General features: G+C 70.2%; 227 protein-coding genes and 5 pseudogenes (1 of these 232 only partly in view). 126 read left to right on the top strand and 106 right to left on the bottom strand.

Annotated elements, in window-relative coordinates:
- Together AB0B45_RS20620 and AB0B45_RS20615 are read right to left on the bottom strand one after the other, a co-directional pair.
- Positions 1–216, bottom strand: partial view of a metalloregulator ArsR/SmtB family transcription factor gene (locus tag AB0B45_RS20620; RefSeq protein WP_358132624.1) — the 5' portion only. It extends 126 nt beyond the left edge of the window; 216 of the gene's 342 nt are visible here — the first part of the coding sequence; its start codon is at positions 214–216; its stop codon lies beyond the left edge, outside the window.
- A gap of 194 nt (positions 217–410) precedes the next feature.
- Positions 411–1,043, bottom strand: a complete 633-nt coding sequence (locus AB0B45_RS20615; RefSeq protein WP_358132622.1) for a helix-turn-helix domain-containing protein — start codon at positions 1,041–1,043, stop codon at positions 411–413.
- Positions 1,044–1,103: 60 nt separating this feature from the next.
- Between AB0B45_RS20615 and AB0B45_RS20610 the strand changes: the two genes are divergently transcribed.
- The 3 genes from AB0B45_RS20610 (at position 1,104) to AB0B45_RS20600 (ending at position 2,261) form a co-directional block, all read left to right on the top strand.
- The gene (locus AB0B45_RS20610) at positions 1,104–1,394 is read left to right on the top strand and encodes an antibiotic biosynthesis monooxygenase (RefSeq protein ID WP_358132620.1); all 291 of its coding nucleotides are present in this window, start codon (positions 1,104–1,106) and stop codon (positions 1,392–1,394) included.
- 53 nt (positions 1,395–1,447) lie between these two features.
- Positions 1,448–1,783, top strand: coding sequence for an ATP-binding cassette domain-containing protein (locus tag AB0B45_RS20605; RefSeq protein WP_358132618.1), 336 nt, complete (start codon positions 1,448–1,450; stop codon positions 1,781–1,783).
- A gap of 79 nt (positions 1,784–1,862) precedes the next feature.
- Positions 1,863–2,261, top strand: coding sequence for a hypothetical protein (locus AB0B45_RS20600; protein WP_358132617.1), 399 nt, complete (start codon positions 1,863–1,865; stop codon positions 2,259–2,261).
- Between the two features lie 177 nt (positions 2,262–2,438).
- Here the strand turns inward: AB0B45_RS20600 and AB0B45_RS20595 are convergent, their stop codons facing one another.
- On the bottom strand, positions 2,439–3,932 hold the full coding sequence (locus AB0B45_RS20595; protein WP_358132615.1) for an MFS transporter: 1,494 nt from the start codon (positions 3,930–3,932) through the stop codon (positions 2,439–2,441).
- Between the two features lie 255 nt (positions 3,933–4,187).
- Between AB0B45_RS20595 and AB0B45_RS20590 the strand changes: the two genes are divergently transcribed.
- The 4 genes and pseudogenes from AB0B45_RS20590 to AB0B45_RS20575 all read left to right on the top strand — a co-directional run bounded on the left by AB0B45_RS20590 (position 4,188) and on the right by AB0B45_RS20575 (position 6,957).
- Positions 4,188–4,559 (top strand): YciI family protein, encoded by a 372-nt coding sequence (locus AB0B45_RS20590; RefSeq protein WP_358132613.1) that lies wholly within the window; start codon positions 4,188–4,190, stop codon positions 4,557–4,559.
- Positions 4,556–5,767: a DUF6596 domain-containing protein gene (locus tag AB0B45_RS20585; RefSeq protein ID WP_358132611.1), complete on the top strand. Its 1,212-nt coding sequence runs from the start codon at positions 4,556–4,558 to the stop codon at positions 5,765–5,767. Before AB0B45_RS20590 ends, AB0B45_RS20585 begins: the two co-directional genes overlap by 4 nt.
- 25 nt (positions 5,768–5,792) lie before the next feature.
- A pseudogene (locus AB0B45_RS20580) lies at positions 5,793–5,876 on the top strand (carboxymuconolactone decarboxylase family protein); the annotation flags it as partial.
- A 196-nt stretch (positions 5,877–6,072) separates the two neighbouring features.
- Entirely contained in the window at positions 6,073–6,957 is an 885-nt protein-coding gene (locus AB0B45_RS20575) for a sigma-70 family RNA polymerase sigma factor (RefSeq protein ID WP_358132610.1), read from the top strand.
- A gap of 227 nt (positions 6,958–7,184) precedes the next feature.
- Here the strand turns inward: AB0B45_RS20575 and AB0B45_RS20570 are convergent, their stop codons facing one another.
- The 3 genes from AB0B45_RS20570 to AB0B45_RS20560 are packed head-to-tail and all read right to left on the bottom strand — an operon-like array spanning position 7,185 to position 9,476.
- A complete protein-coding gene (locus AB0B45_RS20570; protein WP_358132608.1) occupies positions 7,185–8,075 on the bottom strand; it encodes an SDR family oxidoreductase in 891 nt (296 codons plus the stop codon).
- Complete coding sequence (locus tag AB0B45_RS20565; RefSeq protein ID WP_358132606.1) at positions 8,072–8,206, bottom strand: hypothetical protein; 135 nt, start codon at positions 8,204–8,206, stop codon at positions 8,072–8,074. Before AB0B45_RS20565 ends, AB0B45_RS20570 begins: the two co-directional genes overlap by 4 nt.
- Positions 8,207–8,222: 16 nt before the next feature.
- Positions 8,223–9,476: an MFS transporter gene (locus AB0B45_RS20560; protein ID WP_358132605.1), complete on the bottom strand. Its 1,254-nt coding sequence runs from the start codon at positions 9,474–9,476 to the stop codon at positions 8,223–8,225.
- An 88-nt stretch (positions 9,477–9,564) separates the two neighbouring features.
- On the opposite strand from AB0B45_RS20560, the gene AB0B45_RS20555 reads away from it, so the two are divergent.
- Positions 9,565–10,476, top strand: coding sequence for a LysR family transcriptional regulator (locus tag AB0B45_RS20555; protein ID WP_358132603.1), 912 nt, complete (start codon positions 9,565–9,567; stop codon positions 10,474–10,476).
- 901 nt (positions 10,477–11,377) lie between these two features.
- On the opposite strand, the gene AB0B45_RS20550 is transcribed toward AB0B45_RS20555, so the two are convergent.
- On the bottom strand, positions 11,378–12,238 hold the full coding sequence (locus tag AB0B45_RS20550; protein WP_358132601.1) for a phosphotransferase: 861 nt from the start codon (positions 12,236–12,238) through the stop codon (positions 11,378–11,380).
- Positions 12,239–12,428: 190 nt separating this feature from the next.
- On the opposite strand from AB0B45_RS20550, the gene AB0B45_RS20545 reads away from it, so the two are divergent.
- A complete protein-coding gene (locus AB0B45_RS20545) occupies positions 12,429–12,788 on the top strand; it encodes a hypothetical protein (RefSeq protein WP_358132600.1) in 360 nt (119 codons plus the stop codon).
- Positions 12,789–13,000: 212 nt separating this feature from the next.
- Here the strand turns inward: AB0B45_RS20545 and AB0B45_RS20540 are convergent, their stop codons facing one another.
- The 5 genes from AB0B45_RS20540 to AB0B45_RS20520 form a co-directional block, all read right to left on the bottom strand.
- A complete protein-coding gene (locus AB0B45_RS20540) occupies positions 13,001–13,906 on the bottom strand; it encodes an LLM class flavin-dependent oxidoreductase (RefSeq protein WP_358132598.1) in 906 nt (301 codons plus the stop codon).
- 30 nt (positions 13,907–13,936) lie between these two features.
- Positions 13,937–14,143, bottom strand: coding sequence for an aldo/keto reductase (locus AB0B45_RS20535; protein ID WP_358132597.1), 207 nt, complete (start codon positions 14,141–14,143; stop codon positions 13,937–13,939).
- Positions 14,144–14,212: 69 nt separating this feature from the next.
- Entirely contained in the window at positions 14,213–15,304 is a 1,092-nt protein-coding gene (locus AB0B45_RS20530; RefSeq protein WP_358132595.1) for an FAD-dependent oxidoreductase, read from the bottom strand.
- Between the two features lie 87 nt (positions 15,305–15,391).
- Positions 15,392–15,856, bottom strand: a complete 465-nt coding sequence (locus AB0B45_RS20525; RefSeq protein ID WP_358132593.1) for a MarR family transcriptional regulator — start codon at positions 15,854–15,856, stop codon at positions 15,392–15,394.
- A gap of 278 nt (positions 15,857–16,134) precedes the next feature.
- Complete coding sequence (locus AB0B45_RS20520) at positions 16,135–17,133, bottom strand: WYL domain-containing protein (protein ID WP_358132591.1); 999 nt, start codon at positions 17,131–17,133, stop codon at positions 16,135–16,137.
- A gap of 60 nt (positions 17,134–17,193) precedes the next feature.
- Here AB0B45_RS20520 and AB0B45_RS20515 point away from each other — a divergent pair, with 60 nt between their 5' ends.
- Together AB0B45_RS20515 and AB0B45_RS20510 are read left to right on the top strand one after the other, a co-directional pair.
- Positions 17,194–17,781, top strand: a complete 588-nt coding sequence (locus tag AB0B45_RS20515) for a DinB family protein (protein WP_358132589.1) — start codon at positions 17,194–17,196, stop codon at positions 17,779–17,781.
- Complete coding sequence (locus tag AB0B45_RS20510; protein ID WP_358132587.1) at positions 17,778–18,239, top strand: VOC family protein; 462 nt, start codon at positions 17,778–17,780, stop codon at positions 18,237–18,239. The genes AB0B45_RS20515 and AB0B45_RS20510 overlap by 4 nt, the downstream gene beginning before the upstream one ends.
- A gap of 327 nt (positions 18,240–18,566) precedes the next feature.
- On the opposite strand, the gene AB0B45_RS20505 is transcribed toward AB0B45_RS20510, so the two are convergent.
- Positions 18,567–19,841 (bottom strand): trypsin-like peptidase domain-containing protein, encoded by a 1,275-nt coding sequence (locus AB0B45_RS20505; protein ID WP_358132586.1) that lies wholly within the window; start codon positions 19,839–19,841, stop codon positions 18,567–18,569.
- Between the two features lie 341 nt (positions 19,842–20,182).
- Here AB0B45_RS20505 and AB0B45_RS20500 point away from each other — a divergent pair, with 341 nt between their 5' ends.
- The 4 genes from AB0B45_RS20500 (at position 20,183) to AB0B45_RS20485 (ending at position 23,909) form a co-directional block, all read left to right on the top strand.
- The gene (locus AB0B45_RS20500; RefSeq protein ID WP_358132584.1) at positions 20,183–21,046 is read left to right on the top strand and encodes an ACT domain-containing protein; all 864 of its coding nucleotides are present in this window, start codon (positions 20,183–20,185) and stop codon (positions 21,044–21,046) included.
- A 312-nt stretch (positions 21,047–21,358) separates the two neighbouring features.
- Positions 21,359–22,081 carry a hypothetical protein gene (locus AB0B45_RS20495; RefSeq protein ID WP_358132582.1) on the top strand — a complete coding sequence of 241 codons (723 nt, stop codon included), beginning with the start codon at positions 21,359–21,361 and terminating at the stop codon, positions 22,079–22,081.
- Positions 22,081–23,271: a sensor histidine kinase gene (locus AB0B45_RS20490; protein WP_358132581.1), complete on the top strand. Its 1,191-nt coding sequence runs from the start codon at positions 22,081–22,083 to the stop codon at positions 23,269–23,271. The genes AB0B45_RS20495 and AB0B45_RS20490 overlap by 1 nt, the downstream gene beginning before the upstream one ends.
- On the top strand, positions 23,262–23,909 hold the full coding sequence (locus tag AB0B45_RS20485; protein ID WP_358132579.1) for a response regulator transcription factor: 648 nt from the start codon (positions 23,262–23,264) through the stop codon (positions 23,907–23,909). The genes AB0B45_RS20490 and AB0B45_RS20485 overlap by 10 nt, the downstream gene beginning before the upstream one ends.
- A gap of 146 nt (positions 23,910–24,055) precedes the next feature.
- Here AB0B45_RS20485 and AB0B45_RS20480 read toward each other — a convergent pair whose 3' ends face one another.
- Positions 24,056–24,835 carry a SigB/SigF/SigG family RNA polymerase sigma factor gene (locus AB0B45_RS20480; RefSeq protein ID WP_358132577.1) on the bottom strand — a complete coding sequence of 260 codons (780 nt, stop codon included), beginning with the start codon at positions 24,833–24,835 and terminating at the stop codon, positions 24,056–24,058.
- Positions 24,836–25,095: 260 nt separating this feature from the next.
- On the opposite strand from AB0B45_RS20480, the gene AB0B45_RS20475 reads away from it, so the two are divergent.
- Positions 25,096–26,208 carry a glycosyltransferase gene (locus AB0B45_RS20475; protein ID WP_358132575.1) on the top strand — a complete coding sequence of 371 codons (1,113 nt, stop codon included), beginning with the start codon at positions 25,096–25,098 and terminating at the stop codon, positions 26,206–26,208.
- Between the two features lie 116 nt (positions 26,209–26,324).
- On the opposite strand, the gene AB0B45_RS20470 is transcribed toward AB0B45_RS20475, so the two are convergent.
- Positions 26,325–27,524: an FAD-dependent monooxygenase gene (locus AB0B45_RS20470; protein ID WP_358132574.1), complete on the bottom strand. Its 1,200-nt coding sequence runs from the start codon at positions 27,522–27,524 to the stop codon at positions 26,325–26,327.
- A 109-nt stretch (positions 27,525–27,633) separates the two neighbouring features.
- Between AB0B45_RS20470 and AB0B45_RS20465 the strand changes: the two genes are divergently transcribed.
- On the top strand, positions 27,634–28,371 hold the full coding sequence (locus AB0B45_RS20465) for a TetR/AcrR family transcriptional regulator (RefSeq protein WP_358132572.1): 738 nt from the start codon (positions 27,634–27,636) through the stop codon (positions 28,369–28,371).
- Positions 28,372–28,526: 155 nt separating this feature from the next.
- On the opposite strand, the gene AB0B45_RS20460 is transcribed toward AB0B45_RS20465, so the two are convergent.
- From AB0B45_RS20460 to AB0B45_RS20450, 3 genes are all read right to left on the bottom strand, one after another.
- Complete coding sequence (locus AB0B45_RS20460) at positions 28,527–29,129, bottom strand: class I SAM-dependent methyltransferase (protein ID WP_358132570.1); 603 nt, start codon at positions 29,127–29,129, stop codon at positions 28,527–28,529.
- Positions 29,130–29,461: 332 nt separating this feature from the next.
- Positions 29,462–30,748, bottom strand: coding sequence for an MFS transporter (locus AB0B45_RS20455; RefSeq protein WP_358132568.1), 1,287 nt, complete (start codon positions 30,746–30,748; stop codon positions 29,462–29,464).
- Positions 30,745–32,097: a M20/M25/M40 family metallo-hydrolase gene (locus tag AB0B45_RS20450; RefSeq protein ID WP_358132566.1), complete on the bottom strand. Its 1,353-nt coding sequence runs from the start codon at positions 32,095–32,097 to the stop codon at positions 30,745–30,747. Before AB0B45_RS20450 ends, AB0B45_RS20455 begins: the two co-directional genes overlap by 4 nt.
- 73 nt (positions 32,098–32,170) lie before the next feature.
- On the opposite strand from AB0B45_RS20450, the gene AB0B45_RS20445 reads away from it, so the two are divergent.
- The gene (locus AB0B45_RS20445) at positions 32,171–32,722 is read left to right on the top strand and encodes a winged helix-turn-helix domain-containing protein (RefSeq protein WP_358132564.1); all 552 of its coding nucleotides are present in this window, start codon (positions 32,171–32,173) and stop codon (positions 32,720–32,722) included.
- Positions 32,723–32,996: 274 nt separating this feature from the next.
- Here AB0B45_RS20445 and AB0B45_RS20440 read toward each other — a convergent pair whose 3' ends face one another.
- Both AB0B45_RS20440 and AB0B45_RS20435 read right to left on the bottom strand, forming a co-directional pair.
- Positions 32,997–34,361, bottom strand: a complete 1,365-nt coding sequence (locus tag AB0B45_RS20440; RefSeq protein ID WP_358132563.1) for an FAD-binding oxidoreductase — start codon at positions 34,359–34,361, stop codon at positions 32,997–32,999.
- A 38-nt stretch (positions 34,362–34,399) separates the two neighbouring features.
- Positions 34,400–34,558 (bottom strand): hypothetical protein, encoded by a 159-nt coding sequence (locus tag AB0B45_RS20435; protein WP_358132561.1) that lies wholly within the window; start codon positions 34,556–34,558, stop codon positions 34,400–34,402.
- 158 nt (positions 34,559–34,716) lie between these two features.
- Between AB0B45_RS20435 and AB0B45_RS20430 the strand changes: the two genes are divergently transcribed.
- Positions 34,717–35,283, top strand: coding sequence for a nucleoside deaminase (locus AB0B45_RS20430; RefSeq protein ID WP_358132560.1), 567 nt, complete (start codon positions 34,717–34,719; stop codon positions 35,281–35,283).
- A gap of 107 nt (positions 35,284–35,390) precedes the next feature.
- Here the strand turns inward: AB0B45_RS20430 and AB0B45_RS20425 are convergent, their stop codons facing one another.
- Positions 35,391–36,605, bottom strand: a complete 1,215-nt coding sequence (locus AB0B45_RS20425; protein ID WP_358132558.1) for a M20/M25/M40 family metallo-hydrolase — start codon at positions 36,603–36,605, stop codon at positions 35,391–35,393.
- Positions 36,606–36,720: 115 nt separating this feature from the next.
- On the opposite strand from AB0B45_RS20425, the gene AB0B45_RS20420 reads away from it, so the two are divergent.
- Both AB0B45_RS20420 and AB0B45_RS20415 read left to right on the top strand, forming a co-directional pair.
- Complete coding sequence (locus AB0B45_RS20420) at positions 36,721–37,179, top strand: Lrp/AsnC family transcriptional regulator (protein ID WP_358132557.1); 459 nt, start codon at positions 36,721–36,723, stop codon at positions 37,177–37,179.
- A 30-nt stretch (positions 37,180–37,209) separates the two neighbouring features.
- Positions 37,210–37,452 (top strand): annotated as a pseudogene (locus AB0B45_RS20415) (hypothetical protein); the annotation flags it as partial.
- A 91-nt stretch (positions 37,453–37,543) separates the two neighbouring features.
- On the opposite strand, the gene AB0B45_RS20410 reads toward AB0B45_RS20415, so the two are convergent.
- Complete coding sequence (locus tag AB0B45_RS20410; RefSeq protein ID WP_358132555.1) at positions 37,544–38,173, bottom strand: histidine kinase; 630 nt, start codon at positions 38,171–38,173, stop codon at positions 37,544–37,546.
- 750 nt (positions 38,174–38,923) lie between these two features.
- Between AB0B45_RS20410 and AB0B45_RS20405 the strand changes: the two genes are divergently transcribed.
- Positions 38,924–39,292 carry a gamma-glutamylcyclotransferase family protein gene (locus AB0B45_RS20405; RefSeq protein ID WP_358132553.1) on the top strand — a complete coding sequence of 123 codons (369 nt, stop codon included), beginning with the start codon at positions 38,924–38,926 and terminating at the stop codon, positions 39,290–39,292.
- 33 nt (positions 39,293–39,325) lie between these two features.
- Here the strand turns inward: AB0B45_RS20405 and AB0B45_RS20400 are convergent.
- Positions 39,326–39,448, bottom strand: a pseudogene (locus tag AB0B45_RS20400) (IS5/IS1182 family transposase); the annotation flags it as partial.
- Positions 39,449–39,580: 132 nt separating this feature from the next.
- Here AB0B45_RS20400 and AB0B45_RS20395 point away from each other — a divergent pair.
- A complete protein-coding gene (locus AB0B45_RS20395; RefSeq protein WP_358132552.1) occupies positions 39,581–40,162 on the top strand; it encodes a hypothetical protein in 582 nt (193 codons plus the stop codon).
- A 194-nt stretch (positions 40,163–40,356) separates the two neighbouring features.
- On the opposite strand, the gene AB0B45_RS20390 is transcribed toward AB0B45_RS20395, so the two are convergent.
- The 3 genes from AB0B45_RS20390 to AB0B45_RS20380 form a co-directional block, all read right to left on the bottom strand.
- Positions 40,357–41,238 carry an aminoglycoside phosphotransferase family protein gene (locus AB0B45_RS20390; RefSeq protein WP_358132550.1) on the bottom strand — a complete coding sequence of 294 codons (882 nt, stop codon included), beginning with the start codon at positions 41,236–41,238 and terminating at the stop codon, positions 40,357–40,359.
- Positions 41,239–41,327: 89 nt separating this feature from the next.
- Positions 41,328–41,897 (bottom strand): MepB family protein, encoded by a 570-nt coding sequence (locus tag AB0B45_RS20385; RefSeq protein ID WP_358132549.1) that lies wholly within the window; start codon positions 41,895–41,897, stop codon positions 41,328–41,330.
- A 346-nt stretch (positions 41,898–42,243) separates the two neighbouring features.
- Complete coding sequence (locus AB0B45_RS20380) at positions 42,244–43,197, bottom strand: hypothetical protein (RefSeq protein ID WP_358132547.1); 954 nt, start codon at positions 43,195–43,197, stop codon at positions 42,244–42,246.
- A 396-nt stretch (positions 43,198–43,593) separates the two neighbouring features.
- Here AB0B45_RS20380 and AB0B45_RS20375 point away from each other — a divergent pair, with 396 nt between their 5' ends.
- Entirely contained in the window at positions 43,594–44,265 is a 672-nt protein-coding gene (locus AB0B45_RS20375; protein WP_358132545.1) for a transposase, read from the top strand.
- On the opposite strand, the gene AB0B45_RS20370 is transcribed toward AB0B45_RS20375, so the two are convergent.
- The 3 genes from AB0B45_RS20370 to AB0B45_RS20360 form a co-directional block, all read right to left on the bottom strand.
- Positions 44,177–44,965 (bottom strand): hypothetical protein, encoded by a 789-nt coding sequence (locus AB0B45_RS20370; RefSeq protein ID WP_358132543.1) that lies wholly within the window; start codon positions 44,963–44,965, stop codon positions 44,177–44,179. The two genes, AB0B45_RS20375 and AB0B45_RS20370, sit on opposite strands and share 89 nt — an antisense overlap.
- A 105-nt stretch (positions 44,966–45,070) precedes the next feature.
- Positions 45,071–45,298, bottom strand: coding sequence for a hypothetical protein (locus AB0B45_RS20365; RefSeq protein WP_358132541.1), 228 nt, complete (start codon positions 45,296–45,298; stop codon positions 45,071–45,073).
- A 45-nt stretch (positions 45,299–45,343) separates the two neighbouring features.
- Positions 45,344–45,565 (bottom strand): NUDIX domain-containing protein, encoded by a 222-nt coding sequence (locus tag AB0B45_RS20360; RefSeq protein WP_358132539.1) that lies wholly within the window; start codon positions 45,563–45,565, stop codon positions 45,344–45,346.
- 443 nt (positions 45,566–46,008) lie between these two features.
- Here AB0B45_RS20360 and AB0B45_RS20355 point away from each other — a divergent pair, with 443 nt between their 5' ends.
- Positions 46,009–46,740 carry an SRPBCC domain-containing protein gene (locus tag AB0B45_RS20355; RefSeq protein WP_358132537.1) on the top strand — a complete coding sequence of 244 codons (732 nt, stop codon included), beginning with the start codon at positions 46,009–46,011 and terminating at the stop codon, positions 46,738–46,740.
- Between the two features lie 271 nt (positions 46,741–47,011).
- Here the strand turns inward: AB0B45_RS20355 and AB0B45_RS20350 are convergent, their stop codons facing one another.
- The 4 genes from AB0B45_RS20350 to AB0B45_RS20335 form a co-directional block, all read right to left on the bottom strand.
- The gene (locus AB0B45_RS20350) at positions 47,012–47,695 is read right to left on the bottom strand and encodes an SUMF1/EgtB/PvdO family nonheme iron enzyme (protein WP_358132535.1); all 684 of its coding nucleotides are present in this window, start codon (positions 47,693–47,695) and stop codon (positions 47,012–47,014) included.
- 348 nt (positions 47,696–48,043) lie between these two features.
- Positions 48,044–48,721, bottom strand: coding sequence for a hypothetical protein (locus tag AB0B45_RS20345; RefSeq protein ID WP_358132533.1), 678 nt, complete (start codon positions 48,719–48,721; stop codon positions 48,044–48,046).
- Positions 48,722–48,844: 123 nt separating this feature from the next.
- Positions 48,845–49,540, bottom strand: a complete 696-nt coding sequence (locus AB0B45_RS20340; protein WP_358132531.1) for a methyltransferase domain-containing protein — start codon at positions 49,538–49,540, stop codon at positions 48,845–48,847.
- Between the two features lie 129 nt (positions 49,541–49,669).
- A complete protein-coding gene (locus tag AB0B45_RS20335) occupies positions 49,670–50,746 on the bottom strand; it encodes a diaminopropionate ammonia-lyase (RefSeq protein ID WP_358132529.1) in 1,077 nt (358 codons plus the stop codon).
- Between the two features lie 93 nt (positions 50,747–50,839).
- Between AB0B45_RS20335 and AB0B45_RS20330 the strand changes: the two genes are divergently transcribed.
- Together AB0B45_RS20330 and AB0B45_RS20325 are read left to right on the top strand one after the other, a co-directional pair.
- Positions 50,840–51,322 (top strand): Lrp/AsnC family transcriptional regulator, encoded by a 483-nt coding sequence (locus AB0B45_RS20330; RefSeq protein WP_358132527.1) that lies wholly within the window; start codon positions 50,840–50,842, stop codon positions 51,320–51,322.
- A gap of 78 nt (positions 51,323–51,400) precedes the next feature.
- Positions 51,401–52,186 (top strand): carbon-nitrogen hydrolase family protein, encoded by a 786-nt coding sequence (locus tag AB0B45_RS20325; RefSeq protein ID WP_358132525.1) that lies wholly within the window; start codon positions 51,401–51,403, stop codon positions 52,184–52,186.
- Between the two features lie 13 nt (positions 52,187–52,199).
- Here AB0B45_RS20325 and AB0B45_RS20320 read toward each other — a convergent pair whose 3' ends face one another.
- From AB0B45_RS20320 to AB0B45_RS20310, 3 genes are read right to left on the bottom strand one after another with little or no spacing between them, the layout of a single operon-like run.
- Positions 52,200–52,712, bottom strand: coding sequence for a tetratricopeptide repeat protein (locus tag AB0B45_RS20320; protein WP_358132726.1), 513 nt, complete (start codon positions 52,710–52,712; stop codon positions 52,200–52,202).
- Positions 52,616–53,434 (bottom strand): hypothetical protein, encoded by an 819-nt coding sequence (locus AB0B45_RS20315; protein ID WP_358132523.1) that lies wholly within the window; start codon positions 53,432–53,434, stop codon positions 52,616–52,618. Before AB0B45_RS20315 ends, AB0B45_RS20320 begins: the two co-directional genes overlap by 97 nt.
- Complete coding sequence (locus AB0B45_RS20310; protein WP_358132521.1) at positions 53,353–54,333, bottom strand: AfsR/SARP family transcriptional regulator; 981 nt, start codon at positions 54,331–54,333, stop codon at positions 53,353–53,355. The genes AB0B45_RS20315 and AB0B45_RS20310 overlap by 82 nt, the downstream gene beginning before the upstream one ends.
- Positions 54,334–54,428: 95 nt before the next feature.
- Between AB0B45_RS20310 and AB0B45_RS20305 the strand changes: the two genes are divergently transcribed.
- From AB0B45_RS20305 to AB0B45_RS20280, 6 genes are all read left to right on the top strand, one after another.
- Positions 54,429–54,881, top strand: a complete 453-nt coding sequence (locus AB0B45_RS20305) for a carboxymuconolactone decarboxylase family protein (protein WP_358132519.1) — start codon at positions 54,429–54,431, stop codon at positions 54,879–54,881.
- Between the two features lie 31 nt (positions 54,882–54,912).
- Positions 54,913–55,203: a hypothetical protein gene (locus AB0B45_RS20300; protein ID WP_358132517.1), complete on the top strand. Its 291-nt coding sequence runs from the start codon at positions 54,913–54,915 to the stop codon at positions 55,201–55,203.
- A gap of 136 nt (positions 55,204–55,339) precedes the next feature.
- Positions 55,340–56,611 (top strand): MFS transporter, encoded by a 1,272-nt coding sequence (locus AB0B45_RS20295; protein WP_358132515.1) that lies wholly within the window; start codon positions 55,340–55,342, stop codon positions 56,609–56,611.
- Positions 56,612–56,685: 74 nt separating this feature from the next.
- Positions 56,686–57,546, top strand: coding sequence for an LLM class flavin-dependent oxidoreductase (locus tag AB0B45_RS20290; RefSeq protein WP_358132513.1), 861 nt, complete (start codon positions 56,686–56,688; stop codon positions 57,544–57,546).
- Between the two features lie 377 nt (positions 57,547–57,923).
- Positions 57,924–58,217 carry a hypothetical protein gene (locus tag AB0B45_RS20285; protein WP_358132511.1) on the top strand — a complete coding sequence of 98 codons (294 nt, stop codon included), beginning with the start codon at positions 57,924–57,926 and terminating at the stop codon, positions 58,215–58,217.
- Positions 58,218–58,434: 217 nt separating this feature from the next.
- Positions 58,435–58,995 (top strand): hypothetical protein, encoded by a 561-nt coding sequence (locus tag AB0B45_RS20280; protein ID WP_358132509.1) that lies wholly within the window; start codon positions 58,435–58,437, stop codon positions 58,993–58,995.
- A 3-nt stretch (positions 58,996–58,998) separates the two neighbouring features.
- Here the strand turns inward: AB0B45_RS20280 and AB0B45_RS20275 are convergent, their stop codons facing one another.
- On the bottom strand, positions 58,999–59,175 hold the full coding sequence (locus AB0B45_RS20275) for a hypothetical protein (protein ID WP_358132507.1): 177 nt from the start codon (positions 59,173–59,175) through the stop codon (positions 58,999–59,001).
- Between the two features lie 316 nt (positions 59,176–59,491).
- Here AB0B45_RS20275 and AB0B45_RS20270 point away from each other — a divergent pair, with 316 nt between their 5' ends.
- From AB0B45_RS20270 to AB0B45_RS20260, 3 genes are all read left to right on the top strand, one after another.
- The gene (locus AB0B45_RS20270; RefSeq protein ID WP_358132505.1) at positions 59,492–61,141 is read left to right on the top strand and encodes a hypothetical protein; all 1,650 of its coding nucleotides are present in this window, start codon (positions 59,492–59,494) and stop codon (positions 61,139–61,141) included.
- A 92-nt stretch (positions 61,142–61,233) separates the two neighbouring features.
- Entirely contained in the window at positions 61,234–61,443 is a 210-nt protein-coding gene (locus tag AB0B45_RS20265) for an integrase core domain-containing protein (RefSeq protein WP_358132503.1), read from the top strand.
- A gap of 196 nt (positions 61,444–61,639) precedes the next feature.
- On the top strand, positions 61,640–61,975 hold the full coding sequence (locus AB0B45_RS20260) for a hypothetical protein (RefSeq protein WP_358132501.1): 336 nt from the start codon (positions 61,640–61,642) through the stop codon (positions 61,973–61,975).
- 148 nt (positions 61,976–62,123) lie between these two features.
- On the opposite strand, the gene AB0B45_RS20255 is transcribed toward AB0B45_RS20260, so the two are convergent.
- Complete coding sequence (locus AB0B45_RS20255; RefSeq protein WP_358132735.1) at positions 62,124–62,267, bottom strand: hypothetical protein; 144 nt, start codon at positions 62,265–62,267, stop codon at positions 62,124–62,126.
- Here AB0B45_RS20255 and AB0B45_RS20250 point away from each other — a divergent pair.
- A pseudogene (locus AB0B45_RS20250) lies at positions 62,198–62,684 on the top strand (transposase); the annotation flags it as partial. The gene AB0B45_RS20255 and the pseudogene AB0B45_RS20250 overlap by 70 nt on opposite strands.
- Positions 62,685–62,826: 142 nt before the next feature.
- Here AB0B45_RS20250 and AB0B45_RS20245 read toward each other — a convergent pair.
- Entirely contained in the window at positions 62,827–63,366 is a 540-nt protein-coding gene (locus AB0B45_RS20245) for a DinB family protein (protein ID WP_358132500.1), read from the bottom strand.
- 309 nt (positions 63,367–63,675) lie between these two features.
- On the opposite strand from AB0B45_RS20245, the gene AB0B45_RS20240 reads away from it, so the two are divergent.
- From AB0B45_RS20240 to AB0B45_RS20225, 4 genes are all read left to right on the top strand, one after another.
- Positions 63,676–64,935, top strand: coding sequence for a tryptophan 2,3-dioxygenase family protein (locus tag AB0B45_RS20240; RefSeq protein ID WP_358132498.1), 1,260 nt, complete (start codon positions 63,676–63,678; stop codon positions 64,933–64,935).
- Between the two features lie 320 nt (positions 64,936–65,255).
- Complete coding sequence (locus tag AB0B45_RS20235; RefSeq protein WP_358132497.1) at positions 65,256–65,579, top strand: PadR family transcriptional regulator; 324 nt, start codon at positions 65,256–65,258, stop codon at positions 65,577–65,579.
- A gap of 1 nt (position 65,580) precedes the next feature.
- Entirely contained in the window at positions 65,581–66,081 is a 501-nt protein-coding gene (locus AB0B45_RS20230; RefSeq protein ID WP_358132496.1) for a hypothetical protein, read from the top strand.
- A complete protein-coding gene (locus tag AB0B45_RS20225) occupies positions 66,078–66,653 on the top strand; it encodes an aldo/keto reductase (protein ID WP_358132494.1) in 576 nt (191 codons plus the stop codon). Before AB0B45_RS20230 ends, AB0B45_RS20225 begins: the two co-directional genes overlap by 4 nt.
- Before the next feature lie 93 nt (positions 66,654–66,746).
- Here AB0B45_RS20225 and AB0B45_RS20220 read toward each other — a convergent pair whose 3' ends face one another.
- Both AB0B45_RS20220 and AB0B45_RS20215 read right to left on the bottom strand, forming a co-directional pair.
- A complete protein-coding gene (locus AB0B45_RS20220) occupies positions 66,747–67,202 on the bottom strand; it encodes a nucleoside deaminase (RefSeq protein ID WP_358132492.1) in 456 nt (151 codons plus the stop codon).
- Positions 67,199–68,050, bottom strand: a complete 852-nt coding sequence (locus tag AB0B45_RS20215; RefSeq protein WP_358132490.1) for an LLM class flavin-dependent oxidoreductase — start codon at positions 68,048–68,050, stop codon at positions 67,199–67,201. The genes AB0B45_RS20220 and AB0B45_RS20215 overlap by 4 nt, the downstream gene beginning before the upstream one ends.
- A gap of 105 nt (positions 68,051–68,155) precedes the next feature.
- Between AB0B45_RS20215 and AB0B45_RS20210 the strand changes: the two genes are divergently transcribed.
- Both AB0B45_RS20210 and AB0B45_RS20205 read left to right on the top strand, forming a co-directional pair.
- Complete coding sequence (locus AB0B45_RS20210) at positions 68,156–68,602, top strand: Lrp/AsnC family transcriptional regulator (protein ID WP_358132488.1); 447 nt, start codon at positions 68,156–68,158, stop codon at positions 68,600–68,602.
- 74 nt (positions 68,603–68,676) lie between these two features.
- Positions 68,677–69,153, top strand: a complete 477-nt coding sequence (locus tag AB0B45_RS20205; protein ID WP_358132486.1) for a hypothetical protein — start codon at positions 68,677–68,679, stop codon at positions 69,151–69,153.
- 109 nt (positions 69,154–69,262) lie between these two features.
- Here AB0B45_RS20205 and AB0B45_RS20200 read toward each other — a convergent pair whose 3' ends face one another.
- Together AB0B45_RS20200 and AB0B45_RS20195 are read right to left on the bottom strand one after the other, a co-directional pair.
- Complete coding sequence (locus AB0B45_RS20200) at positions 69,263–70,165, bottom strand: hypothetical protein (protein WP_358132484.1); 903 nt, start codon at positions 70,163–70,165, stop codon at positions 69,263–69,265.
- Positions 70,166–70,295: 130 nt separating this feature from the next.
- Positions 70,296–70,901 (bottom strand): LysE family translocator, encoded by a 606-nt coding sequence (locus AB0B45_RS20195; RefSeq protein WP_358132482.1) that lies wholly within the window; start codon positions 70,899–70,901, stop codon positions 70,296–70,298.
- A gap of 82 nt (positions 70,902–70,983) precedes the next feature.
- On the opposite strand from AB0B45_RS20195, the gene AB0B45_RS20190 reads away from it, so the two are divergent.
- The gene (locus tag AB0B45_RS20190; protein ID WP_358132481.1) at positions 70,984–71,907 is read left to right on the top strand and encodes a LysR family transcriptional regulator; all 924 of its coding nucleotides are present in this window, start codon (positions 70,984–70,986) and stop codon (positions 71,905–71,907) included.
- Between the two features lie 304 nt (positions 71,908–72,211).
- Here the strand turns inward: AB0B45_RS20190 and AB0B45_RS20185 are convergent, their stop codons facing one another.
- Genes AB0B45_RS20185 through AB0B45_RS20165 form a run of 5 tightly spaced genes read right to left on the bottom strand, consistent with a single transcriptional unit; the run spans position 72,212 to position 75,450 of the window.
- Complete coding sequence (locus AB0B45_RS20185) at positions 72,212–72,412, bottom strand: ferredoxin (RefSeq protein ID WP_358132479.1); 201 nt, start codon at positions 72,410–72,412, stop codon at positions 72,212–72,214.
- Positions 72,409–73,167: an ABC transporter permease gene (locus tag AB0B45_RS20180; protein WP_358132477.1), complete on the bottom strand. Its 759-nt coding sequence runs from the start codon at positions 73,165–73,167 to the stop codon at positions 72,409–72,411. The genes AB0B45_RS20185 and AB0B45_RS20180 overlap by 4 nt, the downstream gene beginning before the upstream one ends.
- The gene (locus AB0B45_RS20175) at positions 73,164–74,096 is read right to left on the bottom strand and encodes an ATP-binding cassette domain-containing protein (protein ID WP_358132475.1); all 933 of its coding nucleotides are present in this window, start codon (positions 74,094–74,096) and stop codon (positions 73,164–73,166) included. Before AB0B45_RS20175 ends, AB0B45_RS20180 begins: the two co-directional genes overlap by 4 nt.
- Positions 74,093–74,245 carry a hypothetical protein gene (locus AB0B45_RS20170; protein ID WP_358132473.1) on the bottom strand — a complete coding sequence of 51 codons (153 nt, stop codon included), beginning with the start codon at positions 74,243–74,245 and terminating at the stop codon, positions 74,093–74,095. The genes AB0B45_RS20175 and AB0B45_RS20170 overlap by 4 nt, the downstream gene beginning before the upstream one ends.
- Before the next feature lie 5 nt (positions 74,246–74,250).
- Positions 74,251–75,450: a cytochrome P450 gene (locus AB0B45_RS20165; protein ID WP_358132471.1), complete on the bottom strand. Its 1,200-nt coding sequence runs from the start codon at positions 75,448–75,450 to the stop codon at positions 74,251–74,253.
- A 163-nt stretch (positions 75,451–75,613) separates the two neighbouring features.
- On the opposite strand from AB0B45_RS20165, the gene AB0B45_RS20160 reads away from it, so the two are divergent.
- Positions 75,614–76,282: a helix-turn-helix domain-containing protein gene (locus AB0B45_RS20160; protein WP_358132469.1), complete on the top strand. Its 669-nt coding sequence runs from the start codon at positions 75,614–75,616 to the stop codon at positions 76,280–76,282.
- Positions 76,283–76,462: 180 nt separating this feature from the next.
- Here AB0B45_RS20160 and AB0B45_RS20155 read toward each other — a convergent pair whose 3' ends face one another.
- Positions 76,463–76,849, bottom strand: a complete 387-nt coding sequence (locus tag AB0B45_RS20155) for a metalloregulator ArsR/SmtB family transcription factor (RefSeq protein ID WP_358132467.1) — start codon at positions 76,847–76,849, stop codon at positions 76,463–76,465.
- 52 nt (positions 76,850–76,901) lie between these two features.
- A complete protein-coding gene (locus AB0B45_RS20150; RefSeq protein WP_358132466.1) occupies positions 76,902–77,951 on the bottom strand; it encodes a cation diffusion facilitator family transporter in 1,050 nt (349 codons plus the stop codon).
- Positions 77,952–78,101: 150 nt separating this feature from the next.
- Here AB0B45_RS20150 and AB0B45_RS20145 point away from each other — a divergent pair, with 150 nt between their 5' ends.
- The 3 genes from AB0B45_RS20145 (at position 78,102) to AB0B45_RS20135 (ending at position 80,505) form a co-directional block, all read left to right on the top strand.
- Positions 78,102–78,251: a hypothetical protein gene (locus AB0B45_RS20145; protein ID WP_358132464.1), complete on the top strand. Its 150-nt coding sequence runs from the start codon at positions 78,102–78,104 to the stop codon at positions 78,249–78,251.
- Between the two features lie 41 nt (positions 78,252–78,292).
- A complete protein-coding gene (locus tag AB0B45_RS20140) occupies positions 78,293–79,066 on the top strand; it encodes a DivIVA domain-containing protein (RefSeq protein WP_358132462.1) in 774 nt (257 codons plus the stop codon).
- An 83-nt stretch (positions 79,067–79,149) separates the two neighbouring features.
- On the top strand, positions 79,150–80,505 hold the full coding sequence (locus AB0B45_RS20135; protein WP_358132460.1) for a hypothetical protein: 1,356 nt from the start codon (positions 79,150–79,152) through the stop codon (positions 80,503–80,505).
- Between the two features lie 86 nt (positions 80,506–80,591).
- On the opposite strand, the gene AB0B45_RS20130 is transcribed toward AB0B45_RS20135, so the two are convergent.
- Complete coding sequence (locus AB0B45_RS20130; protein WP_358132458.1) at positions 80,592–81,887, bottom strand: alpha-L-fucosidase; 1,296 nt, start codon at positions 81,885–81,887, stop codon at positions 80,592–80,594.
- Positions 81,888–81,965: 78 nt separating this feature from the next.
- Complete coding sequence (locus tag AB0B45_RS20125) at positions 81,966–82,784, bottom strand: carbohydrate ABC transporter permease (RefSeq protein WP_358132456.1); 819 nt, start codon at positions 82,782–82,784, stop codon at positions 81,966–81,968.
- A gap of 115 nt (positions 82,785–82,899) precedes the next feature.
- Here AB0B45_RS20125 and AB0B45_RS20120 point away from each other — a divergent pair, with 115 nt between their 5' ends.
- Positions 82,900–83,574, top strand: a complete 675-nt coding sequence (locus tag AB0B45_RS20120; protein WP_358132724.1) for an ROK family protein — start codon at positions 82,900–82,902, stop codon at positions 83,572–83,574.
- Between the two features lie 58 nt (positions 83,575–83,632).
- Here the strand turns inward: AB0B45_RS20120 and AB0B45_RS20115 are convergent, their stop codons facing one another.
- Positions 83,633–83,926, bottom strand: coding sequence for a hypothetical protein (locus tag AB0B45_RS20115; RefSeq protein ID WP_358132455.1), 294 nt, complete (start codon positions 83,924–83,926; stop codon positions 83,633–83,635).
- Complete coding sequence (locus AB0B45_RS20110; protein ID WP_358132453.1) at positions 83,923–84,306, bottom strand: Gfo/Idh/MocA family oxidoreductase; 384 nt, start codon at positions 84,304–84,306, stop codon at positions 83,923–83,925. Before AB0B45_RS20110 ends, AB0B45_RS20115 begins: the two co-directional genes overlap by 4 nt.
- Positions 84,307–84,703: 397 nt before the next feature.
- Between AB0B45_RS20110 and AB0B45_RS20105 the strand changes: the two genes are divergently transcribed.
- The 4 genes from AB0B45_RS20105 to AB0B45_RS20090 all read left to right on the top strand — a co-directional run bounded on the left by AB0B45_RS20105 (position 84,704) and on the right by AB0B45_RS20090 (position 87,206).
- The gene (locus AB0B45_RS20105; RefSeq protein ID WP_358132451.1) at positions 84,704–84,985 is read left to right on the top strand and encodes a hypothetical protein; all 282 of its coding nucleotides are present in this window, start codon (positions 84,704–84,706) and stop codon (positions 84,983–84,985) included.
- Positions 84,982–86,031, top strand: a complete 1,050-nt coding sequence (locus AB0B45_RS20100; RefSeq protein WP_358132449.1) for a mandelate racemase/muconate lactonizing enzyme family protein — start codon at positions 84,982–84,984, stop codon at positions 86,029–86,031. Before AB0B45_RS20105 ends, AB0B45_RS20100 begins: the two co-directional genes overlap by 4 nt.
- Positions 86,032–86,111: 80 nt before the next feature.
- A complete protein-coding gene (locus AB0B45_RS20095; RefSeq protein ID WP_358132447.1) occupies positions 86,112–86,780 on the top strand; it encodes a Gfo/Idh/MocA family oxidoreductase in 669 nt (222 codons plus the stop codon).
- A gap of 105 nt (positions 86,781–86,885) precedes the next feature.
- Positions 86,886–87,206: an L-rhamnose mutarotase gene (locus tag AB0B45_RS20090; RefSeq protein ID WP_358132445.1), complete on the top strand. Its 321-nt coding sequence runs from the start codon at positions 86,886–86,888 to the stop codon at positions 87,204–87,206.
- 37 nt (positions 87,207–87,243) lie between these two features.
- On the opposite strand, the gene AB0B45_RS20085 is transcribed toward AB0B45_RS20090, so the two are convergent.
- Positions 87,244–88,461 carry an ROK family protein gene (locus tag AB0B45_RS20085; protein ID WP_358132443.1) on the bottom strand — a complete coding sequence of 406 codons (1,218 nt, stop codon included), beginning with the start codon at positions 88,459–88,461 and terminating at the stop codon, positions 87,244–87,246.
- A gap of 131 nt (positions 88,462–88,592) precedes the next feature.
- Between AB0B45_RS20085 and AB0B45_RS20080 the strand changes: the two genes are divergently transcribed.
- From AB0B45_RS20080 to AB0B45_RS20055, 6 genes are all read left to right on the top strand, one after another.
- Positions 88,593–89,669, top strand: coding sequence for a substrate-binding domain-containing protein (locus AB0B45_RS20080; RefSeq protein ID WP_358132441.1), 1,077 nt, complete (start codon positions 88,593–88,595; stop codon positions 89,667–89,669).
- A 76-nt stretch (positions 89,670–89,745) separates the two neighbouring features.
- Positions 89,746–90,720 carry an ABC transporter permease gene (locus tag AB0B45_RS20075; protein WP_358132439.1) on the top strand — a complete coding sequence of 325 codons (975 nt, stop codon included), beginning with the start codon at positions 89,746–89,748 and terminating at the stop codon, positions 90,718–90,720.
- On the top strand, positions 90,717–91,490 hold the full coding sequence (locus AB0B45_RS20070; protein ID WP_358132437.1) for an ATP-binding cassette domain-containing protein: 774 nt from the start codon (positions 90,717–90,719) through the stop codon (positions 91,488–91,490). Before AB0B45_RS20075 ends, AB0B45_RS20070 begins: the two co-directional genes overlap by 4 nt.
- 35 nt (positions 91,491–91,525) lie before the next feature.
- Complete coding sequence (locus AB0B45_RS20065; protein ID WP_358132435.1) at positions 91,526–92,407, top strand: sugar phosphate isomerase/epimerase; 882 nt, start codon at positions 91,526–91,528, stop codon at positions 92,405–92,407.
- Positions 92,404–93,093 carry a nucleoside/nucleotide kinase family protein gene (locus tag AB0B45_RS20060; protein WP_358132434.1) on the top strand — a complete coding sequence of 230 codons (690 nt, stop codon included), beginning with the start codon at positions 92,404–92,406 and terminating at the stop codon, positions 93,091–93,093. The genes AB0B45_RS20065 and AB0B45_RS20060 overlap by 4 nt, the downstream gene beginning before the upstream one ends.
- A 73-nt stretch (positions 93,094–93,166) precedes the next feature.
- Positions 93,167–96,682 (top strand): AAA family ATPase, encoded by a 3,516-nt coding sequence (locus tag AB0B45_RS20055; protein WP_358132432.1) that lies wholly within the window; start codon positions 93,167–93,169, stop codon positions 96,680–96,682.
- Between the two features lie 49 nt (positions 96,683–96,731).
- Here AB0B45_RS20055 and AB0B45_RS20050 read toward each other — a convergent pair whose 3' ends face one another.
- From AB0B45_RS20050 to AB0B45_RS20040, 3 genes are read right to left on the bottom strand one after another with little or no spacing between them, the layout of a single operon-like run.
- Positions 96,732–97,301, bottom strand: coding sequence for a CGNR zinc finger domain-containing protein (locus AB0B45_RS20050; RefSeq protein ID WP_358132430.1), 570 nt, complete (start codon positions 97,299–97,301; stop codon positions 96,732–96,734).
- Positions 97,285–97,674 (bottom strand): nuclear transport factor 2 family protein, encoded by a 390-nt coding sequence (locus AB0B45_RS20045; RefSeq protein ID WP_358132428.1) that lies wholly within the window; start codon positions 97,672–97,674, stop codon positions 97,285–97,287. The genes AB0B45_RS20050 and AB0B45_RS20045 overlap by 17 nt, the downstream gene beginning before the upstream one ends.
- Before the next feature lie 3 nt (positions 97,675–97,677).
- On the bottom strand, positions 97,678–98,151 hold the full coding sequence (locus AB0B45_RS20040) for a hypothetical protein (protein WP_358132427.1): 474 nt from the start codon (positions 98,149–98,151) through the stop codon (positions 97,678–97,680).
- Between the two features lie 199 nt (positions 98,152–98,350).
- On the opposite strand from AB0B45_RS20040, the gene AB0B45_RS20035 reads away from it, so the two are divergent.
- The 8 genes from AB0B45_RS20035 (at position 98,351) to AB0B45_RS20000 (ending at position 107,987) form a co-directional block, all read left to right on the top strand.
- Positions 98,351–99,241 (top strand): diacylglycerol kinase family protein, encoded by an 891-nt coding sequence (locus AB0B45_RS20035; RefSeq protein WP_358132425.1) that lies wholly within the window; start codon positions 98,351–98,353, stop codon positions 99,239–99,241.
- 176 nt (positions 99,242–99,417) lie between these two features.
- The gene (locus AB0B45_RS20030) at positions 99,418–100,743 is read left to right on the top strand and encodes an MFS transporter (RefSeq protein WP_358132424.1); all 1,326 of its coding nucleotides are present in this window, start codon (positions 99,418–99,420) and stop codon (positions 100,741–100,743) included.
- A gap of 192 nt (positions 100,744–100,935) precedes the next feature.
- Positions 100,936–102,315, top strand: a complete 1,380-nt coding sequence (locus AB0B45_RS20025; RefSeq protein WP_358132422.1) for a serine/threonine-protein kinase — start codon at positions 100,936–100,938, stop codon at positions 102,313–102,315.
- Between the two features lie 540 nt (positions 102,316–102,855).
- Entirely contained in the window at positions 102,856–103,212 is a 357-nt protein-coding gene (locus tag AB0B45_RS20020) for a hypothetical protein (RefSeq protein WP_358132420.1), read from the top strand.
- 53 nt (positions 103,213–103,265) lie between these two features.
- Complete coding sequence (locus AB0B45_RS20015; RefSeq protein ID WP_358132418.1) at positions 103,266–103,514, top strand: hypothetical protein; 249 nt, start codon at positions 103,266–103,268, stop codon at positions 103,512–103,514.
- A gap of 61 nt (positions 103,515–103,575) precedes the next feature.
- Entirely contained in the window at positions 103,576–104,100 is a 525-nt protein-coding gene (locus AB0B45_RS20010) for a DoxX family protein (protein WP_358132417.1), read from the top strand.
- 208 nt (positions 104,101–104,308) lie between these two features.
- On the top strand, positions 104,309–106,255 hold the full coding sequence (locus tag AB0B45_RS20005; RefSeq protein WP_358132416.1) for a glycosyl hydrolase family 8: 1,947 nt from the start codon (positions 104,309–104,311) through the stop codon (positions 106,253–106,255).
- A gap of 1 nt (position 106,256) precedes the next feature.
- Positions 106,257–107,987 (top strand): discoidin domain-containing protein, encoded by a 1,731-nt coding sequence (locus tag AB0B45_RS20000; protein ID WP_358132414.1) that lies wholly within the window; start codon positions 106,257–106,259, stop codon positions 107,985–107,987.
- 144 nt (positions 107,988–108,131) lie between these two features.
- On the opposite strand, the gene AB0B45_RS19995 is transcribed toward AB0B45_RS20000, so the two are convergent.
- The 4 genes from AB0B45_RS19995 to AB0B45_RS19980 form a co-directional block, all read right to left on the bottom strand.
- Positions 108,132–108,551 carry an Imm7 family immunity protein gene (locus AB0B45_RS19995; RefSeq protein ID WP_358132412.1) on the bottom strand — a complete coding sequence of 140 codons (420 nt, stop codon included), beginning with the start codon at positions 108,549–108,551 and terminating at the stop codon, positions 108,132–108,134.
- 124 nt (positions 108,552–108,675) lie between these two features.
- Positions 108,676–109,098, bottom strand: coding sequence for a hypothetical protein (locus tag AB0B45_RS19990; protein ID WP_358132410.1), 423 nt, complete (start codon positions 109,096–109,098; stop codon positions 108,676–108,678).
- A gap of 95 nt (positions 109,099–109,193) precedes the next feature.
- Complete coding sequence (locus AB0B45_RS19985) at positions 109,194–109,355, bottom strand: hypothetical protein (protein WP_358132408.1); 162 nt, start codon at positions 109,353–109,355, stop codon at positions 109,194–109,196.
- Between the two features lie 81 nt (positions 109,356–109,436).
- The gene (locus AB0B45_RS19980; protein ID WP_358132406.1) at positions 109,437–109,736 is read right to left on the bottom strand and encodes a hypothetical protein; all 300 of its coding nucleotides are present in this window, start codon (positions 109,734–109,736) and stop codon (positions 109,437–109,439) included.
- A 49-nt stretch (positions 109,737–109,785) separates the two neighbouring features.
- On the opposite strand from AB0B45_RS19980, the gene AB0B45_RS19975 reads away from it, so the two are divergent.
- From AB0B45_RS19975 to AB0B45_RS19960, 4 genes are all read left to right on the top strand, one after another.
- A complete protein-coding gene (locus AB0B45_RS19975) occupies positions 109,786–109,929 on the top strand; it encodes a hypothetical protein (RefSeq protein WP_358132404.1) in 144 nt (47 codons plus the stop codon).
- Positions 109,930–109,932: 3 nt separating this feature from the next.
- On the top strand, positions 109,933–110,403 hold the full coding sequence (locus AB0B45_RS19970) for a hypothetical protein (protein WP_358132402.1): 471 nt from the start codon (positions 109,933–109,935) through the stop codon (positions 110,401–110,403).
- Between the two features lie 266 nt (positions 110,404–110,669).
- Positions 110,670–111,044: a helix-turn-helix transcriptional regulator gene (locus AB0B45_RS19965; protein ID WP_358132722.1), complete on the top strand. Its 375-nt coding sequence runs from the start codon at positions 110,670–110,672 to the stop codon at positions 111,042–111,044.
- A gap of 10 nt (positions 111,045–111,054) precedes the next feature.
- Positions 111,055–111,471, top strand: a complete 417-nt coding sequence (locus AB0B45_RS19960) for a VOC family protein (RefSeq protein WP_358132400.1) — start codon at positions 111,055–111,057, stop codon at positions 111,469–111,471.
- A 270-nt stretch (positions 111,472–111,741) separates the two neighbouring features.
- On the opposite strand, the gene AB0B45_RS19955 is transcribed toward AB0B45_RS19960, so the two are convergent.
- Genes AB0B45_RS19955 through AB0B45_RS19930 form a run of 6 tightly spaced genes read right to left on the bottom strand, consistent with a single transcriptional unit; the run spans position 111,742 to position 121,577 of the window.
- Complete coding sequence (locus AB0B45_RS19955; protein ID WP_358132721.1) at positions 111,742–111,948, bottom strand: CDGSH iron-sulfur domain-containing protein; 207 nt, start codon at positions 111,946–111,948, stop codon at positions 111,742–111,744.
- Between the two features lie 34 nt (positions 111,949–111,982).
- The gene (locus AB0B45_RS19950; protein WP_358132398.1) at positions 111,983–112,663 is read right to left on the bottom strand and encodes a HemK2/MTQ2 family protein methyltransferase; all 681 of its coding nucleotides are present in this window, start codon (positions 112,661–112,663) and stop codon (positions 111,983–111,985) included.
- 9 nt (positions 112,664–112,672) lie between these two features.
- Positions 112,673–113,686: an iron-containing redox enzyme family protein gene (locus tag AB0B45_RS19945; protein ID WP_358132396.1), complete on the bottom strand. Its 1,014-nt coding sequence runs from the start codon at positions 113,684–113,686 to the stop codon at positions 112,673–112,675.
- On the bottom strand, positions 113,683–114,894 hold the full coding sequence (locus AB0B45_RS19940) for a glutamate--cysteine ligase (protein ID WP_358132394.1): 1,212 nt from the start codon (positions 114,892–114,894) through the stop codon (positions 113,683–113,685). The genes AB0B45_RS19945 and AB0B45_RS19940 overlap by 4 nt, the downstream gene beginning before the upstream one ends.
- Positions 114,895–114,920: 26 nt before the next feature.
- Positions 114,921–117,263, bottom strand: coding sequence for a SpoIIE family protein phosphatase (locus AB0B45_RS19935; RefSeq protein WP_358132392.1), 2,343 nt, complete (start codon positions 117,261–117,263; stop codon positions 114,921–114,923).
- A gap of 39 nt (positions 117,264–117,302) precedes the next feature.
- The gene (locus AB0B45_RS19930) at positions 117,303–121,577 is read right to left on the bottom strand and encodes a HAMP domain-containing protein (protein WP_358132390.1); all 4,275 of its coding nucleotides are present in this window, start codon (positions 121,575–121,577) and stop codon (positions 117,303–117,305) included.
- Between the two features lie 143 nt (positions 121,578–121,720).
- Here AB0B45_RS19930 and AB0B45_RS19925 point away from each other — a divergent pair, with 143 nt between their 5' ends.
- Positions 121,721–122,923 carry a PP2C family protein-serine/threonine phosphatase gene (locus AB0B45_RS19925; protein WP_358132388.1) on the top strand — a complete coding sequence of 401 codons (1,203 nt, stop codon included), beginning with the start codon at positions 121,721–121,723 and terminating at the stop codon, positions 122,921–122,923.
- 33 nt (positions 122,924–122,956) lie between these two features.
- A complete protein-coding gene (locus tag AB0B45_RS19920) occupies positions 122,957–123,472 on the top strand; it encodes a MarR family transcriptional regulator (protein ID WP_358132386.1) in 516 nt (171 codons plus the stop codon).
- 49 nt (positions 123,473–123,521) lie between these two features.
- Here the strand turns inward: AB0B45_RS19920 and AB0B45_RS19915 are convergent, their stop codons facing one another.
- Positions 123,522–124,022, bottom strand: a complete 501-nt coding sequence (locus tag AB0B45_RS19915) for an anthrone oxygenase family protein (protein ID WP_358132384.1) — start codon at positions 124,020–124,022, stop codon at positions 123,522–123,524.
- 439 nt (positions 124,023–124,461) lie between these two features.
- On the opposite strand from AB0B45_RS19915, the gene AB0B45_RS19910 reads away from it, so the two are divergent.
- Entirely contained in the window at positions 124,462–125,370 is a 909-nt protein-coding gene (locus tag AB0B45_RS19910) for a hypothetical protein (RefSeq protein ID WP_358132383.1), read from the top strand.
- Positions 125,371–125,456: 86 nt separating this feature from the next.
- Here AB0B45_RS19910 and AB0B45_RS19905 read toward each other — a convergent pair whose 3' ends face one another.
- Entirely contained in the window at positions 125,457–126,392 is a 936-nt protein-coding gene (locus AB0B45_RS19905; protein WP_358132719.1) for an NADP-dependent oxidoreductase, read from the bottom strand.
- Between the two features lie 96 nt (positions 126,393–126,488).
- On the opposite strand from AB0B45_RS19905, the gene AB0B45_RS19900 reads away from it, so the two are divergent.
- Positions 126,489–127,460 carry a helix-turn-helix domain-containing protein gene (locus AB0B45_RS19900; protein ID WP_358132381.1) on the top strand — a complete coding sequence of 324 codons (972 nt, stop codon included), beginning with the start codon at positions 126,489–126,491 and terminating at the stop codon, positions 127,458–127,460.
- Positions 127,461–127,470: 10 nt separating this feature from the next.
- Here the strand turns inward: AB0B45_RS19900 and AB0B45_RS19895 are convergent, their stop codons facing one another.
- Positions 127,471–128,418 (bottom strand): DUF2218 domain-containing protein, encoded by a 948-nt coding sequence (locus AB0B45_RS19895; protein WP_358132379.1) that lies wholly within the window; start codon positions 128,416–128,418, stop codon positions 127,471–127,473.
- A 96-nt stretch (positions 128,419–128,514) separates the two neighbouring features.
- Here AB0B45_RS19895 and AB0B45_RS19890 point away from each other — a divergent pair, with 96 nt between their 5' ends.
- Positions 128,515–129,045, top strand: a complete 531-nt coding sequence (locus AB0B45_RS19890; protein ID WP_358132378.1) for a winged helix-turn-helix domain-containing protein — start codon at positions 128,515–128,517, stop codon at positions 129,043–129,045.
- A gap of 75 nt (positions 129,046–129,120) precedes the next feature.
- On the opposite strand, the gene AB0B45_RS19885 is transcribed toward AB0B45_RS19890, so the two are convergent.
- The gene (locus AB0B45_RS19885) at positions 129,121–130,206 is read right to left on the bottom strand and encodes an ROK family protein (protein WP_358132377.1); all 1,086 of its coding nucleotides are present in this window, start codon (positions 130,204–130,206) and stop codon (positions 129,121–129,123) included.
- A 98-nt stretch (positions 130,207–130,304) separates the two neighbouring features.
- Between AB0B45_RS19885 and AB0B45_RS19880 the strand changes: the two genes are divergently transcribed.
- From AB0B45_RS19880 to AB0B45_RS19855, 6 genes are all read left to right on the top strand, one after another.
- Positions 130,305–131,615: a Gfo/Idh/MocA family oxidoreductase gene (locus tag AB0B45_RS19880; RefSeq protein ID WP_358132375.1), complete on the top strand. Its 1,311-nt coding sequence runs from the start codon at positions 130,305–130,307 to the stop codon at positions 131,613–131,615.
- Positions 131,605–132,864, top strand: a complete 1,260-nt coding sequence (locus AB0B45_RS19875; RefSeq protein WP_358132373.1) for an ABC transporter substrate-binding protein — start codon at positions 131,605–131,607, stop codon at positions 132,862–132,864. The genes AB0B45_RS19880 and AB0B45_RS19875 overlap by 11 nt, the downstream gene beginning before the upstream one ends.
- A 49-nt stretch (positions 132,865–132,913) precedes the next feature.
- Positions 132,914–133,882, top strand: coding sequence for a sugar ABC transporter permease (locus AB0B45_RS19870; protein ID WP_358132371.1), 969 nt, complete (start codon positions 132,914–132,916; stop codon positions 133,880–133,882).
- Positions 133,872–134,678 (top strand): carbohydrate ABC transporter permease, encoded by an 807-nt coding sequence (locus tag AB0B45_RS19865; RefSeq protein ID WP_358132369.1) that lies wholly within the window; start codon positions 133,872–133,874, stop codon positions 134,676–134,678. The genes AB0B45_RS19870 and AB0B45_RS19865 overlap by 11 nt, the downstream gene beginning before the upstream one ends.
- 362 nt (positions 134,679–135,040) lie before the next feature.
- The gene (locus AB0B45_RS19860) at positions 135,041–136,735 is read left to right on the top strand and encodes a DEAD/DEAH box helicase (RefSeq protein ID WP_358132367.1); all 1,695 of its coding nucleotides are present in this window, start codon (positions 135,041–135,043) and stop codon (positions 136,733–136,735) included.
- Between the two features lie 82 nt (positions 136,736–136,817).
- Positions 136,818–137,045 carry a hypothetical protein gene (locus AB0B45_RS19855; protein WP_358132366.1) on the top strand — a complete coding sequence of 76 codons (228 nt, stop codon included), beginning with the start codon at positions 136,818–136,820 and terminating at the stop codon, positions 137,043–137,045.
- 102 nt (positions 137,046–137,147) lie between these two features.
- On the opposite strand, the gene AB0B45_RS19850 is transcribed toward AB0B45_RS19855, so the two are convergent.
- On the bottom strand, positions 137,148–137,783 hold the full coding sequence (locus AB0B45_RS19850; protein WP_358132364.1) for a DUF4386 family protein: 636 nt from the start codon (positions 137,781–137,783) through the stop codon (positions 137,148–137,150).
- Between the two features lie 55 nt (positions 137,784–137,838).
- Here AB0B45_RS19850 and AB0B45_RS19845 point away from each other — a divergent pair, with 55 nt between their 5' ends.
- From AB0B45_RS19845 to AB0B45_RS19835, 3 genes are all read left to right on the top strand, one after another.
- Positions 137,839–138,447, top strand: coding sequence for a TetR/AcrR family transcriptional regulator (locus tag AB0B45_RS19845; RefSeq protein WP_358132362.1), 609 nt, complete (start codon positions 137,839–137,841; stop codon positions 138,445–138,447).
- A 48-nt stretch (positions 138,448–138,495) separates the two neighbouring features.
- The gene (locus AB0B45_RS19840; RefSeq protein ID WP_358132717.1) at positions 138,496–138,699 is read left to right on the top strand and encodes a hypothetical protein; all 204 of its coding nucleotides are present in this window, start codon (positions 138,496–138,498) and stop codon (positions 138,697–138,699) included.
- Between the two features lie 292 nt (positions 138,700–138,991).
- Positions 138,992–139,840, top strand: coding sequence for a hypothetical protein (locus tag AB0B45_RS19835; protein ID WP_358132361.1), 849 nt, complete (start codon positions 138,992–138,994; stop codon positions 139,838–139,840).
- Positions 139,841–139,930: 90 nt separating this feature from the next.
- On the opposite strand, the gene AB0B45_RS19830 is transcribed toward AB0B45_RS19835, so the two are convergent.
- The gene (locus tag AB0B45_RS19830) at positions 139,931–140,548 is read right to left on the bottom strand and encodes a helix-turn-helix domain-containing protein (RefSeq protein WP_358132360.1); all 618 of its coding nucleotides are present in this window, start codon (positions 140,546–140,548) and stop codon (positions 139,931–139,933) included.
- A 78-nt stretch (positions 140,549–140,626) separates the two neighbouring features.
- Here AB0B45_RS19830 and AB0B45_RS19825 point away from each other — a divergent pair, with 78 nt between their 5' ends.
- Positions 140,627–140,812, top strand: a complete 186-nt coding sequence (locus AB0B45_RS19825) for an NAD(P)H-binding protein (protein WP_358132359.1) — start codon at positions 140,627–140,629, stop codon at positions 140,810–140,812.
- Positions 140,763–141,326: an SGNH/GDSL hydrolase family protein gene (locus AB0B45_RS19820; protein WP_358132357.1), complete on the top strand. Its 564-nt coding sequence runs from the start codon at positions 140,763–140,765 to the stop codon at positions 141,324–141,326. Before AB0B45_RS19825 ends, AB0B45_RS19820 begins: the two co-directional genes overlap by 50 nt.
- A gap of 9 nt (positions 141,327–141,335) precedes the next feature.
- Here the strand turns inward: AB0B45_RS19820 and AB0B45_RS19815 are convergent, their stop codons facing one another.
- Entirely contained in the window at positions 141,336–141,773 is a 438-nt protein-coding gene (locus AB0B45_RS19815) for a MarR family winged helix-turn-helix transcriptional regulator (protein WP_358132355.1), read from the bottom strand.
- 177 nt (positions 141,774–141,950) lie between these two features.
- Here AB0B45_RS19815 and AB0B45_RS19810 point away from each other — a divergent pair, with 177 nt between their 5' ends.
- Complete coding sequence (locus AB0B45_RS19810) at positions 141,951–142,208, top strand: hypothetical protein (protein WP_358132353.1); 258 nt, start codon at positions 141,951–141,953, stop codon at positions 142,206–142,208.
- Between the two features lie 195 nt (positions 142,209–142,403).
- Here the strand turns inward: AB0B45_RS19810 and AB0B45_RS19805 are convergent, their stop codons facing one another.
- The 3 genes from AB0B45_RS19805 to AB0B45_RS19795 all read right to left on the bottom strand — a co-directional run bounded on the left by AB0B45_RS19805 (position 142,404) and on the right by AB0B45_RS19795 (position 146,058).
- A complete protein-coding gene (locus tag AB0B45_RS19805) occupies positions 142,404–143,621 on the bottom strand; it encodes a cytochrome P450 (RefSeq protein WP_358132352.1) in 1,218 nt (405 codons plus the stop codon).
- A 34-nt stretch (positions 143,622–143,655) separates the two neighbouring features.
- Positions 143,656–145,272 (bottom strand): FAD-dependent oxidoreductase, encoded by a 1,617-nt coding sequence (locus tag AB0B45_RS19800; protein ID WP_358132350.1) that lies wholly within the window; start codon positions 145,270–145,272, stop codon positions 143,656–143,658.
- Between the two features lie 114 nt (positions 145,273–145,386).
- Complete coding sequence (locus AB0B45_RS19795) at positions 145,387–146,058, bottom strand: hypothetical protein (RefSeq protein WP_358132348.1); 672 nt, start codon at positions 146,056–146,058, stop codon at positions 145,387–145,389.
- Between the two features lie 228 nt (positions 146,059–146,286).
- Here AB0B45_RS19795 and AB0B45_RS19790 point away from each other — a divergent pair, with 228 nt between their 5' ends.
- From AB0B45_RS19790 to AB0B45_RS19705, 18 genes are all read left to right on the top strand, one after another.
- Complete coding sequence (locus AB0B45_RS19790) at positions 146,287–147,042, top strand: GntR family transcriptional regulator (protein ID WP_358132346.1); 756 nt, start codon at positions 146,287–146,289, stop codon at positions 147,040–147,042.
- A 2-nt stretch (positions 147,043–147,044) separates the two neighbouring features.
- Positions 147,045–147,272: a 4Fe-4S dicluster domain-containing protein gene (locus AB0B45_RS19785; RefSeq protein WP_358132344.1), complete on the top strand. Its 228-nt coding sequence runs from the start codon at positions 147,045–147,047 to the stop codon at positions 147,270–147,272.
- Between the two features lie 11 nt (positions 147,273–147,283).
- Positions 147,284–148,690, top strand: coding sequence for an ABC transporter substrate-binding protein (locus AB0B45_RS19780; RefSeq protein WP_358132343.1), 1,407 nt, complete (start codon positions 147,284–147,286; stop codon positions 148,688–148,690).
- A complete protein-coding gene (locus tag AB0B45_RS19775) occupies positions 148,690–149,568 on the top strand; it encodes an ABC transporter permease (RefSeq protein ID WP_358132341.1) in 879 nt (292 codons plus the stop codon). The genes AB0B45_RS19780 and AB0B45_RS19775 overlap by 1 nt, the downstream gene beginning before the upstream one ends.
- Entirely contained in the window at positions 149,565–150,299 is a 735-nt protein-coding gene (locus tag AB0B45_RS19770) for an ABC transporter ATP-binding protein (protein WP_358132339.1), read from the top strand. The genes AB0B45_RS19775 and AB0B45_RS19770 overlap by 4 nt, the downstream gene beginning before the upstream one ends.
- Positions 150,300–152,957, top strand: a complete 2,658-nt coding sequence (locus AB0B45_RS19765; RefSeq protein ID WP_358132338.1) for a fumarate reductase/succinate dehydrogenase flavoprotein subunit — start codon at positions 150,300–150,302, stop codon at positions 152,955–152,957. It begins immediately after the preceding gene.
- Between the two features lie 64 nt (positions 152,958–153,021).
- A complete protein-coding gene (locus AB0B45_RS19760) occupies positions 153,022–153,624 on the top strand; it encodes a TetR/AcrR family transcriptional regulator (RefSeq protein WP_358132336.1) in 603 nt (200 codons plus the stop codon).
- On the top strand, positions 153,621–154,475 hold the full coding sequence (locus AB0B45_RS19755; RefSeq protein WP_358132335.1) for an NAD(P)-dependent oxidoreductase: 855 nt from the start codon (positions 153,621–153,623) through the stop codon (positions 154,473–154,475). Before AB0B45_RS19760 ends, AB0B45_RS19755 begins: the two co-directional genes overlap by 4 nt.
- A gap of 175 nt (positions 154,476–154,650) precedes the next feature.
- Positions 154,651–154,803, top strand: coding sequence for a hypothetical protein (locus AB0B45_RS19750; protein ID WP_358132334.1), 153 nt, complete (start codon positions 154,651–154,653; stop codon positions 154,801–154,803).
- A 16-nt stretch (positions 154,804–154,819) separates the two neighbouring features.
- Positions 154,820–155,692 carry an MBL fold metallo-hydrolase gene (locus AB0B45_RS19745; RefSeq protein WP_358132332.1) on the top strand — a complete coding sequence of 291 codons (873 nt, stop codon included), beginning with the start codon at positions 154,820–154,822 and terminating at the stop codon, positions 155,690–155,692.
- Positions 155,689–156,360 (top strand): pyrroloquinoline-quinone synthase PqqC, encoded by a 672-nt coding sequence (gene pqqC / locus AB0B45_RS19740; RefSeq protein ID WP_358132330.1) that lies wholly within the window; start codon positions 155,689–155,691, stop codon positions 156,358–156,360. The genes AB0B45_RS19745 and pqqC overlap by 4 nt, the downstream gene beginning before the upstream one ends.
- Positions 156,357–156,596 (top strand): pyrroloquinoline quinone biosynthesis peptide chaperone PqqD, encoded by a 240-nt coding sequence (gene pqqD, locus AB0B45_RS19735; RefSeq protein WP_358132328.1) that lies wholly within the window; start codon positions 156,357–156,359, stop codon positions 156,594–156,596. The genes pqqC and pqqD overlap by 4 nt, the downstream gene beginning before the upstream one ends.
- Positions 156,593–157,657, top strand: a complete 1,065-nt coding sequence (gene pqqE, locus AB0B45_RS19730) for a pyrroloquinoline quinone biosynthesis protein PqqE (RefSeq protein ID WP_358132326.1) — start codon at positions 156,593–156,595, stop codon at positions 157,655–157,657. Before pqqD ends, pqqE begins: the two co-directional genes overlap by 4 nt.
- 226 nt (positions 157,658–157,883) lie before the next feature.
- Positions 157,884–158,750: a DUF4132 domain-containing protein gene (locus AB0B45_RS19725; RefSeq protein WP_358132324.1), complete on the top strand. Its 867-nt coding sequence runs from the start codon at positions 157,884–157,886 to the stop codon at positions 158,748–158,750.
- A 2-nt stretch (positions 158,751–158,752) separates the two neighbouring features.
- Positions 158,753–163,621: a DNA-binding protein gene (locus tag AB0B45_RS19720; protein ID WP_358132322.1), complete on the top strand. Its 4,869-nt coding sequence runs from the start codon at positions 158,753–158,755 to the stop codon at positions 163,619–163,621.
- A 46-nt stretch (positions 163,622–163,667) separates the two neighbouring features.
- The gene (locus AB0B45_RS19715) at positions 163,668–164,834 is read left to right on the top strand and encodes an AAA family ATPase (protein WP_358132320.1); all 1,167 of its coding nucleotides are present in this window, start codon (positions 163,668–163,670) and stop codon (positions 164,832–164,834) included.
- A complete protein-coding gene (locus AB0B45_RS19710; protein WP_358132318.1) occupies positions 164,831–168,499 on the top strand; it encodes a DUF5682 family protein in 3,669 nt (1,222 codons plus the stop codon). The genes AB0B45_RS19715 and AB0B45_RS19710 overlap by 4 nt, the downstream gene beginning before the upstream one ends.
- A 56-nt stretch (positions 168,500–168,555) precedes the next feature.
- Positions 168,556–170,709, top strand: a complete 2,154-nt coding sequence (locus AB0B45_RS19705) for a hypothetical protein (RefSeq protein ID WP_358132316.1) — start codon at positions 168,556–168,558, stop codon at positions 170,707–170,709.
- An 88-nt stretch (positions 170,710–170,797) separates the two neighbouring features.
- Here the strand turns inward: AB0B45_RS19705 and AB0B45_RS19700 are convergent, their stop codons facing one another.
- The gene (locus AB0B45_RS19700; protein WP_358132315.1) at positions 170,798–171,385 is read right to left on the bottom strand and encodes a serine hydrolase; all 588 of its coding nucleotides are present in this window, start codon (positions 171,383–171,385) and stop codon (positions 170,798–170,800) included.
- A gap of 78 nt (positions 171,386–171,463) precedes the next feature.
- Entirely contained in the window at positions 171,464–172,387 is a 924-nt protein-coding gene (locus AB0B45_RS19695; RefSeq protein WP_358132313.1) for an endonuclease/exonuclease/phosphatase family protein, read from the bottom strand.
- A gap of 109 nt (positions 172,388–172,496) precedes the next feature.
- On the opposite strand from AB0B45_RS19695, the gene AB0B45_RS19690 reads away from it, so the two are divergent.
- Positions 172,497–173,258 (top strand): maleylpyruvate isomerase family mycothiol-dependent enzyme, encoded by a 762-nt coding sequence (locus AB0B45_RS19690; RefSeq protein WP_358132312.1) that lies wholly within the window; start codon positions 172,497–172,499, stop codon positions 173,256–173,258.
- A 106-nt stretch (positions 173,259–173,364) separates the two neighbouring features.
- Here the strand turns inward: AB0B45_RS19690 and AB0B45_RS19685 are convergent, their stop codons facing one another.
- A complete protein-coding gene (locus AB0B45_RS19685) occupies positions 173,365–173,616 on the bottom strand; it encodes a hypothetical protein (protein WP_358132309.1) in 252 nt (83 codons plus the stop codon).
- Between the two features lie 65 nt (positions 173,617–173,681).
- Between AB0B45_RS19685 and ppk2 the strand changes: the two genes are divergently transcribed.
- Entirely contained in the window at positions 173,682–174,647 is a 966-nt protein-coding gene (ppk2, locus tag AB0B45_RS19680; protein WP_358132307.1) for a polyphosphate kinase 2, read from the top strand.
- A 43-nt stretch (positions 174,648–174,690) separates the two neighbouring features.
- On the opposite strand, the gene AB0B45_RS19675 is transcribed toward ppk2, so the two are convergent.
- Positions 174,691–175,434 (bottom strand): NADPH-dependent F420 reductase, encoded by a 744-nt coding sequence (locus AB0B45_RS19675; RefSeq protein ID WP_358132305.1) that lies wholly within the window; start codon positions 175,432–175,434, stop codon positions 174,691–174,693.
- Between the two features lie 224 nt (positions 175,435–175,658).
- Here AB0B45_RS19675 and AB0B45_RS19670 point away from each other — a divergent pair, with 224 nt between their 5' ends.
- Positions 175,659–176,093: a hypothetical protein gene (locus AB0B45_RS19670; protein WP_358132304.1), complete on the top strand. Its 435-nt coding sequence runs from the start codon at positions 175,659–175,661 to the stop codon at positions 176,091–176,093.
- 254 nt (positions 176,094–176,347) lie between these two features.
- Entirely contained in the window at positions 176,348–176,539 is a 192-nt protein-coding gene (locus AB0B45_RS19665) for a hypothetical protein (protein ID WP_358132302.1), read from the top strand.
- Between the two features lie 24 nt (positions 176,540–176,563).
- Here the strand turns inward: AB0B45_RS19665 and AB0B45_RS19660 are convergent, their stop codons facing one another.
- A complete protein-coding gene (locus AB0B45_RS19660) occupies positions 176,564–178,009 on the bottom strand; it encodes an alpha/beta hydrolase (protein ID WP_358132300.1) in 1,446 nt (481 codons plus the stop codon).
- Positions 178,010–178,131: 122 nt separating this feature from the next.
- Here AB0B45_RS19660 and AB0B45_RS19655 point away from each other — a divergent pair, with 122 nt between their 5' ends.
- On the top strand, positions 178,132–178,662 hold the full coding sequence (locus tag AB0B45_RS19655; protein WP_358132298.1) for a GNAT family N-acetyltransferase: 531 nt from the start codon (positions 178,132–178,134) through the stop codon (positions 178,660–178,662).
- Between the two features lie 252 nt (positions 178,663–178,914).
- Here AB0B45_RS19655 and AB0B45_RS19650 read toward each other — a convergent pair whose 3' ends face one another.
- Positions 178,915–180,240, bottom strand: coding sequence for a PLP-dependent aminotransferase family protein (locus AB0B45_RS19650; protein ID WP_358132296.1), 1,326 nt, complete (start codon positions 180,238–180,240; stop codon positions 178,915–178,917).
- Positions 180,241–180,349: 109 nt separating this feature from the next.
- On the opposite strand from AB0B45_RS19650, the gene AB0B45_RS19645 reads away from it, so the two are divergent.
- From AB0B45_RS19645 to AB0B45_RS19635, 3 genes are all read left to right on the top strand, one after another.
- Positions 180,350–181,252: a branched-chain amino acid transaminase gene (locus AB0B45_RS19645; RefSeq protein ID WP_358132294.1), complete on the top strand. Its 903-nt coding sequence runs from the start codon at positions 180,350–180,352 to the stop codon at positions 181,250–181,252.
- Positions 181,253–181,329: 77 nt separating this feature from the next.
- Positions 181,330–181,917, top strand: coding sequence for a CGNR zinc finger domain-containing protein (locus AB0B45_RS19640; RefSeq protein ID WP_358132292.1), 588 nt, complete (start codon positions 181,330–181,332; stop codon positions 181,915–181,917).
- Complete coding sequence (locus tag AB0B45_RS19635) at positions 181,914–182,357, top strand: protein-tyrosine phosphatase family protein (RefSeq protein ID WP_358132290.1); 444 nt, start codon at positions 181,914–181,916, stop codon at positions 182,355–182,357. Before AB0B45_RS19640 ends, AB0B45_RS19635 begins: the two co-directional genes overlap by 4 nt.
- Before the next feature lie 42 nt (positions 182,358–182,399).
- Here AB0B45_RS19635 and AB0B45_RS19630 read toward each other — a convergent pair whose 3' ends face one another.
- The 5 genes from AB0B45_RS19630 to AB0B45_RS19610 form a co-directional block, all read right to left on the bottom strand.
- Positions 182,400–183,389: a serine hydrolase domain-containing protein gene (locus AB0B45_RS19630; RefSeq protein ID WP_358132288.1), complete on the bottom strand. Its 990-nt coding sequence runs from the start codon at positions 183,387–183,389 to the stop codon at positions 182,400–182,402.
- 65 nt (positions 183,390–183,454) lie between these two features.
- Positions 183,455–185,110, bottom strand: a complete 1,656-nt coding sequence (locus AB0B45_RS19625; RefSeq protein WP_358132287.1) for an FAD-dependent oxidoreductase — start codon at positions 185,108–185,110, stop codon at positions 183,455–183,457.
- Between the two features lie 128 nt (positions 185,111–185,238).
- On the bottom strand, positions 185,239–187,638 hold the full coding sequence (locus tag AB0B45_RS19620; protein ID WP_358132285.1) for a glycosyl hydrolase family 65 protein: 2,400 nt from the start codon (positions 187,636–187,638) through the stop codon (positions 185,239–185,241).
- Positions 187,635–188,390, bottom strand: coding sequence for a beta-phosphoglucomutase family hydrolase (locus AB0B45_RS19615; protein ID WP_358132283.1), 756 nt, complete (start codon positions 188,388–188,390; stop codon positions 187,635–187,637). Before AB0B45_RS19615 ends, AB0B45_RS19620 begins: the two co-directional genes overlap by 4 nt.
- 194 nt (positions 188,391–188,584) lie before the next feature.
- Positions 188,585–191,548, bottom strand: coding sequence for a CARDB domain-containing protein (locus AB0B45_RS19610; protein ID WP_358132281.1), 2,964 nt, complete (start codon positions 191,546–191,548; stop codon positions 188,585–188,587).
- Between the two features lie 232 nt (positions 191,549–191,780).
- Between AB0B45_RS19610 and AB0B45_RS19605 the strand changes: the two genes are divergently transcribed.
- Entirely contained in the window at positions 191,781–193,259 is a 1,479-nt protein-coding gene (locus AB0B45_RS19605) for a TIGR00366 family protein (protein ID WP_358132279.1), read from the top strand.
- A 323-nt stretch (positions 193,260–193,582) separates the two neighbouring features.
- Here the strand turns inward: AB0B45_RS19605 and AB0B45_RS19600 are convergent, their stop codons facing one another.
- The 4 genes from AB0B45_RS19600 to AB0B45_RS19585 all read right to left on the bottom strand — a co-directional run bounded on the left by AB0B45_RS19600 (position 193,583) and on the right by AB0B45_RS19585 (position 197,113).
- Positions 193,583–193,807 carry a DUF3040 domain-containing protein gene (locus AB0B45_RS19600; RefSeq protein WP_358132277.1) on the bottom strand — a complete coding sequence of 75 codons (225 nt, stop codon included), beginning with the start codon at positions 193,805–193,807 and terminating at the stop codon, positions 193,583–193,585.
- 34 nt (positions 193,808–193,841) lie between these two features.
- Entirely contained in the window at positions 193,842–195,545 is a 1,704-nt protein-coding gene (gene ctaD / locus AB0B45_RS19595) for a cytochrome c oxidase subunit I (RefSeq protein WP_358132275.1), read from the bottom strand.
- 172 nt (positions 195,546–195,717) lie between these two features.
- Positions 195,718–196,515 carry a SigB/SigF/SigG family RNA polymerase sigma factor gene (locus AB0B45_RS19590; RefSeq protein ID WP_358132273.1) on the bottom strand — a complete coding sequence of 266 codons (798 nt, stop codon included), beginning with the start codon at positions 196,513–196,515 and terminating at the stop codon, positions 195,718–195,720.
- 241 nt (positions 196,516–196,756) lie between these two features.
- On the bottom strand, positions 196,757–197,113 hold the full coding sequence (locus tag AB0B45_RS19585) for an STAS domain-containing protein (protein WP_358132272.1): 357 nt from the start codon (positions 197,111–197,113) through the stop codon (positions 196,757–196,759).
- A gap of 261 nt (positions 197,114–197,374) precedes the next feature.
- On the opposite strand from AB0B45_RS19585, the gene AB0B45_RS19580 reads away from it, so the two are divergent.
- The 4 genes from AB0B45_RS19580 to AB0B45_RS19565 all read left to right on the top strand — a co-directional run bounded on the left by AB0B45_RS19580 (position 197,375) and on the right by AB0B45_RS19565 (position 201,267).
- Complete coding sequence (locus AB0B45_RS19580; RefSeq protein WP_358132270.1) at positions 197,375–198,076, top strand: alpha/beta hydrolase; 702 nt, start codon at positions 197,375–197,377, stop codon at positions 198,074–198,076.
- Positions 198,077–198,311: 235 nt separating this feature from the next.
- A complete protein-coding gene (locus tag AB0B45_RS19575; protein ID WP_358132268.1) occupies positions 198,312–198,512 on the top strand; it encodes a hypothetical protein in 201 nt (66 codons plus the stop codon).
- On the top strand, positions 198,461–199,879 hold the full coding sequence (locus AB0B45_RS19570; RefSeq protein ID WP_358132266.1) for an amidase: 1,419 nt from the start codon (positions 198,461–198,463) through the stop codon (positions 199,877–199,879). Before AB0B45_RS19575 ends, AB0B45_RS19570 begins: the two co-directional genes overlap by 52 nt.
- Positions 199,880–200,076: 197 nt before the next feature.
- Positions 200,077–201,267, top strand: coding sequence for an MFS transporter (locus tag AB0B45_RS19565; protein WP_358132264.1), 1,191 nt, complete (start codon positions 200,077–200,079; stop codon positions 201,265–201,267).
- A 52-nt stretch (positions 201,268–201,319) separates the two neighbouring features.
- Here the strand turns inward: AB0B45_RS19565 and AB0B45_RS19560 are convergent, their stop codons facing one another.
- Complete coding sequence (locus tag AB0B45_RS19560; RefSeq protein WP_358132262.1) at positions 201,320–202,693, bottom strand: PLP-dependent aminotransferase family protein; 1,374 nt, start codon at positions 202,691–202,693, stop codon at positions 201,320–201,322.
- Between the two features lie 46 nt (positions 202,694–202,739).
- Here AB0B45_RS19560 and AB0B45_RS19555 point away from each other — a divergent pair, with 46 nt between their 5' ends.
- Positions 202,740–204,149 (top strand): MFS transporter, encoded by a 1,410-nt coding sequence (locus tag AB0B45_RS19555; protein ID WP_358132260.1) that lies wholly within the window; start codon positions 202,740–202,742, stop codon positions 204,147–204,149.
- Between the two features lie 168 nt (positions 204,150–204,317).
- On the opposite strand, the gene AB0B45_RS19550 is transcribed toward AB0B45_RS19555, so the two are convergent.
- The gene (locus tag AB0B45_RS19550; protein WP_358132259.1) at positions 204,318–204,473 is read right to left on the bottom strand and encodes a DUF6131 family protein; all 156 of its coding nucleotides are present in this window, start codon (positions 204,471–204,473) and stop codon (positions 204,318–204,320) included.
- Positions 204,474–205,142: 669 nt separating this feature from the next.
- Between AB0B45_RS19550 and AB0B45_RS19545 the strand changes: the two genes are divergently transcribed.
- The 3 genes and pseudogenes from AB0B45_RS19545 to AB0B45_RS19535 all read left to right on the top strand — a co-directional run.
- On the top strand, positions 205,143–205,592 hold the full coding sequence (locus AB0B45_RS19545; RefSeq protein WP_358132257.1) for a hypothetical protein: 450 nt from the start codon (positions 205,143–205,145) through the stop codon (positions 205,590–205,592).
- A gap of 130 nt (positions 205,593–205,722) precedes the next feature.
- A complete protein-coding gene (locus AB0B45_RS19540) occupies positions 205,723–206,133 on the top strand; it encodes an STAS domain-containing protein (protein WP_358132256.1) in 411 nt (136 codons plus the stop codon).
- A gap of 81 nt (positions 206,134–206,214) precedes the next feature.
- Positions 206,215–206,427 (top strand): annotated as a pseudogene (locus AB0B45_RS19535) (alpha/beta fold hydrolase); the annotation flags it as partial.
- A gap of 99 nt (positions 206,428–206,526) precedes the next feature.
- Here the strand turns inward: AB0B45_RS19535 and AB0B45_RS19530 are convergent.
- The 7 genes from AB0B45_RS19530 to AB0B45_RS19500 form a co-directional block, all read right to left on the bottom strand.
- Positions 206,527–206,862, bottom strand: a complete 336-nt coding sequence (locus tag AB0B45_RS19530) for a putative quinol monooxygenase (RefSeq protein WP_358132254.1) — start codon at positions 206,860–206,862, stop codon at positions 206,527–206,529.
- A gap of 239 nt (positions 206,863–207,101) precedes the next feature.
- On the bottom strand, positions 207,102–207,851 hold the full coding sequence (locus tag AB0B45_RS19525) for an SDR family oxidoreductase (RefSeq protein WP_358132252.1): 750 nt from the start codon (positions 207,849–207,851) through the stop codon (positions 207,102–207,104).
- Positions 207,852–208,037: 186 nt separating this feature from the next.
- The gene (locus AB0B45_RS19520; RefSeq protein ID WP_358132250.1) at positions 208,038–210,734 is read right to left on the bottom strand and encodes an AAA family ATPase; all 2,697 of its coding nucleotides are present in this window, start codon (positions 210,732–210,734) and stop codon (positions 208,038–208,040) included.
- A gap of 49 nt (positions 210,735–210,783) precedes the next feature.
- Complete coding sequence (locus tag AB0B45_RS19515; protein WP_358132249.1) at positions 210,784–211,449, bottom strand: AIM24 family protein; 666 nt, start codon at positions 211,447–211,449, stop codon at positions 210,784–210,786.
- An 84-nt stretch (positions 211,450–211,533) separates the two neighbouring features.
- Positions 211,534–211,734, bottom strand: a complete 201-nt coding sequence (locus AB0B45_RS19510) for a DUF5708 family protein (protein WP_358132247.1) — start codon at positions 211,732–211,734, stop codon at positions 211,534–211,536.
- A gap of 266 nt (positions 211,735–212,000) precedes the next feature.
- Positions 212,001–212,900, bottom strand: coding sequence for an SPFH domain-containing protein (locus AB0B45_RS19505; protein WP_358132245.1), 900 nt, complete (start codon positions 212,898–212,900; stop codon positions 212,001–212,003).
- A 61-nt stretch (positions 212,901–212,961) separates the two neighbouring features.
- Positions 212,962–213,933, bottom strand: coding sequence for a CapA family protein (locus AB0B45_RS19500; protein WP_358132244.1), 972 nt, complete (start codon positions 213,931–213,933; stop codon positions 212,962–212,964).
- Between the two features lie 152 nt (positions 213,934–214,085).
- Here AB0B45_RS19500 and AB0B45_RS19495 point away from each other — a divergent pair, with 152 nt between their 5' ends.
- Together AB0B45_RS19495 and AB0B45_RS19490 are read left to right on the top strand one after the other, a co-directional pair.
- Complete coding sequence (locus AB0B45_RS19495) at positions 214,086–214,217, top strand: hypothetical protein (protein WP_358132242.1); 132 nt, start codon at positions 214,086–214,088, stop codon at positions 214,215–214,217.
- A gap of 8 nt (positions 214,218–214,225) precedes the next feature.
- Positions 214,226–216,427, top strand: a complete 2,202-nt coding sequence (locus AB0B45_RS19490; protein WP_358132240.1) for a transglycosylase domain-containing protein — start codon at positions 214,226–214,228, stop codon at positions 216,425–216,427.
- A 190-nt stretch (positions 216,428–216,617) separates the two neighbouring features.
- Here the strand turns inward: AB0B45_RS19490 and AB0B45_RS19485 are convergent, their stop codons facing one another.
- The 3 genes from AB0B45_RS19485 to AB0B45_RS19475 all read right to left on the bottom strand — a co-directional run bounded on the left by AB0B45_RS19485 (position 216,618) and on the right by AB0B45_RS19475 (position 218,328).
- Entirely contained in the window at positions 216,618–217,226 is a 609-nt protein-coding gene (locus AB0B45_RS19485; protein ID WP_358132238.1) for an SRPBCC family protein, read from the bottom strand.
- Positions 217,223–217,576 carry a metalloregulator ArsR/SmtB family transcription factor gene (locus AB0B45_RS19480; RefSeq protein ID WP_358132236.1) on the bottom strand — a complete coding sequence of 118 codons (354 nt, stop codon included), beginning with the start codon at positions 217,574–217,576 and terminating at the stop codon, positions 217,223–217,225. The genes AB0B45_RS19485 and AB0B45_RS19480 overlap by 4 nt, the downstream gene beginning before the upstream one ends.
- Before the next feature lie 125 nt (positions 217,577–217,701).
- Positions 217,702–218,328 (bottom strand): DUF1345 domain-containing protein, encoded by a 627-nt coding sequence (locus tag AB0B45_RS19475; protein ID WP_358132235.1) that lies wholly within the window; start codon positions 218,326–218,328, stop codon positions 217,702–217,704.
- A gap of 358 nt (positions 218,329–218,686) precedes the next feature.
- Between AB0B45_RS19475 and AB0B45_RS19470 the strand changes: the two genes are divergently transcribed.
- A complete protein-coding gene (locus tag AB0B45_RS19470; RefSeq protein WP_358132233.1) occupies positions 218,687–218,962 on the top strand; it encodes a GlsB/YeaQ/YmgE family stress response membrane protein in 276 nt (91 codons plus the stop codon).
- Positions 218,963–219,335: 373 nt separating this feature from the next.
- Here AB0B45_RS19470 and AB0B45_RS19465 read toward each other — a convergent pair whose 3' ends face one another.
- Positions 219,336–219,425: an STAS domain-containing protein gene (locus AB0B45_RS19465; RefSeq protein WP_358132715.1), complete on the bottom strand. Its 90-nt coding sequence runs from the start codon at positions 219,423–219,425 to the stop codon at positions 219,336–219,338.
- Between the last annotated feature and the right edge of the window lie 124 nt (positions 219,426–219,549).

Below are 219,549 nucleotides of genomic sequence, written 5' to 3'. Positions count from 1 at the left end.
GGAGACGGTCGACTGCGCGAGCCCGGTCTTGGCCTGAATGTGGCTGACGCACACGCCGACCTCGTCAGGGTCCGCGATCGCTTCCTCCACCGGGAAATGGTGCTCGGGATCGCGCAACCACTGGAGCACCTGGAGCCGCACGGGGTTGGCGAGCGCCTTGAACACGTCAAGCAGCTCCGCGGAGGCGTCTGGTGAGGGTTTGGCGTGTGTAGTCATGGGCCGTCGAGACGAGTATAGGGTCAATTCGCGGAACCTCGATATGACAAACCTGCCACTACGCGACCGTGAGGCGACAGGGCAGTTCGAGGCGCTCGGCTCGCGCTCCCGGCCGAACGTTGCAGCCTCCATGTCACCGGCGCACACCGACATGGAGGTCCACGACTGAAGCTGCGTGATCTGGAGCTGACGTCCTAGTTCGAGCAGAGCTGGGCGCGAAGGACCTCGCCGACCCACCGCTCCCAGCGCTCACGCGACCAGCCCCGCTCCTGCACGAACAGCAGGTACAGCTCGGGGCTGAGCAGGCCGTACAGCAGGTCGGCCGCCTCCTCCACCGACATCTCCGCCTGCGCGCCCGGCTTGCCGACAAGCGCCTTGGCCGCTCCCTGCTGAACGACGTAACGCGGATCAACGTCGTGCGACCACAGGGCTGCGACCTCGGGGTCGCTGGCGACCGCCGCCTCCAGGACCCTGCCGATCGGCGCGACCCGCTCCAGGACCGCGGTCGCGCCCGCGACGTAGGCGCGCAACATGTCCTGGGCGGTGTCGGCGGCCAGTGCGGCGGCGTACCACGGCCGGTCCATCGTCGCCACCGGCTCGTCATCACCCGCGATCGTCACGTCGACCAGTTCCTTCAGCAGGGCGCGCTTGTTGCCGAAGACGAAGTAGATCGTCTGCACCGCGACCCCGGCCTTGTCGGCGACGTCCTGAAGGTTCGTCGCGCCGTATCCGTCCTGCACGAACAGCTCCAGTGCAGCCGCAAGGATCCGCCGGCGCGTCTCCTTCGCTTTTTGCGCTCGCTTGTTCGGCCGCTTGACGTTGCTCATGGTTAGAGTCTATCTCTAGATTCAGTTGCTAGAAGTCAACTCTAGAGAGAAGGTCCAGTGATGTCGATCATCAGCATCACCCGTTTCCAGGCCGATCCCACCGATGCCGAGCAGGTTCGGGCACGGCACGCGGCTCTGGTCTCCGCGACCAGGGCCGCGCTGTCCGGACTCACCGAGGCGCGCCTCGGCCGACTCAACGACGAGACGTGGGTCGGTGTCTGGCGTTGGGATTCGGCCGCCAGCCTGCAGGCGGCCCGCCAGGCACTGCCAGGCACCGCCGCGGCCACCGCGGCGTTCGCGGTGGCCCGCGAGGTCACCGCGGAGGACATCGAGGTTCTCGACGAGCTCTGACCGGCCTGTCCCGGCCCCGGAGGGGGCCGGGACTCCCCCATCGAGGAGATGACATGATCGAGATTGAGGCGCTGACGAAGGTGTACGGCATGGCGCAGGTCCGGGCGGTCGACGAGGTGTCGCTGCGCATCCCCGCCGGATCCCTCTTCGGCTTCCTGGGACCGAACGGCGCGGGCAAGACCACCACCAGCAAGATGCCGGCCGGGCTGCTGACTCCTACCTCGGGCCGGGTCCGGCTGGGTGGCTTCGACGTGGTCCGGCAGCGTTCGGCCGCGATGGAGCAGTTCAGCGCCGTGCTGGAAGGCTCACGCAACGTCTACTGGAGCCGCTGCCGCGGACACTGGTCGCGATCGGCGGCTACTGGTTCCTGCAGTACGCCGCTCTGGTGATGGTGGCCGACCTCATCGAGGAGAAACGCGCCGGCACCTTCGCCCAGGCCCAGATGACCCCGGCGCCGCCGTGGCTCCGATGGTCGGCCGGCTGATCACCGCCTCGGTGTTCGGCCTGGCGGTGGCCGCGGTCGCCTGCCTCGTCCCGATGCTGGTGGCCGGGATCGCGATCCCGTTGCGCTGGGCGGCGCTCCTGCCCGCCGTACTTCTGGGTGTGAACGTGCTGGCGTTCACGTTCCTGCTGGCGGCTCTCGCGCTGGCCTCCCCGATGATCGGCGCCCTGCAGTCGCTGTTCACCTCGCTGGTGCTGCCGCTCAACGGCTCGTTCCTGCCGCTCGCCCTCTATCCGGACTGGCTTGCCGAGGTCTGGAACGGCGGCACCCTGCCCTGGCTGCTCCTCCACACGCTCGCGCTCACCGCCGTCAGCGGCCTGCTGTTCGTCCGCAACCACCGCCGAGCCCTGCAGGAGTCATCGTGACCTTCGTCCGCGGATTCGCCGCAGAGGTTCGCAAGGGCCTGCTCAACCTCGCCGCCGGATGGCGCTAAAGCCTCATTCAAATGATCACATTTACGCTGTTCTACCTGCTCATCGTGCTGTTCATGGGACGCGGGCAGCTGCCGGCCGCCCGCAGTCCCGGGCCAGGTCGGCAGGGTTCTACAAGCGAGTCGCCTCGTAGTCGGGGAGTGCGGCCGGGGTGGTCCGGGTTGCCGGGCGCATGGTCAGGATCAGTACGGCCAGCCCGGCGAAGATGACCGCGGCGACGACGCCGGTGACGTGCAGGCTGGCGGTGAACGCCTCCCGCGCCGTGTGCAGCAGTTCCGCGCCCTGGCCGGCGGGAAGGTGCCGGCCGGCGGCGACCGCGCCGGCCAGCGAGTCGGACGTGCCGTCCATCCGGCTGCGGTAGACCACCGCGGCCATCACACCGATCAGCGCGAAGCCGAGCGAACCGCCGAAGTAGTTACCGGTCTCCGACATCGACGCCGCCGAGCCCGCGCGCTCCGGCGGTACGGACCCGACGATCAGCCCGGTGCCCAGCGCGAACAGCGGGCCGGTGCCCAGCGCGAGTACGGCGATACCGATCATCACCAGCGGCAGGGCGCCGGCACCGTCGACGCCGACCAGCAGCAGGCTGCCCAGCGCCGACCCCACCAGCCCGCCGGCGATCGCGGTCGTCTGCTTCATCCGCCGGGCCAGCGCCGGCGCGGCCATGGTGCCGACCGCCACTCCCAGGCCCATCGGTGCGAACAGCACCGCCGACGCGACCGGCGAGAAGCCCAGCACGCTCTGCAGGTACTGGGTCACCAGCAGGCCCGTACCAGCCATGGCGAAGCCGGCGAAGACGAGCCCGACGAGTACCGCCGTGAACGGGCGGTTGCGGAGCAGCCGCAGGTCCAGCAGCGGCGTCTCCAGCCGCAGTTGCCGGCGTACGAACAGGAATCCGATGGCCGCGCCGACGACGAGGGCCACCGCCGGCACGACCGGCACGCTCTCGACGGTCAGCTGCTTGATGCCGTAGACCATCAGAAGCACCGCCACGAGCGACAGTCCGACGCTGGCCAGGTCCAGCCGGCCGGCTTGGTCGCTGCGGAACTCCGGCAGCAGGACCGGCCCGGCGAGCAGCAGCAACGCCATCGCCGGCACGGCCGCCAGGAACACCGATCCCCACCAGAAGTGCTGGAGCATGAATCCGGCGAGTACGGGTCCGAGCGCGCCGCCGGTGAACTGGCAGGTCGCCCAGATCGCGATGGCCTGCCCGCGCTGTCGTTCGTCGCGGAACATGTTGGTGATCAAGGCAAGTGTGGACGGGGCCAGGGTCGCGCCGGCGACGCCCAGCAGCGCACGCGCGACGATCAGCATCAGCGGGCTGACCGCGAAGGCGGCCGCGACCGACAGCACCGCGAACGCCGCTCCGCCGATCATCAGCAGCCGTCGGCGGCCGATCCGGTCGCCGAGTGTACCCATCGTGATGACCAGGCCGGCCACCATGAGTCCGTAGCTGTCACTGATCCACAGCTGCTGGACGTTGGTGGCACCCAGGTCGGCGCTCAGCTGTGGGAGCGCGAGGAGCAACGCCGTCGTGTCCATCGCGACGAGCAATGTCGGCAACATGAGGACGACCAGTCCCAGCCATGCCCGGTTGACTCGCATATCCGAAACTTCCTGTTCTCTCGACGTTTCGCCGGTTGGTCGGAGCGGTCGAGAGCTTCTTGACATCGGTACGGACGGAGATCTCTCGCGTCAGCCACGGCGGGGGGACCAGAGATGACGAGCTCGCGGTCCGGGCGATGAGACGGCGAAGAACTCATGCGAAAGTTCTGGCGGGGGATGTCAAGACAGCGGCGGCGGCTCCGACCAACCGGTCGAAGGGCCCAGCCGGGGCTCGCGAACCACGAGGAGTGCGAGATGAAGTTCCTGATCAGCATGCATATCAACCCGGCCGTGCTGGACGCGCTGACAGACGAGGAGAAGGCGGCGATCGGCGACGGCCACGGCACGTTCATCGAGGCGCTGAAGAAGTCCGGCGAGCTGATCACCACGCAGGCGCTGGTCGACCCGTCACAGGCCGCGGTGGTGTCCGTACGCAACGGCCAGCCGGTGGTGACCGACGGACCTTTCCTGGAGTTCAAGGAGTATCTGGGCGGCTTCTACCTGATCGACTGCGAGAACAAGGAGCGGGCGATCGAGCTGGCAGCGCAGATCCCGGACGCCGCGATCGAGGGTCTGGGGATCGAGGTGCGGCAGGTGATGTTCGCTGACGGACAATTGGAGGCATGACAGCACCAGCCATCGAGGACCTGCTGCGTGAGCTCACGCCGCAGGTCCTCGGCGCGTTGATACGTCGGCACGGCCAGTTCGAAGGGTGTGAGGACGCCGTACAGGAGGCCGTCCTCGCCGCCACCGTGCAGTGGCCGGCCGAGGGAATGCCGGACAACCCGCGCGGCTGGCTGATGACTGTCGCGTCCCGGCGGCTCATCGACCAGATGCGCAGTGACCACGCGCGCCGCGAGCGGGAGTCGGCGACGGCCACCGAGGTGGTGCCCGAGGACGTGCCGGACACCGACGACACGCTCGTCCTGCTGTTCCTGTGCTGCCATCCGACGCTGACCGCGGCCTCCCAGACCGCCCTGACGCTGCGGGCGGTCGGCGGCCTGACCACTGCCGAGATCGCCCGCGCATTCCTGGTGCCGGAGGCGACGATGGCGGTCAGGATCAGCCGGGCCAAGCAGCGCATCAAGGCCGCCGGCAGCTCGTTCGGCCTGCCGGACGGCGCGGAGCGCGAGGAGCGGTTGCGGGTCGTCCTGCACGTGCTCTACCTGATCTTCAACGAGGGCTACACCGCCTCCTCGGGCAGCGAGTTGCACCGCGCCGACCTCGCGCACGAGGCGATCCGGTTGGCCAGGATGGTGCACACGCAGCTGCCCGAGGACGGCGAGGTGACCGGGCTGCTCGCGCTGATGCTGCTGACCCACGCCCGCCGGGAGGCACGTACGACGGCGGCAGGCGACCTGGTGCCGCTGGACGAGCAGGACCGGACGAAGTGGGACCGCGGGCTGATCGACGAGGGCACCGAGCTGGTCAAGGCGTCGCTGGCCGACCCGGCGCTGGGGCCTTACCAGCTGCAGGCCGCCATCGCCGCCACGCACGCCGACGCGGCCACGGCCGAGGAGACCAACTGGCCTCAGGTACACGCCCTCTACCTGATCCTGGAACGGATCGCGCCCAACCCGATGGTCACCCTCAACCGGGCGATCGCGCTCGCCGAGACCGAGGGCCCGCTGGCAGGACTGGCCCTGCTGTCCACATTGGACAGTGATGAGCGGATGGCCGGGCATCACCGGCTGCTGTCCGTACGGGCGCATCTCCTGGAGAAGACCGGCGACACGGCCGGGGCGTACGAGCACTACCGGCGTGCCGCGAAGTCCACCGCCAGCATCGCCGAGCAACGCTACCTGGAGTCCCGGGCCGGCCGGTTGAGAACATAGTCCGCCCCACTCCCCTGCGGGATCAGTCGCGGCCTGGCGGCAGGCGAAGGTCTTCACCGACGCCGAGCGGGCCGCCCTGGAACTGACCGAACAGGGCACCCGTATCAGCCCCGGACTCGCGTCTGTGTCGACTCAGGAGGCGTACGTCGCGGCCGCCCTGCGGGCCCGTTCCGCCGGTGACCAGGATGGGTGACGTCATGGCTTCTCCGATACCGGTTCTGTCCGGGAGTCGGCCTCCCGGTACCTTGAGCTGGTGTTTTGCGGACCTACTGCTACGACCCCCGGCGACGAAGGAATGTGACACGGTGGACGAACGCGAATCGCTGATAGAGCGTTTCGAGGTGCATCGACCCCAGCTGCAAGCGGTGGCCTACCGGATGCTCGGCTCGCTCAGCGAGGCCGATGACGCCGTGCAGGACGCCTGGCTGCGCCTCAATCGCGCCGACACCAGTGACGTGGAGAACCTCGGCGCGTGGCTGACCACGGTGGTGGCACGCCTGTGCCTGAACATGCTGCGCTCGCGCGAGCATCGGCGCGAGGAGCCTTTCGACATTCAGGTGTCCGACCCGGTCATCAGCCGGGACTCCGGGGGCGACCCCGAGCGGGAGGCGTTGATGGCCGACTCGGTCGGGGTGGCACTGCTGGTGGTGCTCGACACGCTGCCTCCGGCCGAACGTCTCGCCTTCGTGCTGCACGACATGTTCGCCGTACCCTTCGACGAGATCGCCCCGATGCTCGAGCGGTCGCCGGCCGCGACCAGGCAGCTCGCGAGCCGCGCCCGCCGCCGGGTCAAGGGGGTCACCCCCGCGCCCGACGCCGATGTGACCCGCCGGCGTCGGATCGTCGACGCCTTCCTGGCCGCCACTCGCGGCGGGGACTTCGAGGCGCTGATCGCCCTGCTCCATCCCGACGTGGTGCTGCGGGCCGACAAGGCGGTCGTCCCCACACCTCAGCCCATCGTGGTCCGCGGCGCCCAGCCCGTGGCCAAGGGAGCGATGGCCGCTCTGGAACGGGCCTGGTTCACGGGTCCGGCGATGGTCGACGGGGCGGTCGGACTCGCGATGGCTCCCCACGGCCGACTGCGCGTGGTGCTCAGCTTCACGATCATCGAGGGCATGATCACCGAGATCGACGTGATCGCGGAGCCGGATCGCCTCAGCCAACTCGACCTCGCCGTCCTCGACGCCTGACACCCTCCGCTGGGTACGGCGGTGGATCACGCAGCCACCTGCCGTACCCAGCCGGCTGATCGTCACATCAGGCGGAGGTAACGGCTCACGGCGTCACGCCGCAGGTGCTCGGCACGTCCTCATCCAGGCCGCAATTCGATCGGGCGGACCGACGAGCCGCTCATCGAACTCGCCGAGGGCATCGTCGCCGAGGCACGGAAATCGCGGCTGACCAGCGGGTCACGGTTTCAGCTGTCGTCGGCCGAGGAGAACGCTGCGGCGTGGTCGCGGACGAAGTCGGCGATGTCGCGCGGGGGGTGGCCGAGAAGGTCGGCGACCGTATCGGCGGTGAAGTCGCCCCAGCCCGAAACATACGCCTGCGCGTACTCCTCGAGCATGTCGACGATCCATTTCGGAACGCCGTAGCCGAGCAGTGTCTTGCGCTTGGCGTCGTCGCTGACCGGCAGGTACGTGATGGTCCTGCCGAGAGCGAGACTCAATTGGTCGGCGACCTCGTCGAACGTCAGCGCGCGCGGGCCGGTGAGAGTGTACGTCTCGCCGTGATGGCGATCCGGGTCGTCGAGGAGCACGCGGGCAGCGCACTCGGCGATGTCGCGTACGTCGATCATACCGATCCGCGCCGAGGCCATGTTCAGCGAGAACGTGCCGGTGGCGGAGATGTCGCCCGCCTCGTTCAGCAGGTTCTGCATGAACCAGTGTGGACGCAGGATCGTCCAGCGCATGCCGCACCGTTCGGTCTCCCGGTCGGACAGGGCGTGCAGCCTGCCGCTGCGGTTCGGCGCGTCGTGTGCCGCGCCGACGACGGACAAGCGCACGACGCGCTCCACACCGGCCTGGCGTGCGGCCCACACGGCGTTCATGTTGTTCTCCGAAGCGCGCGGGCCGTTCGGGGTGAGCAGCCACACGTCCTGCACGCCCTCGAAGGCGGGCGGCAGCGACCGAGCGTCATCGAGGTCACCGACGAAGACCTCGGCGCCCCGCTCGCACGGGCCGTCCGCTTTGGACTCTTCGCGGACGAGAGCACGAAGGTCCACCTCGGCCCCTTCCAGCGCGTTCATCAGTGCGGTGGACACGGTGCCGGTGGCTCCGGTGATCAGCACGGTGCGCGACACGCTCATTCTCCCTTGGAGGTAGTGGGGATACGGACCAGGTTGCGTACCACGGCGGTGGCCTGGTGGCCGCCAGCGAGCGTCTCGGCTACCGCGCGGCTTCCCACGTTTCCCGCCGCTCCGAACACGGTGATGCGCATGGTTCAGCTCCTTGGATCAGTTGGTCGAGGCGGCCGGTGTCGGGTCATGGCCTTGGTGAACTGAGGTCTTTGGGGGCTTGCCCGCCGCCCGGTCGATGGTCATGCGCTCCAGGAGCCAGAGCGCGACGGTCCCGGCCGAGAGGGTGGCGCCCAGGACGCACACGCCGGTCCAGCCGCCGTTCACCCAGATCACCGATGTCAGCGCAGAGCCCACCGCACCGCCCAGGAACAAGGAGGTCATGAAGGCGGAGTTGATCCGGTTGCGGGCCTCGGGCCGGAGGGCGTAGAGGACGTTCTGGTTGCTGTTGAGCACCGCCTGATGCGCCAGGTCCAGCACGATCACGCCGACGAACAGCCAGACCAGCGAGCGCGCCCCCGCCGCGATCGCCAGCCAGGACGCCAACAGCAGGACCGTCCCTGCGCCGGTCACGATCTGGACGTGCCCGCGGTCGGCGAGCCGCCCCGCCACCGTGGCGGTCAGCGCGCCCGCGACGCCGACCAGGCCGAACAGGCCGATAGCCGACTCCGACCAGTCGTACGGCGACCCCACGAGCAGAAAGGTCAGCGCCGTCCACAGCACGCTGAACGAGGCGAGACTCAACGCGCCGATACCTGCCCGCCACCGCAGCAACGGCTCGTACCGGAACATCGCGATCGTCGAGCGCAGCAGTCCCGGGTAGGACAGGCGTCCGCCGTCCCCGCCGAGCCGGGGCAGGAAGGTGCGCAGCAGTACGGCCATCAGCGCCATCAGGACCGCGTTCACCCAGTAGACCGTCCGCCAGCCGCCCAGCTCCGACAACGCTCCGGACGCGGTCCGCGCCAGCAACAGGCCGAGCATCAGCCCGGTCATCACCGTGCCGACCACCCGGCCACGCTCGGCCGGATCCGCCAGCGTCGCCGCGAACGGCACCACGACTTGCGCTCCGACCGAGGTCAGCGCGGTCAGGGCCGTACTGACCAAGAGCACCGTGCCGTTGGCGGCGGTGGCCGACACCAGCAGGAACACCGCGGTCGCCGCGTAGAGCGACACCGCCAGCCGCCGCCGCTCCACCAGATCGCCGAGCGGCACCAGCAGGATCAGCCCCAGCGCATACCCGCCCTGCGCGGCCGTCACCGTCAGCGCCGCCAGCGTGGATCCAAGGTTCAGTTCCCGGCCGATCACATCAAGCAGCGGCTGCGCGAAGTAGTTTCCCGCGACCGCCAACCCGGTCGCCGCCGACATGAGCAGGAGCAGGCCACGCGACAGGCCGCCGTCCGTGCGAGGTCTCATCTCTTTCATGCCCCCAAGCCTCGGTGACAACGATCAATGAGTCCAACGCATGTTTGTCATCGAACCGATCGTGCATCACGATTGATTCGTGGAACTTCAGCAAATGCGCTACGTCGTCGCTGTCGCGGAGACGAGCAACTTCACCCGCGCCGCCGAGCAGTGCCGGGTCGTCCAGTCCGCGCTGAGTCACCAGATCGCCCGGCTGGAACGTGAGCTGGGTGCCAAGCTGTTCGACCGCACCAGCCGTCGCGTCCGGTTGACCCCGGCCGGCCAGGCGTTCCTCCCCGCGGCCCGGCAGGCCCTCGACGCCGCCGAACGAGCGCGCGCCGAGGTGGCGGCCGCCGCCGGCGAGATCCGGGGCCGGCTCGCCATCGGCGCCATTCCCACCGTCGCGGCCGTCGATCTCCCGACCGCGCTGAAGCACTTCCACCTGAAGCATCGGCAGGTGCGGATCAGCCTCCGCTCGGGCGCGAGCGAGGAGCTGATCGAACAGGTGCGGCAGGGCACCCTGGACGCCGCGTTCCTGGGGCTGCCACTGGGCGTACGACCCAAGGGCGTCCGCGGCCGCGAACTCGCGCGCGGCGACCTCGTCGCCGTGGTGGCGCCCGGCCACCCATTGGCCGACAGGGAGCGCGTGGACCTGCACCAGCTGTCGGATGAACCGTTCGTCGACTTCCCCCCGGGCACCGCCGCGCGGGCCCAGTCGGACGAGGCGTTCGCAGCGGCCGGAGTCCGGCGCGAGGTCGCTTTCGAAGTGACGACCGTGGACTTCATGGCTCGCCTGATCCGACAGGGTCTGGGCATCGGGATGCTGCCCGCCGCCTTCGTGTCCGAGCTCCCCGATCTGCCCGTCCTCCAGCTTCGCGACGCTCCCGCCCGCATGGAGCACCTCATCTGGAGTCGCTTCCCTCCATCCCCTGCCGCCGCGGCGTTCCTGTCCGCCCTCGATATCTCCGGGGTGCCGTCAACGGACGTGCATCAACCGCCGAATGAGGTCTGACCGCGGAGAATCCGGGTATCGGACGTCAGTCACGTGATCTCTTTGTTGACCTGGTACCGGGCCAAGGCGGGCCGCACCTACTACCCGCTCGGAGAAGTTGCCCCCGGGCACAAGGGCACCCTCAAAGACTGGGCGGCCAGCACCGTCACCTGGACCTCGATGTCCCGCCTGGAAGACCTCCCGCGATCCGGACTACGCGGCCAAGAAGGCCCGCGTCGAACACCTCTACGCGATCGCCGACGGCGAGGTCATACCCGAGGAAGGCGAGCCTGAAGTCATCTTCTGCATGGACGAGTTCGGGCCGCTCAACCTGAAGCCCCACCCGGGCCGGCAATGGGCCGAGCGCGGCGGCAGGCACAAGGACCCTGACCGCGAGCCCCGCCGCCCGCGCCGGGCGACCTACAAAACGGCGGGGTCCGCCACCTGTTCGCCGCCCTGGACCTCAAGGGTGACAGGCTCTACGGCCACATCAAACCGATCAAGAAGCGGACCCGGTCCCTGGAGTTCTGCCACTACCTGCGCACCCTCTACCCGCCCGAGGTCCCGGGCCGGCTTCGGCTGATCCGCCCGCTCGCGCGTGGAGCCCACCGTCGCGGCCGTCTCATCCAGGGACCCAGTTGTACTGACCCCGGCACCGGCCCCGGTGACAACCGGCAGTTCAACGACCAGCACTTGATCAAGCGCAATACCAGCAACTTCTCGCTCATTGACGACATCCAGGTTTCGGGCTCACCGGCGTCGCAGCCGGACCCGTGACCACGCCCCGTCCGCGCCGACCAGCAGAATCGTGGCGACGGTGGTGCCGTCGGCGAAGGTCACCTCGTGGCACAAGTACCGAACGGACACTCCTCGCTGGAGAACCCGCACGATCACCCGTCTTAGAACTGCTGCCCACCCCTGGTCAGCCCCGGCGGGACGTGGGATCGCGTTCTTGTTCCAACCACGCGACGATGTGCTGCACAAAGCTGTCAACGTGCGCCATGGGCCTGCCGTCGAGCGCCGCGACAAGGTGAGTCACGCCGAAAGTCCGGTCCCAAACCTGGGCGCGCCGATAGGTGGCGCTGTCGACGGCTTCACGAAGGTTGTCCCAGCCGTGCAGCCACCCCATGGTGGCAGCGTCGATCGCCGGGTCGAATAGATGAGCGCGGTCCCAGTCCAGGACGCCGATCAGCTTGCCGTCCTCACTCCAGTGGATGTTCTCTCCGCCAAGATCGCCATGCACCAGGCAATCCTGGACCGGTTCCAGGGCGAGCGCGTCTTCGAGCCGCCGCAGACCTACGTCGCGCCACTTGCCGGGGAGGCGCGGGATGACCTCTTCGGCCAAGATGTCGGCCCAGTGATGGCCGTCGCTGTACATACGCGGCGCACCCAGCACTGCTCTCAACTCTGGCGTGACGACCAGCTCCCGCAGCGCCGTGAGAAGCTCCCCGATCCTCGCGGGATCACCCACGCCGTCGGGCAGCCCGGCGCCGTCGAGCCATGAGACGGCAACGGCCGCCCGCTCTCCGAACATCATCACCGGCGTCAACGGCTCCGGCACTGCGAACGGCAGCCCGGACGCCGCGATCACCCGCAGCAGTTCGGTTCGCCGCGGCAAAGCCTGTGCCCCCGATGGTCGCTGGCTGACCCGTACAGCCGCGATCCCCGGCAGCAGGACAACGTCGTGGATTCCGCCTTGGAAGAACCGTGCCGCGTCCAGGGAGATGCCAGGCATGAGGGCATCGGCTATCTCCAGCAACTCGCCAGGCACCTGCTTACTCACTGACATTCTCTTTCTCCGGTCGATCATTCCCTGGCTGTGTCGAGCACCGCTTCACGCCCGCAGAGGTAACAGGAGCGCATGATCATATCCATGTCATGGCCGTGGTCGGCGGGCGGTCTCGTCGTGGCGGCCGCCGGCCCTCCCCTGGGGCCCGGTAGCAGCGCCCCCGTCTCTTGGCACCACGTGATCCGTGACCTACGATCACCTGACATCGCTCCTGCCGTGCTGCGTGCACCACGCCGGCATGCGCGTAACTGTCCGTCCGCTCAATCTCCACGGTCATCATCGACATGTAGGGGGCCAGACCCAGGGCGTGGAGTACATCGGATACGGCCAGGAGACGGGCACCCTCCGCTCGCATCTGTTCTGCAAATCTCCCCAGATCTTGGAGTGCACCTGGGAAGTCAGCGGAGACACCCTGACGATCTGGTACGGCGAGCAGGGCTCACCTGCCCGCTACGTGGGCACCTTCAACGAGGACCGCACCACCAACACTGGCGCATGGGAATGGCCGGGCGGCGGGTATCAGTCCACCATGATCCGACTCTAGGCTCTTCTCGCGACTTCCACCTGAGCCTCCTCGAGGGCGACCTCGCCAGTCCCTTCCAGCAGGCGCCCGCTGTCGATCCGGGAGCTGGGGCCTCCCCGTGCGGGAAGTGGGCGTCGGACGGCTGCTGCCCGGCCAGGTCCATGTCACGAAGACACCGGGAGCGGCAGCGAGTGTTCCGGGCAGCGGAGCAGCCACAGCGGGCCGGTGTCGCACTACTTCGCGATCGCCTCGCGTACGGACGGGACGATCTCCTGGGCCCAGCGGGCCAGGAGTGTGAGGTCCGGGACGCCGTGGCCGGCGGAGAAGAGCGTGAAGCCCGACGCGCCGTGCTCCAGCACGGCTCCGGTCAGTTCCTCGACCCACTGGCCGACGGAGCCGCCGAGCCAGCGGCCGTCGCGGTCGCGCGTGGCGGGCAGCGGCCGGTCGGTGATGCGTCCGGGGAAGTTGAAGACCGTGCGGATCTCGCTCGGATCGCGGCCGACGGACGCCGCCGCCTCATCGATGATGGGCCGCGAGGCCCGGTAGCGTTCGCTGAGCCAGTCGGCCGCATGGCCGGGGATCCAGCCGTCGGCCACGCGGCCGGTGGCGGCCAGGGATTTCGGGCCGACCGATCCGGTCCACACGGGAGGCGCGGCGACGGGAGCGGGCTCGATCTGGTTCACCTGGTAGTGGTTGCCCTGGTAGGTGACCGCGGGGCCGCCGCCCGACAGCAGCTTGACCAGGACGATCGCCTCCTCGAAGGCGTCCACGGCGTCGCCGGGCGTCAGCCGCGGCACTCCCATGTCGGCGATGCGATCCCACAACCCGCCCGCGCCCATGCCGAGCACGATCCGGCCGCCCGACAGTGCCGACAACGATGTCACCGTCCTGGCCAGCATGGGAGCGGGCCTGGTCGGCAAATTGGTGACGTTGGCGAAACCGGCGATGCGCTGCGTACGCCCGAGGATGAAGCCGAGCGCGGCGTAGGCGTCCAGGCGCCCGCCGATGTAGGGATGATCTGACAATGTGAAGATGTCAAGCCCGTCCCGCTCGGCCTGCTCGGCCATGCGCAACAGCTCGGGTATGTCGTCAATGCCGGAATGCGCGCCAAAACCGAAGACGACGTTATGTGTGGACAATGTTCTGCCTTTCCGTGCGAATGGGGATGTTCACCAGGCGTACGCTTCCGGCGCGGGCTTGGCGCCGTTCGGCCCTGGTGGGGGGAACAGCTCGTCAAGGGTGATCGCCAGGGCCCGGAGCGAGCCGTCGAGCTGCTCGACCGTGCGCGGCCCGATGATCGGCCCGGTCACGCCGTCCTGCGCGAGCGACCAGGCCGGCCCGACGTCAGCAGGGTCCTCGCCGATGGCGGTGCACACCTGTTCATGATGCCCAGGACGAGCCGGGACACGGCGAGGCCGCTGCGGCCGAGCTGGGTGCAGTCCATGTCAGGCGGCGCCGAACTGCTCGGTGAAGCGGCCGGTGAACAGGTCGGCGCCCTTGTACGCCGAGACAGTCTCGGCTGGGACGACGGCCGGGCCGTCGGGGGTGGGCAACTGGCCGACGCCCCCACGCGGGCCGAGCGGCAGCAGGATCATGGGGTGGGGCAGCGGCTGGTAGGTGGCCGTCGGCTGCTCGCCGCGCAGCTGGGCGATGATGTTCTGGGCCACCACCTCCGCATGCTGCATCGCGTACCCGGCCATCTTGGCCTCGGCGACATCGGTGATGTCGCCGATGGCGTAGACGTGGTCGTATCCGTGCACGTTGAGGGTCTCGGTGACGGGAACCTGCCCCTGCGGCGTACGGGTCGTCAGCCGGCCGCCGGCGAGGTAGTCGCTGTTGACGCGCACGCCGTGCGCGCGGAACCAGATGTCGGCGGTGATCTCCTCCCCCACGGTCGTGGTGACGGTGAACGTCGCCACCTGGCCGGGCTCGGTCGCCGGAGGCGCGGTCAGGCCGGTGCCCAGCCGCAGGTGGACATCCAGCTCCTCGAGCTGGCGGTGCAGCCCCTCGCGCATCTCCGCGGGGAAGGCGGCCAGCAGCTGCTCGGCCGGGTCGACGATGGTCACGTGCTTGTGCGGCCAGACCTCCTTGATCTCCCCGGCCAGTTCCAGGCCGACCGGCCCGGCGCCGAGGATCAGCACCCGCTCGGAATCCGCCAGTTCCTTGTGGGTCCGGAGCAGGTCGTCCAGGACCTCGCTTGTGGAGTCAAAGGTGGGTTTGGCGGGGTAGGCGTAGCTGGAGCCCGTGGCCAGGACCAGGTAGTCGGCCTCGACCCGCCGGCCTGAGGCCAGCGTGACGCCGCCGGGGTCCACCGAGACCGCGCGGTCGCGCACCACCGTGCCGCGCCTGAGCCACTGGTCGTAGGGGAAGAACATGTTGTGCGCCCAGTCGGGCTGGGTCAGCGCCCGCAGCGAGCCGGCCGAGTTGATGAACGCGTCACGGGGGTCGATGAGGACGACGTCTGCCTCCGGGTCCAGCGCCTTTGCGACTGCAGAACCACCGTAACCTCCGCCGATGACCACGACTGTACGACTCATGATTCACGCTCCAACACAAAAAGGGGAGTTGAGTTCGTGTCACGAACCATATTAGTTCGTAGCACGAACTGCAACTCCTTCTCGAGTTCAGCGCGTGGGATCCGGTTCCATGAAGACGGTGGGAACCTTGTTGTCCGTCACGACGCGGCCGAGCAGAGCGGCAAGCGTGTCGCGCTCGGCCGGGGCGAACCCCGAGGTCAGCTCCTCGACGCGGCGGCAGGTCTCGGTGTAGAACTCGTCGGCCAGCTTGGCGCCCTGCCTGGTGAGCGCCACCCTCACCGCGCGGGAGTCCTGGGGGTCGGGTTTGCGCTGGACCAGGCCGTTGCGCTCGGTGCGGTCCACCAGACCGGTCAGGCTCGACTTGGCCAGGCCGAGCACCGCGCCCAGCTCGCTCATGCCGTACGGCTGCGCCATCAGGACGCACAGCAATTGGCCCTGCTGCTGGGTGAGGCCGTACTCGCGGGCGGAATCTGCGTACACGGCATTCACCAGGAACGTTGACCGCACCAGCGCCGCCACGGTCCCGATCTGGCCGTCAACATGCTTGCTCACTGGGCCAGAGTAACAAATTCGTGGGACGAACTACCGCCTCATGGTGGCCGAACTCGCCGAACAGCTTCGCGCCCACGACCTCGGACTGGAGCTCCTCGGGTCCCGCGACTCGAGCATCTCGGGTCTGCGCACGATGAGGGAGGGCTCAAGGCGCTCAAGGCTGCGGCTCGGCAGCGGATCGCTGAGGGCCAGGCTGGGCTCGATCTCGGGTCGAGCCTGGCCGAAGCGGCTTCCTCGGGCGGGCCGTTGACAATCGATTTCCTGGCGGGTGGGGCATCTCATGACTCGTCCATGTCCGGCACCGGTGAGATCGTTGCACCGGCCGACAGCAGTCTCTCCGCCAGCTCGCGACAGCGCCTCCCGAGCTCCGGAGGGTCGAGTACCTCGAAGTCGTGCCCCAGCAGGAGCACGTGCATGAGTACGAAGTCGAGGCTGCCGGCGCCACTGAGCACCTCGCAGAGCTCGCTCCCTCGCCGTCCTACGACGGCCGCCGACTCCGGAATCTGCGCGCGCACCGTGTCGGCCGACGCGTGCACGAGGAAGCGCGCCTGGTGCGGGTAGACCCGACTCGCCACAGCCTCCTGCACGTACGTCGCCGCGTCGGGCGCCGCGCGCGGGCGGAAGCGCCAGGTCCGCGCAGACACCTCGGTCATCCGGTCGACGCGGAAGCTGCGCCAGTCGTCGCGATCGAGGTCGTAGGCGAGGAGGTACCAGCGCCGGTCGGAGGCGACCAGGCGGTAGGGCTCGGCCCGCCGCCGTCGCACCTGGCTCCCTGACGGGTAGTCGAAGCCGGCCTCGACCTCGTCGCGGCAGGCTCTGGCCAGCGTCATGAGCACCTCGGGGTCGACCGGCGTGCGGCCGCCGCCGAAGGACTCAACCGAGTCGGAGAGCGCGCGCACCTCGTGCCGCAGCCGGGTGGGCAGCACCCGGTCGAGCTTGGTCAGCGCCCGGAGTGCGGCGTCGCCGGCGCCGGCGACCGCGCCACCCGCGCCGGCGAGCAGCGAGACCGCAGTGGCGATCGCCTCCTCGTCGTCGAGCAGCAGCGGCGGCAGGTCCTGTCCCTGGCCGAGCTGGTAGCCGCCGCCGACACCCTGGCTGGCATGCACCTGATAGCCGAGCGTGCGCAGCCGCTCGACATCACGCCGTACCGTGCGCGGCGTGACCCCCAACCGGTCGGCGAGCTCGGGGCCGGTCCAGACCTGGCGCTGCTGCAGCAGCCCGAGCAGGGTGAGCACCCGCTCCGTCGTACCTCGCTCGTCACCGCTCGCCACGTCCATGTCGTCCACCCTGCCAGATAGCGGACCGATGCTGTCCGCTAGAGGTGACAAGGTGGCTCCATGGACGCAGACGAACTCGACTGGAACCGGACGCTGCGCGAGCAGTGGGAGTTCCACTGGAACCATCAGCTTCGAGCCAGGCTCGACGGCCTCACCGACGACGAGTACTTCTGGTCGCCGGTGCCGGACGCCTGGAGCGTGCGGCCGCGCGGCAGCTCGACGGCGCCCGTGCAGGTCGGTGCCGGGGACTTCACGATCGACTACGCCTTCCCCCAGCCGGTCCCCACGGCCTTCACCACGATCGCCTGGCGACTCGGTCACGTCATCGTCGGCGTGCTCGCCGCGCGCAACGCGGCACACTTCGGCGCGCCGGCGGCGTCCTACGAGACCTGGGAGTACGCCTGCAGCGCTGCCGCCGCGCTCGACCAGCTCGAGGCCCAGCTCGACGTCTGGCTGGCGGGGGTGCGCGGCCTGGGCGAGGCAGGGCTCAGGGTCCCGCTCGGCGCGAAGGAGCCCTTCCCCGAGGCGCCCATGGCCGATCTGGTGCTGCACATCCACCGCGAGCTGATCCACCACCTGGCCGAGGTGTGCCTGCTGCGCGACCTCTACCTGCACACGAAAGCCGCTACGAACGGAGCAACCCGATGAGCCGCCACATCCAGGTCACCTTCGACGCCCACGACCCGCGGGCGCTGTCGTCCTTCTGGCGCGATGTACTGGGCTACGTCCACCCCGGCCCGCCCGGAGTCGACCTGCCCGAGGGCGCCGACCCACTGGCCGCGTGGGACGACTTCCTCGCGCGGGTCGGCGTACCGGAGGAGGAGCGCAACACGAGGTCGGCCATCGAGGACCCGGACGGGCACGGCCCACGGCTGTTCTTCCAGCAGGTGCCGGAGGACAAGGTCGCCAAGAACCGCGTCCACCTCGACGTCCGTGCGGCTCCAGGGTTGCAGGGAGAGGAGCGGATGGCGGCGCTGGAGGTCGAGTGCGACCGGCTCGTCGCGCTGGGAGCGACGCGGGTACGTCGCTACGAACCCGCTCCCCCGATGAGCGCAGGCACCATCGTGATGAACGACCCCGAGGGCAACGAGTTCTGCCTGGACTGACAGGCCGGGGTCATCGCCTCCCGGACGACCTCCTCGGGCAGGTCCAGCGCATCCTGGGCCGGCCGCCCCAGCGTGATGTCCTGGCCGAAGGTGACCTGGCCGCCGCGCAGCCCCGGCTCGCTCGGCACCCTTGGGTAGACGTAGCCGTTGGGGTTGCGGCGGGCGGTGGCGTCCGCGACCCGGACCCTCGCATGGATGTTCCTCCACTCCGACCGGGCCGAGCCGGTGGTCTCGGTAGAGGGCGACCAGCCCGGTGCCAGGGCAAGGGCTGCATAGCGGGGCCCTCGCCTTCCGGTTGAGAGGCGAGGGCGCGTCAGCTCTGTCTGACTAGCGAAGGGCCTTCTCGGCATCGGCGATGAACCCGCCGACGTAGGGGTGGGCGGGGTACAGCTCCTGCACCCGATGGAACTTGTCGAGCGCCGTGTCGTACCGCCCGGCGAAGAAGTCCTCCAGGGCTGAGTCGTAGATCTGCGACGTCTCCGCCAAGACCGGCCTGGCACCCGCCGCGGCCAGCTTCTTGCGGATGATGCTGACCGGTAGCACGTAGCTTGCGGTCTCGGCCGTGCCGCCGTCCAGCTGCGGTCCGGCGGTCAGCATCCCGATGACCTTACCGTCCTCGCCGAACACCGGCCCGCCGGAGTTGCCGCCGTACGCCGGAGCCTGAACCTGCAGGTACGGCACACTCATCGTGCTCGTCCGCTTGACGTTGTAGGCGCCGTCGGTCAGCGACGGATAGAACTTCGACCGCGGGTCCAGGGCAGGGTCCAGCATCGTGATGCCGGGAAATCCGCTGATGTAGAGATGATCGCCGACTCTGACATCGTCGTCGTTGCCCAGCGACAGGGTCGGCAGGCCACTCGCCTCCTCCATCTTCAGCAGCGCGAAGTCCTCGCCTGGCCAGCGGCTCCCCTCGGCGACCAGGTTGAGGTTCCGAATGGTGATCGCGCCGTCGGCGTCCTGCACGGCGACGTGATGCTCCCTTTTGACGCCGGTCAAGCGCACGTTCTTGTGGTGATAGCTGGTGAACAGGGTTTCCGCCAGCTGCGCCATGGCGTCATCCGACTGGGCGAACCTGGACATCTGCTTGAGGAAGCTCTGCTGGTTTCCCTTGATCGCCTTCGGCAGTACCGCATCGGCGAGCAGCTCTCGCACCTGGGCATCGGGCTGGGCGACACAGTGCTGCCCGGTCACCATGTAACCGTCGGGTGTGATCCACCAACCGGTGCAGGTGAAGCCTGTCGACACGGTCGCTTTCTCGACCGTCTTGCCTGGAGCGAGGTACTTGGTGACGTTCTTCGCTGCCGTCCTGAGAACCCACTTGAGCTGGCTCTGCTGGTCGGCGGGCAGGCGGCCTGCTTCCGCGTGCCGTTCCGCCTTCGCGAACAGCTCCTCGAACGCCTTCGTCGGCACGGGCTGTGGAACCATGACCGTGCCCGTGTAGTCCAGGCCGATGGCCTGTACGGCAGGGCTGGTCTTCGCGGCCAGCATCGTGGCTACCGCGACGTCTCTCGGCTTGGGACTGGCGAGCGCACTCCCCTGCAGTGCCGTGACGCCGGCCAGTGCGATTCCCGCAGCCGCCGCTGTCGCTATTGACTTACGCATGCATCCCCCTCGGTTGGCCCTTCCGAAAGACTGCGGCGAAGCACTGGCAGGCGACTTGCTGTCCGGTTTCGACCTCCTTGCGCACTTCGTCGGGAGACGCCGAACTGATGGCGGCGTAAGCTTCGCTCAGATGCCGCCCCCGCAGCCGGCCGGGGCCTCTCCGCCCGACGAGCACCCATCAGCCTCGCTGCCGGGCTCGCCGCGGGAAGCATGGCGGCGCTCCTCCCCGGTGGTACCTCACCGGCGCGTGCCACATGGCGCCCTACCCGTGAAGACGGTTTAATGCCCGCGCAATTCCGCGGTTCACGGCGGCGTAACACCCCGCGGTGAGACTGGCCGGCATGAGCGATGCACCGAAGGCGATTCATCCGCGTGCCGGACACGACCGCTCGCAGCACGCGCGCTCCTGGTGGCGAGAGATCCTGGAGGTGGCCGCGCTTTTCCTGGCGGTCGGCGTGGCCCACCTGCTCGCCACCCTCCTCGGGCACACCGATCCTGGACCGGTGCTGCTGGTGGGGCTCGGCGGCGCCCTGATCGTCGGCTCGGCCGTCCACAAGCGCGTGAAGACCGGGCGGGCGGTGACCGCGCGCCGGAAGTCCGGGCGTACCCTCCCGGCGCTTCCCGACGGCCAGAGGAGCAACACCATGACGTTGTGGCGGATCCGGATGCGCGTGGTGGAACGCCCCGGCCGCCTGGCCGAGGTGGCCGGCGCGTTCGGCCGGCTGGGCTGCAACATACTGGCGCTGCACATCGCCCCCACCGGCAGCAGCGCGATCACGCCGGCCGGCTGCGACGCGCTCGACGAGTTCGTCGTCGAGGCGCCCACCCACCTGAATCCCGGCCTGCTGCACGCCGCGCTGTCCGAGGCGGGCGGCCTCGACGTGCTGGTCGTGCCCGCGCAGGTCAAGGACCTGATCGACCCCGGCATCCAGGGGCTGCTGCTGGCGCAGCGGGTGCACGACGATCCCGAGCAGCTCCCGCAGGCGATGGCGGAGCTGCTGCGGGTCTCGGAGATCGAGTGGCGCCGCCCGGGCGAGACCGTCGACGACAACGCCGAACTCAACAGCACGATGGTGATCTCCGTACACCCCGAGCGGGCCCTGCTGCTCAGGCGGCCCGGTCTGCCCTTCACCCCGGCCGAGGCGGCCAGAGCCGCCGCGCTGGCCGCCGCCGCCAGGGGCGCCCGCTACAGCGGAACCACCTGAGGCCCCACATCCGGCCGTCCCGGTGAGCCCCCCGTGTCAACGTCCACCATCGGATGCTTCGCCGTGGGGAGCCCCTCGCTTGGGGCGGCCTCGAGACCGGCGGAGAGACCCGCGCAGCATGCGACACCGTGATCGGCGCGGTACGGCACGAGCCGGCCCCGTTCATCGGCCCGGCTTGCACGGTGCCACGCGCAGGGCCGGCCACCCCGAGCGCTTCCAATCGCACCCACCGTGCGAGGTAGAAGAACCTCTACCCGGGATCGGTTACCAGCCTCACTGCGTTGCCCGACGGCGACTACGATCATCGAAGGCATGGACAGAGTGACGATGAGGCCGCGGGTCTACGCGGTCGGCGCAGTGGTCGCGGCGGTGGCGCTCGGGGTGGTCATCGGTGGCAGCGGACAGGCCGTCGCCCAGGATGGCGGCAAGACGACGTTCGAGGAGATCGACGTTCAGCGGATCAACGTGGTCGAGCCGGACGGCAAGCCGCGCCTGGTGCTGAGCAACAAGGTGAAGTCGCCCGCCGCCGTCGTGAACGGCGTCGATCTGGGCAATGCGGGACGACGGGCAGGCATGATCTTCTACAACGCCGAAGGAGATGAGGCGGGCGGCATGGGCGTCGACAGCTCCGTCGTCGATGGGAGGCAGGGTGCGGGCGGGCAGCTGGCCTTCGACCAGTACAAGCAGGACCAGACCCTGATCCTCCGGTACGCCGAGGACCAGGGCAAGCGCGGCGTCGGCCTGACGGTTCAGGATCGGCCCGACACGCCTCTCTCCGCCATGTTCGAGGAGTACACGAAGATCCAGCAGATGCCGCCGGGACCCGAGCAGGACAAGGCGATGGCTGAGTTGGAGAAGAAGTACCCCAGCCCGAAGCGGGCCTTCTTCGGCAAAAATCCTGACAAGTCGGTTGGGCTGACGCTCGCCGACGGGAAGGGAAAGCCACGCATCGTGCTGCGCGTCGACGATGAGGGCGATCCGCAGATCCAGTTCTTGAACGCCAAGGGCAAGGTCACCAGGACGATCAAGGGCTGATGAAGCGAGCGACGACCCCATGGCAGGCGATCACGGGGAACCCGCTGCGGTTCCTCGCGTCGTCCTGGCCATGGCGAGCGCTCGCCTACCTGCTGACCGGCCTGCCGAGCGTGGCGGGCGTGGCCTGCCTGTCATCCTTGGGACGGCAGGCCGCCCTCGTGGTCGGGATGATCATCTTGCTGGTCGTCGCGGGAGCGCTCAGCAACCCAATCGCAGCCCTGGAACGCAGGCGACTGAGGCTGATCGACCCGGTCGAGGCGCCCGCGCCGCGGCCCAAAACGCCGATCTTCCTGTGGCGGGAGATCGGCTACGGGCTCCTGTGGGTGACGATCCTGCCCGTCGTCGACATCATCGCCCTGCTGCTCGTCGCGGTGACGGTCTTCTGGTTCGTCGATGGGTTCCACTCGTGGGCGGCCGGGTGGCTTCCCACCGCGTCATTGGCGACGGGGCTCAGCGCGCTCGTCACGCTGGTCTGGCTGGCCGGTTGCGCGTACCTGTTCACGCTGATGGCCGCGGCCCAGGGGGCGCTGGCGCGCAGCCTGCTCACCGCGCCCGCCGAGGCGCGGATGATCGAGCTGACCAGGTCGAGGGCCAGGCTGGTCGACGGGTTCGAGGCCGAGCGGCGGCGCATCGAGCGGGACCTCCACGACGGCACCCAGCACCAGCTCACCGCCGTGCTCATGCAACTCGGCCTGGCGCGGCTCGACGTCGGGACCGATCCCGCGCGCACGGCGCAGGCCATCGACCTGGCCTACGGGCACACCGAGGCCGCGCTGGGCGAGCTTCGCAGGGTCATCAGGGGCATGCATCCGTCGGCGCTCACCGACAGGGGGCTCGGCGTCGCCGTCGCCGACCTGGCCCGTCACTGTTCCGTCCCCGTGACGCTCGACCTCGCCCTGCCGTACCGGCCGCCACCCGGGGTGGAGGCGGCGGCCTACTTCTGCGTCTCGGAGGCCCTCACCAACGTGATCAAACACAGTGACGCGCGGCAGGCCGCCATCAGCGCCGCACTGTCGGACGGCGTGCTGGTCATCGAGGTGAGCGACGACGGCAGCGGCGGCGCCGACCCCGCGGCGGGCAGCGGGATCAGCGGGCTGGCCGACAGGATCGGCGTCCTCGACGGGACGCTCTCGCTCAGCAGCCCGCCAGGGGGGCCGACCACGCTCAGGGTGCGCATCCCATGCGACTGATGATCGCGGAGGACTCGGTCCTTCTCAGGGAGGGGCTGACCGGAATCTTCGCCAGGTTCGGCCACGAGGTGGTCGCCGCCGTCGGCAGCGCCGTCGAACTGGTGCGCGCCGTCGGCGGCGAGGTGCCCGACCTGGTCGTGGTCGACGTCCGCATGCCGCCGACCTTCCGCGACGAGGGGCTGAGGGCGGCCATCGCGCTGCGTCGCGAGCATCCGGGGCTCGGTGTCCTGGTCCTGTCGCAGATCGTCGAGGAGGCCGCGGCGGGCGAGCTCATGGAGGCGGGCACGCGCGGCATCGGCTACCTGCTCAAGGACAGGATCGGCGCGATCACCCAGTTCGTTGAGGACGCCCGCGTGGTCGCCTCGGGCGGTACGGTCATCGACCCCGACGTGATCCACCAGCTGCTCGTCCACCATCGCGCCCACGACCCGCTCGACGCGCTGTCGCCCCGCGAACGCCAGGTGCTCGCGCTGGTGGCCGAGGGCCGCTCCAACAGCGCGATCGCCCAGCGGCTGTACGTGTCGGAGGCCGCCGTGGCCAAGCACGTCACCAGCGTCTACACCAAGCTCGACCTCGGACCCGACGCCGACGACCACCGCAGGGTGCTGGCCGCCCTCACCTTCCTCCGCTCCCGCTGACCGCGTTGACGGGCGGCCGTCCATCGGGTCATGGCGGATCCGCCGGCCTGATCCTGGGACGGCCATGCCGGTTGAGTCCTGCGGGCGAGTAGGTCGTCGTGGGCCCGTGCCGGAAGATCTCCCCGCGGGATGGCCGTCGAACCCGCTTACACGGCGGCCATGAGTGCGCTGCGGAGCTGGTCGAGGACCTTGCGGAGGATCCGCGAGACGTGCATCTGGGAGATGCCGAACTCCTCGGCGATCTCGGCCTGCGTCATGTTGCCGAAGTACCGCAGGAGCAGGATGTTCCTCTCCCGGTCAGGCAGGGCGTCGATGAGCGGCTTGACCGCCTCCTTGTCGACCAGCGTGGCGAAGGCGCCGTCCTCCTCAGGGATCAACTCGCCCAGAGAGGCGCTGTCGTCGCCGGTCCCGACCGGAGCGTCGAGGGACAGCGTGCTGTAGGCGGAGGAGGCGTCGAGGGTGAGCAGGACGTCTTCTTCGGAGATGTTCATCCGCTGGGCGAGTTCGGCCACGGTGGGCGAGGCACCGAGTTCCTGAGTCAGCTCACCGACCAGCCGGTTGAGCTCGGCGCGGCGGTCCTGGTAGACGCGTGGCACCCGGATGGCCCAGGTACGGTCGCGGAAGTGACGCTTGACCTCGCCGCTCATGGTCACGGCGGCGTAGCCCTTGAACGGGTGACCGAGCGTGGGGTCGAAGCCGTTGATGGCCTTCATGAGGCCGACGTAGGCAGCCTGGAGGATGTCCTCGTACGGCTCGCCCCGGTAACGGTATCGCCGGGTGATCTCCAGGACCAGCGGGCGGTGCATGGCGACGAGGCGCTCGCACAGCCGTTCGCGGGCCGACCGGGACGTGTCCGGACGGGCCATCTCCTCAAGGAGGTCCTCGGCGGTCGCGTCATGGGAGGAGATGAGATTCTGGATGGTCACTGCTAACTCCTGAAAGGGAATGCAGGCGGCCCGCCAGATTGAATCCGCGCAGGGGCACACCTCACCGAATGCGGCGATCAAGCCCTCTGCTGGACTTCTGCGAGCCAGTATGCCCCACCGTCGAGCCTTTCAACCATCAAGATTCATCTCTCTTCTGAGGTTTGGACGATCGGCGGGGCGTGGTACAACTGATCTGCCGCTCCACGGCAGTGTCTAAGCAGCAGGCACACCTATTTCCACTGTTTTCGGACAGGTGTGTCATGAAGATTGCCATCGTTTCCGGTGAGTCCCACGCCCAGCGCGCTCAGCTGCTGTCCATCGCACGAGAGCTCGGCCGTGAGCACAGCGTGACCCTCTTCAGCCGACGCAGCAGCGAGGCCAAGCCCGCCGCCCGGATCGGCAAGGGCGTGACCGTCAAGCACCTCGAGGTCGGGCCCGCGCGGGAGCTGACCCCTGAGGAGCTGACGCCGTACCTGGCGGAGTTCGGAGCCTCGCTGAACCGGCAGTGGACCGCGGACCGCCCCGATGTCGTGCACGCCTACGCCTGGACCTGCGGCCTGGCGGCGATAGCCGGCGTGCAGGGGCTCGACCTGCCCGTGACGCAGACGTTCTTCCACCGCCACGGCGGCGACGCCGCCAGGCGGCTGACGCTGCAGCGGGTACTCGGCCGCCGGGCGGATGCCGTGGTGGCCAGGTCGGAGGAGGAGAAGGCGACCCTGGTCAGGCTCGGCGTTCCACGCGAGCGGATCGAGGTCGTGCCCTACGGCGTGGAAGTCTCCAGGTTCCGTCGCCGCACCGCCGCCGAGGCCCAGCAGTCCCGCAAGCGGCTGCTCCACGTCGGCTCGCTCGCGCCCGATCGGGGCGCGCACACCGCGTTGAGCGCGCTGCGTGCCGTACCCGACGTCGAACTCGTCGTCGCCGGCGGGCCGGAGCCCGCCCGGCTGGACGACGATCCGCAGCTCGCCGGGCTACGCCGGCTTGCTCAGCGGTACGGCGTCGCGGACAGGATCACCTTCCTCGGCCAGGTGCCGCACGCGTCGATGCCCAAGCTCATGCGCGGCAGCGACATCGTGCTCACCCTCCCCCACCAGGCGCCCAAGGGGACGGTCGCGCTGGAGGCCATGGCCTGCGGCATTCCGGTCATCGCGTCCGCGGTCGGCGCTCACCTCGACTCGGTGGCCGACGGCGTCACCGGCCTGCTGGTGCCGCCGGACCGGCCCTCGCACACGGCGCGGCTGATTCGGGAGCTGCTGGGCGACCCCACGCGGCGCGCGGCGATGGGGTTCGCGGGAAGCGACCGCGCCAACGCCAGGTACGCATGGGAGCGCGTGAGCCAGGATCTCCTGCGTGTCTACGAGAAGGCCGCCGCCTGAGTCGCCTGCCGCCGCCGGCGACTTGAAGGAGACGGTGCCGGCTTTCGGTGGCGTTGGGGTCGTGCCGCGACGCCAACGCCACCGCGGCGCCGGCCGTACCGCGGTCGTGGCGGCTCTCAGCCCGGGTAGTCGCCGAGGGTGAGATTGCTGGACACCTTCTGGCCCTGGTTGAGGAGCCAGCCTGACACGAGCCGGGAGTTCAGCATCCGGTTGCGGATGCGGATGCGCGTCGAGGTCGCCGGTGCGAGGAACCGACCGGTCCGCTCCCCGCCCTTCTGGCAGTCGGTGGCGTAGTCGCGGAGCCGCTGTTCGTACCGGGCGAACGCGCTGCGATGGTCGCCCCCGGCGGCCGCGAGTTCTCCCGCCAGCACGTAGGCCCCAACTACGGCCATGCCGGTGCCCATGCCGCCGATCGTGGCACCGTAAGCGGCGTCCCCGACCAGTGCCGCCCGGCCCGTGGACCAGTGGTTCACATCGGCGCGGCTGATCGAGTCGAAGTACAGCTCCGACGCGTCCCACAAGGCCTCGATCAGCCGCGGAGCCTGCCAGCCGACTCCGCTGAAGGTGTCGGCCACGATCTTCTTCTGCTGGTCGAGGTCGCGACGATCGTAGTCCAGGGGTTCGGAGGCGAAAACGACGAAGGCGCGGGCCCTGGTGCCGTCGCGGTGATCACCGCCGACGCTGGCGAGTTTGCCGGGAACGTTGTACAGCAACGTCGTGCGGCCCGCGTTGAGGTGGTCTGGCAGATCCCAACCGGCGACGTAGTAGCCGAGGAAGCCGACGAACTGCGACTCGGGCCCGAAGGCCAGCCTGCGCACGTTCGAGTGCAGTCCATCCGCGCCCACCACGAGGTCGAAGGTACGCGGAGCGCCCTTCTCGAACGTGACGTGCACCCCGTCGTCGGCCTCGGTCATGGAGGCGATGGAGTCACCGAAGATGTACTGCGTGGCGTTCCTGCTGCGCTCGTACAGGACACGCGACAGGTCCTCGCGCAAGACCTCCACGTCACCGCCGGCGAACTCGGCCGGCAGGCGCGCCACTTCCCTGCCGGTCTCGTCGACGAAGCTGTACGGGCTTCCACCGGTGTCGAGCCGGCGCAGGTCGTCCAGGATTCCCATGCGCTCCAGCACGGTCAGATGTGTCGGGCCCCGGAAGTCGACCGCGGCGCCACCGCCGCGCAGCGCGGGCGCCACCTCCACCACCGTGGGGTTGAAGCCGTAGCGGCCCAGCCAGTACGCCAGCGCCGGACCGGCGATGCTGGCTCCAGAGATCAACACGTTGCCAGCGCCCGCCGCCTCGCCTGTGGGTGTGGTCATTGCGCGATCCTCCGTTGATGGGCGAAATAACTGTGTCCACCGGACACTATTTTGCGTATGGTAGACACAGTTCGGCGTGGGTGCCAACCCACGAGCTGGGGATGCGGTAGTGGACAAGAACGAAGCCTTCGAAGATCAGACAGGCGTCATCACGCTGCTGTGGGGACCGCGGGAGCGCCCCAGCCGCGGGCCCAAGCCGGCTCTCAGCGTCGAGCGCATCGCGCACGCCGCGATCGAGATAGCCGATGCAGAGGGGCCCGCCGCGGTCTCGATGCAGCGGATCGCGGGTGACCTCGGCTTCACCAAGATGTCCTTGTACCGCTACGTTCCCGGGAAGGCCGAGCTGATCGCCCTCATGATCGACACGGCGATCGGCGAACCGCCGGACCTGGACGGCGTGCCAGATGGCTGGCGGGCCAAGCTGCAGTCCTGGGCCTGGCACATATGGGAGGTCTACCAGCGGCACCCTTGGCTCCTGGGAGCCATCGTGGGCAACCGGGTCTTCGGCCCGAACGAGCTCGGCTGGATGGAGAGCGCTGTGGCCGCGCTCGACGGCACCGGCCTCGACGGTGGCGAGCGACTGGACGCGGTCCTCGTCGTCAACGGCCACATCCGCAACATCGCGCAGCAGACCGTGACCACTGCGGGCACCACCATGCAGCACGCCGAACAGGCGACGGCCTCGACCCTCACCCGGCTACTGCGCCAGCACGGCGACCGCTATCCGGCGCTCACCGCGGCCATAGCGTCCGCCGCCGCGAACTCGTCCCAGGACCAGGGCCTGGAATTCGGCTTGCGGCGCATCCTCGACGGCCTCGCCATGCTCATCACCGACCGGTCGACATGAGATCGGGCCTCGTCGCCCAGGTCATATCCGTCGCCGCCGGCCCTCCGCCTCTTCGGCGCTCTTGGCACATCTGGGCGAGCTGAGCCGGACTGGCATGGCCGCCGCTCGGCCGCGAGACTGTGCGCCACGCCATCGGCCTGGCCGGCTGGCCCAGCTCAGTCCTGTGGCTTGCGCCAGGTGATGCTGTAACGCCACAGAAGGTGGCGGCGATACTGGGAGCCGGGCAGGATCTCGGCGGCCAACTCTCGCATCTGCGGATACGTCACCGGCGGCGGCCACACCGTGGGCGACGGATGCTCCCAGTGGCCCTTCGCGGCGCGGTGGAAGGTACCGACGACGACGCCGGCCAGGTCGCGCGGCAGGTCGTTGGGCATGGTGCTACGGGCCAAACCGATGATGGCCAGGACGCCGCCGGGGCGCAGCAGGTCGCGCATGCGGGCCAACCCGGCGGCGGCGTCCATGTGGTGCAGGGTGGCCACGGATGCGATGACGTCGAACGAGGCGGGCTCGAAGGGGTGGGTGAGGAAATCGCCGAGGAAGTAGTCGACGTCGTCCGGGTGCTCGCGGGCTTGGTCGATGCTGGGCGCGTCAAGGTCGATTCCGGTGACGTGCGGCACGGTCTTCCGGAGTTCGCGGGCAAGCATGCCCTCGCCGCAGCCGATGTCGAGGGCGCGCTGGGCGCCATCGGGGACCGCGCGCAGAATGCGAGGGTGGTAGTGGATGTTGTGGTTCCATCGCCTGCCGTTCTTCGCTGTCATGTGATCATCCTGCCGGACACGGGGCTTGACACGTGCAGGAGCCTGACCGGCACGGCCCCATCGAAGGAAGGCATGGCGCGTCGGCGGGCGAGGTAGGCGCCGGCACACCAGGCGTCGCTCCTCATCATCGCTACCAGCGGGATTTTCCGGAGCCGGCCACCCGGCCGCAGTTGTGCCAGCGCTCAACGGTCTCGACCTGAGTTGGCTGCGCTGGTGCTGCCGAGTGACCACCGGCCGGAATACCCGGCCGGTGGTCACGGAGCCCGGTCGGCGTCGCAGTCGTTTCGGCAAGCCGGAAGCGCCTCCGGATGGCCTGCGAACCAGACGCGCCTTCACACCTTCTCGTGCTGGCTTGTCAGATTGGTCTGGCTTGTCGTGCGGACATAACGGTCACTGGCCAGCACGCCGACGAGCGAGAGCACGGCGAGCGCGGCAAGCCAGAACGCCGGTGCGAGGGGCGTGTCGAGGGTTGCGATCAGCCAGGTGACGGCGACCGGTGTGAGGCCGCCGAAGAGGATGGCGCCCACGTTATAACTGATGGACAGGCCGGTTCCCCGGGCTGTGGTCGGGAAGAGTTCGGCCATGCGGGCGGCGAGGGGTCCGGTGTACCAGGGTTTGATCAGCCCCATCAGCGTCATGACGATGGCCATCGTGGCAAAACTCGGCGCGGCTTGGAAGAGCAGGAACAGCGGGATGCCGGAGACGGCGATGCCCGCCGCCGCGATGGTGAGCATCTTGGTGCGGCCGATGACGTCGGAGACGTGGCCCGCGAGCGGAGCGATCAGCACCATGATGGAGCCGGTGATTATGACAGTGGCGAAGCTGGTCGACGCGGGCAGATCGTATTGCCGGATGGCGTACGTCGGCATGTAGGTGATCAGATAGGAGTAGGCAGTGGACACTGCGAGGATCCCGATGCAGAGCGCCATCCGGGTCTTGTGTGAGCGCAGTGTCTGTGCCACGGGCTGCTTCAGCTGGTCAGTGCGGCGCGCCTGGCTGAACTCCGGTGTCTCACTGAGGTTCTTGCGGATGTAGTAGCCGACAGGGCCGAGCAGCAGACCGAACGCGAAGGGAACGCGCCAGCCCCACGCCTCGAACTGCGCGTCAGTCAGGGTGCTGCTGGTGATCGCGAGCAGCAGGGTGGCCAGAACGGTGGCGAAGGCCTGGCTGGCGCCCTGCCAGCTGGCCATGAAGCCGCGCCGGTTGGCGTTCTGCTCGACGAGATAGCCCGTGGCGCTGCCGAACTCTCCGCCCGCGGAGAAGCCTTGCAGCAGCATCGCCAGCACCATGCCGATCGGTGCGGCGATACCGATCGTGTTGTAGCTGGGCAGGAACGTGATAATCAGCGTGGCGAGCACCATGATGCGGATGGAGGCCATCAGTGCGGGCATCCGGCCCGCGCGGTCGGCGTAGGCGCCGAGCACGAGCGCGCCGATCGGGCGGACGACATAGGCGAGTGCGACGGTGCCGAACGCCAGGAGCAGTGAGCTCTTCTCATCCTGGCTGGGAAAGAATTGTTTCGCGATGGTGCTGGCAGCCAGGGTGTACGCGGTGAAGCTGAGCCATTCCAACGCGTTCCCGACCGATGCTGCGGCCACGGGCCGCCACTTGCCGGTCATTTTGCACCACCGATGCTGCGCAGGACCGCGGCCGCGGTCACGATGCCGTCATGGAACCGAGCGAGTTCGAAGTTCTCGTTGGGAGCGTGGTTGCGCTCGTCGACGTTGGCCAGCGGAATGCCGTAGCAGGGCAGTCCGAGCCCGTCGGTGATGCCCGCGATCGGCAGGCTGCCTCCCATCGCGGGCGCGAACAGCGCTGCCTTGTCCGCCGTGGCGCTCACCCCATCGAGCACCGCCTGCGCATAGGGCGCGTCCAGCAAGGTACGCGAGGGCTCCATCATGGCCTTGAACACGACCTCGGCGTGCGGAAGGCGGGCGGCCACGTGCTTGCGCACCGCATCGACGACCGTGGCGGCCCGTTGGCCGCAGGCGAGCCGCATGTCACAACGGGCGATCGCGACCGACGGGATCACCGACCGGTGCTCCTGATTGTCCAGGCATGTGAGCGAGTTGATGGTGAAGGTGGGCAGCGCCAACCGCTCGTTGACCCCGGCATCGCCGCACGCGTCCATGCGGTCGAGCCCGACTCCGGCCAGTAGCTCCTGCGGGGCCACGGGCAGCAGGTCAAGTGCCGCACGCTCGGCCGTGGTCAACTCGGTGGTGCCGGCGTCGTAGCCCTCGACGAGGATGCGTCCATCGGGTGCCCGCATCGTTGACAGCAGCCACACCAGCTCCCACGCCGGGTTGGCCGCGACGTTGCCCCAGTTCCCCGAATGCAACGCGGTATTCGCGCCCCGCACCGTGATCTCGAAACTCACCGCACCGCGCACGCCGAGCAGTACCGTCGGCTCGTAGCTGTCGTGAACCGGCCCGTCGCTCCACACCGCGACGTCCGCGTCGAGGTCCGTGCGCATCCCTGCGAGCGTGGCCGCGAGGTGCGGACTGCCGATTTCCTCCTCACCGTCGAGCAGCACCGTCACCGAGCAGGGCAGCCCCTCCTCGCTCTCGCGCAGCGCGCGTACGGCGAGCAGCTGCGCGAAATGCTGCCCCTTGTTGTCGCCTGTGCCGCGCCCATACATCCGGCCATCACGGATCGCGGCCTCGAACGGCGGGCTGTCCCACTGCTCGAGCGGGCCGGCGGGCTGCACGTCGTAGTGCCCGTAGATCACCACGTGCGGGCTGCCCTCGGGACCCGGCGCGTGACCAGCCACCAGCGGCCACCCGCCCGTCTCGACGAGCCGCGGAGCGAGGCCGCTCGCGGCCAGCAATCCCTTGGCGTGCTCGGCTGCCTCCGGCATGCCCTCCCCGGTGGCACTGACGCTCGGCACCTCGATCCAGTCGGCCAGCTCCTGTTCGTGCCGCGCCCGGTTACACGCCACGTATTCCTTGATGTCCTCGATCGATTCCATGCCACCGCCCCTTGCCATTGCTTCCACAAAGTGAAATCGATCCCAATACTGCGCATCGGTTATACTGCTGTCAATGGCTGAATCCGTGCTGTCGATGGCTGAACCGGAACCGCGCAGGCGGGCGACCCCGCAAGACCTGCGCGCCCTGACACACCCGCTGAGCTGGCGCATTCTGCGCCTCTGCCTGGAGAAATCACAGACCAACCAGCAGCTCGCACAGCGGCTCGGCGTCGCGCCGGCCACACTGCTACGCCGAGTGCGAGCCCTCACCGACGCCGGCTTCCTCATCGTCGAGCCACCCCGTCAGGGCGAACATGGAGCATGGGAACGCCCCTACCGCGCCACCGGTGCAACCTGGCGTCTCGACCTCGGTACAGGTGCGGACCAACTGACCGGTCAGATCGACCTGGCTATCGTCGATGCCCACCGCGCTGAACTCGTCGAGAACGGCCCGACCCCCAACCAGCACACCCGACGCGCGATCCTGCACCTCGACGCCGAGGCCCGCGCGGAACTCGACCAGCGGATCGACGCCCTCCTCGACGAATTCGAGAACCGATCCACACCGGATGGCACGCCGATATCCGTCCTGTGGAACGCGGTCGAGCAGGGAAACACGCCGTAGGGCGGGCGCGCCGGCACGGAGTGGCCAAGGCGATCTTCGCCGCGATCGCATCAATCGCCTCCCACACCTGCTCCAGCCGCAGTTCCTCGCCGTACTCGGTGACCTCCAGCAGCATCGCCACTGCGGCCGCCGGCGTTGCCGAGTGCCGCGCCGGCTTGGGGTGCCGGCTTGGGGTGCCGGCGAGCCCGCTCCTTGTCGGTGGCGCTCTCGGCCTTGCCGATCAGCTCGGTGGTCATCAGCAGCCCCTGCTGAGCAGGATCCGCGACGCCAGGCCTCACGCGCTCAGGTAGGAATGGAAGACGCCGTCGGGATCCCACCGCGCTCGCACCGCTCGCAGGCGCTCCCACGTGCCGGGCGTGAACGACCGCCGGGCCCGGGAGGGAGCGGCCGGCAGGTCGGTTTCCGCGATGTAGTGCCCGGTCGCCAGCGGGCCGACCTTGCCCAGCGCCTCACGCAGCCAGCGGAGGTTGGCCTGGTCGTGCGCCGGGTCCTGCCAGATCGCATACCCGACGGCATAGCTGGTGCCCAGCATCGAGAAGGCCATGTCGGGCCATGGGTTCCCTGCGGGCGCGGCGGGCGGAATGATCGCGAGCACGACCGACTTGTCCGAGGGCGCCTTGGCCACGTCGTCGGCGAGGCTCGGCAGCAGCGCGCCGAGCTCCTCCCTCGACCAGAGGGTGTCGGCGGCGTAGCGGTGGTTCGGCGGCCAGAGCGCGTCGGAAAACTCGAAGAGTGTGTCGAAGGTGGCCGGCGCCCTCGTCACGCGGGTCAGAGAGCGCTCGGCGAGGGGGCAGGCGTGGAAGGCCTCGAGCGATCGGGCCGCCTCGTCCTTGGAGCCGGCGAAGGAGGTGGCCGTGACGACGACCGCCTTGGTTCCCTGCGTCGCAGGCGCCGTGCCGAGCACGACGCTCAGCTCGACCATCGAAGGGAGGACCGCCGCCACCTCGGATACCCAGGAGGTCACGTCCGCCACCTCGGGGAGCGCGAAGACGTAGGTGCTCGTGGTGATCGCCTTCGGCAGCGGTCGCAGGCGGAGCAGGAACCGGGTGACCACCGCGAAGAAGCCGGGCCCCGCGCCGCGCGCCGCCCAGAAGAGGTCGGCGTTCCCGTGCTCGCTGCACCGGACGACCTCGCCGGCCGCCGTCACCGCCTCGATCTCCTCGAGTCCCAGGCAGGCAGGCCCCCATGCGCCGGGGTTCCAGCCGAGACCGCCGCTCAGGATGAAGCCGCTCAGCGCGACGGAGCCGCAATGGCCCACGGCGAAGGCCAGCCCGTGCCCGGCGAGCGCGGCGGCGATATCCCGGCCCCTGGCGGCGGGCTGCACGCTCGCCCTGGCCGAGGCGGGATCGACGGCGCACGCGTCGAGCTGGGAGAGATCGATGAGCATGCCCCCGTCGCGCAGCGACGTGCCGACCCAGTTGTGGCCGCCCCCTCGTACGGTGACCCGCAGGCCGGCCGACCGGGCGAGCCTGACGGCCGTCAGGACGTCGCGCTCGGAGGCGGCCCGGACGATCACGTCGGGATACCGCGGCGGCTTGAGCTCGTTCCACACCATGGCCGACCTGATGTCCTCGTAGTCGGCATCGCCTCGCAGGATGAGTCGCCCGTCGAGGTCCCGGTCGAGCTCGAATGCGGACATGCGAACCTCCCGGTGCGCGCCCCCGTTGACGAGAGACGTCACGCGTTCGCCTCGTCGCCCGGCGTCTCCCCTGCGAAACGGCCGGCGCCCAATGGGTCGAGCTTTGAAAAGCGAAACACTGCCGCCTGTTCGCCGGATATTGGCGGATAATCCTCCGCGCGTTCGAAGTCGGCGAAAGAACGCACGGCATCATCCATTCTCCGCCGCACCTGAGCTGCCCGCCCCAGCTCGAATGGGGCTCTACCTGGGCAAGTGTAGTCCAGGGCCGCCCAGGGAAGGAACAAATCGACAAATAGGATATGACAGATGATCAGGTCGAAACTTCAGTCGTTATTTACCTGACGGAGGTCATGAAATGGAGCCGAAGGATTTCATGGCAGAAGCCGTACGGCTCGCCACAGAGTCCGTCGTGAACGGCTGGGGCGGCCCATTCGGCTCGGTCATCACCAAAGACGGGGAGATTGTCGCGCGCGGGCAGAACCGTGTCCTTCTGACCGGCGATCCGACCGCGCACGGCGAGGTCGAGGCCATCCGCAAGGCCATCCAGGTCCTCAATCCGCGGGCTCCCTCCCTGTCGGAGGAGCACCACAACGAGTCGACGCTCGAACTGGTGCCGAGGCCCGAAGGATCGCCCGACCTCCTGCCCGAGCGGGCCAGGATGCTCATGGGCTGCTCTCTCTACACGAGCGGGGCGCCGTGCCCGATGTGCATGAGCGCCATCTACTGGTCGAGGATCGACACCGTCCACTTCAGCTCCGACCTCGAGGCGACGAGGAAGATAGGTTTCGACGACGCCTTCCAGTACGAGGACTTCGCGCGGCCCCTTTCCGAGCGCAGGATCCTGATCGAGCAGATCTACCCGGAGCTCGGCGCCCAGGCCTACGCGACGTGGACGGACAAGGCCGACCACCACCCGTACTGATCATCGATCCCGGCGTTCGCGGACCGGCCCGAAGCCACGCTCCTACGGCGGCGCGGGCGATCTCGGGCCGGTGGCGATGGGCGCGGACTCGTTGAGCGCCTCGGGCGTCACGACAACATGTCGCCCGCGTAGAGGGCGTAGACGGTGGCGCAGCGGCGCATGGCGGCCTCGTCGATGTACTCGTCGGGGCCGTGTGAGACGTCCAGGCGGCCCGCGCCGTACCCGAAGGCGGGGATGCCGAGCTGTGCGTACCAGCGGATCTCCAGAATTCCCGCGCACATCTCGAACCGGGCGGGCGCGCCCTGCACGTCGGTGACGACGCGGGCGAGCGCGACAGCCGCGGGATGGTCCTGCTCGGTGCAGGCGGAGGGCTGCAGCTGGGTCGTGTGGATCGACACGTCGGCGTCGATCTCGCGGGCGGCGTCCTCGATGAGGCCGGTCAGGCGTTTGAGCTCGCCCTCCAGATCCTCTTCGGGGTTGTAGCGGCCATCGACGGTGAAGAACGCCGAGCCGGGCACGACGTTGAAGTTGGAGCCGCCGCCGGACAGGCCGCCGACGACGAGCATGGTGCCGCGCGCGTCGCTGACGTCCATCGGGAAGCCGGTGTGCCGCTCGGCCATTTCGGCGGCGTACCGCTCGACGGGGCGGGCGATGTGCAGCATGTGCTGGAAGGCGTTCACGCCGAGGTTCGCCTGTCCGACGTGGGCCTCGCGGCCTCGCATGTCGACGCGGACGGAGACGGCACCGCGGGCGGCGTTCCAGATGCTGCTGCCGCTGGGTTCCGCGGTGACCATGGCGAGCGCGGCCGGCTCGATCAGCTCCGCGGCGCGCAGGTGCCCGGCGCCCACGACGCTGCCGGTCTCCTCGTCACACACCAGGTGCACGACGATCCGCCCATCGCCGAGCAGCCCCAGTTCCTCGGCGGCCGCGGCGCCGTAGAGCATGCTGACGATGCCTCCCTTCATATCCGCCGCGCCTCGGCCGATGATCCTCCCGTCGCGGCGTACGGCCGTGAACTGCCCGCGGTTCTGGGCGGGCACCACGTCGAAGTGGCCGTGGAAGTAGATGAGCTTGTCACCGTCGCCGGCGGTGCCGCGAACAACGCACGGGTCGTCAAGCTCACCGGACGGGTCGACGATGTCGATGATCTCCGGTGCCAGGCCCAGGCGGTCCATCGCCTCGCGCAGGACCTGCGCGCAGCGGCCGAGCGCGCGTCCGGGCGGGTTCTCGGAGTCGACGGCCACGAGACGTTCGAGCAGGTGCGCCATCTCTTCGGCCCGTTCGTCCAGCCAGGCCTCGACCTGTGCGGCACGGTTCGTCATGAGCTTCACCTTTCCGGTCTCGCGTCCTGGCATCCGAGGTCGGCACGAGCTGGCAAGTAATTCTAGGTCGAAATCGACCTCATATGGTTTCCGATTCTGGCTCTATAATCGCCTTGTGAGCAATGAACATGCACTTGATGAGGTGGACAGAGAAATTTTGTTTCTCCTCCAGCAGGACGGCCGGCTGACCAACGTCGAGCTCGCCCGGCGCGTGGGGCTCACCCCTCCTCCGTGCCTGCGCCGGGTGAAGCGCCTGGAGGAGGCGGGCATCATCACCGGCTACCGGGCGACCGTCAACCACGAGGCCCTGGGCGGAGGGCTGGAGGTCATCGTCTCCATCGAGGTCAGCGTGAGTGATCTGAAGACCTTGGAGGAACTGGAGAAGACCATCGCCGCCTACGACGAGGTCGTCGAGTTCCGCCGCCTGTTCGCCACCCCGGACTACCACCTGCGCGTCCTCGTCGCCGACTACGCCGCCTACGAGGCGTTCCAGACCGGAAAGATCATCGGCATTCCTGGCGTGGCCCGGGTGATCTCCCAACCGACCATGAAGAAGATCAAGGTCCTCGACTGAGCCGGCCTCCATGGCCCTCCATTCGGGTCCGTGTCACCGGGGCCGTTCCATCGCACTCCGAGGGCCGCCACCTGGAACCGGCACCTGGCCACCGATGGCCGAACCGCTCCCGAACCGCAGGCCAACCCGGCATCAGCACCTCGGGAGCCTTGGCCGCTACGTCCGGCTCGGCAGGCCTCCGCCCCGGAGACCGAACTGGTCGGCGAGGCGGGATCGGGCGAGCAGGCCCTCGAGCTGGCCAGGCAACTGCGGCCCGACGTGGTGCTCATGGACATCACCATGCCCAGCATGAACGGCGTCGAGGCCACCCGCCGCATCCTCGACGAGTACCGCACGCAGGCCGTAGCGGAAGATCGGGTGGTCGTCAGCGAGCAGGATCCGGATCATGCGTGCTCCTTGGCCAGCGGAAGACGCGCGACGATGCGGGTGCCGCCGGCGTCGGTGGAGACGGTGAGGTCGCCGCCAGTTCCTCGGCGCGTTCGCGCATCGACGCGGTGCCCACCCCGGGCCGGTCAGTAGAGGCAATGCCGGTACCGTCGTCGCACACCACAAGTGTTACCTCGTGATCGGCGATTTTCAGGTCGATTAGGCAGCAGTCGGCGCCGGAGTGCCGGATGACGTTGGTGACGGCCTCCTGCGCGATCCGGTAGATGGCTACCTCGACGGCGGCCGACAGGGTGGGCAGCTCGGGGACGCGCACGGTGGCGGCCAGGCCCGCTTGCTCGGCAGTGTCTCCCAGGTGTTTCAGCACGCCGAGGAGGCCGAGTTCGTCCAGGACCGGCGGACGCAGCAGGCGTGCCAGGCGCCGCACCTCTTCCAGCGTCTGGCTGCTCTGCTCTTTCAGCGCCTGCAACAGCTCATCCGCACCGGCTGTGTCGCTGGCCATGACGGCGCGTGCGGTGTCGACGGTCAGGGCAATGCCACTCAGCGCCGGGCCGAGTGAGTCGTGCAGGTCGCGGTGGATCTTGCGGCGTTCTTCCTCCTGGGCGAGCACGAGGTCCTCCCGGGTTTTCTGCAGGTCGGCGACGAGCCGGTGGATGCGCAGCGATTCCTGCGCGCCGTACAGAGCCGCCGCAGTGGCTGGCCAGGTCAGCCAGCAGCCACCGATCCCTGGTGGACAGGTTGTCGCCCGGGGTGGCGAGGTGCAACCGGCCGAACGTCTCGCCCCGGTGGCCGATGTCGAAGCTCTCGGTGAGGCTCGCAAGAGTTCCGGTGCTCGCGACGATCTCGCCCGCCGGTTCGAGTGCGGCATAGGGCGCCTTGATAGTGCGGGCGACCGTCCCGACGATGGCTGGAGGTAGGTCCTCGGGCTGGACGACGCCGCTGAGCTGCTGGCCGAGTCTGGACAGCACCACGTAGGGGTCGCCGCGCTCGCCGTACACCCACCGGTTGACGCGGCGCTGGACACGCTCGCGCAGCGGCTGAAGACCAGCGCCACGGCGGCCGCGGCGATGACAGGGAGCACTGCGCGGGCCTCCGAGGACGGCGGCCGGCGACGCGCTATCGGCGTCCACAACAGCCGCGCCATCACCTCTCACGTCCAGTGAGACGGCCGGGTAGGTCTCGAAGTGGCTGCCTTCAAGCCAGACGTGCGCGACCGCCGAAGGGCCGCCATGCCCCGGGGCCGCAACGCGCGCGGATCATGTCCTGGTCGCGTTCGGCGATCACCCGGGTGAGGTGGGCAAGCAGAACTCAGGGCCGGCCGTACTACAGACACGATTAGGCATACGGGCAAGATGGGGGCATGGCGATCTCCCAAGATGACCACCCTGTCCGCCTGTTCTCTTACGGAACTCTGCAAGATCCCACGGTTCAGAAGGCCAACTTCGGCCGCGAACTGGCCGGCAACCCGGATTCGCTACCCGGCTACGAACTATCCATGGTGGAGATCACCGATCCGGACGTGGTCGCGGTCAGCGGGGCGGCGCTTCATCCCATTGTGCGGCCCACCGGCAGGCTCGAAGACGCGGTCGAGGGCACGGTGTTCAGCATCTCCGAAGCCGAACTTGCCATGGCAGACGACTACGAGGTGGACGACTACACCCGGATTCCGGTGGTCCTTGGTTCTGGTACGGACGCCTGGGTGTACGTCCAGGCGGACCTGGTGCGGTAGCACTCAGTGACACTCCCCAGTCTTACTTAGGTCCTAACTCATTGAGGCGAGCCGACGCCAGCAGATGAGCGCGCAGGCCAGCCTGAGGAAGGCTTGGTGGATGTCGGCGCGGATCTCCCAGCGAATGCGCAGCCGTCGGGAGGCGTGCAGCAGAGCGAAGGCGTCGGCTCGGACCCGGGCCCGCGCCCACAGGCGGAAAAGGCGGAGCAAGATAGGTGATCAGAGGCCCTGATCACTTTGTGCCTGCGGCGGGGCTTGCCCGGCGGGCGTGCGACCACAGGAGGAACGATGCCTTTCGTTGACCAGCTACCCGCCCTCCTTGGTGTCGTGGTCGGTGCGGTCGGCTCCTACGCCGCCTCCAGCCTCACCGAACGCGGCCGCTGGCGCCGCGCGAGAACTGAGCGATGGGACAACGAGCGCTTCCACAGCTACGCCCGCTACGCCCACCTCCTGAAGATCCAGATCCACCTGGCCCAGCGCATCGGCGCTGCCCGGGGCTTACCCCGCACCGGCAACCCGATAGACATCGAGGAGGGGCTGGCTCAGCTCGACGAGGCTGAGACCAAGCGGGCAGCCGAGTGGGAGTCGGTGCTACTGGTGGGCGATGCGGCAACCGTGGCCGCAGCCCGCACCTGGCACGAAGCGGTCTGGAACGTTGAGCTCTACGCCAAGGGCATGCGCAATGACCCAGATGGTTGGGTCAGCGCCGTAGGCGCGATGAGCCGCGCCCGCGACGCCTTCTATGCCAGCGCTCGCCGCGATCTCGGCATCGCCGGTCCGCCGCCGCCCTCCGGTCAGTGGCCCCGGCCATGGGAGATCGACGAGCCCGCTGGGTCAAGCAAGATCATCCCGGGGCAAGATGTCGGGTAGGACGGTCTTACCAGCTGTCTTGTCCGGGCGAAATCGTGGTATTGGCCAGTGTCTGACCTGCAACATGTCAGGTAGTTCCGAACGATGGACGCCGCATTCGTCCGGACTAACTCTGCATTTTCGGTGCCCCACTCTCATGATCTTGAACGGTCGTTGTAGCGACCGCTCACGCATGTGAAGCCAGTTCTGAACTCTCAGCCGGATGCCAGAACACGATCAAGCGCCTCCCTGCCTGCGCGTCCCCATGTCGGCTGGCCGCCCGGCAGGCCCCGTTCCCAGGCTTGGCCGATGCACATGAGGCCAACACTGATGTGGACGGCCCACCCTCGTGCGCGCCGGATCATTGCCTTGTCCGCCTTGGCGTACGCGTCGAAGAAGCGTGCAGCCGCATCTGAGGGAAGGAGCAGCCACGCGGCGGCGAGATCGGTCGCCGGATCGCCGGCGCAGAGTTCGCCAAAGTCGATCACACCGAAAAGCGTCCCGCTCGAGACGACGACATTGGCAGGATGAAGATCACCGTGCAGCCAGACTGGCGGGCCCTCCCACTCGGGAGCAGAGACGGCTTCGTCCCAGACAGCACGGACATCATCAACGGCGATGCGAGAAGCAACGTCCTGCACTCTTCTGTCGAACTCGAGCGCGAGCGTACTGAGGGGGACACCGCGGAGCGGGTTGGCCGGCGCATCCGCGGGCGCCTCCAGATGGAATGCCCTCAGAAAGGTCGCCAGACTGTCGCCCGCGCGTTCGCCGTCGGTGATGGAAACGCGGTCGCCCGGTTCACCGGGAACCCACGTCGTAACCATCCACGGCCACGGGAAACGGGCGCACGGTTCACCCATCCGCAAAGGGGTTGGCACTGGGAGTGGAAGGCGTGGGGCTAAGGAGGGAAGCCATTGTTGCTCGTTGCGAAGGCCAGATGAAGCCTGTGCCCTACGCGGTAGGCGCACCGCCAACTCGTCATCGAGACGCCACAGCTGGTTGGACCAGCCGGTGGCTGCCAGATGGAGATCCAATCCTGCAAGGTCCGGATGCTGCTCACGCAGGAGGGATCGCACCAAGTCCTCATCAATCTCCATAGCCGTCATCTTCCCCTGTCAGACCCTGCGTCTCGGGCGTGTTCTCTTCCTCTAGACAAGTCATTCCGAATGATCAGAGGTTGTCCGTCCTATGGGTGGTAGAGCGCTTGGGCGCGGGCGGAGTCGATGGGTCCGTCCTGAGGCAGGTGCAGGAAGTGATCCAGCTGCCACGCCTGCGCAGTGCCGGCTTGGCGGTTGGTGGTGGTCACCCAGGGCGGGTAGACGCGGAAGGCTCGTTTCCCACCGGAACCGTTCGCTGATACGACACCGTGTTGGCAGAGCGCGTCCATGAGAAAGACGAACTGGCCGAAGTGGTGATGGTCGCGGGTGCTGACGACGAAGAGGTCGATGGGGTCGGTTGCGTCGAAAGGCTGGATGTGCCCGCCCGGGGACCTCTTCCATACGGTGACGAACTGGCCGACCTTGGTGGGGGTCGTCTTGGCTGCGCGGAATCGGATGGCGAGTCCGTCAAGGGTGAAGGCATGGGCGGCGTACGCGGCACTCTCGGTTTCCGGGACTGGCTGCGAGCAGGTGAACCCGCAGGGGTCGTAGACGAGCGCTTTTGCCGCGAGGAGATCTCTGTGGGCCGGGGTGGTGTCCGACCACGGTTCCAATCCGGTGGGGTGGAGATCGGGTGAGTGCTCGCGGTTCGTCGCCATTCGTTCACCCTGTCACGAATGCTGGGACGGTCGCCGACTCACCTGGGGGTGTAGCTCTCGCGGAGCAGACGCCTCGGCAGTCATCGTCGCCGACCAGTTCATCTACCTGTGACCCCGTAGGTGCGACGAAGGCGACCGCGCCGGGCGGGTTCGCCAGCGGGTCCCTCGGTCGAGAAGACCCCGAGCATCCGCACCGTGTCCTACTGCACCGCCCCAACCAGGCGAGCCGTTCTGCGGATCGCTCGCGGAACGGCACCGTCGGGGAGCTGCTCACCGCTCCGACCGGTTAGCCATGCCTGGCGGACTAGGCCTGTACGGACTTCGGATCTTCATGCGGGCAGCCGTGTCAGGCAGCCCGCTTGAACCCGAAAGCATGGAGCTTGTGCCAGATCAGCGCGTAGCCATCAGTGCTGACCGCCAGCGGCGCCGCGGGCAGGTTGTCGCCGAGCACCTTGCCGGTCTTGTCGTCCAGGGCCAGGTAGAGAGGCTCGGCTCCCTGCTCTTGCTTGACCTTGAGGTAGGCGATTCCACCGAAGGCCGACTCGACCGACACCTCACGCTGGTTTTCCACAGTGGGGACGAGGAGCTTGCCAGTCCTGGAATCGATCAGTGTCAGTGGATCGTCGCACAGCACGGTATCGCTGTCGGCGTCGAAGGCGGACGTCGCGCATCGCACACCCACCGAGTTCGAAACCTCGAACCCGCCCACCCGCTCACCCGTCATCAGGTCGTACAGCGAGTGAGTGGAGGACATCCCGTCCGACTGCCAGGTGAGCAGAAAGTCGCCGACGATGGTTCTGCCCTGCACATCTCGCGGTAGCCGCCAGGCCAAGCTCCCGCCCTTGGACAGGTCGAAGCCATGAACGACCGCCGCCTCCTCGTCCAGGAGCATCCCCCTCGGCCGGTACACCGCCTTGTCCTTGATGACGCCGAGCAAGGAGTTTTCTTCCTCGGCGCCGATCGGCAGGGCGACGGCCTGTTCGCCTGCGAGGGTGGACAGTTTGGACACGTTGCTAAGACCGGCTCCGTCCGCCTCGCCTTCGGCGGCGTAGCCACCGATGAAGAAGGTGCCGGAGCTGCCGTTGCCGCCCTCTGGCGAGCGCCAGACCTCCGAGCCTGTCTCGTCGATCACCAGGTCGGACACCTGGCTGGACTCGGCGGTCAGCCCCGATGCGGCCAGTTGCCGCCGATGCCGTACCACTGCCACCGGTTTGCCGTGATCAGTGTCCGCGCGCAGGGTCGCGTCCTCGTCTTCGATCGGGATGCTCTTGAGCTCTTTGCCCGTGGCGGCATCGATCACCTGGAGGGCGAAGGTGTCGGCGGCCCGCCCAAGTACGGCGAAGGACTTGCCGACGGCGACGGCGTCACGGATGGAGCCGAGGGGCAGCGTCCACGCCTGCTCCGCCGCGAGTCCCGGCAGAGCGGGGCCCTCGTAGGCGGGTCCTGCCGGCGCGGGTGTTGCCACGGCCGGAGTGGACCCTCCCGGCGTGGGTGCCGAGCACGAGCAGAGCAGCAGGACGATCAGTGAAGCCAGTAATCGACTGGGCATTCATGGAACGTATGTCCAAGATCATCCCGTGTCAACGCTGTCAAGCCAGTTAGGGCGCGGTTCCGGACCGCGCCCTAAGGCCTTGTACGGGGTTGGGACCAGAGGGATTCGGCTGCGCGTCATCCGTGATGCCGGTAGGCCAGCAGCATGGCGCCTGGAGACCTCACCGACGAGGAATGGACGTTGATCGAGCCTCACCTGCCACTGGGTGAGCGGGGCCCGATTCCGGATCTGCGTCAGCAGTTCAACGCGGTGATGTGGCGGTTTTGGACCGGTTCCCCGTGGCGGGATCTGCCTGCCGAGTATGGGCCGTGGTCCACCACTTATGACCGGTTCCGATCCTGGGCGATGGCGGATGTCTTCGCGCGTCTGATGCAGGCGATGATCGCCGAGGCCGCGGCTCGCGGGCAGGTCGACCTGGACCTAGTCAGCGTGGATTCCACCACGGTCCGTGCCCACCACCACGCCGCCGGAATGGTCTTGGACCAGGAGTTGGTCACCGCGCTGGACAAGGCCATCGAACAGGAAAGGGGGCTACGCCAAAGGGGCAAAACCGTCATAGCGACGGGCTCGACACCAGCACCGACACCGACGACGGAGCTGGACGCCAGCACCTGCGACAACGGCGCAAGATCCGGCTGCCCAGATGAGCGGCCGGACCAGGAGCCGCGCGGACAGCAGCCGCGCTGGCGCGACCGACGCGCGACGGCCGGGGCCGCCGGTGGTGGTCTCACGAGTGGGGGCGGGCAGCGTCAGAGGCATGGCGTGGCTCCCATCGGGGCGTTGGACGTGCGCTCCAGGCCGCGACGTGTCCCATGAGCCAGATCGTCACCACGGTCCGGGCCTGTCCGCGGACATCGCATCGCTCGCCCGCGCGGATCTCGCCGGCTCGGGCGGACGCGTCCGCGAGGCCAGTCGCCCAAAGGGCCACGTCCTCGGCCAGCATCCTGCGCTGGTCGAGGCTGCCCCACGTCATCGGCGGCCGGACCATGGGGGTGTCGGAGTCGTCGCCGAAGAACCAGGTGTACGAGGTCTGCTCCACGCGGGGCATCCGGGCGCCCAGCGCGGCGGGCAGAGCCTCCGCGATCGGCCGCACGGCCTGCTCCCACAGCGGGATCCACGGCTCGTAGCCCGGATAGGCGCAGTAGGTGATGCCCTGCCGCACGGAACAGCGGTGCGCGTCCTTGCCGAAGTAGCGTTCGCGGACCCGCGGGTCCACGTCGTCCAAACTCAGCTCACCCGCCGAAGGGCGGGCAACCGAGGGCTCGGCTGCCGCGATGGCCCCCGATGGCACCGCGACAGCCAGCGCCACCACTACGGCCGCGGCGGGCGCGAGCCGTACACGATGCTTGAGCAGCGCGATCCCGCCGAATGCGACCGCGAGCGCGAGCACGTAGACCAGGTGGACGGCCGACGGCCGGTCCGGCCAGTCGGGCCGATGGTCCTGCATCACCGGCAGCAGCCAGCCCGCCGGGCCGTTCATGGGGTTGGTGTAGATGAGGAAGCCCAGGACGGCCACCACCAGCGGCCCGGCGATCAGCCACCGCGTCCATCGCCCGACGGCGACGCCCAGCGTCGCGGCGAGGACGGCGACGGCGTCAGCTGCCTCATCCGCGGCCGAGGGTCACAACCCCATGTGGATCAGCCCTGAGGGGAGGCCGTCGACCAGCAGCGACCCCAGTCTGTTCGCGAGGTCTCGCGGTGAGAACACCTCATCGCCCCTCTGCGCCGCGATGTCAGCCACTGTCCACCATCGGAAGCGCGTGATGTTCTCCAAGGCCAGCTGTGCGTCCGTCCACGACCCACGCGGCACGAAACTCGCTGTCCGAACCAGGTAGTAGTCGTTGATCACGCCCCCGTAGCCTGCCGCGTACTGGGAGCCCACCACTTCCTGCCGTCACACATGGTGTGGCTCGTCGCTCAGCAGGAGACCGACTTCTTCGTCCAACTCACGCCGAAGAGCCGTAAGAAGGGACTCGCCGGGCTCGACCCCGCCGCCCGGCATCGCCCAGACGACGGGCCCACCCTCGGAAGTCAGGTCATGGCGGCAGAGGAGTACCCGCTCATCCTCATCGACGAGGATGGCCCGGACCGACCGGCGCAGCCCGGATGTCGACACGCTGGGACCCTATCGAGGCGGAGATCGCCGACGCGAAGCGCGGCCCGGACAGCCCCGAGGCGGGACGATCGGATGGCGGTGGTGGACCGTGCCGGAGTCCGGCAGAGCGTTGAACCGCTGAGGCGGTAACGGCCGATGTCCACGTATGGCCGGGCCACGCCCGGCGGTCGGCGAGATCGTCGTCAGTCAACGCGGGAACGTCTGTGCCCGATGTAGCCTGCGGCCATGCAGGACGTCGCCGAGGTCTCGCTTGAGCCCATCCGGGCCCGGCTCCGCGACCATGCCGGCCGCCCCGAACGCGCCGGCGTGCGTCGAACCCGACCGGGCCGTGTGCGCCGACAAGCACGCCGGAGCCGTTGCGGCCCTGGTGTCCGAATACTACGAAGAGTCCGCCGAGCAGACCACCGGATCGTCGCCGTCCACCCGAGCATGAGGGAAGCCTGATGACACACCCGTTCGAGCTGAGCCAGGAGATCGAGCTCGCCGCCACTCCCGAGCAGGTCTGGGACGCGATCGCGACCGGACCGGGCGTCGACTCCTGGTTCATGGGACGCACCGAGCTCGGCACGTCCGCAGGCGGTCCCGCCGACCTCACGATGATGGGCCACACCGAGCAGGCCACGATCACCGCCTACGAGGCGGGCATCCGCCTCTCGACCCGCAGCGCGGAGACTCCCGACGGACAGTTCATGGCGTTCGAGTACCTCATCGAGGGGCGCGGCGGCGGCACGACCGTGCTGCGGCTCGTGCAGAGCGGCATGCTCGGCGACGACTGGGAGACCGAGTTCGAGGCGATGAAGGCCGGCTGGCCCATCTACCTGGAGACCCTCAAGCAGTACCTTACGCACTTCACCGGCCGCACCCCGTCGGTCACAACCGTCGTGCGGCCAGGAGCGGGCGGCCCTGACGCCGTCTGGAAGATCGTCACGGAGTCGCTGGGCGTCACGCCGGACGTCGCCGAGGGCGACGAGGTCCGGCTTCCGGGCGGCTCCGACGGGGTCGTCTACTATGCGAACCTGCCCGTGAACCTGGGTGTCCGGACGGAGGAGGGCCTGTACCGGTTCATCCACTCCGGTACGGCCCGCGGCGACGCCCTCGTGCTCGGCCACCAGAACTTCGCGGGCCGCGACGAGCAGGCCGCATGGGACGCCTGGACGGCCGAGCGCTTCGGCTGACCGGCCGATCCGTCGCGATCCGGGCACGTGCTCGTTCCGGTACTCGCCGTCGACCTGGAAGGAGGCCCGGGAGGTGCCCCGAGCGCGTGCCCGGCCTCCTGGCGTCGTGCAGGCGTCGTGCAGGCGCCGGGCGGACCCGACGAGGACGCCGACGAGGCCGGTCGTATGGCCGCCGCTTGGCCTGCACCGACTCGCGGTCCGCGGCGCCTGGATGCACCGCTCGAGACGGCGTCCTACGAAAAGCCCCTCACCCGACAGGAACTCGACCGCCTCATGACACGGTTCGAGCGAGCCGGAAGCCGAGGTCGTCGATGGCGAACGTGGGGTGGCTGCGGCGACGTACGGAGGCTCCGCAGCCCCGCGTCGACTCGGCCCAGCTCCCGCCGCGGAAGATGCGATAGGAGCCGTAGACCTCCTCGTCGTAGAGGTCCCAGCACCACTCCCAGACGTTGCCGAGCATGTCGTGCAGCCCCCACGGGTTGGGTGCCTTGCCGCCGACGTCGTGGACGCGGCCTCCGGAATTGTTCGCGTACCAGGCGATGTCGTCGATCTCCCCGTACCGGTACCCGCTGGTACCCGCCTTGCAGGCGTACTGCCACTCCGCCTCGGTCGGCAGGCGATAGCCGTTGGACGTCCAGTCGCAGGTCACTTCCCCGCTCTGAGCGTCGCGGGAGTAGGCAGGGTTCAGCCCGGAGCGAGCCGAGATTCGATTGCACACCTCGATCGCGTCGAGCCAGCTGACGTTCGTCACAGGCGACGCGCCGCCGACGGACGGATCGAGATCCGCTCCGGTGACCTCGCGATGGAGGTCCGCGGTGACGGGATACCGGCCGAACAGGAAGGGAGCGATCTCGATCTGCCAACGGGTGCCGCGTCGATCGTCTCGAAGGTCCACCGTGCCACCGGGGATCTGAACCATCGAGAGGATCGTCGGCTCGTCGGTCGGCGGGTGCATGCGGCGTGCCTCTCGGTTCCGGGACGCCCATGAGGTCGTCGCGCGCCCATGATAGAGGTCGTGACCAGGGCCCGAAGCACCACCCGCCAGATCTTGGTCCGGCGCCCTTCAGCGCCACCCGTGCCCGCTTCCACCCGGTTGAGGAGTCGGTGGCTCGTCGGGCGGTCGCTTCGGCCACGGCAGCCGCCCCCTGTGGCGTTCCCGCAGCGGTACGGCGCGGCCGGTAGGGGGTGCTGACCTCCGGCGGCACCGCAACAACCACCCCGCGACCCGCACACCGTTACGGGACTCGCCAGAACCTCCGAGTCCAGCGAACCCGCGTCCGCAAGGCACGGGTTGAAGATCAAGCTAGGCCATGCGCCAATACTGTCGCTTGTCCCTGTCCCGCACGACGACGCCGAATCTGGCCAGTTCCTTGCGCAACTCCCTGGCGTCGTCGCCCTTGTCCGCCTTCAGCGCCTGGGCGCGGGCGGCGAAGACGGCGTTCGCGCCGTCGGGCAGGCCGGAGGCGCCGGGAACCCAGAGCCGGTAGGCGTCGTCGTGCGGGTCCGTCTCCGCCCAGCCGTACCCGTGCTTGGTGAAGGCCCTGGACAGGCGTTTCGCGCTCAGGTCGGTCTCTTCCCTTGCGGTCTCCCGGCCGTGGTGGCCGAGCAGCACGAGTTGCTTGCCGTCCTTGAACGCCAAGGCGATCTCACCCCGCTCGACGACCTGGGTCTCGTCCCTGGTGGAGAGCGTCACCTGTGTGTCGGAGACGGCGACAGTAAGGGATTCATGCACGGCGGTGAGGCCCAGCAGAAGGCCCGCGATGACGCCCACGGCAACGACGCCGATGGTGAGCCCCGGCTCCGGGAACGAGCTGAGCAGCTTGGCCGGCCCCTGGAACGGTGCCCAGGGCAGGGTCACGAGCCATCGCGCGAGCAGCTTCACCAGCCAGCCGAGGACGGCGCCACCGGCGACGCAGGCCAGGATCACGATCAGGGCGGAATCGGCGACGACGGTGGCCTCTGAGTCTTTTCCGGCATTCACGTCATTCGAACCTACCGCCATCCGATGGCTCGCCGTCCGGCCCGCGCCTCGACGGCGACCAAAGTCGGAGGATCATCGACTTAAGGAGGGGGAGCGGCACGGACAGCCGCCCTCCATCTCGTGTCAAGGGCGCACAAGCCTGACAGCGAGGAAGGACGGCGCCCGGTGCAGCCTGTCGTGAGTGGCCTCGTCGATCTCTCTCAGTTCGGGTGCCGGACGCGGCTCGATGAGGCGCTCCAGCACGAACCCAGCGGCCAGCAGCTCGCCCAAGAAGGTCTCCAGCGGCATGCGCTGGAAGTGAATCGAGAACGGGCTCCCGCTGAGGGAGAGGTCGACCCAGTCGTCGGCGTAGTACGAGCCGCCGAAGTGCTGCCAATCGGCTGCCGGATGGGTCGTCGAGACCAGCAGCCATCCCCCAGGCCGCAGCACCCGGCGCAGCTCACCCAGAAGCTGCGCGCGACGGGTGAGATGGTGGAACACCAGCGCGCACACGGCCCCGTCGAACGACGCGTCATCGGCGAACGCCAGCGGCTCCTCCAGATCGTGCAGGCGAAGCTCGGCCCGCTCACCCACACGCGCCCGCGCGTGATCCAGCAGCGTGCCGCTGCCGTCGACACCGACCACCTCGGCGCCGCGCGCCAGTAACTCGGCCGCGTAGTGTCCGGCGCCGCAGCCGACATCGAGGACCCTCGCCCCGGCGACGTCACCGGCGAGTTCCAGCATCGCGGGCCGATCGGTGTAGGCGTTGTACGGGCTGATGTCGGCGTGCTCGGCGAAGTAGTCTCCGAGCGCGTCGTGATAGGCGGTCTTCGAGGGCATGGGCACATCATGGCGGCGGCCGTGATCTACCGCGAACGGATTGCGGCATCCCGGCCGCCCACGACCGGTGCCGTACCGAAACGCCGGATCCCCGCAGGGCCGCTGGCGAGCCGGTCGGGTCACGGCGGGTCAGTACGCCCGTTCGGTCCCGACGAGGAGGACGCGGGAGTCCGCGTCCAGCGCGAGGGCGGCGCGCGTGGCGGGGTCCGTGGACAGCAGCCCCGCCGCGCCCGCCGCCCCGCACGGCGAGAGCCGTACCCCCTGGCCGGCCAGGGTGGCGGCGGCGGCCTCGGCCTGCTCGTCGGTGATGGTCACGAAGGCGTCGGCCAGGCGTGCGAGCAGCCGCCAGGCCAGCAGGGACGGCTCGCGGCAGTCGAGCCGCCCCAGCCTCGTCCGCCCGCCGCCGACCCTGGCGGGCCGGCCCTCCATCGCGCTGACCATCAGGCAGGGGGCGGCCTCCGGTTCCACGACGACGATCCTGGGATCCTCACCCCAGCGGTCGCGCACGTAACCGGCGGCGGCGCCGGCCAGCCCGCCCACACCCGCCTGGACGAACACGTGGGTGGGTGCGGTGTCGATCTCGGCGAACAACGTGGTGTAGCCGCGCATGATGTCGAGCGGGACGGCGGTGTAGCCCTCCCACGAGCTGTCGGCCACCAGCCGCCAGCCGTGGTCCCGCGCCGCCTGCGCCGCCTCGGCCATGCTCTGCTCGTAGTCGCCGGCGCTGCGCCGTACCCGCGCGCCGAACGAGCGCAACCGCCGCGCGAACGGCTCCGGGACGTCCTCGCTGAGGTAGACGACGGGATCGCCGCCGAGCTCGCGCACCGCCGCCGTCATGGCCAGGCCGTGGTTGCCCGCGCTGGCGCAGACGAACGGGGCGGCGGCGGCGACCTCGCGCAGCCGCCCGTCGCCGGGATGCGGGCCGTACAGCCGTTCGGCCTCGGCGGACACCAGCCGCGCCACCGCGTACATCCCGCCCAGGGCCTTGAAGCTGCCCAGCCCCATCCGCCCGCTCTCGTCCTTGATCTCGACCGTGCCGACGCCCGCCGCGGCGGCCAGGGCCGGCAGCGGGCGCAGCGGGGTGGGGCGGTAGGCGGCGTGCCCCCGGAAGTGCGCGAGCGCGCGCGCCGCGTGGCCGGCGCCGACCAGTTCGCGCTCCCGCGCGGTGTAGGGGCCGCGTCCGGTGTTCAGCCAGCTGCTCTCCATGGAGGAGAGCCTAGGCAGGTACGGCGCGGCTGATCCTCGAACCGGCGGCCGCTCATGCGGTCCGGCCGCACGAATCGCGGCTATCGTGCGGCCATGCGCACACCACCGCTGGACGACCTCGACCACGCCATCCTCGACCGCCTGCAGCGGGACTCCCGCACGATCGCCGAGTCGATCGCCGCCGACGTGGGTCTGTCCGCCGCTGCGGTCCAGCGGCGGATCAAGCGCCTCAGGGAGAGCGGGGTGATCGCGCGGGAGGTCGCGGTGCTCAACCCGAAGGCGCTCGGCCAGGCGATGACATTCGTCGTGGAGGTCGAGATGGAGCGCGAACGGTCGGAGGTGCTCGACGCCTTCCGCTATCAGGTGGACGCCGATCCGAACGTGCAGCAGTGCTACTACGTGACGGGCGCCTACGACTTCGTGCTGATCGTGATCGCGCGGGACATGGAGGACTTCGAGGAGTTCACGCAGCGGACGTTCTTCGACAACGCCAACGTCCGCCGCTTCACCACCAGCATCGTGATGCGCCCGGTCAAGGTCGGCCTGACGCTGCCCCTCCCCACGAAGCGGACGTGACCGCCCGCGTCACGGTCTTCTCATCTCCGCCGGTACCCGGGGCGTGGGTGCAAGATCACGGCAGCTATGATGCCGGGCATGTCCTCAGAGTCGTTGATCGTGGCAGTCGCACAGATCTCCGCCGAACCAGGCGATGTGAGAGCCAACGCCCGTTCGGCGGCCGCTTTGGTACACAGTGCGGCCGATGCCGGAGCGAGACTGCTCTTGTTTCCCGAGCTGTCACTGGTCGGCTACGACCTGTCTCTCCTCACCGACCCATCATCCTGGGTGAGCGAGAACGATCCGAGGCTCGACGTCATTCGTCAGGCCGTCCAGGAGCGCGGGGTGACCACGGTGGTGGGCGCCGCCTACCGCTGGCCCGACGACACGAAGTGGATCGCCTCACTGGTGATGCGCCCCGACGGCGAGATCCACGTCCACGGCAAGCGGAACCTGCACGGCCTGGAGCGAAGCATGTTCCAGCCCGCAGGAAAGGGCCCGCTCCTCGACATCGACGGCTGGCGCGTCGCCCTCGCCATCTGCTACGACGCCGGCGTGCCGACCCACGCCGAGGACGCGGCCCGCGACGGCGCCGACGTCTACGCCGCCTCGGCCCTGTACACCCAGGCGGAGGAGCGACGCATCGACGTCCACTTCGCGGCCCGCGCCATGGATCACCGGATGTTCGCGGTCGTCGCGAACTACGCCGGCACGGGAGCGGGGTGGGAGTCGTGCGGCGGCAGCGGGCTCTGGCACCCGGACGGCAGGCGGCTGACCCAAGCCGGAACCGATCCTGGCCTGTTCACCATGACACTGTCGCGCAGCGAGCTCCAGGCGTTGCGAGACAAGGACGCGCTGGCCGGATACGCGCGCGGCGCGGCCTGACCGTTCGTCACGCTCACGGCCTCACGGGGTGAGGACTGTCCAGCCCTGTGGACTCTCCGGCATGTTTCAGGAAGGTGCGGACCTCCTCGGCCTCCGGAACACCGAGCTCGCTGTAAAGGCCGAGAGCCAGCCGCCCATGCTCACACGCCTGCTCTGAGTGCCCGAGTGCGAGGTGGGCGCGCGCCAGCCCATCGTGAGCGCGCGCCCGCTCCGGCCGGTTGCGCGTCAGGTTGGCGAGCGCGAGCGCGGCCGTGTGCCCCTCGACCGCCCGAGCCGGGTCGCCCGCCGCCTTGGCCAGCCCGTTGAGTGCGGCCGCCTCGTCGGTGGTGTTGCCGAGCTTGCGGTAGACAGCCGCGGCCTGCTCGTGGCGGGCGCGTGCCTGAGCGAGCTCGCCTTGATGCCGCAGGACGACGCCGAGGTGGTTGAGGCTCACCGCCTCTCCGGCCGGGTTGCCGACCTTGCGGTGGAGCGCCAGTGCCAGGTCGAGATGGCGCCGGGCCTCCGCCGGACGGCCGGCCCTGTCCAGGACGAGGGCGAGGATGCCGAGCACGTGGGCCTCACCCCAGGTGTCGGCGCCGATCCGGGTGAGGTCGAGAGCCTGCTTGAGGTACTGCTCCGCCTGCGCGTCCTGCCGCCGGCGCCGTCGTCCTCGGCGATCGAGCGGGCGTGCTCGCGCAGCAGGTCGTGGAAGGTGTACCGGCCGGGTTCGAACTGCAGGAGCATGTGGGCGTCCAGGAGTCCTTCGAGGAGTTCCTCCGCCTCCTCCTCGGAGATCCCCGCCAGCGCGGCCGCGCCGTAGGGGTCGATGTCGCGGCCGGGCACCCGCCCGAGCAGGCGGAACATGCCCTGCTCAGCCTCATGGAGTTGCTCGTAGGAGAGGGCGAAGGCCGCCGACACCCCGTCCAGGAGCCGGCGATGGTCCCGCAGCCGGCCCGCCAGGTAGGACACGGTCCAGCGCGGGCGGTGCTGGAGGCGCGCAGCCGAGATCCGGATGGCGAGCGGGAGATGCCCGCACAGCTGCAGCACCTCGCGTACGGCGTCCGGCTCGTGGCGAGCGCGTTCGCCCACGATCCGCTCGAACAGCTCGGCGGCGTCCTGCTCGCCCAGCAGGTCGACCGACAGCGCATGGGCGCCGTCCAGGTCGACGAGCCGCCGCCTGCTGGTGATCAGGACGAGGGTGTCGGAGTGCCCCGGCAGCAGGGGGCGCACATGCTCGGCGTCGAAGGCGTTGTCCAGTACGGCGAGCACACGGCGATCGGCCAGCTCGGCACGCCAGAGGGCGCTCCGCTCGACCAGCGTGACCGGGATGCGGTCGGCGGGCACCCCGAGCTGGCGGAGGAGGGCAGCTCGGGGGCCCGTCCGGAGAAATCGGGAATGTCGTAGGGCAGGAAGGTGGAGCGACGCGGTGGGCCGGACACCACCGGCGCCGCGCCGGCCAGGCGCAGGGCCGGGTCGTCCGCCAGGACCGCCCGCTCCAGCTCGGTGAAGGCACGCCCGGGGTCAAGGCCCTGTTCCTCCGCGAGAGCCGTACGGTAGGAACGCGCCGCGGCCAGGGCGTCGGCCTGCCGCCCCGACCGGTGCAGGGCCAGGACGAGGTGGCCGTTGAGCGTCTCGCGGAGCGGGTTCGCGCTCACCTGGGCGGCGAGCTCGTCGAGCAGATCGCCGTACCGCCCGTCGGCGAGCTCGGCCTCCACCAGGCGCTCGTACGCCGACAGCCGCCGGTCGTTCCAGAGCTGCCGCACTCCGCTGACGTAGTGTGCGTGCACGTCCTCCAGCGCCTCGCCGCTCCACAGATCCAGCGCTTCGCGCAGCTCGCCGGCGGCTACCAGGTCGGTGAACTCCTGCGCGTCGAGCTGGCCTGGCTCGGGCCGCGCGATGTAGCCGCCGGCACGCGTCTCCAGGAGCTGTACGGCTCCCGCACCACGCAGCACCTTGCGGATCGCGGTGATCGAGGCATGGATCTGCGATCGGGCGGTGTCGGGCCGGTCGTAGCCCCACATCGCGTCGATCAGCCGCTCGATGCTGATCACCTGGCCTGCGTTGAGCAGGAGGTAGGCCAGAACAGCCCGGTGATGTGGGGCGATGCCCGTCAGGGGCGCGCCGTCGGCGATCATCTGGACGGGGCCGAGAAGGGTGAAGCGCGGCATCGTCCCCCCATCACCGTCGCATCGTTGGCGCATAGCGAATGTATCAACCCGGGCAGCCAATCTGATCTCACACCAACCGAGACGGAGGAAACACGATGGAAGCCCGGATGAAGAACCCCGCCACGATCATCCCCGCCGTGATGCGGCCGATCCAGGAGCTGATAAAAGCCGCTCAGTCGCAGGGTCTGCCCCAGGAGCTCATGGAGATGATCCACCTGCGGGTCAGCCAGATCAACGGGTGCAGCTTCTGCGTCGACGCCGGCCTGAAGAACCTGCGCAAGCTCGGCGAGAGCGACGAGCGCATCGGCCTGGTCACCGCCTGGCGCGAAGCTCCGTACTACACCGACGCCGAGCGGGCCGCGCTGGAGCTGGCGGAGGCCTCGACCCGGCTGGCCGACCGCGCCGACGCCGTCCCCGACGAGGTCTGGGACAACGCCGCCGACCACTTCGACGAGAAGCAGCTCGCCTCGATCCTGTTGATGACCGCCGTCACCAACCTCTTCAACCGCCTCAACGCCCCGATCCGGCAGATCGCCGGCAGCTGGTAAGCGCCGACCCACACACACAGGAGACACCGACATGTCCGTTGTCCGCTCACACCGCTACTCCGTCGCCGACGCCGACCTGGAGGAGTTCCTGGCCCGACGGAACTCGCTGATCGCGACCGTCCGGGAGGGGCACCCCGGGCTCACCCACGTCGTGCTGATCCAGCTCGAGGACGGCACCTACACCGACACCTGGCACTGGGAGAGCGCCGAGCAGATGGGCGCCGCGTTCGCCGCCCTGCCCACCTTCCCCGAGGCGCCGCTGACCATGGCCCTCACCAAGGACAGCGCCGCCCTGAACGGCCGGGTCGTCGACGAGCACTGAGACCCGATGATCGTCTTCAGCACCGACGACGTCGACGCGACCCGTGAGCAGGCATGGCAGCGCATCACCGCGGTGACCAGCAGGCCGCGGCCCGGCCCGGCAGCTTCGCAAACTTCACCGGTGAGGAGTCCACCACGTGTCCAAGTCTGGCGGCGCTCCATCCGCGACGGCGAACCGCTCGTATCGTGACGTGCTGCGCAACAAGCGCGTGGCCGGGCTGCTGCTCGGCGACCTGCTGGCCAACATCGGCACCGGCATGATCATCGTGGCCATGCCCGTGCAGACCCTGCGCACCCACGGGCACATACCCCCGGCGATCGCCGTCGCGATAGTGGAGGCGGCCCCGTTCGTCCTGTCCACGGTCCTGGCACTCGGCATCGGCCTGGGCCGGGTCCGGATACCGCCCCGCACCCTGCTGATCGCCGACTGCGCGCTGCGGGCGCTGACCTTCACCGGCCTGGGCATGGCCGCGGTGACCGGCCGGCTCAGCCTGCCCATGCTGGTAAGCGGGCTGCTGCTGGGCTCGGCATTCCGGATGGCCGCAGCCGGCAGCCGCCGTCTACTCCTCACCTCGATGGCGGACGAGGCGGAACGGTACGGCGTCAACGGACTGCTGGGCCTGAACAGCAATGTCGCACTCTACGTGCTGGGGCCCGTGGCCGGCGGGCTCATGGTGGCGTCCGGCGGGCCCGGCGCGGTGTTGTTCGTCGACGCGTGCGGTGCGCTGCTGCTGATGGCGTGCGTACTGCGCTGGGTGCCACGGACGGGGGCGGAGTCGAAGGAGCCCACCGACGCGCAGCAGGACGAGTCGGGCTGGCGCATCCTGCGCCGCCGCCCCGTGGCCGCCCGGCTGCTGGTCGTGGTCTTCTTCTTCAACTTCCTCTACATGCCGATCGAGGTGGCACTCCCCCTGTACGTCCAGGGCACCCTGCACAGCGGCGCGTCCGGTCTCGGCCTGCTCTGGAGCAGCCTGGGCGCCGGCGCGCTGGCGGGTGCCGCTCTGGTCAACCTGATGCGCGGCCTCCCCCAGCGCCATCTGCTCGTCGCGATCATCGGCCTGTGGGCGCTCTGCCCGATCGCCCTGGCCGCCGTGGACAACCTGACCGCCGCGATGATCGTGTTCGCGCTGGGCGGCCTGGTGTGGGCGCCGTTCACCCCCGTCGCATACAGCTTCCTGCAGTCGGGCCTGCGGCCCGGCGAGCAGCAGCCGGTGGTGACGCTCTGGACGACGGGGGCGACGATCGCGGCCCCGCTGGGCCTGCTGGCCGGCGGCCCGCTCATCCAGCTGACCGGCACGGGCACGGGCCTGGTCGTCTCGGGCCTCCTCACCCTGCTGCTGCCGGTCGCGGCGGTGAGCGTCCTGACGCGGTCACCCGGGCAGACCGGCGCCGACCGCAACACACCCTGACCGGATCTCCCAGTGGACAGACCGCTGCTCGTAGGTTGTGACCAGGCACGATGTCAACCTCAGGAGTAGGACAGATGACCAGCACGCCTTCACCCGAGCCCGCCCAGGACGGCATCCGCTCGGCGCTGTGGTTGCCGCTCTTCGACGAACTCGCCGACCCACTCGTCGTCGCCCGCCTGGCCGCCGAGGCCGAGGAAGCCGGATGGGACGGGGTGTTCGTCTGGGACCACCTGCGCTGGGGCGAGCCCGTCGAGGAGGTGGCGGATCCGTGGATCACGCTCGCGGCGATCGCCACCGCCACCGAACGCGTGCGCATCGGGCCGATGGTCACTCCGCTCCCCCGCCGCAGGCCTGCCAAGGTGGCCAAGGAGACCGTGACGCTCGACCAGCTCAGCGGTGGCCGCCTCACCCTCGGTGTCGGCCTCGGCAGCGACCGCTTCGGCCTTGAGCTGTCGACGACCGGGGAGGAACTGGACGACCGGGTTCGGGGCCGCATGTTGGACGAGTCCCTCGCCGTGCTGGCCGCCGCGTGGTCAGGCGAACCGGTACACCACAGGGGCGAGCACTACACCCTCGACGGCGTCAAACTGCTGCCCAGGCCCGTGCAGCAGCCGGGGATTCCTGTGTGGACCGCGGCGCTGCCGGGCAACCCCGCACCGTTGCGGCGCGCCGCCCGCCACGACGGCTTCTTCCCCGTCAACCTCGACAATCCCGACCAATTCGCGGAAATGACGGCCAGCGTCGCCGAGTTGCGCGCGGCCGAAGGGAAGGACGCCGCAGCGCCGTACGACATCGCGGTGGCCCTGCCTCCCGGCACCGACCCCGCGCCCTACGCCAGGGCGGGCGCGACCTGGTGGATGGTCGAGTTCCCGTGGGGCGCGGTGTCCGTGGACTCCGTACGCGGCGTCCTGCGCGAAGGCCCTGCAGCGCGATGACGGCCCCGTGCCGGACAACGCACGGTACATCGAAGCCGGCCGCGTCGAACCCTTCCCGCCATCCTGCTCGTGTACGGCGCCCGCGCCTCGACGCTGCGGTGGGAGCCGGGCGATCGCATCGCCACCCGCGCCCGATTTCGACATCCGCGACGTCGACAGGAGCTTCGCGCCGGGCGGACCGGGCTACTCGCTGACGGGGCATGGCCGGCGACACGATCGGCTAAGTGGAGGCATTCGGCGTCGGCCGCCCGCATCGTCGTGGAGGCGCCGGGTGCCTGCCGCCCGCCCCGTCGGCCGGTCGATGGTCGGCGCGGCTATGTCGGTCTGGGTGCTCCACATCAACACGTGACGACCACAGCCAGGAGGGGGCGACCAGGATGAACGGCCAGACGAGATATGACTGTGAAGCCTTGGCGCAGACGTTGCGCACCTGCATCTCGACGCTTGGGCAGGAGATCGAGGAGCGCGCCCAGGAACTTGCCGAGGATCGGGTCCGGAAGGCGGCCGCCTACGCCCAGGAGTGCTTGGACGTCGCGGAGCGCGCTGTCGCCGCGGCAGCGTCGAACCACCAGACCTCCAAGGAACTGCTGGCGCTTACGGATCGCTTCCAGGGGAGGCTTGATCAACTAAGTACGACCCTGACAGCCCCTCAAGGCACATCGAGAGTTTGAATCACGTTTCGGTCTGGGTCCTTCACATCAACACCTGACCGCGCAGCACCCAGTAATCAGGTGGGCTGGGAGTCGGCCTGTTGGCAATGCTGGCGCTACCAGCCGCCATCTGTGGCGTTATCGCTGGTAGAGAGGCCATGGTCTGCAGGACGGCGGGAAGTGCCGAGTCCGTACAGAGGCGGCACTTTCCGGCTGGAGACGCCGCGCAGACACCCTGATGACCACCAGCAGACCGGGCGAAGTGCCGCCGACGTTCGGCAACTGGGTACTTCCGACCGCAAGTGGCGGACCAGGACGACAGCCTTACCAACAGGCCGAGTCCCCGGCCATGTCGGGCCCGACGTGGAACACCCGCGCCTTCGCCCACGAAGTACGAAGCATGGGCACCGAAGCGTTCTACACGACTGCGGCTCAGGTGCTGCCCACGCTCCTGATCGCAATCACCCTTGAAGTATCCCTGGTCTTCCAATCGCGCATGCGGGTCATGGAAAGAATCAACGAGAGTGCGCCGGCGGGCGGGCCAGAGCACTACAAGTGGTTCGCCCAGCTTCCCCAGATGCAGCAGTCGGCGTGGCGCTGGGCCTTGGCCTCCAGCACACGGTGGGTCTGGGCTGCAGCCCTACTAGGACTCGTCTTTCTCGTCGGCGAGGTACTCGCACTCCTGGCCGTGGGCTTTCGCTGGTTCACGCCCTTGACCTTCTTTGGCACCGGATCATCCCTGCTGATCCTGGTCCTGGCAGTCGTGTGGATTCCGGTACAGCGACTGTTCAACTCGTGATCATCAATTTTGTGCGGAGCAAGGCATGCTGACCTCGTTGCGCTCCTGGATCGCCCGTCCGACCTGCTGGTCGGGGTGGTCGAAGGGGTCGCGGTGGGCTCCCATGTCGGCGTGAGCGAAGGACTCGGCGTCGGCTCCTCGGTGGGGGCCAGGCGAGGGCGTCATGTGGACGGCGACCATACCGGGAAGCGGAGAGCCAAACGCCGCGCGTGTGCCCCACTCAGCGGCTCGTTTCATGGAAAGTCGTAGATCTTGAGCCTCGACACTCCTATCGTGGGTCACCTCCACATGATCGAATTCTCGGGGGTAGTCGATGCGACAAATCCGGATCCGCGCGCTCACCGTACCGTTGGCCGTGACATTGGGTTTAGCCACGTTCGCCCAGCCGCTGCCGGACGGGCCGGACGAAGCGTACGGCTCCACGCACGCGTCCGTCGCCGACCGATCACCCGCAGCCGTCCGGTCGGCGGTGACCTACCCGGCATGGACATACGGCATGAAGGTTTGGCCTTTCGACATCCTCAACCCGAGCGACACCGAGGTGTCGATCCGCGAACGCCTCGACGAGGCCAAGGGCAAGGGCGCGAACACCGTCATTTTCTACCTCGAGGAGGAGCAGATGTACGACTCCTTCGTTGACGAGGCCGGCTTCCAGAGCATGCTGACGAAGATCCGCTATCTCCTGGCCCAGGCGCATTCACGCGGCCTCAAGGCGGTCTGCTATCTGAACGGCGTCGAGGTCATCACCCGCGACGCGGTGGACTCGAACGGTCGGCCGACCGGCAGGCCCACCTTGGCCAGCACGCATCCGGATTGGCTGCAACAGGACATCTCGGGCCGGAAGATGGCGTTCACCACGACGACCGAGGTCGACTGGGTTCCCGCGAAGGCCGCCGACGACTGGGCCTCGCCGTTCAGCGGTTGGCGGGACTTCTTCAAAGGCCGTCTCACCGCGCTCGGGAAAGCCGGGCTGGACGGCGTCTACATCGACTCGACCAGTCTCCCGGGTACGGTGTTCGGGACCTTCTGGGCATCGTCCGATCCAGGCTTCGCGCAGGCGTTCAAGCAGGCGTACGGCCTGGACGTGCCGCGGAACGTCGACTGGAACTCCCCCACGTGGCGGAAGTTCGTCTACTTCCGCCACGAGGCCATTCGCGACTACCTGGCCGATCTCGCTGACACCGCACGGGCCAACGGCATCACGCCGTTCTTCGAGATGTCCTCGCTCGACAACAAGACCGGCACCGAGCTGGGCAACGACAACCAGTTCACCATCGGCGGCGGTATCGCCGTCTCCCCGGAGGTCGAACCGGCCTATCTCGACGGCAAGTTCAAGGAGGCCTTCCGCGCCGCCAAAGCGAGCCGAGACGCCGATCAGACCTTCCCCATGTGGTTCCTCGGCTGGCCGGAGGGGAACGCCGCCCAGGCCCGGCGAGAGTACGCGATCACCCTGGCACTGTCCGGCAACTACTACCCGACGGTCGACAGCGCTTACCCGCCGAACGCGTTCCCGTTCCTCGACACCCTCCGGCCGATCCTCGACCGGCGGGTGCCGTACGCCAAGGCAGCGCTCTTGTATCCGATGCGCAGCAAGGATTTCACCTACACCAACTCCGCGGCGCTCACGGCCTACAACGACGCCTTCACTGCTCTGGCACAACGGCACGTGCCCTTCCGGATCATCCCCCAAGACGGGTTGACCGCTGCCGACCTGGCCCCTGTCGACACCGTGGTCCTCGGCGGCGCCCAGTCGATGAGCGACCAGGAGCACGCCCTGGTAGCCCCGAAAGCCGTAGCCCTCGTGGGCCCGGACAACGCGACCAAGGACCGCTGGTTCGAGCCGAAGGCCCGATCGTTCTCGAACACCGTGCCCGTCACGGACATCGGTCAGGGACTGCCCTTCTCCGTGTCGGCCCCGGCCGGCTCCTACATCGAGTACTACACCGACCGTAACGACCCGAACCACTTCTATTTGTTCTCCTACAACGACACCCCGTCCGGCACGATCAAAATTACCCGTCCCCAGGGCGTGAGCACGAAGATCTACAAACTCGACCGGCCGACCACCACCCAGAGCGGGCCGACGGTGACGTCGAGCATCGCCGCGAACGAGTACCTCACCGTCCTCGACGTGACGCTGAGCTGAGAATCAGCCATGCCGAGGACGCTCCTGCCTGCCTCCGAGCCTCCAGCCCGGCGGCGGGCGCTCCCCGGCCGCAACCGAGGCGTTGCCGCGCGGTGCGAAAAGGGGCGATTGCGCGAGGTCCTGCGTCCGCGGGGAACGCCTACGTCGAGCGGTGGATCGGCGGCCTGCGCCGGGAGGTCCTCGATCGGGTGCTGATCGTCAGCGCTCGACATCTGCGGTCGGTACTGGCCGCGTACGGGGCTCATTTCGACGAGCACCGCCCCCACCGATCCTTGGGCCAGGCCGCTCCGCTACGAGCCTAACCCGACCCGGTTGCGGCCGATATCAAGGTCATCCGCCGTGATGGCCTCGCGGGCTGATCCACGAGTATGCGCAGGTCCCTTAAGCGCTAAGGTTCGTGCTCCCCAGCCCCTAACAGATGCATCCCCACAGCTACGCCGCCTGCGATCCAATGGAGTCGTGAGCCCAAGACGACGTAGAGCGCTCATCCTGACCGGCGTGGGTGTACTCCTGCTCACCGCCCCTGTCGGCCTCGCCTTCCTCGCAGCCACAGGCGTGATCACAAACCCCGACACGGCAAGCCTCATTGCCACCGGCATCGGCCTTGCGGCCGTCAAATTCATCTCTAATGTAACGAGCGACAAGAAGCGCCTGGAGCGCCTGGAGGAAGCCGAGGAAGACCCAAGCGAACGGCTACGACACCGGATTGCGTCCGTCAACACGGCATTCAGCGAAGCCGCCGCCCTCCTAGATGATCTCCGACGGGACCTCGAAGCCCAGCAAGCCGCCCGCGCCGCCATCAAAGCCGAACGGCGCCGGAGGCGAGGGCGATGACGCCTACCACGGTCATCAGCCGACAGCACCTGGCCGGCGGCGCGGTCCAGGCGCCCTCTCCCTGTCCGCTCAGTCCTGGCGGCTCACGAGGGTCGGGCGGATTCGGATTCGGCGGCTCCTGCCCGACCATCGCGTCTGCCCGGTCCCGTCAGGCGGCCTCGAAGTCGGCTCGGTGGTCGGCGGCCCACTCTGCCAGAGTACGGCCCGGCCGCCCGGTCACTGCGGTAACGGGACGGGGGACGTCGGGGACGGTGAGGGTGTCGTGCCAGTAGTCGAGCAGCATCTTCATCACGGGCTCGGGGATGAACTGTGCGGTCGTGCTGCACCTGGCGGCAGCTCCCGCCGGTCTTCGGTGCCTCCTGGCAGACAGTGCATCGACGCTTCGCCGAGTGGAGCGCGGCGAGGGTGTGGGCCAAGCTCTACCGGGTGATCCTGGACGAGCTCGGCGCTCGCGGCGAGTTGGACTGGCGGTGCGCGATCGACTCGGTCAGCCTGCGGGCAGCCAAGAGGGGAGCTGACAGGCCCGAATCCTGTCGATCGCGGCAAGAACGGCGTGAAGATCCATATGATCACCGAGCGGACCGGTCTGCCCATCTCGGTGGCGATCTCTGCGGCCAACACCCACGACACTCTCGCGGTGGAGCCGCTGGTGCGCGGGATCCCGCCGATCCGCTCACGGCGCGGGCCACGGCGGCCGACCACTTTGCATCCTTCGTCGGCTTCGCTGCCGCACTCGTCTGCTACCGCCGCCTCACCACATGAGCCACGTGTTCTACCAAGTTGCACGATGGGCGGCCATCCTCAACCAGGTGACGTCAGGACTCGTGGTGATGTGACGGTTCGCGCGGCGGTTACTCTCCGGTGAGCCCGTCCACCGCCTCCCGTAGGAGGTCGGCATGGCCGTTATGCCGTGCGTACTCCTCGATCATGTGGCACAGAATCCATCGCAGGCTCGGTGCCCGACCGTCGGGCCAGGTACGCCGGGCTCGCCGCTCCAGACCACCGTCGGCCAGCGCTTCGGTGACTAGGAAGCGGGAACGGGCGACGGCCTTCTGCCAGAGCGCATGCAGGTACTCGGGGGAATCCTCGGCGGCCGGGTGCCAGTCCCAGTCGGGGTCGGCCGTCCAGTCGACCGTGTTCCACGGGGGCTGCCGGTCCTGCCCGTGCAGCCACCGGGAGAACCAGTCGTCTTCAACGTAGGCCAGGTGCTTGAGCAGCCCACCCAGGGTCATTGATGAGGCGCCGACGGTCGCCTTCAGGCCGGCCGTGTCCAGTTCCGCGCACTTCCACGCCAGGGTAGCGCGCTGGAAGTCCAGGAAACCCAAGAGAGTGGTGATCTCGTCGGCCGAGAGGGGAGGTTCAGGACGGCCCTGCTCGTCTAGGCGGATCATGAAAGGTGAGTCTAGGCGCTGAACCGGCCAGTGGCATCGCCAGGCACTACGTCGGCCTCGTCACGCGCTGATTTACTACCGCCCACTCACCAAATGAGACGACTTCTAAAGTGGCTGTGCGGGAGTTGCGTGAGCACCGCTCGCTCATCGACTCGGCGAACACCTCCCCTCCCCCAGTCGTGTGGGGGTCCCTCCTTCTCCGGGCTCGGGCTGCTTCTGCTGCAAGCGACACGAAAGGGACCTATAAGCATGAACAGCTAGAAAGGGGCACGAGCTGCCCAGAAGGGGCGCCATATGGAGTGACCCACAGTGATCAATCTCGAGCACGCTCTTCGGGCCGCCGCCGCGAGAAATCCCCGCGACACGTGCGATTCAGGCCGATGGCCGCCTGATGCAAAGCCCGCGGCCGAAGCCGACGGGATTTCCTTGGCACGCCTGGTCACAGACCAGGTCCGGCGAGCGGGGAAACACTTCCTGCCCGAGCGGCTGCTTGTTCAGCTGAGCGATGTCCGCATTCAGCGTGCCGAGTTCGACCCGTTTCTTGATGCGTTTCTCGACTGCATACTGGACAAGCATGAGGGGCGCTTCTGGAACCGAACGTACCTGGCGCTCCCGCTCCTGGAGCTCCTGCTGGACGAACAGCATTCCGGGCTGAGCCCGGCCCGGTTGTCCACCCTCCTCATATCCGACGTCCTACGCTTCGAGATCGAGGCGGCGGGCGGCTCATCGCAGTCGCCGGGCCGGGACCGGCCGGATCCGATGACACTACGCAAGCGGCTCAGGCACGCTCTGCGGTTCGTGGCCGATGACCTCGACGCATCAGACGCCGACGACCAGCCCTCCAGAACGGCTCATGCGATGGCAGGGTCCCGGCTGGAGGATCTCCCCGACCACCTGCCAAAGCCACCGGCCACCGAGGCCGGCCGATGGTTCGACCTCACCGTCCAGCCGGTCTCCATCCTGCACGACGAGTACTTCTTCATCCGTGTCCTGCAGACCCATGAAATGATCTTCACCGAGATCGCGTCGGACCTGAGGGCGGCGATCGGAGCATTGCGGGACGGACGCCCGGACGCCTGCGTGGCGCGCGTCAATCACGCGGTCGCGGTGTTTGAGCGCGCCGCGTCGCTGTTCCGCATGGTCGCCACGATGCGGCCGGCGCACTTCCACGGGTTCCGGCAGTTCACCGAGGGCGCCAGCGCCATCCAGTCCGAACAGTACAAGCGGTTCGAGATCCTGTGCGGCCCTCCGCCCGCCCCGCGTTTTCGATCAGCGGCCTTCACGAGCGTGCCGGTCGTGCGTGCCGAGGCGGAAAGCGACCACGACAGCCTCACCGCAGCGTATCTCGAGCTCCACGGCCAGGCGGAATGCAACCCGGCGCAATGGGCGACTCTCGACGCAGCGCTCAGCAGGTTGGAGTCCATACATCAGCGCTGGAAGTCCACGCATCGCACGCTCGCCGTACGCATGCTCGGGGACGCGCGCGGATCGGGTGACACCGCCGGAGTCCCGTACCTCACGCGCTGCTTGGGAAACCGCCTGTTCCCGCAGCTGGGCGAGGCGTCCTGACACGCCGGCCAGCGGCCGGGCCGAGGTGAACAGCGCCGAACCATCGGCTGGAACCGCAGCGCGGGGTGTCGCCGACCTGCGCGGCGGACGGCAACGTGATCGACAAAGCCACGCGGGGAGATCCTCCGAGCGGCTGTCCCGCGACCTTGGACCAGGCCGGAAGACTCGACCCCGCCGCCGATGATGGGGCCTGCCCGAGCAGGGGCCGCGGTCTTGCTTGGGTAGCGGTTGCGCGTGCCGGCGCTCCTGCCGGGTGCTGACATCCCCGCCCGCACAAGTTACGCCGCGCTCAACGCCATCTCTCATCGGACAATAGAGTGGTGATCGTGCAGCCTCTGTCGATGATCACCCCCGCTACCGTGGACGTGATCGAGGCCCTGATGGCCGACCTGAACGCCCGATGGGGGCTGGAGATCATCAAGGCGGCAGGCCGGCCCTTGGGGACCGGCTACCTCGTACTCGACCGGCTGGAGCGCAGCGGATGGGTGCTCTCCACCTGGGAGCCGGACTCTGCACGGAAAGGGCCACGCCGACGCCTCTACCGGCTGAAGGGGGACGCCCTGCCCGCCGCACGCCGCCTCGTCGCCAAGCACGCGACCGCGCGCCAGCCGATCGGCCAGAGCTTGCCCCAGCCGGGAGTCTGAGGTGGACGCGCTGATCCGGGGCATCATCGTCACAGCCGCCGCGATCGTGCCCAGGAAGGCGCGGCGCGAACGCTACCTCGAGCAATGGCTCGCCGACGGCGAGGGGGCCGCGGAGTTGGAGATCAGCTCACTGTCCGTGGCGCTCGGCGCCGTCAAGGCTGCGGTGGCGATGAACCTGACCCGCCGCTCGGCAGTGGCGCTTGGGCTCGCGGCCGTCCTGGTCATCGGCGGGATCCGGCTGACGATGATCACGTCCGACTGGATGCCCGGCGCCGCCATAGCCATGGCAGGCGTGGCGTTACCGTTCCTGCTGCTGATCATCCGCAGGTTCACGGAACGCGACACGCTCGGAGACTGGGAGGACGCCCTGGCCGCCAGGCAGGCGCGCCTGTCGAAGCAGGCGCCCCCGGACACCGAACTGGACAGGAAACGGCTGTTCGCGCTGGTCTTGGGCGCCGTCCTGGTGACCGTGGCCGCGCTGCTTTACATCATGTTCGGATGAACGTGAAGGCGGCGGGTCATGCTGGTGATGGCCGACCAGGAGATCAGGCCCGCGACCACCACCTGAGCCGCTACGTCACCGAACAGCCCAGCTACTCGAACCTGCAGCGCGGGACCGAGACCCACGTGCTGCCCGTCACCGAGCAGTACGGGCTCGGCGTGCTGGTGTGGAGCCCGCCGGCCTCGGGCTGGCTGTCGGGCGCGATCCCCGAGGGCCAGGACATCGCCACCAACCGATCGACGTTCATGCCGCAGCGCTTCGACACCACCCCCTCCAACCGCGCCCGGCTTGACGCAGTCGAGCAGCTGGCCAAGATCGCCGACGAGGCCGGCCTGACGATGATCCAGCTCGCGCTCGGATTCGTGACCGCGCACCCGGCCGTGACCAGCGCGATCATCGGCCCCCGTACGCTGGACCACCTGCACTCGCAACTCGCCGCCGCAGACACCGTGCTCACTGCCGACATCCTCGACGCCATCGACGCGATCGACGCACCTGGCACCGACCTGGCCCCACACGAAAAATTCGATACTCCGCCCGCCCTGCTCGACCCATCGCTACGCCGCCGCTGATCGCCCATGGACACCTGGCCGCCAGCGGCGGACAGGCGCTCCGCGCTGAAGGACACGCGCACCGGGTGACCCGCCGGAGAGCCCTGCACATTCTCAGCGCTGACGGCTGTCCGCGGGTTCCTCGACCCCGTAGTAGCCCTCCACCGGCACCCTGGCCTCGTCGAACAGCGCGGGCCCCTCCAGGAGCGGCCGCGGGAAGCCGCCGCCCGGCTTCAGCCCGGCGAGTTGCTCGCTGGACAGCGCGAAGACCACCCGCCGCAACCCCGACCGCTCGATCGCGCCCGCGCACATGCCGCAGGGCTGGCAGCTGGTGTACATGGTGGTGCCCGCCGCCGTGGCCGGATCCAGCTCGCGCGCCGCCCATCTGGCCAGCTTCAGCTCGGGGTGCGCGGTGATGTCACGGTCGGCGACGGAGGTGTTGTGGTCTTCGGCGAGCACCTGCCCGTCCGGGCCGACCAGGAGCGAACCGAACGGAGGATCGCCGCCTTCTCGTGAGCCGGCGGCCAGCTCAATGGCCCTGCGCAGGAATCGCTCGTCGTCGTCTGTCATGGCTGCTGCCTTTCTGTGTGTGCTGCTTCTGTCTGTGCTGCAACGGCGGCCAGCGCATCCCAGGCCTTCTCGGGGTGGCGCGTGTCCTCCGGATCGGCGTCGAACGGGTCGAGCACCACGGCCTCGGCGCCCATGGCGCGCAACTGGTCGAGGTCGTCGACGATCTGCCCGATCGCCCCCTCGCCCGCCCGCCGTCCGGCACCCGTGACCGGCTCGTCGGTCATCCGCAGCATGATGCGCGGCGCCAGGGCCGGCACGGCCGCCCGCTCCTCGTCGGCGATGGTCTTCAGCCGATCCCATGCCTCACGCAGCCACGGCATCGTCCTGCGCAGCGGATGCCACGCCTCGCCGAGCCGTACCGCTCTGCGCATGCCCGCGTCGCTGTTGCCGCCCACCCAGATCGGGATCGGCCCCGGACCGTAGTCGCCCTCGTTCCCCCATGCCGCGCGTACGGCGCGCAGGTATTCGTCGGTCAGCCTGCCACGCCGCTCGAACGGCACGCCGAGCGCCTCGAACTCCTGGCGGGCCCACCCAGAGGCCACGCCGAGCACGAGACGTCCGCCGCTGAGCTGGTGGAGGTTGGCCGCCATGCGCGCGATGAGCAGCGGATGGCGGTAAGGGACGATGAGCACCGTGGTGCCGAGCCTGACCCGACTGGTGATGCCGGCCAGCCACGCGAGCGTGGTGAACGGCTCGTAGAAGGGAGCCGGGTACTGCTCGGCGACGTCCGGGGTGATCACGACATGGTCGGAGACCATCAACAGGTCGAAGCCGAGGCCCTCCACGGTCTGCGCCCACCGCCGGAGCGTGTCGGGGTCGGTGCCCGGGCCGAAGTTGGGAACGTTCACGCCTATCTGCACCGATTCAGACTATTAACCAGATGGCCCCCGCAGGAAGAGACTCTTCCCGGCATAGCCCTCGATTCGCCGTGAATCCATCGGTATCCTGGCCAAATGACCGTGATTCTCGACGGGACCGACTGGGTGATCCTGGAAGAGCTCCAGCGCGACGGCCGCATTCCCCTGACAGAGCTGGGACGGCGCGTCAGCCTCAGCGCCTCAGCGGTGACCGAACGGGTCAAACGGCTGGAGTCGGCGGGCGTCATCACCGGCTACCGGGCCGAGGTCGACGTGGAGAGGGTCGGGTTCGCCGTGCTCGCCGTCGTGCGCCTGAAGTACCCGGGCAACCGGCACGAACCCCTGCACCGGCTCCTGGATGAGCGCGCCGAGATCCTGGAATGCCTGCGGACCACCGGCGACGACTGCTACCTGCTCAAGGTGGCCGCGACCTCCATGGGCCACCTCGAACGATTGGTCAACGAGCTCGCGGAGTTCGGCAGCACCACCACCAACCTCGTCTACAGCCAGCCCCTGCCCTACCGCGGACCGCAGGCGCCCTGACACCAACCAAGGCCGCCCACCAGCTGGAACGACAAGCCGGTGAACGACAAGAAGATCCTTTACGTGGTGGCTGTATGAGGAAACTACTGGCTCCGGCTGCCGCCTTCCTCATGATCACGAGCTGTGGCGGCACACCCGAACACCGCACACCCGAACAGGTCGCGGCCTACCCGGCCGTGGCGACACCCGTGGCAGCGGCCACGGTCAAGGTCGCCTCCTCCAGCATCGGCAAGATCCTGGTCGACGGCAAGGGCATGACGCTCTACCTGTTCGAGAAGGACAAGAACGGCAAGTCTGACTGCTACGACGCATGCGCCAAGGCGTGGCCGCCCTACCTGACCAAGGGCGAACCCAAGGCCGAGCAGGGCGCCAAGGCCGACCTGCTCAAGACCGTCAGCCGCACCGACGGCGGAACCCAGGTCGTCTACGGCCAGTGGCCGCTGTACTACTACCACGACGACAAGAAGCCAGGTGATGTCACCGGCCAGGACAAGGAGGCCTTCGGCGCCGAGTGGTACGCCCTCAACCCCCAAGGCGAGAAGGCCCACTGACGACACCTCACCCGCGCAAGCTCAAACCCACAATCCGGCGGCGCGGGCACGGCCGAACCCGCTGCTCCGGCCGTGCCGAGCTGAACGACGCCCTTCCAGCCCCCGGGCGTCACCCTCGGCGACCACCGATCGTGAACCAGGTGGCCGAGCGCGGCAGCCCGTGGTCGTCGCGATCACGGCGCCGTAGCCGCCCGAGCGCGGCCACCCCAGACCCGGCCAGGGCCGTCGCGCTCACCACCAACAGCACCCCCGACAACACCGTGAGATCACCAGGAGCCAGCCCCTGCGCCGCCTGCAGCACGCTGACCAGCACCACCCCGCCGTAACCCGCGGCCGCCACGGCGACCAGCCGTACCCTGGCCGCCTCGCTCCAGCCGCTCAGCGCGAGCACCCCGGCCAGCACCGGCAGCACCTGCACCGCGTGCAGAGTCACCGCATGCGGCACCTTGAGCTGCCCCGCCGCCCCGAAGATCGACAGGTCCGTCGCCTCGGGCGGCACGGCGATGGCCCGGCCGTTGGCGATGAGCGCCGCCCCGGAGACCAGGCTGAGCAGCAGCACCACCAACCCGGAGCGCACCGCCAGCCGCATACTGGGCGAGTCGAACCGCCGCCAGGCCACCACGGTGATCACGACGATCGGAGGAATCAACCCCACGATCGCGACGGCGGCCAGCACCGCCGAGACGGCAGCGTCCACGGGTGTGCCGAAGTTGAGGTGCGAAGGCACACCGCGCCAACGCTGCAGATCGATCAGCGCCGTCTCGGCCAGGCTCGCCACCGCCAGCGTCCCCACCAGCCATCGGCCCCGCCGATCCCCGAGCCGCGACCGCCCGGCGATCCACACCAGGCTGATCAGCGTCACCCCGAAGGCGAAACCGAACAGGATGGGCTTGCGCCACGACACAGGGCCGTCCCATCCTCCACCGTCGAAGGCGTACACGACGACGTGGAAGGCACTGCTGGCCAGCAGGAGCGCCGCCGCGCCGTACCCGAAGCGCTGAAATCCGAACATGGCACCAGCCTGGCCCCGCACCCCCGCGCCGACATCCGCCCAGGGAAGGCGGCCCGGCTACGCCCACCGATGTAGCCGGGCCAGACGCAGGCACAGCACATGACCGACGCGAAGCAGCAGGAAGCGCCCCTCAGTCGCCGGCCGCTACCGCCACTCCGAGCACCAGAAGCACCGCACCGGTGAGAACCTGCAGCCACCGATGCACCACCGGCCGGGACACCAGCGCTCGCCCACGGTCGACCGCCCAGGTGAACAGCAGATACCAGGTGACGTTCACCAGCGCCCAGACGACGCCGAGAGCGACGCTGGACACGAACACCGGCCCCTGCGCGCTGACGAACTGCGGCAGGACCGACACGGCGAACACCCCCGCCTTCGGATTGCCGAGATTGGTGGCCAGGCCGATGCCGTAACCCCTCCAGAACCCCGCCTCCCGGCCGCCCCGCTCGGCCACCGCCACGGTACGGCGTGCGGACGCCAACGTGCTCACCCCCAGCGCGAACAGCACGATGCCACCCACCACCCGCACCACACCGTAAGCGGCCGGGTCAGCCAGCACCACCGCCGAGAGCCCGGCCGCCGCAGCGGTGGTCCAGATCAGCAACCCGCTGGCGTTGCCTGCGATGGCCGACAGCGCCCCGCGACGTCCCCCAGCCAGCGTCTGCCGGACCATGAGCGCCTGACCTGCGCCCGGAAGCATCGCCAGCAACCACGTCGTCACAACGAACAAAGGCATATGAATAGGCACGAACCCACCTTCGCCGCCCCCAAGCCTTTAGAGAAGCCACCTAAGCTTCGCCCAGCATTAACATAAATAAATGCCCCTCGACCCCGGACACCTACGACTGCTCGCCCTGATCCAACGCCACGGATCCCTGGCAGGGGCCGCACACGCCCTACGACTCACACCCGCAGCCGTCACACAGCAACTGGCCAGAGCCGAACGCGCATGCGCGGCCCCCCTCGTACTCCGCGGACCACGCGGAGCCACACTCACCGCAGCCGGAGCACTACTGGCCACCCACGGCACGACGATCGAGCAAGCCTCGGCCACCGCGTCCGCACAGCTCGCCGCCCTGCTCGGCCACCTGTCACTACGCCTGCGCATCGGAACCTTCCAAGCCGCCGCCCTGCACCTACTCCCCCCGGCACTGACCGCCCTGCGACACCGCCACCCCGACGCAGACCTGTCCATCGTGGACGTCACCTCCGAACGCGGAGTGCACGAGGTCGTCGCCGGCCGCCTCGACATGGCCGTCATCGCCACCTACAGCACCCCACTCACACCCCCCGCCCACGTCACGGTGCACGAACTACTACTCGACCCCCTGGTCGTGGTCCTACCCGACGACCACCCCCTCGCCGCCCCAGGCTCACCCGTCCCACTGGAACGCCTGCGCGAGGAAGCATGGGTCACCATCCTGGCCGGACGGGCCGCCCGCACCCAGTTCGACCGCGCCACCGCCGAGGCAGGCTTCACCCCCAAAGTCCGCTTCGAGACCGAGTCGTACGACGTCGCCCAAGCCCTGGTCGGCACCGGCATCGGCGTCGCCCTCGTCTCCCGGCTCGCGCTCACCGGCGTCCCCGGCACCACCCACCGCCCCCTCGCCAGGCCACGACTGCACCGCCGCCTCTACGCCGCCGTCGCATCCGACACGAGGCTGACACCACTCGTCGACGCGTTCCTGGCGCTGCTGCACGATGTCGCGGCCGACATCCGCTCCGGCTGGGACGCCCCCTGAACCTCGCCTGGGCGAGGTTCAGGGAGAGCAGACGCAGCAGTGTCGCCTTGACGGTCCCGCCCGCCGCGCAGGCCGTACACGACCACGACCGCGCGTGGAGCTCTTCATCCACCGCATCCACCGGCAAGGTCGCCTCGACCTTGCTCTTGTTTTTGAAGAGGGTCTTCAGTCCTTGAAGGGAGGGCGGCCGAAGGCCGCCCCGGCGGACGCCTTTACAAAGTAGATTTCTTTGTCGACGTTCGATGCCTGCCGTAGCACGCGAGGCCTGCCGGCCCTGCCACCGAGGCCCCCACCACGACGACGCTCACGCTTCCTCATCCAGAGAGCTCGCGGCGACGGGGCAGACGGCGGCGGCCTCCCTGACTGCGTCGTGTAACTCCAAAGGTGGCGCGGCGTCCAGCAGGATGACCACGCCGTCCTCCTCGCGCTGGTCGAAGACGTCGGGGGCGAGCAGTGCGCACTGTCCCGCGCCGAGGCATTTGCCCTGGTCAACAGTAATCTTCATCGGTTGTACAGCCTCCGAGCCCACAGGTATCCGGCCAGGGCGATGACCGCGCTCCAGATGGCCGCCTCCAGGAAGCTGGAGCCGACCGGGTGGCCGGCCAGCAGCCCGCGCAGGGTATCGATCACCGGGGTGAACGGCTGGTGCTCCGCGAACCAGCGTAGCCCCGCCGGCATCGACTCGGTCGGGACGAAGCCGCTGCCGAGGAACGGCAGCAGCATCAGCGGCATCGGCAGGTTGCTGGCCGTGGTCACGCTCTTGGAGACCATGGCGAGCGCCACCGACAGCCAGGTGATGGCGAAGGTGAACATGGCCAGCACGCCGACCACGCCGAGCCAGTCCAGCGCCGAGGCGGACGGGCGGAAGCCGATCAGCACGGCCGCCACGGTCGCCACCGCGATCGCGATGAACGTCTGCACCATCGCGCCGAGCACATGCCCGGTGAGCACCGAGACGCGGGCGATGGCCATGGTCTTGAACCGGGCGACGATGCCTTCCGCCATGTCGGTGGCCACCGAGATCGCGGTTCCCTGCGCGGCCCCGGCGATAGTCATGATCATGATGCCGGGCGTGAGGTAGCCGGCGTAGGCGGCGCGGTCGCCGCCGATGCCCGCGCCCATCGTGCCGCCGAAGACGTAGACGAACAGCAGCAGGAAGATCACCGGGATGCCGGCGTACGTGAGGATCAGCGACGGGTAGCGCCCGATGTGCTTGATCTGGCGGCGCAGCATCGTCGTCGAGTCGGTGATCGCTCTCATCGGGAGGGTTCCTTGGTCAGGGTGAGGAAGACGTCGTCCAGGTCGGGGGTGTGCACCGACAGCTCGGCGACATCGATGGCCTGGGCGTCCAGCCACTCCAGGAGCTTCTTCAGCGTCTTGACGCCGCCGGCGTCGGGGATCTGCGCGGTGAGCGCCGCGTCGTTGCGCGAGGTGGCGCCGAGGTGGCCGGCCGCCCTGCGGTAGCCGTCGGGGTCGGCGAAGCGCACGACGATGTGGCCGCCGGGGACCAGCCGCTTGAGCTCCTCCGCGGTGCCCTGGGCCACCAGCTCGCCCTGGCTGAGCAGCGCGATGCGGTCGGCGAGTTCGTCGGCCTCCTCCAGGTACTGGGTGGTGAGGAAGATCGTGACTCCGTCGGTGGAGACGAGGTCCCTGACGATCTGCCACATGGTGCGGCGGCTGCGCGGGTCCAGGCCGGTGGTCGGCTCGTCGAGGAAGATGAGCTTGGGCGTGCCGACCATGGTCATGGCGAGGTCGAGGCGGCGGCGCATGCCGCCGGAGTAGGTGGCCGCGGGTTTGCCTGCCGCATCGGTGAGGTCGAAGCGTTCCAGCAGCTCCTGGACGCGCCTCTGACGACGGGAGCGGCCGAGATGGAGGAGGTCGGCCATGAGCCGGAGGTTCTCCTCGCCGGTGAGCAGGCCGTCCACGGCGGAGAACTGGCCGGTGACGCCGATGGCGGCGCGCACCTCGTCGGGTTCCCTGTGCAGGTCGTGCCCGGCCACCCAGATCTCGCCGGCGTCGGCCTTGATCAGGGTGGACAGGATCTGCACGGTGGTGGTCTTGCCGGCGCCGTTGGGGCCGAGCAGGGCGAAGATCGTGCCCTGCGGGATGGTGAGGTCGATGCCGTCGAGCACGCGGTGCGAGCCGTACGACTTGCGTAGTCCCGTCACCGAGATGGCGGGGAGGCTCAAGCCGTTCTCCTCAGGGTGATGTGTCCGTAGGTGGTGGAGACGCGCAGCTCGGCGGTGGCCTCGACGTCGCCGGAGGCGTGAATCGTCAGATGGCCTACGCCCGGCTCCACAACGTCGTGGATCGGGCCGGAGGTCTCGAAGGTCTGCATGGGGTTCACTCCCAGGTGACCGGCAGGCTGCGCACGCCGTAGATCTGGATGGGGTCGCGCAGCGGCACCTCTTCGGCCGGTACGGCAAGCCGCAGCGACGGGAAGCGGGCCAGCAGCGCCGGGAAGGCGACGCGCATCTCGACACGGGCGAGCTGCTGGCCGAGGCACTGGTGGATGCCGTGGCCGAAGGCCAGGTGCCCGGCGGCCGAGCGGCGGAAGTCCAGCACGTCGGGGTCGGGGAACTTGGCCGGGTCCCGGTTGGCGGCGTTGACCGCGATGATGACCGTGTCGCCGGCCTTGAGCGGCGCGCCGCCGAGCTCGATGTCTTCCAGCACGCCACGCATGCCGGTGGTGGCGATGGACAGGTAACGCAGCAGTTCCTCGACCGCGCTTTCGACCAGGCTCGGGTCGTCGCGCAGGGCGGCGAGCTGCGAGGGGTTCCGCAGCAGCGCGAAGGTCCCGAGTGCCAGCATGTTGGCCGTGGTGTCCAGGCCCGCGCCGAGCAAGAAGGCGGCCACGCCACCAAGCTCGTCTTCGGTCAGGTCGCTCGCGGTCAGGTCGCTGAGCAGGTCGTCCGTGGGGTTGGCGCGCTTGGCGCGGGCGAGGTTCTGCAGGTACTCGCCGAGCTGGGCGAAGGCCGCGAACTGCGCTTCCGGGTCGTCGCCGCTGGAGACGGACTGGGTGAAGCCCATGAAGTCCGCGCGCTCGCCGTACGGCACGCCGAGCAGCTCGCAGATCATCTGGGCCGGGATGGGGTGGGCGAAGACCTGGACCAGGTCGGCCGGCGGCCCCTGCTTCTCCATCTCGTCGAGCTGGGTCCGGGTGATCTCAGTGACCCGCTCGGTGAGCTGGTTCATCCTGCGGACGGTGAACTTGCCGGCCAGCATCTTGCGGATGCGGGTGTGCTCGGGCGCGTCCATGCCGGTCAGGTCGCCGATCGGCGCGGGCGGTAGGTGCGCGCCCATGAGCGGGTGGTACTGCGTCTCGTAGCGGGAGCTGAAGCGCGGGTCGGCGAGGATCTTGCGGACCAGCTCGTAGCCGGTGACCAACCAGACGCCCGGTGCGCCCTCGGGCGCGGCCAAGCGAGCGATCGGGAGCTCGGCGCGCAGCGCGGTGACCTCCGGGGACGGGTCGAAGGGGCAGCCGATGGGGCGGTCGAGGGACGGCATGACCGGCCCTTGGTCGCGATAGTACGTGTTCGTCATGCCTTGAAAGCTATGTTGCGTTCAAAACAATCGTCAATCGGCAGGTATATGAAATTGCAGCTAGGCGCGGGAAAATTGATGCAATGACGATGAATCCAAATGCAATGCCGTGTTGCAATGGAGTGACGGCGAACGCAATAATGGCGTCATGCCAGGAGGAAGGTTGACCCAGCAGGACCGCCAGCGCATCTCGGCGGGGCTCGCCGACGGTCTCTCCTATGCCGAGATCGCCCGGCGGCTCGACCGGCCGACCTCGACGATCAGCCGGGAGATCAACCGTAACGACGGCCCGAGCGGTTACCGGCCCGAGCGGGCGCACCGGGCGACGGAGCGGCGGGCGCGGCGCGGGACGCCCGCGCCCCCCTCTGCGGCCGGAGAGCCGGACGGCGCGGCGGGCGAGGCGGCGGACGAGGCCGTGACGATGGCCGTCAGGATGGGCATGCCGAAGATGATGGCGCGCGTGCTCATCAGCCTGTGGCTGACCGACGACGGCAGGCTCACCGCGGCCGAGCTGGCCCGCAGGCTCAAGATCAGCCCGGCGTCGGTCTCCACGGCCGTCGGCTACCTGACGAACCAAGGACTGATCAGGCGCGAGCGCGATCCGCAGCGGCGGCGCGACATCTACGTGATGGACGACGACGCGTGGTACCGCTCGATGGTGCACAGCTCACGGCAGACGCTGGAGGCGGCCGAGGCCACGAAGAAGGCGGCAGAGGCCTTCGGGCTCTACACGCCAGTGGGGCGCCGGCTGCTCGCGAGCGGGGCGTTCCTGGAGCGGATCAGTCTGGACACGCTGGCCTCCGCCGAGCGCTGGCGCGATCTCCTACCGTGACAGCGGGGTGTTCGCCAGGCGCCTGACGATGCCCGCCTTCACGACACCGGCGGCAAGGCTGTCCGGCTTACGGTCGGCCTGGTCGCGGATGCAGACGGTGAAATCCTCGGCGATGGCAGGCGGGCTGGTTGTCGGGGTGACGACGGCGGCAGGGCGGTCCGCCCTCGATCACGCAGCGGGTCAGGGGGCCTCGCGTTCGGGGTGGACGGCTTCGGTGTGCTCGGTGTGTGCGAGCGCCAGATCCAGCAGCAGCCGCACGTGGGCGTCGTCCAGCCGGTAGTAGGCCATACGCCCGGCGCGCCGTACCGCGACCACGCGGTGCGCGCGGAGCAGGCGGAGCGCGTGGGAGGCGGCCGATTCGCTCAACTGGGCGACCACGGCCAGGTCGCACACGCACAGTTCGCCTTGCAGCAGGGCCAGCAGCAGCCGCAGCCTGCCGGGATCGGCCAGCAGGCCGAAGACGTCGGCGGTGTCGGCGAGGTCGGCCTCGGTGGGCATCCGGGAGACCACCGACGCGACGCGGTCGGCGTCGACCACGCGCGCGGTGCAGTGGTCGATCGCGCTCACCTGCCGATCCGCTGGGCTCCTCATGGGGCGGCCCCCGGCTGCGCCCGGCTGGTCACGGGGTGCCTTCGCGCTTGCACGAGGACGTCGGCGCCGGCGAAGCGGTGGAGCGAGGCTCTGGACGGGGCGGGCCGTGATGGGTCGGGCCGTGCGGGTCCGCGCAGTGCGTGACCAGCCGGGGCGCGGCGCCGTCGGCGTCTGCGGGCGTGTGATCGACCTGCAGGGTGGCGTGCTCGATGCCGTAGCTGTCGCGCAGCAGGGCCTGAACGCCCAGGCGGACATCGTGACAGTCGGCGCCAGGCGCGACCAGGATGTGCGCCGACAGGGCGGCGTAGCCGGAGGTGAGTTCCCACACATGCAGGTCGTGGACCTCGACCACGTCGTCCGCGGCGGCGCACTGACGGCCGATGTCGGCCGGGTCCATCCCGGCAGGGGCGGCCTCCATGAAGATCCGGCCGGCGTCGCGGACCAGCGCCCACCCGGCCTTGAACATCAGCGCCGCCACCACCAGGGCGGCGATCGCGTCAGCGCGCGTCCAGCCGGTCAGCATCACGATGGCGCCCGCGGCGGTGGTGGCGATGAAGGCGATCAGATCGTTGAGGATGTGCTGGTAGGCCCCCTCGATGTTGAGGCTGGCGCGGTTCGCCTTGGACAGCAGCCAGGTGGCGGCCAGGTTGACGGCGATACCGGCCAGCCCAGTGATCACCACGAACAGGCCCTCCACCGGTGAGGGCTCGACCAGGCGGCCGATGCCTTCGACGCTGAAGTAGATCGCCAGCAGCAGCAGCGTGACGCCGTTGACGTGGGCGGAGATGATCTCGGCGCGTTTGAGGCCGTAGGTGAAGCCGCCCTGCGGGGGGCGGGCCGCGATGCGCATCGCGACCAGGGCCAAGGTGATCGCCATGGCGTCGGTGAGCATGTGCCCGGCATCGGAGATCAACGCCAGCGACCCCGCCAGCACGCCGATCACCACCTCTGCCGCCATGAAGGCCGTGATCAGGCCGAGCGCCCCGCCGAGATACCGCCGGTCGGTGTGCGCGCTGACCGTGTGCCCGTGTCCGTGTCCGTGCCCGTGTCCGTGCCCGTGTGGTCGATGTTCGGGCATGTGCGCGACTCCTTGTCGTCGGGGAGCGAACGTGTGCCGGGTCGGCTGCGGACGCGGTCCGCTTCTGCCGTGACGCTCTCACCTTTACTTCTGAACAGCTGGTCACATGTTTAAACACAGTGCAATCAACCAACTACTCTCCGTATGGAAATGGCATTCCTCAACAGTCTGGAGATCGACATGACCCATGTCCACGCCGACCACGACCACGATCACGGCCACGACGAGTGCTCTGAGCCGCAAGCGGAGGGATGCGGCGGCACCTGTGGCGGGCACGTGTCGCCCGCCGAGGACGCCTAGCCGGATGTACGTGCCGCCGATGGTGAAAGTTGGTGTCAGGCATGCATGCCGACCATGACAGGTCCGACCACGACCACAACAACCATGACCGGGGCCCCCACGAGTCAGGCCGCGCCGACCACCGGCGGGCGATGTCGGCCGGCCGCGCGCACGCCGACCCCGATGTGCTCACCGCGATGGCGGTCCACCACCAGGTCTTCAGCGTGGTGCGGCTGCGAGAGGGCTACGACCTGGCCGAGGTCGACGCCTTTCTGACGCGCGTGGAGACCAGCCTGGCCCAGCTGTGGGACGACAACACGCACCTGCGCGAGCAGCTGGCCGTACGGCCGACCGCCGAACCGGCGCCCTCCCCCACGGAAGCCGAGGCCAGGCGCGAAGCCGACGAGCTGCTCGCCGCCGCCGAGCAGCAGGCCCACCAGATCCTCCACCAGGCACGGGCACGCGCCCAGATCATTCACGACGAGGCCCAGCAGTCCGCCCGCGGCCTGCTGGAGCAGGCCCACACCCCCTACCGGCACCTGGTCGACTACCACCTCGGCCAGCTCTCCAGCCTGGCCACCGACCATGGCCACTACCTGCACGACGGACTGGCAGCGCATCTCGCCCAGCTCCGGCGCCTGCTCGCCGCCCCCGTGACGCCCGACCCCCTCACGCCCGCGCGGCCCAGCGCTCCCACCGATCAATTCCCCGGCCCCCAGCCGGGCCCCGCCTTCCACCCATCCGCGTATCGGCCCGGGCACCCGTCCGCTGGGATGTCCGTTTCCGGCTCGCTCGTGCCGGCGCAGCCCCCGCCCGAGACCAACCACCGTGCATGACCGCCCCACGCCACCGGCGATCGATGACAGGCCCCGTTAGAGATCTCCCTTCCTTGCGTCATCCGCATCAGAAAGGCAGCGTCATGTTCCTGCCATCCGGGGCGCCCGCACTCGCCCTGGCCCTGCACCACGCGCTCCGCCCCGATCTTCCCTCACCCGCCGGCCCGGCCGCGTTTCCGGTGGCGCGGCCATCGGCATGGCCGGCGCCGTCATTGCCGGCCGGGTGGTTCGCCTCGGCCGACTACGGCACCTGGGCCGCGGTCCTGCTGGTGGCGCTGTCGACATTGGCGGGCGCCTGGCTGGCGCGCCGCAAGGCCCAGAAGATCACCGTGTGGCTGGCCATCGCCTCCGCGCTGATGCTCATCACCGCCCTGATCGAGCTGCTGCCCGACGCCTGGCACGAAGCCTCCGAAACCGACACCCCGCTATGGCTGCTCGGACTGGCCACCGCGTTCGGATTCGCGGTCATCACCTACTTCACACGCAAAGGATGCGGCCACTCCCACGAGAGCGGAAGCCGGCGCGGCAGGCATGCCCCTGGCCTGCACCGCCGGGTGACCCAGGTGGTCGGGGCCGCCCTGTTCGGTGGGGTCGGCACCGCCGCGGCACTCACCGTGCACCGCGTCGTCGAGGGCGCCACCCTGGCCCTGGCCGCCTCGGCAGTGGTGGTCGCGGCCCTGATGGTCCACTCGGCCAGCGAAGGCCTGGCGCTGACCGCACTGCTGGATCTGGGGCGCCAGCGCCTCGCCCCCTGGCTGCTGGCCTCCTGCCTGAGCCCCGCGCTCGGCGTCGTCCTGGCCACACTCGCCCCGCTGCCGCCCGCCATCGTGCCGCTGCTCCTCGGCATGATCACCGGTATCTTGCTGCGCACCGCCGTCGTCGGTCTCAAGCTGGCCGGCACTGCCGGCGGCGGCCGCCTGTCGCGCCGTCACGTGATTCTCACGGCGGTGGCGGTGCTGGCCACCACGGTTCTGCTGCTGTCGGCCCAATCCATGCTCGAGGACGGCCCGCCGCCCAAGGCCTACGCCCCCGCGCCCGGTCCCGCGGGCCGTACCGTGACCAACGCCCAGGTGGACGGCACCGGGGCGGCCGCAAGGTCGGATTCCCACACCGGTGGCGGCCGGTTGCCCGTCCCGCAGACCGTGGCCTCAGGCCCGCACGGCGCGGCGTCCATGACCAGCCGCGACCAGCTGCGCCAAGCCGTGGCCGGCGGCAGCCTGAGCATGGCCGACCTGCTGCGGCGCGCCGACGCCACCACCGTCCCCATCGGCTGGTTGCTGCAGGGGCTGCCCGGCCGCAGCGCCGATCAGGTCGGCAGGTTGCTGAAAACCGGCAAGATCGCTGCTGATGCCGGTGTGGGCGAGCTGACCAACCGACAGCGCCGCTACCTGCTGCGCACGTTCGCCCCGTCGCCGGCGCGGCACAGCCCGGCCGACTGACCCGTGCGCCGCCACCCGTGGCGCCTCTCCCCCTCTCCCCCAGCGGCGCACCGCTGAGCAGGACGATCAACCGTGGCGGGTGGCGATCAGGCGGCGCCCGGGTGGGCGGGACGCAGGGTCAGCACAGCGGCGGGCAGCCCTCGCAGCCCCGGTGGGATCGCCACGTGACCCGAAGCGTCCACGACCGCGGGCACATCACCCCACGAAGCCGTGGCCCTCGCGCTCTCGACCAGGTCCTCCGCGACCCGCACCCATCCCGCCGCCGGGTCCATGGCGATCAGGTTGAGCACGCCGTCCGGACTCACCGTGTAGCGGACCGGAGCGCCGACCGGCTCCGCGTACCGGGCCCACGGCCTGGTCCCGTAGATCGCGTCGCCGTGCGACTTCAGCCAGTCGCCCAGGTGGCGCAGCCGCGCGACCTGAGCCTCCGGCAGCGAGCCGTCGGCTCGCGGGCCGATGTTGAGCAGCAGGTTGCCGTTCTTGGCGACCGTGTCGACCAGCAGGCGCACCAGCTCCCCATGGCCGATGAGATGACGGTCGTCTTCGGCCCTGTTGTACCCGAACGACGTCCCGAGCCCGCGCGTCGCCTCCCACACCCAGGGCGTGACCCGCTCCTCCGAGTGGTACTCGCGGGTGCGGTAGCCCAGGTGCGGCACCCCCCACCGGTCGTTGACCACCCCGTCGGGCACCTGCTCGTAGTAGCGCTCGAACAGCGCCCGCAGGCTGAAGGAATCGGTCGCCTTGCCCGAGTCGGGCCAGTCGACGTCGTTCCACAGGACGTCGGGAGCGTGCCTGCCGATCAGCTCCGTGACCTGGTCGAAGCTGTACCTGGCGAACGCCTCGTCGTTGCGGCGCAGGGTGAACAAGTCCGTCGCCGACCGGATCGGCGCGAAGTCGGAGACGTGCCAGTCGAGCGCGCCGGAGAAGTAGAGGCCGAATCGCAGCCCCGCCTGGCGTGCGGCCCCCGCCAGCTCGGCGATCAGGTCTCTGCGGGGGCCGCGGCGTGCGCTGCTGAAGGACGTGGTGGCGGTGTCCCACAGGCAGAAGCCGTCGTGGTGCTTGGCCGTGGGCACCACGTACCGGGCGCCGCAGTCGGCGAACAGCCGCATCCACTGGCGCGGGTCGAACTTCTCGACCGTCCAGGAGTCGGCGAGGTCCTCGTACGAGGTGCCCACGCCGTACTCCCGCTCGTGCAGGAGGCGAGTCGGCGAGCCTGGGATGCGGACCGTGTTGGCGTACCACTCGGCGTACTGGTGGTGGTGGTACTCCAGCTCCACGGGCACGTGCTCGCCGGGAAGCCGGGGCTGCGCCCAGCCGGGAATGGAGTACAGGCCCCAGTGGACGAACACGCCGAACTTGGCGTCGCGATACCAGGAAGGCATCTCGTGCTGAGGATAGGCGGGCGCGTCAGGTCCGAGGTCGGGTCCGACACGTCTGTCGAAGGTGAGCATGCATTCCTTTCAACGACCGGCCAGCCCGGCCGCGGCGATGCCTTTGACCAGGTGCTTCTGCAGTGCGATGAGCAGCAGCAGGGTCGGCAGGACGGAGATGATCGAGGCGGCCATCACCAGGTGCCACTGGTTGCCGTTCTGGCCGAAGAACAGCTGCAGGCCCAGCGGTACGGTGCCCCGCTCGGTGACGTCGTTGATCATGATGAGCGGCCAGAGGAAGCTGTTCCAGTAGCCGATGAAGGTGAAGACGGCCAGCACGCCCATCGCGGGCCTGGCCAGCGGCAGCATGATCTGCAGGAAGGTGCGCAGCTCGCCCGCGCCGTCCATCCTGGCCGCCTCGCGCAGCTCGCGTGGCACGCTCCTGAAGAACTGGCGCAGCAGGAAGGCGCCGAACGCGGTGAAAGCCCAGGGGAAGATCAGCGACTGGTAGGTGTCGACCCAGCCGAGGGCCTGCATGAGCAGGAACATCGGCACGACCAGCACCTCTTGCGGCACCATCAGCGTGGCCATGAACAGCAGGAACACGCCTTCCCTCCCCCGCCAGCGCAGCGCGGCGAAAGCGTAGGCCGACAGGGCCGAGGCGGCCAGCACGACCACGGTTCCCGCGCCCGCCACGAGCATGCCGTTGATGATGTAGCGGTGGAACGGCACATACGCGAAGACGTCGGAGAAGTTGCGCCAGCGCAGCTCGGAACCCAGCAGAGACGTCGTGGCGAAGGTCTCGCCCGGCGGCTTGAGCGCGGTGGCCACCGCGAAGATCAGCGGATACAGGAAGGTCAGCGCGACCGCCGCCAGCAGCGCGTGGGACACGACGGATCTAGCTCTCATAGTGCACCCAGCGTCGTTGGCCCACGAACTGTACGGCCGTCACCAGTAGAATGATCGCGAACAGCACCCAGGCGCGCCCGCCGCGGCCAGGCCGAGGTCCCGCGCGGCGGGAAGCCTGCGGCTGTCGCCGCGTCTGGGCTGGACCGGCCTGCCGCTGCGCCCGCTGCTGGCCGCCCGCCTGCCCGTGCCGGTGCTCATCGACAACGACACCAGGGCCAGCACCACGGCCGAGCTGCTGTTCGGCACCGGCCGCGACCACGACGACTTCCTCGTGCTCGCCATCGGCGACGGCGTCGGCGTCGGCATTGTCCTCGGCAGGCGCGTCCACCGCGGGCCCGACGGGGTGGCGGGCGAATTCGGTCACGTGCCGATCGGCCCCGACGGGCCCGCGTGCGTGTGCGGCCGCCGCGGCTGCCTGGACGCCTACCTGGCCACCGACGCGCTGATCGCCGAAGCCCACGCACGCGGGCTGGCCGACGCCGACCTGACGCTCGCCGGCCTGGTACGGCTGGCGGAACGCGACGCGCCCGGCATCCGCGACCTGCTCGCCGAGCGCGGCGCCATCCTGGGCAGGGCCGTGGCGGGGGTGGTGAACGTGCTGGCCGTGCGCGCGCTGACGGTGATCGGTGAGAGCCACGTGCTGTGGCCGTACCTGGAGCCAGGCTTCCGCCCCGCGGTCGAGGGCGGCGTCCTGTCCGCGCTGGACATCATCGTCCGGCGGTGGGACGACAGCGCGCACGCCCGCGGCGCCGCCTGCCTCGCGCTCGCCACGATCGTGGCTTCACGCTGAGGCGCGTCCCCGACGCGGCGAAGCGTCCGAAGACCTTCAACGGCGAGTCGGCGATCTTCTACTCGCCCGCCCCTTTCATGCCCGCGTGGCAGTGGAGCGCCCCGCTATCCGGCTCGCGGGGGCGCAGCGGGCCGTACCCGAAGTGCCACGAGAGCTTCTCTCCCGACAGCGCGCCGGAAATCCAGGTCCGTTCGACGCGCGGGTCGTCGGCGGTCAGGTCGAGGACGCCCACCAGGTCGCGGGCCCGCACCCGCAGGCCGGGCCCCGGCACTGGAAACAGGGCGCGCTGTTCGGCGGCGATCCTGGCGAGCCCGGAGAACTCGCCGAGGTGCCGCAGGTGCTCGCGCGTCACAGGCCGGCTGACGCCATGCGGGTGCCGCCGTCGGTCAGGTGGACGGGCCTGCCGGTGCGGATCGATTCGTTGGCCGAGGCGCCGACCATGACGCTGCGGATCCCGTCCAGAGGGCCGGCCTCGAGCGCTGCGACGACGTAGCGGGCGTGCGTGGCGTCCACGGTCGCGACGACCACCGCGTCGCACAGCTTCAGCATCGCGCCGAGGTCGCCGGGCGCGAAGCAGGGCACCGGAGCGCCGACCCGCTCGACGTAGTAGTCCATGCGCGTGCGGTTGGTGTCGCAGAACGCGGCGACCGTACCGGCGTCGCGCCAGTCTCCGAGCAGCGCGTCGACGTACATCTGGGCGCGGTGGCCGAGCCCGACGAGGGCGTATCTCATCTCTTCTCCCCGAGTGGCCGCCGCACGGCCGCGCGAGCCGTACGGCGGAGATGGTTGGTGGTCGCTCAGCCGGCGATGGCCGCGTTGGACGTAGGTCATCGCGAAAACAATCTCGCGATCAGTGCCGGTTTGCTAGCGGTTGCCGAAGAGCAGCCGATCTCCCGGTGGAGAGGTACGCAGTTCGAGGGGGTTGCCGTGATGAGGCTCTTGACGTCATCCGCCTTGGCCGACACTGTTTTGTGCAACTGGTTGCAGTACCGGAAGGAAAGCCGTGGGCAGACTCCCCGCCGACGCTCTCACCTGCGCTCTTCCCGCCTTCTCCCCCGCCGAGGCCGAGCGGCCGGCCGGCAGGCCAAGCGCAGCCGGCGCACCGAACACTCCTGAAGGAGCCTTGACGATGAACCTCAGCGGCGTCCTGTTCCTCCCTGTGACACCTTTCGACGGTGACGGCGCCGTCGCCGCCGAGCCGCCGGTGATCGTCCACCAGCGCGACTCGGTCGTCCTCGACCCCGCCGACGTGGTCGAACCGGCCCGCGTCCCCGGCGCGATCGGACCGAAGGACGGCCTGGGCGACGTGGACCGGCCGCGGCTGCGCGGGCTGGAGGTCGGCCCGGTGCTGCCGCCGCTGACCGACCTCGACACGCTCATCGAAACCGGTCTCTCGCTGGTGGCGGCATGATCAAGGAACTGGTGACGGAGCTGCGCTCGGTGCCGCTGCGCAGGCCGTGGGGCGCCGACGTGCCGTACAACCATGTGATCGTCTGCACGGTCACGCTGGAGGACGGCCGGGTGGGCACGGGGTTCTCGTGGACCCCGCAGATCGGGGCGAAGGCCGTCAAGGCGCTCCTGGACGACGACATCCGCGAGGCGTTGACCGGCATGCCCGCCCATCCGGAACCGGCGTGGGAGCGGCTGTCCAGGCACCTGAGCGAGGCGGGACGCGGCGGGCTGACCACGATCGCCATGGCCGGAGTCGACCTGGCGCTGTGGGACCTGCGCTGCGGCGAGTCCTCGCTCGTCGACGTGCTGGGCGCCCGCCGCGACACGGTCCCGGTGTACGGCAGCGGCGTCAACCTGCACTACTCCCTGGACGAGCTGGTCGAGCAGGCCGGACGCTGGATCGCGGCCGGCCATCGCGCCGTCAAGATCAAGGTGGGCAGGCCGGATCTGGCCGAGGACGTCGAGCGGGTCGCCGCGGTCCGCGAGGCCGTCGGCCCCGCCACGACGCTGATGATCGACGCCAACCAGCGGTGGGACCTGCACCGCGCCCGTCGCGCGATCGCCGCGCTCGCGCCGTACGACCTGCACTGGATCGAGGAGCCCCTGCCCGCCGACGACCTGGCCGCGCACGTGGAGCTGCGCCGGAGCATCGACGTGCCCGTGGCGGTCGGCGAGAACGTCTACACCGTTCACGGTTTCCGCGACCTGCTGACAGCGGGCGCCTGCGACGTGGTCCAGCCGAACGTGGTCAGGGTCGGCGGCATCACCCCGTTCCTGCGGATCGCGGGGCTGGCCCACGCCTTCGACGTGCCGGTTCACCCGCACCTGCTCACCGAGCTGTCGGGGCAGCTGGCCCTGGCTCTGCCGCATCCGGCCATGGTGGAGAAGGTGGAGGACGCCACGTTGACCGACCTGGGCCTGCTGGCCGCGCCGTATCCCGTCGTGATCGAGGGCGCCGAGCTGCGTTCGGCGGGCGCCAGAGGGCTGGGGCTGACATGGAGCTGACCAAAGTCGTGCTGGCGGGCGCCTACGGTCACGGCCGCTAGCACCTCGAGAACGTGCGCGCGCTGGCCGCAGGAGGACCGGTGGAGCTGGTCGGCGTCTGCGACGTCCGTCCCGTGGACGCCACCTGGCTGCAGGGCCTCGGCGCGCCCGAACAGGCGAGGCCCGAGGACCTCGGCGAGCTGATCGAACGCACCGGCGCGGAGATCACCATCTTGTGCACCCCGATCAACACGCATGCCGATCTCGCCGTGACAGCGCTGCGCGCCGGATCTCACCTGCTGCTGGAGAAACCTCCCGCCGCGTCGCTCGCGGGCTTCGAGCGGATCGCCGCGGCGGTGCGCGAGACCGGGCTGGCCTGCCGGGTCGGCTTCCAGAACCTCGGCTCCACGGCCGTTCCCGCGCTGCGCGAGCTGATCGGCTCGGGCGAGCTGGGCGAGATCACCGGCATCGGCGTGGCCGGCGCAGCCGCAAACCCCGGCCCGGCAGCCCCGACTACAAGCTGCTCGCCGAAGCCGCCGACGCCACCACCCTCGACGACCACTTCGAGCTGGGGCTCGCCGCGATCCTGCGCGGCTTCCAGCACTCCGCCGGCTGAGAAAGCCGCCATCACGTGTGGAGGTTCAACTCTCCAGACCTTCCCGGACTGGTTCGCGGTCCACGACACGCGAGCGGCCACCAGCACGCACCTGTCCGGGCGAGCCAGTCGGCCAGCCCCACTGCCCCTCCCGTACCTGGAGGAACCCCGATGATTAAAACGTGCAAAGAAGGCGCCCCGCCACCCCCTTGACGACGGCAGAGCATGGCTCATAGGGTCGAGAGGGAAGGTGTTAAAACGTTTCTAGTCCGGGAGCTTCATGCGACGCGTCTGCTTCCTCCTGAAAGTCCGCCCGGAGCGGCTGGAGGAGTATCGGGAACGCCACGCGGCCGTCTGGCCGGACATGCTCGACGCGCTGCGCCGCACGGGATGGCGCAACTATTCGCTGTTCCTGCGCCCGGACGGGCTGCTCGTCGGCTACCTCGAGACCGAGGACTTCGAGGCGGCCCGCGCCGCGATGGCCAGGACCGAGGTGAACGCCCGCTGGCAGGCCGAGATGGCGCCGTTCTTCGAGGAGCTCGACGGTCGCCGCCCCGACGAAGAGATGCTCTCGCTGGAGGAAGTGTTCCATCTGGACTGAGCCTGGACGCTTCCTCGATCCGCGGAACCAGCCCCGGCTAGGCCACCGCTCCGTCGACGAGTTCCTGAACCCGCTCCGGGGTGTAGATCCCGTCCACGAGGAGCTGCGCGAGCCCGAGGATCCCCGCGTGGGGGTCGAGGTCGCTGCGGACGATCTGGAGGTTGCGGGTCGCCAGCGGCAGGGACCGCCGGTAGACGATCTCGCGGATGCCGGCGAAGAGCTGCTCGTCGGTGTGGGCGAGCTGGCCGCCGATCGCGATGACGCGCGGGTTGAACAGGTTGACCGTGTCGGCGATCGCGCCGCCGAGAATGCGGGCCGCGCGCCGGGCCAGCCGTACCGCGACGAGGTCGCCGGCGCGGATCAGGCGCACGGCGTCGTCCACGGTGACGACGTCGCGGCCCGCCTCCCGCAGGTCGCGGACCAGGGCCCACCCGCCCGCGTAGGCCTCCACGCAGCCGGCGTTGCCGCACCGGCACACGGGCGGCTCGGTCACGCCGTCGACGGTGACCTGGATGTGGCCGACATCGCCTGCCGCGCCGTCGGCGCCACGGTGCACCTGCCCGCTCGCGATGAGACCGGTGCCGACCCCCGTGCCGATCTTGACCATGAGCAGGTGCGGGACATCCGGATAGCGCAGGCGCTGCTCCCCGAAGGCCATCGCGTTGACGTCCTTGTCGACCAGGACAGGACAGCCGTAGCGGGAGCCGAACCACCCGGGGATGTCGAAGCGGTCCCAGCCGGTCATGATCGGCGGGCTGACCACCCGCCCGGTCGCGAAGTCGACGGGGCCGGGAACGTCGATGCCCACGCCGAGCACCGAGGCGGCGTCCTGGTTGCCGTCCTTCAGGATCCGGGCGAACAGCTCGTCGACGATCGACAGGATCGCCTCAGGGCCCGCCGTCACGTCGGCACGCGTCTCTAGCTCGGCGCGCACCTCCCCGCCCAGGTCGCACAGGGCGGCGCGCAGGCCGGTGGCGCCGATGTCGGCCACCAGCAGCATCCCGCGGCCGCGGTTGACGATGAACTGGCCGGCGGGGCGGCCCCGGGTGCGTGCGTCCTCCGGCGCCGGGATCAGCAGACCTGCGGCGAGCAGCCCGTCCAGGCGCTGGTTGACCGTGGTGCGCGAGAGCCCGGTCCTGCGCATGACCTCGGCCTTGGTGAGGCCGTCTGTGGAGTCTCGGAACAGGCTGAGGATCTCGCCGGCGCTGACCCCCATCCGCGCCGCGACGATGCCCGGCGTGTGCATCCTGTGCATCCGACCACTCTAGCTATGAACTGCGCTATGCGTAAGTCAAGGATGTTTCGACATAAAAAGTCGAAAGACATCTTGTTTGACTACGGAAGTGGCTTTACGGTCATCACACCAACGCCGAAAGGGGCACCCGAATGCACGTGAACACCAGAGGCCGTCGCGCGGCGGCAGTCGGCGCGGTCGTGACCGCGGGCGCCCTCGTGCTCGGGGCCTGCGGCTCCAGCGGATCCGCCGACACGAACGCCACGACCGGCGCGAGCGACACGACCGGCGCGAGCGCCGCGGCAGGCACCCAAACGAAGATCGCCGCCATCATCAAGGGCCTGGACAACCCCTTCTTCCAGACGATGGAGCAGGGCATCAACGACCAGGCCAAGGCGGCCGGCGTGCCCGTCACGGTCCAGGCGGCCAACTCCATCACCGACACGACCGGCCAGGCCGACAAGCTCAACGGCCTCGCCGGGCAGGACTTCTCCTGCTACGTGGTCAACCCGATCTCCGGCACCAACCTCATCCAGGGCCTGGCCCGGCTCTCCGTGCTGAACAAGACCGTCGTCAACATCGACAGCCCGGTCGACGCCACTGCGGCCAAGAGCGCCAACGTCAAGCTCGCCACCTACATCGGCACCGACAACGTCCAAGCGGGAAAGATGGCCGGAGCGCGGATGACCGAGCTCGTGCCCGCGGGCGGCGACCTCGCCGTGGTCGGCGGCATCGCGGGAGACGTCACCAGCGCCGCCCGGGTCGAGGGGTTCCAGCAGGGGATCGGCCCCAAGCTCAAGGTCGTGCAGACCGTCGCCGCCAACTGGGACCGCCAGACGGCGCTGACCGCGGCGACGGACGTCATGCGGGCCAACCCGAACCTGGCGGGCTTCTTCGTCGCCAACGACGACATGGGGCTGGGCGTGGCGCGGGCCATCGCCAACTCCGGCAAGACGGGCAAGATCAAGGTGATCAGCGTCGACGGCATCAAGGACGCGCTGGAGGCGGTCAAGGCCGGGACGCTGGACGGCACCGTCGCCCAGTACCCGTACGCGATCGGCCTCATGGGCGTCGAGGCCTGCCAGGCCGCCGCGACAGGCAAGCCCCTGCCACCCGACGTGAAGGCCCCCGTCGAGCTGGTCTCCAAGGACACCGCCGACAAGGCGCTGGCCGCCACACCCAAGCCCTTCGGCGCCTACGACGACCCGTTCAAGACCCTCATCCAGTAGCAGCTCACCGTCGCGGCGAGCGCCCGGCGCCCGGCCCGCCCGGCGCGCACGGCCCGCCGCGACAAGGAGGACATCCATGGCAAACGCAACGCTCGCGGCACCTGAGCACGAGGCCTGGTCCACCAAGCTGAAGGATGTCGGCTTCTGGGCCGAGTGGGCGGCCCTCGTCGGGCTGGTCGTCCTCGTCATCGTCTTCCAGGTCCTGAACCCGACGTTCCTGAGCGCGGGCAACATCGCGTCCATGCTGGTCGCCGCGGCGATCCTCATCATTCTTTCGGTGGGCCAGACCTTCGTCGTCGCCACGGCGGGCATCGACCTGTCGATCGCCTCGACCATGACCCTGGGCGCGGTCGCCTTCGGCCAGTCCTACGCCGCGGGGTGGGGACTGCCGCTCTCGTGCCTCATGGCGGTCGTCGCCTCGGGCCTGGTCGGCGTGGCCAACGGCGTGATCATCGCGCGAGGGAAGATCACGGACTTCATCGTGACACTCGGGACGCTCTCCGCCGCCTCCGGCCTCGCACTGATCCTGGCCGACGGCAAGCCCGTGACGATCATCGACCCGGCCCTGCTGAGCCTGTCGACCGGCGGCATCGGGATCTTCGGCTGGTCGGTCATCATCGCGTTCGTCGTCGCCGTGGTGGCCCACGCCGCTCTCTTCCACACCCGCTTCGGCACTCACCTGCTCGCCACCGGCGGGGCACCGGAGTCCGCGACGGCGATGGGGATCAGCACCCAGCGCATCAAGATCGCCGTCTACACGATCAGCGGCGTGCTCGCCGGACTCGGGGCGATCCTGCTGGTCGCCCGCATCGGTGCCGCCGAGCCGGCCGCCAACACCGCCTTCCTGCTCAACTCCGTGGCCGCCGTCGTGCTCGGCGGGGTCAGCCTCTTCGGCGGGCGGGGAACCATCGTGGGGCCCGTCATCGGCGCCCTGCTGCTGATCGCCCTGGTCAACGGGCTCACCCTGCTCGGCGTCTCGCAGTTCTACCAGCCCCTGGCCGTCGGCATCGTCGTGGTGCTGGCCGCACTCCTGACGAGGTTTCAGCGATGACCGATCAGCTCCAGCCCGGCGCACGCGACGACATGCTGCTGCGTACGGAGAACGTCTCACTGTCCTTCGGCAACGTGCGCGCCCTCGTCGACGTCTCGCTGACACTGCGCCGCGGGGAGATCACCGCCCTCGTCGGCGACAACGGCGCGGGCAAGTCCACGCTGGTGCGCTGCGTCTCCGGGATCCACCGGGCGCAGAGCGGGCGGATCGTCTTCGACGGCGACGAGATCAACTTCCATTCGCCCGAGGACGCCAGGGAGGCCGGCATCGAGACCGTCCACCAGAACCTCGCCCTCGTCGAAGACCTCACGGTCTGGCAGAACCTCTTCCTCAACCGCGAGCTCGTCCGCCGCTTCGGCCCTGTCGCCGTCCTCGACCGGCGATCCATGCAGGTCCGCGCGAGGGAGATGGTCTCCACGCTCGCCGTCAACGTGCCCGCGGTCCGCTCTCGTGTACGGCGGCTCTCCGGCGGTCAGCGCCAGGCCGTCGCCATCTGCCGCGCGGCCGGCTTCAGCTCCAAGCTCGTCATCATGGACGAGCCCACCGCCGCCCTCGGCGTCCAGGAGACCGCGCGTGTCGAGGAGCTCATCGTCAGGATGCGCGACGAGGGGCACTCCGTCCTGCTCATCAGCCACAACTTCGCACAGGTCATGCGGCTCAGCGACCAGGTGTGGGTGATGCGCGCCGGTCGCTGCGTCGGCGGACGCCGTACGGCCGAGACGACCGGCGAGGAGATCGTCGCCCTCATCACCGGCGCCGTCGGCCGCTGAACACATCCCGAGCAACCCAAGGAAGCACCCATCTGATGACCAACGACACCACGACCAACCCGATCGGTGTGCACGCCCTGGTCTGGGCCGGTGACACCAGCCCGTCCTCGGTGGCCTCCGCGATCGAGAAGACCAAGGCCACCGGGTTCGACCTCCTCGAGATCTCCCTGCACGACTCCACGAACCTCGACGTCGACGCCGCACGCGACGCCCTGAGCGCCGCCGGCCTCGGCGTGGCGTGCTCGCGCGGCCTCGCCTTCGACGCCGACGTCTCCAGCGACGACCCGTCCGTGGTGGAACGCGGCGAGAAGCTGCTGCACGACTCCCTCGCCGTGACCCGCGCGCTCGGCGGCACCCACTTCACCGGCGCCCTCTACAGCGCCCTGGGCAAGTACGACCACCCGCTGACCACCGCCGGACGCCGCAACGTGGTGTCGGTGCTGCGCCGGCTGGCCCAGGAGGCCCGGCAGCACGGCATGACGCTCGGCCTCGAGATCTGCAACCGGTACGAGACCAACGTCGTCAACACCGCGCGCGACGCGCTCGTCCTGGCCGACGACATCGGCGAGGACAACGTGCTCATCCATCTGGACACTTACCACATGAACATCGAGGAGGACGACCTGGTACGGCCCGTGCACGAGGTCGGAGAGCGGCTCGGCTACGTTCACATAGGCGAGAACCACCGCGGCTACCTCGGCTCCGGCCACCTGGACTTCACCTCGTTCTTCCACGCGCTGGCGGACATCGGCTACCGTGGGCCGATCACCTTCGAATCCTTCTCCTCGGCGGTCGTGATGCGGGGTCTGTCCAACGATCTGGCCATCTGGCGCAACCTCTGGTCCGACGGCGAGGACCTGGCGCGCCACGCCCACGCCTTCATCACCAACCAGCTCCACACGAGCCGATCGCGATGACGTCCCTCGACGACCTGGCGAACCGGGCCCGCTCCCTCGTCCGCGGCGGGCATCGGGCGCTGCTGGGCATCGCGGGGAGTCCAGGGTCGGGCAAGACCACGCTCGCCGAGAACCTGGTCGCCCTGCTGCGGCGGACGCCTCCCGCCGGTCTGCCGCCGCTGGAATGGGTGGCACAGCTGCCGATGGACGGCTTCCACCTCGCGGACGTCGAGCTCGACCGGCTCGGGCGACGCGACCGTAAAGGAGCCCCTGACACCTTCGACGCCGCCGGCTACGCGGCCCTGCTTCGCCGCCTTCGGGAGGACGAGGACGACGTGATCTACGCACCGGCGTTCGAACGCGACCTGGAGCAGCCGATCGCCGGGAGCATCCCGATCCCCCGGGCCGCCAGGCTCGTCGTCACCGAGGGGAACTACCTGCTGCTCGACCAAGGCGACTGGGCACACGTGCGGCCCAGGCTCCACGAGGTCTGGTACTGCGACCTCGACTCCGACGAGCGGGTGCGCCGCCTCGTCTCCCGCCACGAGCGGTTCGGAAAGGACCACGACGCGGCCGTGGCCTGGGTGCTGGGAACCGACCAGCGCAACGCCGACCTCATCGCCACCACCCGCCCGAAGGCCGACCTCGTCGTCCCCGACGCCGTCCTCCGGTCGATCGGCGACCGGGCCCAGGCGATGGTGGACTGACCTCCGACCGAGCCGGGCGCCTTTACAAAGTAGATTTCCTACAACCGGCCGCGCGGGCCGTAAGATCCCGGCCATGGATCGCCCAAGCCTGCCGGAGAACCTCCAGCTCCTGCTCTCCGACGAACCCGTCCTGGACCTGTACTCCTACGGGCCCTGGCGAGTCCCGGACGGCCTGTACGAGCAGGTTCGGGCGCGGGCCGTCGCACTGAACAACGATCCCGCGGCCGAGGCGCTCGCGGTCGAGCTGCCCGACTTCCTCGCCGAGGGCACCACCGTGATCGGCGCGGAGCTGTGGTACCTGCTGCAGTTCCTCGTCGGGTCGGTGGCGGTGTGCGGAGGCACCGCGTGCGACCTCGCCTACGAGACGATGAGCGACTTCGTGGCGGAGCCGAGGCGACCCAACCGCGGCTGGACGTGGTCGTCGGCCGACACTCCCTTCCTGCCGCCCGCGTACTGGTTGCTGGACGGCACCGGCGACGATCCGGAACTGCGTGAGCTCGCGTTCGGGCTCGCGCGCCGGTGCCTGGACGTCTTCGCGGGCATCGAGCCGCTCGAGCCGCGCCGCAGGGCGCTGATCGCCCTGCACGACCTGCGCGCCGCGGAGCCAGCGCTGGCCAAGCAGGATCTTGTCGCGCCGCTGGAGGTGTTGCCGCGGATGTGGGCCGAGCGGGCGGACCCGCGACTGCTGGCCGTACTGCCCGAGCTGCTGGGGCCCGCGGGCTATCTGGACTGGGCCTGTTCCGGTTTCCTGGCCGCGCACACCCGTCTCATCGAGAACGTGCCGGGGGCGGCGAGCGCGGGACCGCTGCCGGGCACCGCCCTCACCTTCGAGGACGAGGTGACGCTGGCGTGCCTGCTCGCGCAGGCCGAGATCACCGAGGTGCCCGCCGAGCTCGCCATGAGCCTGGGCATGGCGAGATACACCCAGGTGCAAGCCCTGTTCTCCCAGCTGCACGAGGGATTCAACGCCGACGGCTGGCACGCGCTGGTGCGGTCGTGGCTTGCACGCGGGGTCCTCGCGGGGGAAGCCGAGGCCTGCCGCGCCTGGCTCGACATGGCCATCAGGGTCACCGGCGCCGTCCAGGGCCTGCCGGGGCCCGCGGTCAACCCGGAGAGCTCGCTGCCGGTCAGCGCGTTCCAGCGGGACCTGCGCATGCTGTGCGGGCCGCGCAAGGCCGTCAACCCGTTGCTGGCCAAGTTCATCGCCCGTCAGGCGCCCCACGCTGACCCGGCCGCCGAGCTGGTCGGCCAGCCGGAGCTGGCCGAGGCGGTCCGCGACGTGGTCGAGGCCAGGTGGCACGGCGCGAAGAGACCGGCGCGGTTGCTGCTGGCCGGGCCGGACAGCACGGGGCGGATGACGGCGGTCGACATCCTGCGGCGCGCGTTCGCGAAAGCCGACGGGCCACCCGAGGTCGTCTACGTCTCCGACCAGGTGTTCGCCAACATGAACGCCAGCGAGGCCGCGCTGCACGTGCTGTCGCGGACACGGGAGCTCGAGTCCGGCGATCTGCTGGTGCTGCAGGGACTGGACCGGATCGGCGAGCACGGCCGCTGCGGCGCCGTGGCTCTCGAAGAGCTCCGCAGGGTGCTCCGGCAGCGACCGGACCTGCACGCGGTCGCCACCTGCGGCGCGGGCGGGGACGTCAGGCTCGCGCAGGTCAATCCGGCGCTGCACCACGAGTTCCGCGTCGCCCGCACCCGCGAGTTCACCGAGGCCGAGCGGGCGGAGCTGTTCCGGCGGGCGGTCGTCAGGCGGGGCGCGGCGGCCTTCGACGACGCGGCGGACTCCGCGGCCCGGCTGGCCGGCTTCCTCAACCTGCGCGGAGCCCGTCTCATGGAACACCTCGCGGAGCGGGCCGTCGCGTCGGCGCGAAGGCGGGACGCCGTGAAGGTGACCATCGCCGACCTGCCCGACGACCCCGGCCACCCGCGGACCGGGCTGGACGCGTGTCTCGGGCTGGAGCCGGTCAAGACGGAGGTGGCGCTCGTCATCGCCGAGGCACGGGCGGCGAAGCTGCGCCGCGAGGCCGGGATGCCCGAGCTCGCCCGGCCGCCGCACCTGGTGTTCACCGGCCGTCCCGGCACCGGCAAGAGCATGGTCGCGGGTGTCCTCGGCCGGATGTTGGCCGAGCTCGGGCTGCTCTCCTCGGGCCACCTGGTCACCGTCGACCGCGCCGACCTGGCGGGCGGGCACATCGGGGACGCCACCGTGAACGTACGGCGGGCCGTCGACCGCGCGCTCGGAGGCGTGCTGTGCGTCGAGGACGCGGGGAATCTCGCCCGGCCCGGCGTGGACATCGACAAGGCCCGCAGCCGCGACGTCGTCGACGCGCTGCTCGCCGGAATCCGGGCGCACGGCGAAGACCTGGTGGTCGTCCTCTGCGGACCGGAGGGCGCGGTCAACGGACTGCTGAAGTCCTCCCCGGAGCTGACGGAGTACTTCCCGAAGGTCGTGCGCTTCCCCGACCTCACCGGCGACCAGGTGGTCGCCCTCTACGAGATCAAAGCGGCCGAGGCCGGATTCGTCCTGCGCGAAGGGGTTCTGGCCAAGGTGGGCCGGCTCGTCCGGGCGGCGCGGCCCGAAGCGGCGGGCGCTCGCCTCGCGCTCCGCCTGCTGGAGCGGTCGGTCGCCGCGCAGTCGCGGCGGCTGCTGGCCGACGGAGTCATCGACGGCGACGAGTCGCTGCACGAGATCCTCGCCGAGGACGTCCCTGACACCGCCCGCGCCGGAGCGCGCACCCAGCCGGCCGACGACCCGCTCGCCGCGCTCGACGCGCTGGTCGGGCTGGGGCCGGTCAAGCGCGAGGTGCGGCTGCTGACGGCCGAGGTCGAGGCCGACCGGCTGCGCAGGTCGGCGGGGCTGCCGGCCACCTCGCCCACTCGGCACCTGGTGTTCACCGGAAACCCCGGCACGGCGAAGACGACCGTCGCCAGGCTGATCGCCTCGGCGTACGCGCAGCTCGGCCTGCTGTCGTCCGGCCACCTGGTCGAGGTCTCGCACGCCGACCTGATCGCCGAGTACATCGGCCAGACCGCGCCCAAGGTGCGCGCGGCAGTCGAGAGCGCGATCGGCGGCGTGCTGTTCATCGACGAGGCGTACGCGCTCACCCCGGGCGGTTCGCTCAATTCCTACGGACCTGAGGCGATCGCCGAACTGCTGCGTCTGATGGAGGAGCACCGAGACGACCTGGTCGTGATCGCCGCAGGCTACGAGAGCAGGATGACGGACTTCCTCGCGGCCAATCCCGGCCTGGCCTCACGCTTTCCCACCACGGTGCGATTCCCCGACTACACCGAGGACGAGCTCGTGGCGATCTTCGAGAACATGGCGTCGGCGGCCGGCCTCGTTCTGTACGGCGGCGCGAGCGAGGAGGCCCGCCGCGTGCTGCGGGCGATCCCGAGGGGCGAGTCCTTCGGCAACGGCCGCGTCGTCCGCAACCTCCTCGACCGGGCGGTGGCGCTCCAGGCCGAACGCATCCTGGCGCTGCGCGATCCGACGGCCGAGGACGTACGGGCGCTGCTGCCCTCCGACATCCGGACGAGCCCCTCGCACGAGCCAGTGGAGGACAGGACCGGCCAGTACCTGTGACGTCGTCGGCGCGGGGCCGGCCCGCGGGTGCTCTTCGCCGGCGTGGCCGTCACGGAGTCTCCGCCGGGCCGCGGCGGCGGTAGGCCTGGGTCTTCATCCGGTTACCGCACAGGCGCGGCGAGCACCACCGCGCCCGGCCTGGACGGGACCGGTCGTAGAAGACCCATTGGCAGTCGGGCGCCGGGCACATCCGCAGCCTCCGCCAGCTTCCGTCCGCTGTCGCGGTGACCGCCGCCACCACGATCCGGGCCAGCGCCGTGGTCACCGGGTCACCGGAGACCACCAGCTCCGCGCCATGCCCGCTCAGCGTGACCGCGACCGGGAAGTCTCGCAGGACCTCACCGCCCGGCTCGTCCTGGCGAAGGGCCGCGCGCAGAGCGGCGCGCAACGCCCTGGCGCGAGCCAGATGGTTCTCATCGACCGCCTGTCCTGGTGGCAGCAGGTCGTGCTCCCCCAGCCAGCGTCCGAGGTCGCCGGGCGTGGCCAGAGCGTCGTGCGCGACCAGCCGCCGGCCATGAACGACGAACGACCGCAGATCCTCGCTGTTGGCGAACTGGTGCAGCAGCGCGATTCCCGCCGGCAGGTCGGTGACCTCCTCGGGCCTAGCCGGCGGCAGCATCGCCGATGTGTCCGTGAACCCGGCGGTAGGCGTCCTTCACCCGGATGCGGTCGCCTTCGAAGTGGAAGAAGTCGCAGCCGTGGACCTCCTGCACCCTCCCGTCGTCGCCCGTCCTGGCGTACGACCACTGGGAGGCGCCACGGTCACCCGTGATGAACGCCTCCCCGCCCCTCGACTCGTATCCCGCGTCGTAGGCCAGCATCAGCTCGAAGCCGCGCCGCACCTCGGCCCGCCCACGGAAGGTCGTGCCGGGCTCGACCCCGACAGAGGCGCGGAAGACGCAGTCGTCGGTCATGAACTCCATCAGCAGGTCGAGGTCCTTCCTCCGCCACGCCTCGCCGAACCGCTCCAGCCGTTCCAGCGTCATGCCCATCGCTCACACCTTTCCTTCGAAGTCGGCCGCCACGTAGGCGTCCAGGTCCGGTCCTTCCGGGTTGGCGAGCACGTGCCTGAGCCACGCCCTGCGCTCGAAGTCGGTGACCGCCAGCTCCCAGACGCAGCCGATGGCCTCGCCCGGGTGGCGCCGCAGCTCCTCGGGACGGTCCAGCGGCGCGGAGAAGAGCCGCTGGTGGATCTCGTTCTCGCCGGACCACCAGTCGACGAGCGCGAAGCAGTGGTCCGCCGCGTCGTGCGCGATGGCGAACCCGACGCCGTAGCGGCCCTCGTCCCACGCGGGCTGCGGGAGCGCCGACGCCGCGATCCGCACGGTCGCCGCGACGAGCTCCGCGCGCGGAGCCGCGTGTACGGCGATGCCGTACAGCTTCACCTTCCATCCGGCAACCGCTTCGACGCCGTGATAGCTGATGGTCCGGGGCCGATGCGGCCGCCTGAGGGAGATCTGCGCGCCCATGCCAACCCTCCTCCTCTTGCAACACCTGCTAAATGAATAACAGGTGTCGCCATGGATTGGCAAGGCGCGGGATGGCAGCACGCCCGGTTTCGCGCTGGAGGCCCTCCCCCTGTCGACCAGGCGAGCGGAGGGAGCGTGTGCGGCAGGTGAATGGACCTCCATCGGAAGGGCAGGTGATCAGGACGCGGAGGAGGGGTCTGTGAAGCTGCTGGTGATCTGCAACTCGGCGGCCGGCGGGGCCGACGACGACAGCCGCCGTACGGCTCTGCGCGCCCTGAAGGCGGGGGCCGACGTGGTGACCTGCGAAGATCCAGGGGAGCTCGGGCCGGTGCTGGCCGGCCATCCCGACCGCGTCCCGGTGGTGATGGGCGGCGACGGCACCCTCCACGCGGTCGTGGCGGCGCTGGCCGCGCGCGGCGAGCTGGAGGCCAGGCCGGTCGGGCTGGTTCCCATGGGCACGGGCAACGACATGGCCCGCGCGCTCGATCTACCCCTCGACCCGCTGGAGGCGGCGCGTGTCGTCCTGGACGGCCGTGCGCGCACGATGGACCTGCTCACCGACGACCGCGGCGGCATCGTGGTCAACGCCGTGCACATCGGCGTCGGCGCGCAGGGCTCGAGGCAGGCCGCGCCGCTCAAGCCGCTGCTGCGGCGGGCGGCCTACGCCGTGGGCGCGATGATCGCGGGCCTGCGGACGCGGGGGTGGCGCCTGCGCGTCAGCGTCGACGGCACGCCGGTGGCCGACGGCCGGCGCAGGATCCTCATGGTCGGCGTCGGCAACGGCACCTCGATCGGCGGTGGAACGCCTCTCACCCCTGCCGCCAGGCCCGACGACGGGCTCGCCGATGTGATGGTCTCCTTCGCCACCGGGCCGCTGGCCCGCCTCGCCTTCGCCGTACGGCTGCGCCGTGGCGAGCATCCGGGCCATGCCGACGTGCGCACGTACCAGGCCAAGGAGATCACGATCGCCGGACAGCCCGTGCCGGTCAACGCCGACGGCGAGCTCGGCCCCGCCGTGACCCGCCGCACCTGGACCGTACGCCAGGGGGCGTGGCGCATCCTGGCCCCCGCCAGACCTGACGCCTCCTGACTCCACCACCATGGCGGCCGCCCCCGGAGCCGTGGTTCCGACACGGTCCTGCTCAACCTGCTCCTGGGATAGGCCGCTCGCGGGCCGATTTATCGTTAACAATCCGACAACGCCGATTTTCGCCTGGTCAAGCCGGGGTAGGCAACCCGGAAAACCGGGCTTAGGAGGCGCGGGCGATGGCCAGCAACCGGTTGTCAGCGGCGGAACACCGATCCCAGGTCAGGAAAGCGGCCACGGCCAGCGTCGTCGGCACCGCCATCGAATGGTACGACTTCTTCCTGTACGGCACGGCGGCGGCGACGGTCTTCGCCGATGTCTTCTTCCCCGAGTCCAGCCCCTACGCGGGAACCCTGTCGGCGTTCGCCACCTACGCGGTGGGCTTCCTCGCCCGGCCGATCGGCGCCGCCGTCTTCGGGCACTGGGGTGACCGGATCGGCCGCAAGGCCACCCTGATCATCACTCTGGTCATGATGGGCGTGTCGAGCGCGCTGATCGGCCTGCTGCCCGGCACCGCCAGCATCGGCGTGGCCGCGCCCATCCTGCTCGTCATCCTCCGCATCCTGCAGGGCATCGCGGTGGGCGGCGAGTGGAGCGGCTCGGTGCTGCTCTCGATGGAGTGGGGCGACCAGCGCAGGCGCGGCCTGATGGCGAGCTGGCCGCAGGTCGGCGTGCCCATCGGCCTCATCCTCGGCACCGGGGCGATGTCGCTGGTGGCGATCGCCTCGGGCGACGCGTTCAAGGACTGGGGCTGGCGCGTGCCGTTCCTGGCCAGCGTGATCCTGGTCGGCGTCGGGCTCTGGGTGCGGCTGCGCGTCATGGAGACGCCCCTGTTCGCCAGGCTGCTGGAGACCCGGCAGGTGGCCAAGCTCCCGGTCATCGACGTGATCAAGCGCCACCCCAAGGAGGTCGTGCTCAGCGCGCTCCTGCGGGTCTCCGAGCAGATGCCGTTCTACATCTACACCACGTTCGCCATCACCTACATCACCGCCGACGCCATCGGGATGTCGAAGACGTTCGCGTTCGCCGCGGTCACTTGCGCGGCCGCCGTCGAGCTCGTCGCGATCCCGTACTTCGGCCATCTCAGCGACAGGGTGGGCCGCCGCCGGATCTACGCGCTCGGCGCGATCGTGCTCGCGGTGATCGCCTTCCCGTACTTCGCGCTGCTCAACACCGCCATACCAGTGGTGATCCTGCTGACGATGATGATCGTGCAGCTCCAGCACTCCATGGAGTACGGCCCGCAGGCCTCGCTCATCGCCGAGAGCTTCCCCACCGCCCTCAGGTACGGCGGAGCGGGGCTCGGCTACCAGCTGGCCTCGATCGTCGCGGGCGGCCCCGCACCGCTGATCGCCACCTGGCTGCTGCACGACTACGGCTGGCAGGCCATCTCCATCTTCATGATCATCGGTGCGGTGATCGGGCTCGCGGCCACCCTGGCGCTGCCGGATCGCTCGAAGATCGACATCTCCGACGACGACGCGTATCGCACCATTCGAAGGTGACCCGCACACCGGCGGCTCGACCGGAGTCGTGCGGCTCCGCCCGCGGCGGGCCGCGCGTCCTCCGGCGAACTCGACCAGGGCGAAGCCCTTCTCCCTCTCGGCCGCACGGCCGGACCTGAGCGGTGGGGTCGACGGCCGCGGCGGCCGGAATTGCGTCGCATGAGGAGATCACCAGCGGGTAGGCCTGGTGCCATGTCCGTTTCGCGGTATGAGGGATGGTTACTGGCCGGCCGGTACCGGCTGCTGGCCGAACTGGGCCGAGGCGGCATGGGCAGGGTCTGGCGCGCCCATGACGAGCTCCTCGATCGCGCGGTCGCGATCAAGGAGGTGATCCTCTCCGGCGGGTCGGGACCACAGCACGAGGTGTCGCTCGGGCGCACGATGCGGGAGGCCCGCATCGCCGCGAGGTTGAGCCACCCGAACATCGCCACGGTCTACGACGTGGTGCTGGCCGACGAACGGCCGTGGATCGTGCTGGAGCTCGTTCCCGCGCCCAGCCTCGCCGAGGTCATCGCCGAGCACGGCCCGCTGCCCGTGCCCGTCGTCACCCGGATCGGGCTGGAGGTCCTGGCCGCGCTGCGCGCCGCACACGCCTCCGGCATCGTGCACCGCGACATCAAGCCCGCCAACATCCTGCTCACGGGCGACCGCCACGCGATCGTGACCGATTTCGGACTGGCGACCAGCGTCGACGACGAGGCCCAGCTGACACAGACGGGCATGGTCGTCGGCACGCCGGCCTACATCGCCCCCGAGCGCGCCCGAGGCGGGCCCGCCATGCCGTCAGCCGATCTGTGGTCGTTGGGGGCCACCCTGTACGCGGCCGTCGAAGGGCGTGCCCCCTTCGCCCACACCAGTGCCCTGGCCACCATAACCGCGGCGTTGACCACCGATCCCGCCCCTTTCACGAAGGCCGGGCCGCTGGCCCCGATCATCACCGGCCTGCTGGAGAAGGACCCCGACCGACGTACCGACGGCGCCGAGGCGCACGCCCAGCTGCTGCGTCTGGCGGGTTCTTCGGACCGGGGACAGCAGGCCACCGCCGCGCAGGCGACCGTTCACCCTGATCCGATCGCGACCTCGCCGGCGGCGGTCGCCGACGACGGCGGCCGGACGGCGGCGACTCGTCCCGATGACGGCCGCGACCGTGCGCCGGCCGGGGATCGGCGCCCGTCGCCGTCAGTGCTCAGGCAGATCGCCGTGCACTGGCGGCAGGCGGCCGTCGTCACCGCCTTGATCGTCAGCGTGGTGGCCACCACCGTGTCGTGGGGCACCGCCCCCGGCGAACCCCACCCTGACGCGTCCGCCGACATCGTCCCCCCATCAGCACAGAGGCTGACCGGTGTCATGCAGGCCGAGGCGATGATCGAAGAACGACGCCCCACCACGTCGAAGCGGCGCCATCAGGCCGACGCGCGTCCCGCGCCCGCCCCCGTCACCGTCTCCTCCAGCGTCGCCGGCACCTCGCCGAAGCGGACCAAGAAGATCAAACCCAAGTCGGTGAAGCACAAGCACGCCAAGAGCAAGGCCGTCCGGCACGGCAAGGGCCACGGGCACGGTCGCAAGCGGTAGGAAGGCGGGAACACGGTGTCCGGCCGAGACGCGCATGGCATCCCGTCATGGACTCCCGCGAGATCATCGTGCGACCACCTCCCCTGGGCGCCGGCTCCTGTCGAAGAACGACTACAGGCGCAGGCGAAGTCCACGGGTGGGACGGTGTTCATCTCGCGGCGGCTGCCTTTGACGAAGACGGGTGTCCGCGGCTCAGGGAGCCTGCCGAGCGGCGTTCGGCCGGCGAGACCGGCTCCGGCCTCTCGTAGCCGGGCGGCAGGAGCAGGTGAGCCGCCCGGACCGCGGTCGGGACCGGCCATCCCGATGTCGGTGATCCACCGGAACCACATGTCGTCGATGATCCCGAGCGTTTCCGGCGGAGTCACCAACCACCAGCGACCCCGGCCCCGACGGACGAAAACGGTCATGTTGCCGACGCATTGCCTGGAGTGGCGCTGTGCGGAGCCCTGGAGTCCTGCGCGCGGCCCGGTCGGTGGTTGAGGGCTCTCCCGGCTGGCCGTATCGTCGGAGGCGCTTGATCGTCGATCATCGGAGGCGGCCATGATGTTCGGATACGCCGACGACTGGACCGCGTTGCTCTACGCCCTGGTGCTGCTCTGGGTGCCGTTCGGGCCGTTCGTCATGGCCGTTCTCGGCGTGGTGTGCGGGCGTGCCAGGGGCCGGGCTCGCAGAGTCTCGTTCCTGTGTTCCGCAGGTGTTCCCGGGGTGACGGTCGGGGTGCCGGCCGTGGCGATGTTCAAGCCCGACGAAGTTTCGCCGGAGCCCGGTGACGTGATCGGCTTCGTGGGCGTGTACGTCCTGCTGCTGACGGTGCTGCCGTGGATCGTCGCGTACGGCGTCGCCCGCTGGAGGGCGAAGCGTGCCGCGAGCAAAGGGAGCGCGGCCGTCCGTCCGTAGGCGAAGTGCGGGAACCACGCGCGTCGGCCCGCTCGAGGCCGGATCATTGTGGCGTGATGATGTCCACGAACCGTCCCGTCGTCGCCCGCATCGGCCGAGCGGTGCGACTCGCGCTGACCGTCGCGGTCGTCGTGCCGATGGCCCAGGCGGGCGGCACGGCGTCGGCCGACGGCAAGCCCGCGGCGGCTCGTGTGATCGACTTCAACGGGGACGGCTACGAGGACTACGCGGTCAGGGCTCTCGACTGGGTCTCTGGTCCGCTGAATAGCTCGACGGACCGCCCCGGGCCCTTTACAAAGTAGATTTCGTCTGCCTGTTTTCGGACCACTCATAACGCCGGGCCAGCGCGGGTAAGAACCACGCATGAAGGTGACTGCGGAGGATCTCGGGGTGTTGCTCCTGCGCGCGTCGACCGGGCTGCTGCTCATGGGGCACGGTGCGCAGAAGCTGTTCGGCTGGTTCGGTGGAGGAGGTCCCGGCAAGACCGGCGAGATGATGACCTCGCTCGGCTATCCGCAGGGCAAGCTCGTGGGCTTGGCCGCCGGCGTGGGCGAGCTCGGCTCCGGCGCGGGGATCGCCCTCGGCGCGGCCACGCCGGTGTCCTCGGCCGGCCTCATCGCCACCATGACCAACGCGGTCGTCTCCGCGCACCTGCCTCAGGGACTGTGGGCGCAGCACGGCGGGTTCGAGTACCCGCTCGTGCTCGGCGTGGTGGCGGCGGCGCTCGCGGTGCACGGGCCGGGAAAGCTGTCGGTCGACGCGGCCCTCAGCTGCGAGCGCAAGGGGCTCGCCTGGGGGATGGGCGCGTGCGTCCTCGGACTCGGTGCCGCGGCCGCCGTTCTCTCGCTTCGCCGGGAGAACATCGACGACCTGGAAGCAGCTCAGTAGAGCGGGCGGACGGCCAGGCCGTTCAAGGCGGCGGTGGCGCGGACCATGACCAGGTCAGTCCCGGTGTCGACGCGGTCGCGCTCCTCGCGGGGACCCCGTCGACGCCGGTACGGCGAAGCTTGGGTCTTGCGCTGCGGCGCGGAGATCTTTACTCTCCGCGATAGTTAGGAAATATTCCTAACTATACGTCGCACCAGAGGACCCGCCCATGCCTCCTTCCTTCCGCGTGGCCCTGAGCGCCGCCGTCCTGGCGGCCCTGTCCGTACTCCCGACCTCCACAGCGTCCGCCGGCACCGCTCAAGCACATTCCAGCGCCGACACCCTCCTGTCCCGCGGCAAGCCGGCCACCGCCTCCTCGGTGGAGGCCTCCGGATTGGAGGCCGCCAAAGCGGTGGACGGCGACACCGGCACCCGCTGGGCCAGCGCCGAGGGCCACGACCCCGAATGGATCAGCGTCGACCTCGGCTCGTCGGCGAGCGTCACCAGGGTCAAGCTGAACTGGGAGGCCGCCTACGGCAAGGCCTACAAGATCCAGACCTCCGCGAACGGCTCCACCTGGACCGACGTCTACTCCACCAGCACCGGTGACGGCGCCACGGACGACCTGACCGGCCTGTCGGGCAGCGGGCGCTATGTGCGTCTGTACGGCACAGCCCGCGGCACCTCCTACGGCTACTCGCTGTGGGAGTTCGAGGTCTACGGCACCCTCTCCGGGGGCGGCGACACCACACCTCCCAGCGCCCCGGCCGACCTGCGCGCCACCGGCACGACATCCAGCAGCGTCTCCCTGGCCTGGAACGCGGCCACCGACAACGTCGGCGTCACCGGCTACGACCTCTACCGGGCCGACACCCTGCTCACCACGGTCACAGGCACCACCCATACCGACACCGGCCTGACCCCCTCGACCGGCTACACCTACACCGTCAAAGCCCGCGACGCCGCCGGAAACACGTCATCGGCGGGCGGGCCGGTCACCGCCACCACCCAGGCAGGCGGCACCGGTCCTGCCGTGCCGTTCGGCAGCCACACCATCCCCTATGCCTCCGGGATGCTGAAGCCCTCGGGCAGCCAGGCCACGCTGGACCAGAAGGTGATCGACTACTACCAGCGGTGGAAGGCCGCCTTCGTCAAGCAGAACTGCGGCAACGGCTGGTACCAGGTCATCTCCCCCGACGCCGACCACCCCTACGTGGCCGAAGCCCAGGGCTACGGCATGGTGATCACCGCGACGATGGCCGGGGCCGACCCGGACGCCAAGAAGATCTTCGACGGACTGGTCAAGTACATGCTGGCCCACCCCTCCTCGATCAACCCCGATCTGCTGGCCGCCGAACAGAACACCTCCTGCCAGAGCGTCAACGGCGGCGACGGCGCGACCGACGGCGACATGGACGTCGCCTACGGCCTGCTGCTGGCCGATCGGCAATGGGGCAGCGCGGGCACCTACAACTACAGGAACCTCGCGATCAAGCACATCAACGCGATCAAGAAGGACGAGGTCAACCCGGCCACGAACCTGCTCAAGCTGGGTGACTGGACCAGCTCGGGCGACCAGTACTACTACATCTCCCGCGCCTCGGACTGGATGGTCGACCACTTCCGCGCTTTCAGGAAGGCCACAGGGGACGCCGGCTGGGACACCATCCGCACGGCGCACCAGAACCTGATCGCCTCCCTGCAGTCGAACCACGCGCCGAACACCGGCCTGCTGCCCGACTTCGTGGTCAACACCAACACCACCCCCAGGCCGGCGCCAGGGCAGGTACTGGAGGACCCGAACGACGGCGCCTACTGGTGGAACTCCTGCCGGGTGCCGTGGCGTATCGGTGACGACGCCGTCACCAGCGGGGACGCCAAGTCGCTGGCCGCCGCCCGCAAGCTCAACACCTGGATCAAGAGCAAGACCGGCGGCGACCCCAACAAGATCGCCATCGGCTACAAGCTCAACGGCACGCAGATCTCCAGCGGCAACGACGCGGCCTACTTCGCCCCGTTCGCGGTCGCGGCGATGACCGACTCCGGCAGCCAGGCATGGCTGGACGCCCTGTGGAACAAGATGCTCGCCACCCCGATCGACACCAGCAGCTACTTCGCGGCGAGCATCCAGCTCCAGACCATGATCACGGCCTCTCACAACCACTGGGTGCCCTGACGTGAGGAGGATCCTCCTCTCCTCTGTCGTGCTCGTGGGCCTGCTGTCGCCCGCCGTCCCCGTCCACGCGGCGGCCGACACGCCTCTGTCGCGGGGCAGGCCCGCCACCGCATCGTCGGTGGAGGACGGCTCGTCAGGTCCGGGACTGGCCGTCGACGGTGATCCCGGCACCCGCTGGGCCAGCGCCGAGGGCCACGACCTCGAATGGATCAGCGTCGACCTCGGCACCACCGCCTCCATCAGCAGGGTCAAACTCACCTGGGAGGTCGCCTACGCCAAGGCTTACAAGATCCAGACCTCCGCCAACGGCTCCACCTGGACCGACGTCTACTCCACCAGCACCGGCGACGGCGCCGTCGACGACCTGACCGTCACCGGCAACGGACGCCACATCCGCCTGTACGGCACAGCCCGCGGAACCCCCTACGGCTACTCGCTGTGGGAGTTCGAGGTCTACGGCACCCTCTCCGGGGGCGGCGACACCACACCTCCCAGCGCCCCGGCCGACCTGCGCGCCACCGGCACGACATCCAGCAGCGTCTCCCTGGCCTGGAACGCGGCCACCGACAACGTCGGCGTCACCGGCTACGACCTCTACCGGGCCGACACCCTGCTCACCACGGTCACAGGCACCACCCATACCGACACCGGCCTGACCCCCTCGACCGGCTACACCTACACCGTCAAAGCCCGCGACGCCGCCGGAAACACGTCATCGGCGGGCGGGCCGGTCACCGCCACCACCCAGGCAGGCGGCGGCCCCCTCGTCGACGTCTCGACCTCGGCTCAACTGGTGAACGCCCTGGCCAACGCCCGGCCAGGGCAGACGATCAGGATGGCGTCCGGGGAGTACCACGGCGCGTTCGTGACCCAGCGCGCCGGGACCGCCTCGGCGCCCATCACCCTGACAGGACCGGCGAACGCCGTCCTGGTCAACGACGGCCCGTCCGGTACCGCCCCCTCCTGCCCCGCCCCCGGTGGCGGCTGGGACTCCGGCTACGGCCTGTGGCTGTACGGCGCGCCGTACTGGAAGCTGACGGGCTTCACGGTCAAGGACTCCAAGAAGGGCATCGTGCTGGACAACTCCCATCACGTGACCATCGACGGGGTGTACGTGCATCACGTCGAGGACGAGGCCGTGCACTTCAGGAGGTCGTCGGCGGACGGGGTGATCCAGAACTCCAGGATCACGCACACCGGCCTGGTCCAGCCCGGGTACGGCGAGGCCGTCTACATCGGGTCGGCCAACTCCAACTGGGGCTGCCACGGCAACTCGGGCGGAGCCGACCGTTCCGACCGCGTCAAGGTGCTGAACAACCAGCTCGGCCCCAACGTCGCCGCCGAGCACATCGACGTGAAGGAAGGCACGTTCGACGGCGTCATCAGGGGCAACACCTTCGACGGCACCGGGATCAGCGGCCAGAACTCGGCCGACTCCTGGATCGACGCCAAGGGCGTCAACTACCTGATCGACGGCAACACGGGAACCTTCGCCGCTCCCGGCGCCTTCGCCAACGGGTACGAGACGCACAACCCGTCGACCAGCCCGTCGTTCTCGAACGGCTGCGGGAACGTCTGGCGTGACAACCGCTCGGACCTGGGCGGCGTCGGAGAGTACGCCATCAAGATCACGTCCACGTCCAAGTGCTCCGCCAATCCGAACGTCGTCCACTCCTCCAACACGGTGAGCAACGCCGTTCGCGGCCTGACCAACATCCCCGTCACCCCGTGATCGCGGACCTCGACCCTCGGGACCAGCCGTTCCGTCCCGGGGTCGAGGTCACCCTGCGACGGCCGCGGTGGTGGTGAGGTCGATGATGTCGGGAAGCCGGAAGACCCGGCTTATGGCGCCCCACGGCCGGCATCGCCTAAGCCGTCAGCTGCTCCTTGACCCGCCCTCCGGCCAAGGGTCTTCCAAGGTCGGGATCACCGGCGACAGCAGCGTATCGGCGTGCTCGCTCACCTCGCCCCGCACCAGCCGGAAGACCCGGAACCCGCTCGGGTGGGCACCCTCGTCGTCCCATACGTGGAGCAGCCCGTAGGAGCCGGGCGCGATCCGCCCGACGCGCGCGAGCAGAGCGACGAGGACGTCGCTCCACCCTCCGTCGTGGTTGGGCTGCCCTGCCAGATGCAGGAACGGCGTGCCGTTCATCCGGCGCAGGTCGATCAGACCGTAGTCGCCGAGCTCGGCCAGGCAGGCCCGGATCTCGGCCACCTGCCCGTCCAGCAGTCCGTCGTCGTCGTCCTCGACGCCGGCCGTCTCGCGGATGGTCACCCACCCGTGGTACTCGAACATCCCCGCCTTTCAGAAGCAACCGATGACGCCGTGGCCGGCCGTCCTCCGCGCCTTGGATCCCATCTCACCGAGCGCGGGCCGCGCCGACGGCGGGCATCGGCCGCTCCGGGACCGCACGCCGCTGTCAGTCCGGCGCCCAGTACTTCTCCAGGACCTTCTCCAGGTGCCGCACCAGCGGGCTCCAGGACGTGGTCAGCGTGTAGCGACTGGCGCGGTGTCCCCCGTAGGAGACCGTGTACCTGATGAAGTCGGCTCCCTGCGGCTGGGCCTCGGAGCGCCCCAGGCGCAGGCGCTTCAGGTGGCCGCGCAGCGTCGTCATTTCCTTCTTGGTCAGGCACTTGTCCACGGTCGGCCCTGTGCGGCGGCTCAGCCGTACACACCCGTTGGTGTACACGATCACGCGATCGTCGAGCCCCGCGAACCCGCCCTGCTTGTGGAGCGTGACCAGCGTCTTCGTCTTCGGGGTTACCGCCTGAGCCGGCTGCGCGACGCTCACGCTCAGGGCGAGGAGGAGTGCCGGCAGGAGCACGATTCGCCAGATCTTCATGTCCATTTGACGTACCAGACCGGCGAACGGCTCACCTTCCCGCCAAGTCCGCTGCGAGAAAGTATGGCGACGGCTTCTTCATCGGACGAAGTGGCTCACGGCGTCATCTCCTCTCGTGGCAGCGGGCCCTCGACGTCCGCCCGGTGTCCCGGGTAGCCGATCGTGACCGTGACCTGCGCGCCAGGGGCGTGCTGGCGGGCGTTCGTCAGCGACTCCTGCACCACCCGGTAGACCGTGCGAGCGACGACGGCGGGCACCGTGCCCGGGTCGCCGGCGATCTCCAGCCGGGCCCCGTCAGCCGCCGTCAGCGCGGCTAGACGAGTAAGTCCTAAGTCTGATCAGTAGTCGTAGGCGATCAGTGATCGCGTGATGGGCTGGCCGGTGGCGCGGTTGTGCCAGATCGCGGCGGTCAACGCCGAGATGCGCTGGGCGATGCGCGCGCCGACCCCCTCCGGGCTGCGTCCGCCGTGAAGCTCGAGATCGAGTCGGCCCTTCAGAGTGTCGTTGACCGATTCGATGAGCTGACGGCTGGGCTTGAGGAACTGCTCGCCCCGGGCGGGGCATGCGGTTGCGATACGAAGGCCGTAGCAGCCGTACTCCCCGCTCTTCCAGGTAGCGGTCCAGCTCGGCCGACACATAACCCTTGTCGGCGACGATCAGCAGCCCGGGCCGGTCGACGAGCAGGTCATGATCGTGATCGAGAATAGCCATCAGCACCTGCCGTTCGTCGATCTTCGGGGTGGCCAGGGCCCAGGTGAGCGGCAGTCCGTGGAGGCCGTCTTCGGCCGCGAGCCGTTCGCCCCACTGTCCACACAGCTCTATCGGGAGTAAGAAATGCCTAGCAACGCACTGCCGCGTACCCGAGCCCGCCGCCGCCAGGTAGCGGCGGCGGTGCTCTTCGGCTTCGCATTCATGATCGCCGGGGCGGCGCTGTTCCAGCGATCGACCCTGGGGATATCCGCCGCGCTGATGGCGGTGGGCCTGCCGCTGGGCGTCGGCGGAGCGTTCGTCCTCCGGTCCCTCACCGGGCGGATGGCCGGGGACGGCCGGGATCTGGACGAGCGCGAGACCCCACTCCGCAATGCCGCGCACTACCGGAGCTTCCAGGCGTTCGGCATGCTGATGCTGGTCGACCTCGCTTACGGCCTGCTGGTTGCCGGGCGGCCTGAGGCCGGATCGCTGACCAGCAGTATGACCGCGGCACTATTCCTGCTCGGCACGGCCATGCCCGCGCTGACGCTGGCGTGGTCGCTGCCGGACGACGATCCCGAGGACTTCGTTACGACTCCTCCGCGAGCCGCTTGAGACTATGAATCTGTGAGTGCCCCGAAAACGGGGGCCGCTGGGTTCGCCGCGACTTCCCGGTGGTCGCGGTGTTCGCCAGGCACGGAGCCGCACCCGTCCAGCTTTCGGAACGGATGCGGGGGCGCTCGGACAGCGGCGGTCAGGGGGATGGGTCCGAGGCGTCACAGGAAGGGCCACTGGGCCGCCACCTGCGGCGACCGGCGCTGTGGGATGCTGGACGCGTGACGTTGGAGGACCTCGTCCGGCTGCGCCGGGCCCGTGACCTGATGGATCGCGAGTACGCGAAGCCGCTCGACGTTCCCGCGCTGGCGCGCGTCGCCCTCATGTCGGCGGGCCATTTCTCCCGCAGCTTCCGCGCCGCCTTCGGGGAGACGCCGTACAGCTACCTGATGACGCGCCGGATCGAGCGGGCGAAGGCGCTGCTGCGGCGGGGTGACCTGACGGTGACGGAGGTCTGCTTCGAGGTCGGCTGCACCTCGCTCGGGTCGTTCAGCTCCCGGTTCACCGAGCTGGTCGGCGAGAGCCCCAGCGCGTACCGGGCCCGCCGCCATGACGAGGGCGCCGCCATCCCGGCCTGCGTCGCCAAGATCTACACGCGACCGGTCAGGAATGGAGAAGCGAAACCTGCCCTCGAGCCCTAGCGTGAACCGCATGGACATCACGCTTTCACAGTGCTTCATCGCCGTCGACGACCACGACAAGGCGCTCGCCTTCTACCGGGATGTGCTCGGCCTCGAGGTGCGCAACGACGTCGGGTTCGAGGGGATGCGCTGGGTGACCGTCGGGGCGCCGTCGCAGCCCGACGTGGACATCGTCCTCGAACCGCCCCTCGCGGACCCGAACGCCTCGCCCGCCGACAAGGAGGCCATGGCGGAACTGCTGGCGAAGGGCCTGCTGCGCGCTGTCATCTTCAGCACCGGCGACTGCGACGCCACGTTCGAGCGCATCCGCGCCGCGGGTGGCGAGGTGCTGCAGGAGCCGATCGACCAGCCGTACGGCGTGCGCGACTGCGCCTTTCGCGACCCCTCGGGCAACATGGTGCGCTTCACCCAGCCTCGCGGGCAGTGAGCTCTGCTCCCCACGAGCCGGGCGCTACCCTCCGGCGGACTGCGGCACCCGGTCACAACGGCGCTTGTCGGCGCCGCCCTGACCGGCGACATCACGATCCACGGCTGGAGTACTGGTCGGGCCCATCCGTGCGGCCCGCCTGATGGGCGAGCAGGGCGGCCTGGGTGCGATGAGTGAGACCGAGCTTCGCCAGGAGCCGGGAGACGTTGCGACCCGGCGGCCGGTTGTTGCGAACCCGGAAGCCTTCCGGACCGGCCTCCTCGCGGAGACCTACTCACCCACCGAGCCGCCATCCCCTGCGCCCTCGGTGGGCCTGGTGCGGACCCGACGCCGGTGGCTGGTGTCGCAGAAGGGATAGCGACGGCTGCGCCTGCACGCGCACAGGGCGACCATGAAGCGGTCGGATCGCACGACGGTGCCATCGTCCATGACCACCTCGACCGGCCCGGGAACCAGGATCGGCCCAGCGGGGATCATGGTGATCCGGGTGGGCACCGCCGTTCTCGGCGGGTCAGGCGCGCAGCGGTACGACGGCGTCGGTTCGGTCGGCACGGATCACCACCAGTTCCTCGTGACGTTGCCCGGGGGCGATCAGCCCGCGGGCCTCGAGCAGCGCCGCCCTGGCCCGCATGACCGGGCCGAACGGTTCAGGCCTGCTGGCGACCACGCCCGGTTCCATGCCCGACTCCCTCAGGCGGCTCAGCGTCAGCTGCACTCCGCTCAGCGCCGACTGCACGATGAGGAGCGTTCCACGCTCGGCCAGATGCCCAGGAGCCTGCGCGCAGATCTGGTCGAGCACCCTGCGCCCGTCCGGGCCTGCGTCCCATGCCCGGTCGCGGCTGTGCTTGCCGGGATGTCCCGGCTTGCCGATGACGTAGGGCGGGTTGGCCAGGATGACGTCGAAGACCTCGCCCTCGACCGGGGTGAACAGGTCTCCCCTCAGCACCCGCACCTGCCGCAGCCCGTGTATCCACACGTTGAGGCGGGCCGCCAGGACCGCGCGCAGGGAGATGTCGACGGCGGTGACCCTGGCGACGGCGGTCCGGGCGGCGAGCACCGCGATCGCGCCCGTCCCCGTGCCCACGTCCAGTACGCGGGCTCCTGGCCTGATGCCGATCTGCTCGACCGCCTCGGCCAGCATCGAGGTGTCGCCTTGGGGGCGGTACACGCCCGGTGGTCTCAGCAGGAACATCAGGCACGGCTACCCCGAATCGGACACCGCAAACGAACTGCGCAAAGAGGAACAAACTGGGTCAGAACGCCAACAGCCGAGCAGGTGGTCGCCGAGCCGTTCCTCGAGCAGGTTCGTGGCCTGGATGCCGAAGACGAGATCCTGGGCCAGGTCGGGTTCGGTGCGGAGCAGGTCGCCGATCACGTCTCGGCGCAGGATCTGCTCGTGCACGGCGTCCGCCTCGATGTGCTCGGTGAAGAACAACGTCCCGCGCGGGCCGACGCCCAGGCGTTCCAAGGCGTCAGCCATCCGCTGGGCGCTGGGCGCCGTCGTGATCTCCGCCACGGCGAAGTGGCCGACCATCGCGCCGCGCAGCGCCCGGTGCAGGCCGAACATCGACATCATGTTGACCGTGGCCAGCATCGGCGCGGGGACCGCGTCCAGATAGGCGAGGTAGGAGGAGTCCAGTCCCAGCTCGTCCATCAGGTCGGCGAACAGCTGGGCGTGCATCATCTCGGCTCGCCCGCCGCCGAACTCGTCGTACTCGACGGCGACGAGGGCGGCCTTGGCCCGGCCGCGCAGCCGTGGGATGACCCAGGCGTGCGGGTCGGCCTCCTTCAAGTGGTAGATCGAGCGGTGCGTGACGTACTCGCGCAGCTGCCACAGCTCGCCGTGGTCGCGCAGGTGGTGGGAGACGCCGTCGCCGTCCACGGGCTCGACGAGCTGCTCGTCGAGGACGGCCGCCACGTCGTCGCCGCCGGCCACCTCCGCGCGCAGTGCGGACAGGAACGCCGCCTCCAGCGTGCGGCGGACCTCCAGGAGCGCCGGCTCCCACTCCCATCCGGACGCCACCCCGTCGAAGCCCCGATAGTGCAGCTCGTAGCAGAGGCAGAGGGCCAGCTGCAGATCTTCCCCGAACGGATCCGCGGCGTCCACGGCGGACGCCCGCAACGACGCCGGCGGCGCCCCGCCGGAGAGCGCGGCGACGAGCGCGGCCGACATCGGGCCGCGCGGAGCCGGCAGTGACGGTGCCGTGCTGGTCATGGCGTCTGCCTCTCTTCCGGGGTGAGCGTGCCGCAAAGGGTCTGGGTGGCGAGCAGGTCCACGACGGCTCGCAGGCCGCCCGCCGCCGCCCGGCGTTGCCGTACCGCGCCCGTGCCGTGCCGCTCGGCGCCGGCCAGGAGCGCTGTCACCTCGGGCAGATCGCCGCTCTCCTCCAGAGCAGGGCGCACCCGGGCGAGCAGGAGGCGAAGAAGGTGCGCCGCCGGGATCGGCCGCTCCTCGAACGGGTCGACGCCTGGCCCTTCGAGGCCGTGGCGAGCGGCGTTCCACACCGCGGCGGCCAGGATCGAGCCGTCGACGCGCGGAGCCTCCCGCCCCAGGGCCAGGTCGGCCAGCGCCGTACTGACCAGGGCGCGGGTCAGCGCCGCCTGCAGGACCGCCTCGTCCACCGTCGCGGCCGCGTCCGCGGCCCGGATCTCGACGGTCGGCAGCCGCGCGGAGGGCCGCGCCAGCCAGAACGTCATGGCCGTGTCCGCCAGCACCCCGCAGTCCACCAGCCGCTCCACCAGCCGCTGGTGGTCGGCCGCCGACGCGAACCACGGCGGCACCCCCGCGCCGGGGAAACGCGCCTGTTCGATCATGCGCCAGCTCGCGTACCCCGAGTCCTTGCCGCGGTCGAACGGGGAGTTGGCCGACAGCGCCAGCAACGTCGGCAGCCACGGCCGCAGGTGGTTGACCACCGCCACCGCCGTGTCACGGTCGGCCACGCCGACGTGAACGTGACAGCCGCACGACTGGTAGTCGGCGACCAGGCCCGCGTGCATTCCCAGGATGCGGGCGAACCGCTCGTCCGAGGCCACCGCGGGAAGCCTTCCCCGCAGCACCGGGGTGCCGGTGGACAGGAGCCTCAGTCCTGCGCCCTCCGCGACGCCGGCGAGATGCCCGCGCGCCAGGCGCAGCTGATGGCGCAGGTCCGCCAGCTCCGTGCAGGTCCCGGTGGCCGATTCCAGCTGGGTGTCGAACAGCTCGGCGTGATAGCCACCGCCGCCCGTCGCCCACGGGTGCTCCCCCGCCTGGGCCAGCAGCGCGCCCGCTCGCGAGACCGTCTCCCCTGTGACGCCGCCGACCAGGAGGAACTCCTCTTCCACCCCGAAGGTGAGCACGCGGGTAAGAGCCGGCGCGTCCGTTTCTCTCATCGCCACCCCGTTCAGCACGCTGACCAGCACCCCTACCCAGGGTGCGGCCCACATGCACGACGACCCCGCTCTGTCGTACGTCAGCGCACCTCGACGCCGATGAGGCAGGTGTCGTCGTCGGTATCGGAGTTGCTGTAGGTGAGGAGCTGATCGAGGCTGTGCTCGAGGGTGGGGCTCAGGTGCTTGAGCTCGGCGATGAGCTGTTCCTGCGAGCGCTCCAGCGTGATGTCGCGCCGCTCGATCAGGCCGTCGGTGTACATGAAGAGCGTGTCCTCGCGCTCCAGCTGGATGTCTCCCTCCTCGTAGTCGGCCTCGGAGATCACGCCGAGCATCAGGCCGCCGATCATCGGCATCTCGGCCGCCGCGCCGCCGCGCACCAGGACCGGAGGGAGGTGACCGGCCCTGGCCCAGCGCAGCACCCTGGTGTCAGGGTCGTACAGGCCGCAGATGGCGGTGGCGGTGACGTGGTCGGTCAGATGATGGGTGACCAGGTTGAGCCAGGTCATGAGTTGCGCGGGACCGGCTCCGGTGGCGGCCAGGCCCCGCAGGGCGTTGCGCAGGACGACCATGCCGGTGGCCGCCTCGATACCGTGGCCCGCCACGTCGCCCACGGACAGCAGGATCTTCTTCGAGGGCAGGATGACCGCGTCGTACCAGTCGCCGCCGACCAGGTCTCCCTCCTCGGCGGGGCGGTAGCGGACGGCGATGTTGAGTCCGAAGGCCTCCATGGGCCCCTGGGCAGGGGGCATGATGGCGTGCTGGAGCTGCAGCGTCAGCCGGTTGCGTTCGACCGCCTGCTTCTCGGAATGGGCCAGCTGGTCACGGGTGGCGGCCAGCGCGACCTCGGTCCAGTGCTGCGCGGAGATGTCCTGGTAGGCGCCCCGTACGGCGATCATGCGGTCGTCGGGGCCGAAGACGGGTTCGGCGACGACGCGGATGTGCCGGACGCTCCGGTCGCCGCGCTGGAGCCTGAAGGAGGTGGACGCGGGCCGCCGCTGGTGGAGCACGGTGCGCAGGAAACGGCCGATGGCCGTGCCGTCGTCGGGGTGGGCGTGCTCGCGCAGGTGCTCCAGCGGGATCGGCCGCTCGCCCGCCGCCAGGCCGTGCAGTTCGTAGAGCTGGCTGTTCCAGGTGATCTCGCCGCTCTGGACGTCCTCCTCGAACCCGCCGATCCGGCCCAGCCGCTGGGCGTGCTGCAGCAGGCTGGCCAGGCGCAGCGACTCGTCCTGCACCCGCCAGATCAGCAGCACGCAGTCGCCGTGGCGGGTGATGCTCACCCCCGCCACGCTGGTCAGCGGCACGTGGTCGATCACCGCGGTGAGCGTCATCCGCTCGGTGCTGAACGCCTCGCCGGTGGCGTGGACGCGCTCGACCTGCTCGAACAGGCCGTGCTCCTCGGCCGCCGTCGGGTAGGCCTCCAGCAGCAGGGCTCCGGCGACGACGGTGCGCGGCCGGCCCGCGGGATCGGCGAAGCGCGGGTTGGTGTGGTGGATGCGGAAGTCGGTCAGCAGCCCGTCCGCGTCGAGCTCGGGCCGGAGCACGAGCGCGGGATCGGCCAGCGCGTCGGCCAGCTCGACCAGTTCGGCCAGATCGGGAGCGACCATCGCGGCGCGGTCGTCCAGCGTGTGGGCGCAGAGCTCGGCCAGCGCCTCGACCTGGCGGTGGATCTGAGGGGGCTGCTCCGGCAGCGGGTGCGGCCAGCTGATCTCCAGGACGCCCAGGATGCGGCCGCCCGTGCCCGCGGGCACCGCGACGCGGCCGGCCCTGATGTCATGGCGGTGGCTGATGGAGGGCAGCCCCGACTCCCCCAGGTCGGGAAACCACACCGTGCGCCGTTCGGTGAGCGCGCGCCGGGCCGGCGTGGCCACCCCCGGCGGCACGTACCGCCACCTTCTGGCCTCCTCCGTGCTGTGCCCGGCGAAACCGGCAAGGGTCAGCGAGGCGTCGGATCCCGCCGACCACAGCGCGACCGCGGTCGCGCCCAGCGGCGTGAGGGCGTGCTCCAGAAGGGACTCGGCCACCATCTGGCTGTCGGCGGCGCTCAGCATGCCGCTCTCCGCCTCGCGCAACTGCACCGCGACCGAACCACCGCCCTCACGCTGCGGCTGAGCCTCGGCGAGCAGTTCGTGAGCCACGTCGGCCACCCGGTCCTGCGCCGCCTGGTTGATGAGGTCGGCGGCCAGTTCCAGCTGGGACAGGCCGGCCCGCTCGGCGAGCGCCGTCAGTTGCAGGGCGGCCTCGGTCGGGCCGCAGCGCAGCCGCTCGACCAGGATGCCTTTGGCCAGCTCGATCAGCGCCCGCCCCTCGGCCGCGAGCTGGGCTCGCGCGATCTGTTCACGCAGCCGCTCGATCGTGGCGGCCAGCCTGCCGACGTTGCCGACCGCCGGGTCGGGGGCCCGCTCATCGGGATGGGGTGAGGGCACGCTGTGCTCGGCTCCTTTCAAGGGGAAGACCTCCACGCGCTATCGCGCGATCCACTGCTGGATCCGCGCGATCAGGCTGTCGGAGTCCACCGGCTTGGTGACGTAGTCGCTCGCTCCCGACGCCAGGCTCTTCTCCTGGTCGCCCGGCATCGCCTTGGCGGTGACCGCGATGATCGGCAGCTCGGCGTACTCGGGCATCGCCCTGATCGCCGACGTCGCCGCGTAGCCGTCCATCTCCGGCATCATCACGTCCATCAGCACGATGTCGATCTCCGGGTGCGCGGTCAGCGTGTCGATGCCCTTGCGGCCGTTCTCGGCGTGCAGGACCCGCATGCCGCGGATCTCCAGGATGCTGGTCAGCGCGAACAGGTTGCGCGTGTCGTCGTCGACCACCAGCACGGTACGGCCCGCCAGCGTGTCGTCCTCGTCCCGGCTGGCCGGCTCGCCCTCCTTCTCCGAACGCACCAGCGGCAGCACGTCGCCCGGCTGGTCGGCGGTCAGGTGCAGGGCGATGCGCTCGCGCAGCTCGTCCAGGCTCGACAACATCTCCAGCGGCTGATAGGCGGCGCGGGACTGCAGCTCCCGCTCCTGGGCGGAATCCATCCGCCACTTGTTGTAGGCCAGGACGGGCACCCCGCGCAGGGCGGCGTCACCGTCGATGGCCTCCAGGAGCCCGAAGCCCGCCCTTCCCGGCATGTCGAGGTCGAGCACGATGCAGTGGCAGGGGTCCGCGGCCAGCGTGGCCGCCGCCTCCTGCGCGCCGACGGCGGTCACGATCTCGACGGGGCCGTGGCCGTTGGCGACGTCGCGGTTGGCCAGGTCCATCAGGACGCTCTCGGCCACCAGCGACAGCAGGCCGCGCGGCCGCTCCTCCACCACCAGCAGCCGGCGCTGCTGCTGCGGCTGCGGCGGGGTCGGGGCCGGGAGCTGGTCGTGCTGCCCGTCGGCCCGATCGACGGTCTGGCTGTGAGCCGCGGGCGGCGCCGCCGCGTCGGCGGGCGGCGCGGCGAAGTCCGGCCTGGCGATCGGGAGGAACAGCGTGAACGTGCTGCCCTGGCCTGGCACGCTCTGCGCGGTGATCGCGCCGCCGAGCAGGTAGGCGATCTCGCGGCTGATGGACAGTCCGAGGCCCGTCCCGCCGTACTTGCGGCTGGTGGTGCCGTCCGCCTGTTGGAAGGCGCCGAAGATGGCTTCCAGCTGCTGCTCGGCGATGCCGACGCCGGTGTCGATGACGCGGAAGGCGATCGCCGGGCCGTACGGCCTGACCGAGGGCGGAAGCTGCGCCTGCGTGACAGGCTCGATGCGCAGCTCGACGCTGCCCGTCTCGGTGAACTTGACCGCGTTCGACAGCAGGTTGCGCAGTACCTGGCGCAGTCTGGAGTCGTCGGTGACCAGCCCGCCGGGCACGCCCGGCGCGGTCGTGATGCGGAACTCCAGGCTCCTGTCCGTGGTCATCGGCCTGAACGTGGCCTCGACGTAGTCCAGCAGCTGGCGCAGTGACACCAGCTCGGGACTGATGTCCATCTTGCCGGCCTCGACCTTCGACAGGTCCAGGATGTCGTTGATGAGCTGCAGCAGGTCGGATCCTGCCGAGTGGATGACGCTGGCGTACTCGACCTGCTTGGCCGTCAGGTTGCGGGTGGGGTTCTGGGCCAGCAGCTGCGCGAGGATGAGCAGCGAGTTGAGCGGGGTGCGCAGCTCGTGGCTCATGTTGGCCAGGAACTCGCTCTTGTACTTGGAGGCCAGCGACAGCTGCTGGGCACGGTCCTCCAGCTCCTGCCTGGCCTGCTCGATCTCCAGGTTCTTCGTCTCGATGTCCTGGTTCTGCGAGGCCAGCAGCGCCGCCTTCTCCTCCAGCTCCGCGTTGGAGCGCCGCAGCTCCTCCTGCTGGGTCTGCAGCTCCTCGGAGCGGGCCTGGAGCTCGGCGGTCAGCCGCTGCGACTCCGCCAGCAGCTCGTCGGTGCGGGCGTTGGCGACGATGGTGTTGACGTTGACGCCTATCGTCTCCATCAGCTGGTCGAGGAAGGCCCGGTGCACGGGGGTGAAGGCGTACAGCGAGGCCAGCTCGATGACGCCGAGCACCTGCTCCTCCACCACGATCGGCAGGACGATCAGCGAGGTGGGCACGGTCTCCCCGAGCGCCGAGGAGATCGTGACGTAGCCGGGTGGGATCTCCTCCATGGCGATCGTACGGCGCGTGCGGGCGGCCTGGCCGATCAGCGACTCGCCCATCCTGAACCGGGTGGCGGTGTCGCCCGCCGGGTAGCCGTAGGCGCTGATGAGCTGCAGCTCGGTGCCCGCGGGCGTCTCCTCTGCCAGGAAGAACGCGCCGAACTGGGCCGAGACCAGCGGAGCCAGCTCGTTCATCACCAGCTCGGCCACCGTGGACAGATCCCGGTGTCCCTGCATGAGGCCCGACATCCGCGCGAGGTTCGACTTGAGCCAGTCCTGGTCTTGGTTGGCCTTGGTGGTCTCGCGCAGCGACTTCACCATCGAGTTGATGTTGTCCTTGAGCTCGGCCACCTCGCCGGAGGCGTCGACCGTGATGGAGCGGGTCAGGTCGCCCGAGGTGACAGCGCTGGTCACCCCCGCGATGGCGCGCACCTGGCGGGTCAGGTTGCCGGCGAGCTCGTTGACGTTCTCCGTCAGCCGCTTCCACGTGCCCGACACGCCCTCGACCTCGGCCTGGCCGCCCAGCCTTCCCTCGCTGCCGACCTCACGGGCCACCCTGGTCACCTCGGCCGCGAACGACGACAGCTGGTCGACCATGGTGTTGATCGTGGTCTTGAGCTCCAGGATCTCGCCGCGGGCGTCCACGTCGATCTTCCTGGTGAGGTCGCCCCTGGCCACGGCGGTGGTGACCTGGGCGATGCTGCGCACCTGGTTGGTCAGGTTGTCGGCCATGGAGTTGACGTTGTCGGTGAGGTCCTTCCAGGTGCCCGCGACGTTGGGCACGCGGGCCTGGCCGCCGAGCTGACCTTCGGTGCCGACCTCCCGGGCCACGCGCGTCACCTCGTCGGCGAAGGCGCTGAGCGTGTCGACCATCGTGTTGATGGTCTGCGCGAGCGCGGCCACCTCGCCCTTGGCCTCGACGATGATCTTCTGGGACAGGTCGCCCTTGGCAACCGCGGTCGCCACCTGGGCGATGCTGCGCACCTGGTCGGTCAGGTTGGAGGCCATGAAGTTGACGTTGTCGGTGAGGTCCTTCCAGGTCCCCGACACACCCCGCACCGTGGCCTGCCCGCCGAGCTGGCCCTCGGTGCCGACCTCGCGAGCCACGCGCGTCACCTCGTCGGCGAAGGCGGACAGCTGGTCGACCATCGTGTTGATGGTCTCCTTCAGCTCCAGGATCTCGCCGCGGGCGTCCACCCTGATCTTCTGCGACAGGTCACCCTTGGCGACGGCGGTGGTGACCTCGGCGATGCTGCGCACCTGCGCGGTGAGGTTGTCGGCCATGACGTTCACCGACTCGGTCAGGGCCTTCCAGGTGCCGGAGACGCCCTTGACGTCGGCCTGGCCGCCCAGCCTTCCCTCGGTGCCGACCTCGCGGGCCACTCTCGTCACCTCGTCGGCGAAGGAGGACAGCTGGTCGACCATCGTGTTGAGCGTGTTCTTCAGCTCGAGGATCTCGCCGCGCGCGGAGACGGTGATCTTCTGGCTGAGGTCGCCGCGCGCCACCGCGGTCGCCACCTGGGAGATGTTGCGCACCTGCGCGGTGAGGTTGCCCGCCATGTAGTTCACCGAGTCGGTCAGATCCCGCCAGGTGCCGGCCACCCCCTTGACGTCGGCCTGGCCGCCGAGCTGGCCCTCGGTGCCGACCTCGCGGGCCACCCTGGTCACCTCGTCGGCGAAGGAGGACAGCTGGTCGACCATCGTGTTGACGGTGTTCTTCAGCTCCAGGATCTCGCCGCGGGCGTCCACGGTGATCTTCTGCGAGAGGTCGCCCTTGGCGACGGCGGTGGTGACCTCGGCGATGCTGCGCACCTGGTCGGTGAGGTTGCCGGCCATGGCGTTGACGGACTCGGTGAGGTCCTTCCAGGTGCCCGACACGCCGGGCACGTCGGCCTGCCCGCCGAGCCGTCCCTCGGTGCCGACCTCCCTGGCCACCCTGGTGACCTCCGAGGTGAACAGCGACAGCTGGTCGACCATGCCGTTGAAGACCTGTGCGATCTCGCCCAGCAGGCCGTCGGCGTCGCCGGGGAGCCTTGTGCCGAAGTCGCCGTCCCTGACGGCGGTCAGGCCGGCCAGCAGCTGGCGCAGCTCGAGCTCACCCGTCTGGCTGACCTGCCGCGTTCCCGACCGGCTGCCGCTCACTATGTCGCCCGTCCCCTCAATATCGTTGTCATGAGACAAATATTGACAGGAGGCTAGCGCAGTTCATCCTAGATCGACAATGCGCAGCGCAGACCAACTATTTGCTATGGTGCAAAGACATCGATGTCCGCTAGGAATTGCTCGTGGCTCTCCGAAACGACCTGAACGCCGTCTACCGAGCGATGCGCGCGGCCCCGCCGTACGCTCTGGCCGAAGCGGTCCGCGACGCGCTCGTCCGGCACGGAGCGGCGCTGAGCGTGGAGGTCCTGCTAGCGGACTACGCGCTCGTGGCGTTGCGGCCCGTGCTCGCCGAGCCGGATCCGGCGGCCGCCGAGATCCGCATCGACTCAAGCTCCGCGGGTCGCGCCTTCGCCTCCCAGCAGTCGCAGTGGGATCAGGCGCTCAGCACCCTGCACCTGCCTGTCACGGCGTGCGGCGAGCGGTTCGGCGTGCTCGGCGTCCGGCTGCCTGAGCCGCCCGAGCTGGACGAGGTCCGCGCCTTCGAAGAGGTGGCCACCGCTCTCGGGCACGGCCTTCGCGGCGCCGACCGTCTCACCGACCGCTACCAGCGGGCTCGCCGCATGGCCCGGATGACACTGGCCGCCGAGATGCAGTGGGGGCTCCTGCCCGGCTACGGCCACCGCGGCAACGGCTACCGGCTCGCGGGCATGCTCGAACCGGCCTACGCGGTGTACGGCGACAACTTCGACTGGAGTTGCGATCCCGACACCCTGATGCTCTCGATCACCAACGGCATGGGCGAGGGCATGCGGGCGGCCCTTCTCACCACACTGGCCGTCACGGCGCTCCGCAACGCCCGCCGTTCGGGGGCGAACCTGGAAGAGCAGGCCGGCCTCGCCGACGAGGCGGTCTACGCGCAGTACGGCGGCCGCGAGCACGTCTCGACCCTCCTGCTCCGCTTCGAGGCCACCACCGGGCGGCTGTTCGCCGTCGACGCCGGATCCCCCCGCCTGATGCGCCTGCGCGACAACGAGGTCGAGACCATCAAGCTGGAGCAGCAGCTTCCGCTCGGCATGTTCGGCAACACCACCTACGTCGAGCAGTGTGTGACGCTCCAGCCCGGCGACAGGCTCGTCATCATCACCGACGGGGTGTACGACGCGAAGTCGTCGGTCAACACCGCCTTCGGGGAGGCGCTCCTGGAGTCGGCCGTCAGATCCACCCGCCTCCAACCGGCCGACGAAGCCGTCCGTACCATGATTCGTGGCATGCTGACCTTCAGAGAAGGCGTGGACGTCTTCGACGACGCTGTCGTGGTCTGCCTTGACTGGACGGCCGAGCAGCCGGCCGCCGATCATCCCCCCGCGATGGGAGACGCCATGTGAATGGATGTCCCATCGCTCGAACTGGATTGCCGCATGAACGACCATCACGAGCTCGGTCACTTCGATCCCGCCACCGGGGCCGCCGTCGAGAGCGCCGCGGCCGCGCTGATCGCGGTATGGGCCTATTCCCGGCACTCCGCCGCCACCATGGTCTCCTCCACCCAGCTACAGGCGCTCTTGACCATCGAGCGCCACGTCGAGATCAACCTGGGCCGGCTCGGCGAGGCGCTTGGCGCGCTGCCGTCCTCGACCAGCAGGCTCTGCGACCGGCTGGAGGCGACGGGGTGGGTGCGCCGCTCGGTCTCCCACGACGACCGGCGTGAGCTGACCATTCGCCTCACCCCCTTGGGGAAGACCCTGCTGGAGGAGTTGCTCGCGCAGCGCCGCGACGACCTGAGCCGGGTCATGGACGAGATGTCGCCCTCCGCTCGCAAGGCTCTCCTGCGAGGCCTGCAGGCGTTCACGGCGGCCGCGGACCGGGTCGCGGACCAGCGGGTCGACCGCCCGGACGAGAACTGGGCGCTCATCGCCGGACGGTTCCTCGCCTGAAGACCGGCGTGCGGCCACCGGTGGACGTGGTGGGGAACGCCGCGCGAGGTCAGACGCGGGTCTGCCCGTGGATGATCAGCGCCCAGACGAAGCAGCCGAACGAGCCGGTGGCGGCGACGGCCCGGACGATGTTCCAGGTGATCCAGCGCGCCTCGAACGCCTCTCGCACAGCCGCGAGGTCGGCGATCTTCGCGGGGTTGCCCGCCTTGGCCAGCTGGTCGTTCAGGGGGACGTTCACGCCGCTGGTGATGCCGAACATCACCAGATAGAGCGCGCATCCTGCGATCACCCACGGCAGAACGGGGCGCAGGTCGCCCTGCCAGTGCAGGGCGACGGCGGCGAGCGTGAAGACCAGGCCGCCCATGAACACGATCATGAAGACGGGGTTGATGATGGCGACGTTGATCTTCTGCATGGCCTCGATGAGGGTGCGGTCGGTGCTCTGCCTCAGGCCGGGCATCACTGAATAGGAGAAGGCGGCGAAGAGTCCGGCCATGAGTCCGGCGCTGAGCGTGGACAGGACGAGGGCGATGGTGCTGAGGGTTTTCAAGCTGCTCTCCAAGTGGTGGTACGGCCTGGGTCAGGTGTGCGGCCAGGCCGTCTGCGGGTGTGACCTGGGTTAGTTCTGGTTCCAGACGCCCGTGGCGGCGGTACGGCGGGCGAAGTCGCGAGGCGGAACCGGCCCGCGCCGGCACACCGCGACCGGTCAGAAGCCCTCCAGGACCCGCCGTCCTGTCTTACCCGTGGCCCCCAGGACGAGCGTCAGATCGCGTGCGGTCATGGTCGTTCTCCTTGATCGATGTGGAAGTTCATCGCGCCGGTCGGCGGATGCTGGGGCTGGCGGCGGGCTGCGGCGATGGCGACGGCGGCGATGGCGATGGCCACCTTGGCCCAGCGAGGAGGTAGATGCCAGCCTGGGCGGCTTTCAGGTTGTTGCACGGTTTGATCCGGTTACTGCAGCAACATGCAGAGATCGATAGATTCCCGCTATGAGTTGGGAAGCCCTCGGGATCTCTCCGCGCGACGAGATGGTCTACCGCTTCTTTCTGCGGAATCCGGGCGCCGAGACCGCGGACGTCGACACGGCAGTCGTCGAACGCCTGGTAGGGCTGCGGCTTCTGGCAGTGGGCCCCGACGGCGGTGTCACGGCCGCCGGACCTCAGGCGGCGATGGAACGGTTGATCGAACGGCGACTGGAGGCGGTCAGCGGCGAGCTGCGCCGGGTCACCGCAGCGCTGCCCTCGCTGCTGGCCGAGCAGACCGCGGGTGAGCCGATCGAGCTCGTCGAGCGCATCGAGGGCACAGAGCGGACTCAGCAGCGGATCTGGCAGGCGTCCACGAGTGCCAAGGACGTCCTGTCGATGCATCCGTCCCGGGAGCGAGTGGATCCTCGCGTCCGCGACAGGGCCCTGTCCGAGTTGCGGGCCGGAGTCAGGCACCGGTCGATCGTGCACCGCAGCACGCTGGACGACCCGGAAGTGGCCGCCTACTTCCACGAGATCCACCGGGCCGGCGACCGGCACCGGGTGATCGACGAGCCGATCGAGCCGCTGCTCATCTTCGACCGCGAGACGGCGTTCGTGCCGATCGAGCCGGGCAATCCCGCCGCCGGGGCTCTGATGATCCGGCAGCCCGGCATCATCGCGACAATGATCGGGCTCTTCGAACAGGCCTGGAGCCGGGCGACCGACCTCGAACCCGACGCGGCCGGCCCCAGTCCCGTCGAGAAGCAGGTGCTCGACCTGCTCGACCGGCTGGGCAAGGACGAGGTCGCGGCCCGGGCGATGGGTGTGTCCGTGCGGACGTTCCGCGGCTACGTCGCGGACCTGATGGCCAGGCTGGGCGCCGCCAACCGCTTCCAGGTCGGTGCCCGCGCCAAGGAACGCGGCTGGATCTAGGTGATATCCCGCCGGGTCCGCTCACCCGCACCGCGCCCCCGGAGCTCGGCCTGCCGTGGCCGAGCGTTGCCGACGGTGCCGTGCCGTCAGCCGACGGTCAGGACGATCTTTCCGGTGGTGCGGCCGCTCTCGGCGAGCTCGTGGGCCTTTGCCACCAGCTCCAGAGGCAGCGCCGCCTCGATCCGCGGGCGCAGGCGGCCGGTCGCGGCGAGTGAGGCGATCTCCCGCATGCCCGCCTGATCGGCTTCGACGATCATGAAGGCGGCGCGGAGCCCGAGCGTGCGAGCCTCCGCCGCCAGGTACGCCTCGGCCGGTGAGGCGAGCGACACGACGATGCCACCCGCGCGCAGCGTCCGCAGCGAGCGCGGCCCGTACTCGCCGCCGATGGCGTCGATCACCACGTCGATGTCGCCGGTCGCAGCGGCGAAGTCGACCTGGGTGTAGTCGATGACCTCGTCGGCGCCCAGGCCGCGCACGAAGTCGTGCTTGGCCGAGCGAGCGGTGCCGACGACGTACGCGCCGCGCGCCTTGGCGATCTGGACGGCCAGGTGGCCGACACCTCCCGCCGCGGCGTGGATCAGCACGCGCCGGCCGGGCCGTACATCGGCGGTGTCCACCAGCGCCTGCCACGCGGTGAGCGCGGCCAGGGGCAACGCGGCGGCCTCCTCGTGGGAGATCTCGGCCGGCTTGCGAACCAGGTGCCGCGCGGGAGAGGTGACGTACTCCGCGTAGGTACCGGCGGGCAGTGGGTGACGCGGCAGGCCGAACACCTCGTCGCCCGGATCGAGGGTGGTCACGCCCGGCCCGACGGCCTCCACCACGCCGGACACGTCCCAGCCCAGCCTGACCGGCGCGTCGCCTCCCGCCAGACCGCCGCTGGCCCGGTGCCAGACGTCGGTCGGGTTGACGCCGGCCGCGCGCACCCGGACGAGCACCTCGGCGGGGCCGGGCTCCGGCCGCTCCACCTCGACCACCTTCAACACCTCAGGGCCACCGAAAGAGTCCTGACCAACAGCGCGCATCATCGCGTTCCTCCCGTTCCGTGTACGAGCCAGCCTGCCGGGGACGCCGGGAAGCCTGCGAGTGGCCAGACTGCCAATATATGGAAGGATCTGGCCATGCATCGTGTCGTCGTCCTGGCCCTCGAGGGCGTGTATCCCTTCGAGCTGAGCATTCCGGTGCGGATCTTCGGCACGGCGGCAGGACCGCACGGCGAGCCACTGTACGAGGTCGTCACCTGCAGCCTGGACGGCTCCCCCGTCATGACGAACGCCGACTTCGCGCTCGCCGTACAGCACGGAGGCGAGGCCCTGGAGACCGCGGACACCCTGGTGATCCCTCCGTTCACCTGCGGCCCCGGGGAGGAGAGGGACTGGCTTCCCGAGGAGTTGGCCAGGGCGCTCGCCCGTGTCCGGCCCGACGCCAGGATCGTGTCGATCTGCACCGCGTCGTACGTCCTGGCCGCCGCCGGCCTGCTCGACGATCGCCCCGCGACCACGCACTGGAACGAGGCCGACCATTTCCAACGGATGTTCCCGCGGGTCAAGGTCAATGCGGAGGTGCTCTTCGTCGACGACGGCAGAGTGCTCACCGCGGCCGGGGTTGCCGCCGGGGTCGACCTGTGCCTGCACATCCTGCGCCGGGACCACGGCAGTGAGGTCACCAACCGCGTGGCACGGCTCTGTGTCGTACCGCCCTGGCGCGAGGGCGGGCAGGCACAGTTCATCGAGCGCCCGGTGCCCGCGCCGTCGGCAACCGGTACGTCGGCGACCCGAGCCTGGGCGCTCGAGCGGCTCGGCGAGCCCATCTCGCTGTCCGAGCTGGCCGAGCACGCCCGCATGAGCGTGCGCACCTTCTCGCGGCGCTTCCGCGACGAGGTGGGCATGACCCCGCTCCAGTGGCTCACCCAGCAACGCGTCCGGCACGCACGCCGGCTGCTGGAGACCACGGATCTGGCCGTGGACCGCGTCGCGGCCGAGGCCGGTCTGGGAAGCGGCGCCTCGCTGCGCCAGCACCTGTCCGCCGCTATCGGTGTCTCGCCCATGGCCTACCGCCACACGTTCCGCGCCAACGATCGCGGGGGCCGGTGAGACCCAGGGTTCAGCGCTTGCGCACGAGGGTCACGCCGTCACGCACGGGCAGCATCACGGACTCGACCCGGTCATCGGCGACGACCATCTCGTTCAGGCGGCGCATCGCCACGTGGTTGTCCCCCTGGAAGGCGGGGTCGAAGACCCGCCCACCCTGGAACACGTTGTCGAGGACGATGAGGCCGCCCCGGCTCAGGCGGGGGACGATCTCCTCGTAGTAGGCCGGGTAGTTCGCCTTGTCCGCGTCGATGAAGGCGAAGTCGAAGGCGGGTTCGGCGGGGAGCGCGCGCAGGGTGTCGAGCGCGGGGCCGATCCGCAGGTCGATGCGGTCGGCGACGCCCGCACGCCGCCAGTACGGCAGGGCGATGGAGGTCCATTCCTCGCTCACGTCGCAGGCGAGCAGGAGGCCGTCCGCCGGGAGCGCGCGGGCGACGCACAGGGAGGAGTAGCCGGTGAACACGCCGACCTCGATCGCGCGGCGGGCGCCGACCATCCTGACCAGCATGGTCAGCAACGCGCCCTCGTCATGCGAGATCTGCATCCCCGCCGCGTCACCGGTCGCGTCGCGGGTCGTGGCCACCAGTTCCTGAAGCAGTTCGTCGGCCGGCGTGCAGTGGGTGAGCACGTAGTCCTCGGCGACGGGGTCGACGATCCGCATGGCGTCGCCCCGCATGGGAGCCGTCCACTCGACGCGGAGTTCCTCCCGTGTGGCGAAGCGCAGCAGATGGCGGGTGACGACGTCCTGGACTCCCGCCAGCGCCTCCACGTCCGCCGCTGTCGCGATCAGGCGCAGGTGGTCTCCGGCCGGGCTCAGCACGCAGCCGCCGTGGCGGAAGGTGATCGTCCCCCTGCCGTCGATCGTGAGTTCGGCGGTCGCCTTGTGGCCCATGTGGGCGACCAGCTGCTTGATGTAGCGCTCGGGGCGCTCGGTCGCGACGTGCGCTGTCGAGGTGGGCATCGAAGATCCTTCGGCTGGACGACTGAGCAAGCGTCGACAATATTCAACACTTGCCGCCCGTTTGTCAAAACGTCGAGATTCCTCGACACTTCTATGGTGAACGACTGGCAGGCCGACGACGAGCAGCTGACGCTGCATTCGTCTGCGCAGTTCAAGGCGCTCGGGCACCCCGTACGGCAGCGCATGATGAACGTGCTGCGCCAGCGGCCCGCGACGCTGGCAGAACTGACCGCGGCGCTGGGATCGACCAAGGGCACGATCGCCTATCACGTCCGCGTCCTGCGGGAGGCCGGGCTGATCCGCCTGGCCTACACCCGGCAGGTGCGCGGCGGCACCGAGCAGTACTTCACCCGGGCCGGCGGCGCCATCAGGCTCCCCCAGGAGATGGGCGCCGAGTTCCTCTTCAAGGAAGCCCTGGCCGAGATGGCGCCGGTCCGCCCGAGCAGGCCGCAGCACACCGTGCTGCAGCACCTCTGGCTCACCGCCGAGGAGGCCGACGCGCTGGCGACGCGGATCAAGGAGTTCGCCGACGCGCACCGCGAGAGCGACGGCTCCCGAGGCGAGCCCTACGGCATGCTGCTCAGCCTCTACCCGGCGGACATCCCCGCCCTGCCCCCCGAGTCCTGACCGGCCGATGGCCCCGCCGTCCACTCACTCCGCGCTCACCGAGGCGCCGGGTGCGGCCGGCCTCGGGCCACCGGCTCAGAGTCCGAGCACCTCGCGCTCCACGTGCTCCAGCGCCAGCCGTACCCCGCCCAGGGCGACGCTCTCGTCGCCGAACGTGGAGGTCACCACCTCGGGCACGCTGAGGCACAGGTCGTCCAGGTGACGGCGGAGCGGGGCGAGCAGCACCTCGCCCGCGCGGGCGTAACCGCCGCCGATCACCACCATGTCGGGATCGACGGCGAGCACGAGCGCCGAGGTGCCCACCGCGAGGTTGTAGGCGAAGCTGTCGACCGCGTCCACAGCCGACGGCTCGCCCGCACCGGCGGCGGCGAAGACCTCGTCAGGCCTGCCCTTCTCCGTCAGTGCGCGGCCCGCGTCCTCCCAGCCGACCTGCCGCAGGGCGCCGATCTCGCCGGCGCCGCCGCCGCGCCCGCGGTGCAGCCTGCCGCCGATGAGGATGCCCGCGCCCGCCCTGCGCCCGGCGAGCACGTAGACGATGTCCTCGGCGTGCTGGGCGCTGCCGCACCAGTGCTCGGCCAGGGCGGCCAGGTTCGCGTCGTTGTCGGCCAGGCCCTTGCAGCCGAACCAGCGACCGGCGTGCGCGGCCAGGTCGACGCCGGTCCAGCCGGGCAGCACCAGGGAGAGCGTGACGCGGCCCGTCCTGTCGACGATGCCGACCGTGCCCGCCGCGACCGCCCAGACCCGCGACCGGGGGATGCCGAATCCGTCGACGCAGGCCAGGGCGGTGCGCTCGGCCGCCGCCAGCCGTTCGGGCGCGGCGGCATCCTCCTCGACGGGGGCCCGCTCGGAGGCGACCACCCGGCCGTTGAGGTCGGCCAGCGAGACGAGGATCTTGTTGGCTCCCACGTCGACGCCCAGCACGTAGCCCGCGTCCGCGCGGAAGCCGAATCGCCGGGCGGGCCTGCCCATCGCGCCGCCGTCGGGCGGGATCTCCCTGACCCAGCCGCGCTCGCCCAGTTCGTCGAGCACCGCCTCGACCGTCTGCCTGGACAGCCCGGTGATGCGGCCGAGCCTGGTCAGCGTGGCCACACCCTCGCTCCTCAGCGCGCGCAGCGTGGCCTGGGTGTTGACCTTGCGCACCAGAGACGAGTCCCCCAGCACTTATGAGACCTGCTTTCGTAACTGCCCCATTGACGTCCAACGGCCCGCATCCTAGCATCGGCCGACATACGTAAGCCGGTTACATAAGTGGAGGCAAGATGGTGACTCTCGCCGTCGTAGGCGCGGGTTCTCGGGGGACCTCCTATGCCCGCCATGCCGTCGAGTCCGGCCGCGCCGAGGTGGTCGCGGTGGCCGATCCGCTGGCCGTACGGCGGGGCAGGTTCCCCGGGGCCACGCCGTACACCGACTGGCGCGAGTTGGCGGCGCTCCCCCGCCAGGCGGACGCGGTCATCATCGCCACGCAGGACGCCGACCACGTCGAGCCCGCCGAGCGCTTCGCCGAACTCGGGTACGACATCCTGCTGGAGAAGCCGATGGCGGTCTCCGAGAAGGACTGCCACCGGATCGTGGCCGCGGCCGAGCGGCACGACTCGATCTTCGCCGTCTGTCACGTGATGCGCTACACCCCCTACACCAGGACCCTGAAGGCGCTGCTCGACGCGGGCCGGATCGGCGAGATCGTCAGCGTGCAGCACCTGGAGCCGGTCGGCTGGTGGCACCAGGCGCACTCCTACGTCCGCGGCAACTGGCGCAGGGCGGACCGGTCGACGTTCATGCTGCTCGCCAAGTCCAGCCACGACCTCGACTGGCTGGTGCACATCACCGGCAAGCCGGTCACCAGGGTGTCGTCGTTCGGCGGCCTGCACCACTTCCGGCCGGAGAACAAGCCCGAGGGCGCCGCCGACCGCTGCCTGGACTGCGCGGTCGAGGCCGACTGCCCGTACTCGGCCCCGCGCATCTACCTGCCGCTGGCCGGGCAGGACGTGTGGCCGGTGTCCGTGCTCTCCGAGGACGTCTCCGAGCGGGGCCTGCTCGAGGCGCTCAGGACCGGCCCCTACGGCAGGTGCGTCTACTCCTGCGACAACGACGTGGTGGACCACCAGGTCGTCAACATGGAGTTCGAGGGCGGCGCCACCGCGTCGTTCACGATGACGGCCTTCACCCCCGCCGCCCATCGGCAGACCCGGATCTTCGGCACCCGCGGCTCGATCGAGGGCGACGGGGAACACCTGACCATTCACGACTTCGTCACCCGCGAGGTCGAGACCGTGGACACCAGGTCCATGGGCCCGGAGCGGAGGAGCTCGGGGCAAGAGAGCGAGGAGCGAGCCGACGAGCTCCGAAGCGGCCGCGACCATGAGCACACCACCGCCGCGGGCGGGCACGGCGGCGGCGACCAGGCGCTGGTCGACGCGTTCCTCACCGCGGTCACCACCAGGGACCGCTCCCCCATCCTCTCCTCGCCCGGCGAGAGCCTGCACAGCCATCTGATCGCCTGGGCGGCCGAGAGGTCACGCCTCGAGGGCGAGACCGTCACTCTGGAAGGAACCACCCCCCATGCACGGTAAGCAGATCGCGGCGATCCTGGCCCTGGGCGCGAGCCTGGTGGCCTGCGGCTCCACCCCCACAGCGGACAAACCCGCGGAGTCCGGCGGCGGCGACCGGGGGCCGATCACCTTCGCCAGCGGCAAGTTCGAGGCCGAGGCCACGCAGAAGATCGTCGACGCGTGGAACGCCAAGCATCCCGACCAGAAGGTCACCTCCAACCTGCTCCCCGAGAGCGCGGACGAGCAGCGTCGCAAGCTCATCCAGAACGCCCAGACCAAGTCGGACTCGTTCGACGTGATCCTCATCGACGCGGTGTGGACCAGCGAGTTCGCCGCCAACCGCTGGGCCGACGAGCTGACGGGGCCGCGTTTCGACGTGACCGGCTTCCTGCCTCCGTCCATCGAAACGGGCAAGTATCGCGACAAGCTGTATGCGATGCCGCTGTTCACCGGCACCGGCCTGCTGTACTACCGCAAGGACCTGGTCGAGCAGCCGCCCAAGACCTGGGACGAGATGAAGAAGATCTGCGACGAAGTCCTGCCCAAGCAGAAGGGCATGAGCTGCTACGGCGGCCAGTTCGACAAGTACGAGGGCCTGACAGTCAACTTCGCCGAGGCGATCAACTCCGCGGGCGGCCAGTTCCTCGACGCCTCAGGACAGCCGCAGGTCACCAGCGACGCGGCCAAGCAGGGCGCGCGGTTCCTCGCCGACGGCTTCAGGAGCGGGCTGATGCCCAAGGAGGCCATCACGTACAAGGAGGAAGAGGGCAGGGTCGCCTTCCAGGAGGGCAAGCTTCTCTTCTACCGCAACTGGGCCTACATGTACGAGGCCGCCGGCAAGACCGACGGCTCCAGCAAGGTCAACGGCAAGTTCGCCGTGGCGCCCATCCCCGGGCTGACCGGTCCGGGAGCGGGCACGCTCGGCGGCAACAACCTGGCGGTCTCCGCCTTCTCCAAGCACAAGGAGACGGCCAGGGATTTCATCGCGTTCGTCACCTCGGCCGAGCAGGAGAAGGCGTTCGCGCTGATCAACTCCACGCCGATGGCCCGCGCCTCGCTGTACGAGGACCCGGAGCTGATCAAGAAGTACCCGTACCTGCCCGCGCTCAAGGACGGCATCCTGGCGGCCAAGCCGCGGCCCGCCGCGGTCAAGTACGGCGACGTGACCGCGGCCATCCAGGAGTCCGCCTACGCGATCGTCTCCGGGGCCAAGCCCGTCGACCAGGCCCTGACCGAGCTGCAGTCCGCGCTGGGCCCGCTGCTCAAGTAACCGCCATCCGGTACGGCATGCCGTACGGACCGAGGGAGGTAGCAGGACGGTGGTCACGCTGACCGAGAACCCGCGCCCGGTGGCCACCGGGCCAGGCAGGCGGCGCCGCGAGGTCGCGCGCGGCCAGTCGTGGCTGGCGGCGGCCATGCTCTCGCCCACGCTGATCGTGCTCGCGCTGGTGGTGTTCTACCCGCTGGTGGCGGCGATGCGCGAGTCGTTCTACACCAGTGGCGAGACGCTGGACGCCGACGGCTTCGTGGTGGAGGGCGAGCGGTTCTCCGGGCTGGCCAACTACGCGGGCGTGACAGGCGAGCGGTTCATGAACGCCGCCTTCAACACCACGCTGTTCACCGTGGTCACCGTCCTGCTGGAGGTGGTGCTCGGGGTGGGGATGGCGCTGGTCATGAACAGGGCCTTCCGCGGGCGGGCGTTCCTGCGGGCCAGCATCCTCATCCCGTGGGCGGTGCCGACCGCCGTGTCGGGGCTCATGTGGAAGTGGATCTTCCAGGCCGACGGCGTGGCGAACGCGCTTCTCGGCACGCAGATCCTGTGGACCGCCGAGGGCGTCTACGCCAAGTTCGCGGTGATCATCGCGGACACCTGGAAGACGGCCCCGTTCGTGGGCCTGCTCGTGCTGGCCGGGCTGCAGATCATCCCGCACGAGGTGTACGAGGCGGCCAGGGTGGACGGGGCCTCGCCCAGGCAGACGTTCTGGCGGATCACGCTGCCCCTGGTCAGGCCCGCGCTGCTGGTGGCGGTGCTGTTCCGGCTGATGGACGCGCTGCGCATCTTCGACCTGCCGTACGTGCTGATCGGCCCGCGCAAGCAGTCGGTGGAGACGCTGTCCGGGCTGATCTGGGACGAGGCGACCAGGGTGCACTACGGGCCCGCCTCGGCGTACGGCACGGCCCTGTTCGTGTACATCGCGCTGATCGCGTTCGTGTTCGTCAAGCTGCTGGGCGCGGACCTGCTGAGCGACGTGCGCGCCCGCAAGAAGGAGGCCGTGGATGCTGCGTAGGACCGGCATGATCGGCATCGCGCTCTACTGCCTGGTGCCGTTCTACTGGATGGTGGTGTCGAGCTTCCGCCGCACCGCCGACATATACGACAAGTCCCCCGTTCCCGCGCCATGGTCTCTCGAGTCGTACCAGGCGGTCTTCGAGGAGGGCGTCGGGTTCGGCCAGTCGCTCGGCAACAGCCTCGTCGTCGCGGGGGTGACGACCGCGGTCACGCTGCTCATCGGCACGCTGGCGGCCTACTCGCTGGCCCGGCTGACGTTCCGCTTCAAGAACCTCATCCTGGCGCTGATCATCGCGGTCTCCATGTTCCCGGGGGCGCTGCTGATCGTGCCGCTGCTGAAACTGTTCACGGCGATCGGGTGGATCAACACCTACCAGGCGATGATCGCGCCCTCGATGTCGTTCGCGCTGCCGCTGACGGTGTGGAACCTCACCACGTTCTTCCGGCAGCTGCCGTACGAGCTGGAGCAGGCGGCCATGATCGACGGCTGCACGCCGTTCACGGCGTTCCGGCGGGTGATGCTCCCGCTGGCCGCGCCCGGGATCTTCACCACGGCGATCCTGGCGTTCATCGCGACGTGGAACGAGTTCATCATCGCGGTCACCATGATCAACGACCCGGCACGGCAGACGGCGACGGTCCGCATCGCCCAGTTCACCGGCGCCGCCAAGTTCGACACCCCGTTCGGGACGCAGATGGCGGCCGGCGTCCTCGTCACGATCCCCCTGGTGTTCCTGGTCCTCTTCTTCCAGCGCCGCATCGTCACGGGGTTGACGGCGGGCGCGCTGAAGTAGCGGTCCGGACCCGCGGAGGCCCGTCGCTTCGGCGTCGTGTTCGGCACGGCGTTCGGCGTCGCGGCTGCGTTCGGGGCGAGTGGGGAGGAGCGCCTACACCTCGGGGGCTGGTGGTTGGCCGGCTGTGAAGGCTGGCTCGAGACGTTCCCAGACCCTTTGGAAGGGTAGAGCTGCGGTATTGCGCACGGTAGGACGGCGACGACTGCCGTGCTGGGCGGGGACGAGTCTGCACCCTGATGCTCCCGCACCGGCCTGTCGCCGGACAGCATGTACTGGGGGCAGGGGCTTGGGTGTATCGAGGCCCTGCCCAGGAGAGAGGTCCCGCCCAGGAGATAGGTGTGGGAGTTCGTGAGGAGTCGGCGATGACCATGAACGCAACTGGCGGCGAGGCCACCTTCGCCGATCTGGGGCTCCGACCTGAGCTCCTGGACGTGCTGTCCGCTCTCGGATACGAAGAGCCCACTCCGATCCAGAGTGAGGCGATCCCCCCGTTGGTGCAGGGGCGTGATCTGCTTGGGCAGGCGGCGACGGGCACGGGGAAGACCGCGGCGTTCGCGTTGCCCGTGCTCCAGCGAATGCGCCACCCCAGTGGTGGTTCCGGGCCGGTGACGCTGGTGCTTGTGCCCACGCGTGAGCTGGCCATTCAGGTCTCGGAGGCGTTCCATCGGTATGGCCGCATACTGAGTACCCGCGTCTTGCCGATCTATGGCGGAGCGCCCATCGGCCGGCAACTGGAGGCGCTCAAGCGCGGGGTAGACGTCGTGGTCGCGACACCGGGACGGGCTCTCGATCACATCGACCGGGGAACGCTCAACCTGGAGGGGCTGCACACCGTCGTGCTGGATGAGGCGGACGAGATGCTCGACATGGGGTTCGCCGACGACATCGAGGCAATCCTCGCGGCGACTCCCGAAACCCGCCAGACCGTGTTGTTCTCCGCGACGCTTCCGCCGCGCATCGATGGAATCGCCCGCCGTCACCTGCACGACCCGGTACGGATAGAAATGGGGCACACGGCAGTAGAGGGCCGCCAGACGACCCCGTTGGTGGAGCAGAGCGCGTACCTGGTCGCCAGGGCGCACAAACCCGCAGCTCTAGGACGCCTTCTTGACATCGAGGCGCCGACAGCTGCGATCATCTTCTGCCGCACCCGTGACGAGGTCGACCAGCTCACCGAAACCATGAACGGGCGCGGCCACCGTGCCGAGGCGCTGCATGGTGGGATGGAGCAGGAGCAACGCGACCGAGTGATGTCACGACTGCGGGCCGGGACCGCCGACCTGCTCATCGCGACCGACGTAGCCGCGCGAGGCCTCGACATCGAACAGCTCACTCACGTCGTCAACTACAACGTCCCGTCCGCGCCCGAGGCGTACGTACACCGCATCGGCAGGGTAGGCCGCGCAGGGCGCGAAGGGGTGGCTCTGACCTTGGTGGAGCCACGCGAGCACCGAATGCTCAAGGCGATAGAGCGGGTGACCAAGCAGCGGATCCCGGTGGACAGGCTGCCGACCGTCGCCGACCTGCAGGCGCGCCGGATGGAGTTGACCCGCGCCGCGCTGGAGGAATGCCTCCTACAGGACGACCTGGAGCCCTTCCACGTCGTGGTCGAGTCGCTCACCGATGAGTTCGACCTCATGGAAGTGGCGCTCGCCGCCGTCAAACTGGCGCACGAGTCCAGCGGAGCCGCGCTCGACGAGCAGGAGATTCCCGAGGTGACCCCGCGGACCATGGAGAAGCGGCGTGGGCAGCGGGAGGCCGCCCCGGATGACGAGCGATCCGCTCGTGCCCCGGCGGGTGGAATGACACGCCTCTTCTTCAGCCTGGGGCGCAGCGCAGGAATCCGGCCACAGGACCTGGTCGGCGCGATAGCCGGCGAGTCGAGCCTGAGCGGACGCGACATCGGCGCGATCGAGATCGCCGACCGGTTCTCGCTGGTGGAGGTGCCGCAGGCCGCGGCCAACGAGGTGATCGCAGCCCTCCGGCGAACCACGATCAAAGGAAGGAGACCGACCGTCCGCCGCGAGCGTGACACGCGCAGCAGACGAACAGGATGATGAGGCCGCCACGCCGCGGCACCTCCTCATCCGGGTAGATCTGCTAATGGACACCCTTCCGGAGATGAACCCCTGATCTCAGGTGTTCGTCGAACCGGATCAAGCCCACCCAGCGGTCCACCGCGCCGATCTCGAGACGTACACGCCCTTCAACGGCCCGCCCACGGTGAACCCGAACGTCAGGTTCGAGGGTGTCCACTTCGAACGGTCCAGCTCGCCGCCGCGCGCGGGCCGGTTGTTCGCGGTCACGCTCCCTTCCGACCAGTCGGCGGAGATCGTGTGGACGGTGAAGACCCGCCCGGCTCGTTGAAGTTGTTGGTGAGCCGGCTGCTCGCCGCGGCTGTCGCCAACGGCTCCACGCCGCTGCACGAGGCGATGGCGCTGTCGAACCGCCGGCTCACCGCTTGACCTGTCACGCGGGTGTGGGGACCCTCCGGCCGTACCGGATGGCGAGGCAGATCGCCCAGGCGCTCCAGGCGAGGTAGCCGGCGAAATTGGCCAGGTCGGCGCCGCGCAGCCCGAGCGGGACCAGCACGCCGGCCGCGACGGCCAGTGCCGAGGCGGCGCCCAACACGGTGAACCAGCGCGGCGGCCGAGGGAGGGCGGCGAGGACCAGGAGCGTCCAGGCCGCGGTGAGCAGGTAGCCCAGGGTCTCGCCGATCCCGGTGCCCAGGTAGCCGTGGAGTGCCGCGAAGACGGTCTCCGCGCTGCCCTGGTCGGCCGCGTGGGCCAGTGCGGGCACGGCGAACGGCCAGCGCAACAGCCCCAGCGCCTGCACGAGGCCGGCCAGCACGCCCGCGTGCACCGACAAGGTGGCGGCAGGGCCGGGAGGGAGGCGGCGGCCGAGCAGGACTGCGGCCGGGACGAGTGCCGACGCGCCCAGGGTGAGCAGCAGGAACCAGGCGCTGATCGCCGCCTGATCGGCGGCGAAGGCGGCCAGGATCCGGGCGGGCGGCTCGGCGAGCACGCCGGGGTAGCCAAAGACCGCGCCCAGCCCGATGAAGGCGAGGTTGGCGGCGAGCACGCCGGCGATCAGGGTCCATCTCATGGGGGCTCCTAACTCTGAACGACGTTTAACATTAAACACCGCATAGAGTTTTCTTGTGAAGAGAGGACCTCAGCGCTCGGTGGACCCCGAGACCGTGCTGGACGCCGCCCTGGAACTCCTCGACGCGGGCGGGCTCACCATGCGGGCGCTGGCCGCACGGCTGGGCTTGACTCCCGGGGCGCTCTACACCTACTTCCCCGACCGGGCAGCGATCGTGACCGCGCTGGCTGACCGGCTGCTCGCCCAGGCCGACCTCGACCTGCTGGAACACGGCGCGGGCAGCCCCGCCGAGCGCATCGTCGCGTTCGCGCTGAACCTGCGCGAGGTGCTGATGCGCCACCCGGCGGCGGTGCCCGCGATTCTGGGCGCGGCGTTCAACGGGCCGGTCGCGCTGCGCGTCGGCGAGAGCCTGCTGGGCGCATTGCCCGACCCGCGCGCCGCCTACACCGTCATGGTCTACGTCCTGGGTGCGATCGCGCTGGAGGCGGCCGAGACGGACAGCCCGGTCGCGCCGGAAGCCGAGCGGATCGCAGCTCGCCGGGCCGCCTTCGCCGTGGATCCGGAAACCTTCCCGCGCACGCACGCGGCGGCCGACGCCATCGCCGCCTACGTCTCCACCGAACAGTTCCGCTGGGGCCTGGAACGAGTGCTCTCCGCGCTGTAGATCACACAGCCCGGAGCGATCACATGAGGCGACGCGGGCCAGAGGGTCATCGACGCTCGCCGCAAGGAGCGTCCGGAGGCGCTGGCAGAGGAACTACGTGGGCGGTACGGGGTTCAGGTGCACGCGTCGACCATGGATCTGGCCGCCGAGAGCCCGGGACAGGCGCTGGCCGAGCAGATGGAGAGGCTCGGGCTGCACGTCACCAGCGTGATCAACAATGCCGGGTTCGCCACCTTCGGCCCCTTCCAGTGACCGCGAACCCTGCCGGTAGCTGGACGGCTCAGCAGGCCCGCGACCTGCTCATGGATCTGGGTGAGCGGGTTGGTTCGTTCCGTATCCGCGACCGCGTGCCACTGGAAGGCCGGATCGAACGTCGGAAGGTGCTTGGCGGCCTGATCAACGAGTACCGCCGAGCCGCATAGCCGCTTCGGTGAACTCCCTGCTCGCCTTTCCACCTCATCTAGCAGCCGTCGCTTGACACCACAACATGCTCGGATGTCTGGGGTCAGGCGCGGGAGAACACCCCGTGACCCATGATGAGGAGGTGAAACCCTTTGATCGCTTACGCGCGGACCTCGCAGCCGGACGCAACCTCGAGATCTACGTGACCGCGTTGATCGCCCTGGGCGTGGGCATCCTCGGCGTCGTCGACGCCGTCGACATCCGTGTCGTCAGCGCCGCGACCCTGGCCACCCTAGCGCTGCTGGCCGTCACCGCGCTCGGTCCGCGCCAGCAGGCCGACGAGCTCAAAGAGCAGGTTGGCCAGCTCAGCCGGCTGGTCCAAGAGAAGATCGCCGGAACCGTCGCGGCCGACGCCTTCCTGGCCACCACCCGGGCCGGTCTGGAGGAGCAGATCACCCACGCGCACGACATCCGCCTATCCGGGGTGACCTTGAGCCGCACGATCCGCAACCTCGTGGGCGAACTGGAGGACCGGCTGCTCCAGGGCGCGTCCGTAAAGATTCTCCTCATCGACTCCGAGCCGAACGTCCTCGACCAGGCAGCCAGGCGCAGCACGATCCCCGACCACCCAGAGGTGTTCGGCCACCGCGTCCGCGCGACCATGGACATGCTGCGCCACCTCGCGACCCTGCCCAATGCCACCGGCTCGCTGGAGGTGCGCCTGATGCGGTTCGTCCCCGCCTTCGGTGTCGTGCTGATCGACCCGGACACCGCCGGTGGGGTGCTCCACGTCGAACTGGGCACGCACAGCTCGGCCAGGCCCGACCCCGTTTTCACGCTCACAGCACAGCGCGACCCGCGGTGGTTCCGGCACTTCAGCGGCGAGTTCGACCGCATGTGGGAGGCCAGCCGCCCGGCCACGGCCGAGGACGGCTTCCCGGCGCCCTGCGGCAAGGCGGTGATCCTCATGGACGAGGCGCCGGACCGATGACGCACCCTGTCGAACACGAGGGATAGGGAGGCCGTCCGCACGGCTCCCCGCCGGAGCCGCCCACGCGCTCTTCCATGCGGGCGTGGGCGGCTACCTCGCCGAGCCAGGAGCATCGTGTGTGACGAGACCGAGGACGATGGTCTCGGCGAGGGCCGCCGCATGCCGTTCCACCAATTCCCGATCGGGAGTCTCTCCGCCGAAGCTGGTCAGGAAGGCGTGCTGCAGGCATGCGCCGAGCAGGAGCGCCGCCGCGGCTTCCGGATCGCAGTCGGGCCGGATGCGGCCCAACTCCCGCTCAGCCGCCAGGTAGGCGGCAAGGGCCTGGCTGACGTGGTGGGGTCCGGCGCCGCGTTGCCGTACGGCATCGCGATGGGCGGCGAGCAGCAGGGGCTCGGCGAACAGTGAGGCCGCCATCGGGAAGGTCTGGCCGTAGAAGTCGATGGCGGCTCGGGCGACCTCCGCCAGCGTGTCCCTGACGGTTCCCTGCCCGGCGCGGGCGGGGAGCGCGGCGAGGAGGGGGCCGAGGTTGGCGGGCGTGCGCTCGGCGAGGACGGCCAGGAACAGGTCGGTCTTGTCGTGGAAGTGCTTGTACAGCGCGGCCTCGGAGAAGCCCGCGGCCTTGGCTATCTCGCGGGTGGTGGCCCTGGCGAGACCGTGTACGCGCATGACGTGCGCGGCGGCGTCGAGGATGCGGTCTCGAGTACTCAAGGGGACCCTCCGGGTTGACAGGTTAGCGAGCGCTCACCCACTCTATCGGTTAGTAAACGCTCACCAACCGAGGCGAATATGAAGATCACTTTATTCGGAGCCACCGGGGGCGTCGGCCGGCAGCTGCTCCGGCAGGCGCTGGAGGCGGGACACCAGGTCACGGCCGTGGTACAACGGCGACCTCGCCGTCAACGCGCTCCAGCGGCTCGACTCCGTGGTCGAGCCGCGGCCCGACGTGGTGACCGTACTGCTCGGCACCAATGACGCGAACGCGAGCCTGACGGAGAAGAACCTCCGCATGATGACGCGGATGAAGAAGCTCACGGAACGGCCCACGATCGACGGCTACCGGCGGAACCTCACCGCGATCGTGGAGCGGCTCACCAAGGAGACCGCCGCCCGCGTGGCCCTGCTCTCCCTACCGGCACTCGGGGAGGAGCCGGACTCGGAGCCAGTCCTCCGCTCCGTCGAGTACAGCGCCGTGGTCGAGCAGGTCGCCGGCGCTCATGGCCTCACCTACCTCCCGCTCAACGAGCGGCAGACGGCCTACCTGCGCGAGTGCGGGCACACGCCGGCCATCGCCTTCAGGGACGGCAGGGCCCTGTCCGCCCGTGCCGCGACGCAGCACTTCGTGCTTGGCCGGTCGTTCGACAGCATCTCCCGCCGCCGTGGGCTGCGGCTGACCACGGACATGATCCACCAGAACACCCGCGGCGCGACGATGATCGCGGACCTGATCCAGGAGTACCTGGACGGCCTGCGCCGGCTCCCGCGATGACCCCCACGCTCAGCCGGGGGGCAGCAGGTGGTGCGCGGCGGCGACCGTGGTCAGAGCCTTGCGCAGCGCGCTGCCCTGGCCCGGCGTGAGCATGCCGAGCAGCTCGGCGTCCACCTGCGCGGCCGCCTCGGCGGCTGACCTGCTGAGCTCGCGTCCCTCGTCGGTGATCTCGACGACCTGCCGCCGTCGGTCGACCGTGTCGCGCACCCGCCGTACCGCGCCTACGTTCTCGAGCTCGTCCAGCATGTCGACGACCACGCTGGGGGTGACGCCGATGGTCTTGGCCAGCGCGAGCTGGCCGAGCGGCGCGCCGTCCAGCAGTTGCAGCACGGCGCAGTGCCGGGGCCGCAGGCCCAGAGGCGCGAGCCGGTCGGCGAAGCTCTCGGCGGCCACCTGCCCCAGCTTGCTGAGCAGGAAGGCCAGACTGTCGGTCACTTGCGACGTCATGATCTCAATGCTAGCTTGCCCATATGATTAGGTTACCGAATGATTTGGCACCCGGCCGATCTCTCGCGTGTTCGCCACGGTGGTGGCCGTCGTGACCGTGGTCTCGTCGGGGTACTTCACCGTCTCAGGCCTGCGCCGGGGATCCTCGTCCCCGGTGGGGACGCGTCGGCGCCGCGCGTGTTCGCCGCCTACATGGCCGCGCGGAGCATCGTGCTGCTCGGCGGCCTGGCCCTGTTCGCGACGCTGCGGGCCTGGCGTCCGCTGGCGCTGGCGCTCGTGCTGAACGCCGGGGTCCAGCTGATCGACACCGTGATCGGCGCCACGCGGCACGAGCTCGCCCAGACCGTCGGCCCGGCGTGCTTCGCCCTTCTGCTGGGCGCGGCGGCGTGGCTCCTGGTCCGCGCCCCGCTTCCCCGCCGAGTCGTCAGCCCGTGACAGGACAGGCCGCCGGAACCCGGGGCGTGCCGTCCGAAGGCGGCTCGAACTAGGGATGCCGCCCGAAGACCGCTCGATCCGGGGCGTCCCGTCCGAAGACCGCTCGATCCGGGGCGTGCCGTCCGAAGACCGCTCGATCCGGGGCGTGCCGTCCGAAGACCGCTCGATCCGGGGCGTGCCGTGCCGCGCGGCGGGTCAAGGCTGGTACGGGAGGACCCGGTCGTACTCAATGGCGAGGTGGCGCGGGCCGCGTAGCGTCGAGCTCGGGCGGTAGGGCGGCGGGTCGGCGACGAGCCGCGGGTTCACCAGCCGCTTCGCGAGCTCGCGGAGCGCGACCTGGGCCTCCAGGCGGGCCAGCGGGGCGCCGAAGCAGTGGTGGATTCCCCCGCCGAACCCGAGGTGCTGGATGTAGGGACGGTCGGGATCGAACCGGTCGGGATCGTGCACGTGCGCGGGGTCGCGACTGCCCGAGGCGAGCGCCAGGGCGATGGACGAGCCCTTGGGAATGGTGACACCCGCGATCGTGATGTCGTCGAGGGCGACGCGCTGCGGCAGGAACTGCACCGGCGGCTCGAAGCGCAGGAGTTCCTCGACGGTGTGGATCACCAAGTCGGGCTCGTTGCGGAGCCGTTCGATCAGCTCAGGATTGCGAAGGAGGGTCAGCATCCCATTGGTGATCAGGTTGACCGTGGTCTCGTGCCCCGCGATCAGCAGCAAGGTGGCGGTGGTGATCACCTCGACGTCCGAGAGCGCGCCGTCGGGGCCCTCGTAGGTGACCAGTCCCGACAGCACGTCGTTGCCCGGGTTCTGGCGGTGGGTCTGGGCGAGTTCGCCCAGGTACGTCGCCAGCGCGAGTATGGCCTCGTGGCGGCGCTTGGCCCGCTCCTCCACGTCGCCCTCGCCGACACCGAGGGTCTCCACGATCTCCTCCGCCCATTTGTGGAACTTGGGCTCGTCCTCACGCGGCACGCCGAGCAGGTGGCAGATGACGGTGACGGGGAACGGATAGGCGACGTCGTCAACGATGTCGGCCTGCGTCCTGTCCGCGATGCCGTCGATCAGCTCCTTGACGATCTCGTGCAGCTCTCCGCGCATGTTCTCCACCGTGCGCGGGGCGTGGGGCGGCCCGAAGTGGCGCATCGCCAGGGCCCTGAGCCGGTCGTGCTCGGGCGGGTCGGTGCCGATGAAGGCGGGCGGCAGCGGTTCCTTGGGCGGCGGGTTGTCCGCCTTGCGCTTGTCCGAGCTGATGCGCGGGTCGTGCAGCAGCGAGACGATCTCGTTGTAGGTGCTGACGACGTAGCTGCCGTCCTCCAGCTTCAGAACCGGAGTCTTGCGGAGCTCGGCGTACAGCGGGTACGGGTCCGCCCGGTTGGCGAACTGGTGGATCTGCTCGTAGATGCGTGCCGGCTCCACGGAGGTGCCTCCCCTGTCTGGTGGTTCGCGGGCGCTACGGCTGGTGCCGTACGAGAGAGACGCGACGTTCGGCCGGGTCGTGACCGGTCACCACCACGGTCGCGCCCGCCGCGGGCGCCATCCGCTGCGGCACCTCGGCGGGGACGGGCCGCATCTCGTCGGGCCTGCCGACCATGTGGTAGTCGGGCGGGAACGGCGTGGCCCGCTCGATGAGGTCCCGGTAGAAGTCCAGCCACATCGCCTGGTCGAAGGTGACCGCGGCGGTGATCCTGCCCTGGTAGCCGTACACGGCGACGAACCGGCGCGCTTCCACCGAGCCCTGCGCGATCACGACCTCGTCGGCGATGCTCGTCACGCCGACCGACTTGATGTTGGTGCCGAACTGGTTGGACCAGAAGACCGGCAGCGACAGGTGCGGCCAGCGATGGGCCTGGTCGCTGAGCATGTTGTGGGCGGCGATCTCCGCCTGGGCGACGGCGTTGCCCCAGTGCTCCAGCGACATGAACTGGTAGTGGTAGACCGGGTGCGGGAAGCGTGCCACGTCACCGGCGACGAAGATGTCATCGGTGACCAGGCCGTTGATGTCGACGGCGCGGCAGCCCGCGTCGGTGGCCACCCCCCAGGGCCCTGCGGCGAGCCCTGAGCCTTCCAGCCATTCGACGTTGCGGATCGCGCCGAGCGCGACCACCGCCATGTCGGCCTCGACCGTGCTGCCGTCGGACAGCCGCGCGCCGGCCAGCCGCCCTTGCGCGTCTCCTTCCAGCGCCGTGACCGTGACCTCGCAGCGCAGGTCCACTCCGGCCTCGCGCTGCATGTCCGCGGCGATGCCGCCGATCACCTTGCCCAGCGCGCCGACCAGCGGGGCGGGACCGGCTTCGACGACGGTCACCTCCAGCCCGAGGCCGCGGCAGACCGAGGCCACCTCGGAGCCGGTAAACCCGGCCCCGATGATCAGCACCCGCCTGACACCGGCGGCAAGCCGCTGGCGCATCCGGTCGGCCTCGTCCAGCGTGCGCAGCACGTACACGCCGTCGAGCGCCGCCTCCTCCTTCTTCGGCCACGGCCTGGCGCGCGCGCCGGTCGCGATCAGCACCTTGTCGAAGTCGATCTGCCTGCCGTCGGCGAGGCGCACCTGTTTGGCGGCGATGTCCAGCCCCGTCGCCGGGGTCCCTGCCAGCCATTCGACGTCGATCTCGCGCAGGTGGGGAAGCATGGTGTGCTCGGCCTCGACCTTGCCGGTCAGCACCTGCTTGGACAGCGGCGGCCGGTCGTACGGCGGGTACGGCTCGTCGCCGATCATGGTCACCGTGCCCTTGAATCCGTCCCTGCGCAGGACGCCCGCGGCCCGGCCTCCTGCGAGGGAGGCGCCGACGATGACGATGTGCCCGTTGCGTTTGAACTCCCCGTCGGCGTCGCTGGTGGGGTGGCACAGCTCGGGGTCCACCGTCCGGTGCTGGGTGGCCATCCTGTCGACATGGAGGGCCTGTACCGGACAGGCCGCGGCCGCCTGCAGCACCCGCTCGCGCTGGTCGTCGCCAGGATCGGTGTCATACATGAGCGCTTCCTGGCCGTGCATCGTGAACACGTCCGGCGCCAGGAAAGCGCACTGCCCGTAGCCCTGACACCGCGTGAGATCAACGACAACTCTCACAGCCACTCCCCCGTCGATCTGGGCCGGGACGCCGCCAGGCCGATCTGACACCCCCTTACCCGGCTCTCTCTCGGCGATAAGCGAGGAAAAGTCATGGATTGAGTATTTTCGGGGTCAGGCGGCCATCATCCGCCGCCGGCTGTGGAAGACGATCAGGAAGCATCCCACGATCAGGACCCAGACGGGGAAGAGCATCTCCGTCCAGGCGACGGTTCTGACCACCAGCAGGAGCACCAGCCCGACGAGGTAGCCGAGCACGGTCAGCCAGCGGGGAAAGAGGCCGAGGCGCGAGGCGATGGTCGTGGTCGTCATCGTGAAGACGCCCGCCATGCGGGGTGCGTACTCGGCGAGCAGCGCGATCGTGAGATAGCGCCCGTAATGGTGGAGGTCGACCGGCTGAGTGGTGTCCTTCATCGCGGAGAGCGTGTCCATATAGGCGCCCGACGTGGCGCCGAAGATGAGGAGCGTCGCGACGTACAGCAGGCCGGAGCCGAAGAACACCGTCGCGAAGAACCTGTCCTCACGTGCGCCGACGTAGTCCCGCAGGGCGCCCATGAACCACAGGAAGAAGATCCCTCCGTACGGCAGCAGCACCAGCGCCACCCGCAGAGCGCGATGGCCGGAGGTGTCGGCGAGATACTCGGCCGCGTCGAGCTCATGGACGGGTATCGCCAGGCGCACCATGACCATGGCGCCGCCCAGCAGCAGGGCCGACAGGATCCCGGCGGCGCCCGCGGCGCGTGGCGTCCGCAACCTTTTCGCCGGCGGCTCGGCACTGCCCCGCATGCGGTCCTCCTTCCGGCGGCGCCACGTCCTGTATGGCTCTACGTATCCTTTCGCTACGCTGTGCAACCATTCCCGCCACCTCCGGAAGTGGCAGATCTTGCCGCTGTCCAGCCGGAACAGCAGGTCGGCGCCATGCATTCAGTCCGGCCGGTGGCGCAATCCGACCGTTATCCCTATTTTCCTACCTGATTGCTAGGTTGATACGGGAGGGCGAGCGGGGAGGCGGGTATGGAACGGATCGCGGGCGCGCCGGACGTGCGACGACGCCGAGCGGATCGGGCGAGGCAGGTGGCCGATCTGCTGCGGAGGCAGATCGTCCACGGGCAGGTGACGCACGGCCAGCTGCCGCTGGAGGCGGCGCTGGCCCGCGAGTTCGGCGTCTCGAGGAACACCGTCCGCGAGGCCCTCGACCTGCTGCGCGACGAGGGCCTGGTCGAGCGCTGCCCAGGAGTGGGCACCACGGTCGCGGCCGAGAAGTACCCGCACGGCCTGCACCGCCTGCTCGGCCTGGCCGAGACGCTGCACGAGCACGGAGAGGTGACCAACCAGGTCCGCACGATGGCCCTGATGGACCCGCCCGCCGCCGTCAGCCACCGGCTCGGTCTCGCGCCCGGCGAACAGGTCGTCTACCTCGAACGGCTGCGCAGGCTCAACGGCTCGCCGCTCTCGCTGGACCTCACCTACCTCGTCCGCGACGTCGGCGAGCCGCTGTTCGACGCCGACCTCGAGCACAACGACATCTTCGTGCTGCTCGAACGGCTCGCGGGACAGCCGCTCGGCATGGCCGAGCTCACCTTGGAGGCCGTGAGCGCCGACCCGCACACCGCCGCCGCGCTGGACGCGCCTCGCGGCGCCGCGCTGCTCATGGTCGAGCGGCTCACTCATCTGTCCGACGGCCGCCCCGTCGACCTGGAGTTCATCCGCTTCAGGGGCGACCGGCTGACCATGCGCGGCCACCTGCGCCGCGACCACAGCGAGGAGTAGGCATGGCTCTGATCACCCAGCGGGTCGAGGTCCCCGTGACCGTCGACGAGGCGCTCTGCATCGATGGCTGCACGCTCTGCGTCGAGGCCTGCCCGCTCGACTCGCTCGCCATCAGCGACGAGACGGGCAAGGCGTACATGCACGTGGACGAGTGCTGGTACTGCGGCCCCTGCGCCGCCCGGTGCCCCGTCGACGCGGTCACCATCAACATCCCCTACCTGCTGCGATGAAGGAGTCCGCGATGCGCAAGGCTCTCGCCGCCACCCTCCTGCTGGCCGTCGCCGGGTGCTCGGTCTCGAGTACGGCGGGCGGCGAAGGGAAGACGAAGCTCGTCATCGGCTACCAGTCCAAGACCATCAACACGGTGACCGCGGGAACGCTGCTGCGCTCGCTCGGCTACCTGGAGAAGCGGCTCGGCGACAGGTACGCGGTCGAGTGGCAGGACTACGACACCGGCGCGCCCATCACCGCCAAGATGGTCGCCGGGAAGATCGACATCGGCTCGATGGGCGACTACCCGCTGCTGATCAACGCCTCCCGCACTCAGGGGATCGCCTCGGCCCGCACCGAGCTGGTCTCCATCACCGGCTACAACCTGCGGGGCGGGCTCAACATGGTCGTCGTCCCGCCCTCGTCGAAGGCGAAGACGCTCGCCGACCTGAAGGGCGCCAAGATCTCCGCGAGCGTCGGCTCGGCCGGTCACGGCACGCTCGTTCAGGCGTTGGAGAAGGCGGGGCTCGATCCGGCCAAGGACGTCGAGACCGTCAACCACCAGCCCGCCGTCGGCGCCTCGCAGCTCGAAGCCGGCGGCGTCCAGGGGTACGCGCAGTTCGTCGCCTGGCCCGGCCTGCTGGTCTTCCAGGACAAGGCCCGCCTGCTCTACGACGGCTCCGCGCTGGACGTGCCGACCTTCCACGGGGTGGTGCTCCGCCAGGCGTACGCCAAGGAGCATCCGGAGGTCGTCGACGCGTTCCTCAAGGCGCAGCTCGACGCCACCCACTACCTGCACGAGCATCCCCTGGAAGCCGCCGGGTCGGTGGCGAAGGCGACGGGGCTGCCCGCCGAGGTCGTCTACCTCTACAACGGGCCCGGCGGCATCTCCACCTTCGACCTCACTCTCAAACCGCAGCTCAAGGCGGCGCACGAGCACGACGTGCCGTACCTCAAGCGCATCGGCACCGACTTCGACGGCGTGGACGTCGACGCGTTCGTCGTCGACGCCTACCTGCGCAAGGCGTACGGCTCGGCCTACGACGCCGACACCGCCTCCACGGTCAACCAGGCCAGGATCACCGGCACCGATCCGGTCTGCGGGGTGCCGGTCTCCGATCCGAAGACGGCCTCGGAGCTGTGGCTCGCCGGCGCGTCGGCGACGCGGCCCGCCGCGACCCCGACCTGCCTCCTGCGGCAGATCGCCACGGCCGCGGGCGGCGTGCGCGCCGCCTACGTCCCCGACACGGTGACGGGCACGCGATGGTTCGCCGACAAGTCCGTCTGGCTCCAGGTGCCCAAGGCCGCCAAGAACGCCCGCTTCCTGCCGTTCACCACCGAGGACGGCGCCGGAGCCTACCGCAGGGACCATCCAGAGGCCGAGCCCGTCTCCTACGAGGCGGCGCTCCAGGCGGCGAAGACCGGAGGTGACGCCTGATGAGCACGGACACGGCGCCGACCGAGGCGCGGCGGCATCCCCGCCTCGACGCCGCGCCACGCCCGCCGTCCGCGCCGAGGCCCTCGGCGAACGGCAGGAAGGCGAAGGGGAGCTGGGCGATCAAGCTCGGGTCCCTGCTCGCCGCCGCGGGACTGTGGCAGCTCCTCACGGCCACCGACACGCGGCTCTGGCTGAGGTTCGACCGGCTGCCGACGCTCGACGAGATCGGCGGGGAGTTCGCCCGCCAGCTGGGCACCTCCACCTACTACCTGGACCTGCTGCAGAGCCTCATCAGGATCGTCACGGGATTCGGCCTCGCCGCGGTCGTGGGCGTCACCGTGGGGGTGCTCGTCGCGAGGTCGCGCAGGACAGGCGACGTGCTGCTGCCGCTGCTCGAAGCGGTCCGGCCGATCCCGGCGATCGCGCTGGTGCCGATCGCGATCCTGCTCTTCCCCTCCGACGAGCAGGGCATCGCGTTCATCACCTTCGCGGCCGCGTTCTTCCCGATCGTGGTGAGCACGCGGCATGCCGTACGGGCGCTGCCGACCCTGTGGGAGGACGCGGTCAGGACGCTCGGCGGCGGTCGCCGTCACGTGCTCTGGCACGTCGTGTTGCCGGGCACCCTGCCAGGCGTGTTCGGCGGGCTTTCGGTCGGCATGGGCGTGGCGTGGATCTGTGTCATCGCGGCGGAGATGATCTCCGGCGAGTTCGGGGTCGGATACCGGACGTGGAGCTCCTACACGCTGGTCGACTACCCCGCGGTGATCGTCGGGATGGTCACCATCGGCGCGCTCGGCTGGCTCACCTCGGCCGCCATCGAGCTGGTCGGGCGGCGGGCCACGCGCTGGCTGCCGCGCGCCGAAGGGAACCTGGCATGACGACGCTCACGGCGCAGGCGGGCCTCGGATTCACCCTCGACGGCCTGTCCCTCGGCTACGGCGGCGGCCCCGTGCTGCGCGAAGTGGACCTGGAGGTCATCCCGGGCGAGGTGCTGGTCGTCGTCGGCTCGTCGGGGTCGGGCAAGTCCACGCTGCTGCGGGCGCTGGCCGGGCTGCTCCCGCCGTACACCGGGCGGATCCTCGCCGACGGCGTCGAGGTGGCGGACACCTCGCGGGATCGCGCGATGATCTTCCAGGACGACGGCCTGCTGCCGTGGCGGACGATCAGGCGCAACGTGGAGCTGCCTCTGGAGATCCGCAAGGTGCCTCGCGGCGAGCGCCGGACGACGGCGGACACGTGGATCGCGCGGGTGGGCCTGGCCGGATCCGAGCGCCGGCTGCCCCGCGAGCTGTCCGGCGGAATGCGGCAGCGCGTCCAGCTGGCCCGCTCTCTGGTCGGGGCGCCGCGTGCCGTACTGATGGACGAGCCTTTCGGCGCGCTCGACGCCCAGACCCGCGCCGAGATGCAGCGGCTGCTGCTCGGCGTGCTGCGCGACACTCGCGCCACGGTGATCTTCGTGACCCACGACGTGGACGAGGCGCTGCTGCTCGGCGACAGGGTGGTGGTCCTCGGGAACGGCGGCGTCCGCTCGGTGATCGACGTGCCCGTGCCGCGCGAGCCCGGCGCGGCGAGAGACGAGCTGCGCGCCAGGATCCTGGAGGAGTTGTAGATGGAGATCCCCTCGATCGAGGACCGCCTGGAGCTGGAGTGCGAGGTGCTCGTCGTCGGCGGCGGCACCGCCGGCACGATGGCCGCGATCACCGCCGCCGAGCGCGGCGCCCGGGTCCTGCTGCTGGAGAAGGCGCACGTACGGCACAGCGGCGCGCTGGCCATGGGCATGGACGGCGTCAACAACGCCGTCATCCCCGGCAAGGCCACGCCCGAGGACTACGTCGCCGAGATCACCAGGGCCAACGACGGCATCGTCAACCAGAAGACGATCTACCAGACCGCCACCAGGGGCCACGACATGGTCCGCCGCCTGGAGCGCTACGGCGTGAAGTTCGAGAAGGACGAGTACGGCGAGTACGCGGTGCGCAGGGTGCACCGCTCGGGCAGCTACGTGCTGCCGATGCCGGAGGGCAAGGACGTCAAGAAGGTCCTCTACCGGGTGCTGCGCCGCCGCGACATCAGGGAGAGGGTGCGCATCGAGAACCGGGTCATGCCGGTCAGAGTGCTCACCGCGGACGGCCGCGCGGTCGGCGTCGCCGGGTTCGACACCCGATCGGGCCATTTCGTCACGGTGAGGGCGGGCGCGGTGATCCTGGCGACCGGCGCCTGCGGCCGGCTCGGGCTGCCCGCCAGCGGTTACCTCTACGGCACCTACGAGAACCCGACCAACGCGGGCGACGGCTACGCCATGGCCTACCACGCGGGCGCCGAGCTCAGCGGCATCGAGTGCTTCCAGATCAACCCGCTGATCAAGGACTACAACGGCCCCGCCTGCGCCTACGTGGCCAACCCGTTCGGCGGCTACCAGGTCAACAACAGGGGCGAGCGGTTCGTCGACTCCGATTACTGGTCCGGCCAGATGATGGCCGAGGTGGCCGCCGAGATCGCCTCCGCGCGCGGCCCGATCTACCTCAAGCTCACGCACCTGCCCGACGAGACCGTCACCGCGGTCGAGAACATCCTACACTCGACCGAGCGCCCCACGCGCGGCACCTTCCACGCCGGACGCGGTCACGACTACCGCACTCACGACGTCGAGATGCACATCTCAGAGATCGGCCTGTGCGGAGGACACTCCGCCTCCGGCGTGTGGGTGGACGAGCACGGCGCGACCACGGTGCCCGGCCTCTACGCGGCGGGCGACCTGGCCTGCGTGCCGCACAACTACATGATCGGCGCGTTCGTCTTCGGCGACCTGGCGGGGGCTCACGCCGCGGCCCACACCCGGAGTCCCGACCTCCTGCCCGACGACCAGATCGCGGCCGCCCACGAGCTGATCTACCGGCCCCTCCGCAACCCCGACGGGCCGCCGCAGCAGCAGGTGGAGTACAAGCTGCGCCGCTTCGTCAACGACTACGTCGCCCCGCCCAAGACGGGCGCGAAGCTGGAGCTCGCCCTCGAGTCCTTCGAGCGCATGCGCGACGAGATCGCCGCCATGGGCGCGCGCACCCCCCACGAACTCATGCGGTGCGCCGAGGTCGACTTCATCCGCGACTGCGCGGAGATGGCCGCCCGCGCCTCCCTCACCAGGACCGAGAGTCGCTGGGGCCTCTACCACGACCGCGCCGACCTGCCCGCGCGCGACGACGGCGCATGGCTGTTCCACCTGAACCTGCGCAGGCGCTCCGACGGCGCGATGGAGTTCGTCAAGCGGGCCGTCGAGCCGTACATCGTGCCCGTCGACGAGTTCGCGCCCGTCCCGCACGAGCCCGTGTCGCTCGGCGCGCAGACCTCCTCCGTGGTAAGGCGGAGCGTCGCGGACCGCGCCGAACGGCCCGCCGTCGGCCGCTCGCCCCGGATCCTGGAGCTGCACCGCCTGGCCGAGGAGCAGCCCACCGTCGGCCGACTCGCCCCCTATCTCGCCGACGAGGACCCCAAGGTGCGCAGGGCCGCGATCGCCACGCTCACCGAGACCGTGCCCGAAGGGGCGGGCACCGCGCTGGTCGCCGCCCTCGCCGACGACCACGGCACGGTACGGCGGGCCGCCGCCACCAGCCTCAAGGAGCTCGTCGAGGTCCTGCCCGCCACCCCCGAATTCGGCACCGCCCTGTCCGAGCGCCTGACCAGCGCCGACGCCGTCGTCAGGGCGACCGGGCTCGACGTGTTGCGTGCCCTCAGGCTCGGCGACAGGCACATCTTCGGGGCGGGCGTGGGCGACGCCGACCGCCGGGTGCGCATCGAGGCGATCCGCGGCCTGGTCTCACTGGAGGAGTCCGACCTGGTGGCCGCCGCCGCGGGCGACCCGTCCAGGGAGGTGCGGGTATGGGTGGCCAGGGGGCTGGGCCTCATCGGGAAACCGTCCGGCGCACTGGCGGTGCTCGCCGGTGACGGCGACCCGCTGGTGAGGGCCGCCGCGCTGGAGTCGTCCGGCACCGTCGGGCAGCCGCTGGAGGCGGAGGCCGTACGCGGGCTGATGGACGGCGACTGGCAGGTCAGGGTCGGCGCGGCGCGCTGCCTGGGGGCGGCGGACCGGTCGACGGCCGTGGGGCCGCTCGTGGAGGCGCTGTCGGATGCCAACCTCGACGTGCGCAAGGCGGTCGTGCTCGCGCTCACCCCGTGGGCGGCCTCTCCCGAGGTGGGCGCCGCCCTGCGATCGGTGCTGACCGACGCTGACGCGGACGTCCGCGCCTACGCCCGCAGGGCCCTCGCCGGGTAGCCGCGCGGGTCAGCCGTTCTGGAATGTTGACTGTTTGTTCCAGATATGGAGTAGGGTGGCCCACGTGGCAAGGACGAGGGAGTTCGACAGCGACGCGGTCATCGACGAGGCGGTCGGCGTCTTCTGGCGCAAGGGCTATGCCGCGACCTCGATCCAGGATCTGGTCGAGGCCACGGGGATCGGCCGCGGCTCGCTGTACGCCGCGTTCGGCAGCAAGGAAGGGCTCTACGAGGCCGCGCTCACCCGCTACGCCGAGCGGTCGTCGTCCGACATGATCGCCCGGCTGGAGAGCGCGGCCCCCGTTCACGAGGTGCTGCGTGACGTGCTGGTTTCCCTCGTCGATGCGACGGTCACAGACCCTGAGCGGCGTGGCTGCCTGATCACCAACACGGTGACGGAGCGGCTGCCCCGCGACCCCGTCGCCGGGCGCGTGGTCGGCGAGGCGCTCGACCGGAACACCATGGCCTTCACCGCTCTGCTGCGCCGCGCCAGAGCGCGCGGCGAGTTGCCGCCCGACGCCGACGTGACCGCGATGGCCGACTTCATCGTGACCACGATCCAGGGGCTGCGCGTCCAGGGCAAGGCGGGCGCCGACCGGCGGCGGCTGGTCACGATCGTCGATTTGGCACTTTCTGTACTGTTCATTCACGATAGGAGTTCGCTATGACCACCGTCGCGCTGCTGGGCACGGGGATCATGGGCGCGGCCATGGCACGCAACCTGGTGAAGGCCGGCCTCGAGGTCAGGGTCTGGAACCGGAGCAAGGAGAAGGCGCTGCCGTTGCAGGCCGACGGCGCCGTCGTCGCCTCCGACCCGGCCGAGGCCGTGACCGGCGCCGACGTCGTGATCACGATGCTGAACGACGGCGAAGCGGTCCACGACGCCATGACCGCCGCCGCCTCGGGGCTGCGGTCCGGGCAGGTGTGGGCGCAGATGAGCACGGTCGGCGTGACCGCCATCGAGCGGCTCGGCGAACTCGCCCGGTCGTACGGGCTGGTGTTCGTGGACGCGCCCGTGCAGGGCACCCGGCAGCCCGCCGAGGCGGGGACCCTGGTCATCCTGGCGGCTGGACCCGCCGACGAGCGGCTCGAACCCGTCTTCTCCGCCGTCGGCGCGAAGACCCTGTGGGTCGGGGAGGCGGGGGCGGCCACCCGGCTCAAGCTCACGACGGTCGGCTTCGGGATCGCGCTGACCTCCGTGCTGGCCGAGGCGCTCGCGCTGGCCAAGGGCCTCGGGGTGGACCCCGCGCTGTTCGGTGAGGTGATCACCGGGGGGCCGATGGACAATCCGTACCTGCAGGCCAAGATGAAGGCCATCGTCGGCGGGGACTACACGCCCAGCTTCACCGTGCGCAACGCCGAGAAGGACACCAGGCTCATCGCGGAGGCCGCCACGCGCGCGGGAGTCTCGGTGGACATGACCGAGGCCGCCGGCGAGCGGTTCCGGCGGGCCGAGGCTCAGGGGCACGGGGACGACGACATGGCGGCGAGCTACTTCGCCGGTTTCCCCTCCGCGTAGGTTCGCCTCAACGAATAGATCCGATGACCTGCGGCGATATGAGCGCATTCCGATTGATCATCGTCACCTTTGTGGCGATAGGTCCGATCAATATTCGCCAGGACTCTTGACGGGATCCACTGAACGCAGTCATAACGTGTGTGACGCACAACACACGGAAGGCAGGTGCCCCGCCATGCCGGAGCCCAAGGACCACGGAAAGCACCCTCCCCGCAACCACGGCAAGCGCGTGAAGTCACGAGGAGAGGAGACCACCTGGCACAAGCCTGACTACCAGGTGGTCGAGGCCTCGATGGAGATGTCGGCCTACTTCCTGGCCACCAGGTAACGGATCGAGGGCCGCGATGCGCCTGCACGTGCTGGGCACGGCGGCCGGTGGCGGCCTCCCCCAGTGGAACTGCGCGTGCCCCGGCTGCTCCGGGGCACGCGTCCATCCGGGGTGGCGCCGCCGTCACGCCTCCCTCGCGGTCGAGGTCGGCGACGGCAGGTGCTTCGTCGTGAACGCCACCCCCGACATCGCCGACCAGATCGAGCTGGCCGCGGCGTTGCGCCCGGGCCCCGAGCCGCGCAGGACGCCGCTCGCGGGCGTGGTCCTCACCGACGCCGAGCTCGACCACACGCTCGGCCTCGCCCGCCTGCGCGAGGCCGAGGGGCTGGAGGTGGTCGCGACGCCCGCGGTGCGCGAGGCGCTCACCCGGGGCCTGCGCCTCGACCGGATCCTCGCCCCCTACACCCGGCTGACCTGGCGCGAGCTGCCCCCGGGCGACGGGCTCGTCCTGGGCGGCGCGATCGAGGTCGCCGCGGTACGGGTGTCGGGCAAGCGGCCCAGGTACGCCACCGCCCTGCCGTCGGACGCCGACGGCTGGGTGACGGCCCTGCGCCTGACCGACAGGGAGACCGGCGGCGTGTGCGTCTACGCCCCTGCCATGGGGCTCTGGCCCGGCGGGCTGGACGGCGCCGACTGCCTCATCGTCGACGGCACCTTCTGGGACGAGGAGGAGCCGCTGCGCACCGGCATCTCCGCCAGGACCGCGACCGAGATGGGCCACCTCCCGATCGAGGCGACCATGGAACGGCTGGCCACCCTGCCAGGGCGTGCCCTGTACACCCACCTCAACAACACCAACCCCCTCGTCGACCCCGACGCCCCGCACCACAAGGTGTTGGACGAGGTGGGCGTCGAGGTGGCCGCCGACGGGATGGTGATCGAGCTGTGAGCGACTTCGAGGCCGCGCTGCGTGCCGTACCGGAGAAGCGGTACCACCACCTGCACCCGTTCAACCTGCGGATGCACGCGGGCGAGCTGAGCAGGCATGAGCTGCGGCGTTGGATACTCAACCGCTTCCACTACCAGCGGCACATCCCGGTCAAGGACGCGCTGATCCTGGCCAAGCTGGAGACGCCGGAGCTGCGCAGGATGTGGCTGCGCAGGATCCAGGACCACGACGGGGCCGTCGCGGGCGAGGGCGGGATCGAGCGCTGGCTCAGGCTGGGCGAGGCGGCGGGACTGGAGCGCGAGCTGCTGATGTCGGGCGAGGGCGTGCTTCCGGGGGTACGGCTGGCCGTCGACGGCTACGTCAACCTCTGCCGCCTGGGCACCACGCTGGAGGCCGTGGCGGCGTCGCTGACCGAGTTGTTCGCGCCCGACCTGATGCGTACGAGGATCGACGCCTTCGAGAAGCACTATCGCTGGATCGACCCCGACGGATTGCGATATTTCCGGATCAGGGTGGATCAGGGGCGGCAGGACAGCGGCGAGGCGCTCGCCCTGGTCCTCGACTGGGCCCGTGACCGCGCCGACAGGGAACGCGCGATCGCGGCGCTCTCCTACAAGTGCGACGTGCTGTGGTCCCTGCTCGACGCGGTCGACAGGGGTGACTCGTGACCTGGCGGCCCGCCCTGTCGCGCGCGGCCGCCCTCCGCCACTGCGACGTACGGCATGCCGACCTGCTCATCGTGCCCGAGCGGATCGTCGTGCTGAACGAGGAGGCCGCCGCCATCGTCAGGCTGTGCGACGGCGCCAGGACCGTCGAGGAGATCGTCGCCGAGTTCCCCGACGGGGCGGGCGAGGACGTCACCGAGTTCCTCGAGCGCGTCCGCGATGAGGGATGGATCAGGTGAACGCCCCTTGGGCCATGCTGGCCGAGCTGACCCACGGGTGCCCGCTGCGCTGCCCGTACTGCTCGAACCCCACCGAGCTGGTCGTCAGGTCGCGGGAGCTGGCCATTGAGGAGTGGGAGCGCGTCATGGCCGAGGCGGCCGCCCTCGGCGTCGTGCACGTCCACCTGTCGGGCGGCGAGCCGCTGATGCGCCGCGACCTGCCGCGTATCGTCGCCGCGGCCGAGCGTGAGGGCATCTACGGCCAGCTCGTGACGAGCGGTGTGGGCCTGACGGCGAAGCGGCTCGACGAGCTGGTGGCGGCGGGGCTGCGCAGCGTCCAGCTGTCGGTGCAGGACGCCACGGCCGCCGCCTCCGACCGCATCGCGGGCCGTCGCTCGTTCGCCGCCAAGGAACGGGCCGCCGCGCTGGTGCGCGACAGGGAGCTCCCGCTCGGCCTCAACGTCGTGCTGCACCGGCACAACCTCGACTCGATCGACCGGATCGTCGAGCTGGGCATCGCCTGGGGCGTGGAGCGGATCGAGCTGGCCAACACCCAGTTCTACGGCTGGGGGCTGCTCAACAGGAAGGCGCTGCTGCCCACCCGCGAGCAGCTGGCCACGGCGGCGGAGAAGGTCGCCGCCTGGCGTTCCAGGACCTCCCTCGAACTCATCTGGGTCGTGCCCGACTACTTCGAGGGGGTGCCGAAGCCGTGCATGGGCGGGTGGGGGGCGATCTCGCTCACCGTCGCGCCCGACGGACGGGTGCTGCCCTGTCCGGCGGCCTACGACCTGCCGCTGGAGGCGCCGAACGTCCGTGACCACGCGCTGGCGTGGATCTGGAAGGACTCGCCCGCCTTCAACGCCTACAGGGGGACGGCGTGGATGGCCGAGCCGTGCGCGAGCTGCCCTCGGCGCGACCTCGATTTCGGCGGCTGCCGGTGCCAGGCTTCCGCGCTCACCGGCGACGCCGGGCGCACCGACCCCGCCTGCGCGCTGTCGCCCGACCACCGCCTCATCACCGAGCTGGCCAGCGCGGGCGGCGACGGCGAGTTCGTCTACCGGCCGGTCACCCGGAACGCCTGACCGCGGCCGTCTCACGTGGGCCTGTTCGGCCTGAATTGCCCACTGTGCCGGTGTCTGCGACCGTATGCAGCCACACCGGTTCGTGGTCTCTTCGGCCGCCTCCCAAACCCCCGCGGCGTCACGCTCGGGCGCTTTTGTCGGTTGGCGCCGCTAGCGTTCCGCGCATCCACAGCGGCGGGAGCTGACATCCCCGTGAATGTGACGACGGCGAAAGGCGGGAAGACCGTTGGGTTGGCTGGCGGCGGGCGACGGGTACGAGGTCGCCCTCATAGGGGGCCGGGTGACGGCGAGAGCCACCTCCGGCAGGGCGGCGGGACGGCAGCTGAAGTCGCTGCCGAAGGCGTTGAGAGAACATCCCGAGGTGGACCGGCTGCGCCGCCTCACCGAGTGGCTCGACAGGCACGCCGCCGCGTGCGTGGCCCAGGTGGACCTCTGGATGGCCTCGGCCCTGCCCGTCCCCACCGGGCTGCTGGCCCGTGTGTGGCCGGACGAGGCCTGGCAGTCGGCGCTGCGGGACCTGGCCGTGGTCGGCGACGACCCCGACGAGGTCGGCTTCCTGCGCGACGCCACCGACGCCGGTGAGCTGCGGGTGGTCAACCTCGACGGCGAGACCGTACGGCTGTCGCCGCGCACGGTGACCCTGCCCCACCCCGTGCTGCTGCCCGACCTCGACGAGCTGCGCGAGTTCGCCGCAGAGCTGGGCGTGGTCCAGAAGGTCGAGCAGATCCACCGGGCCACCTGGCGCAAGCCCGCGGAGCTCGGCGAGAAGGCGACCGAGCTGAAGGAGTTCGCGGGAGGCACCTACGACTCCAGGTTCGGGCTGGCCGCCCGCGCCACCTCGCTCGGCTACCGGGTGTCCGGCGGCTACGCCACCTGCAGGGTCCGCGACGCGGGGCGGATCGTGGAGGCCGCGGTGTGGATCGGCGAGCCGTACTGGGACGACGAGGTGGCGACGGGAGGCCTCAGCTGGAACGACCAGGAGGGCAGGACGCTCACGCTGCGCGAGGTGGGGCCGGTGGCCTGGTCGGAGGGGATGCGGATGGCGGCGGCGCTGTACGCCGGGCGGCGGGTCGACGAGGGGAAGGACGCGTGAGCATGGAGATGTCGCCGGCGGAGGAGCTGCTGAGGGCGGGCGCGGTGCTGCCGCAGGACACCGAGGGGGCGGGCGAGCGGGCGGTCCCGCTGACCGCCAGGACCTACCGCCATCCGGGGCTGGACGACCGGGTGGTGGTCCGCCTGGTCGCCGCGGAGCTCGGCGCGGCCGAGGACCTGGCGGCCGGTTTCCTCGGCCTGGTGCCCGACCGGGAGCCCGAGGTCGTCGGGCTCGGCTCGCGCCGCTCCCTCGGCTTCCCCGAATGGGTGCTGGTGCACCACCCCGAGGACGGCCACCACGCGCTCGCAGTCGTGCCGGAGCTGGAGCGTACGGCACGGCAGGCCAAGTCCAAGCCCAAGGCCGCGCTGGACGCCTACCAGGAGCTCGCGGGGCGGCTGGCCGCCTCGGTCCCGCACTTCCTGCCCACGTTCTACGAGCAGGCGGGCCGGGTGTTCCTCGACGTGGAGAACGCCACCTACGCCGCGCAGATGTTCGGCCACGCGCGCAAGGCCGAGGCGCAACACGGGCTCGCGGTGGACGAGGACAGGCTCGACGCGGTGTTCCTCGAGTTCGCGCTGGCGGGTGCGCTACCGGTCAAGGTGCTCTCCGGTTACGCGAGGGAGCTGGCAGGCCGGTTGCCGGCCGACGAGGCGCTGCGCAGGTTCGCGCGGCTGTGCGTGCGGCGCACCGCGGGAGGGCTGCCGCCTTCGACGCAGATGGCGACCGATCTGCGCAGGCTCGCCAAGGCCGCGGGCGCCGACGCCGACGCGGAGGAACAGGCGTTCCTGGCGCGGCTGCTCGGCCTGTCGGCCACCCTGCTGGCGCCGACGGGCTGGTGGAGGGCGCACCGCTCGGCGATCACGGCGCTGGGCCTGCGCGATCCCGAGATCCGGGGGAAGCTGCTGAACGTCATGCCGCAGGCCAGGGACCACGACCTGCCCGGCGTGTGGCTGGAGATCCTCGAAGGCTCCGGCGCCACCGCGGGACTGGCCGGTGGCGAGGTGCCGGAGGAGGAACGGCCCGGCGACGGCACCGCGGGCTGGCTCGAGCGCTTCCTGAAGGCGCGCGACCAGGCCTGGGGTGTCCCGCCCCGCCTGCCGGCCCTGTACGCGCTGGTGGAGCGGGTGGCCGACGTCGCGAGGGCCGAGCTCGCCGCCTCCGGCGGGGCGCTGACCGTCGAGTACGACGTCGACCTGCTGGACGTGTTCCTCGCGCTCGGCATCCCCGTGGCCGACTCGGCGATGACGGGCTCGCTGCGACTGGAGCAGTGGGCGCGCGGCGAAGGCCAGCGCGACCTGCTCGCCATCGCCGCCGACGCTCGCTACCACCAGGCCTTCCAGGACGCGGCCGACAGGTTCAGAGACAACGACGACGGCAGGCGGGCCGTCCTCCTCCTGGCCGGGTCCCCCGGCGGGCGGCCCATGCTGGCGGAGTGGATGCGGAAGGTGGCCGCCCGGTCGTCGGCGGCCGGGCTGCCGGACCTGCCCGCCGCCATGCGGCAGCTGTCGTGGCTGCCCGGCGAGGCGCTGGCCCTGGCCGAGGCGGAAGTGCGCGAGGCCGCGAGCGCGGATGTGGCCGAGGTGCTCGCCCGCACCCTCCGCGCGGGGCTCTTCGACGAGCTCGGCTGGCCGGCGTGGGACGAGGCGGCGGCGGCTCTCGTGCCGAAGAAGGACGTCCACGAGCTGGTCGTCGCCGACGCATGGCCGCATCTGATCGTCTCCGGTCCCGCGCAGGCGCGCGTGCTCGGCGCCGAAGGCACCGCGCTCACCCATGACCTGCGCATCCCGGCCCGCGACGACTGGGGCCAGCCCGGCTTCCACTTCGTGGACGGCGAGCTGCTCGTCTACTGGTCCTCCCGCGACCTGGACGGCGGGCTGCGCGGATACTGGCACACCTCCCCCGACCGGCCGCGCCCGCTGGAGGGCGATCACAATCCCCGAGGCACCAAGCTGGACTGGTATCGCGGCGACGACAGCGTCACCCTGCCGCTGCCCGGCGGCGGCAGGACCACCGGCTACGGGCCGCTGCACAGGGGCGACACGGCCGTGCCCGACGAGCAGTCGGTGATCACCGACGGCACGTCGTTCTGGGTGTGGACATGGGACGGCTCCGACCACGAGACCGTCGGATGGCACGAGTTCGACCCGGTCAGCGGACGCCACGGAAGGAAGGCCATGCCGGGCTTCCTCGCCGACGCGCTGCGCACCGCCCCGACCGGCAGCACGTTCCACGCGGGCTGGCTGCTCCCCGCGCCCTCGGCCGAGGTCACCCTCGTCGGCGCCCCGGAGGAAGGCCTGTACGGCTGGCGCGTCGTGCGACTGCCCGACGGGTCGTCGCGCGGCGAGGACCTCTCCGGCCGCACCGTCGTCGTGCCGCCCGATTCCCTGACACCGATCCGCGCGCTGACGTTCCCCGGCGGCGAGCGGCCGGTGGCCGTCGTGCGGGGGAGCTACCGGCTCAGCCTGGTCGACTCCGAGGGCGTCTTCACGGCCACGGCCAAGACGGACGCCGCTCCCGGCGCCTTCGCCGCCGGCACGCTCATCCTGCCGCCGCCGCGCTACTGGCACTGCCTCAGGCCGAGGGACCTGGACGGCTCCGCGGCCCTGCGCCGTATCGGCAGGGACACCGCGGCGGCCCTGCTGGAAGCGGGCGAGCCGAAGGACGACGACCTGCCCGCGCGCATCCGCGCGCTGGTGCCGCAGGTGAGCCACGACGCGCTGGTGGCCGGCATCGCCGGGGTCGTGCGCTTCGCCGCCGCCCAGCGGGCCGCGCTGCGCGCCGTCGAGGCCAGGCTCACCGAGGTGCTCGACGGCGGCCACAGGGAGACGGCTCCCGTGGGCCCTGCCGACGGGCTGATCGACGCGGCGCTCAACGGTCTCGGCACCTTCGCCCCCTACTTCTGGCACCGGCAGGACACCGACGGCGCCCACCGGCACCTGCGGGAGATCGGCGCGGCGGTGGCCGCGGCCGCGCCCGCCTCGCCTCCGGGGCGCACCCACCTCGACCTGCCCGGCCTGCCTGCCTCGGGGTTGCACTGGGATCCGCTGCTCGACCACGCCCCCGCGGTCGCGTTCAAGGCCGCGGCGGCGGCGACCGCCGACGACCATCGCACGGTGCTGCGCGGCCTGCTCGGCGAGATGCACGACCTCGGCCTGCCCGTCGCGGCCGATCAGGACCGGTGGCGCCGGATGTCGCTGTGCCTCGACAACCGCCACGTGCTCACGCCCGAAGGAGAGCGGCGCGACGGCACGTGGCTCGGCCTGCTGCCCCTGGCAGGCGGCGCGCTGCTCGCCTTCGTGAGCTGGACGGTGGACGATTCGGGAGGCGAGTGGACGGCGCTGTACCACGACCCTGCGGGCCGGTTCGACGTCCCTCATCCGTACACGGTCCGGTCGTCGTCGCCGGTGGGCGCGGCCAGGCAGGCGGGCTGGCTCGACGCGTTCCTCACCGAGCTGGACGCGCGGGGTCCCGCGCCATGGCTGCCCGAGGCGGCGGAGGAGTTCGCCAGGCTGACCGGCGTCTCGTTGACGCTCGCCCGGCTGGTCGTGTCCGGCATGCCGTACGTGGACACCTACGAGCGGACCTTCCTCACCAAGGAGACGCGCGCCATGCTCGGGGTGAAGGTCGCCGACGCCGACCTGGCCAAGAACGAGCTGCGCGGGGTCGACGACACCGTCCGCAGGACGGTGGTCGCGGCGCTCCTGCCCGACGACCCGGCCAGGCTCTGGACGGACGGGCCCGATGTCGCCCGTGCGGCCGAGGTATGGAACGAGAAGGTGGGACGGCAGGCGCCGATCCCCGAATGGCTCGCGGGCGAGGCGGCTCGCACGTTGAAGACGGGTTGGGACGCAGGCCGGGCGCTGCGGGCGCTCGCCGATCCCGCCGCCACACCTGAGCTGGCCTGTGACCTCGTCTGGGGTGTCCGCGGCGACCGTGTCAGGCCCGTCGACGAGGAGGGCACCGGGTTCACCGGGCACGTGCTCGTCATGGCCGTCGCCACGGCGGGCTGGCTGGCGCACCGGCTCCCCGCAGGAGACCCGCTCCGCGCGGCGCTGCCAGGGGCGCTGGCCGCGCTCCGCGAGCGGCTGGCCAACCCTGAGCTGATGCTCGACCTCGACCGGTACGTCGACCTGCCCGCGTTCAGGAAGGCCGCGGGAGCGCCGACCGAGGCCGGCGAGGGCTACGAGAGGTACGGCGCGCTCATCATGCCGACCTACGACGACCGCCCCTCGCCCGGCATCCGCGTCGCCCTGCTCGACGCGGCCGGTGACGATCCCTACCTGCGTGCCCTGCTCGGTTCCGAGCAGCCGTTCCCCGTCGAGATCGCGCTGCGCACCGCCCGCGACCCGCGCTTCGAGGCGCTGCTGGCCGACCCGGGCGACCCCGCGGCGGGAGGGCGTGACGCCGAAGGCACGTGGTGGCCTCAGGACCCGACCCGGTCGGTGCCCGACCTGGTCGTCGAGGTGGCGAAGGAGCACGGGCTCAGCGAGGACGCCGCGGCCGTCTACCTGATGCTGCTGGCCATGCCCGATCCCACCGATCGCCACGTCGCCCGATGGACCGGCTGGAAGCCGGCCAGGCTCAGGGAGGCCCGCGCCGAACTGGCCGCCACGGACCTCGTCGTCGAGGCCACCAGGAACCGGGCGGGGCGCTCGCTGTTCCTGCCCGGCGGCTGGACCGAGCTCCGATCGCCGCGCCTTCCGCTGGAGCGGTGGAAGGCGCCGCTGTTCGACCTGGCCGAGGACCAGAACACCCCGCTCGTGCCCGCCGAGCCCGCCGCCGCCCTGTACGGCAGAGCCTGGCGGCGCGTGAGGGACGGCGACGCTCCCCGGTTCGCCGAGCTCCAGGTCAGGCGCGGCAAGCGCCGCTGAGCCCGGTCACCGACCCGACATCCACGACGATGAGGACTGCCCTTTCATGACCCTGACAGAAGACCAGGCGACCGCTCCCCGGCAGGTGCTGCCCGCCGAGGAGCGGCACGCCACCGAGCTCTCCTTTCTCGCCGCCCACGACGACGGCCCCCGCCCGCCCGGCTGGGCGCTGACGCCACGCGCGGTGGTGACGTTCATCTGCGGCAGCGGCGACGACGCGCTGGAAGTGCCGAAGAGCCGCCGCCCCGACGACGGCACGCCCGCCCGCATGAAGATCGCCGCCAAGTTCGTCGGCGAACGCGCGCTGGTCGAACGGTGCGTGGTGACCCTCGCGGGAGAGCGCGGGCTGCTGCTGGTCGGCGAGCCCGGCACCGCCAAGTCCATGCTGTCGGAGCTGCTGGCCGCCGCCGTGTGCGGCACCAGCGCGCTCACCGTGCAGGGCACGGCGGGCACGACCGAGGACGCCTTCCGCTACGGCTGGAACTACGCGCTGCTGCTCGCTCAGGGCCCCAGCCGCAGCGCGCTGGTCGACTCCCCCGTGCTCACCGCGATGCGCGCGGGACGCGTCGCCAGGGTCGAGGAGATCACCCGCTGCCTGCCCGAGGTGCAGGACGCCCTGGTGTCGATCCTGTCCGACCGGCGGGTCAGCGTGCCCGAGCTCGCCGGCACCGCCGACGCGCAGGTGGCGGCCGCGCCGGGGTTCACCGTGATCGCCACGGCCAACCTGCGCGACCGCGGCGTCTCGGAGATGTCGGCCGCGCTGAAGCGGCGCTTCAACTTCGAGACCGTCGACCCCATCGCCGACGCCGACGCCGAGACCTCCCTCGTGCGCAGGCAGGCCACCGCGGTCGTGAGGCGGGCGGGCGCCGCCTTCGCCGTGGACGACGCGGTGCTCGAGGCGCTGGTCACGGTCTTCCGCGACCTGCGTTCCGGCCGCTCGGGCGAGGGCTGGGACGTGGAACGGCCGGGCACGGTGATGTCCACCGCCGAGGCCGTGCAGGTCGCCGCCTCTCTGGGCGTCGCCGCGGCGTACCTGCCCAGCGGCGACGTCCTCGACCTGGTGCCCGGCCACCTGCTCGGCGTGGTCCGCAAGGACGACCCCGCCGACCACGGGCGGCTGCTCGGCTACTGGGACGGGCCGGTGCGGCGCAGGGCCGAGGACGGCTCCGCGATGTGGCGCAGGCTCTGGGACCTGCGGGAGAACCTCCGTTGACCGACCTGCATGACGACGCTCGGGCGGCCGAGCCCCGGCAGGCGGTCGCCGCGCTGGCCTCGTCCGCCCTGCCGTACCTGCTGGGGGTGCGCCACCACAGTCCCGCGCTGGCAGTGGCGCTGCCCGCGCTGCTCGACGCCGCCGACGCCGAGGCGGTCTGCGTCGAGCTGCCCGCGGACTTCCAGCCGTGGCTGGAGCACCTGGCCGATCCGGCGACCGTCGCGCCGGTGGCCCTCGCCGGGTCAGGGGCGGAAGGCAGGCTCGGGTTCTACCCGTTCGCCGACTTCTCGCCCGAGCTGGTGGCCGTTCGCTGGGCGTGGAAGCGCGGCGCCGAGGTCCTGTGCTGCGACCTCCCGCTCGCCGACCCCGGCTGGCAGTCGCCCGACGCGGCCTCCGAGGGCTCGATCGGCGCGTCGTACGCCCGCGCGCTGGCCGCCTCGGGCACGGGACGAGAAGGCGACGACATGTGGGACAGGGCCGTGGAGGTCCTCGCGCCCGGCTGCGAACCCGAAGCGGTGCGCCGTGCCGCGCTCGGCGTCGGGTGGGCGCTGCGTCGCGACGCCGAGGCGGCCGGCGGCGTGCAGGCCAGGGATCTGGCGCGGGAGGCACACATGCGCCGCGTCCTCGCGGGCGCGGCCGCCGGTGGGCGCCGGGTCGCGGCGGTGGTCGGCGCCTTCCACGCGCCGGCGTTGACCTCCCTCGAACCCGCCGTCGACCCTGCCGCCGACCGGGCCCCGGGCCAGGCCCTCGACCGGGCCCTCGCCCCGGTGGCGCGGGGCGCCGACTCGCCCGCGTCCGCCGGCCCGTCGCCCGTCACCTCGCTCGTGCCCTACGCCTTCGACCTGCTCGACTCGCGCTCCGGCTACCCCGCGGGCATCCGCGACCCCCGCTGGCAGCAGGCCGTGTTCGCGGCGGGCGGCGACCCCGACCTGGTCAGGGACGGCGCCGCCCGCGCGATCACCGACGTGTGCAGGGAGCTGCGCTCCGCAGGGCACACGGCGGGCACGGGTGAGGCCGTCGAGACCCTGCGGCTGGCCTGCGATCTGGCACGGCTGCGCGGGCTGCCTGCCCCCGGGCGGGGCGAGCTGCTGGAGGCGGTGATGACCGTGCTCGGCCAGGGCGAGCCGCTGGGCAGAGGGCGGGCGCTGGCCCAGGCCCTGGACAAGGTGCTCGTCGGCGCGGAGCGCGGCAGGACCGCTCCCGGCACACCCCGATCCGGGCTCGGCCCCGCCGTCGAGGCCGAGCTCGCCGCGCTGCGGCTCCCCTGCCCCGACAACCCCGAGCGGCGGGAGGTACGGCTGGACCCGCTCCGCTCCGACCTGGACGCGCGCAGGGAGGTCGCGCTGCGCCGCCTGGAGGTCTGCGGCGCAGGCTACGGCGAACCCGTCAAGGTGACGGGAACCGGCGACGGCACCGCCCTGTCCACCAGGTGGCGCCTCGCCTGGACCCCTGCGGTCCCCGCGCTGCTCGACCTCGCGGGCGTCCGAGGGGTGACGCTCGCCCAGGCCGCCGCAGGCACGCTGCGCGAGGACTACCGCCGCGAGAGCGCCGAGGCAGGGCCCACGTGCGCGCTGATCCTCGAAGGCCTGCGCGCCGCGGCCCGCTGCGACCTGCCCGACCTGGTCGCCGACCGCCTCGCGGACGCCGCCTTCGCACTGCCCGCCAGCGCGACGCTCGCCGAGTTGCTCGAGGCGCTCGACCTGCTCGAGGCGCTGCGCCGCGAGCATCTCCCCGGCACCACGGCCGAGGGCCGCGAGCGGGCGGGCGAGCTGTCGGGCACTCTGCTCGACGCCGCGGTCCGCGCGCTTCCCGGCCTGGCGGGCAGCGACCAGCCGGAGGACGCGGTCGCCCTGATCGCCCTCGCGGGCAGGGCCGGTGAGGAACGACTCGGGCTGCGGATGGACGACACACTGGCGACGCTCGCGCGCACCGGTTCGCCGCTCATCCAGGGGGCGGCGCTTGCCGCCCGGGTCCTGCTCGACCTGGACGGTCCCGACACGCTCGGAGCCAGGGTCGCCGGATGGGTCGACACGGCCACCGACGCCGACGCGCGTCGCCGCCTGAGCCGCCTGCTGAGCGGCGTGCTCACGGCGGCGGCGCCGCTGCTCCAGTCGGCTCCCGCGGCGCTCGACCCGCTCATGGACCGGGTGGACGCTCTGGGCGACGCCGAGTTCCTCGACCGGCTGCCTGCGTTGCGGGGCGGGTTCGACACCCTTGCCCCCGCCGGCCGTACCCGGTTGCTGAACGCGGTGGCGGAGCGGCTCGGCGACCGGCTCGACGTGGCGCTGGACGCCCCGCCCGCGCTGCTCGCCGTGTGGGCGGCGGCCGACTCGGCGGGACTGACCGCACTGCGGGCGCTCCGGCTCCCCTTCGGCGACCATCTCTCCGACCAAGCGGACGCATCCTCGCAGACCCAAGACCACCCGACCGCCGCGCCATCCGACGTGCGGAACCAGCGGGCCGGTTTGTCATCCGACGTGCGGGAGCGCCTGGCCGTACCGGGTGGCGTGTCTGCTCCGGGGGGCGCCGTCTCGCGGAGGTTCGCGCCGGCCGACCGGTGGCGGCTGCTGCTCGGCAGGGAGTCCGACCGGCTCCCCGCGGGCGCCCGCTCCTACGCGCGCGCGTTGGACGAGCTGTACGGCGCCGGCCGCGGCGAGGGCGCGAACGACTTCGGGCCCGGCCACGAGGAAGGAGGGGACTCCGGCGGCAGGGGCGACGCGTTCCCCACCGCTCGCGAGTGGGCCGAAGAGCTGGAAGCCCTGTTCGGGACCGACGTCCGCGAGGAGGTGCTGGCACGGGCTGCCGAGGCCGGGCGGACCGACGTGCTTGACGTCCTCGATCCCGCCGCGGTGCGGCCGTCCGTCGAGCTGCTGACCTCCGTGCTGACCCTGGCAGGCGGCCTGCCCGAGCAACGGCTCGCCAAGCTCAGGCCACTCGTCCGCCACCTGGTCGCGGAGCTCACCCGCGAGCTCGCCACCCGGCTGCGGCCCGCCCTGACAGGGGTGGCGACGCCGCGCCCGACCCGCCGTCCAGGCGGACGGCTCGACCTGCCGCGCACCCTGCGGGCCAACCTGTCGCACACGCGCCGCATGGACGACGGCAGGCTGGTGGTGGTCCCCGAACGGCCGGTGTTCAGCACCAGAGCCCGCCAGGAGGCCGACTGGCGGCTGATCCTGGTGGTCGACGTGTCCGGCTCGATGGAGGCGTCGGTGGTCTGGTCGGCGCTGACCGCCGCGGTCCTTGCGGGCGTGCCCACGCTCTCCACCCACTTCCTGTCGTTCTCCACACAGGTGATCGACCTGACGGGCAGGGTCGCCGACCCGCTCTCTCTGCTGCTGGAGGTGCAGGTCGGCGGCGGAACCCACATCGCCGCCGGCCTCGCCCACGCCCGGTCGCTGGTCACCGTGCCGAGCCGGACGCTCGTCGTGGTCGTCAGCGACTTCGAGGAGGGCTACCCGATCGGTGGCCTGCTCGCCGAGGTCCGCTCCCTGGCCGGCTCGGGTGTCCACCTGCTGGGGTGCGCCGCGCTGGATGACAGCGGCGTCCCTCGCTACTCACTCCCCGTCGCCCAGCAGCTCGTCGCGGCCGGGATGCCCGTCGCCGCCCTCAGTCCGCTCGCCCTCGCCCGATGGGTGGGCGACCGCCTCCGCGGAGAAGCCCGGTGAACTCCCCCACATCAACCGTTCCGTCATCAGGACCGCTCCCGCCCGCGACGCCGCACGTGGTTGCCGCGGCCGTCGAGAGCCTGACCTCCAGGCTGCGGAAGAAGCTGGACGCGGCGATCGAGCAGTACGCCGCCGTGCCCGCCGTCGCGGATGAGGAGGGCATCAGGATCACCTGCGGCGAGGACGCGCTGGTCACCCTCTCGCCGGGGCCGTCCGGCACGATCATCGAGGACGGCCAGGCGCGGTGCAGCTGCCTCCTGGCACCCCGCTGCCTGCACCGCGCGGCCGTCCTGAGCGCCTGCCCGGTGGCGGACCCCGACGCCATGGCGGGCTTCAACGCCGCGGCGGACGCCCTCCCCGCCTCCGCTCCCGACGTCAACCCCGAACCGGACCTCGATCCAAGCCCAGCCGCAGACGCGGCCGGACCTGCGGGTGGTGCCGCCGGAGAGGTGGGCGCTGCCGGGGGCGCGGTCGCAGGCGTCGATGGTCCGCTTCGCGATGGACCGAAGGCGGGTGCGCCTGCCGGGCCGACCGCTGCGCAGGTGGCGGCCGCGTCCGGGTTGTGGGCCGCGGGGGCGGCGGTGCTGTCGGCAGGGGTGCCGGCGGCAGGCGCGGTCCCCCAGGCGGAGCTGCTCAGGGCCGCACACACCGCCCGCTTGGCCGGGCTGCCCAACGCCGAGGCCGCCGCCCTCCGCGTCGTGCGCGGCCTGCGGGCGGCACGGGACCGCCACGACAGTCACCGCCTCGCCGACCTGGTGTCCGCGCTTCGCGAGCTTCTGCTCACGGCGGGGAGGCTGGCCATGGCCGACCCCGGTCCCGCGCTGGTCGGCAGCGTTCGCCGGAGCTACGAACAGGGCGGGAGCCTACGGGTTCACGGCGTCTGCAGGGAGCCGCTGATCAGCGCAACCGGCTACGGCGGCGTGGTCACGCACGTCGTCACCGAGGACGGCCGGTGGTTCTCGGTGGCCGACGTCAAGCCGGGCGGGGTGGCGCGCGCCCGTGGGGCGGCGACCGCGACCGTCGCCATCGGCTCGGCCACGCTGAACCACGCTCAACTGGCGCGGGCCGGACTCCTGATCTCCGGAGCGACGGTCTCGCCTGACGGTCGTCTCGGGGCGGGCCGCGGCGTGCGCGCCACGCCGCTCGCGAGCATGCCGTGGACCGCCGGGCCGCTGGCCGCCCTGTTCGCACGCCCGCTGTCCGACGCCGCTGTCGAGCGGCTCTCGGGTGACGCGTGGACCGAGCAGGACGCGGCACGCGAACCGGTCGGCTGCGATCTGGTGATCGTCGGAGCGGCGGGCGAGGCCGTACTCGCTCGCGAACTCCTCCCCGCCACCGCGACCGACGCATCCACCGCGGCCCTTGCGAGCGACCCCGGCGACGCAGGCGGTCGGTCCATTGCGGGCGCTACGGCCACCACGGCTCATGCCGACGACCTGGGCGAAAACGGCGCTCCCTCCGTTGCGGGAGGCACGGCAGCTCGTGCGAACAACGTGGGCGATGCGGCTCGTTCGAGGGACCCGGGCCATTCGGGTTCCGTTGCGGGCGGCGTGGACGGCGATCTCGTTCGGCAGGCGCGGCCGGGCGGCCCGCTGATCCGGCTCGTTCCCGACAACGGGCATCCAGCCCTGGCCCACGTCGACAACCTGCGGCGGCTCGCCTCACGCCCCGGAATGCTGGTCCGAGTCGTGGGCAGGGTGGACCCCGACAGGGCGGCCACCCTGCGGCCCCTCGCGGTGGGACCCGTGCCTGGCGCCGACGCGACCCTGCGCCTTCCCGCCGAATGGCAGGACAGGGCCGACCTCGGCTACGACCGCCTGCAGGGTTCCCACCTGCCCCCGGAGGACGCGTGCCTGCCGTGGCAGTCGGACGGGGGCGACGAGGCGGATCCGGTGGCGGGCGCGCCGCTGTGGCGGGTCCGGCGCCTGGTCGAGCTCGCCGTCACGGGCGGCCGCAGGGCGGTCGCCGAACCCGCGCGCAGCGGAGACGCACGCGTCCAGGCGGCCGCCCTGCGCCGTGCCGGGTTCCTGGGCGCGTCGGAACTGGTCACCGCGCTCACCGCCGAGGCCGACCGCAGGGCTCGCGACGTGTTCGGCCGTTTGGCGGAGTCGGACGCCGATCGATACGCATGGGCGTGGCTGGCCGCCGCGACACATCTCGCCGCGACGGAGCGGGCATTGGTGCAGGCCTCCTGGCAGCCCGCTCGGTGATCGAGCGTGTACGGCCAGGCCAGGCCGTACACGGAGATGGAGCAGGAGTCCCGGCGAGCGGGAAGCCGACGAGGCCGTGGACGCTTCGCTAGAAGTAGCGCGAGCTGAGGTCCGTGGTCGGCCAGGTGGTCACCCTGCCGATCTCGGCGTTGATCAGCGAGCTGAGCACGTCGTAGTCGGGCGAGCCGCTCTCCTCGCCCCTGTTGAACAGGGCCGCGTAGGTGAAGCCGTTCTGCAACCGGGCGAGATAGGTGTACGTCCCAGGCAATGACCCGTTGTGCCAGGTGTTGAGGTGTCCCGGCACCTGGCGCACCCACCAGCCCGCGCCGTACCAGGCGCCGTCGTCGGTGAGGAGAGGGCTCGGCTTGGCGAGCATCCTGTTGATGGAGGTCGCGTTCAGCACCGCTCCCGGCGCGTCGAGCACCTTCGCGAACCGCACCAGGTCGACCGCCGAGGCCAGCCAGCCGCCGCCGGGGCCGCGGTTGGTCATGCTGAACCCGCCGTACGGCTTGGGCACCACGGCACCCGACGCGTCCGTGACGGTGGTGGCGGTGCCGTCGGACTCGTAGATCACCTCGCCGGGTGCGGCCTCCGACCTGAGGGTACGGCCGAGCCGGAGGCGGGTGATGCCCACGGGCGCCAGGATCCGCTGCCTGACGTAGGACTCGTAGCTCATCCCCATATCTAGCGGATCAACCGCGCTCCTTGCTGACATATGACGGCATTTGTCGCGCCCGCCGGCTCATGAGGCGCACTAGGGAGCAGGGTTCAGGGCCACACTGCCGACCAGGATGCGGTGGTCGGAGCAGGCCTTGCCGCCACAGGTCCTCGGTGACGACTTCGCGTCGCCCGAGGAGGCGGACGCCACGTAGTCGCGCTCGTGCGTGAAGATCATGTCGATCTTCACGCCGGTGCCGCACGGCCCGTCGCCACCGGCCGCCTCGACCGTGGTCTCGCCGTACCCGGGGCAGGCGGCCGGGTCCGCGTCGTCCACCTCGCGGTAGTGGCCGCTGTTGTGATCGTTGTTCGGAGTGTTCACCTGAGCCGAATAGAACCGGTTCATGCGAGCGATGGAGGGAGAGACGTTGAAGTCGCCCGCGACGATCACCTGGTCGCCTCTCGCGAAGTAGGCGTCGAGCCGGCCGAAGATGGCCTCCAACTGGGGCAGGCGGAAGGCGTCGACGAAGGTGGAGTGCGTGGTACAGAACCGCAGGTGCGGCTGCTCCTGCAGCGGCGCGCAGAGGAGCTTGCGCGGCTCGTTGCCGTCGTCGGGCAGGGTGAAGCGATCGGCCTTGCCCAGCGGCCGCTTGCTAAACAGCCCGATGCCGTAGTCCTTGCCCGCGCACGGCCCGCCCGTCCGGCCGGGGATGGTGGCCTCGAAGCGAGCGAAGTTCGCCGGGTCGGCGGGCCAGCCCGCCTCGCGCAGGCTCTTGATCAGCGCGTCGAACTGCTGGACACACAGCTCGTTGAGCGAGGCGAAGCTCGCCCCGTTGTCCTGGATCGAGCGGGCGGCAGCGGCCACGAGCCCGTCGGTCGTGGAGGCGCGGTGCATCGTGTTCCCCGCGATGTTCCAGTGCCAGACGCGGTAGGACGTGGCGGAGGCGGCCTGCGCCTGGGCGGGGACCACGACCGGCGCCAACGCCGTGATCGCGGCCAGGATCCATGTCAGTCTTCTCATACCATCCCCATTGGCGAGTTGATCATCCCGAAGGATGCATCTTCCCATGGCTCCGGATCCGGCCGTGCGTCGCGATTCTCGCCGGGGGTCGATCGAGAGGATGTCAGGCATGGGGACACCGGGTGTCGGCAGGCTCGCCGAGGGGCTGCGGGAGCAGACCGCCGCGTTCGCGGACGCGGCGGCCGGCGCGCATCCTGCCGTACGGGTGCCGACCTGCCCCGCCTGGCTGCTGCGTGACCTCGTCGCGCACGTCGGCCATGCGCATCGATGGGCGGCCGGGATCGTCAGGACCGGCGAGCCCGCGCCCGCGCCCGACCCGCTCCAGGCGGAGGTCGGCGACCCCGCCACGTGGCCGGAGTGGTTGCGGGACGGCGCGCGGGAGCTGATCCGCGCGGTCGAGGACGTCGGCGCGGAGACCCAGGTGTGGACGCTGGTCGGTCCGCTGCCCGCGCGCTTCTGGCTGCGCAGGATCCTGCACGAGACCTCTGTCCACCACGCCGACGCGGCGCTCACCGCCGGCACCGCGTTCTCGGTCGCCCCCGACCTGGCGGCCGACGCGATCGACGAGAGCCTGGAGATCCTGTCGTCGCCGTGGGCGGCGAGCAAGCCCACGCTGGCCGAACTGCGCGGTGCAGGCGAGACGCTCCTGTTCCGGCCCGCGGAGCGGATGGCGGGCTGGCTGATCACCCGCACCCCCGCAGGGGTGCGATCCGAGCGCGGTACGGCCGGCGCGGACGTGGTGGTGGACGGCGGCGTGGCCGACCTCCTACGGGTGCTGACCAGGCGGCTCCCGCCGGCCTCTCCCGAGGTCACGGTCACCGGCGACCGGGCGCTGCTGCGGCACTGGCTGGATCGCACCGCCTTCGAGTGACCGCCGCGTCGTCGAGCCGCCGATCCGGCCAGATCCGTCTGCAGCGCCGCCACCCTCATGTCCAGGATCTTCGTGAAGCGGGAACGTCCGCGCGCGGCCTGAAGGGTCAGCCGCCTGAGACCGCTCCCCCGCCGGGCGCGACGCCGGCGGCGATGCTCTGGGCGACCCGCGCCGGGGCGATCTTGACCGTGTCGACGACCGCCGGTCCGCGAGTCAGTCGTGGCCGGGAGTGGCGGTAGCCCGCGAGGTGATCGACCCGCCGCAGGCGCGCGCGGGTGGTCCCCGCCGACGTCGGCCCCGGCGACGCGCCCTGACGCGGAAGCCGGGGCAACGGCGAGGTGAATTCTTGTACGAACATCCCGGCAAGTGGTTAGACGGCGTTGTAGCTGTGAAGGGTGACGATATGGACACCACCATCATCGCGTGCCTGGTCATATGAGCGGTTCGCAGTGGCAACCGCCGGTCGTGCTCGACCCACAGGTCGCGGCCGACAGCAGCGACCTGCTCGACGCCACACCCGGGTTGTGGGTCGATGACAGCGACGACGACGATCCGGTGCTGCTGCGTGCCGACGGCAGCCCGGTCGACACCTGGCGCCAGCACTACCCCTATGCGGCCCGCCTGCAGCGATCGGAGTACGAGCAGGACAAGCGGTTGCTGCAGATCGAGCTGCTCAAACTGCAGTACTGGATCAAGCGCACGGGCCTGAGGCTCGTCGTGCTGTTCGAGGGCCGCGACGCCGCGGGCAAGGGTGGCACCATCAAACGGTTCATGGAGCATCTCAACCCGCGCGGGGCGACCGTGGTCGCGCTGGAGAAGCCGAGCGAGCGCGAACGCAAGCAGTGGTACTTCCAGCGCTACATCGCCCACCTGCCGGCGGCGGGCGAGATCGTGCTGTTCGACCGATCCTGGTACAACCGGGCGGGGGTCGAGCGGGTGATGGGGTTCTGCTCGGAGGAGGAGTATCTGGAGTTCGTCGAGCAGGCGCCGCGGCTGGAGCAGATGCTCGTCGAGTCGGGCCTGCATCTGGTCAAGCTGTGGTTCTCGGTCTCCCGCGCCGAGCAGCGGACCCGGTTCATCATCCGGCAGGTGGACCCGGTCCGCCAGTGGAAACTGTCGCCGATGGACCTGGCCTCGCTCGACAAGTGGGACGACTACACCCAGGCCAAGGAGGCCATGTTCCTGCACACCGACACCGAAGCGGCCCCGTGGACGGTCATCAAGAGCAACGACAAGAAGCGCGCCAGGCTGGAGGCGATGCGGCATGTCCTGAGCCTCTTCGACTACGAGGACAAGGACACCGACGTGGTCGGCATCCCCGATCCGCGCGTCGTGATCTCCGCCGCCGACATCTTCGATGAGGACCACACCGCGGACCAGGAACGGTGACGCGCGGAGGACGGAGCGAGACCGGATCCGGCCCGTGACCCGTTCAGGCGGTGGCCCGCCACTCCGGCCTGCGCTCCTCACTCGCCTCGGCCAGCCCGTTCCTGAGGCTGTCGGCGTCCTTGTCGGTCGTGTAGACGGGTGTCCCGGGCTGCTGGCGCCAGGACTCGTCGAGGCCGCCGGCGTCGACCGGGTCGAAGCCGAGCGCGTCCACGAGTTCCATGACGACTGCCTTGGCAGTGTCGTCGTCACCGGCGATGGGCAGGGCCACCCTGCCGGGGGTCCCTGCGGGGCGTCCGCCGTTGGCGAGGTGGTCGGCGTAGATGTTGTTGAACGCCTTGACCACAGGCCGGCGGAGCTGCTTCTCGACCCACCGGCTCTCCGGCATTCCGGCCTCGATCTCCTCGATCCGGCCGTCGCGCTGCTGCGGATAGTAGTTGCCGGTGTCGACGACGACGAGGGTGTCGGAGGCCCCGTCGAAGAGTCCGGTGGGCAGGTCGGGCACCTTGCCCTGCGGGATCGTCACCACGACGAGATCCGCTCCCCTGGGCGCCTCCTCGACGCTCACCGCTGTCGCCCCGGTCTCCTCGGCCAGGTCGGTGAGAGTCTCGGGGCCCCGCGAGTTGGCCACGGTCACCCGATGCCCGAGCGCGGACAGCCGCCGGGCAAGAGTGCTGCCGATGTTGCCTGCGCCTATGATGCCGATGTTCATGCTCTGCTCCATGGCCAACGGGGCTCTGCCGTCGTGGCATACCCGGCCCGGCCGATGGTCACGGTCAACGTGGGGCAAAGGTGCTGACGGACGGCGCCCCCGAGCGCCGGCCGCCGGTTTTAGTTCAAGTCTCTATTGTCCCCAGTGGGATAGTCTTGCCGCCCATCGATCCGCCGTGCCCCAGGAGTTCGACCGTGACCGAGCCGACCCGTCTCACGGCGCCGGCAGTGCCGAGCGTGGCCGCTCGCGCCGACGCGACGTAGCGATCCCGCCTCAGCCGCTCCGGCTTGCGACCTCGCCCCATGACGACGCAGGACATCTCCCCGCCGGACACCCGCACACCCCCGGTCTCGCAGAGCGAGCCCGTCGAGCGGCAAGGGACCCAGTCAGGTGTCCTGGCCCTGATCGAACGCATCGGCTCGGTCATCGTCCCGATCGGCGTCGCGCTCTACGCCGTCCTCTACATCGGCGTCGAGCAGATGTACGCGGTCTTCGGGATCAGTCCGCAGCAGGCAGGCATCGACCAGTCCGTCCTGCTCGGCAGGCTGACGGGCACCCTCGTGCTGCTCTTCCTGATCGTCCTGCCGTTGATCGGTGCCGCCGTCGCCGCCGGCTGGGTGGTCGACAAGCTGACGCGCGGCGCCCTGTCCAGGCTGATCCAAGGTGACGGCGCCGGCCATGGGTGGCCGCCCTCATCGGCGCCCTGTGGTGCGGCGCGACCTACTGGGGCCTGCTGAACACGCCGGCCGGTGCCCGACCCGGACCGTCGGCTTGAGGGACGACGCACGCCGTGCGGACCTCCTGTGCCCTTTCATGACCGTGTGGGAAAGGTTGAACGACCGCGGGGCACGCCCATGCGGGGGCGCTGCTCCGTGATGTGCTGTACTCAGATGACCCCCGCCTTCGGTGCTATCCGTTTCAGCATGAGTTGGAGGCAGGTATGTCCATGCGTCGTGGACCGATGTGTCAGGTCGTCCCCCACTCTGACCGGTTGAGCATCAGCGGGTGGGAGCCGGCGCGACACGTGCCCGCCACGGAGGTCAACCACGGCTCTCATGCCACGCTCACCACGGAGATCGTCCAGGCGTCGGTGATGGTGATCTGCGAGGTGCACGACTGGTGCGGCCGGGTGCCCGTCGACCCCGACTACCGCCCTCCCGGGTACGAGCCCTGGCCGATCTGACCCCGCCGCCCCGAGCGCCCGACGTCACGTCCTCTCGGGGCCGCACACGGTACCTGCGGTCGGCAGCCTGCCCGTCACGAGATATCCGTCGATGTGCTTGGTCGCGCACGCAGACCTTCTGTAGCTGGTGTGCCCGTCGCCGACGTCGACCAGCAGGCCCGCGCCCTCGATGCGCGCGGACAGGCTGCGTGCCCAGCGCAGTGGCGTGGCGGGATCGTGGGTGTTGCCGACGACGAGAACCGGCGGCACGCCTCTGATCCCGCCTGCCCGCTGCGGGTTCGACGGAGACAGCGGCCAGCCCGCGCAGCCCACCGTCATGTCCCAGAACTCCGACATGCCGCCCATGTGTGGCGCGACGCTGCGGATGTCCTTCATCCGGGTTCGCACGTCGCGGTAGCCGCGTATCTGCGGGTCGATGTCCATGCAGAGGATCGAGCGATACGCGGCGGTGCTCACGCGGTTGTCGAGGGCTTCGGCCCTGATGGCCGCGAAGGACTGGGCGTCGCCCCGCTCCGCCTCCACGATCGCCGTGGCCAACTGCCCGCCGAACTCCGGGAAGAGCGTGAGATAGCCGTAGGCGGAGTAGAGCAGCTCGTCGGCGGTCATGGGCCGGCCGCCCTTCACGTTGATGGGCTCGCGCTCGGCCCGCGCCACAAGGCCGTCCCACAGCCTGCCGACATCGCGGCCGTGCAGGGCGCACGTCGTCGTGCGGTCGCACCAGGCGGCGAACCGATCGAAGGAGTCCTCCACCGCCCTGGCCGCGTCGGTGACCAGCCGGCTTGACGGAATGGCGTGATCGACCGCACCGTCCAGCACCATCGTCCGCACCCGGCCGGGGAACAGCCGCGCGTACTCCGCGCCCAGCATGCTGCCGTACGACTTGCCGAAGAAGCTCACCGTCGATTCGCCGAGGGCGGCGCGCACCGCGTCGAAGTCGCGCGCGACGTTCACGGTGTCGATGTGTCCGAGCAGCGCTCCCGTACTGTCGCGACAGCTCCGGCCAACCGCCGTGTTGTGCGCGACCAGGCGCTTGTACGCGGCGGACGTCGCCGGGAACAGTCTGATCCCAGGATCATGGACTGGCAGGGCGCAGCGCAGCGCCGGCTTGCTCTCCCCCACCCCGCGCGGGTCGACGCCCACGACGTCGAAACGGCGGAGCAGCTCGCTGGAGAAGGTGGCGGCGGCGTAGTCACGGACGAGCAGCGCGGCGGGAACTCCTGGGCCGCCCGGGTTGTAGAACAGGGTGCCCACGCGCGCGTCCGGTTCGGTGGCCCTGCGCCGTACGACGGACAGCTCCACCTTCGGGCCCGAGGGAGCGCTCCAGTCGCGCGACACCTCGACCACGCCGCACTCGGCTCCGGGTCTATCGGGGCACTCCCGCCAGGAGACACCGGCATCGGCGGACGCGCCGCCCACCAGGCCGGTGAAAGCGACAGAGCCCGCGATCAGGACAGTAAGGACTCGTTTCATGAAGAAGCATGGTCCGCCACCGCCGCAAGCCGATCATCCGCCGAAAGGACGACCGGGATCGGCCGAACAGCCAATACAGGCCTCGGACGGCGCGTCGCCACGGATTCTGAGAGTGTGAGCACATGGCCTCTCCTGACCACGGCACCACGCACCGCCTCATCGTGCGGCCGCTGAACGCCGATGACATCGCATGGGTACGAGAGCTGTTCACCGACCGGTGGGGAGGGGTCGTCTCGGTGAGCAGGGGTGTCGCCCACGACACCACCGCGCTTCCCGGGTTCGTCGCCCACCTCGACGGCGAACGCGCGGGGGTCGCCACCTACCGGATCGAGGGCCGGGAGTGCGAGCTCGTCACACTCGATTCCGTACGCGAAGGCGCCGGAGCGGGCACCGCCCTCGTCGACGCCGTCGCCGCGGCGGCCCACGTCGCGGGTGCCGTCCGGCTGTGGCTGATCACGACGAACGACAACCTGCGGGCGCTGCGCTTCTACCAGAAGTACGGCTTCGACCTCGTCGCGCTGCATCGCGACGCTGTCGCTCGGTCGCGCACGCTCAAGCCGTCGATCCCCGAGGCCGGTCTCGACGGCATCCCGATCCGCCACGAGCTCGAACTCGAACTCCTCCTGCCCCCTTCCACCGGAACCGCACGGTAGGTCGAACGGCACGGGCAACGAGGCCCTGACCTCTCAGGTCGATCCTGGGAAGCGGGGGCAAGCCGATCGTGTCGCGCGACATGACCGTGCGGGTCCGCTGGATCGGCAAGACCGGCAACCGCTTCCTGGAGGTTCACCCCTCCCGGCCGGCCCTAACGCCTGGTGGACCGCGTCGTCCACACGCGCAGGATCACCTGAGGCGGGACGGCTGCCCGCTGCCTGGCGGCATTCCGTCGACAGCGCGGACGGCGATCAGGTCCGGTCCCGCCACGCGTCGGCGAGTCCTGCGACCGCCTGATCGAGCAGCTCGGGTGGGAGGGCGAAGCTGAGGCGCACGCGGTCGCGATGGCGGCCGTCGGCGGAGAACAGCGAGCCGGGCGCGACCGCGACGCCGTAGCGGCGGGTTCGAACGGCGAAACGGTCGGTGTCGGTCCCTGGCAGCCGGACCCAGAGCGACAGTCCTCCGCGCGGCGGCTCCCAGCTCCATTCGGGGAGCGCCGCCCGGAGCTCGGCGGCCAGATGGTCGCGACGGCGAGCCAGTTCCTCCCGCCACGGCGCGACGGGGTTGTGTTCCAGCAGTTCCGCCGCGAGGCGCTGGGAGACCGCGCTGGTGGCCAGGTCGCTGTCCTGCTTGGCCTCGGCCAGCCGCGCGAGCAACGACTCGGGCGCGCGTACCCAGCCGACCCGCAGCCCGCCCCACAACACCTTGGACAGCGAGCCCACGGTGACCGTGCCGTGCGGGTGCGCTTCGGCCAGTGGCGCGGGGGCGCCGCCCTCGAACACCAGCTCCGCGAGGGTCCTGTCCTCGACGACCACGATGCCCTCGGCGCGCGCGAGCTCGGCCACGTGCGCCAGGTCGTGGACGGCGCCCGTGGGGTTGTTGACGCCGACCACGTAGACGACTTCGGGCCGGTGCCGGTCGATCGCCTCGCGGACCGCCCTGGCGTCCGTCATGGTCACGGGTACGGCACGCGCTCCCGCCCGCTCGAAGACGGTGAGCGCGCCCCCGTACGTCGGATCCTCGACCAGCACCCTGTCCCCCGGCCGCAGCAGCACCCTGGCGGCCAGATCGATGGCCTGCTGCGCGCCGCCGGTGATCAGGACCTGCCCGCCCAGCAGCGAGCGCAGCCGCGGCTCCCCCATGGGGTCGTAGCCGTGGCCGCTCGGGGTGCGCAGGAGCTCGGCCACCTCCAGCGCGGGCAGGATCAGGTGAGAGGGGTCGGGCACGACGGAGGTCGACAGGTCGGCGAGGACGGCGCCCGCGCGCATCAGCCCCGCGAAGCCGGGGCGGCCGTTCTGAGCCGTCTCGCGCACGTAGGTGCCGCTGCCGTGGCGGCGCTCGAACAGCCCCTCCTCGCACAGCGTGGTGAGGGCCGCGGCGACCGTACCGCGGCTGAGCCCGACGATCCGAGCCAGGTCGCGCTCGGACGGCAGCCTGCCCCCTGGGGCCAGCGCGCCGGACTCCGCCAGGTCGCTCAGCGCACCGGCCAGTCTGCGGCCGGGTGACTCCCTGCCTTCGCGCAGCCGCAGCCGGTCGCGGACGAGGACGGCGAACCTGTCCAGCTCCTCACTTCTCACGGGCCCTTCCGCCTCCTTGTCCGGTCCAACGATCCGTTGCTAACTTTGCCACTTGACGCTGAAGAGGCTCAAGTTCCGTATTGCGATTAGGCCACTTGAGGAGCACACGATGAGGTTGCCCGAGGCTGGAACGATCTGGATGGACGGCACGCTCGTCCCTTGGGCGGAGGCGCGCGTCCACGTGCTGTCACACGCCCTGCACTACGGCACCGCCGTACTGGAAGGCACCAACGTGTACGAGACGCCCGAGGGGCCCGCCGTCTTCCGGCTCGACGACCACCTGGCCAGGCTCTACCGCAGCGCGAAGATCATCTCGCTGGCCGTGCCTTACGGCTATCACGAGCTGCGCGCCGCCACCCTCCGCACGGTCGCCGCCAACGGCCTCCGGTCCTGCTACATCCGCCACCTCGTTCACCGCGGCTACGGCGAGATGGGCATCTCGGCCAGGAACTGCCCGGTCTCCGTGTCGATCGCGGCCTGGGAGTGGGGGGCCTACCTCGACGACGGAGTGCGGCTGATGACCAGTTCGTGGCGGCGCAACGACCCTGCCGTCGTCCCCACACTCGCCAAGGCCACCGGGCCCTACCTGAACTCGGTGCTGGCCAAGGCGGAGGCGCTGGACGCGGGATTCGACGAGGCCGTGCTGCTCAACGCGGCCGGGCACGTGAGCGAGTGCACGGGCGCCAACCTGTTCATGATCTCCGACGGCGTGCTGGTGACCCCGCCCGACAGCGCGGGGGCCCTGGCCGGCATCACTCAGGACACGGTCGAGCGGCTGGCCTTCGACCTCGGCCTGCCGACGCGGCGGCGCGACATCCTGCGCGCCGAGCTCTACACGGCCGAGGAGGTGTTCCTGTGCGGGACGGCCGCCGGGATCGTCCCCGTCGCCTCCGTCGACCACCGCGAGATCGACCCTGAGGGGCCCGTGACCGCCAAGCTGAAGCACGCCTACGACGCCGCCGTCCACGGCCACGACCCCCGCCATCGCGACTGGCTCACCCTGGTCGGCTAGCGCACGGAGACTCGAAAACATCACGGAGTAAGGGGTACAGTTTCATTTTACCGGTTACTCAAGCCAGAAGGTAAGTAGTGAAAATCCCTGTCTCCGAATACACGGTGGGGGCGGTGGTCGCGACCGACCTGGTCAACACCTCGCCCACCGTGCGGGCCACCGCGGGCGAGGCCCTCACCGACCCCGGGGCGCTGGCGGGCTTCCTGGCCGAGCACGGCCTCCGGCTCGACGCCATGACGGATGAGCGGTCGCCGACCAGCGACGACCTCCACCAGGTGTGCCTCCTCCGCAGGGAGGTGCGGGTCATCCTGGAGACCGCGACGGAGGACCACGCCGTCGCGGGCGCGATCGTCCTGGTCAGGCGCGCCGGCCTCGGCCCTGTACTGCAGCGCGACGCCGACGGCCGTTGGCAGTGGTACGTCCCGACCGCGCCTGGCGCGCCGCTCGCGGACGAGCTGGCCACGCTCGTCGGCACCGCGCTGCTCGGCGTCGTCCGGGCGCTGGGCCACGAGCGCTTCCGCCCCTGCGCCGCCCTGGACTGCCGCGGGGTGTTCGTCGACATCAGCAGGCCCGGCCGCCGCCGCTACTGCAGTGACCTGTGCGGCAACCGCCTCAACGTCGCCAACCACCGTGCCCGGCTGCGCGTCGGGAGTGTGGCTCGGTGAGCGGCCCGCCGCTCGTGGGCGCTGTCCGGCTGCCGGACGGCTCCTGGGTCCGCGGCCGCGGCCTGCGCCGCCCGCTTCCTGAGGGGCCGGTGCCCGACTTCGGCCTCTACCTGGGGTCCCCGCGTCTGCGCGGCCGGCACGAAGGGGAGCTGTGCTGGCCGCGCGAGTGGATCGAGTGGCCGGACTTCCTGCTGCCCCGCGACAGGGAGCGGGCCATCCGGCACATCCGCGCGCTGCACGAGCTCGCGAGGGAAGGCGCGGCGGTGGAGGTCGCCTGCGGGGGCGGCGTGGGACGTACCGGCACCGTCATCGCCTGCCTCGCCGTTCTGGCCGGGGTGGACCCGGCGGACGCGGTCGCATGGACGCGGGCGCACCACCACCACAGGGCCGTGGAGACCCCGTGGCAACGCCGTTGGGTGACCCGGTTCCCGAAGGGTTGACCCGGCAGGCGGCGCGCGGGCCCCGCGACTGCGGGGCCCTGCTCATGACGTCAAGGCGCGGAACAGGGCGGAGGCAGTGCCGTCCACGGATCGGGAGGTGCTGCTCAGCACGGCGACACCGATCCGCCGATCCGGGTCGAGGCCGAGGTAGGAGGCGAAGCCGCCGGTGCGCCCGTTGTGCCAGATCCGGCGGCCGCCGCCGATCGTCGGATGCAGGTGGGATTCCATCCAACCGAGCTGGACCGCCTGCGACGAGTTGATCCGGTGCTCGCTCTGGCGGCTGAGGCGGATCGCCTCGTCACGGCACTCGATCTGGGCCCGGAGGAAGGTGAGCAGGTCCGCCGCCGTCGAGCGGAGCCCGCCCGCCCCGGCCAGCGCGGCCAGGTTCCAGGGCGGGGTCGGCCGGCCGCGCCTGGTGTGCCCCTGGACGACGGGTTCGCCGAGACCGGTTCTGGTCAGGCTCAGCGGCTTGCACACGCTCTCGGTGACCAGCGTCGCGTAGTCGGTTCCCGCGCGGGCGGCCAGTGCCAGCCCGAGCAGGCCCGCGCCGAGATTGGAATACCGGAACCGTTCGCCGGGCAGCGAGCGGAGCCGGGTGTCTGCCAGCCCCGCGAGGATCGCGGCCTCGTCGTAGTGCGAGTAGGGGTCGAGGTTGCCGTTCGGGAATCCGCGGATCATCTGCCAGATCGCCCCCTTGGGCAGGCGCGGCAGCCCGGAGGTGTGCTGCGCCAGCTGGCGCAGCAGGATCTCCCGGCCGCCGCGCGCGGGCATGGCGGTGCCCGCGGGGAACAGGTCGCGCACCGGCTCGTCCAGCGCCGCCGTACCCGCGACGACCTGCTTGGCCAGCGCCAGGCCTGTGAACACCTTGGTCACCGAGGCGATCTCGAACACGGTGTCGCCGTCGGGCGAGCCGGGCCCCGCGCCGCGGATCTCGGTTCGCTCTCCCACGAGCACCCCCACGACCGCCGCCGACCTTCCGGCCGCCAGACCGTCCACGGCCCCCTGGACGATCTGCTCAACACCTCGCCCCACGGGCACCCCTTCCGAAGAACACTCAGGCCGACAATACGGGCACCCAGCCGGATCCCGCCCTTCGGTCAGGCGCGCAGCGCGGCCAGCACCTCGTTGGCGGCACGCTCGCCCTCGGTGGCTCCGCCGTTCATGAAGCCCTGGAAGTCGTACGAGCAGTGCTCGCCCGCCAGGTGCACCCCGCCTTGGGCGGTGCTCTCGTAGCCGGCGTACCTGTGCAGGTAGCCGACGGGCCAGTAGGAGTAGGCGCCAAGAGCGTAGGGGTTCTTGTGCCAGGCAGACAGCTGGGCGCGGCCGTTCCACTGGGCCTTGGTGCCGGGGAAGACCTGGTCGATCTGGCTGAGCATGGTGCCGGCCAGGGTGCGCACGTACGGGTCGGTATGGGTGGCGAAGGGAGTGGAGGGGTTGAGCGCGTGCGCCAGGCTGCCGCCGCCGTACTGGATCAGGATGCCGCTCGTGCCCGCCTGCCCCTTGGTGGTGTCCCAGCACTGCTGAAAGGTCAGGTCGGTGAAGCAGTCGCCGGCCGACACGCCTGGCCACGGGCCCGTCCCCACCCATGGACGGCCGGTGAACTGCATGTTGAGCTTGGTCACGTAGCCCATCCGGGCGTCGCGCAGCAGGTTCGTCATGCGGGCGTCGAATCCCGCTCTGGACAGGTCGAGGCCTTGCAGGATGGGCAGGGGCACGGTGATGACCGTGTGGTCGGCGGTGACGGTCTTCGTGGTGCCGCCGTTGTCGAACGTGAGCGTCTGCGTGCCGTCCGCGTTCGCGCGTACGGCCAGCAGCTTCCAGCCCATCTGGATCGATCCCGAGGGCAGCGTGTCCGCGATGGCGCCGGGGAGCTGGTCGTTGCCGCCGACGATGTGATAGCGCTCGTCGGACAGGCCCCACACGTTGAAGTGGCCGGGGTTGGGCTGGTAGCCGAGCAGCAGGATGAGCGCCAGCGACGACTGGTCGACGGTGTCGGCGCCGTACTCCACGTTGTAGGCCACGTCCAGGAAGCGGCCCAGGTTCGAGGAGTGGCCGCCGGGCACGCGCGAGTCGATCCAGTCGTGCAGCGACATGTTGTCCAGCGCGGTTCCCGCGGGCGTCGTGCTGTTCCACATCACCTCCCCCGCCGCCATCAGGTCGGAGTGGAGCGCCTGGTAGATCTCCTTGAAGTCGGCGTCGGCCTGCGCGCGCGGGTAGTACCCGCCGTCGAAGCGCAGGATCTCCTCGGCGCCGTTGGGTCCTGACGCCGCGAAGTCGACCGTGGGCAGGTTGAAGCGGCGGCACAGCTCCCGCATCTTCCTGTGCTCCTGGTCGATGAGCTCGCCACCGATCTCCGAGGTCTGGCCGCCGCTCCACAGCGCGCGCTGGGAGTACATCCGGCCGCCGACCCGGTCGGGGTTGGCCTCGTAGACGATGGGTGTCGCTCCCGCGTCGCGCAAGGTGAGCGCGGCGGTCAGGCCCGCGATGCCGGCGCCGATGACGGCCACCCGGGCCGGTTTGGGCGGCTTGGCGGTCTCGGCGCGCGCCCGCCTCGGCATCGCGCCGACCGCGGCCACGCTCAGACCGGCGATCGCGACCCGCTTGAGCAGCTCACGCCTGGCCATCCCGCCGGGCTCGGCGACGGCCTCGGCGCGCAGCCCGCGCAACTCGTCGACGGGGATGCCCAGCCTTCGGGCGTCGCCATGTTCGGCGGCCATGCGCTGAAGAGCACGCAGGGAAGAGGTTCTTGCCATGGGGGGTGACCTTCCTGATCGTGTTGCCGATCAGCTTGAGGTCCTCCCCGCCGCGCCGACAGCCTCCAGGCCGTAACCGATCACGACCATTCGACAACACCATGCACCGTCGGTCACCGGCGCCCTTGTCATGTGAGCCCGGATGCCGTGATCGGAGACGGATCGTTCCCCGCCGGTCTCAGGCGGCGCCGCGCCGGTTCGCGTCCGCGTGGTTGGCGCGGCACGGTGGTCTCCGGCGGAGCGGCGGGGATGGGGCAGGTGACCGGCCTGCCGCGCGTGACGGTGATCGGCTTCGCGTGGTGTGCGACCGTCAACGGATCGCCGTCGATCAGCGTATAGGTGGCGGCTGCGGCGTCCACCCGCACCGCCAGTGTGCTCCCTCGCATGACGACGGTGAAGCCGAGCCGGGTCAGCCCGTCGGGAAGTCTGGGGCTGAATGCCAGCCGGCCGTTCCTCCGGCGCATCCCTGCCAGGCCGTTGACCAGAGCGATCCAGCTCCCGGCCAGCGAGGCGATGTGGAGGCCGTCGCGGGTGTTGTGCTCGAGATCGTCGAGATCCATGAGAGCGGCCTCGGCCACATAGTCGTAGGCCAACCGCAGGTGCCCGACCTCGGCGGCGAGGACCGCCTGGGCGCTGGCCGACAGCGAGGAGTCCCGGACGGTGAGCCGTTCGTAGTAGTCGAAGTTGCGGACCTTCTGCTCGGCGGTGAAGGCATCACCACGCCGGAACATGGCCAGGACGAGGTCGGCCTGTTTGACCACCTGCTTGCGATACAGGTCGAAGTAGGGGAAGTGCAGCAGCAGGGGATACTGCTCGTCGGTGGTGGCGTCGAAGTCCCACACCTCGTGCCCGGTGAACCCGGCCGCCTGGGGGTGGACGCCGAGCGCCTCGTCGTAGGGGACGTGCATCGCCTCCGCCGCGTCGCGCCACCCGGCCATCTCCTCGTCGTCGATGCCCAGCTCGCGCGCGCGGTCGGGGTGGCGGCGAGCGGCCTCGGCGGCGGCGACCAGGTTCTGCTGCGCCATCAGGTTGGTGTAGACGTTGTCGTCGGCGATGGCGCTGTACTCGTCGGGACCGGTGACCCCGTCGAGGTGGAATCGGCCCTGCGCGTCATGGTGTCCCAGGGAACGCCACAGCCGCGCGGTCTGTGCCAGCAGCTCCAGCCCGACCGCGCGCTCGAAGGCCTCGTCACCCGTGCAGTCGACGTAGCGGATGACCGCGTCGGCGATGTCGGCGTTGATGTGGAAGGCGGCGGTGCCGGCAGGCCAGTAGCCCGAGCATTCCTCTCCGGCGATCGTCCGCCACGGGAAGGCCGCCCCGCGCAGCCCCAGCTGGCCGGCTCGTTCCACGGCCAGGGGCAGCGTGGAGTGCCGCCAGCGCAGGGCGTGCGCGGCGGCGGCGGGCACGACCTGGGTGAGCAGTGGCAGCACGTACGCTTCGGTGTCCCAGAAGCTGTGGCCGTCGTATCCGGGCCCGGTCAGGCCCTTGGCGGGGATCGCCCGTCCCTCGGCCCTGGCTCCGGCCTGCAGCACATGGAACATCGAGAAGCGCACCGCCTGCTGGATCTCGCTGTCTCCCTCGACCTGCACGTCCGCGTTCGCCCAGAACGCGTCCAGGTAGGCACGCTGCTCGGCCAGCAGGCCGTCCCATCCCGTCTGCACCGCGCCGGCGAGAGCGGCAGCGGCCTGGTCCCGCACGGCGGGCTGCGAACGCGCTCCCGACCAGCCGTAGCCCACGAACTTGATCACCCGCAGCCGCTGCCCCCGCTGGAGGGACGCCATGATGGTGACCCGTCCGACATTGGGCAGGCTCTCGGCGCTGACCTGGACGCCGTCCGGTCCCTCGATGACATGGTCCATCCCCACGGCGACGCACAGGCCGCTCTGCCGCGTACGGTGCACGAGCCCGGCACGGGCTTCCTTCGCCGCGTGCTCCAGCGCGAGCAGCGGGGCTTCCAGGACGGCGGCGAGCCGGGGATCGCCGCCGGGCGGCGGGAGCGGCTCGTTCGCGACGAGTTCCGACTGCACCACCAGCCGCACAGGACCGGCCAAGGACTCCACCTCGTAGCAGATCGCCGCGACGGAGCGCTGGCTGAAGGACACCAGCCGGGTCGAGGAGACGCGCACCACGTCGTCGGCTGGAGAGGCCCACTCGGCTTGACGGCGGACCACCCCGTCGCGCAGATCGAGCACCAGCTCGTGCGAGCGCAGCTCTCCGTAGCGGAGGTCGAACGGCTCGTCGTCGACGAGCAGGCGGATCAGCTTGCCGTTCGTCACGTTGATGAGCGTCTGGCCCGACTGCGGGTATCCGTAGCCCGCCTCCGCGTACGGCAGGGGCCGCAGCTCGTAGACGCCGTTGAGGTAGGAGCCCGGCAGGCCGTGCGGCTCGCCCTCCTCGAGGTTCCCCCGCCAGCCGATATGGCCGTTGGACAGCGCGAAGAGCGACTCGTACTCGGCCAGCGCGGCCAGGTCGAGGTGGGTGGCGCGCAGGCACCACGGCTCGCTGGGAAACGCCGGATGGCTGATCATGGGTGCTCCAGGAACTCGGCCAGATCCTTCACCACGACGTCGGCGCCGTGCGCCCTGAGCTCGGCGGCCTGCCCGACCCGGTCGACGCCGACCACGAATCCGAACCCGCCGGCCCGCCCCGCCGCCACTCCCGCCAGGGCGTCCTCGAACACCGCGCACTCGGCCGCGTCCATTCCGAGAGCTCGCGCGCCGGCCAGGTACATGTCCGGCGCCGGCTTGCCCGCCAGGTGATCCCGCTCGGCGGTGAGGCCGTCGACGCGTACCTCGAACAGATCCTCGATGCCGGCCGCGACGAGCACTTCACGGCAGTTCGCGCTGGAGGAGACCACCGCGCGGCGCAAGCCCGCGTCCCGCACCGCCCTGAGGTAGCGCACCGAACCCTCGTAGGGCTGCACGCCGTCCTGCCGCATCCGGCGCAGCACGATCTCGTTCTTCCTGTTGCTCAACCCCTCGACGGTCTCGGCCCCCGGCGGATCGTCGGGCTTCCCCTCCGGCAGTTCGATGCCGCGGGAGGCGAGGAAGGACCGCGTGCCGTCGGCACGCGGTTTGCCGTCCACGTAGGTGTCGTAGTCGTCCACCGGGTCGAACGGGACGTACGGCTCGCCGTGCGACCTGGCGCGCTCGCGCAGGTAGTCGTCGAACATCTCCTCCCATGCGGCGGCGTGCACCTTCGCCGTCTGGGTGAGCACGCCGTCCAGGTCGAACAGGCACGCGCGTACCCCACCGGGCAATCCCAGGTCGTTCCCTTTCACGGCATCCCCCACAGAAGGTCTCATCACTGGGAGACGTGCCCGGCGAGCCGCGTCGGCCCACCTGAAGGATCCGTGGCCGGGGTAAAGGTAAGGCACGAACTCGACCAGGCGCGTTCCCGGAGCTTGACGATCGCCGGGCGGCGGCCGGACAGGCCGGTACGGCCCGCGCACGCGCGAGCCGTACCGGATCGGGGTCAGATCATCCTGACCGCGTCGCAGCCGAAGAAGCGGTAGACCGTGCCCCCTTCCCCGGTGAAGGAGCCCTTGACGCAGGCCTTGGTCGTGGTCGGGGCCAGACCGGCGTCGCCCGAGCGGAAGTGCAGCACCATGTCCTTGTCGCCGTCGACGACCAGCTCGAGGGGCTTGTCGTTGCGCTCCACGGAGTACTCGATGTGGCCCCTCTGGTGCCTCTCGCTCGCGCCCGCGCCGCCGCCCCAGACCGCCGTCTCCGGGCCGAAGCGCACGGTGAGCGGCTGGATGGTGGTGGCGTCGAAGGCGAGCGGCAGGCCGTACTCACCCGCGGCGGTGGTCAGCACGGCCAGCGGGACGGTCGCGTTGGGCGGGTTGACGGGGTTGGGGTTGCCGCCCGGGTGGATGTTGACCGCCACGGGGACCACGCAGTCGACGGTGAACTCCGCCGCCCGCCGGTTGTTGTCCCGATCGGGGTCGAGGTCGTCGGGCCTGGCCGGCTCGACGCTCGCGGCGATCCCCACGGTGTGCTCTCCCGGCCTGGCGCAGGTGAGCGCCATCGTCGCGGCGAGCTTGCGCGGCGCGCCGATCGCCAGGGCGGGCACCGCCTGGTCGGCGGAGGCGGGGGTAACCGTGACGCCCGCCCCCGAGGTGGCGGTGATCGTCGCCTTGGCGTCCATCGGGCTGGAGGGCCCGGAATTGGACACGGTCGCCTCGACGGGCACCTGCAGCGTCTGCCCGATGAGCAGCTGCCGGGGCGGGGTGACGGTCAGGCCGGTCGCGGCCAGGTCGGCCATGGCGACGACCTTCGTCGTCTCGTTCGCCTGGTCGTCGGAGGCGTCGGGGTCGGGCCCCGCCAGGTTGTCGGCCTTGGCCGTGGCGGTGATCGTCGTCGGCCCTCCTGCCTCGTGGACGAGCCCTGCGGGCACAGCCACCTTGGCGGTGAACGACTTCTTCGCCCCCGACCCGATCTCGCCCAGGTGGGTGGTGGTCGTCCCGGTCAGGAGCGTGGTGCGGACCTGGACGGAGGTGGCGGGAGCGGGCCCGGCGTTCGCGACCGTGATCGTGTAGGTGACCTCGGCGCCGGCCGCCACCGGGTCGGGGGCGTCGGCGATCGTGACCGACAGGTCGGCGGTGTTCAGCGTCCGCCACAGCTGCTGGATCTCCTCCTCCGTCGGCTCGTGCTCCTGGACGGGGTCGACGGGCGCGTCGTCGGCGTCGCCGAACTGGCGGAAGGGCAGCGTGACCCAGCTCCAGTCGTCGAACCCGGTCAGCCTGTCCGTGCTGCTGGTGTCGCCCTTGCAGCCGGTGGGCAGGCCGTCCTTGCCCGCGGTGTTGACGTTGGCCGTCACGTCGTTCTCGAACGGCGGGTCGGCGCCGTCGCCGTCCCAGTCGGGGTTGGCGTTCAGGTCGTGGGGCGCCTTGTCGCCCTTCTTGTCGACGAAGATGAACCGGTTGACCGCGTCGGAGGGGGCGAGGATCTTGTTCTCGTCCAGTTCGTCCTCCTTCAGCTCGGCGAGCGGGGCCGTACCCCTGTCGCCGCCGTCGAGCGTGATGCGTGGCGGCGAGTAGTCGAGGATGACGCCCCCGTCCTGCCTGGGGATGCCCGGCCGGTGGTCGTAGTTCATGAGGCTGACGTAGTTGGGCTTGCAGTTGACGTCGACGTCGCCGCCGTGCTGCAGGTTGAGGTTGTGGCCGAGCTCGTGGATGAGGGCGCGGCCGTTGTGGTTGAACTCGACGAAGTCGTTGCCGCCGCGCTCGCCCTGGCCCCCGCGCTTCTTGACGCAGCTCGCCGGCTGCCTGGCGCTGATGCCGTAGTGGAAGATCGCTTCGCGATTGGCGTCGAAGCGCAGTTTCTTGGCGGCGTAGAAGGCCTGGTCGAGGCCGCAGACCATCGGGTCGGGGATGGCCGAGCCCCTGTCCCTGCCGAGGAAGTCGTCCCCGATCAGGCAGTCGGGGTCGCGGTCGTCGGTGAGGCCGTCGACGTCGTTGTCGGCCTTGTCGCCGCAGTTGCCCGGCTGCGGGTCCTCGACGCTGCCGTCGAGGTAGACGCAGTCGGGGTCGGCGCCGTCGGCGTCGCCGTCGCCGCCGTTGTCGGTCTTGTCGGAGCAGGTGCCCTTGACCTGTCCCTCCACCAGGCCGGGGTCGGCGAGCAGGCCCATGTCCAGGTGCAGGGTGATGCCGCGTTTGCGGTCGGGGTTGGACGGCGATCCCACCTTGGCGCCCGCCCAGGTCGGAGCGGCGGCGTAGGCGGCCCTGACCGCCTCCACGTCGTCCCTTCCCAAGGATTGACCGGCCACGTAGTCCAGCTCGACGAACAGGTCCTTGTGGTTCGGGTCGGACTTCAGCTCCGGCAGATTCACATCGATCACGGAGTCGGCGTCGGCGTTGTAGCCGTTGCGCTCCCACCCGTCCAGCAGCCCGTCGCCGTCGGAGTCGCCGCTGGTGGAGACGGTGCTCACGTCGAAGCAGACCTCGACGATCGGCTCGTCGTCGTCATCGCCGTCGCCGATCGCGCAGGCCTGCGGCCAGTTCACGTCGCCGGTCCACCTGCCGGTGCCCACCGGCACGACGAAGTCGAGGTTGTTGTCGCCGTTGTTGGGACTGGAGTCGCCCAGGTCGTCGCCCGAGGTGGAGTCGTGGTCCCAGATCTGGACGGCCACGGGCACGTTCGTGACCGTGTCGGGCAGCTCGTGCGCCACCACCCAGAACGGCTCGATCTGCGTCTGGTCCTCGGCTCCTCTCGGCGTGGTGCGTTCCACGCCGTTGACCCAGACCTTGGCGTAGAAGTCGGCGGCGGACTCGCCCGCCGCCTCGAGCCCTGTGTTCCTGCAGTCGTCGACGCATCTGACCTTCGTGATCGTGACGGCGAAGGCCTGCGTCGCCGCGGCCCCCACCTGGAGCGCCGGCAGCAGCGCGGCCACCAGCAGCCCCGCCACCAACGCGGCGAGGCGTGTTAAACGCATCATCGGTCCCCTCCCTGGGTGCTGTCTGTCTCCAAGGTGGGTACGGCGGGCGGCCGGGGCATGAGTAGCCCCCTGCTCACCTCGCGGCGTCAGCGGGCACAGAGGGGATCGCGTTTCCATCGGCTGCCGTGGGGTGATTATTACGGCACAGCCGTAAAGACCTACTCGTCATGCTTTTGGCCCTCGTATCACACTCCTTGCTCGCCAGCAGGAGGCCGGGAGAGGATCCCTCGTCATGAGCAACGCAGCCCCCCAGACGAAACCTGAAGGCCTGCTCGCGCGCGCGGCCCTGCGGTTCACCGCCTTCACGGAGCGGTGGCTGCCTGACGCGTTCGGCTTCGTCCTTGTCGGCACGTTCGTCATCTTCGCCCTCGGCCTGGCCACCGGCGTGCCACTGGTCGGCGCCCCCGCAGACCCGAAGGCGACGACCGGGTTCGGGCTGGTCAACGCCTGGGGCAAGGGCTTCTGGTCGCTGATCGAGTTCACCCTGCAGATGGCGATGATCATTATCGGCGGGTACGCGGTCGCCGTCTCGGCGCCGGTCGCCCGGCTGATCGGCCGGCTGGCCAGGTTCCCCACGTCACCGCGCGGCGCCATCGCCTTCACCGCGGCGATGGCGATGTTCACCGCCTACCTGAACTGGGCGTTCAGCCTGGTCTTCACCGCGATCCTGGCCAAGGAGATCGCGCGGCTGGTGCGCGGCGTGGACTACCGCGCTTTGGGCGCCATGGCCTTCCTCGGGCTGGGCACCGTGTGGGCGCAGGGGCTGTCCGGATCCGCCGCGCTGCAGGTGGCCTCGGAGACCTCCAGCCCCAAGGCGGTGCAGGAGGTGATCGCGGCGGGCCGCGGATCCGGCGTCATCCCGCTGACCGAGACCATCTTCCTGTGGCAGGGCGTGGTCGCCACACTGATCATCTTCGTGATCGCGGTCACCATGGCCTGGTTCCTGGCGCCCAGCGGCGACCGCGCCAAGACGGCCGAGGACATGGGCATCGAGCTGCGCCCCATCTCGTCAGAGCAGTCGGAGTTGTCGGACGTGGCGGCCGCGACCGGCGGCAGGCGGCCCGGCGACTGGCTGGAGCACAGCCCGCTGTTCGCCATCCTGATCTTCCTGCTCGGCGCGTGGTACCTGGTCATCTACTTCTCCTCGGCCGCCGGCAACCCGCTCAACGCCCTGAACCTCAACACCGTCAACCTGATCCTGATCCTGCTGGCGATGATCCTGCACTGGCGGCCCGTGCGGCTGATCGCCGCGGTGAAGCAGGGCACGACGGCGGCCTCGGGCGTGCTGCTGCAGTTCCCCTTCTACGGCGGCATCTTCGGCATGATCGCCTTCACCGGGCTGACCAAGACCATCGCCGGCTGGATGGTGAACGCCTCCAACCAGTTCTTCTTCCCTGCCCTGGTCGCCGTCTACTCCTGCGTGCTGGGGATCTTCGTGCCCAGCGGCGGCAGCAAGTGGGTGATCGAGGCGCCGTACGTCATCGACGCGGCCAACCAGCTGCAGGTCAACCAGGGCTGGATAGTGGTGGTCTACGACCTGGCGGAGGCCTCGGCCAACCTGCTGCAGCCGTTCTGGATGCTGCCCACGCTGGCCATCCTGGGACTGAAGGCCAGGGACATCATGGGCTACACCTTCGCCATGTTCCTGGCCTGCTTCCCCGCCACCGTCGTCCTGGTCACCCTGCTCGCCCAGACCCTCCCTTTCCCCTAGCCCGCGCCCGCCACCTCGCGTACCCAGGAAAGACGGCTGCGCGAGCGGCCCATGAATGCGGGCATCCGCCTCACCTGATGCGGCGTCATGAGCAGCAGCACACCGTTGGGCGAGTTCCTGCGGGCGCGTCGCGAAGCCCTCAAACCACAGGATGTCGGGTTGCCGGATTTCGGCCGCCGCCAGATCGGCGGCCGGGACCCGGTCGGAGTGACCTTGATCCTGTGGACCGTCTGCATGCTGGACGAGGCGTGTCCGGGAACCATGGCGGCATCTTGCCGCATTCCGCCGGGTCGCGCTCACCGCTACGAGAATGGGCGGCCGGTTCAGACGCTGAGGATCAGGAGCACCGGCAGCGTGACGACGACGATCGTGGCCAAGAGGACGATCGAGATCTCGAGGAGGCTGACCTGACAGGCGAAGCGCTGCGGCCCCGGTCTCGACCCCATGGCCTCCAGCGCGTCGAACCGGTGGGCGAGGACGCGGTCCCGCCGCATCAGGCCCGCTTCGATCTCGATCAGGATCTGACGCTCCCGTTTGGAGAGTTCCATGATCCACCTCCGGATCAGGTGACCCGTTCGGGTCTCACGGCTGGCTCTTTTCCACCGCTGTCCTGTCATGGGCCTGGGAGCCGATGGCCGCAAGCGGATAGTGCAGGTCGAAGGCGGGCCGTTCGGAGCGGATGCGCGGGATTCTCTTGAAGTTGTGGCGAGGTGGCGGGCAGGAGGTGGCCCACTCCAGGGAGTTGCCGAATCCCCACGGGTCGTCCCTGGTCACGCGGGGTGCCCACTTGGCGGTCCGCCAGACGTTGTAGAGGAACGGCAGCGTCGAGGCCCCGAGCAGGAACGCGCCCACCGACGAGATCTGGTGCAGCGTGGTGAACCCGTCGTCCGCGCTGTAGTCGGCATACCGCCTGGGCATGCCGATCGCTCCCAGCCAGTGCTGGACGAGGAAGGTGGTGTGGAAGCCGATGAACAGCATCCAGAAGTGCCACTTGCCGAGCCGCTCGTCCAGCATGCGGCCGGTCATCTTCGGCCACCAGAAGTAGAACCCGGAGAACATCGCGAACACGACCGTGCCGAACACCACGTAGTGGAAATGGGCGACGACGAAGTAGCTGTCGGTGACCTGGAAGTCCAGCGGCGGCGAACCGAGGATGACCCCGGTCAACCCGCCCAGCAGGAACGTGATGAGGAAGCCGATCGCGAACAGCATCGGCGTCTCGAAGCTCAGATGCCCGCGCCACATCGTGCCGATCCAGTTGAAGAACTTCACGCCCGTGGGCACGGCGATGAGGAACGTCATGAACGAGAAGAACGGCAGCAGCACCTGCCCGGTCGGGAACATGTGGTGCGCCCACACGGCCATCGACAGCCCGGAGATCGCGATCGTCGCCCCGACCAGGCCGACGTAGCCGAAGACCGGTTTGCGGCTGAAGACCGGAAGGACCTCGGTGATGATCCCGAAGAACGGCAGCGCGATGATGTAGACCTCGGGATGGCCGAAGAACCAGAACAGGTGCTGCCACAGCAGCGGCCCGCCGTTCTGAGGGTCGTAGACGTGGGTGCCGAACTTGCGGTCCGCCTCCAGCGCGAGCAGCGCGGCGGCCAGCACGGGGAAGGCCATCAGCACGAGCATGCTGGTCAACAGGACGTTCCAGGTGAAGATCGGCATCCGGAACATGGTCATGCCCGGCGCGCGCATGCAGATGATCGTGGTGAAGAAGTTCACCGAGCCCAGGATGGTTCCCAGGCCGCTCAGCGCCAGCCCCATGATCCATAGATCGCCGCCCGTGGTCGGGCTGTAGGTGATGTCCGACAGCGGCGTGTAGGCGAACCAGCCGAAGTCGGCGGCGCCTCCGGTGGCGATGAAACCACTGAAGGCGATCATGCCGCCGAACAGGAACAGCCAGAGGCTGACCGCGTTCAGTCGGGGGAAGGCCACGTCGGGGGCGCCGATCTGCAGCGGCATGATGACGTTGGCGAACCCGGCGAACAGCGGGGTGGCGAACAGCAGCATCATGATCGTGCCGTGCATGGTGAACAGCTGGTTGTACTGGTGGGCGGTGACCAGTTGCAGCCCCGGCTGGACGAGCTCGCCACGAATGATCAGTGCCATCACACCGGCCAGGGCGAAGAAGATGAACGAGGCGATCAGGTACATATAGCCGATGACCTTGTGATCGGTCGTCGACAGCCAGTTGGCGATCACCGTTCCCTTCGTGCGGGCCCTGGCCGGAGCGAGTGGAGATGTGAGCGGCTCGTCTTCGGGTGGCTTGTGAATGGTCATCGGACACTCCCCCTCCGCCACCGTGGCGGGTGTCGTGACAGCCGGACGTGCCTGTCGTATGGACCGCCTTACCCCGGCCTAGCTGGCCATATGCGTTTTGTCGGAAATGTCCACTACGGCGTGAACCTCGCGTTCAGCGGGATGCGATCGCCCGCCTCGGTGTGCGCCACCATCACGTTGATCGCCGATTGGCGATGGGACTCTCTTCGCAGAGCCCGGCCCGCAGCCTGTCGAGTATGTTGCGCAGGATGCGCGAGACGTGCATTTGAGAGATGCCGAACTCTGCCGCGATTTCCGCCTGGGTCAGGTTGCCGTAGAAGCGCAGGAGAAGGATGCTCTTGTCCCGCGGCGACAGAGCGTCGACGAGAGGCTTGACGGCCTGCGTGTCGATCAAGATGTCGAGTGTGTCGTCCTGGTCGGGGATGAGGTCGCCGAGGCAGGTGTTCTCGTCGCTCGTGAACGGGGCGTCGAGAGAGAAGGCGCTGTAGGCGGTGGCGGCGTCGAGGGTGAGCAGGATGTCTTCCTCGGTCAGGCGCATGTGGGCGGCCAACTCGGCGACGGTGGGCGAGCGTTGCAGGGTCTGGCTGAGGTCGGTGATGAGCCGATTGAGCTCCGCGCGGCGTTCCTGGTAGAGGCGTGGCACCCTGACGGCCCAGGTGCGGTCCCGGAAGTGCCGTTTGACCTCGCCGATCATCGTTACGACCGCATAGCCCCTGAAGTCGTGGCCGAGGTCGGGGTCGTAGCCCTTGATGGCCTTCATGAGGCCGACGTAGGCGGCCTGAAGGAGATCTTCCAAGGGTTCGCCGCGGTTGCGGTAGCGGCCGGCGATCTTCATGGCCAACCGGCTGTGCATGTGCACGATGCGCTCACGTAGCCGCTCCCGGTGGAGCGGGGAGAGGTCCGGGCGTGCCAGGGCGGCGAGCAGTTCCTCAGCAGTCATGTCGTCGAGCGTGGTGTCCTGGACGGCCATCTCTGATCCTCTTCTCGCAGGCAGCCGCCGCCAAGGAGGTCCACCCGGTGGCACGCCTGATGGATCAAGGCGAAGCCCCCTGCCGAACCTCCGATGCCGCGTTCCCCCATTGAAGGAGATATTCCACCTTTTCGTGAGATAAGTCCGTTTTGTCGAGAAGTGTCTCCGGGCGTCACCAGCACAGGATGGCCACCGCGCGCACGTGCGCCGGCGGGGCAGCTCGCTGGGATTCGGCCTGTGGTCACTCGACCTTCGAGGCGGCGGCGAGCGCGTCGGCGGTGGTGGCGTGGACAGGCAGGCGCGCGTCGAGTCCGGTGATGCGGAGCAGGCGGGCGGGTACGGGTGGCGGGGCCGCCAGGCGCAGGCTGCCGCCGTGCTGGTGGGCCAAGACGTACGCTCTGATCAGCACGCTGAGGCCGCTGCTGTCCATGAAGGGCATCTCGGTCAGCTCGACCACCAGGTGGTCGCTCGGCTGCCGCCTGGCCTGCTGGATGAAGGTGTCCAACTGGTCACTCGTGGTGTGGTCCACTTCCCCCGCTACGGTGATCACGGTGACAGCGCCGGGCAGATGCTGGCAGCTGAGCGTCAACGGCGGCATGCTCCCGACCCTAGCGACGTGACCAGGGACGGCGAAAGCCGTACCGCCGGGTGAGTCGCCGTGTGCTGCCCACCGTACCTCTCGAGAGAGCCGGACCCTCGGCACCCGCCCAAGCGCGGGGGACCGGACGGCGTCTGAGCCGACGCAACGGATCCTCGGCGATTCGCCCTGAAGCCCCTGGCCGATCGCGATCCCCACTGGTCGATGGACCCCGCGACGACGCGCCGCGAGTCTGTCGGACCGCTTCGCTACGTTGCCACCATGACGGAATTCGTACTGGTCGCAGGCGCGTGGCTCGGATCGTGGGCGTGGGAGGAGGTGGTGCCTGAGCTGCGTGCGGCCGGCCACGGCACCCACCCGTTGACGCTGTCAGGCCTCGCCGACAGGCAGGGCATGCCGGCCGGGCAGCAGACCCATGTTCAGGACATCGTCGACGAGGTCGAACGCCACGATCTGCGCGACGTCGTCCTGGTCGGGCACAGCTACTCGGGCATCCCGGTCGGTCAGGCCGCCGAGCGGATCGGAGACCGGCTGACCCGCGTCGTCTTCGTCGACTCCAACGTTCCGGCCGACGGGGAGTCGTTCGTGTCCGGCTGGTCGGCGGAGGGCCGGGCGATGGTGGAGGCCTCCATCGCCGGAAACCACGGCTTCTGGGCGCCCCTGACCGCGGCGGACTACGACGGTCAGGGGCTCACCAGCGAGCGGATCGCACGGATCGTGGGCGGCTCGACGCCGCACCCGGGCGCCACGCTGACCGAGCCGGCCGTACTGGCGCGCCCGCTCGGGGAGCTCCCGGCGACGTACATCAAGTGCCTGCTCGACGGCGACAAGCCGAGCGACGACGTGACCGAGCTGCTGGCCAGTGAGCATTGGCGGCTGGTCGAGATGGACACCGGTCACTGGCCGATGTTCTCCGAGCCGCGCGAGCTGGCCCGGATCCTGCTGCAAGCGGCCATGGTGTGACAGTTCGCGCGGACGCCGGGCGCGTGTCCACCGCCGTGCCCGGCGCGCCGCGCGGTCCCCCAGGTCTGGCCCCTCGCCTCGGCTCCGCCGTAGCTCAGCGGGACATGGCATGCACGACGGCGATAATTCAGTCGACGGCGAGAAGCGGCTGCTGTCAGCATGGGTCTTGATGTCCCGAGCGTAGTAAGCACCTCGATCACCAGCAGGGGATGGCCCCCGGAGCCTCAGGCCCGGCGTGGAGACCATCGCCCTGTTCGAGCTGTCGGTCAGCAGCGCCTTGGCCCACCACGCGCTGCTCACCCATCTGAACGACAAGGTTCCCCATGGCGGAACCATCCGTGATCGATGTGCGGGCGTCGAGGACGCCGGAAGAGGACTCTCCACATGGAACTCCATGAGTATGCGCGGTATGACGCTGTCGGGCTCAGGAACCTGATCAGGGCGGGCGAGGTCACCGCCGACGAGGTCGAGGCCGTCGCCAGGAAGGCGCTGGCGGTGGCGGACACCGAGGTGAACGGCCTGGCCTCGCCGGTGTTCGCCCCGGCGCTCGACCACGCCGACGACGGGCCCTTCGCAGGGGTCCCGTTCCTGATCAAGGACCATGGGCCGGTGGCGAAGGGTGTCCCGTTCTTCCTCGGAAGCCGGGCCCTACCGGGCGTCGTCGCCCAGCACGACAGCGAGCTGATGACCCGCTTCCGCGCCGCCGGCCTCGTCACTCTGGGCCTGACCACCGTGCCGGAGATGGCGATCAGCTTCTCCACCGAATCGGTCAGGTACGGGCCGACCCGCAACCCGTGGGATCCGGAGCGGGGCGTGGGCGGGTCGAGCGGCGGCGCCGCCGCTCTGGTCGCCGCCGGCGCCGTGCCGATCGCCCACGGCAGCGACGGAGCCGGGTCCATCCGGGTTCCGGCCTCCTGCTGCGGGCTGGTCGGGCTCAAGCCGAGCAGGGGCCGCGTCCCGTGCGGGCCCGACATGGGAGAGGCGATGCTGGGGATGGCGTACGAGTTCGGGCTGACGCGGACGGTCCGCGACGCCGCCCATCTCCTGGACGCCGTCCACGGGCCTGGTGTCGGCGACAAGTACACCGCGCCACCTCCGCGCCGCCGGTACGTCGACGAACTAGGAGCCGATCCTGGCCGGCTGCGGGTGGCGGTGACCACCAAGGCCTGGTCGGGCGCGGTGGTGGACGGCGACGTCGCCGCGGCGGCGGTCCTGGTCGCCCGCATGCTGGAGCGGATGGGTCACCCCGTCACCGACGCAGGCCCGGTCGTCGACTGGGACGCCGTCATGCAGAGCATGACGGCCGAGGCGGTCGCGATCGCCTCGCCGCTGCTCATGGCCCCCAGGCAACCCGACCCCGCCAGGCTGGAAGCCGTCTCCAGGCGGCTTCTGGACGTGGCGAGGGAGTACAGCGCGCTGGACCTGATGGCCGCCTTCGCCGCGCAGAACACGGTGACCCGATCGGTGGGCGCGTTCTTCACCGAGTACGACCTGCTCATCACCCCGACCTTGGGCCGGCTTCCCGCGCCTCACGGCACCCTGCGCTACGACGACCCAGGCCACACCCTGACGAGCTGGCTACAGTCGATCTCCGACTACGGCCCGTTCACGATGGTGTTCAACATCTCCGGCCAGCCCGCGATCAGCCTGCCGCTGGGCCACAGCGACAGCGGGCTGCCGATCGGGGTGCAGATCATCGCCCCCTACGGCCGCGAAGATGTGCTGTTCCGGATCGCCGCCCAGCTGGAACAGGCCATGCCCTGGAAGGACCGCGCTCCCGGATTCTCCGTCGGGAGGCGCTGACCTGGACGACGTCGCAGGCCCGCTCTCCTCAACGGAGCGGGCCTGCCCCTTCCGGGGGTACACCGCCCGGAGAGGCCTGGTACCGCAGGACGTGCGCGCTCACGCGGTTGAACGGCGTCGCATTGCCCGAACGTGCCCGTCGTCATCACGATAAGCAGGTCGCGCGAACGGAGCCCGACCGAGAAGAGGACGTTGCCATGACCGCTTCAGCGAGCGGCCCTCGCACCGCCGGCGCCGCGCCCGCCTGGCGGATGTGGCCGCTGTACGCGGCCGGATTCACCACCGCGTTCGGCGCGCACGGCGTCGCGGCCAACCTCGGCCAGGCCGACCGCGACCTGACGTCCTCGCTGCTCTACCTCGGGCTGCTGCTGGCCCTGTACGACGGCGCGGAGCTCGTACTCAAGCCGGTGTTCGGCACGCTGGCCGACCGGATCGGCGCCCGGCCGGTGCTGCTGGGCGGGCTGGCCGGTTTCGCCGTCGCATCGGCCGCGTTCGTCGTCGTCGACGACGCCGGATGGCTCTGGCCGGCCCGCCTCGGGCAGGGTGCGGCCGCCTCCGCGTTCTCCCCCTCCGCCGCTTCCCTGGTCGCGCGGCTGAACCCGAAGGCCAGGCACGGCCGGGCATTCGGCGGGTACGGCTTCTACAAGAGCATCGGCTACACCCTGGGCCCGCTCCTGGGCGGCGTCCTGGTCTGGCTCGGGGGCCTGACGCTGCTGTTCGCCGTGATGGCCGTGCTCTCGGTGGCCGTCGCCGTCTGGGCGGCCGTCGCCGTACCCGCCGTGCCCCCGCTCCCGCGGCGCCGTCAGACCCTCCTCGACCTCGCTCGCCGGTTGGCCGAGGGCACCTTTCTTCGACCGACCGCCGCCCTGGCCGCCGCCACCGCCGCCCTGTCGGTCGGCGTGGGCTTCCTGCCCGTCTCCGGCGCCGCCGCGGGCCTCGGCCCGCCGGCCACCGGCGCCGGCATCTCCGTGCTCGCGGCGTGCGCCGCCGTGGTCCAGCCACGAGCCGGACGGGCCCTGGACGCGGGCCGGATCAGTGCCCGTGCGGGTATCACAACCGGCCTGCTGATCACCGCCGCCGGGCTGGCCGCCGCGATGATCCCCGGGCTGCCCGGCGTACTCCTCGCGGCAGTCGGCATCGGCATCGGCACCGGGCTGATCACTCCGCTGGCCTTCGCCTCTCTCGCCTCCGCGACGCCAGAGGAGCGCATGGGGCAGACCATGGGAGCCGCCGAACTCGGCCGCGAACTCGGCGATGCGGGCGGGCCGCTGCTCGTCGCCGCCGTCGCCACGACCGCGACCCTGACATACGGGTACGCCGTCCTCGCCGTCCTGCTCGCCGCGGCGCCCCTGGTTCTGGCCAGGCGGGGTCCGGCACCGCAGAGGTGATAGAGCAGGGCGTGCGCGCTGCGGCGGAAACCGGCCTGCGAACAAGGCGGTGTCAGATCAGCGCGAACCTGGCGGCCGCCGTGCGGAGCCGGTCGGGCGTCAAACGGGCGTAGCCGAGCACCAGGCCGGGAAACAGCGGGGCCGTTCCCGCGTACTCCGACAACGGGGTGACGAGGACGCCGTGGGAGGCCAGCCGTACCGCAACGTCGCGGTCGTCGGCGGCGTCGGGCAGGCGGAGCACGACGTGCAGGCCCGCGGCGACGCCTATGGGCTCCCAGCCGGGCAGCGCCGCGAGCATCGCGTCGCGGCGGCGGCGGTAGATGGCCGTGGTCCTGCGCAGGTGACGGTCGTACCCGCCGGAGCGCAGCAGCTCGGCGAAGCCGGCCTGCTGCAACGAGCTGCAGCCGCGGTCGCTGAGCCGCTTGCCCGCCAGCACCTCGTCCCTGATCCAGTCCACGGAGGTGACCAGCCAGCCCAGCCGTAGCGCGGGCGCGAGGGTCTTGCTGAGCGTGCCGAGGTACACCACGTGGGAGGGGGCCATTCCCTGCATGGCGGCCAGCGCGGGGCGGTCGTAGCGGTACTCGGCGTCGTAGTCGTCCTCCACGATCACCGCGTCGCGCGAGCGGGCCCAGTCGAGCAGCGCGTGCCTGCGATCGGGGTGCAGCGCCATGCCCAACGGGTACTGGTGGGCCGCGGTGACGATCACTGCGCGGCATCCGCTCTCCGCCAGGACGTCCACGCGCAGCCCGTGCTCGTCGACGAGGACGGGGACGGGTCGAAGCCCCTGTCTGCGCAGCAGCTCGCTCTGCTCGGGGTTGCTCGGGTCCTCCACCGCGACGAGCCTGTGGCCCCTCCGCCGCAGGGCGTCGGCCAGGAGGGCCAGGCCCTCGAAGGTGCCGTGAGTGATCACCAGATCGTCGGCTCGCGCCCATACGGCCCGCACCCTGCCCAGATAGGAAGCCAGTTCGGCGCGGAGCGCCGGCAGGCCCGCCGTGTCGGGGTAGGACAGTTCGGGATCGGACAGCCCCGCGAGGCCGGCTTTGCACGCCGCCAGCCACGCCGACCGGGGGAACTGCGCCATGGACGGCAGGCCTGGCCGCAGGTCCAGGGCGTCGCCGGACCGGGGGCGGCGCGCCGGGGGCACCGCGTCGACGCCGACGGCCACCCCGTCGGCCACCCACGTGCCCGCGCCGCGCCTGGCCACGAGGTAGCCCTCGGCGACGAGCTGGTCGTAGGCGGTCGTGACGGTTCCGCGAGCCAGGCCGAGCTGGCCGGAGAGATCGCGACTGGAGGGAAGCGTGGTGCCGCCGTGGATCCTGCCGGCCCGGATCGCGTCGCGCAGCGCGCGTTCCAGTGCGCGCGCCCGGTGCCCGCCGTCGAGCCCGGGTAGGAGCAGCTCCCGCAAAGTGGCCCATTTCTCTGACATCAGAGTGGAGCTTATGGGTGGACCACTCCCCCGCCAAGCTGCTGGCATGAATCCATACCGGCATCCGTGGCTTATCCTGTGGACACTCCTGCTGGCCGGCGCGATCTGCGCGCTCGACACCACCGCTGTCAACGTGGCGATCCCGTCGATCATGCGCGACCTCGGCGCGGGCGTCGACGACGTTCTGTGGGTGGTCAACGCCTATGTGCTGGCCATCGTGGCGCTCATGGTCAGCGCTGGACGGCTGGCCGATGTGTACGGCCCGCGTACGCTCTTCCTCGCCGGGCTCGCCGTCTTCGTTCTCGCCTCGGCGGCCGCGGGCGTGGCGGACGGCGTGGGAACACTGATCGCGGCCAGAGCCGTCCAAGGGGTGGGCGCCGCCCTCCTGCTGCCGCAGACGGCCTCCATGGTCACGCACATCTTCCCGCCGGAACGCCGGGGGCGGGCCTTCGGGATCTGGGGGGTGGTGGCCGGAGCCGCCGTCGCGCTGGGCCCGGCTTTCGGCGGTCTCCTCATCACCTCCTTCGGCTGGCGGTGGATCTTCCATGTCAACGTGCCGCTCGGCGTCGCAGGACTCGTCGCCGTCGCGCTGGTGTGCCCGAACCCACGCGCCGGGACCAGGCGCCGCTTCGACCTGCTCGGTTCCGCGCTGCTCGCCCTGGCGCTGTTCCTCATCGCGTTCGCGCTGCTCGAGAGCCGCGCGGGGGCCGCGGGTCTGGCGCTGGTGCTCGTGGGCGTCTTCTGGCTCGTGGAGCGGGCACGGCAGCACCGCGAGCCGCTGTTGCCCTTCGCGCTGCTGAGGGACCGCAACTTCAGCCTGATGAGCGCCATCAACCTGGCGCTGCCGTGCAGCGTGGGATCGATGCTGTTCCTGACCGTCTACTACCTGCAGGAGGCGCTCGGCCTGTCCGCCGCGGCGGCGGGGCTGGTCGTGGCGGTGGCCCCGGCGGTCTCGGTGCCGTTCGCGGCCCTGTCCGGCTGGCTCACCGACCGCTACGGCGGCACGTACGTCCTGCTCGCCGGGCTGCTGCTGTTGCTCGCCGGGCTCGCGCACGTGGCCGTGACCGTCGGCGCCGAGGCGACCTGGGGCGACCTGCTTCCCGGCCTGCTCGTGTTCGGCGCGGGCATGGGAGTGGTGTACGCGCCGCCCGGCTCGATCGCCATGTACGGCGTGGCCACGGCGATGGCCGGGACCGCGTCCGGCGTCTTCTCCACCGTGACCCGCATGGGCGCCCTGATGGGCAGCGCGGCGGTGGGCGCGGTACTCCAGGCGGGCCTCGCCGCCCACGGCGACCTCGACCGGGCCGTCACATCGGCGTACCTGCTCCCCATCGTGGTGGCCGCGATCGCCGCGGCGATGACCATCGGCATCAGGCCCACCCCCTCGGCGCGGCGCCCCGCACAGCCGTCCGACCCGGCCGGTGCGCCGCGACCACAACGGGCAACCCAACGTTGAGAAGGCCGCCGTCCGCGGCGACGAAGAGGCGAGGTCTCGTGGTCGACACCCAGGAAGCCGGCCGACCCGACGCCGGCGACGCGCACCTGTCGTCGCGGGTCAGGAGGGCGGGCGCTGGTCCCGCAGCGTACTGTGTTCAGTTCGGAGGATCAGCGCCCGCGCCGGGCGTCAGAACCAGTACCGTCGGCCACCGACCGGACGGCCGATGGAGCCGAGCAGGAGCAGCACGAGGCCGACGACGAGGAGAATGGCGCCGATCGTGTAGAGGATCGAGATGTTGAGGAGCCACCCAAGCACCACCAGGATCACACCCAGGATGATCATGACAATCCTCCTTGGAGGAAATGAGCCGCTACGCGGTCGCGTAGTGACTGTCATATGCCCTGGGAGTGGCACCTAAATCGTTCGAGCGGTCACACCTATGGGTCTCGCAGAGAATCGACATGCGGTTTTCCCACCCCCCGGGCGCGTTCTCTTTGTGGTGCGGGCGTTGAGAATCCCACGCCATATCCCTACAGGTCAACGGCTTGCCAGCGGGCGGTACCATTGCCAGGCGCAGAGGCGCTCAAGAGCATGAAATAGCGCATTGACCGGCCCCCATGGATTGCCGAATCGGTGGCGAAGCGAATCCATGGGATGAGCGTTCCTCAAGCAGGTTCTCCCTCACACAGAAGGCCTGCGGTTCGACACATCTCGACGACAAGCCGCTGCGAGTGACATCAAATCCTTCGTTTAGGAACGCGTCCGGCAGCCGGGCTAGCACGGCGAGTTCGGCCCCCGCCGCCCACGCATGGGCCTCGCGCGGAATCCGCCCACTCTGGAGCGCCAGGAGCCCGAGATGAGGGGGGCGCCGAGCAGGCCGTACGCGGGCGCGATGGCCGACGCCGGAGGCAGCGGCAGCCCCACACCGTGAACCCCCATCACCCCGTGCTGGCCGCGTTCTTCAAGCAGTGAATTGTCGCATGCCGTCCCCGGTGAGAAGATTGAGATGCCATGCCCACGGATATAGCCGTCATTCTCAATGATCAGCCGGGTGAGCTGGCCCGCCTAGGGGAGGTCACCGGCGAGTCCGGCGTGAACATCCAGGGTCTTGCGGCCTTCACGGGTGAAGGCAAGGGCGTCGTCCACGTGCTCGTCGACGACGAGGCCGCGGACAGATGCCGAGAGGCCCTCGAAAGCGCGGGCATGGGGATCGCGGACGAGCGCCCGGTCCTGGTGGTGGACATCGCCGACCGGCCAGGGACACTCGGCGAGCTGGCCAGACAGCTCGCCGACGCGAACGTCAACATCGACCTCGCCTACACCGTCTTCGGCGGCGTGAAGATCGTGATCGCCACCGACGACCTGGAGAACGCGCGCTCGGCGCTCGAATGGCCCGCGGATCATGCCGCGACCACGCGCCGGGGGCCGGATACGCCGAGCATCTGGGATCAGGCCGAGTGAACGGCTGTAGCACGCCGGAGCCGGCGCACTCCTGTCGGCCAGGCCACCAAAGGCTCACCAGTTAGCCAATATCCGCCTGATCTGGCATTTCTCCGCGGTGGCGGGAAGGGGACCACCAGGAGGTGGCCACATGGATACCGCCAGGTCGTCGCGGAGGATCTCCGCGCTACGCGTAGGCGTGCAGCCGTCGCCGACGGGAACGGTGGTGACGCTCCACGGAGACCTGGACGCGGCCACCACTGGGCTGCTGGCCGACGAACTCCGGCCGGTGTACGCCGAACCTCATCCACCACCGGTGATCATTGACTTGTCCGACCTTCAGTTCTGCGACTCCTCCGGGCTCGGAGAGCTGCTGGTGACCTGGAGACGGATGCAGCGCTCCGGTGGCAAGTTGGCGCTCAGTGGCGTGCACGGGATCTGCGAGCGGCTCCTGCACAGGACGGGCGTGCACCACATCTTCGCCATCTACGCGACGGTGACGGAGGCGCAAGCGGCTCTCGCGGCGTCGAGGCTCTCGCGGCAGGCTCCGCATCTGTCCTGATCGGCCGCCTCACACCCCGACCTGCCTCCGCCCGCCGAGGGGCGCCTGTTTGAGCGGCGATCACGGGGCAGATGCGACCACATGTTCGATGACTTCACGACGGACACGATCGAGGTCGGCGAGGCGGAGCTGTTCGTCCGGCACGGCGGCTCGGGAACTCCCGTGCTGCTCCTGCACGGCCACCCCCGCACGCACGCCACGTGACATCGGGTGGCGCCGCTGCTCGCTTCTGACCACTTCGTCGTCTGCCCGGATCTCCGGGGGTATGGCCGCTCCTCCAAACCGCCCACCACGAACCGGTCCGTGCCGTCGGTGGTGTCCCGGCATGAGCGGCGGTGCGGCAGAAGGACCCCGCCCTCCCCTCCCCCGGCATCGCTCGGCGTCACTGGCGGCCTACGGGCGGTCCTCGGGCACCGCCATCTCACCGAGGAGCGACCAGTCCTGCTGCGGAACGTTCGCGTTCATGATCCGCGGCGTCTCGGCCAGATACGGAGGAAGCGTCTGCTGGGCCTTCCTGAAGTGCTCGGACCGGACGTGAGCGGCCCCCGCCTCGTCGTCGCGGAAGGCCTCGACCAGGACGTACTCATCGGGCTCCTCGATGCTGCGCGACCAGTCGAACCACAGGCATCCTGGCTCGCCGCGAGTCGCCCTGGTGAACTCATCGGTGATCGCCGGGAACCGGTCGGCGTGCTCCGGCAGAACGCGGAACTTCGCGGTGATGAAGATCATTTGATGCTCGCTCCTTCGGCTCGGAACACGTCACGATGCCCAGCGAGACCCTCCCGCCGGCCACCCACGTCTCGCGCGAGGAAGGACGGCTCCGGCCTGCGCTCCACGTCCCGCCGATGATGTCACCCGATGTCCCTTCATGGCGACGCGACGAGCCGATCACCGGTCAGGGAGAGGCGGCGTGCCGCCGCTCCCTGACCGGTGATCGGAGAGTTCCAGTCCGGGGTCCTCGACGGTGCTCAGTCGACGAAGGCGCCGCAGGACATGTTCACCTGCGTGGAGGTCAGGGATCTGGCGTGCTCGGAGGCCAGGAACGCGGCGACCCTGCCGACGTCGTCCAGCGTCGCGGCCCTCTTGAGGAGGGTGGCGTCGATCATCTTCTGCTTGTACGGCGCGATCTCGGGAAGGTCGGGCATGCCCTCGGGGATCCCGCCGGTCCGCATCGAGAGGACGCGGACGGAGTGCGGGCCGAGTTCGCAGGCCCACTGGCGGCGCAGGGCCTCGACCAGGTCGCAGCCGACCTGCACGGTGCCCAGGCCGGGCGAGGAGTTGGTGGGGTCGGAGCCGCCGAAGTGCAGGATGACGCCCGAGCCCTGCTTGACCATGTGCCTAGCGGCGGCCTTGGTGGTCAGCAGGAACGAGCGCGCGACCTTCTCCATCGCCCGCCCGAAGTCGGCGACGGGCATGTCGAGCAGCGGGATGAACAGGGCGTCCTGAGAGATGAGGTTCACCGAGACGTCGACGCTGCCGGCCTGTGCCGCGATGGAGTCGACCCAGCCGTTGACGGCGGCCTCGTCCAGGGCGTCCACGATCGCCGTCTCGGCCAGGCCGCCGTCGCGGCGGATCTCCTCGGCCACTGCGTCGAGCTTGCCGGGGGTACGGCCGGCGAGGAAGACTCTCGCTCCCTCGGCGGCGAAGGCCCGCGCCATCGCCCCGCCGATGGTCCCGCCGCCACCGTAGATCACCGCGGTCTTGTTCTCCAGAAGCATTCCTGTCTCCGTCCGTCGGTTCGGTGGCTCGAATCTAGGAGCGGAACGGCAGGGCGGGCATCGGGCGGTTGACCGTACGGGGAGACCCGCTGATCAGGACGGCCGGCGAAGGCGACGCCGTACCCGATCACGGTCCGGGTCCTGTCCTGCAACGGGCCGCGGGTAAGTACGTCGACTGATACGGGCTCACAGGTCGAGCTGCGTGAGCTCCATCCGGCGGGTCACGCCGATCTTCGGGTAGGCCCGGTAGAGGTGGTGGCCCACGGTCCGGGGGCTGAGGTACAGCCGCGCCGCGATCTCCCGGTTGCTGTATCCGGCCGCGGCCAGCCGTACGACCTGGAGTTCCTGCGGGGTCAGCCGATGGAGTGGGTCATCGGCCTGGGCGCGGGCCACCGGCCGGTCGCCGAGTACGGTCAGCTCGGCGCGGGCGCGCTCGGCCCATCGCGCCGCGCCGAGGCGGGCGAAGGCGTCCTCCGCCTGGACCAGGATGGCGCGGGCCTCGGAGCGGCGGCGCTGTCGGCGCAGCCATTCGCCGTAGGCGAGCCTGGTCCGCGCGAGCTCATAGGGCCGGCCGGGGATGAGGTCCAGCGCGGCCCGATAGTGCTCCTCGGCCTGGTCTCCGTCGCCGAGCATGGCCTGACAACGCAGCTCGAGCGCGCTGCCGAGGACGTTGTGCTCGGCCCAGGCCGCCAAGGTCGGCAGGTACCGCCGGGCGAGGTCGGCGCGTCCGGATCGCACCGCGGCTTCCACGTGATCCGGGACGGCCCGGATGAGCAGATCGTGCCGGGCGGGTCCCGCGCACACCGCGTCGAGCCGTTCGAGCGCCTGCTCGCAGCGCCCGTCGGCGAGGTCGAGCAGGCCCACACCCCACGAGGCGAGGGCCGCGTTGGTGGGGTGTAATGCAGCGTGATCCAGTACCTCGCCGGCCAGCGCACGGCACTGGGCGGCGTCACCGGTCACCGCGGCGAGCCACACCGAGATGGCCTTCAGTACGGTCACCTGCATGTCCATGCCGATGTCCGACGCCAGCGAGGTGCCCTCGGCGACGTCGGCACTGGCGCCACGGAAGTCACCACGCAGCAGCCGTCCGATCGCCAGGGGCTCCAGCACGTAGGGAAGCCAGCCGAGCGACCCCGCCGCCCTGACGTCGGCGGCCAGCGACTCCAGCACCTCCGTCGCCGCCTCGTCGTCGGCGATCAGCAGGCCCATGAACCCGGCGATCACCCGCTCCACGAAGTCCTGGACGGTTCCGGCCTGGACGGCCTCCACCAGCGCGCGCATCGGCGCGACGGCCGGGCCGGGTTCCCCCTCACTGAGCCTCCCGTAGCCGATCAGTGCGGCGGCGACCGGCGTGAGCGCTGAGCCCTCGGGCAGCCGGACGGTCTCCAGCTGGGTGACGCTACGCCGGAGGAGATCGTGCGCGCAGGCGTCACGGGCCGCCCACACCGCCTCGGTCAGCATGGACACGGCCCGCTCCGGATCGCTCCGGGTGATCAGCACGGCGCCCTCCAGCGCCAGAGCCGCGTCGGCGGCGGGAGAGGTACGTTCGTACTCGACCTGCGCGCGTACGTAGGCCGCCTCGGCGACGACGCCGGGCTCAGCGGTGAGGGCCGCGGCCTCGGTCGCGAGCCGGGTCGCCCAGTCCGGGCGGCCCGCGTCGTAGGCCGACCGCGCCGCGCGGACGATGCGCTGGGCCTTGCCTTCCCGGTCGGCGCTGAGCCGGGCGGCACGTTCGTACGCCGAGGCGACGGCCACCGTCCCGCCACGGTGCCTGGCGCGTTCGGCGGTGCGTTCCAGCTCGCCCGCGACCTCCTCATCGGGGCCGGTGGCGGCGGCTGCGCGGTGCCAGGTCCTGCGGTCGGCGTCCGCTGTGGCCGACAGTGCCTCGGCCAGCGCTCTGTGCGCGGCGATGCGCTGGTGGTGGGGGGCGCTCTGGTAGGCCACCGCCCGGATGAGCGGATGACGGAACCGGATCTCGTCCCCTGACGTGACGACGAGCCGCGCCTCCTCTGCCGGGCCGAGATCGGCAGGGGACGCCCCGAGAGTCTCGCCCGCCCGCAGGACCACACCGAGTTCGGCGGTGCCGTCGGCCGCCGCCAGGAGGAGGAGCAGCCGGGTGGCCGCGGGCAGTTCCCCCAGCTGGAGCCGGAAGGCGTCCATGATGCGGCCGGTGACCCGCAGCGGGCCTGCCTGCTCGACGAGGCCGTCCTTCAGCGCGTGCGCCAGCTCGATCAGGGCCAGCGGGTTGCCGCCCGCCTCGTCCATGAGCCTGTCGCGGACCGGGACTGTCAGCTCGGGCGCGCATTCCGCCAGCAGGTCCATGGCGGAGGCGCGGTCCAGTCCGTCCAGTCGCATGATGTCGATCCCGGGGGTGGGGAAGGGCTGCACGGTGTCGCGAACCGCGAAAACCATCGCGATCGGATCGTCGTGAAGCCGCCGTGCCGCGAAGAACAGCGCGTCCGAGGAGGCCCGGTCCAGCCACTGGGCGTCGTCGAGCAGGCACACCAGCGGTCGCTGCGCCGCCAGGTCCGACAGCAGGGTGAGCGTCGCGGCGCCGATGAGGAACGGGTCGCGCACCGGCACCTGCGCCAGCCCGAACGCCGACCGCATGGCCTCCGCCTGCTGACCAGGCAACACCTCCAGCCGGTCGGCGAACGGATGCAGCAGCAGGTGCAGGCCGCTGAACGGAAGCTCGGCCTCGGACTCGATGCCGACTCCCCGCAGCACCCGCATCCCGTGGGCAGCCGACGCGAGATCGTCGAGCAGCGCGGACTTGCCGATCCCCGCGTCGCCCCGCACCACCAGCGCCCCGCTCCGCCCGCCCCTGGCGTCCGCGAGCATCCGCTCCAGCCGATCCCGCTCGGGGCCGCGACCTTTCAGCATGAGGGCACAGTAGCGTCGTCGTCGGCGTCTCCGCCTTCACGTGCGAGTGCTACTGCGCCTGGACCACCGGCGGACCCTCGCTCGCCTGCACCAGAACGAATCCCTGCCCCCTGAAAGCCAGCTGCATGGCCTCACCGCTGCCACGTCCGATCAGCGCGCCGACCTTCATCGTGCGGTTGACCCCCACGTCCAGGTCGGCGCTCCAGCACACGGCGGACTGGCCGTCGGCGAAGGTCGGCATCCGCGAGGTGTCGAGGAGCACGGGTGCGCCGTGGGCGGTGACCGCGACCCAACCGGTGCCCTTGATCGTCATGTTGAACAGGCCGCCGGCGGCGACGCCCGCACCCTGCACGCGTTTGATGTCCCAGGTGAGCGGGGCGTCGAAGGCCAGAAGATTGCGGCCGTTGACGGTGAGTGCCTCGTTCTCGAGGTAGAACAGGTGGATGTCGTCGGCGTTGTCGGCCAGGAACAGCAGCCCCTGCCCCCTGACGCGCATCAGCGGCGCGCCCTCGCCGGTGACCATCTTCTTGAACAGCTTTCCGACCCCGCCCGCTCCCTCGTAGTCGAAGTCCATCTGCCCCTGGAAGGCGACCATCGAGCCCTGCCTGGCGAGCACCTCGTGGGGCAGTTGGACGCGGAGCATCTTGGAGTTCTGCAGGGCGAAGTTGGCCGGGACCTGCTGGGTGTCCAGGTTTCCGAAGAGCGCGCTGCGCATGAAGGCCCCTTTCGACAGGCGTGGTCGACATGGTGATGACGAATGGGCCAAGGCTCCGGTTCCTGCGGTGCGATCGCCTCGCTTCTAGCGTCGCACCTCGCTGTCGCCGCGCACGGTCTTGTAGAGCCCGTACAGGACCTCCAGTCCGCCGATGACCATCAGGACCATGCCCACCTTCGTCGGCGTGAACACGACGATCTCGACGTCGAGTCCGAACAGCCACAGCGCCAACCCGGCCACGAAGGTGGCCAGACCGGTGAGGAGCGTCTTGCGGGCAGGGGCCATGAGGACCTCTTTCGATCATGGGGGGACGCGGCGCCCCGCTCTGCGGCAACGCTAGCGAAGCGCCGCGATGAGAGGCTTCCTGCGCCTTGAGGAGATCGGACTACATCTTTCGGGTGACACCGGCGACCAAGAAATCGTTTCCACGCCGGCCTCGAGTGGCGCGGTCGCTCCCGGCGAGAGGCGCATGACGATCCGGCGGCGAGCGGGCTCGTCCCGCCGTCGCCGCTGCCATCGACTGCGTCCGGCACTGCGAGCGGGCAGGCTGCCTACCGCCGGTCGGCCTCCTCTCCCGCGCGGCGAGCGAAGGACTCGCGCACGACCTCGTCGGCCGGTGCCAGCTCCGGGATGGCCGAGTCGGCCAGTTCCCGCCGTTCCCCGGATTCCTCCCGCGGCTTCTCGGCGCCGTGTTCCGCGGTACGCGGGGCACGGTCGAAGAAGCGCAGCAGCTCCACCGGCAGCGGCATGACCAGCGTGGAGGACTTCTCCGCCGCGACCTCCACCACGGTCTGCAGGAGTCGCAGCTGGAGCGCCCCCGGGGTCTCGGACATGATGGCCGATGCCTCGGCGAGCTTCCGCGCGGCCTGGAACTCGCCTTCCGCGGTGATCACGCGGGCCCGCCGTTCCCTTTCCGCCTCGGCCTGCCTGGCCACGGAACGCTTCATGGACTCGGGCAGCTGGACGTCCTTGATCTCCACGCGGTCGATGTGGATGCCCCAGCCGAGCGCGGGGCTGTCGATCATCAGGGCCAGGCCCCTGTTCAGCTCCTCACGGTTGGACAGCAGGTCGTCCAGCTCACTCTTGCCGATGATCGAGCGGAGCGAGGTCTGCGCCACCTGCTCCACCGCGAACAGGTAGTTCTGCACCTCGACGGCCGCCCTCAGCGGGTCCTGCACCCGGAAGTAGGCGACGGCGTCGACTTGAACGGAGACGTTGTCACGGGTGATGCCCTCCTGGGTGGGCACCGGCATCGTGACGATCTGCACGTTCACCTTCCTCATCCGGTCCACGCCCGAAATGATGAAGTTGAGCCCTGGCTGGCGGATCTTCTGCTGTGCCTGGCCGAAGCGGAAGACCACGCCGCGCTCGATCTGGTTGATGATTCTGATGCCGCTGACCGCCCAGATGATGAGGAGGGCGATCAGCCCGAGCACGATGTAGATGATCATGGGCCTGTCCTTCCAGTTCAAGGCTAGGTCCTGGCCGGGCCCGCGGAGACGCACAACATGGTCAAGAAATCCCTTGCCCGCGAACGGTCAGCACGCCCTGGTCGAGGCGGGCCTCGGTGCCCAGCTCCGCGCACGCGCCGATGAACCGCTCGCTGATCCACGCGTGTTCCCGCCCGCGCGCGAGCTCGGTCCTGCCGTACTCCAGCTTGATCGGTACGGCCCGCAGCCGCGCCACCCGCGGCCCGTCGAAGGTCACCAGGAACAGCAGCGACAGATCGTTGCGCAGCTCCGGATCCACCGCGTAGTCGTCGAGGAAGTCACCCAGGTCGAACAGCACCGGCATCGCCACACCGTGGGCGACGTGGGCGGAATGCCCCGCAACGAGCGTCGCCCCTGACAGCACCAGCGTCTCGGCCGCGGAGCGGACGTAGCGCAGCGGGCGGGCCGTCATGTTGGGACCCCAGTGCGGGGTGACCAGCACGACCTCGGCCCGCATGCCGGCCACGGACTCGACAAGCCAGGCCGGCACCCGGTCCGGCAGTTCGGCGTAGGCCACACCGGGCCGGTCGGGACGCGCCGCGAAATCGGGCGGGTGGTCGGTCACGCCGATCACCCCGATGCGCAGGCCGCCCGCGGACAGGATGACCGGTCGCCGCGCCTGGGCCTCGTCCGCACCGGCGCCCACCACCTGGATGCCCACCCGCTCCAGGTGATCGCGGGTGTCCAGCAACGCGTCGTAGCCGTAGTCCAGTGCGTGGTTGTTGGCCAGTGTGACGCAGCCGACGCCGAGTTCGGCGAGCAGCTCGGCGGCCTGCGGCGGCGCGCGGAAATGGAATGGCTTGCCGCGTGACGCCCACTTGTCACCCCGTGCGGAGACGCAGCATTCGAGGTTGAGCAGGAACAGATCGGCCTCTGCAAGGTGCTCGCGGACGCCGCCGGAGAGATACGCGGCGGGCTCGTGCGTGATCTCCAGCATGGCGGCGACGCCGCGCCCGAGCATCGTGTCACCCGCCAGCGCGAGTGTGACGGACATACCTGCGAACTACCCACCGAGTGAGCCGGGCACCGCAGGGAGCTGCATTCATATCCAAAACCATATTGATCTCTGCCTGATATCTTATTAGACATCAAAAGTCCTGTTCTGCTTTGCTGCTGCCCCTCCGGTAGTCGAGAGCAAGGACAGGCATGCGACACCTCCGCTTCCGCCGCCACCTGGCGTCGCAGGCACCCATGGCGAGCGGTGCGGGCGCCGCTACCCTGCCGCCGAAGCCCGCCGCCGTCCTCGCCCTCGCTCTCGCCCTCGGCAAGCTCTCCTAGGAGGCGACATGCTGAGACACGGGGAGAGTCGGTCGGCGACCGCGTCGAAGATCGTGCGCCTGGCCGCCGTCGGGGCGGCGGCGGGCGTGGTCGTGGCCGGGATCATGGCGCCCGCGGCCGGGGGCGTGGGCGTCGGCTTCATGGCGGCCACCGGCGAGCTGAACATCACGGCCGAGGAGTTGGCCGAGCCGCCACTGGCCGAGGTCACGATCGTGCAGGACAGCAAAGGCAACGAGATCGCCCGGTTCTACGAGGAGTACCGCGAGGTCGTCCCGCTCGACGAGGTCGCCGAGACCATGAAGACCGCGGTCGTCTCGATCGAGGACGACCGGTTCTACGAGCACGGCGCGATCGACCTCGAGGGCACGGCCCGCGCGTTCGCCAGAAACCTCCAGGCCGGTGGGGTGAGTCAGGGCGGGTCGAGCATCACCCAGCAGTACGTCAAGCAGGTGCTGCTCAACGCCGCCGACACCGACGAGGAGAAGAACAGCGCGCTGGCGGCCAGCTACGCGCGCAAGCTGAACGAGCTGCGCCACGCGATCGCGGTCGAGGAGAAGTACACCAAGGACGAGATCCTGGAGAAGTACCTCAACATCGCCTACTTCGGCGCCGGCGCGTACGGAGTCGAGGCGGCGGCCAAGCGGTTCTTCGGCGTCAAGGCGAAAGCGCTCACACTGCCGCAGGCGGCGACGCTGGCGGGCGCTCTGCAGGACCCCAACGCCACCGACCCCAACCTGGGCAGGAAGCAGCGCGAGCAGCTGCTGAAGCGGCGCAACGTCGTGCTGAGCAGGATGGCCGAGCTCGGCGAGATCACGTCGGCCGAGGCCGCGCAGGCGAAGGCCACCAGGCTGGGCTACAAAGGCACGAAGCTCCCCGGCGGCTGCGAGTCCAGCAAGTATCCGTACTTCTGCCTATACATCCGTCACGAGATCCTCAGCAACCCCGACTTCGGCAGGACGACCAAGGCCCGTCTCGCCTTCCTCAACCGCGGCGGGCTGACGATCAGGACGACGATCGACCCGGCCATGCAGGCGGCCGCGGACAAGGGAATCAGGAAGTGGGTGCGCGCCTCCGACGACCCGGTCGCCTCCGAGGCCCTGGTCCAGCCGGGCACCGGAGCGATCAAGGCGATGGCCGCCAGCCGGAAGTACGGCCGCAGCAAGGCCAGGACCGAGATGTCCTACAACCTCGTCGCCGACGCCGCGCACGGTGGCGCCGTCGGCTTCCAGGCCGGTTCCACGTTCAAGGTCTTCACCCTGCTCAACGCCCTGGCGAAGGGCATGAAGCTCGACGACGGCTTCACCGCCGGAGCCGGCTTCCGCGCCTCGGGCTACGCGGCGTTCAAGAACTGCAAGGGCGAGAACATCGGCGATCCGACCCACACCGTCACCAACGACGAGGGCAGCCCCGGCTGGAAGACCCTGCGGACCGGTACCTGGAATTCGGTGAACACGTTCTTCATGATGCTGGAGCAGCGGGCCGGGCTGTGTGACACGGTCAAGACCGCCAAGTCGCTGGGCATCCGCCGCTCCGACGGGGGCAGGCTCCAGGAGTACGAGACGTTCACGCTCGGCATCAACGAGATGGATCCGGTGACCGTGGCCAACGCGTACGCCGCGATCGGCGCCCGCGGCAGGTACTGCGCGCCGATGGCGATCACCCGGATCACCGACCGGGACGGCAGGACCACCTCGTATCAGCCCAAGTGCCGCCAGGCGCTCGACCCCGAGGTCGCCGACGCGGCGGCCGAGGTGCTGTCCGGCGTGTTCACGCAGGGCACGATGCGAGCCGTTGGCGGCATCGGCCGCGACGCGGCGGGCAAGACCGGCACCACCGACGACTACGCCGCCGCGTGGTTCGCCGGGTTCACCCCTGACCTGGCGGGCGCGGTCAGCATCGGCGACCCGCGAGGTTCACAGGAGCACAAGCTGAAGGGCGTCACGATCGGCGGCCGGTACTACGGCGCGGTCCTGGGCGGCAGCCTCCCTGGGCCGATCTGGAAGGACACGATGCTCGCGGCGCTGCGGAACGTCCCGGCGACGCCGTTCACGCCGATCGACTCGGCGCGGTTCCGTGGCTGCGAGCACAACTGCCGGCCCACGCCGTCCCCCTCGGAGGGCGACGCCGCCGAGGAAGCCGGTGAGGACACCACCGACGGTGAAGGCACCGCTCACGGTGAAGACGCCACTGACGGTGACAACGGACGGTGACGCGCTCGCCGGCCACGACCCGCTGAGCGCTCTCCGGACTCGGCCGAGCAGGCAGGTCAGGAGAGCGCCTGACATGCGGATCCAAGGACGCGTCACCCCGAGTGGGCGCCACCGCCGGGAATCGCCCGGAGGTCGGCGAGTGATTCGTGTCCGGCTCAACTGCGACGTGACCACCCGACCCGGTGCAGCACTAGTCGATCCCGGGGGCGAACTGGTCGAGCGCGACCTGCCTGCCCGCCGCGATCTCCTCGGCGGTAGCGGTGCCCGACTCCTCGATCGCCGACGTCCAGGCCAGCACCGACTCCTTGGAGAAGCGCTGAGCCTCCTCGGAGTTGGCCGCCTCCACCGGGTCGGTGGCCATCTCGCCGCGCAGGAACAGATCCAGGCCCAGCAGAGCACCGTCCCAGCCGGGGCCGACGTAGAAGGCGCCCGCGCCGCTGACCGCCATCGCGATCGGGACCGTGTGCTCGAACTCGAAGTCGGTGTGCTCGTCGCCGTTCGCGCGCAGCCGTACCTCCACGATGCTGCTCGCGTCACCGAAGGTGGCCTTGAAGCGGTACGGCGGGTCGCACTCGAGGATCTCGCCGCCGGCGTTGCCTTCGAGCTGGAACGTTCCCCCCACGCGCAGGTCGCCGCTGATGGGCATGAGCCAGCGCTTGATGCGGTCGGGGTCGGTGAGAGCGTCCCAGACGTCCTCGACCGCCGCGTCGTAGGTGCGGCCCATGACGACGGTCACGCTCTCGTCATCTCGCCTGACGCCGCGGTTCGTGGCGTTGATCTGGGCCAGGATGTCGATCATTTCGCTCTCTTCTCTTCCGTGGTCTTACGGCGCTCGCGCTTGCCCCTCGCGAGCTCGGTCGCCAGGGCGTCGAGGTGCTGGTTCCAGAAGTGGCGGAACTGCTCCAGCCAGACGTCGACCTCCCGCAGGGGCGCGGGGTTGACGAGGTAGATCCGCCGCACGCCCTCGGCCCGCACGCTGGCGAACCCGGAGTCGCGCAGTACGCGCAGGTGCTGGGATACGGCGGGCTGGGAGATGCCGAACTCCGCCTGGATGGCCGTGGTGAGCGAACCGGAGGTCTGCTCTCCATCAACCAGCAACTCCAGGATGCGGCGACGTACGGGATCACCGAGAACGTCGAAGGCGTGCATGCGGCAGACTATGCCAGGCACAGCTTATATAAGTCAATCCTTATATAGAGCCGGGTACCAACCCCTGCGGCGTACCGCGAGCCAGTGCGCGCCGACCGGACGACCCCCACAATCGCCGGGGCGTGCTACCTGCTGCTGAGGCTGGCCACCAGATTGACCGTGGTCGCCAGGATCCCCGTACCGAACAGATAGGACAGCAGCGCGTGGCGCAAGGTGGCACGACGTATCCGCGCGGAGCGAAGCGCGGTATCGGACACCTGGAACGTCATGCCGATCGTGAACGCGAGATAGGCGAAGTCGCTGTAGGTGGGCGGACCCGATTCGTTGAAGTCGATACCGCCGGCGGGTTCCGCGTAGTACAGATGTGCATACCGCAGCGTGAATACCGTATGGACCATCGCCCAGGACAGGATGACCGAGGTCAGAGCCAGTCCGACCTGGAGCAGTTCCGCCGCACCCTGCCTGTGCGTGGCGCTCACGAGGACGATGCCGACCGCGACCAGGCTCGCGACGGCCGCGCTCAGCAGCACTATGTCGGTGACGGCGCGGTCGGGATCCGTCGTGGTCGCCCGCCGCGCGGTTTCCGCGGCGTCACGCCGCAGAATCCCGGTCCAGATCCAGATCATATAGAACGCGCACGCGCTGTCCCAGCCCACGAGCACCGCCAGCGACACCGAACCGATCCAGCTGAACACAACAGCGACGGCCACGCCGAACAACGCGGACACCAGCCCCTCGACCTGGGCGGACACCCCGCGGCGTACTCGTGGCTCGCGTGGATGATCAGCACTGGTAGACAACACCATCACCATCCTGGCTCGCATTCGCGTATCCGTTTCAGCCGTAAGGAAGACTATCCGGGTCCGTTTCGCGCCAATTGGGTCATATAGGGCGGATTGTCCAGGTAGGCGGGACGCCAGATGGCCGGTTCCGTGAAGGTCGCCATGGCGGAACGCCCGACGAGCATGACCAGGGCGCGCGGGTCGGCGGACGCCGGGTCGGGGCAAGGACCCATCCATGAATTCGCGATCCAGAGGTGTGCGCCGGGTTCTGTCGGGCACTCGGTGATCGGCTTCATCCCCCAAGTGGTAACCGAGCAGGGAGTTGTGCATGACCGTCACGGGCATCATCACCGCCATCGTCATCGGCGCCATCATCGGCGCGCTGGGCCGCCTGGTCGTCCCCGGTAAGCAGAACATCCCGATCTGGCTGACCGTCGTGGTCGGCATCGTGGCCGCCTTCATCGGCACGGCCATCGCGGGCTCCTTCGGCGCCGCCGAGACCAGCGGCATCGACTGGATCGAGCTGCTGTTGCAGGTCGCCGTGGCCGCCGTCGGCGTCATCGTCACGGTGAGCCTGTACGGCAGGCGCGGCGTACGCCGATGACCCGTTCGACGCCCTGAAACGCATGCGATCGGCGCGATCAACCAGCCCCACCCCAGCGAGACCAGGGTGGGGCGTTGATCTGTCCGGCGCCCGCAGGGTAGCGGGACTCCTGGCGCCACTCCCTTCCGACCGTCGATCACCGGGAGATGGCTGGGCTATCAGGCGCCGCCTCGCCCACGCCGACAAGCCCGGTCGGGATCGCTCAGCCGTCTCACCCTGCCCCAAGCTGCGGCGAAGCGGTCGGCAGGCCCTGCACGGCCTCGGCCGCGGCGGGAGACAGCTCGAACACGGCGCTCAGTCCGGTGATCCGCAGAACCCGCATCGCCCGGGCACCGGCAAGGGCGATCATCCCGTGGCGGGTCGCGATGAGCGCTCACATGGCCGGCAGGATCCGGATGCCTGTGGAGTCGATGAACGACATCCCGCCCATATCGATGACCAGGTGCCGATGCCCGAGCCGTATCGGCTCCCCAGCCGGGCGGTGACGACCTGAGCTTGTTCTTTATCGTCCAGATTGTTGTGCTGAGCGGCGGGTTGATCGTTTCGCGGACAGCAAGACGGCCTTGAGTGATCATGTGCGGTGTCGA

This window comes from Nonomuraea sp. NPDC049152 (genome assembly GCF_040648355.1).
In the GTDB taxonomy this organism is placed as follows: domain Bacteria; phylum Actinomycetota; class Actinomycetes; order Streptosporangiales; family Streptosporangiaceae; genus Nonomuraea.
Note: the sequence above shows the minus strand (reverse complement) of the source record. Positions and strands in the feature narration are given on the sequence as shown.

What these genes read in the sequence shown, in the direction of transcription:
- AB0B45_RS20590 (WP_358132613.1), top strand. Translation starts at nt 4,188, where the DNA reads ATGAAGTTCCTGATCAGCATGCATATCAACCCGGCCGTGCTGGACGCG.
- AB0B45_RS20065 (WP_358132435.1), top strand. Translation starts at nt 91,526, where the DNA reads ATGACCAACGACACCACGACCAACCCGATCGGTGTGCACGCCCTGGTC.
- AB0B45_RS19685 (WP_358132309.1), bottom strand. Translation starts at nt 173,616, where the DNA reads ATGTTCGTACAAGAATTCACCTCGCCGTTGCCCCGGCTTCCGCGTCAG.
- AB0B45_RS19770 (WP_358132339.1), top strand. Translation starts at nt 149,565, where the DNA reads ATGACGACGCTCACGGCGCAGGCGGGCCTCGGATTCACCCTCGACGGC.
- AB0B45_RS19955 (WP_358132721.1), bottom strand. Translation starts at nt 111,948, where the DNA reads ATGATCCCCGCTGGGCCGATCCTGGTTCCCGGGCCGGTCGAGGTGGTC.
- AB0B45_RS20085 (WP_358132443.1), bottom strand. Translation starts at nt 88,461, where the DNA reads ATGCACAGGATGCACACGCCGGGCATCGTCGCGGCGCGGATGGGGGTC.
- AB0B45_RS20285 (WP_358132511.1), top strand. Translation starts at nt 57,924, where the DNA reads ATGAACGGCCAGACGAGATATGACTGTGAAGCCTTGGCGCAGACGTTG.
- AB0B45_RS20570 (WP_358132608.1), bottom strand. Translation starts at nt 8,075, where the DNA reads ATGAGCGTGTCGCGCACCGTGCTGATCACCGGAGCCACCGGCACCGTG.
- AB0B45_RS20190 (WP_358132481.1), top strand. Translation starts at nt 70,984, where the DNA reads ATGCCCCTCGACCCCGGACACCTACGACTGCTCGCCCTGATCCAACGC.
- AB0B45_RS20005 (WP_358132416.1), top strand. Translation starts at nt 104,309, where the DNA reads ATGCCTCCTTCCTTCCGCGTGGCCCTGAGCGCCGCCGTCCTGGCGGCC.
- AB0B45_RS19565 (WP_358132264.1), top strand. Translation starts at nt 200,077, where the DNA reads ATGACCGCTTCAGCGAGCGGCCCTCGCACCGCCGGCGCCGCGCCCGCC.
- AB0B45_RS19905 (WP_358132719.1), bottom strand. Translation starts at nt 126,392, where the DNA reads ATGCGCGCTGTTGGTCAGGACTCTTTCGGTGGCCCTGAGGTGTTGAAG.
- AB0B45_RS20330 (WP_358132527.1), top strand. Translation starts at nt 50,840, where the DNA reads ATGCGCACACCACCGCTGGACGACCTCGACCACGCCATCCTCGACCGC.
- AB0B45_RS19980 (WP_358132406.1), bottom strand. Translation starts at nt 109,736, where the DNA reads ATGTGTCGGCCGAGCTGGACCGCTACCTGGAAGAGCGGGGAGTACGGC.
- AB0B45_RS20305 (WP_358132519.1), top strand. Translation starts at nt 54,429, where the DNA reads ATGGAAGCCCGGATGAAGAACCCCGCCACGATCATCCCCGCCGTGATG.
- AB0B45_RS20275 (WP_358132507.1), bottom strand. Translation starts at nt 59,175, where the DNA reads ATGGTCGCCGTCCACATGACGCCCTCGCCTGGCCCCCACCGAGGAGCC.
- AB0B45_RS19990 (WP_358132410.1), bottom strand. Translation starts at nt 109,098, where the DNA reads ATGAAGATCTGGCGAATCGTGCTCCTGCCGGCACTCCTCCTCGCCCTG.
- AB0B45_RS19540 (WP_358132256.1), top strand. Translation starts at nt 205,723, where the DNA reads ATGGATACCGCCAGGTCGTCGCGGAGGATCTCCGCGCTACGCGTAGGC.
- AB0B45_RS19510 (WP_358132247.1), bottom strand. Translation starts at nt 211,734, where the DNA reads ATGGCCCCTGCCCGCAAGACGCTCCTCACCGGTCTGGCCACCTTCGTG.
- AB0B45_RS20245 (WP_358132500.1), bottom strand. Translation starts at nt 63,366, where the DNA reads ATGATCCGCCTAGACGAGCAGGGCCGTCCTGAACCTCCCCTCTCGGCC.
- AB0B45_RS20595 (WP_358132615.1), bottom strand. Translation starts at nt 3,932, where the DNA reads ATGCGAGTCAACCGGGCATGGCTGGGACTGGTCGTCCTCATGTTGCCG.
- AB0B45_RS19515 (WP_358132249.1), bottom strand. Translation starts at nt 211,449, where the DNA reads ATGCGCAGCGCGCTCTTCGGAAACCTGGACACCCAGCAGGTCCCGGCC.
- AB0B45_RS20510 (WP_358132587.1), top strand. Translation starts at nt 17,778, where the DNA reads ATGAGCCGCCACATCCAGGTCACCTTCGACGCCCACGACCCGCGGGCG.
- AB0B45_RS19660 (WP_358132300.1), bottom strand. Translation starts at nt 178,009, where the DNA reads ATGAAACGAGTCCTTACTGTCCTGATCGCGGGCTCTGTCGCTTTCACC.
- AB0B45_RS19780 (WP_358132343.1), top strand. Translation starts at nt 147,284, where the DNA reads ATGCGCAAGGCTCTCGCCGCCACCCTCCTGCTGGCCGTCGCCGGGTGC.
- AB0B45_RS20100 (WP_358132449.1), top strand. Translation starts at nt 84,982, where the DNA reads ATGATCAAGGAACTGGTGACGGAGCTGCGCTCGGTGCCGCTGCGCAGG.
- AB0B45_RS20110 (WP_358132453.1), bottom strand. Translation starts at nt 84,306, where the DNA reads ATGAGATACGCCCTCGTCGGGCTCGGCCACCGCGCCCAGATGTACGTC.
- AB0B45_RS20055 (WP_358132432.1), top strand. Translation starts at nt 93,167, where the DNA reads ATGGATCGCCCAAGCCTGCCGGAGAACCTCCAGCTCCTGCTCTCCGAC.
- AB0B45_RS19995 (WP_358132412.1), bottom strand. Translation starts at nt 108,551, where the DNA reads ATGTTCGAGTACCACGGGTGGGTGACCATCCGCGAGACGGCCGGCGTC.
- AB0B45_RS20225 (WP_358132494.1), top strand. Translation starts at nt 66,078, where the DNA reads ATGAACGTGAAGGCGGCGGGTCATGCTGGTGATGGCCGACCAGGAGAT.
- AB0B45_RS20045 (WP_358132428.1), bottom strand. Translation starts at nt 97,674, where the DNA reads ATGGGCATGACGCTGGAACGGCTGGAGCGGTTCGGCGAGGCGTGGCGG.
- AB0B45_RS20530 (WP_358132595.1), bottom strand. Translation starts at nt 15,304, where the DNA reads ATGAGTCGTACAGTCGTGGTCATCGGCGGAGGTTACGGTGGTTCTGCA.
- AB0B45_RS20290 (WP_358132513.1), top strand. Translation starts at nt 56,686, where the DNA reads ATGACCAGCACGCCTTCACCCGAGCCCGCCCAGGACGGCATCCGCTCG.
- AB0B45_RS19585 (WP_358132272.1), bottom strand. Translation starts at nt 197,113, where the DNA reads ATGCCGCCGTTGACGCTCAGCTGCCAGCATCTGCCCGGCGCTGTCACC.
- AB0B45_RS19620 (WP_358132285.1), bottom strand. Translation starts at nt 187,638, where the DNA reads ATGATCAGCCATCCGGCGTTTCCCAGCGAGCCGTGGTGCCTGCGCGCC.
- AB0B45_RS19920 (WP_358132386.1), top strand. Translation starts at nt 122,957, where the DNA reads ATGAACGACCATCACGAGCTCGGTCACTTCGATCCCGCCACCGGGGCC.
- AB0B45_RS20385 (WP_358132549.1), bottom strand. Translation starts at nt 41,897, where the DNA reads ATGGCGACGAACCGCGAGCACTCACCCGATCTCCACCCCACCGGATTG.
- AB0B45_RS19895 (WP_358132379.1), bottom strand. Translation starts at nt 128,418, where the DNA reads ATGCCCACCTCGACAGCGCACGTCGCGACCGAGCGCCCCGAGCGCTAC.
- AB0B45_RS19975 (WP_358132404.1), top strand. Translation starts at nt 109,786, where the DNA reads ATGATCGTGATCGAGAATAGCCATCAGCACCTGCCGTTCGTCGATCTT.
- AB0B45_RS20060 (WP_358132434.1), top strand. Translation starts at nt 92,404, where the DNA reads ATGACGTCCCTCGACGACCTGGCGAACCGGGCCCGCTCCCTCGTCCGC.
- AB0B45_RS19470 (WP_358132233.1), top strand. Translation starts at nt 218,687, where the DNA reads ATGACCGTCACGGGCATCATCACCGCCATCGTCATCGGCGCCATCATC.
- AB0B45_RS20485 (WP_358132579.1), top strand. Translation starts at nt 23,262, where the DNA reads ATGCGACTGATGATCGCGGAGGACTCGGTCCTTCTCAGGGAGGGGCTG.
- AB0B45_RS20340 (WP_358132531.1), bottom strand. Translation starts at nt 49,540, where the DNA reads ATGCCCTCGAAGACCGCCTATCACGACGCGCTCGGAGACTACTTCGCC.
- AB0B45_RS19945 (WP_358132396.1), bottom strand. Translation starts at nt 113,686, where the DNA reads ATGACCAGCACGGCACCGTCACTGCCGGCTCCGCGCGGCCCGATGTCG.
- AB0B45_RS20205 (WP_358132486.1), top strand. Translation starts at nt 68,677, where the DNA reads ATGAGGAAACTACTGGCTCCGGCTGCCGCCTTCCTCATGATCACGAGC.
- AB0B45_RS20300 (WP_358132517.1), top strand. Translation starts at nt 54,913, where the DNA reads ATGTCCGTTGTCCGCTCACACCGCTACTCCGTCGCCGACGCCGACCTG.
- AB0B45_RS19910 (WP_358132383.1), top strand. Translation starts at nt 124,462, where the DNA reads ATGAGTTGGGAAGCCCTCGGGATCTCTCCGCGCGACGAGATGGTCTAC.
- AB0B45_RS20405 (WP_358132553.1), top strand. Translation starts at nt 38,924, where the DNA reads ATGGCGATCTCCCAAGATGACCACCCTGTCCGCCTGTTCTCTTACGGA.
- AB0B45_RS19625 (WP_358132287.1), bottom strand. Translation starts at nt 185,110, where the DNA reads ATGGCAAGAACCTCTTCCCTGCGTGCTCTTCAGCGCATGGCCGCCGAA.
- AB0B45_RS20040 (WP_358132427.1), bottom strand. Translation starts at nt 98,151, where the DNA reads ATGGGCGCGCAGATCTCCCTCAGGCGGCCGCATCGGCCCCGGACCATC.
- AB0B45_RS19530 (WP_358132254.1), bottom strand. Translation starts at nt 206,862, where the DNA reads ATGATCTTCATCACCGCGAAGTTCCGCGTTCTGCCGGAGCACGCCGAC.
- AB0B45_RS20455 (WP_358132568.1), bottom strand. Translation starts at nt 30,748, where the DNA reads ATGACCGGCAAGTGGCGGCCCGTGGCCGCAGCATCGGTCGGGAACGCG.
- AB0B45_RS20140 (WP_358132462.1), top strand. Translation starts at nt 78,293, where the DNA reads ATGCATGCCGACCATGACAGGTCCGACCACGACCACAACAACCATGAC.
- AB0B45_RS20010 (WP_358132417.1), top strand. Translation starts at nt 103,576, where the DNA reads ATGAAGGTGACTGCGGAGGATCTCGGGGTGTTGCTCCTGCGCGCGTCG.
- AB0B45_RS20180 (WP_358132477.1), bottom strand. Translation starts at nt 73,167, where the DNA reads ATGAGAGCGATCACCGACTCGACGACGATGCTGCGCCGCCAGATCAAG.
- AB0B45_RS19850 (WP_358132364.1), bottom strand. Translation starts at nt 137,783, where the DNA reads ATGAGATGGACCCTGATCGCCGGCGTGCTCGCCGCCAACCTCGCCTTC.
- AB0B45_RS20440 (WP_358132563.1), bottom strand. Translation starts at nt 34,361, where the DNA reads ATGTCCGCATTCGAGCTCGACCGGGACCTCGACGGGCGACTCATCCTG.
- AB0B45_RS19690 (WP_358132312.1), top strand. Translation starts at nt 172,497, where the DNA reads ATGGGGACACCGGGTGTCGGCAGGCTCGCCGAGGGGCTGCGGGAGCAG.
- AB0B45_RS20020 (WP_358132420.1), top strand. Translation starts at nt 102,856, where the DNA reads ATGATGTTCGGATACGCCGACGACTGGACCGCGTTGCTCTACGCCCTG.
- AB0B45_RS19500 (WP_358132244.1), bottom strand. Translation starts at nt 213,933, where the DNA reads ATGTCCGTCACACTCGCGCTGGCGGGTGACACGATGCTCGGGCGCGGC.
- AB0B45_RS20615 (WP_358132622.1), bottom strand. Translation starts at nt 1,043, where the DNA reads ATGAGCAACGTCAAGCGGCCGAACAAGCGAGCGCAAAAAGCGAAGGAG.
- AB0B45_RS20430 (WP_358132560.1), top strand. Translation starts at nt 34,717, where the DNA reads ATGGAGCCGAAGGATTTCATGGCAGAAGCCGTACGGCTCGCCACAGAG.
- AB0B45_RS19970 (WP_358132402.1), top strand. Translation starts at nt 109,933, where the DNA reads ATGCCTAGCAACGCACTGCCGCGTACCCGAGCCCGCCGCCGCCAGGTA.
- AB0B45_RS19605 (WP_358132279.1), top strand. Translation starts at nt 191,781, where the DNA reads ATGAGCAACGCAGCCCCCCAGACGAAACCTGAAGGCCTGCTCGCGCGC.
- AB0B45_RS20130 (WP_358132458.1), bottom strand. Translation starts at nt 81,887, where the DNA reads ATGCCTTCCTGGTATCGCGACGCCAAGTTCGGCGTGTTCGTCCACTGG.
- AB0B45_RS19580 (WP_358132270.1), top strand. Translation starts at nt 197,375, where the DNA reads ATGACGGAATTCGTACTGGTCGCAGGCGCGTGGCTCGGATCGTGGGCG.
- AB0B45_RS20610 (WP_358132620.1), top strand. Translation starts at nt 1,104, where the DNA reads ATGTCGATCATCAGCATCACCCGTTTCCAGGCCGATCCCACCGATGCC.
- AB0B45_RS20185 (WP_358132479.1), bottom strand. Translation starts at nt 72,412, where the DNA reads ATGAAGATTACTGTTGACCAGGGCAAATGCCTCGGCGCGGGACAGTGC.
- AB0B45_RS20150 (WP_358132466.1), bottom strand. Translation starts at nt 77,951, where the DNA reads ATGCCCGAACATCGACCACACGGGCACGGACACGGGCACGGACACGGA.
- ctaD (WP_358132275.1), bottom strand. Translation starts at nt 195,545, where the DNA reads ATGACCATTCACAAGCCACCCGAAGACGAGCCGCTCACATCTCCACTC.
- AB0B45_RS20030 (WP_358132424.1), top strand. Translation starts at nt 99,418, where the DNA reads ATGGCCAGCAACCGGTTGTCAGCGGCGGAACACCGATCCCAGGTCAGG.
- AB0B45_RS20560 (WP_358132605.1), bottom strand. Translation starts at nt 9,476, where the DNA reads ATGAGACCTCGCACGGACGGCGGCCTGTCGCGTGGCCTGCTCCTGCTC.
- AB0B45_RS19775 (WP_358132341.1), top strand. Translation starts at nt 148,690, where the DNA reads ATGAGCACGGACACGGCGCCGACCGAGGCGCGGCGGCATCCCCGCCTC.
- AB0B45_RS19765 (WP_358132338.1), top strand. Translation starts at nt 150,300, where the DNA reads ATGGAGATCCCCTCGATCGAGGACCGCCTGGAGCTGGAGTGCGAGGTG.
- AB0B45_RS19480 (WP_358132236.1), bottom strand. Translation starts at nt 217,576, where the DNA reads ATGCACGCCTTCGACGTTCTCGGTGATCCCGTACGTCGCCGCATCCTG.
- AB0B45_RS19790 (WP_358132346.1), top strand. Translation starts at nt 146,287, where the DNA reads ATGGAACGGATCGCGGGCGCGCCGGACGTGCGACGACGCCGAGCGGAT.
- AB0B45_RS19875 (WP_358132373.1), top strand. Translation starts at nt 131,605, where the DNA reads ATGCACGGTAAGCAGATCGCGGCGATCCTGGCCCTGGGCGCGAGCCTG.
- AB0B45_RS20125 (WP_358132456.1), bottom strand. Translation starts at nt 82,784, where the DNA reads ATGAGAGCTAGATCCGTCGTGTCCCACGCGCTGCTGGCGGCGGTCGCG.
- AB0B45_RS19700 (WP_358132315.1), bottom strand. Translation starts at nt 171,385, where the DNA reads ATGAGCTACGAGTCCTACGTCAGGCAGCGGATCCTGGCGCCCGTGGGC.
- AB0B45_RS20280 (WP_358132509.1), top strand. Translation starts at nt 58,435, where the DNA reads ATGACCACCAGCAGACCGGGCGAAGTGCCGCCGACGTTCGGCAACTGG.
- AB0B45_RS20435 (WP_358132561.1), bottom strand. Translation starts at nt 34,558, where the DNA reads ATGGATGATGCCGTGCGTTCTTTCGCCGACTTCGAACGCGCGGAGGAT.
- AB0B45_RS20470 (WP_358132574.1), bottom strand. Translation starts at nt 27,524, where the DNA reads ATGACCACACCCACAGGCGAGGCGGCGGGCGCTGGCAACGTGTTGATC.
- AB0B45_RS20495 (WP_358132582.1), top strand. Translation starts at nt 21,359, where the DNA reads ATGGACAGAGTGACGATGAGGCCGCGGGTCTACGCGGTCGGCGCAGTG.
- AB0B45_RS20450 (WP_358132566.1), bottom strand. Translation starts at nt 32,097, where the DNA reads ATGGAATCGATCGAGGACATCAAGGAATACGTGGCGTGTAACCGGGCG.
- AB0B45_RS19715 (WP_358132320.1), top strand. Translation starts at nt 163,668, where the DNA reads ATGACCCTGACAGAAGACCAGGCGACCGCTCCCCGGCAGGTGCTGCCC.
- AB0B45_RS19485 (WP_358132238.1), bottom strand. Translation starts at nt 217,226, where the DNA reads ATGATCGACATCCTGGCCCAGATCAACGCCACGAACCGCGGCGTCAGG.
- AB0B45_RS19960 (WP_358132400.1), top strand. Translation starts at nt 111,055, where the DNA reads ATGGACATCACGCTTTCACAGTGCTTCATCGCCGTCGACGACCACGAC.
- AB0B45_RS19860 (WP_358132367.1), top strand. Translation starts at nt 135,041, where the DNA reads ATGACCATGAACGCAACTGGCGGCGAGGCCACCTTCGCCGATCTGGGG.
- AB0B45_RS20050 (WP_358132430.1), bottom strand. Translation starts at nt 97,301, where the DNA reads ATGCTGCCGCCGGCTAGGCCCGAGGAGGTCACCGACCTGCCGGCGGGA.
- AB0B45_RS20565 (WP_358132606.1), bottom strand. Translation starts at nt 8,206, where the DNA reads ATGCGCATCACCGTGTTCGGAGCGGCGGGAAACGTGGGAAGCCGCGCG.
- AB0B45_RS20500 (WP_358132584.1), top strand. Translation starts at nt 20,183, where the DNA reads ATGAGCGATGCACCGAAGGCGATTCATCCGCGTGCCGGACACGACCGC.
- AB0B45_RS20145 (WP_358132464.1), top strand. Translation starts at nt 78,102, where the DNA reads ATGGCATTCCTCAACAGTCTGGAGATCGACATGACCCATGTCCACGCC.
- AB0B45_RS19570 (WP_358132266.1), top strand. Translation starts at nt 198,461, where the DNA reads ATGGAACTCCATGAGTATGCGCGGTATGACGCTGTCGGGCTCAGGAAC.
- AB0B45_RS19785 (WP_358132344.1), top strand. Translation starts at nt 147,045, where the DNA reads ATGGCTCTGATCACCCAGCGGGTCGAGGTCCCCGTGACCGTCGACGAG.
- AB0B45_RS20200 (WP_358132484.1), bottom strand. Translation starts at nt 70,165, where the DNA reads ATGTTCGGATTTCAGCGCTTCGGGTACGGCGCGGCGGCGCTCCTGCTG.
- AB0B45_RS20310 (WP_358132521.1), bottom strand. Translation starts at nt 54,333, where the DNA reads ATGCCGCGCTTCACCCTTCTCGGCCCCGTCCAGATGATCGCCGACGGC.
- AB0B45_RS20460 (WP_358132570.1), bottom strand. Translation starts at nt 29,129, where the DNA reads ATGACAGCGAAGAACGGCAGGCGATGGAACCACAACATCCACTACCAC.
- AB0B45_RS20600 (WP_358132617.1), top strand. Translation starts at nt 1,863, where the DNA reads ATGGTCGGCCGGCTGATCACCGCCTCGGTGTTCGGCCTGGCGGTGGCC.
- AB0B45_RS20390 (WP_358132550.1), bottom strand. Translation starts at nt 41,238, where the DNA reads ATGGAGATTGATGAGGACTTGGTGCGATCCCTCCTGCGTGAGCAGCAT.
- AB0B45_RS19545 (WP_358132257.1), top strand. Translation starts at nt 205,143, where the DNA reads ATGCCCACGGATATAGCCGTCATTCTCAATGATCAGCCGGGTGAGCTG.
- AB0B45_RS19755 (WP_358132335.1), top strand. Translation starts at nt 153,621, where the DNA reads ATGACCACCGTCGCGCTGCTGGGCACGGGGATCATGGGCGCGGCCATG.
- AB0B45_RS20080 (WP_358132441.1), top strand. Translation starts at nt 88,593, where the DNA reads ATGCACGTGAACACCAGAGGCCGTCGCGCGGCGGCAGTCGGCGCGGTC.
- AB0B45_RS19645 (WP_358132294.1), top strand. Translation starts at nt 180,350, where the DNA reads ATGAGGTTGCCCGAGGCTGGAACGATCTGGATGGACGGCACGCTCGTC.
- AB0B45_RS19965 (WP_358132722.1), top strand. Translation starts at nt 110,670, where the DNA reads ATGGATCGCGAGTACGCGAAGCCGCTCGACGTTCCCGCGCTGGCGCGC.
- AB0B45_RS19825 (WP_358132359.1), top strand. Translation starts at nt 140,627, where the DNA reads ATGAAGATCACTTTATTCGGAGCCACCGGGGGCGTCGGCCGGCAGCTG.
- AB0B45_RS20325 (WP_358132525.1), top strand. Translation starts at nt 51,401, where the DNA reads ATGTCCTCAGAGTCGTTGATCGTGGCAGTCGCACAGATCTCCGCCGAA.
- AB0B45_RS20350 (WP_358132535.1), bottom strand. Translation starts at nt 47,695, where the DNA reads ATGCACCCGCCGACCGACGAGCCGACGATCCTCTCGATGGTTCAGATC.
- AB0B45_RS20335 (WP_358132529.1), bottom strand. Translation starts at nt 50,746, where the DNA reads ATGGAGAGCAGCTGGCTGAACACCGGACGCGGCCCCTACACCGCGCGG.
- AB0B45_RS19600 (WP_358132277.1), bottom strand. Translation starts at nt 193,807, where the DNA reads ATGGAACTCTCCAAACGGGAGCGTCAGATCCTGATCGAGATCGAAGCG.
- AB0B45_RS19550 (WP_358132259.1), bottom strand. Translation starts at nt 204,473, where the DNA reads ATGATCATCCTGGGTGTGATCCTGGTGGTGCTTGGGTGGCTCCTCAAC.
- AB0B45_RS19795 (WP_358132348.1), bottom strand. Translation starts at nt 146,058, where the DNA reads ATGCGGGGCAGTGCCGAGCCGCCGGCGAAAAGGTTGCGGACGCCACGC.
- AB0B45_RS19505 (WP_358132245.1), bottom strand. Translation starts at nt 212,900, where the DNA reads ATGATCATCTACATCGTGCTCGGGCTGATCGCCCTCCTCATCATCTGG.
- AB0B45_RS19720 (WP_358132322.1), top strand. Translation starts at nt 158,753, where the DNA reads ATGGAGATGTCGCCGGCGGAGGAGCTGCTGAGGGCGGGCGCGGTGCTG.
- AB0B45_RS19745 (WP_358132332.1), top strand. Translation starts at nt 154,820, where the DNA reads ATGCGCCTGCACGTGCTGGGCACGGCGGCCGGTGGCGGCCTCCCCCAG.
- AB0B45_RS20075 (WP_358132439.1), top strand. Translation starts at nt 89,746, where the DNA reads ATGGCAAACGCAACGCTCGCGGCACCTGAGCACGAGGCCTGGTCCACC.
- AB0B45_RS20210 (WP_358132488.1), top strand. Translation starts at nt 68,156, where the DNA reads ATGACCGTGATTCTCGACGGGACCGACTGGGTGATCCTGGAAGAGCTC.
- AB0B45_RS19490 (WP_358132240.1), top strand. Translation starts at nt 214,226, where the DNA reads ATGCTGAGACACGGGGAGAGTCGGTCGGCGACCGCGTCGAAGATCGTG.
- AB0B45_RS19555 (WP_358132260.1), top strand. Translation starts at nt 202,740, where the DNA reads ATGAATCCATACCGGCATCCGTGGCTTATCCTGTGGACACTCCTGCTG.
- AB0B45_RS19695 (WP_358132313.1), bottom strand. Translation starts at nt 172,387, where the DNA reads ATGAGAAGACTGACATGGATCCTGGCCGCGATCACGGCGTTGGCGCCG.
- AB0B45_RS19590 (WP_358132273.1), bottom strand. Translation starts at nt 196,515, where the DNA reads ATGGCCGTCCAGGACACCACGCTCGACGACATGACTGCTGAGGAACTG.
- AB0B45_RS20425 (WP_358132558.1), bottom strand. Translation starts at nt 36,605, where the DNA reads ATGACGAACCGTGCCGCACAGGTCGAGGCCTGGCTGGACGAACGGGCC.
- AB0B45_RS20135 (WP_358132460.1), top strand. Translation starts at nt 79,150, where the DNA reads ATGTTCCTGCCATCCGGGGCGCCCGCACTCGCCCTGGCCCTGCACCAC.
- AB0B45_RS19655 (WP_358132298.1), top strand. Translation starts at nt 178,132, where the DNA reads ATGGCCTCTCCTGACCACGGCACCACGCACCGCCTCATCGTGCGGCCG.
- AB0B45_RS20270 (WP_358132505.1), top strand. Translation starts at nt 59,492, where the DNA reads ATGAAGGTTTGGCCTTTCGACATCCTCAACCCGAGCGACACCGAGGTG.
- AB0B45_RS20105 (WP_358132451.1), top strand. Translation starts at nt 84,704, where the DNA reads ATGAACCTCAGCGGCGTCCTGTTCCTCCCTGTGACACCTTTCGACGGT.
- AB0B45_RS20490 (WP_358132581.1), top strand. Translation starts at nt 22,081, where the DNA reads ATGAAGCGAGCGACGACCCCATGGCAGGCGATCACGGGGAACCCGCTG.
- AB0B45_RS20475 (WP_358132575.1), top strand. Translation starts at nt 25,096, where the DNA reads ATGAAGATTGCCATCGTTTCCGGTGAGTCCCACGCCCAGCGCGCTCAG.
- AB0B45_RS19900 (WP_358132381.1), top strand. Translation starts at nt 126,489, where the DNA reads ATGCATCGTGTCGTCGTCCTGGCCCTCGAGGGCGTGTATCCCTTCGAG.
- AB0B45_RS19495 (WP_358132242.1), top strand. Translation starts at nt 214,086, where the DNA reads ATGCGACACCTCCGCTTCCGCCGCCACCTGGCGTCGCAGGCACCCATG.
- AB0B45_RS20220 (WP_358132492.1), bottom strand. Translation starts at nt 67,202, where the DNA reads ATGACAGACGACGACGAGCGATTCCTGCGCAGGGCCATTGAGCTGGCC.
- AB0B45_RS19865 (WP_358132369.1), top strand. Translation starts at nt 133,872, where the DNA reads ATGCTGCGTAGGACCGGCATGATCGGCATCGCGCTCTACTGCCTGGTG.
- AB0B45_RS19950 (WP_358132398.1), bottom strand. Translation starts at nt 112,663, where the DNA reads ATGTTCCTGCTGAGACCACCGGGCGTGTACCGCCCCCAAGGCGACACC.
- AB0B45_RS19940 (WP_358132394.1), bottom strand. Translation starts at nt 114,894, where the DNA reads ATGTGGGCCGCACCCTGGGTAGGGGTGCTGGTCAGCGTGCTGAACGGG.
- AB0B45_RS20195 (WP_358132482.1), bottom strand. Translation starts at nt 70,901, where the DNA reads ATGCCTTTGTTCGTTGTGACGACGTGGTTGCTGGCGATGCTTCCGGGC.
- AB0B45_RS19520 (WP_358132250.1), bottom strand. Translation starts at nt 210,734, where the DNA reads ATGCTGAAAGGTCGCGGCCCCGAGCGGGATCGGCTGGAGCGGATGCTC.
- AB0B45_RS20170 (WP_358132473.1), bottom strand. Translation starts at nt 74,245, where the DNA reads ATGCAGACCTTCGAGACCTCCGGCCCGATCCACGACGTTGTGGAGCCG.
- AB0B45_RS19670 (WP_358132304.1), top strand. Translation starts at nt 175,659, where the DNA reads ATGACGACGCAGGACATCTCCCCGCCGGACACCCGCACACCCCCGGTC.
- AB0B45_RS19560 (WP_358132262.1), bottom strand. Translation starts at nt 202,693, where the DNA reads ATGTCAGAGAAATGGGCCACTTTGCGGGAGCTGCTCCTACCCGGGCTC.
- AB0B45_RS19610 (WP_358132281.1), bottom strand. Translation starts at nt 191,548, where the DNA reads ATGATGCGTTTAACACGCCTCGCCGCGTTGGTGGCGGGGCTGCTGGTG.
- AB0B45_RS20025 (WP_358132422.1), top strand. Translation starts at nt 100,936, where the DNA reads ATGTCCGTTTCGCGGTATGAGGGATGGTTACTGGCCGGCCGGTACCGG.
- AB0B45_RS20605 (WP_358132618.1), top strand. Translation starts at nt 1,448, where the DNA reads ATGATCGAGATTGAGGCGCTGACGAAGGTGTACGGCATGGCGCAGGTC.
- AB0B45_RS19815 (WP_358132355.1), bottom strand. Translation starts at nt 141,773, where the DNA reads ATGACGTCGCAAGTGACCGACAGTCTGGCCTTCCTGCTCAGCAAGCTG.
- AB0B45_RS19880 (WP_358132375.1), top strand. Translation starts at nt 130,305, where the DNA reads ATGGTGACTCTCGCCGTCGTAGGCGCGGGTTCTCGGGGGACCTCCTAT.
- AB0B45_RS20515 (WP_358132589.1), top strand. Translation starts at nt 17,194, where the DNA reads ATGGACGCAGACGAACTCGACTGGAACCGGACGCTGCGCGAGCAGTGG.
- AB0B45_RS20070 (WP_358132437.1), top strand. Translation starts at nt 90,717, where the DNA reads ATGACCGATCAGCTCCAGCCCGGCGCACGCGACGACATGCTGCTGCGT.
- AB0B45_RS20355 (WP_358132537.1), top strand. Translation starts at nt 46,009, where the DNA reads ATGACACACCCGTTCGAGCTGAGCCAGGAGATCGAGCTCGCCGCCACT.
- AB0B45_RS20520 (WP_358132591.1), bottom strand. Translation starts at nt 17,133, where the DNA reads ATGGACGTGGCGAGCGGTGACGAGCGAGGTACGACGGAGCGGGTGCTC.
- AB0B45_RS20165 (WP_358132471.1), bottom strand. Translation starts at nt 75,450, where the DNA reads ATGACGAACACGTACTATCGCGACCAAGGGCCGGTCATGCCGTCCCTC.
- AB0B45_RS20505 (WP_358132586.1), bottom strand. Translation starts at nt 19,841, where the DNA reads ATGCGTAAGTCAATAGCGACAGCGGCGGCTGCGGGAATCGCACTGGCC.
- AB0B45_RS19525 (WP_358132252.1), bottom strand. Translation starts at nt 207,851, where the DNA reads ATGCTTCTGGAGAACAAGACCGCGGTGATCTACGGTGGCGGCGGGACC.
- AB0B45_RS20090 (WP_358132445.1), top strand. Translation starts at nt 86,886, where the DNA reads ATGCGACGCGTCTGCTTCCTCCTGAAAGTCCGCCCGGAGCGGCTGGAG.
- AB0B45_RS20445 (WP_358132564.1), top strand. Translation starts at nt 32,171, where the DNA reads ATGGCTGAATCCGTGCTGTCGATGGCTGAACCGGAACCGCGCAGGCGG.
- AB0B45_RS20395 (WP_358132552.1), top strand. Translation starts at nt 39,581, where the DNA reads ATGCCTTTCGTTGACCAGCTACCCGCCCTCCTTGGTGTCGTGGTCGGT.
- AB0B45_RS20585 (WP_358132611.1), top strand. Translation starts at nt 4,556, where the DNA reads ATGACAGCACCAGCCATCGAGGACCTGCTGCGTGAGCTCACGCCGCAG.
- AB0B45_RS20375 (WP_358132545.1), top strand. Translation starts at nt 43,594, where the DNA reads ATGGCGCCTGGAGACCTCACCGACGAGGAATGGACGTTGATCGAGCCT.
- AB0B45_RS19750 (WP_358132334.1), top strand. Translation starts at nt 154,651, where the DNA reads ATGCCGGAGCCCAAGGACCACGGAAAGCACCCTCCCCGCAACCACGGC.